The organism is Tunturibacter psychrotolerans, assembly GCF_040359615.1.
Classification (GTDB): Bacteria; Acidobacteriota; Terriglobia; order Terriglobales; family Acidobacteriaceae; genus Edaphobacter; species Edaphobacter psychrotolerans.
This window is the reverse complement of the sequence record NZ_CP132942.1, coordinates 230,529-461,214: the sequence shown is the minus strand read 5'-3', so window position 1 is coordinate 461,214 and position 230,686 is coordinate 230,529. Positions and strand designations below refer to the sequence as shown.

Here is a 230,686-nt window from a genome sequence, read left to right as displayed (position 1 = left end):
AGCAGCGAACACCTAGCGAAGGAGATCAGCATGCCGGAATACCTTTATCCAGGCGTATACGTCGAAGAGATCGATACCGGAAACAAGCCGATTGAGGGCGTCTCTACAAGCACCGCCGGTTTCCTGGGCATCGCTGAACGCGGTGCAATTACCCCGACCCTGCTGACCAGCTTTGGAGACTACCAGCGGGCCTACGGAGGTTATGTCAAGGACGCTCTTGGCGACCACTATCTCGCGTACGCGGTCGAGGGTTTTTTTCAAAATGGAGGGCTGCGGTGCTTTGTGCAAAGAGTCTTCCATCAGGATTTGGTAACCCCGGCTAACTCCGCCCTATCTGCCTCAGCAACAGTAGGCGGAATTACCATCAGCGCCAACGGTCCGGGAGCTTGGGGAAACACTGTCGCTTACCAGATCAGCAATGCGGGCCTGGCCGACCCGACACTCTTTAAGCTAACCGTGCTCTATTGGACCGGAACCCCGTCTCCGGATCTGGTATCAAACCCGACGATCGCCGAAGTCTACGACAACCTGTCTTCGGTTCCCACAAGCAGCACCTTTTACGACGGGGCCATCAATAATGTCTCGAACCTTATCAGCGTCGCCCAGACGGCTCCAGGAAGACCACCGAACAACCCCGTTTCTGCCACCGGCACAGATCCCAACGTCCAGGTGAGCAGCCAGACCACGACTCCGCTCACCCAACTACCGGCCGGCGCGACTCTGATCATCACTGCAGGACAATCTAAGGCCTCCTTTATCCAGAACACGGATCCCACAAAGGGTCCGACGATCATCACCGTAACCGACCTTATCAACAACATCAACCTCGATACAACGGTGGGCGCGAAGGCTTCGCTCAACCGCGCCGGAAATCTGACCATAGTGGACCCCCTGGGTCGCGGCAGCCTTGGGTTAACGGGCACTCTTCTTATGGTTTCTCTGGGAACTTTCTCTCCTACGAATGGTGGCTCCAATCTAAACTTGTTAGTTGGCTCCACTACCGCTTTGACGGGCAACTCTGCCCTGCCGGACGGTGGCACACTGGTGCTCACAGCCGGTGCCGCGACAGTTACCTTTAAGGTGAATGCCAGTGCTGGCCCGATCAAGAGCGTCTCGGATCTTATAAAGGCAATCAATGCCGATGCGGTAGTCGGCGCCAAGGCTTCTCTCGACGCCAGCGGTCGGCTGAACATTCAGGATCCGCAATTACGCAACAACCTTGCCGCCACCGGCACGCTTGCCGTGGCAGGGACAACGCTGGGCGGCTTTTCGGCCGCCGCTGCCACCCTGAACAATGCCGGCACTCCGATCCTGCTTCAAGGAGGCGGTGACGGGCTTAATCCAAACCTTCTCGTCGGTGCCGTTGGCGGTCTAACGGCGCCAACACCGTTGCCTGACACGGAAACTCTCGTGCTCACCGCGGGAGCAGCCACCGTGACCTTTACTGTGAGCGCCGCGGCCGGTCCTATCAAACTCCTGGGGGACCTGATCGCTGCTATAAGCACCGATGTCGTGGTCGGGGCCCAGGCATCGCTCGATGGGGCAGGACGCCTCAACCTTTCAGACCCTCTTATGCGTGGGAACCTAACTGTAACCGGTACACTTACAATAGTCGTGCCCCCACTCAAGGCCCCAGTACTTGGTGCTTTTAGCAAAGCGACGGCTCAACTGGTACCTGAAGACTTCCAGGGCACTGACGAGGATCCGACACAAAAGACGGGTCTGACTGCCTTGGCGGACGTGGACGAGATTGCTATAGTCTGCTGCCCAGATGAGTATTACTTTGGGCCGGCCAATACCACCATCGCGGGTATGTTGCAGTCGCAATGCGAATCGCTCAAGAACCGTTTCGCCATTCTCGAGTCTCCCGTATCCGCTGGACAGCCGGAGAATAACAATCCTTCGGTCAACTCAGAGTACGCGGCCTATTACTATCCCTGGCTTTACGTTGCTAATCCTAATACCGGCGTGCAGTTGCTGGTTCCACCTTGCGGCCACATGGCAGGGATCTACGCGCGTAGCGACACGAATGTCGGAGTGCAGAAGGATCCGGCGAACGAAGTGATTAACGGCATCGTCAAGTTGCAATTGCAAACCAACAATCAGCAGCAGGCGATTCTGAATGTCAAAGGTGTGAATGTTCTCCGCTATTTCACGGGCGCCGGGAACTTGGTTTGGGGTGGGCGCACCACAAGCACCGATCCCGACTGGCAGTACATAAACGTTCGCCGCATCTTCATTTTCGTGGAATCGTCCATTCAACGAGGCACACAGTGGGTGGTATTTGATATCAACTCCGACCCTACCTGGAGGCGAGTGGTACGCAGTGTCAGCGACTTTCTCACCGGTCTGTGGCGAGACGGTGTACTGCAAGGCGCAACGAAAGACCAAGCCTTTTTTGTGAGATGCGACAACACCACGATGACCCAGGCAGATATTGACGCCGGGCGCTTGATCTGTATCATCGGCATCGCTCCAGTGAAGCCTGCCGAGTTTGTCATTTTCCGTATCGGCCAATGGTACGGCGGTTCTGACATAACGGAACAATAGGAGAGAAGTCATGGCATCAGGAGCCCGTAACGATCCTTACGGTCAATTCAACTTTTTGATCGAGATTGATGGCGTCACCCGAGCCGGTTTCAGTGAAGTAAGCGGACTGACCTCAGACACTAACGTCATCGAATACCGAGAAGGTGATGAAGTTACAACTGTGCGCAAACTCAAAGGGCTCGATAAATACATCAATATTGTTCTTAAGCGCGGTTACACACAAGACACCTCTCTGTGGACCTGGCGACAGACAGTGCTCGATGGCACTCCACAGCGAACTACCGGCACCATCACCTTGCTTGACGAGGCGCGAAAACCTGTGTTGAGTTGGAATTTCACCCAAGGCTGGCCGGCGAAGCTTGAGGGCCCCGCGATGAATGGCAAGACCAGTGAAGTAGCCATTGAGACGCTTGAAATTGTCCACGAGGGGTTGGAACTCGTGGTCGTATCGTAGCCGGAGGCTTGACCATTACCACCTACCTCACTCCCGGTGTTTACCGCACTCCACAGGTCGCGCCGCAACCAGTGTTGCAGTTGGTGCGCACCGACATCGCTGGGTTTGTTGGCTTTGCCCAGCGTGGACCGCTGCCGGAAGATTTCCCCCCGGCTACGTTCGACGGCTCGCAAGCGGTGGTAAATATCAGCAGTTGGAAACAATTCCTGACCACCTTCGGGAGCTTTCAGGAATATGGCTATCTTGCCTATGCGGTGAGAGCGTTTTTCGCCAACGGCGGAAAAGACTGCTTCGTCGCCCGCGTCGCCACGACGATCTCGGCGGATCCAACGCAAAATGCTGCTCGTGCTTTTTTCAGCCTGCCCTCTGGCGCGCCGTTGCCAATCGGCACGGTGAGCAAGGTGGTTAATCCGTTTGTGTGTGTCCTGGCCGCAACTGTTGCTCCGGCTGTGGGCGATCTACTGTCCATTAGCGGCGGTGGTATCACCCAACTGGTCCATGTCGCTGCTTTGTTGGGCAGTGGACAGATCCTGCTGGCCGCTAGCCTGCAAAATAGTATCGCCGTTGGCGCGGCGGTCTCCCGTTTCCCAGGGGCGTGCAGGATCTGCGCTGCCAGCCGCGGCAAGTGGGGCAACACGCTCCGTATTCAGATCTCGCCGCCACAAGGAGCCACCTTCGCGCTCCGCGTCTATGTGGACAACGGCCCGCAGGGCTCTCCGACCGAGGATGAGTATTACCGCAACCTCACTCTCACAGATCCAGGCAGTTACAATTACGCGCCAGCAATACTGCAACAACAATCGAACCTAATCCGGCTCGAGGTGTTGGGGACGGCGGCGCCGATCCAACTCAGCGCGGCGGAGCCATTGTCCGCCGGAACGTTCTACCTCCAGGGCGGGCGCGACGGTCTCGCGGCGATTACCTTGAATGACTTCAGCGGCGGCCCCAGTGACTTACGCGGCTTGCAACTGCTCGAGCATGTCGAGCAGATCGGGATTGTCGCTATTCCCGACGCTGTATTCGAAACTCCTCAGGTGCTGCACTTGTCCCCGTCGCCGGCCGATGAATGCCTCCCGCCCGTTTCGTCTCCTGTCAGTGCGGTTGCCTCCGATCCGACTGCTGTGGCCACTCCGCTCAGTGCGCAAGACAGCCTTCAACTGCAGCGACTCATGATTGACCAATGTGCCCGGCTCCGCTACCGTGTGGCTCTCATCGATCCGCCAGACATGTTGCAGATCGGCGCAGTACAGACCTGGCCGCTGGCAAATGGATTTGTAGGCTCCCCGTCTTCGCGTTTTGCGGCCATTTATTACCCTTGGCTGGCTTCGCCCGATGCTTTGCAACTCGACGGCCCAACCAGAAACATTCCCCCATCCGGTTACATCGCCGGCGCCTATGCGCAGACTGACCTCGCCTACGGCGTGCAGCGTCCCCCGGCCAACGTGGAACTGCAGTTTGTTGTGGATGTCGAGCAGGCCATTTCTGACCTCCAGCAGCAAGGCCTCAACCTGAACAACATCAATGCCATCCGCACCTTTCCCGGTCGCGGTATCCGCGTCTGGGGTGCCCGCTCCCTAGCTCCTGCCAGCGATGACAATTGGCGCTTCATTCACGTGCGCCGACTAATGTCCGCGATTGAAGAGACGGTTGAGCGTTCCAGTCGATGGGTTGTGTTTCAGAGTAACGATGATGCCTTGCGCAGCTCCTTAACCCATTCCCTGACCGTGCTGCTCACCGGCATCTGGTCGAAGGGGGGTCTCCAGGGCGCCAAGCCGGCAGACGCTTTCTACGTGAAGTGTGATACGACCAATAATCCGCAGACCGCCATCGATCAGGGCCAGCTGATCTGCCAGATTGGCATCGCCATCGCGGCGCCCATGGAGTTTCTCGTATTTGAAATCCGCCAGGATGCTTCCGGCGCGCAGGTTGTGGAGAGCTGATCATGGGCAGTAATCCATTACGCATCGATCCTGTCGGCAGCTTCAATTTTTACGTGACGCTGATCGACAACTCCAGCGTGGATGCGACATTGATTACGGGATCGATCGACTACAGCATCCCCGGTTTTTCAGAATGCACGGGCCTCGACGCATCCGTCGAAATCATGGACTACCGCGAGGGCGGTGTAAACGACTACGTGCATCGCTTCGCCACCCGTGCCACCTACTCGAATCTGATCTTGAAGCACGGCGTTATCTCTCTCGATGACGATCTTTGGAGCTGGCATTACGACTGGGTGCAAGGGCTTGGTACGCGCAAGGATGGACTGGTCGTGTTGCTCGACAGCACCCAGGCAGCGGCGAAGATCTGGAGGTTTAAGCGAGGCATTCCCACCAAGTGGGTGGGGCCCACGCTCAATGCCACACAAAGTACCGTCGCTATCGAATCGCTCGAAATTTCTCACGAAGGACTTGACATGGAGCTCGGTGCATAAGACCGGCGGAAAGGCATCATGCAAGACATTCACATCAACGAAGTACATACAGAAATAGAGATCACCGAGAGTGTGGGAACGCTAGGTCCGGCAGAGGTGAAAAAACTAGTAGGCCTGGTGATGGCCCAGTTAAAAGCTCAGAATCACCACGATGACCTGCGCCGGCGCGACGACCGGCTTGAGAATAGCGCGTACGTATCCGACCTGATTGATGGACGCTGACCATGCCGCTTGAGAAACTGACCATCCTGCCGGAGAATAGCGGCCCCATCCAGGCGCTGTTCAACCCGGAACACTATACCGTCAGCAAAAGTCTGCAACTCGCGGAGGTAGTGATTCCAGGCCTCGACGCGCCGGTGGTCCAGTATGTGCGCGGGCAAAACGAAAAGGTCACCATGGAGCTGTTTTTTGACACCACCGATTTTGGCATGGTCGACCCAGTTGTTGACGTCCGCAGCCTGACTGGCCAGATTTATCAGTTGCTCAAGATCGACGGTAACCTGCACGCCCCCCCAAGGGTCCAGTTAGCCTGGGGAACCGGAGGGAAGCTCACGAGTTACGGAGCGAGTATCTCTCCCTGGCTGTTGCTGGAAAGCATAAGTGAAGAGTTCAGCCTGTTCAGCCCGCAAGGCGTGCCGCTTCGTGCCAAGTTGAATGTCAGCTTCCGCGAAGCTTGGACCATCGCTCAGCAGCTGCAGGTAACCCCACGGCATTCGAGTGATCGCACCACCCTCCATCAGGTAGTGCGGGGAGAGACACTGGCGCAGATTTCGTATCAGCAGTACAAAGACCCCACGCAATGGCGCCTGATTGCTGACGCCAACTCATTGGCCAACCCCCGGCTGCTCACCCCAGGACAAACCTTGACTATTCCGCCGTATCCGTCTTCGACCACTACTACGGGAGGGCAATAGCTGTGGCATCGGTTCCCGCAATCGAGCAGGACATCTACGTCGGCCAGGACTTCTACGTGCCGGCGTATCGGGTGCGTGTTCGCGGGCAAGCGCTCCTGCAGGCTGAGTATGACGTCCTCAGCGTGACTTATACAGACAGCGATACGGACATGGACTCCTTCGACCTGACCATCAACAATTGGGATCCTGACGGCAACGGGCCGGGCAAGGGATGGTTCAAGTACAGCGATACGCACATTTTCGATCCATGGCAGGAAGTGGAGCTTTCCATGGGTTATTACGTCAATGGTAACGATCAACTGGAAACCATGTTGGTGGGTGAAATCGTGCGCATGACTCCCAATTTCCCTGAGTCGGGACCATCCACAATGACGGTGCACTGCGTCAATCTGCTGCAACGATTCCGCACGACACAAATTACCAAGGACTACTTCCAAAAGCAGGATTCCTGGATCGCCCGGGACCTGGTCCAGAGCATTGCCAAGGACATTCGACAGAAAATCCCCTCACTCGATCTCGAGGTGGATGACGATGAGATCAGCCTCAATCTGGGCATAGAAAATCCCATTGAACATTTGGATGTTCATCAAAAGTACGCGATCAATTTTCTATATTTTCGCAGCCGTGAAATCGGCTACGACATCTGGCTGGACGAGGATACGCAAGGGGCTCGACGTAGCGTTACCTTTCATTACGCGCCCAGCAAGTACACCTTAAAGCCCACGTATGTTCTGGAGTGGGGAAAATCGCTGATCAGTTTCCAGCCCTCGTTCGGAACCGCCAATCAACCGGACCAGGTGATTGTGCGCTATTGGAACCCGAAAACCAAGCAGAAGTTTGAGGGGTTAGCGACGCGCGCCGACCTGGCGCAGGATGGTGTGATCGATCCCACTGCCGACTTTGGGGTACAGCAAGGGCCGCTCGCAAAGAAGACCGACTTGGTTACAAATTTGGTAGTACAGAGCGACGACGAGGCCAAGACTGCAGCCAAGCGAAGACTGCGCATTCTGGCACAGGTGCTCATCGAGGGCAAAGGAAAAACGGTTGGCCTGCCCGACCTGCGTTCAGGCAACAAGATCAGGATCAAGGGGCTCGGCCGCTACAACGGGCTCTATCACGTTACGAGCACCACACACACCATAGGGGATAGCGGCTACACCACTGAATTTTCCGCGCGCATGGAAACGGATCCAACTTAGCAGGAAAGCGATAAGGAGGACTATGAGCCAGATTAGCGGATTGGTCATCGGGTTGGTGACGCAGGTCGACGTAGGCAAGATTAAGGTCAATTACCCATGGTTGGATGCAAACCACGAGAGCGACTGGATCCGCATCGCGACTGCGATGAGTGGGAACAATCGCGGTTCCTGCTTCATGCCCGAGTTGCAGGACGAAGTCTTGATCGGGTTCGACAAGGGTGACACGCGAACCCCCTATGTCGTGGGATTTCTGTGGAACGGAGTCGATGCTCCCCCAAGCCAGGACGTTCGCGACCGGCGCATCACGTCCGTGAACGGCCATTGCATCCGCTTTCTCGACTCCACCCCCTCCGGCGGTAGTTTGGGTGCGCTGGTGGTCGAGGACGCCCATGGCAACGCCGTTACTATGTCGAACGGGAAAATAACCATCCGCAGTCAAGGTGTTCTCGAACTGATCGCACCCAGCATGACCCTGAATGGGCGAATAGTTGCGCCCAATGGAAACCCAATTTAGTCGAAGGAAAGACATCGTATGGCCAGTATCGACATCGCGGTGGACGCTGATCTGGAGCAATTATTTCAATTGCCCAACTGTGCCGACATCACGCTGCCTTCCGCCGCCGGAGGGTTGTCGGTTCAGCTCCCCACGGGCGGCTCTTTGCAAGCCTTCGCCGATATTTCCAAGGGCATTCCTACAGACTGCTCCCTGACCTTTAGTCTGATGCTGCAGATAGCTCCGTTTCTCGCGAGCATCCAGTGCCTGCTGAATGTCTTGAAGCTTCTGAAGCCGTTGATCGACATTATCAAGGGCCTGCCCGTTCCCCCGGTAGCCGCGCTGGAAGAATTCGGTGAGGCAGCCGTGGCGCTCGCGCCCTGTCTGCTGATTCCAACTCCTGCCGTGATCCTTCCTTTCGTCCTCGACTTGTTATGTCTCATCCTCAAGGTGCTGGAGTGCTTCTTGAGCCAGATGGAATCCCTGATCAAAATTCTCAATCCCATCACTTTGCAGTTGCAGGCAGCTCAGCAGAGTGGGAACAGTGATTTGGAAGCCACGCTGCAGTGCGCGCAACAGAACGCCTTGACTCAGGCTGGTCAAATCATGAACTCGCTGGGGCCGGTCGGCGTGTTGTTGGACCTTGGAGGAGCGCTCTTCAGTATCGCTGGAGTTCCGGCAATTACGCTGCCCTCGCTGGGAAGCGCCACCGATATAGCGGCGCTCAACACAGTCGTGAGCACAGTACAACCGGTCGTTACGACTATTCAGACGATCGTCAATGATTTAGGAGGGTGCCCATGAGCACTACCGACATCATAGGTTCCGGATGGAAGTTCCCCATTCGTACCAACGTTAAGGGGGGAATCAGTTGTTCCTCAGGGCCCACCCGCGTTCAAGACGCGATCTGGATCATCCTCTCCACTTCGTTGGGGGAGCGGCAGATGCGGGAAACTTTTGGGGCGGGGGTGAACAACTACGTCTTTCAATCCAACAGTGATATGGTTCGCGCTCAACTTGCGGCCGCGGTCAGCTCCGCGCTTGCCCAGTGGGAGCCACGTATCCAGCAGGTGAATGTTTCCGTGCAGCAAGGGAGCCAGCCCAGCCAGGTACTCATCGTCATTGACTATCAGATCAGCTCCACCAACGAGCTCTTCAACCTGGTCTATCCCTTGTACTTGCAGGAGGGAGTGGGTTAATGCCTTTGCCCGAAATAAATCTCGACGATCGTACCTTTGAGCAACTGTATCAGGAGCTGATACGCCGCATTCCGGCTTACACGCCGGAGTGGACTGACCTGAACGACAGCGATCCCGGCGTAACTTTGGTTCAGCTCTTCGCCTGGTTAGCGGAAATTCTTGTCTACCGTATCAATCAGGTGCCGCAGAAGAATTTCATCAAGTTCCTGGAACTGGTCGGAATTCCTTTGACTGCGCCTTCGCCGGCGGTGACAGAACTGCAATTCACGCTGGTTCCAAAGGCTTCGGCAACTTCTGTTCTGGCTGGAACCCAGGTGGCTTTGGGCAGTGGTTCCAGTGGCCAGCAGGTAGTCTTCGAGACCGACTTCGACCTTCTCGTTACCGGGCTCACGCTGGTCTCGGTCCAGAGCTACAACGGTTTACAGTTTACCGACTATACCGCGGCGAACGCCTTGTACGCTTCGCTCGGCTATCCGCCGCTGAGTGTAACCCCGCAAGCCAATGCCGCGCTCTACCTCGGGTTTGATAACACTTTTCCCGCCGGAACAAACCGTTTGACCATCCATGTTGCCCAAGGCCCTACTCCGGCGCCGGTGCAGGGCGGCGTGGGGACGCCAACCCTTGCCGCGCCGTCGGTAGAGGCGAACTGGCAGTACTGGAACGGCCAATGGACGCAACTGCAGGTGCAAAATGATACAACCTCGGCGTTAACCAAAAGCGGTTATGTCACGTTCACCGCTCCTACCGATGGACAGCTGCAGCAGTTTGGTCTGCTCACCAAACCCGGTGATCAGCCGCTGTTTTGGATTCGCTATTTCATCCAGAGCCTGGTCGGCTCCGGCTATGACAATGTTCCCATGCTGTCGGGTATTCTGCTCGATACGGTGTCAGCAACCAACTCTGTGACAGAAACGGCAGAGCTGCTGGGAGCCTCGAATGGCCGCCCCAACCAGACGTTTCAACTGGCAAACTTTCCCATTCTCTCTGGCACCATCGCGGTGGATGATGGAAATGGCTACGCACCCTGGACAGAAGTCGACGACTTCGACGGGTACACAGCCATGTCCCAGGTTTACACCCTCGATGATGCCACCGGCCTGGTCACCTTCGGGGACGGTATCCACGGAGGGATTCCGCCCCGCTTACCTGGCAACGGCAGCAATCTCGACAGCGCGGACCAAACCAATGTGATGGCAACAACGTACAAGTGGGGTGGCGGAGCGGCGGCCAATTCCGGCGCCAACACCATCACCACTCTGCTTGCATCTATCCCCAACCTTCAGGGGGTTAGCAATCCGCTCCCATCCTACGGCGGCGCCGACGAGGAGTCGGTGCAAGACGCGGAAGACAGCGCGCCGATGATCTTAAGGACGCAGAACCGCGCAGTGACAGTGAGCGACTTTGCCTTCCTGGCGACCCAGACGCCGGGGGCACAGATCAAGCGGGCGCAGGCTTTCCCTTTGCTGAATCCCAACTTCCGCGTCTTGAGCTCCGTGATCGATGGTAGTCCCCGTGTCGAAGTGCCCATTCCAGGAGCGGTTACCGTTTTCGTCATTCCCGACAGCCTGCAGTTGCCTCCTGTCCCCAGCGAAAACACCCTGCAGTTAGTTGCCAATTATCTTGACGCGCGCCGGCTATTGACCTGCGAGCTCTATGTTGCTCCCCCGCATTATCGCCAGGTACGTATTGAAGTGCAGGTAGTGGCGAACCCGGCTTTCGACCTGGGCACGGTAGGCGATGCAGTGCTGAAACAGTTGCTTGTTTATTTCAATCCGCTCCCGCCTGGCGGCGCGAATAAAACCGGGTGGGACTTCGGGGGGACGATCTACTTCGCCGAAACCTATCGCCAGATTTTCAATGTGACCGGAGTCCTCCTCATCAAGGGAACTCTCCAGACCTACGTCGATTCCGTGTTGCAGACTCCATGCACCGACGTCTCGATTATGCCCGACGAAATCGTTTACTCCGCAAACCACGGTGTCATCGTCACCTACTCATGATGAAGATTCCTCAGACCGGTACCTTCATTGAGCTCGATCCAGTCATAGGCTGGCAGGCGACCACAAGCCAGTTGTCGCCTGTCATCGCTGCCGGCCTTGCGCCAAATTGTTCCGCCGGTCAGCCTGCGGCGGCTTCGAGTGCTGTGCCGCCGGCGTGGTGCCCCAGTAGTCCTACCTCGGCGCAGCCGGACAAGCCAGTAACTCCCCAGGGTTGGGTAGTGGATTGTGTCACGGGGCAGCCGCTTCCATTCCTGCCGGCACTGACCGGGCAACTCGACTACCCTATCGCGTTCGCTCTGGGAAAAAATGATGGCAAGCTCTATCTGCTCGACGACGCCGTCAATCGCATCAAGGTGCTCGACCTTGAACAACGGAGAGAGTTTGCTGCCATCGCCGGATTCGGCGGCAAGGGAAAGCAAGCCCGGAGTTTTCGTCATCCGCAGGGGCTCGCTGTGGCGGACGACGGCTCTTACATCGTTGCCGATACCGGCAATCACCAGGTAAAGATTTTCTCCCGTTTCCCCAACGCGCTGCTGGCGGTGTGGGGTTCAGGCAGCGCAGGCATTGCAGAGGGCGAGTTCAGCGCTCCCTGGAAAGTCGCCGTAGATCGCTGTGGTTTGATCTATATCGCCGATCGAGGAAACGGGCGCGTCCAGCGAATGTACCGCGACGGCAGCTTGGCAGCTCCTATTGGTGGATTAAAAAGCCCGACCGGATTGGCCCTTGGGCCCGACGGTACCCTCGCGGTCTTGGACAGCCCCAATATCTATATCTACGCACCAGGCCAAACTATCCCCGTGAACTCTCTGCCTGCGGTTGCTGAGGCCGGCTGCCTTACGTTTGACGCCACGGGCTGCTATCTCTACGTGGGAACGTCGACCGCCCTGGTCTATAAATTTGAAGTCTCAGCCGGCGCAGGATTCCGCCCCGTAGGCATTGGCGTCACCGGGGTTCAGGGACGGCTGCTCGATTTGATATGGATCCCGGGTGAGCAACTTCTGGCAATTCTGCTGCCGCATTGTGCTCAGCAGCCCAACCTGGTAGCCATCCCCACCTGCGGCAGCTATTTGACCAGCGGCACATTGACCACCGCGACACTCGACAGCGGCATAGAGAACTGTGTTTGGGACCGCATTCAGCTCAAGGCCACCGTGCCGACCGGTACAGGAATCTTGGTGTCTACGGAAACCGCAGCTACCGATACTTGGAACCTCGAAGAAGCACAGTTCAATGCCGATTGCTCAGCCTATTCTCCCGCTAACCAGGGTTGTTCTCTGGCCCTTACCGGCAACAATCCAGATTGCCTGGTGCAAAGCGCCCCAGGCCGCTACCTCCGCTTACAGGTGCAACTCAACAGCAATGTCATTGCGTCTCCCTTGCTGGAATCTATCCAGATTAGCTATCCGCGATCTAGTTATTTGCAGTATCTTCCCGCCGTCTACCAGGAAGATGATCTGAGCCGGGTATTTCTCGACCGCTTTCTCAGGATCTTTCAAACCACCTTCGACGGTTTTGATAAGACGCTCGACACCATGTGGACCAGGTTCGATCCTCTCTCCGTGCCCAGCTCGTGGTTCTCCTGGCTGGCAGCCTGGATCGCGTTTCCCATCAATCCTTCCTGGACCGATCAGCAGCGCCGTGCTGCGTTGAAAAGCGCCGGACAGCTTTATTCATTGCGGGGAACGCCCTCGGGAGTACAACAGTTGATCCAGCAGTACTCCGGGGTAGATGTGCGTCTCATCGAGCATTTTCGTCTGCGCGAGTTGATTATCCTGGCCGACAAGCCCGGCGCCGGTACCACGCTCGGAGCAGGCACGCGCTTATGGAGCCGCGACTATTACCAGCGGTTGCAATTGGGTGTTTATAGCCGCGTCGGCTACTTCGAACTCACCGGCGAGCCCATACCCGGCATCGAGCCGCTCGCCTGGGGGGCCAATGAGTTCACGGTGTTCTTCGATTGCGATCCATACCAGGTCTCTGCCACCCAGCAAAAAGTCTCGCAGTTGGTCGAGCAGGAAAAGCCGGCACACACTAAGGCCAACTATGCGCCCGTCTTTCCCCGGATGAGGGTGGGCGTGCAATCTACTCTCGGTGTCGATACCAGGATCGCTGAGTACACACCGCTGTTGCTGGGGACCACGGGGATTCTCGATTACGATTCGATTCTTTCCTGTTCAACCACGGAGACCCACCTTCTGGCGCAACACGCAACCTTGCGGCCGCAGGTGGATCTGAACACTCGACTTCTTTAAAGGAGCAGCGTATGCCCACATCCACGGCCAGTTCCGACACCGCCTCCACCGCCCAGGTGAACACCTGTTTGCCGTGCGATATTCCCGCCTTTTGCCGCAACAGCTACTACCGCGGAAAGCTGCTCACCGAGCGTGACTTCAGAGACGAGCAGCGTTACGGCATAGACAAAATGCGCTTGCATACGTTGGCCCTGCACGGCTGGGGAGTAGTCTGCGGCCTGGTAGTCAAGCCGCATCCGTACTGTCCGGAAAAGCGCCTGATGGTGTGTGAGGGGCTCGCCATCGACGATTGTGGCCGCGAAATTCGCCTCCTCTGTGAGGACTACGTCTTGTTGCCACAACCTCCGCCTATGGCCTCGCAGCCGGCTCGCAGGCAAGAGGACAAGGACGACGATCCCGCAACGCCCGATGACGGCTGCGATCCGGCTCCCGTCCCTAGCGACCTTTACTTATGTATTCGCTACGCGGAATGCGAGACCGAGTATGCGCCCGCGCCTTTTGATGATTGCAGTTGCTCCACTTCCTCGCAGAAGCCCAACCGGGTGTGCGAGGGCTACACCCTGGAGCTCTACCAGCAAAAGCCCTCCTTCTGGGACAACGCCACCCACGAACCTTGTCCGCCAGGCAATTGCATCGACTACTATCGCAAGGCCCGTGAATGCTGCCCGCCGGCCAGCAGTTTCCCGTGCTTGCCTTTGGCCGTAATCTGCAATTTTGTTCCCGGCCAAGCGGTCAAGCCGGAACAAATCGAAAACTGGGCGCCTCGCAGGCAGTTGGTCAGTACCGACACCCTCGACCAGGTGATCCGTTGCATCCTGACTAAGTTGCCCACTGAAGAACTTACTCGCATAGAAGACACCAACTGGGAACACAATCGCCGTATGTTATGCCGCGAATTCATGGAGGAGTATGTGGGAACTCCCGAGCATCCGCGCGGCTTTCGTATCGAGTTTTCCCACAAAGTAAGATCCGCAGAGATAGACACCCGCAGCTTCCAGGCGCTGGTAGTTTTTCGTCCCGAAAACGAATCCGAGCCGCGGCAGATGCAGATTGCCCCAGCCCGGGTGGAACGGGAGCCGGATGAGACCATCTGGGCCCGGCTGCACATCGATCCCAACTACGCGCGCCGCCACCTCGATGGGCGAAGTTTCGACCTTTTTCTGATTTTAAAGTGCGACGTGATACGAGACCTCGACGGTCACGCGCTGGATGGCAATTTCATCGGACACAAGCTGCCTACCGGCGACAACATCCAGGGGGGCATTTTTGAGAGCTGGGTCCGCATCCGGCCGAGATCAAGAAATTACTGACACGAGCGATCATCGCTGAGAGGAAGCTATGAGCACAATGCAAACGACAGCCACCAATACCAGCACCTCACAGACGCGCTCTGAGCGTTCACCCTGCGGTTGCCAGTCGCAGGTCCCACCCCAGCCATGCTGCTGCAACCTTGTCTGTTTCGACCGGCCCAACTATTTCTGCGGCCATTTGTTGACCGACGGGGACCTTACCCTGCAGCAGAAGTATGTCATCGAGAAAAACAAGATGTACCACCGCACCATGGACGGCTATGGCGTCGTTTGCGGCTTGAAGCTGACCTGCGACTGCGATTGTAAAGGCAATATCCTGGTCCATGACGGCTTCGCCATCGACGACTGCGGCAACGATCTCGTTGTATGCGAGACCAAGCGGCTCGATGTTATCGACATCCTTAGAAGCAAAGGTTTGCCTGTCTTCGATCCGCCCGAAGACGACTGCGAACCCAAGAAACGCAGGTCCCGTTGTGAAATCAAGCAGTGCTTCTATGTCACAATCTGCTACGAGGAGACCGAGTCGCAGTATGAGACGCCCTTTCAGAGCAGTTGCACTTCGGGGCCCAAGCAGTGCCTGCCGACCAGAACGCACGAAGGAGTCCGCTTCGATATCACCCACGAGTTGCCTCCGGAATCTTCCTACTTGAAGGATCTCGAGGAACGCCTCAAATGCTGCTTCGAGATCTATTGCGAAGGGCCGATCGGCACCATCATCCACAGGCACATCAGTTCCCTTAAGCAGATCGTGGACGGCGACAGTCAGTACGAAGGGCAGGATGCCTGCAACCTCTTCTGCACCCTGCGGGCCTATTTCTTGAACCATCTGAAGGTTAACTGCGATCAGTTCAATTGCGGGTTGGTCGACGAAGTCTTGTGCCTTACCTGTCCCGGCGAGCATCGGCAGGAGCCCCGGGAAGAATATCGTGCCGAGATGGCCGAGGCTTTTCGCAAGCTGCTCACGTTGATGCAGCGCTATCAGTTCGACTGTGCTTTCGGCGATCTGGTTTTTTCTTGCCAGCAGCCCTGCGAGGCTAGTTGCCTGGTGCTGGGGACGGTGGAAGTACTCGATGGCAAGCTGGTGCGTGTTTGCAATACTCCCCGCAAATACCTTTGGGCGCCGGCGAATCTGCTTCCGGTGCTCTTGTACACGATCCTCACCGGCGAGTTCGGCGCCGACGAAAAGGATCATTGCTGTCGGGACTATTCGAAGTTCTTGCCGGAACAATTTCTCGACCAGTTCGAGTTGGACAGGTGCGGCCAACTGCGCGCGGCGCAATCCGCCATTCACGCAGTAGAGGCGGTGCGGGAATCACTGCATCGCTCGTTTGATTTCACCGATACTTCCTTGTTTTCGAGCAGCGTCTTACGTCACGCCACCATCAAGTCAGCAAAAGAGAATTTGGGGGTCTCCGTATCGCGGAAGCCGGCGTCAGACCTGGAAAGTCTCTCTCCGCTGCAGGCTCTTGAAGCATCGATGCTGTTTCGCCGCGGTGGCTCCGCAGTTACTTACATGCACTCTGACGAGAAGGTCGATCGTGTCCTCCCCGACTATCTTGCTCAGCTAAGCCCGGACCTGAAGGTAGGGGAGGCGCTCGATCAGCTTCTCCATAAGGACACGCAAATCAAAGTTCTGACCGCGAGGATTGACGAATTGTCCGCCCGGCTCGATAGCCTGGATGCCTCGAGGAAGGTTCAGAAGAAGTAGACAGAGACTGACCCGTCTGCATAACGACTGATTGGAGATAAACCGTGGCGAATCCAGTGCCGAACCCAGTGCAACGCCTCCGCTATTTCGACGGTGAGTATCTGCGCAGTTACGATTTCACCGACGAGCAGTCGTATCACATCGAACTGCGGCGGCTGATGAATCTGAAGCTGCATCTGCATGGCATCATCGAGGGCCTCGAGATCACGCTCGATGCGGACTCAGTCTCCGGTGGTCCCTCGTTTTATTCGATCACCGAGGGTATGGCGATCGATCGGACCGGCCGCGAGATCATCGTCCCGGCTCCCTACAGTCTGACAAATGTGTTGACTGCGCCGGGCTTGACGGCTCAGGACTATGAGGTCTGGATTTGCTACCAGGAGACCCAAACCGGGCTGCCCGCGGCGGGTTATTTGGACTGCAACGTCAAGAACCAGAACACCCGTTTGCAGGAAGGCTTCCAGGTCTACCTCAAGCCGGTGAACGGCCCCGGTCTGGTTGCAGATTGCTCCGGAGTACAGTTGGGCATCATCACGCTTACGTCCAGTAGCCTGGGCTGGGCAGTATCGAATCCGCGTCGCTGGGGGCGCCGGTATGTGGGCGTCCGCGCCCAAAGCGTGATAGCGCCCGACCAGATTGACGCGGAAAATGATCCCTTCGACATCACAGCGTTGACGACGCCTGTTACAGATCACCCGCTTGCAGGGTATCTCGACATTCACCCCGGAGCTTTCGACAGGGGCAACGTGATCGTGAGAAAGAACCTGCTGGTCGGGGATGATTTTGTCCTGAATTCCTCAGACAAATCGAAGGTAAGCTATAGCGCTAACTTGCCGACTTTTACGCCGCCGATAACCGGCGACGTGAAGATATCCAACGACCTGTTCCTGCAGGGAAACTTCTACGGCTACAACCCCGCAAGTGGCCAATGGTATGGCCTCCAGCAGTATATTCAGGGCCTGACTCCGGTCGTCCAAACGGGCAATGCATCGATTACGATCACCGTCCCAGGAGCGGTACCGTCGCCACCGGTTGCCAGCGGAACGGTGACCGTGGTTGTAAATTCAATGTTACCCGCCGTAACCAAGCCCCTGCAGATTCTTGTCGCGCTGACCGAAATTGATTGGGTCGATCCCAAAACTCTCGAGACAGATTGGTTGAAGCCCGCCACTGTAACAAGTCAGTTCACTGTCAGCGTAGCGGGCCCCAGCATTCCGCCTCCCCCCGCGCCCTCTATAAATTTAACGATATCTGCCACGGTCGGCCCGGTGGTCTTAGATTCTTCGAGTGTTGTCCAGGTCCCGATCAAGAGTGTGTCGGTCAGCTATATGGTGGTCTTCACCCCATGACACTGACCATCCACAAGCTGAGGGTGCATTGCCGGTCGCCCAAGGGGGTGGATCGCGTTGGCCCGCTTGTGAATGAGTTGGCGCATGGGCCACTAAGCTCCGAAATGGCCACTCATCTTGGCCCCAGCCTCGATCGTCTCGCCCCCGTCATCCGTCTCAATCGCCTGCGTGTGCAGATCAAGCTGCCGTCGCGGAACCTGAACTCGAAAACACTGGCCAACGCCTGGTCGCGCGAATTTGCGCTGGCACTTCACCGTGCGCTGGCTCATCCTACGAGTGACGGCACGATCAGCTCATGCCGCTACGAGACGAGCGCCGCCTATAAGTCGGCGATGCTTCATCACATCGCCACCAAAGGTTCGGCCTCTTGCTGGGAATTCCCCGAACTGGTCCAGCGGCCTGGATCTTCACCCGCGCAAATTGCCTTAGGCTTCTTGCTCGAGGAGCCAGACCTCATCGGTGAAGTCGCAGCGCAATTGGATCGCCGGGGTCAGCTTGAGTCTCTGCTTGTTTTGTGGGATGAGTTGTCGTTGGAGCGGATCATGCAGGCGACCGCAGGCGCAGAACGTAACGGCGCTCTTTCGCTCAAAGACCTGATCGATCTCGCACGCGCCGCGGCCTCGGCCGGGGGCCTGCGTTCGGAATGGGCCTTCGCCGGCCGCCGCCAGGCAATCCGTCTGTGGACGCGCATGCATTCACGCTTCCCCCTGCGCGGTCTCTGGCATGGGTTGCGCCTGCTGCAGAAATTCCTTGAAATCCCGATGTTGCTGATGCTTCGTGATCCTGCATTACTGGGGGCCCCCCGGTCTTTCCCGCCCTGGAGCGAAGCCATTGTTGCAGCGGGTGCTTTCGCAAATCCAACCAGTCTGTTCTCCAGTGAGAGACTTGCCTCCCGCGATGATGGAGAAGTTCCCACCGGAGCGGACCTTACCGGAGCTTCTTCCCCAAATCTGCTTTCCGTTTTGGAAGCTCTGCGCTCGCTTGTTCCTTCCGCTGCCGCTCCGCTTGCAGCGCGGGGTCGAGGCGTAATGCTCCAATGGATTTCCTCCGACCATGCCGGCCTCCTGCTGATGGTTTCCGTGGTGCAGAGGCTCGACCTCTGGCAGTTGATCCGCAAACCGGAGTTCATTCGTTTCGGAGGACCGCGTGCTCTCTCTTTCTTGCTCGCCGGCGCTGGCATGGCCCTCCTGGGCGCCCCGGTGACGGCGGACTATATCGATCCCCTGGTCGCACTCTTTGCCGGGATGTTTGCCGAGCCCGACCTCGCCGGCATGAGGCAATTCTTTTCTGTAACCGATGCCGGTGCAGTAGCCGGGCTTGTTCAGGCTGAGACCTGGGAGCAAGCTCTCGATCTCCTTGCTGTCGAGCTATCGCGCGTTTTTGCCGGCCGGGTGCGGGGCTTCCGCCAGGCGTCGCGCGAGGCCGTGCGCAAGCAGTTCATCCGCGTCCCTGGGCGCGTCCTGGTGGAACCGTCACGTGTGCTGGTCGTCCTCGAGCACAGCCCTTGGCACGTTGCGCTTCACCTTTCCGGCATGGACGAACCGCTAGGAAGCGTGCAGTGGCTCGGACAACGAAGGCTGGAGTTTGTGTTGGAGGGTTTGTAAATGAATGCAGCCTTAGAGCCGTTCCGCAGTAGCATCGAACACATCCTCGCCGAGATGAAGCGGCTTGACTTGTTGTTGCGTCGCGCCGTGCTGGTCGCACGCCGGTCCCGCTCAGCCGACACTCCAGACGAGTTTCGCGGCCTGGTTATTTCCGATGAAAGTGTGGACCACATGTTGGGCAGCGTCGATTTTCTGGGAGATATCTGGAACCTCGACGATTCGGTAGCCAACCAAGCCGAGAGCATCGACAGGGAACTGGAGAGCAGGCAGGAAGAAATTCGTGCACGCATGGAAGCCAGTAGGCAGGAGGGCGAGAAACTCACCCTGCCGCACCTTGCTGCCGTTTGTGGCTTGTCGCCCGCCGAGGTAGATGTCTTGCTGATAGCGCTGGCGCCGGAGCTCGAACCTCGTTACGAAACTCTCTACGCCTACCTGCAAAACGATGTCACACGCAAGCGTCCCAGCCAGGACTTGTGCCTCAACCTGATTTGCCGGACAGAGCAGGAGAAGATCCAGGCCAGGCAGTTGTTTTCTCCCGACGCTCCCTTGCTGCACTTCAATCTCGTTGGATTACACGAAGAACCCTACGATCGCAGTCCGTCCCAACTCCGCTATTTCCTCAAGATGGACGAGACCGTCACCCGCTTTCTGCTCGAGCGGCAGCCACGCCAAACGTTGACCGGCAAGCTCATCGTGCCGGAAGATCCCATTGCCGAGCTCGAAACCTCTGCAGCCAGCCGGACAGACTTGGAAAATCTGGCCGACGCGCTGCAGCAAAATGGAACCAGCCACGCGATTATCCAATTATGGGGTGGGCATGACGCCCCTCTCACCGAGGCGGCCGAGACTCTCGCCCATGCCCTCACCAAAGACGTCTTATATGCCGAGTTAGGCCGCCTCGATGCGGATGCAGGCAAGCTCGGAGCACTCATTCGCGACGCGGCCCTCTGGGGCAATCTGCTGGTCGTGGATCGAGGGCGCTCCGAGCTCAATGAGGCGGAACGGCTCAAGAGAAACAACATAGAAGAACTGCTCCTGAACAGAATCATCGAGAGCAATATTCCGGTCGTGTTGATCAGCCCTGAAGAGCAGTTCGGCACGGTCGCCGGTTCTACGCATCTTTGGCGGATGCATATTCAGGCCCCGGACTATGAGACTCGCCGCGGGGCCTGGCGTAGCGCGTTGTCTGCATCGGTTCCCGACATGGACGCGGATCGCCTGGCGGACTCATTTTCATTTGCCGGCAATCGGGTTCGGCAGACTGCGAGTCTGGCGATGTCCCGTGCCAGGCTACGCGATCCTCTCGATCCAAAACCGTCTATGACGGATGTGCTGGCCGCCGGCCGCGATTTGACCACCCCCAACATGCAGCGTTTCGCCACCGGCATTGATCCCCAATTCGGGTGGGAGGATCTGGTGTTGCCTGATGAGGAGATGAAGCAGTTGCGCATGGTCGCTGCCCGGCTCCAGTTCCGCACTGTTGTTCACCGCGATTGGGAGTTCGGAAAAAAGCTGGCCCGGGGCGGTGGCCTCTGTGCTTTATTCACTGGTTCCTCGGGCACTGGCAAAACGATGGCTGCAGAGGTCTTGGCTCGTGATCGCTCCTTACGGCTTTTTCAAATTGACCTCGCGACGGTTGTCAGCAAGTTTATCGGCGAGACTGAGTCCAACCTCAGTGTCGTTTTTCGCGAGGCTGAGCTCAGCCAAAGTCTTCTTTTCTTCGATGAAGCGGATGCATTATTCGGCAAGCGCACCGAAGTGAAGGATGCTCACGACCGCTACGCCAATATCGAAATAAATTATCTTCTGCAGCGGATCGAACAGTATCAGGGCCTGGTGGTGCTTTCCTCAAACTTCCAGGAAAACATCGACGATGCGTTCCTTCGCCGTCTGCACTGTGTGGTGCGCTTTCCTTTCCCTGACGAGTTGGCCCGCGAGAAAATCTGGAATCTACAGTTCTCGAAGAAAGCTCCGCTCGACAAGGACGTGGATTTTCATTTCCTCGCCCACCAATTCAAGCTTTCCGGGGGTGCAATTCGCAATGTCGCACTGGAGGCGGCATTCCTCGCTGCACAGCAGGGCGGACAGGAACCGCGCGATTCGGAAAAAGGACCCCGCATTTCCATGGATCATATTGTCGAAGCGCTCAAGAACGAGCACCGCAAACTCGGTAAGTTAGTGATGAAGACGGATCTGGGGCCGTACTCCCGTGCATCCTGACGGAGGATCGACGTGAACTGGTGGCGGACCGGGAAACGACCGCAGGATCACCTCCCTGAGCCGGCTGCGCATGGCCCAGAGAGCGAAGCTGTGGCGCAAAAAGAGAATCCTGTTCTGGCGCTGCAGCGCGCGGCCGGCAATCGTGCCGTGCAAAAAATACTTTCTTCTGCCGAAGGCAAGCCCATCGCTGAGGACGAGCGGCCCAAACTTGAGTCTGCGTTCGGCCAGGATCTAAGAGAGGTGCGTGTTCACCTCGATGAAGACGCGGCGGAGCTTGCCGCCAATGCCGGCGCCAACGCCTTTACCGTCGGCCGGGACATCTACTTTGCCGCCGGAGCTTACGGTCCCGCCACGTTGGCGCACGAAGTGGGCCACGTGATGCAGCAGGCGCACGCGGATTCATTTTTGCCCGCGGAAAATGCTTCCCTTGAGCACCAGGCTGATTCTGCCGCATCCGCGGTGGTTTCCGGCCACGCTGCAGTGCTTCCTGTCGCGGCCGCAGTTCCGGCGATGCAGCGTCAAGCTGCACCCGGGGCGCATCCGTCGGTTCACTTACTCCCATCTGACTCGCTCACCGTCGACGGCTTTGAGATTGATAGGTGTGCGCTCAGCGGCGAGCAAAGCAAGAAGCTCGATGCGTTTGTCATACGTTTGCAGAGCACGCTCACCTCCGCTCCGGACACGTTTGTTACCATTGTCGGATTCGCCGATGCGCCCGGAACCGAAACCCACAACCTTACGATAGGACAGAAGCGCGCTGAGACTGTCCGCGATTATCTGGTCAATAAAGGTATCCCTGCAAACCAACTGCACGCCAGCAGCTTGGGAGAAAGTTCACCGTCGGTTCCTAGCAAAGGCTACGAGGCAAAGAATCGGCGCGTGGAGATCGACGTAATGGCGCGGACGTTCTTCAAGCCATCATCCGTCCTGACCCCGCCCGCTCCCGTCCAGGCGCCACCTGCTCCCGCACCCAGGCCAATCGACCTCAAGTATCATCCCAAAGCTCAGACACCGGGTGAGGAGCTGGAGGAGAGACTTCGCCAGGCTGATCGTGCCGTGCGCGAAGCGCAGGAAGAAGAAAAAGCCCACGCCGGAATGTCTGTAGCCGATCTTGCCGGCCGCGTCTTAAGGAAAGCTGCGAAAAAGCTGGGGATGCCGAAGTGGATTCAGGATGAGGCCGAGTCTCTGGGCAAGGATTTGCCAACCAAAGGGGCGCAAGCGGTTGTTGACCAGATTGGCGACAACTCGAATCTCGATGCAAACACACGCAACGCGCTCAAAGCATTGGTCGACGCGCTGGCGCACGTGAAGTTGAAGTAGGGGAAGATGCAGCCTCATGTTTCGGTGGATGTTCTTCTGGCGAAGCAAGCCGTCGCGGGGAGTCGAAGTGCAGCAGGCGCAAGTTGAGCTGTCGTCGGTCAACCCGGTGGAGCAGAACAGCAAGCCCGAAAAGCAGCCCAAGGAGGTTGGATTACGGGGAAAGGGAACCGGTATGGTGGCAATGATCCGTTCGATTACGGGCTCTCCCCTGGAGGCCGAAAATCACGATGACATCGCTCGTGTCCCGCAGCCCGCGGAGGCGGTGGTCAGGACCGAAACAACCGACTCTTTCATGAGCAAACGGATCAAATACTTCACCCCCGGCGCTTACGCCGTTCCGCGTTTGGGCGGCCCTGTGTTAACTGCGCCCGATCTGCGGTTGCCGGGGCCTAAAGTGCAGCCGGGACTTGCTCTTTTACGTCGCCCAGAACTAAAGGAGAACCGTGTCCCTCGCGCCTGAAGCCGTGCAGTTGGACCATAATTCGGAGCGGAAGCATCCCGAGTCTGCGGCCAGGGAAGCCATGCTTCAAGATACGTCCCTGCGCCCGCTGGCCGGCGCCTTCAGCGCGCTTGGTGGAGACGGCTCGGGCGAATCGAATGCAAAACTGGGCCCCTTGCTTCAGCGTCGTGCAAGTGGCGAAATGCGCATGCTCATCATGCGCTGCGTCCAGCAGGGCGCCGGGAATCACCAGGCACAACATTTCGTTGCCCGGCTTCGTCTATCTTCGCTGATTCAGCGCGAATGCTCGTGCGGCGGTTCTTGCTCGGCTTGCCAGAAAAAAGCTGTCGTTGAGGAAGAACCCACAATTCTGCAGCGGCAGGCATCGAGCTTGGGTGCAGGTGGCGGAGTAGTGGATGCCAGCGTCATTCCTGCTGACAGCCCTGGTCAACCTCTGGACTCGGACACACGCGCATTCATGGAGCCGCGCTTTGGCAGCGACTTCTCAGACGTCCGGGTTCACACCGACACTCGAGCAGCCCAATCGGCCGACGCCCTGGCGGCCGATGCCTACACTTCCAATGCAGATATTTTCTTCGCTGCCGGTAGGTACGCGCCGCAGTCAAAGGAGGGGCAGCATCTACTCGCGCATGAGCTCACGCATACCGTGCAGCAAAAGGAAGGAAAGGTTCCCTCCTCCACGAGGGCAATGCATGCGGCGATCGCGATCGGCCATCCCCGCGATCCTTTAGAAAAGGAGGCTGAACAGATCGCGGATCACGTGACCGGAAACGGCGCCGCTTCCTCGATCTCACCTGACCGCACTCCTGGAGTTCGCCGGCAATCATCCGGATTCTGGGATACGAAGCTCGGCAGGTTCGTTTCCGGCGCAGGCCGCGAGGCGTCCAGCGTGGCCGAGGGATTGGGCCAGGGCCTGAAGGCGGGCCTGGAAAAAGGCAAGGCTGCCCTTGCCGAAGTGATCGAGACGTACGCTCCCGGGGTTTTGCCGTTCCTCCTTAACCTGAAGAACTCCATCGCGGATCGCGCTTCCGAGGGCTTGGATAGTCTGTTCGGCGGCTTGGCGGCGCGGATCAGGAAAGAAGGCTTTGGCAGTGCGCTGCTGAATATTGTCAGCGTGCTCATCGGTGGCATTGCGCCGGCGCTCGGCAAGTTGATGGTCGGCGCCTGCTCCGCCCTCCCGGCCGTAGACGATTATCTCAGCGGCCTGGTAAAGGAGTTTGGAGGCAAAGCGATCGCTGATCTGAAAGGCGATGCCGCCAGGATAGGAGAATTTTTCTCCGGTCTAATGGACGAGTACGGCGCGCCGGCGGCCACGACCGTCAGAAAAATTCTTGGCGGCGCCTGGACCAACATCTCCCGCAAGGTACAGGAATATTGGGCCAAGCTGTTGCCCTTGCGGACTAAGTTCGCAGATGCCTGGGACTGGTTTGTAAAAGCCATTTCGCCGGGAAAAATAACGGGCGACGGCTTCCTGGAGGACCTGTTTGTCAAGGCGGTCGAAAAATGGCAGGACGTAAAGAAAACCCTGCAGCCTTACATGAAATACGTGAAGCAAGCCACCGCTGTCTTGCTTTTGATCAGCCTATTTGGGCCTATGGCCCCTCTCATCGTGGCGGCCCACGGCCTGTACACCGGGATCAAGTCATTGTGGGAGAGTCACGGCCAAAAGCTGGAAACGCAACTGCGCCACAAGCTTGTGACCAGTGTGCTGCCTTCCATCGTCTCCGCTGCTGATCGGGTGAAACGAACTGCGGAAGGGCTTGGGCGCTGGCTGTCCGGTGTTGTTCAGGACTTGGCTGGTCTGGGCAAGGCCCTGTTGGAAAGTATTGGAGTATTGCCACTATTGCGGTTGCTGTCAACAGCCATGGCGGCGCTTTCCGATAGATGGAATAAGTTCAGCGCTCAGCTCAACACTACCTTGACTGCATGGACAGCGAAGATCGGCGAGGCCTGCCTGGCGACCATACGCTTTCTACATCCACTCCTGGAATTTTTCCGCCAGACCCTCCTCGTCACGCTTTTTGGCCCCTTCGCGATTTTGGACGATGGGGTGTGGAACACGACCAAAAAAATAGTCACGTTAGCCTTAACCGTCCCATGCATCCGGGAGATCGGGGGGTTGCTGCGGGTCCCGCTCATGTTCGCCCAAGTCGAGCGCATGCGCGGAATGATGAAGGCTGTGTGGGCGCTTATTAAGAACCCTGACCCTGTGATTCGCGCCATTCACGATGCGTTGGCCCCGATGGTGAATGCCGTGCCTGGACTGGCGGCGATGTTGGTGGCTGCCAATGTCTTTCCTGAAGAACCGGAACATCAGCGCGGCGTACAGCTCTATCTCGCTCCCTTGCTGCAATACTTCAGGGAAAACTGGTGGGACGAGATCAAGAAAATCGGCTGGACCATTCTCTGGCCGTGGGATGAAGTCGGCAAATCATTCCCCGTTTTTTTTGCGAGCCTTTCCGGCGCCGTCGGTGCGGTCTTTGACCTTGAATTCAATCAGGCCATCGATAAGGGCCTGAAGAGTTTGCAGGCACTCAATGGAGTGCTGGGAGCAGTCTCGGGGTGGTTCGTTCTGGCTTCCGTTCTGGTTGGCGCGGCCTTGGGCGCTCTGGGAGTGGAGTTCAGCGGCGGCGCGACGATCGCGGCCGGCGCCGCCGCCGGCTGGGGGGTGGGACAAACGGTGGGGCTGGCTCTCCTCGCCGCAGCTGCTGCCACCGAGGTAGTCATTATGGAGAAGGCGAAATTTGACCTTCGATTTACCAACAAAGCTGCCGGTGACAAAGTTCGAACCTTCCTTGCTAATCAGAAGTCCTACGAAACCATCGCGGGCAACATCTTCAGCATGGCGATGATGGGTGCGATGGTCTTGCTCGGGGCTTTGATCCACGCGGCCATCAAAGAAGTCAAGGCAGCGGTGCGCGGGCCGGAGGCGCCCAAAATCGCACCAGGAGAGACTCCAGCCGGCGAAGGCCTGTCTGATCCCGACTCGACCGCCAAGCCGGGAGACTTTTCCCCGGAAGACATCAGCCGCAGCAAAGGCGACCTGCAGCAGAAAGTCAAAAACCCGCAAAATGTTAAGCCGGTTACTGATCCCAAGCTGGCCCAGACCTACGATGCGGAAGTCAAGCTGGACGACGACAGCGTAGCTCGCCGCAACCGAAAAACGGGCACCTGGTGCTTCTTCCGCAATCCTTCGCTGTGCGTAGGAGAAGTGGAGGATGTCAATCCAGCGGTTGATGGTGCGATTGAGGGTAAGGATCCGCTCCAGGAAAGCCCGGCTTCACGCATCCGGCAGATTGAAGAGCGATACGGTCGCGTGCTCGAAAATTTTGACGCGCGTAAGTGGCGCGCATTCAAAGAGCAGCTGCAAAAGCTATCCCCTGCGGAGGCGTCAAGGCAGCTGGCGTTGCTGGAGAAGGAGCTTTTTAACCGGGCGATCCAAAGCATTGTTAACGAACGAAATCTTACTCCAGAACAGGTAGTCGAATTGCGCAAAGCACTGGAAGTAAATCCAGACAAGATAGCCGACTTCCTCGATGCGAAACAACCCCTGCTCCCGGATCCCGATGAAACCCCGACCCGCGAAGAGTCGGGCAAGGGAGGCGCTCAGCCAGTGGAGACCGGCAAGGCGGGTGTTGACTGGAGCAGGGCAGATGCCGTCAATAAATTCGGCGAGGTCGTCATTAATGACGAAATTGCCTTCAAGGTCAAAACTTCGGCGGGTGTCATTGAAGTGCGGCTTGACCTGGGAAGCATCGGTCCCGACTCTTTGCCACGGGGGATCGAGGCTAAGAATGGTTTCGGTGCAGACTTGAATGCAGGTCAAAGAGTCGCTTACCCCGTCTTGGCAACCGAAGGTGGCGTGCCGGCGAATCCACGGGCTGTTGCCTTCGCTATGAGATTCAACCCAAATTGGCAGCCTGGCGACCCCATACCCGGATTTCGTATCAGGGTGGATTACTGGATCGACGGCAAGCGAGTAGGCACGGCCTACCCGGGGGGCAGTGCCCCGGTGAAAGCTGTACCTCCGGTATCGCCTCACCCGCAATTTGGGCCGGTCCGGGTGATTGTCCTCTCCCGCGCTCTTATTCAGCGGCAATGTAACTGTGGTGGTGCTTGCGAGTCTTGCCGCGGGCTTTCCTCTGAGGTAGACGATACAACCACGGCAATTCAGCGACAGGGATCGTCCGGCGCTTCTGCGTACGTAGCGGAAGCCGACATCGTTCCCGCCGACAGCCCAGGTTACCCTGTCGACCGAAGCGCCAGAAGTTCCCTGGAACGACAATTTGCAGCCGATCTCTCCGATGTTCGTGTGCATACCGACAATCGAGCCCAAAAATCCGCTCAGGCTTTGACCGCCGACGCATATACTTCAGGGCGCCATATTTACTTTGCTGCTGGGAAGTACTCGCCGGCAACAGATTCCGGGCGCCGTTTGTTGGCTCATGAGACTGCCCATGTCATGCAGCAGAGAGCCGGAATGATGCCTACGGTGCCCACTTCGCAATCAGGCTGCGGCGTCGTGATCGGTGCAGCGAATGATCCCCTTGAGGTGGATGCGCGTATTGCCGAGCGGAACACGCCCGTAAAGTCCCCTGGTGAGCACGAGGCTACGCCTACCCGTCTGCTTGCGGATTCAGCCCAGCCGCTCATCCAAAGAGCTCCCGATGGCGGGACTGATGCGGGTCAAGGCCCGCCAAGTGGTCGTGACCCAGAAGTCGGCAAAACCGCGGATGACAGCAAAACCGGGGATGACGGCTCCAAACAAACGCCGTCTGCTGTACCTGCTCCCGAACCGACTCCGCCTGAAGAGGAGGTCGCTGTCACCATCGATGGCATTGATGTATTTGACGACGAGCCATATATGACCCGCCGCGTCGAGCGGCTTTGGATTGTCGGAGGATATAACCAATACTCAGGTTTCATGTATCACTTCCAAACAAGCGATGCGTTGGTGGGCGGCACCCTGGAAGCCAATGACCGCATTCGAAACATGATGGAGAGGATCTTCGACCAATTAGAGAAGCAACGGTCAGACTTTGTAACCGAATTTGGAGAGGCGTCAAAGGCTATTGCGAGAGAGACCTTGGATCATAGCGAGGCCGAGGCGAAGATTGAGGCGGACCGTTATGGAATCAAGTTGGAGTTTATAACATCACAGATTTCCGATTGCATGTTCGGGAGTTGTACGACGACGACCGTGACTTACTCAATGCCAGAGCGTACGGCGACATTCACCGGGTTGCAGGGGGCCGCGCAAGTGCTATTGGATCGACGCCGCGATTTGGATGCGGCGCTTGCAGAAGCCGATAAAGCCATAACAGAAGAGATGGGGGCTGGTGAGGGCGCAGGAGCTGAAGAATATTCGAATTACGCAGAGCTGAATCAGCAACTGGGGGCAAAGGTAAAAAAAGCAAGGGATGCCTATGACCTCATGCGTGGTTATGTCGTTGGGCAATACCCGATTCTTGCGTCGTTCTCCACGCCAGAAGAATCCACTGACGAATTGGAGAGTGTTGCTAACCGGGAAAATGGCCCCGACATGGCCCGGCTTCTCGGAGGCGAGATCGTGGGACGGCTGAAAAACATAGACAAGGTGAGAGCCGGATTGAAGGACGGTGACGTTAATGTCTGGCGCTTGCATGATCTCGTCCACGTAACCGCCATCAAGATGGGATTGGAGTCACCCTCCTTGAAGACGCGATGGGTGGAACAAGAGATGAAAGACGAAGAACCAAGTGTTCTTGCTTCCATCGCACTGGCCTTGCTGAACATCGGGGCAATTTTGTTAGCGGCCCCTACTGGGGGCGCGTCTTTAGTGGCGGTCGCGGCCATCGATGCGGTCGGAGTCTTAAGACATCTGAATGAATACATGATGCAAAAGGCGCTTACCGGGACTGCGTTCGATAAGGCGCAGGCGCTTTCCCAAGAAGAGCCATCGCTGTTCTGGCTGGCAGTGGAAGTCGTTGGCTTTGCCCTGGATGCGTCGGCGGCCTTTAAGGCTGTTGCTGCTACAGTCGAAGCCCTAAAGGCTGCGAAAGCAGCGGGTGACACCGCCCGGGTTACCGCGGAGTTAGAGAACCTGAATAAGGTGGCGAAAGTGTATGGCGGCGAGCAATTGGCGACTCGCGTTGCCGCCCACCTGGGAGAGGAAGCAACTACAGAGGGCCAGGTATTGAAGGCGCTCAACGCAACGAGCACGGAAAAGGAACTTCTCGCGGCAGGCACACACGCCGTGCAAGAGGAACTGGAGGCCGGCGCACTTACCGGCAAAGCGCTTTCCGGGAAGCCGATCAACATCAGCGCGGCTGGCCGCATCTACAGCTGTCATCCGGAATGCGAGTATCTGCTGGAAAAGTATAAGGACATCCTTGGCCCGGAGATCATTCAAGGGGAAAAGTCAGCTCTCGGGGGTCAGTACCTGCAACTGGAGCAACGAGCCCGAAGCACAGCGCAACGAGTCAATGCTGCGAGAGCGTCGGCAGCCGCGGGAAAGGCGACTCCGGGCGAGTTGGAAGACGCTGAGAAAGCGGCTGAAGCACTCGAAGCAGAGGTGGCGGAACTTGATGCCAAGCTGGCCGGCAAACAGGCAGCCGAACGGGAGATTGCGGTTGCGTCCGCTCCCGAGACGATGACGTTCGAAGACGAACTTACCGGTGAATTTCACGAGGGCATCATCACTGATCACGGTCTGGAGATTTGCAGTCCGAGGCCTTGCCCAATCGTCAGTGCGCAAATTAAGGACGCCGCACAGGAAATTCGCACCAACTTCAAAACCCTTGAGGGCGCGATTGCTCCTCAGGTGGAGTCCGAACTCACCCGCATGGAGCAGGAGGCCATGGAAATCGATGCCAACACCAAGGCTCTCTATCTGGATCGGGAAACACAGAAGCTCAAGATTGCCGATTGGGAGAAGACGAACCCGGGGCAGAAACTACCAGACGATCTCGCGAAAACAAAGCTTGATCTCAAATCGCGGGCCGCGGAGATCAACGGATCGCGTCGCAATCTTCGCCTGCGCATGGCACGGCTACCGGGTACGATCCCGGTGCGTGCCGCGGTGCGTGATGCGTTTGCCCCGCGATTGGCAAAGCTTGGGCTGAGCGAGGAGGCAATGGAGAGGATCTTCGCCAAAGCCCCTGTCGGCGACCACATGAAGGGACAACTGCTGGAAGAGCTGCTTAACCTGGAAGTCGCCAAAACGACAAAGGTCGCCGCCAAGGGTGTTGTTACTTCGATCGAGGAATCGAGCGAATTTATTGCCGGCGACCGAGTGTCTCTCGGCGGACGCAAATTTTCGGACGGCCTCATCTTGACCCGGCGCGGGGGAAAGCTATATGTAACTAGCATCTTTGAAGCAAAGGCTGGCAGCAGAGCTGCCAAAGGATTGTTGGAGACCAACCCGGCAGCTGCACTTGAGGAGTTGAGTGGCCCCGAGTTCCGCGAGATGCGAAGCGAAGCCCTGGAAAGTCTACGAGCTGAGCGGCCGGACTTTCAACAGCTGAGCCTGGACGAGATTTGGGAACACCATGAAGTGGAAGTGCGAACGTATATGGAGAAGGAACTGCTTCAAGGGGAGGCGGGCCAATTCCGGCGTGATATCGAGCGGCTTGTGCCCAACGCAGGGGAAGAAGTAACGACCATTAAGGTCGACGGGGTTCCGATGGATGTGATCGGCTCGCCGCGTACAAGTCACTTGACCGGAGTGACCGCCTCCGGCACCAGCATTGAGCCAGCGACAGTGAAGGAGCTCCAAAAGCAAGGCCTTAGACTGACACCGCGACAACTTGCCATTCCCCAGGCACGGTTGGACGAGCTCGCAGTGGAGATGGAGAAAGCCGCAAAAGGCGCTTTACCGGCGGCCACACAAAGCTCTCCGGCCGCGGCGGTGCAGTAGATGCCGGAGAGTTGTCGATCCAAACCTAAATTCCTGCAGCATCCTGTTTCGACAGCCCACACTTTGCCAGCTTCCTATAAAGGGTCATCCGCGAACAGTTAAGCGTCTCGGCGGCTTTGCTTTTGTTGCCGTTACAAGTGGCGAGCGCTTTCCTTAGAGAATGGATCTCCTCATCAAGAGATGACGCAGCCGGCGGTTTTCGTTCCGGCAATACGAACGATAGATCGTCCTCGCTGATTCGTCCGCTTTCTCGCATGATGAAGACTCTCTCGATCACGTTCTTCAATTCCCGAACATTCCCTGGCCAGTCGTACTGGGCGAGCCGGCGGACGATTGCACTAGTCGCCCCTTCGACCCGTCTGCCCAGCCGCTTGTTCAGGTCGACGATCATGCAATCGACTAAGCCGGCGATATCGACCTTGCGCTCCCGCAGCGGGGGCAGGTAGATGCGCCCGACGTTCAGTCGAAAATAAAGGTCTCTTCGGAATGTGTTCGCGCTGGCAAGCTCGTCCAGATTGTGGTGTGTCGCTGCCAATATCCGAATATCGGTCTCGTGTTTACGCGTTGCTCCGAGACGCTGCACCTCTTTGGTCTCGATTGCTCGCAGCACCTTAGCCTGCGCCAATGGGCTCATATCCCCAATTTCATCGAAGAAAACACTGCCCCGGTTTGCAGCCATGAGCTTGCCTTGATTCGCGGCCGCGGCTCCGGTGAACGCGCCTCGCTCATAACCGAACAGTTCACTTTCCAGCAGGGTGTCGGGAATCGCCGCGCAGTTGAAACATACCAGGGGATTCTTGTTCCGCCTGCTGTTCCGATGAATGAGTTGTGCAACCAACTCCTTTCCTGTGCCCGTTTCTCCTGTAATGAGAACATTGCAGTCACTCGCGGCAACTAGCCGGATCTGTGTCCGTAGCGCTTGCAAAACCGGGCTGTTGCCAACCAGCACCTCACCCCCGGTGAGAGCAGTTTCCTTTGGCTGCGTCGTACACTCAGGAACAAAGCGTGAAATACATTGTGCCAGGGTGGCTAATTCAATCGGCTCACGCAGATACTCGACCGCTCCAGCGCGCAGAGAAGAGATCGCGAACCCCTCCGAGCTATCGCCCGCCAGGATCACTAGAGGAGGTACCGTAGCCTTGCTCGAACGCAGGTCAGCGAGAAACCTAAAAAAGGGCTGGCAGAACTGCTCGGAACCATTCAAGACAATCAGGGCGACTGATGTATCCTCGAGCGCGCCCGTGACCTGCGCGACGTCAGAAATCATAACCGGCCAACAGCGTCTGGCGCGAAGCAGCGCCAACAGCGGCTCGCACGGGCCAGGTTTCCAACTTACTACGAGAACTCTGGAGACGCCCATTCCATACCTCCGCTGTAACGGGCGAAAGCATTTGGCTTGCGGTCAACGACAGACGAGCCGCGCAAGGAAAAGGAAGTTAGCTGGCAGGGCCGGGGAAGCCACGGGAGAAGCCTCAAACTTGGGCACGACCATGTTTGACTCAGAGCGCCAAGGTGTCAAGTCCATTCTGGTCCTCTTTGTAACTACAGGATGACCATCTCGACGCAGAGAGCTCTACAAGCGAAGACAACAGTGTTCTATATTCGATTTGTCACCGAAGAGCGGGAGAGCTCAAGGTCTTCTTTGTCATAGTGGTAGTCGGGAACAAAACGTATCAATTGGCAGTATCCTCCGTGTCGAAGAAGGTCATTCACGGGAAAAATTCACTATCTACTCCCCCCTGCTGGATTCGAGCCCGCTTTACAAAAGGAATAAAAATCGAACTCTCCGTGAAATGTTTTCTGTGAAATATTCACTATCAATTCGAGTTGATTCAATCTTAGAGGTTTCGAATGAGCCGGTCAGCCCGAACAAGTGCGGCTGTGAAGGCGCTTCGCTTTTGGGCCTCCAACACCGGATAGAGTGCACCTCTAAATAACACAAGAACTGACCCTCTACTGCAGCTCCCTGTTTTAAACGCTTGAGCCACGGTACTCAACCACGAACACCGAAAATAGATACAGAAAGGAGTATTCCCATGCCACGTGAGAACACCCTAGTCCTCCCTAAGAGCCATCGTAAACCAGCGCCCGGAGCGCGTGTGATTGGCAATGTGGATCCGCACGAAACTATTGAAATCACCATACGCGTGCGCTCTCGAACCTCCGAAGACCGGGGCAAATTGCTGGCAGAGATGCAAGCGGTGCCGCCGGCCGAGCGGCGCTACCTGAGTCACGAAGATCTCGCTAATCGCTTTGGTGCCGACCCGGCCGATCTCGACAAGGTTGCCGCCTACTCGAAAGAAAATGGGCTGACCGTTACCAGCACGAGCGTCCCTCGCAGGACTGTGATGGTCAAAGGAACTGTCGCCAACCTGGTCACGGCATTTCCGACCGAGCTAAAGCTATATGACTCCGATCTCGGCAAGTACCGCGGTAGAATTGCCGGACTGCAAATCCCTCCCAGTCTCTCCGGTGTGATTGAGGGAGTATTCGGATTCGACAACCGACGGCAGGCCCGCCCACACGCAATTTTTCGCCGGACGAAAGTAAAACCTTTTCGCGCTGATTCCCCAGACTCATCGTTTTCTCCGCCGCAGCTCGCGAACCTCTACGACTTTCCTTCCGATGCCGATGGAACAGGTCAATGTATCGGAATTATCGAGTTCGGCGGGGGATACGACAGCGGCGACCTGCAAACCTATTTCTCAAAACTGAAAGTCAATCCGCAGATCACAACTATCTCCGTCGACGGAGTCGCGAACAATCCTAACTCCCCCAACCCCGATGACAACGATGCAGATGGCGAGGTCATGCTGGATATAGAAGTGGCTGGTTCGGTAGCTCCCAACGCCAAGATCGTCGTGTACTTTGCTCCGTTTACCGAGCAGGGCTGGGTCGATGTGCTTACCACCGCGGTTCAGGACTCAACCAACAAACCTTCTGTCCTCTCGATTAGCTGGGGATGGCCGGAGAGCAATGATTTGTGGACCCAGCAGGCGATGGATGCGGTGAATCAAACACTGCAGGATGCAGCTCTGGCGGGCATTACCGTCTGTTGCGCCTCTGGGGACGACGGATCGGCGGACGAGCTCACCGATGGCCACGCGCACGTCGATTTCCCAGCTGCGAGCCCGTTCATCCTGGCTTGCGGTGGCACCACCTTGACTGCCTCTGGAGACACGACAAGCATTGCCGACGAGGTGGTGTGGAACAATGGTCCGAGAAGCCAGGGAGGCGGCGCCAGCGGAGGAGGAGTCAGCGAATTGACCCCCGTTCCCACTTGGCAAGCGGCGGCTGGTGTACCTGCATCAGTAAACACTGGGTTCCAAGGAAGAGGAGTCCCCGATGTCGCAGGGGATGCCGATCCGAATAGTGGCTACAGCATCCGCGTTCATGGTCAGGACGGGGTAGCAGGGGGAACCAGTGCGGTTGCCCCTTTGTACGCCTCTCTGGTTGTGCGCTTGAATCAGAAGCTTGGTGCTCCTGCCGGATTCATGAATCCCTTGCTGTATTCCAACGCGGCATCTTTTCATGACATCTCCCAGGGTACAAATGACACTACAGGCGTGATCGGCGGATATTCGGCTCAAGCCGGTTGGGACGCATGTACCGGCCTCGGATCTCCGGACGGAGTTGGGATTTTCAACGCATTACAACCCAAACCGGCTGCCGCAGCTCCTCCACCAGCGCAGATGGCGACCGTCGGGTAACTCACTGGCTACACTAGACGCTGCGGGTTAACTGGTTCAACGTCGCATCCTTAAAAACTTCCTAAACCGACATAAGTAAGGTGATCAATTCTTGGAAGCTCTTAGGACATGCAGAGGTGATCTCCGACGCTACCTACCCCCAGTGGGAGCTTGGCTTCGGCGCGAATGCAGAAGGTTTGCGAAAGAAGAGGAAGGCGATCGGACCACTGAAAGGCGGCATGCGATTCATTAAGGCAGACTACTGAACCTGCTAGATAGGACACGAACGTGGCTAGTGAGATTCTGGGATCACAACGATCGTGGGCTGAATACGTCTCAGTAAGGTTCCCGGAGAGCCATCTAAGGACGGGAGTTCGGCGAGCGGGAGATCGCCAATGCAGTCATCGACGATCAGACGCCTATCCGCACTTCGCGTAGAACGAGGTTCTCGTACAGTTGCCTACCTTGAAGCCAGTATTGTGTATCGCTGAAGAATTCCATCTGGTATCCAATTGCTCTGAGCACAGTACAGAATATCGTTGTAAATTCACCTTGAAATCGGCTCTTCAGTACGAAATAGCGTTTAATCTGACACTGGCGGCCTGGCTGTCAAAATCAACGCTAATTCGTACTGAACAACGCTAATTCGTACCAGTACAAAATAGCGTTGTGCGCGGCCAGACAGATAAGGGGTGACGAACGCGTCAAATCTCTTGCCATGGCGTCCGCAACGTCTTGACGATGAGATTCTGTCGTCCTGGATGCTTACCAACCCATTTGGCGCATCCGCTCAAGGATGCGCACGCTGTAGCTGTTCATGCGCTCGGGCCGTCGCTTCAGAGGAGCCGGCAAAATCGCGGCGAGCCGTGCCGCCTGTTGCCGGCCGATACTCTGGGCCGCGATTCCGTCGAAGTAACGACACGCCGACTCAGCACCATAAATACCAGGGCCCCATTCGACCACGTTGAGGTAGATCTCCAGAATGCGCCGCTTTCCGAGGACGAATTCGGCCACCGGTACGAGTGTGAACTCCGCTCCCTTGCGAAGGATAGAGCGGCCCGTTCCAAAGAATAGGTTTTTAACGAGTTGCTGCGTAATGGTGGAAGCTCCGCGAGTGCGACCGCCCTCCAAATCGTCTTGGGCAGCGATTTGGATCTCGTGCCAATCGAATCCATGGTGCTGGTAGAAGCGGGCGTCTTCCGCGGCGATTACAGCGTGCTGGAGATCGGTCGAGATCTGGCTGAGCGGAATGAATCTGTAGCGTTCGTGATAAGGCGTGTGGTGAATCCATGCCTGCAAGCGGCGCTGGATGTGCACCGCCGTTGACGGTGGGTCGATCCACCGGGCGGCCAGAAGGATTAGCGCGCCAAGAGACCAAATAAGTACCACGCCGATGACAAACCATCGAACAAAGGATCGAAGGAAACCGTTCAGACTCGGGGTCTTGGGATGTGGGTATGGCTTGGCAGTCACATCTCAGGATAATAGCCGGGGCTGGGTTATCGCTAAGCAATGCGCATACGCGATGAATGATAAGGCGCTGCCGGGAATGGGCTTTCACGATCGCTTTGGACACACCCCGGATCGTGGCGCCTGTGGGAAGGTACGCACATGCTCGCTACCTGTATGGTTCAACCACGCCATCCCTGCTCCGAAGGTGGAGCGGAATGGGATGTTGGAGGGCTCGGATCGCGGATTTCTCTACGAGTGCAGAATCGCCAATACACGCACCGAGGCAGCATACCGTAAGTCGTTCCAGGCGGATCTACTACGATTTCCGTTAGGCCCAGGTCTTGAGCTCGGGATATCGAGCATAGATGCGACGCTGGTCATCAGGAGTGAACTCTCGCAACCGCCTTGGTTTGTCTTGGGGCCGAGTGCCTTTCTGATTCAACACATTCATCAGGCTCCACTCACGCTGAAGGTTGTGAGGTTCTTCTGTTTTCAAGTCATAGCGGGTAAAGTCGATCACCATCGGCGGGCTACTGGTTTTCCAGTCATGGAGAAGCGCTAGTCGAAACTCCCTGTTCATGAACCACTGGATTTCCAGCTCCTTTTCCGAGCCTGGTGCCGCGGTCCCTTTAGCATCGAAACGGTAGTTGAGCGTCGCATTGTTCGGAGTGCGTCTCCTCCACTCCATGCCGAAGTCCCCTTCAGTGATTACACGGGTGTCGGGCCACCTGTCTCGCACAGCCTCGAGCCAATAGGTTAAATCCTCATCGTGACCAATCGACACCTCCCAGATTGCCGTCACCCAGCCGAAGTTGTTCATCGCATGGCCACTGTCAAAGTGCACCGCAGTGGTTTCGAGCATCTCCTTGCGACCAGCGGCTGTTCCGAGGTTTCCCACGGTCTCGATCGGTCCCACGCCCAACCTGCTATTGAAGCCACCTTGAAAGCCCTCCCGTCGCGCCGTCAGAAAGTCGCAGGTCCAACCGTCCAGGCAAACACAGTCAATAAAATCCTCCGGACCCTGGGCCGGTTTCAGGTAATGCTCACGACTCGGGTAGTAGGGATAGCAGATGCCGCCGTCTCCATCTCCGTGATCGATGCCGTGCTGGCTCCAGATCTGGCCCTGGCACACGTGAATGCCCTCATCAGCGGCGAGGAGTCGCTGATTCTCTGCGTCCATGAAGCCCGCTACGAGGCATTGGGGGCGGTAACCGCTGCCTACCATTTCTGATATTTGGCTTAGCGCATTGTGTATCGTCTGCCGGTTGTGCTCGCGCGTGTCGTACATCGGTGCGAAATAGCCGCCAGGAATGAAGGTGATCTCGTCGCCAAAGCGGTCGTGGTACGAGGCAAGCAGCCGCCGAGCCTCCTGGTACTCCTTGCGGCCGTCATTAAGCGCGAGCCAACTGATAGCCCAGGTCATCCTGCCATCGGGGCAGCCTGCGGCGAATGCCTCTCGACGCGAGCGAATGCGATCAGGGCGATTGTCGCTCGATTCGTCTTCGCCAATCGAGCGATTGGGAGTTACCTCAATTTGATTCACGCGTACAACCGAAACGTGGGTCAAAAATCGACCGCGCATGGCTGAAGACTCTCCTGCCTGCGCATCGACGCTTCCTGCAGTCTCCGCAAACGCGAGGGACGTCGCAGAGGCCGCCGCTCGGGTAAGGAACTCACGTCTTGTCCAGTCGCGTCTCATGACTCTCCTCCGCTCTCGTCTGATTCCTACACCTACGTGCAGTTCTTCTCCGGCAGGGATCATACACGAATCGGTCTCTTACGCTTCGAGTCGCGACGACCATTCTGCGTGGCTTGTGGCGCTTGGTCTAATTTTGCTCTTTAGCCTCATCCTTGCGATGTAGGCGCTCTTCCGGACGCTGCGTTTTAGTTTGACGAGCCTCTGTAGAATTCGGACAAGGAGGCAGGAGTGCCCATACGTCTCAAAGACATTGCGCAGGAACTTGGCGTCTCGACCGTTACCGTGTCGAAGGTGCTGCGGGGTAACCCCGATATCGGAGTCAAGACTCGCGCTCGCGTCCTTGAACGCCTAAACGCTCTTAACTATCGGCCGAATATGGCTGCGCGCGGTCTTGCGACCGGCAAAACCTTTACTGTTGGGCTGATCGTTCCTGATCTGCTGCAGCCGTTTTTCGCACACTTCGCCAAGGAGTTGGGCGGCGTTCTGCGTCAACACGATCGCGCTCTTTTGTTAGCTTCCTCAGAAGAAGATCCCAAAATCGAGGCGCAGGAGATTTTGGCACTCATACAACGAGGAGTAGACGTATTGGTGCTCGCCTCGTGTCGCGACGAGCTTCTCCCTGTTCCAGAGCTTAGCGCGTTGCCGGTGCCCCTGGTGTTGTTCGACCGAAGGTTCAAGCGTATGAAAGCTAACTTTGTGGGATCCGATGACGTGGGTGCAGGAGAGCTTGCCACGAGACATCTCATCGAACTAAACAGGAAGCGGATCGCCCACATTGGTGGCCTTCAGACGAGCCCAGCGCGTGATCGGACCGCGGGCTATCTTCGCGCCCTGGAGCGGACAGGTAGAAAGATAGACGAGCGATATCTTGTATTGCGAAAGCGGTTGGAAGAGCGTGGGGACGACATAGGATTCAGCTGCATGCAGGGACTGCTCGCGCTGCGGCGGCCACCTGACGCAGTATTTTGCTACAACGACATGACCGCTATAGGAGCGATCCAGGCAACCCTGCAGGCTGGACTGAAGATTCCGCGTGAAATGGCTATCATTGGCTGCGGCAACTTTCGTTATGCCGACTATCTGCAGGTACCGCTCAGTTCGATCGATCAAGACACTGCCGAACTTGGCCGGGCAGCGGCCCGGCTTACGCTAAGCATAGCCGATTCTCCTCAGGCTAGAGTGCAGTCCATCGTGTTGAAACCAAGGCTCGTGATAAGGCAATCGTCCGCACCTCCGTCTCTCAAAATAAGTCGCTGAAGTTCCTAGGAATTCAGCTTGCACGGCATGTGCAAAATTGCTTATAGTTACCGCTAACGTAGCTCTTGCCGAGGAGATCATATGGCCACCACAACGCTCACAGAGAACAGCCCACGGAAGAATCCTCTAGCGCCCGACATGGAAGAGTGGGACGAGTTTCTGAAGGGGCGCTACCAGGAGGGCAAGAGCGAGGAAGAGTTTCGCCAATACGATAAAGAGGCGAATCCCGACGTGGCTGAGTTCTATCGCCTGAATCATGGGAACCAGTGCTTGGACTATGTGTTGAGCAAGGAGAAAACGTATTTTGGTCTGGACAAGGGAGATAAATCGCTGTGGGAGGCCGCGGAGTTTCTGAACACGCTGGTCGACGATAGCGATCCCGATACTGATCTATCTCAGATGGAGCACCTGCTGCAGACTAGCGAAGCGATCCGCGCAGATGGTCATCCACGCTGGTTTGTACTTACTGGCTTTGTTCACGATCTCGGCAAGGTCTTGTGCCTTTACGGAGAGCCGCAATGGGGCGTCGTCGGCGACACATTCCCGGTAGGATGTGCTTTCTCCGAGCATATTGTCTTCCCGGAGTACTTTGCGAAGAATCCCGATCTGCACCATCCGGTTTATTCGACCGAGTATGGGATTTATGAGCCACACTGCGGTCTAGACAAAGTACACATGAGCTTCGGACATGATGGGTATATCTACGAGGTGATGAAGAATTACCTGCCGATCGAGGCGCTTTACATGCTGCGCTACCACTCGTTTTACCCGGCTCATAAACACGGCGCTTACCAGCACCTGATGAACGAGGAAGACGTGGATATGTTCCGTTGGGTCAATGAGTTCAATAAGTACGATTTATATTCGAAGGGTCACGCAAAGCCCAAGCTTGCGGAATTGAAGCCTTATTACGACGATTTGTTTGCCGAGTTCTTTCCTGCAAAAATCGCCTGGTAAACACTGGTAAGAAAGAGATCGATCGCGAGACATGCCTGAGCTAGTTTGCGGCAACGGCGGCGGGGCGCCAATTGCTTGCCCAGTGAGAGGGCTTGGGTCCCATCCTCAGGTGAAGCGTGGCTCCTGATTGAATCTGCTCCCATGTGATGATCGGTGCATCGAGGGGATGGCCGTCCAGGGAAGCCGATTGAATATAGACGTTCGTTGAACTGTTATTCACTGCTTCGACGCGGAAGACTTTGCCGTTCGCCAACTGGAGAGAAATGCGCCCGTACAAGGGACTGCCAATCATATAATCGCCACTGGCCGGATTCACGGGATAAAAGCCCAAAGCAGTGAAGATCAGCCACGCAGACATTTGCCCGCAATCATCATCTCCATCGAGCCCACCTGGGCCATAGCCGTACTCCTTTGCTGCGACCTCCCGAACCTTTGCCTGGGTCTTCGATGGTTCGCCGCCAAAGTCATAGAGATATCCGAAGTGATGGCTTGGCTCGTTGCTGTGTACGTTGTAGCCGTCCCGGAAGTATTGATCCAACTTTTCGTCATAAGCCTTCGCTCCACCCATCAATCCAATCAGGCCAAGTTGATCGTGAAGCGGTGACCACGTGTAGACCCATGCATTACCTTCAGTCCATCCGGAGATGGAACGGTTCGCTGTTGTGTCATCCCTGCCACCCAATGGAGCCCAGGTGCCGTCGGAGAGTTTGCCATTCATAAGGCCGAGCTCGGGATTGAAGAGATTTCTATCATTGAGCGAGCGTTTGATGAAGAATCGATAGTCCAAATCACGCCCGAGGAACTTCGCGACTTGAGCGACACACCAATCATCGTAGCTGTCTTCGAGGGTGCTCGATGCGGCTTCATCGGTCTTATCGGTAGGGATGTAGCCGAGTTGCTTGTAATAAGTCAGACCGCCTCGGGCTTCGTAGGGAGTGTGCTCCTCCCGGTCTAGCCAACGCCTTTCGGTGTCCTGATCGGGAGGGACCATCGCGTCCTTGTAGACCGCCTGCCAGGCTAGCTCACGATCGAAGCCGTGAAATCCCTTGCGCATCGCCTCTGCAACAAGGGAGTCGGCGTGAGTGCTGATCATAATGTTTGTATAACTGGGATTCGGCCACTTGGGCATCCATCCGCCCTCCTTGTAATCCTGTAGGAGCGCAGAGACCATGCCGTCGATGCGCTCCGGGGCCAGGAGGGTGAGCAGACTGTTCTCCGCGCGAAAGGTGTCCCAAGTGGAGAATGCGGTATAGCTTTCGCCACTGTGGATGCTGTCGTCAAAGGCGCTGTAATAATGGCCATACTCTGAAAACAAGCGGGGATACAACAGAGCGTGATAGAGCGCGGTATAGAGCCGAACCTTATCTTGCCTTGTTGCTCCATCAATCTGAAGCCGGCTGAGCTTTTCGTTCCATTCGACTTGGAGTCTCTCTCTGGTAGCGGAAAACTTCCAGTCAGGCAGTTCGTGCGCGAGATTCTCTCTGGCCTGCTCAACGCTGAGGAAGGAAGTTCCGACGCGCATGAGGACGGTTTCGCCCGGGTGAAACTCCGCATATGCGCCACGACTTAGCCGAGCCGATGAATCATCCATTCCATAAGTGCGCACGACGGCAGGATCGTGCTCGAACTGAACTACAAAGTAGCCCTTGAAATTCGGCAGCGACAATGGGCCAAGCCGATCGTCCATCCGGTGCGGATTGTACCCGGTAATCTCATGATGCTCCTGATCCACTGAGGCGCGGCCAAAGATGCCGGGCCGTGAAGCTTCCACAAGAATTCGTGCTGTTCCTGACCTGGGGAAAGTAAAACGGAAGAGAGCACAGCGAGGGGTAGCAGTCATCTCAGCTCGAATCAAATGGCCAGACCCTGCGTCGAGTACGACGCTGTAATAATCGGGGTGGGCCTTCTCGTGGCTGTGGCGGTAGGGAAGCCTCCGATCATCCGGCGATACATGCAGCGGACCCGACTGAGGCATGACGACGACATATCCATAATCGCCCATCCAGATCGCGGGCTGGTGGGTCCCGATAAATCCCGATATGGTCTGGTCGTCATAGTTATATGAAGTGACACTAACTCGATTCTGCCGGGTCTGCGCTGTCCAGTCTGTCATACCGAACGGAGCCATCACGAAGGGCATCGTGCCACCATATCCAATTGAGCTCTTCTGTGTGCCGATGAGCGGATCGACGTAATCCAGGGGCCGTTGCGCGTTAAGTGACCCGATGCTCAGTTGAGCCATGACGAAACCACAAGCCGAAAGTTTGAGTAGGAGATTCATCCCAATAAAAGTCAATTATGCGTCCAGCCTCGACATAGTCGTCCACTCCCGTGCAACAAGCAGGCATGGGGAGAGGTGGGGAAACGAGAAACCAATAGAATACCTTCGTGTCGAAGAGTCAACAGTCTGGTCACATGGTCGAGAGACAGGTTACCGGACACCTGGAGCCTCGGAGTATGAAACTGGTTCATCGTTTTGCAGGCGTTTCTGCAGGCTCATCGATCTTGAGGATTTGATCTGCGGGGATATCATTGAGGGTCTGTACGATGCCGCTAGGCCAATGAACTTCGATTGTCTTTACCCTTGTGTCTGAACCTAAGCCGAAATGGACTCTCCGATCACTGGAGGAGAGATAGCTCCCGGCTGTAGAAACGATGTTGTATTGGGGGCCGAGCGAGGTAGTGATCTTGATCTCTGCGCCGATCCCGTCGCGGTTGCTGCGGTGACCTACCAGGGTCAAAGTGATCCAGTGATTCGAAGTTGGAGTTTCGTTGCGCAGCAGGTAAGCGGGACCGTCATTCGTCGTGACAACAGCATCGATACGTCCGTCGTTGTCGATGTCCCCTACGGCTAGCCCTCGGCCTGCCCAAGCTTGATGAAAAACGTCTCCAGATTGACTTGAAACATCGACAAAGCGTTTGCCAGTATTGTGGGCCAGCAACATCGGTTCCTTATAGCGAAGTTGGGGATAGTTGAGTTGGATCGTATCAAGATCGTGGCCTTGCGCGACCAGCAGGTCCTTTCGCCCATCGTTGTCGTAGTCGAGGAAGTGGATGCCCCAACCTGAATGCAAGAGAGTCATGCCTCCAATCCCTGTCATGTAACTGTCGTACGTAAAGCTCCCGTCTCCGTTGTTGCTGTAGAGGGCGTATTTTTGGTTAGCAAGGTTAGTAATGATCAGATCAGGTAGGCCGTCGCCGTTGAAGTCCTGGAAATCGATACCCATGCCGGCGTAGGTTCGACCTTCGCCATCAACGGCAATCTCCGCTGACAAACCGACATCCTCAAATGTTCCATTACCCTTATTTCGATAGAGGAACTCCAGCATGGAATCATTCGCTACTGCGAGGTCGATCTTTCCATCTCTATCGAAATCACCGATGGCGATGCCTAGTCCCTTGCCAGGCTTGTCGAGGCCCATCTTTGCCGAAACTTCACTAAATTTCCCGCCCCCGTCGTTGTGGTAAACGAGCGCAGAGATCGCGGGAAAGATATCTGGATGGCAGTACGCTCGATAGCCCTCCCTGTGCTCACCGCACCAGACGTCGTCAAAGTCCCACTTAAGGTAGCGCAGAACAACGAGATCCAGAAGTCCATCATTATCGAGATCGACCCAGGCCGCCGAGGTTGACCATCCGCTGCCACCTGTACCAGATCTTTCAGTGACATCGGTAAAGGTTCCATTCCCGTTGTTGTGATAGAGGCGATTGCCGCCATAAGAGGTAACGTAGAGGTCTTCGTATCCGTCGTTATCGTAGTCGCCGACGGCTACTCCCATTCCATAGCCAATTCCTTGGAGGCCAGCCTTCTCTGTAACATCTTCAAAGGTTCCATCCTTTTTTTGATGGAAGAGTCGATTCCAGTAATTCGAATCGGTCTTCTGCGGAATGGTGCCCTTCGGCGTGGTGCTTGACAAGGGGGCACCGTTTACAAAGAAAATGTCCAGTAGACCGTCGTTATCGTAATCAAAGAGGGCCACCCCGGATCCCATGGTCTCGATCAGATACTTCGTCGGAGTATGGCTCGCTTGGCTGTTGAAGATCAGATGGCTTTTTGCCGTGATGTCTACAAACTTACCTGGGGATGCAACTGTAGGTGCGGATTCTGACGATGTCACATCTTCAGCCTTTTTTGTTTGCGCTAACGCAATAGAGACCAGGAGCGGGTTCAGCAAACAAAAGACGATCAAACGTCTGAACATCAGATCCATTCTCCTTTTTGGTAGAGGAAATGAAGATAACATGCAGGGCTATTCTTCATGGCCATGCGAAGGAGCTGCCGCTTATTGCGATGACGACGATGGAAGCAGTTGAAGTGGACTATCGTTATCTGCGGGCCATCCAGCTTGAGTAGCTGTTAGGGAGAGAGATGAATCGCAGAGTTTTTTCTCAGATGATGGCGGCTGTAGTGGCTAGTCCGCGATGGCTGAAGGCCGTGGTGTCTGCGGGGAAGGGCGTGCGGTTTTCTTTTATGCTGTGGGCCCTGGAAAGGCAGGCTCCCTTCGACCGCTGCGTGGAGATCGTCGCGGAAGCTGGTTATCAGGGAATCGAGCTGACGGGAGAGTTTCAGAAGTGGTCCCCGGAGGAGAGACGGCGCATAATGGCGCGGCTACGTTCGCTGGGGATAGTGGTGGATTCGATGAGCGGTGTTCGAGCGGGTTTCGCGGTGCCGGAGGAGACGGAGGCGTTTCGCGAGCAGTTCGTGGAACATCTACGCCATGCGAAGGAACTCGAGTGCCCGCAGGTGATTTTGTTGTCCGGCAAACGGATTGCTAATGCGGCAGTACAGCGCGTGACCGCGGTTGAGAATTTGAAGCGTGCGGTGGAGGTTGCGGCGAAGGAGAACATTGAGATCGTGATCGAGCCGATCGATTTGATTGAGAATCCGCCGATCTACCTGGCGAGCGTGAGCGATGGATTCGAGATTGTGCGCGCTGTGAATATGCCGCAGCTGAAAGTGCTTTACGACTTCTACCATGAGCAGAGGAGTTTCGGGAATTTGATAGAGAAGCTGGAGAAAAATGTGGATTTGGTGGGGCTGATTCATGTGGCGGATGTGCCGGGAAGACATGAGCCTGGGACGGGAGAGATCGACTATGCGACGATCTACGCAAAGCTGGCGGAGCTGAAGTACAACCGGTGGATCGCGATGGAGTACTATCCGACGGAAGAGCCGACGGCGTCGCTGAAGAAGGCAAAGATGGACGCGCAGAGGTTGCTTGCATGAAGTTAGGGTGTTGCCTCAGGCAGATCGCACGAATTCTCCGAAGGGTGAAATGCCGCGAAAAAAGACGATTGCATGAAACGCCAAGTAGATGCCCCCTTTGGTGCATTGGCCCTCGTTTCTCTATGATGGTGGTCGCGAGGGAGCGCCAGATTACAGACGCCGGCTATTTCGCCCAGCGGAGATTGCCTGATGAAAGCACTGCTTCTCTCTGAATATAACGATCTCCAGGTGACCGAGATGGAGCGCCCTGTACCAGAGGCGGATGAAGTATTGGTAGAGGTTGCGGCATGCGGTATCTGCGGCAGCGATGTGCACGGTTACGATGGCTCCAGTGGCAGACGAATTCCTCCCATCGTGATGGGACATGAGGCGGCTGGTATTGTGGCTGGCGTTGGCTCGCAGGTGAGCGGACTGTCCGTTGGGGATCGGGTAACGTTCGATTCGACGGTTTATTGTGGAGAGTGCAGTTTTTGCCAGAGGGGCGAGGTCAATCTCTGCGATCACCGAGAGGTGATCGGGGTGTCATGCGGGGACTATCGCCGCACGGGCGCGTTTGCAGAGTATCTTGTGGTGCCTGCCCGAATTATTTACAGATTGCCCGACAAGTTTTCGTTTGCGGAGGCGGCGATGCTGGAAGCGGTGTCTGTCGCTCTGCATGGAGTTGCGGTGTCGGCGATGAAGTACGATGAAGTGGTTCTGGTGATTGGCGCGGGGATGATTGGACTGCTGTTACTGCAGGCAGCCCGGGCTGCGGGGGCAGTCCGGGTCTTCGTTTCAGACGTTGACGAGACGCGGTTACGTCTCGCGAAGGAACTGGGGGCCGATGCAACATACTGCATGTCCGGGGCAGCGCTGATCGACGAGATGGCTCGTGTCACCAAGGGCCGTGGTGTGGATGTTGTACTGGAAGCGGTAGGGCGCGAAGAGACGATCCGAACGGCAATCGACTGTGTACGAAAGGGTGGTACGGTGACTCTGGTAGGAAATATCTCTCCGCAGGTAGCATTGCCGCTGCAGAAAATTGTGTCGAGGCAGATACGGTTGCAGGGATCGTGCGCATCGGCGGGTGAGTATCCTGAGGCTATCAGTCTGATCGCAGAGGGCGTCATCAAGGTGAAGCCGTTAATTACCGCGGTTGCTCCACTCGAGGAAGGATCGTCGTGGTTCTCACGTCTGCACGCGCGTGAGCCGAACCTGATGAAGATTGTGCTTGACCCTCGCATGCGAAAAGACGAGAAGACCGCGCAGGTGACACGGTGAGCATAAAGTTATTTGATCTGACGGGACAGGTGGCGTTGGTCACTGGAGCGAGTCGTGGGTTGGGCCAGTATCTTTCGCGGGCTCTTGCTGGAGCAGGCGCTGATTTGATTCTTACGAGCCGACGAAAAGAGGATCTGCTGCCATTTATCTGCGAGATTGAAGCGATGGGCCAGCGCGCTGTTCCGGTAGCGTTGGATGTGAGGGACCAGAGCAGCATTGAGCAGATGGCGGAGGCCGCGCTCGCAGCTTATGGGAAGGTTCATATCCTCGTGAACAATGCGGGATGCAATGTTAGGAAGCCGGCCTTCGAGGTGACCTGGGATGATTGGAACCTGGTACTGGATACAAATTTGCGCGGCAGTTTTTTTGTCGCTCAGCAGATCGCAAGGCGGATGCAGGCGGAACAGTACGGTCGCATCATCAATATCGGATCGGTCACGAGCGTCTTCGGTTATGCAGGACTTGCACCGTATGGGGCCAGCCGCGGCGGCATCCGACAGCTCACGATGAGTCTGGCGGATGATTGGGGGAGGTATGGGATTACGGTGAACTGTCTCGCACCCGGGTGGTTTGAGACCGCACAAAATCGCGTGATGTACGAAAACAAGGAATGGGTTGAGTATCTTGTTGATCGAATTCCTCTGAAGCGGCCGGGCGAGCCGCACGACCTTGACGGCGCAGTTGTTTTTCTCGCGTCCGAGGCGAGCCGTTACGTAACAGGGCAGACGCTATTAGTCGACGGAGGCATCTCCACCGGGGCCATGCGCGCCACGATTAACAAACATTCTGCGAACGATTCGGACATTAGGGAGGGCTAGATGATTCAAAGGGTCGGCCGTCGGCTACAAGAAGCAGTGGTTTCGATAGGCGTAGGGCTTCTCTCTGGAGCGGCGTGCGCGCGAGTGCAAGCTCAAGACGTTCCCCATGCCGTCGCGAGCGGTACGCTGCGAATCTTCTTTGTCGATGTAGAAGGCGGTCAAGCTACGTTGTTCGTTTCGCCATCTGGGGAGTCGCTGCTCATCGATGCGGGCTGGCCGGGTAAGGATAGCCGGGATGCGAATAGAATCGTCGCCGCAGCAAAGGAAGCAGGAATCAGCAAGATTGACTATCTGCTGATCACTCACTATCACGACGACCATGTGGGCGGTGTTCCGCAACTGGTTGCCCAGATTCCTGTCGCAACTTTTATCGACCATGGTCCGAACCGGGAGCTCGATCATGGAGTCACGGAACATGGTTATGCAGAGTATCAGAGAGTTTTGGCTTCGACGGGCGCGCACCATATTGTGGCTCGGCCAGGTGATAGATTGCCGATCCACGGCCTTGATGTGGTGGTGGTGAGCGCGGATGGCAATCTGATCTCCGAACCTGTGAATGGTGGCGGTCAGCCTAACTTGTTTTGTAAAAGCTCCGAGACTCATCCTGCCGATGAGACCGAAAATGGTCGATCGCTTGGAGTATTGCTCACCTTCGGCAGTTTGACGATTCTTGATCTAGGCGATTTGACCTGGGATAAAGAAAGGGAGCTGATGTGCCCGGCCAACAAGCTTGGACGTATCGATATCGATGTTGTTTCCCATCACGGCTGGTATCAGAGCAACAGTCCTGCGTTGATCGACGCGATTCATCCTCGCGTTGCCATTATGGATAACGGTGCGAAGAAGGGTGGGTCTATCCCCACTCTGAAGACGATCGCAAGTGCACCGGGACTTGAGCGTCTGTGGGAGCTTCATTTCTCAGAAGAAGGTGGACCCCAGTTCAATACTGCGGAAAAATATATTGCTAATCCTCCTGGCGAAGACGGTCACTTTCTCGAAGTAAGTGCAGATCGTAATGGGAGCTTCAAGGTTCGCAACTCCAGAACCAGCTTTACGGAGAGATACACCGCACGTTAATGCCAAAGATCTGATTAAAAAAGACGACACCTCCGACAGTTCCGACGCTGCCGTGCGGAGCGATCATGGAGGGTATCGACCACCCTACAAGATCTCCCGCGGCGAGGCCCCGATTGAGATGCTGATCCAGATGAGCGCTCGTGTCTTTGTGGGATTTGAATTGTGGAGAATTGCGTCGATCAATTACTCGAGTGAACTGCTGAATTGTCCTCGAACTTAAAGGCCGAGGCCTGCATGTCACCTTTGAGGTTTACCTCCAATCCATGTCTCATCCAATAACTTCCCGACGCAATGGCTGGTGTCTCTTTTGCGAGTGCTCCTGAGATCGGAGTTACGCGATATTGCGTCGTCGGGTTTAGTCCCCGAAGTCTGATCTGTGGGAAAGGGTAGCCCATCTGACTTGAGTGCAAGAATGCAAACAGCACTGCCTGTTGCTTATCGATCGACACGGATTCGGTGGCTGAGTACTCGCTACCCCCCTGTGGCGAGATGAGGCGATAGAGTGAACCGTGCTGCACTGTCTCGCGGATCTGCTTATATGCAGCGATAAGCGTCTTCGCTGTTTCGAAATCGGCAGGTCCCCAGGTGTCTAGATTTGCGCCGACACCTAGCGACCCTTGCATCGAGGATAGAAAACGATAGTTCAGCGAAGTCGTGCGGTTATTTACCCAGTTAGGAGAGTCCGTGACCCAAGCAACCATTACGCCTGGCGTATAAGCGTAGGTGAATCCATCTTGAATCCGCAACCGGTCGAAGGGGTCCGTATTATCCGAGGGCCAGACTTCATCGGTTAGCGTCAGAATGCCAAGGTCGACGCGCCCACCGCCGCCCGAACATGACTCGATTTCCACCCTGGGGTGCTTCGCCCGCAGTTCGCCAAGGATGCCATAGAGATTCTCGATATACGCGACATAAACTTTCTTTTGTTCGTCGGAGCTTGCGCCGACCGCAGGCCACCCGGGCTCCGACCAATTTCGGTTGTAGTCCCACTTTAAGAATGCAATGTCATTCTCGCTCAATAGTTGGTCAAGAAACTTGTAAACGTAATCTCTGACATCCCGACGTGCAAGGTTTAAGACCAGTTGATTGCGCGATTCACTGCGCGCCCGTCCTGGAAAATTCAGCACCCAGTCGGGATGTTTGCGATACAGATCACTATCTGGATTGACCATCTCCGGCTCGACCCACAGGCCGAAGTCCATGCCCAGCGAATGCACTTTATCGATCATTGGCTTGAACCCATTCGGAAATTTCTGCGGATTGACATACCAGTCACCGAGCCCTGCATGGTCGTCTTTTCTTTGGCCAAACCAGCCGTCGTCCATCACAAACCGCTCCACGCCAATGCGTGCTGCCTTCTCTGCCAGTGCTTCTTGGCCAGTCTCATTGACAGCAAATTTTGTAGCTTCCCACGAGTTGTAAATCACGGGACGGGGTCTAGGGTTCGGTGCCTGTGGCAAAACGCGTGATAGCTCAAAATGATGCAGCAAACGCGATGCTCCTCCGATCCCATCTTTGGAGTAGCCTCCGTAAAAAACAGGAGATTCGAGTTTCTCCCCGGGCTTGAGGCTGTAAGCAAAATCGAACGGATTGAATCCACCATTGATGCGGATATTTCGCACTTGATCCTGTTCGACAGTGATGCGCCACGACCCGCTCCACGCAAGCGCTCCGAACCAGACTTCGCCAAAATCCTCGTCGGTTTGCTCGCCGCGTTCGATTGCGAACCATGGGTTGTTCTGGTGTCCGGTCGATCCACGCCGACTTTCGAGTATCGTCTCCCCAGGAAGAATCTTCTGGTGCTGAAGGGTGTCCTCACCTGCCCATCGACCGGTCAGATAGCGAAGAAAATAGTCTGTTCCCGGGGATAGGTTCCAGCTAGCAGCAGCTATCTGCTCAATGACGAGCGGTTCGTGAGTTCGGTTAATGACTGAAGAGGAGCGCGCGATAATACCTGTCGCTTCGTCCACGTGATAATGCACATCAACGAACAAATCCCGTGAGGTGTCTCGAAGTGTAACGGTAAGTTTATTTCCCTCGATGCTGTGCGAGGCGTACTGCAACACAAGATCACGATTGCCATCGGGAAAGCTTATCTTCAATGCGGGTTCGACGAAGAGGCCAGCCCCCCAACCGGCGTACTCGAGCGGCGTTGTTGTAAACGAAGGATCGAAGGCCGCAACACCAGCGTTTGCGGCTGGGCCGCGAAGCAGGTCATCCCTCCCGATCTGTGGGCCCCAGTAGATAGACTGCAGCTGATTCTGCGCATTCACGCCAAAAGCATAGGTGATGCCTGCTGCATCAATGCGAAAGATCTTGGTCTGGGCATCAAAGCGAATCGATGAAGATATCTGAGCCACTGCTCCGGAGGTGGTTATAGCAGATCCAAGAAGGATCAGAACCTTTAATGCAATCGATTGAATCTTCATTCGCATAGACCTTCCCAATAGAACGCAGATCAGGTACGGAACTCATGACAGGTTTTCGAGAAGGGGTCCATCACATCTAAGAATGACTGGATGATGAATGACTGGATGATGTAACCGATTTCATCGAATCTCCTATCGCCGCGAATTTTAGATTACCGATGAAGTATGTGCAATTACTTCTTGCGACGAAGGGTCGAAGCGAAGGGTCAACAGAGTGTTGAACACCGGGTTTTGCGGCGTATCTAACCTTTGACTAGACCAGTTGTCTGTCTCACAACGAGTTCGGTTGAGATCCGGTACTCTTTCCCGCTGTTTACGTGTTTGTGGCTGGCTGCGTAGAGAGCAGTGAAAGCGCTAACCGCAATCTCCGCACGCGGAACACGAATGGTACTCAGCGGAGGCTGCAGAAAATTGCTAATCTCGATATCGTCGAAGCCTACCACGGAGATATCGTCCGGCACGCGCAGCCCTGCGGCGTGAATCGCACGCATCATCCCGATCGCTGTCAGGTCATTCGAAGCCATTACGGCGGTTGGAGGGCTGCTCAACTTCAGAAGTCGTGCCATCGCGACCTGCCCCCCGTCTATTCGATGGTTGCCTATTTGCATATAGTTGGCGCTATGCCTGAGGCCGTTCTTCTCGAGAGAAAGCACGAAAGCGTTGCTGCGGATTTTGGCAGACGAGAGGGTCCGCGGGCCGCTAACGAAAGCAATCTTAGTGTGTCCCAAGGAAACCAAGTGGTCCATGGCTTGTTCGATACCGCTGACGTAGTCGATGAAGATGTTACTGATGTTGGGTCCCACCCGCCCGGTGTCAAGGAAGACAATTGGAACGCCACGCCTGTTCAGTAACTGCACGAGTTTCGGATCCATCTCGGATGTCATGATGGCGACGCCATCTACTTTGCGCTCTAGCATCCTGCGGACGCATACTTGCATTCGTTTTGGTTGATAATCAGTATTCGCGATCAGAAGTTCCTGCCCGTGCTCTACCGCGATGTGCTCAAAGCGCTTCGCAATATCGGGGAAGAATGGGTTCGCAATATCCGAGATAATGAGACCGTACATATGGCTTCTACCGGAGCCTAAGGTACGTGCGTGCGTATTGGGATAATAGCCGAGGGACTTTATCGCGCTGCGCACTTGGCGCACAATTTGAGCGCTGACCGGAACGGTCCCATTGACAACTCGGGATACAGTGGCTGTGGAGACCCCGGCTTTTTTGGCTACTTCTCGAATGTTCACGTGTCGGTTGGGGATCCATCACCTTTCTGTATTCGCCTTGGTGGCAAAATGCAATTTTGGACTAAAGCAGCCATCACAATCACCCGCTCCTCAAGGGGATCACAGCCAATATAGCCCATCACTGAACATTCATCTTGCGAGAAAGCGGGTCTGGGGCGCTCCAAGTTGAACCGATCTTGGTGTGACAGACGCCAGACAATTGCAGGATATTTCAGCCACGCACCGGCTTCGAGTGCCATGCCAGCAGGCCTGTAACCGATTGCATCCAAAAGGATGCGGTCATCACATAGGTATGAAGATTGGATGCTCAGGGAATACTAATCATTTCGCTCTGATTAGGTAGCGGTTTCCTTAAATCGACACATCGAGCACCAAGCGCTACCCTGATTTGGGTTCGGCACGAAGCGCGACACTACCATGTTCCTCTTCGATGGCCGGTCACGTATGGAGACCGTATGTCTTAATAGAGCCGATGGCTCTGCTAGTGAATATGCGATAGCAGACGAAAAAGGTGCAACCCCGTAAAATAATCGACGCAGGTGAAATTAGCCCCGGGATGAATGGCTCTCACAAATCGCAGCCTTTCTCTGAAGTTGGCGGCTCTCGGTGTCTTCCGGGAACTTTCGCAGTCATCATGGTCTTGATTGGGATATTGTCTTTCACGTCAGTCGCCAGAAAAGCTCACGCCCAACATTCGGATGAAGTCACGATCCAGGGGAACGTTCTCAACCAGGCGGGCAACTCGATTAGTGATGCATCGGTACGGCTTGAGCGAAAAGGTGTTCTCGAGCCTGTGGAGACAAAAACGAATGCTGCAGGTGCCTTTACATTTACCGACCTCCCTACGGGTCAGTATCTACTCAGTGTGGAGAAATCAGGGCAAAGGAGTCCGGCTACTACCATTCTCGCGCTGACTAAGGGAGATCGGAACATTATCGACCTGATCCTCGAGGTTCCTGGAGATATTCATCTGAATTCAACCGGCTCTTCGCCGGCTCTCCCTCAGGCGATTCAATTTTCCGATAAGCCGAATTTCACCATTGCGGGAGTTGTTGACTGGACAGCTGTAGGAGGGCATGGATCGGACTCTGCCTTGCGAACCAGCGAAGACCTTGCGCGTGAAACTCTCACTCTGAAAGCCGAGAGTTCCAGATCCAACGGGTCGGGCCCACAGGACAGCGCAAAAAAAACCAATGAGTCCGAGCGCAAACTCATTGTCGCACGCGCAAACGCTCCGGGGAGCTTCGAAGCAAATCATCAACTTGGTGAGTACTATTTCCATGCTGGTAGAGCCCAAGACTCTATCCCGCTATTGCTGGCTGCATACCAGATCAATCCAGCCATGGATGGCAATGCATACGATCTGGCGCTGGCTTACAAAGAAGCAGGCGACTTCTCGCGTGCCCGTGAACAGGTCGAGAAACTACAAGCTCACAACGACTCTGCAGACTTACATCGCTTGATGGGTGAACTTGACGAGAAGCTCGGCGATCCGTTGGCTGCCGTCCGGGAACATCAGCAGGCCGTCCATCTCGATCCAAGCGAGCAAAATTACTTTGAATGGGGCTCGGAGTTATTACTGCACCGGGCTGTTTGGCAAGCTGTAGAGGTCTTCAGAGATGGAACGAAAGCATATCCAAAATCGTCTCGAATGCTAACTGCGCTCGGTACTTCTCTTTTTGCAGGCGCTCTCTATGATGAGGCAGCCCTTCGACTCTGTGATGCCTCCGATTTGGATCCGTCGGATTCGGAGCCTTACGTCTTCATGGGCCAAATTGAGATAGCGGTACCCACGCGATTACCATGCATAGAGCAGAAACTAGCGCGATTTGTGCGGGACCAACCTGAAAATCCTCTCGCGAATTACCTTTATGCGATGGCCGTTTGGAAACGGCGGGAACAACCAGCAGACAAGCGGGCCTTGGAACAAGTAGAGGTCCTGCTTACGAAGGCCGTGACGATCGACTCCAACTGCGCGGACGCCTACCTGCAACTTGGAATTCTTTATTCTTCGCAACGTAGTTACGAAAAGGCTATCGATTTCTACAGGAAGGCAATCAAAGCAGATCCAGAATTAGCTGAGGCACATTATCGGCTGGGCGTGGCCTATGACCGGACGGATGAGCCGACGAAGGCTAAGCAAGAGTTCGCGCTTCATGATGAGATCGAGAAGAAGCAAGCTGCTGCTGTTGAAAGCCAAAGGCGCGAGATCAAGCAGTTCCTTGTTGTTCTGCAGGGGCAGTCGACAAATGCCCCAGCGCAGTGAGTACGCAAAAACATTGGCCCGGCAAGTATTAATTCGTGACTGCTTCGTAACAGTTGAAGCCGAAGTTATCTCATTCGTGTTTAACAAGACTCTACTGTGAAACTGGCTTTAGGCTGCCGACAATACCATTCCCTTCGCGAATAGTGAGTATCTGATTTGCTTTGACCTGTGTGAATCGCTCAATCTTCTGCGTAGTCGGCCACTTAATCTCGACCACATCCACGGTATCCACATTCCCCAGTCCGAAGTGAAGGCGTAGGTCATTTTGTGACATGACGCTTGAACCGCTATTAACTTCGTCCATCTGGATATGTTTACCCGTGATAACCCGCACCCTCGCTCCAATAGCTGTGCGATTACACTTAGTCCCCACGAGCTTGATCTTGATCCAGTTCTGCTTGTTGCCCCCGTCATTGCGAAGGAGCGATGGCAGATCGTTCATATTCAAAACCAGCGCATCCATATCGCCATCGTTGTCATAATCTCCGAAGGCCGCGCCTCGGCTGGAAAAGTGTTCGGTAATGCCGGGTCCCATCTCTGCCGACACATCCTTGAAGCGTCCATTGCCGAGATTTTTGTAGACCAGGCGCGGATTCTTGAAAGTTTGATCGAAGTGGTAGTTATCAATCTCCGGGTACACATGTCCATTCACTTGGAGAATGTCCTGCCAACCGTCATTGTCATAGTCAATAAACCCACATCCCCATGCGACATAGCGATTGTTGACTCCGACGCCTGCAGTAAAAGTAGCGTCGCTGAAAGTTCCGTCACCATTGTTGTGGTACAAGTTGCAGGTGTCATCAGCAAAATTAGTTTTGAAGATATCGAACCAACCATCGCAGTCGTAGTCGGCGACTGCGACGCCCATCCCGGCTTGTTCATGGCCGCCATCGCTATAGGCGCAACCAGCCATCACAGCAACATCGGTGAACGTGCCGTCATGGTTGTTCTGGAAGAGAATGCTTGGTTGAGAGTCTACCGCGACATAAATATCCGGCCATCCATCGTTATCGAAATCATATGAGACGGAAGTGATGGAGTACCGAGGGCCAGGCTTTAGAATGCCAGACTTTTCCGAAACGTCGGTAAAGGTGCCGTCCCCATTGTTGTGGTAAAGAATGTTCGTATCGCCAGGAAGACCGCGCGGGCCACACATGATAGGAACGCCCTTCCACTGGCAATAGTGCGTGTCGGCTGCAGCAGCAATCTTCTCGGGATCCAGCCTAATGTAATTGCATACAAAGAGATCGAGATGACCGTTCCTGTCGTAATCGAGAAAGGTACAGCCCGCGCCCCAACGAACCTGCTCCTGACGGAGGCCGGCTTTGCGCGTAACATCCGTAAAAGTTCCATTTCCATTGTTGTGGAAGAGGATGTTGTGCCCCCAGAAAGTGCAAAACAGGTCGTCCCATCCATCGTTGTCGTAGTCGCCGACACAGACGCCGGTCTGCCAGCCTGGAACCCCCAGCCCTGATTTCTCCGTGACGTCGGTAAAAGTGCCATCTCGATTGTTCTTGTAGAGATGAGATGTCGGCGCCTTTCCAGCCGGCCAATGCGCATCGAGCAGGTTTCCATTGGTGAGATAGATATCCAGCCATCCGTCGTGATCGTAGTCAAAAAACGCGAGTCCGCTTCCCTTGGCCTCAATGATGGACCGCTTGTGGTCAACACCACCCCACACGTTGGGGACGTTCAGTCCTGCCTGCTGCGCGACATCTACAAACTGGACCTGAGGTGGAGCGGGATTCGAGACTGCGGCTTCTACGAGTGTTGGATCTCTCCACTGCCAAAGTGGGGTCGCCAAAGTCTCCATCAACGTATTGCCAAATACAAAAAGAGATGAGCCGAGAAAACGTCGGCGGGGAAGATTCATAGGCTGCGATTATAAAGGCATGTCGAGCCTTCGACCTCATTTTTTGAAATGCCCATCAAGGCGTTTTGCTTAGCATCTCCATTGCCTGAATCGCGCCAACGTTCTGTGGCTGCATCTTCAGCAGATCCTGCAAGATTTCAACAGCTTTCGCCTTGTCATTCTGCAACGCATAGAGGCGCGCAAGGTTGAGATAAGACTGATCAAAGGTCGGGACAAGACGGATGCAGGTCTCGAACTGCTCCTTCGCCTTCGCATAATCCTGCTCACGCACAAAGAGAACACCAAGATTGTTCAGAGCTTCCGGGTAATCCGGACGCAGCTCAACCGCTTTCTGCAGGTAGTCCGATGCACTCTGCATCTGGCTCTGCTGGGCGTAGAACATGCCGAGACTGTAATTGACTTCAGGATTGTCCGGTTCAATTGCGAGCGCACGGTTCAAGCAATCAAGTGCCTTCTCAAAAGCCCCCTGACGCCGGAAGACATTTCCCAGGTTCAACAGAGCGATTGCATAGGTCGGTCTCAGGAGCAACGACTGTTGAAAGCTTTGGATGGCTTCGTCCGGATGGCCTTCCTGTGCAGCCATCATTCCGAGATTGTTCCACGCCTCCGGATAGTCTGGACGCAACTTCAGTGTCTGTTGAAGATATTGTCGCGCCAGCTTGAAATCATTTTTCCGCAAGTTGAGAGTTCCCAGGTTGTAATATCCTTCGGGATCATCCGGTTTTGCAGCGATGACCTGTTGAAAAGACTCGGCGGCCTGTTCCAGGTATCCGTGTTGATAGAGCGCTACACCGTAGGTGAAGTCATTACGCTGGAACCCACCCCGATAGAGCACTCCGCCAAGCGGCATCGCCTTCTGCATCCGACCTGGCGTCGTGGTTGGGACAGCCCTTACATCATCAAGCAGGCGCTCAGGGCTAATCGGTCCCTGGTACACCTTAACGATCATCCCCTCTCTGTCCAGCAGGAAGGAGGTAGGAATTGCGAGATCCCTGCGGCGATCGAACAGGTAACGATAGATGACGTTGTAGATTCCAGCCACATCTTCTGTTGCAAAAACAACGGGAAAGGAAAATTTTTCCTGCGCCGTAAAGGAGCGAGCCTTGTCAACATTCGCGACCTCGTCAACGTTTACCCCTAGAATTTTTAGTTGGTCTGCGGCGAGTGCGGACTCGTGACGATGAAGTAGTCTCAACTGGTCGCGGCAGAGAGGCGCCGTTGTCGTCCAGAAGTTGAGCAGCACGAAGCTGCCCCTCAACGATCGGAGTTCTCGCATGTTGCCAGCAAGATCGGGAAGGGAAAACTCCGGTGCCAGCAAGGGCTCAATGAGCCATGTATCGACCTGGCTTGGCAACGGTTCTAACACCGGCGGCAGTGTCGCCTGCGTGTAAGAAGGGTTTGTCGGTGCGAAAGGTTTAGCGGTAAAGGTGTCCGCACCTTCCTCAAATTCAATCCGATGGTTTACAGGTAGGCGTTCGAATCTCTGAGACAGACCGCTAGGCCAGCGAATCGTGCATCGAATCGCCCCCTCCGGCTTTCCAACTCCGAAGAACACCTCTTTCGAATGCTGAGCCAGAAACCCAGAGCCCGCTTGCAGATACTTCGTCTGCTTGAGCGTTCCAGCTTCGACTGTAAGGGCCGTTCCGATCGCATCGCGATTGCTCTTAGTCCCACGCAAGCGAAATACAACCGAGTCGCCGAGGTCCTTCATCCCGTTGTGAAGAATCCGTAGCTGCGGTGCGTTTCGATTTTTGAGAATGAGTTCCAGGCGGCCGTCATGGTCGAGATCGGCGAGAACGAAGGAGCGGCTGTCCTCAGGAAAATCTAGTCCAAGCACGCCTGAAACTTCGGAGAACGTGCCATCACGATTATTCGCAAAGGCTACATTTCTTTCGTGGCCGCTCCAGGATGTATCCGACCGGATCAATTCATTAAGAGCGTTCCATCCCTTCTCGTAGGCAAGAGACGGAGTCGAGTCATTAGGAGATTTTGCCACCACCTGCCGCCAGAAGAAGCTGCCTAGATCGTTACGCTCTAACTTTGGCTCCGGCGCTGAGATGTACCCATTGGCAACGTACAAGTCCGGGTATCCGTCGTGGTCGAAGTCCCAAAAATCGGAACACCAGGCCCAGCGGCCCATTTCAACCCCGGCTTGCTGGCTAACGTTTTGAAACTCCCCATTCCCCAAGTTTCGATAAAGTGCATTGCCTCGTGCATGCCGCTGATAGAGCGCCCGGATATTCTCCGGAGCTCTCTCCTGAAACTGCTTTTGCGTTGAAACTCTTTGGCCTGCCGCCGACCACATATTGGCGACATAAATATCCTGCTTTCCATCGTTGTCGAAGTCCGCCCAGCTCGCACTCATTCCGGCGCCAACGTCCTCAACGTGGGCAGAACTCGAAACTGTGCTGAACGTTCCATCACCATTGTTGCGATACAAATTATTCCGACCGAAATCATTGGCCACATAAAGGTCAGGCAAGCCACTGGAGCCAGAGTTGCCCCATGCACAAGCGAAGCTGTAACGGTTGTTATCCACGTTCAATCCCGCAGCTTCGGTCTTCTCGACAAAGACCGCATTCCCTTCGTTGTGCAGCAGGCAATTGGCCGGGCCGTTGCGCGCGTCGAAGTAGGGAACCGGGTAGTGATACTGATCGAGCCCCAAATAGTAGCTGTATAAACAGAAGTAGATATCGAGACGTCCGTCGCGATCATAGTCGGCAACCGACGCATGTGTGAACGACCCTTGAGGAGCATTTGCAAACTTGAATGCGTCACTCTTGAGAGCGAACGTCCCGTCCCCTTTGTTGAGGAAGAGCAGAGGGCCGCTGCCACAAACCACCAGAAGATCCTGAAGTCCGTTGTTCTGAAAGTCGGCAAAGAGAGCGCACGCGGTATTGTCCAACACTCCGACGCCCGACTTTTCTGTTACGTCTTCAAAGGTTCCGTCACCCCTGTTGCGGTAGAGCCGGTTGGGCAGTCCCGCCGGCTGGCAGACATAAAGATCGTCGAATCCATCGTTGTCGAAGTCACCCGCGGCCACACCGTTGTTGCCGTAGACATCAATACCGCATGCGCCGTCGAGGACGGTGCGCCAATAATCGGATCCTCGAAGCATCTGGCTTTTATACGACTCCGTTCCACCGAGAGCGTGAGACGTAACGTCGACAAAAACCTGCCCACTCGTAACACTCAGGGTCTCCTCACCTGCCTCCCATCGGTGGGCCTTCCAAGCTTCGGGGACACTGCTGGATTCATCCTGCGCCCACACAGTGCGCCACGATCCAACCCGCTCCTCGCGGCGTTGATCGCTCCGAACACCAACAATGTCATATCGAATATCCAGCCGGACGGTGAGTGGAGTGTTCGTAACCGCTTCGATGCTGGTAATTTCGAACTCCGCTGTCTCCACGCGAGAGACCTCTACCAGCCAACCTTGGATCTCCTGTAGAAATCGCTCGCGCCCAGAAACGACACTACTCCCGAACCGTCTCCGTACGACATCGATCCCCTCTCCGGAGCGCAGCGTCTTCTTCTCTACCGGAATTAACGACGAGGCTTCAATAGAAGGATCCAGCGATCGAGCCAGGGCTGAAAGATCGTGCGCTGATGCCTCAAGAGCCCGCTTCCACCCGTTGAGCTGTACTCCGATCTCAAAGGCGTATTTCTCAGTGATGTACTCATCCGAACCGGGGGCAACCAGGCGGAGGATATCTTCCAAGGGAGATTTTGCCGGGTAATGGGGTGTCAGCCTGATGTCGGCGAAGGAGAAGTCCGAACTCGTACTAGGGGAGGCTTTTGATGGGCTAAGCAAAAAGAATGACGCATAGAAGGGCGTTGGATGGAAGAACATAGGCGCCAAACTTAGGCTTTTGAGAAGCCTACGGCGGGAAAAAAGATAATTCTCAGTCTGGTAATGCGTCATTTCAAAGGGGTTCCGTGTTGCGGCAATGTTAGCATCCGGCTGAATTCAGCCCGAAACCATATCCATCGAGCTAAGGACGAGAATTTCAACCTTTTGATTGACAAAAGTTATTTGTTTGTTCTAGATTCCTCCCGGCAGTGAAGTAACCGGTTACATCGGCGGTAAAGCGCATCAGAAGCGGACTGCCCATACCCCCAATCAGCAGATCAAGTTCGGGAACGCGTAATGACCATGGAATGAAAAACTGAGGTTATTCGGATGGCTACTGATCGCAACGCAATGAGTCGGTTTAGATATCTTGGCTACATAGCCGTCACATGTTTGGGTCTTTTGCTGATGCAGACTCAAACTTCATTCGGCCAAGTGGACGAAGGATCAATCAATGGCACAGTCCAGGATGCCGCCGATGCGAATGTTCCCAATGCGCATGTGACCCTGCTGAATACGGACCAAGGGATCACCTTGGAGACCACGACGAACAACAGCGGCGTATACATCTTCTCTCCCGTGAGGATCGGGCACTACACTCTAACGGTCACGGCTCCGGGCTTTTCCACCACCAGTCAGAAAAATCTGACGGTGTCGGTGGGACAGAACCTGCAGGTCAATGTCCAACTGAAGATCGGCGAAACCAGCACGACAGTAGACGTTACGACTGCGCCACCGCAGCTGGAGACGGACGAATCGTCGGTCGGACAGGTTATGACCGAACGTAGCGTGAATAGTCTCCCTTTGAATGGGCGCAACTTCACGTTTCTCGCCCAGCTTGGTGCAGGTGTGAACACATCGCAGGCGGACACACGCGGAAACGCGGCCTCCGGAGCCTTTACGGCAAACGGTCTGCGACCGGCACAGAACAACTACCTGTTGGATGGTATCGACAACAACTCCAACGCAGTCGACTTTCTGAACGGAACGAACTTCGTCATTCTCCCTCCGTTGGACGCGATCCAGGAGTTCAAAGTACAGACGGCAGACTTTAGCGCCGAGCTCGGTCGTTCGGCCGGAGCCGTTCTCAACGCCACGATCAAATCCGGCACAAACAGCTTCCATGGCGCGGTCTGGGAGTTCTTCCGCAATGACGTACTCGACGCGGCAGACTACTTCGAAACCAAAAAAGGAGAGCTTAGGTTTAATCAGTTCGGAGCCACCATCGGGGGGCCAATCATCAAGAACAAACTCTTCATCTTTGGTGACTATGAAGGTTTTCGGCGCGTCCAGGGGAATACCCAGTCCGGTCTTGCGGTGCCGACAAACTTGGAGAGAACCAGTGGCTACACAAATCTCTCTGACCTAATCACTGGTCAGTCGGGTATGCCGCGCACTGACAACGTAGGCCGGTCAGTACCATTTGGCGCGATCATGGACCCGGCAACAACTCGTCCGGTTACAGCAGGTGTGCTCGATCCTGTCTCAGGTTTCGTCGCTACGCAGACTGGCTACGTTCGTGATCCGTTCGGCTCGTGCGGAGCAGGCACGCAGACCTTCACCCTGGCGGGTTGCAACCTGAACCAAATCCCTGGCTCGCGCCTGGACCAGAACGCGATTAATCTGCTTAATCTATATCCGTTGCCAACCGCTTCGGGCATCACTTCGAACTATGTAACAAGTCCGGGTCTGTATGAGCATCGCAACGCCTTTGACGTGCGCGGTGACTTCAATCCCACGCAAAAAGAACAGATATTCGTACGCTTCAGCTATGTGGATGATCCACAATTTATCCCGGGGCCCTTCGGCGGTGTTGCAGACGGTGGCAGCTTCCAGCAGGGCCTCCAGACAGCCAAGTCCGATCAGGCTGTTGCCGCTTGGACCCACGTGTTTACTCCCGACATCGTTAACGTAGGGCGTGTTGGCTTCAACCACCTGCACACCACTCGATTCGGACCAGAGGGCAGCACCCAGGGTATTCCTGCAAAATACGGCATCCAGGGTATTCCGCAAAACTCCGAGAACGGTGGACTTCCGGCGATCGTCATCGGCGGTCTACAAGAGTTGGGCAGCAACGACTTCCTGCCTTCGGACGAGGTGAGTCAGACCCTTCAGATCACGGATGACTTCACGAAGATCTATGGAAAGCACAACTTCAAGATGGGCATCGAGTTTCAGAATGTCCACTTCAACACGCTGCAACCCGCGTACTCACGAGGTGAATTCGACTTCAACGGCAACTTTGCCGGTGTTCCAGGACAATCCGGCGACCAAACCGGACGTGCCCAATTCCTTTTGACACCAACGGCAGCAATTTATCCAGGTGGAGTTAGTTTTGTGGGAGGCGCCAACGAGATACATGCGTCCAATATCAGCAAAACCTATGACACCAGGAAGTACACCGCTCTCTACTTCCAGGATGACTGGAAGGTCAGTCCAAGGCTGACCCTTAATCTCGGCCTGCGCTGGGACTACTTCAGCCCCATCTCCGAATCGAATGGTGCCCAGGCTAACTTTGTTCAGAGTGGTCCACCAAACGGAGCACCGGTATATCTAATCCCCGCGTCAGGGAAGGCTGATAGATCCTTGTCTTCTACTGCAACTAATCCATCACTAGCCGGCAATGGCTTCCTCGACCTGTTGGCGAAAGACGGAATTGCGCTTGGAGAAACCGATAGATACGGTAAGGGGCTCACCAAGGCTCAAAAAAGCAACTTCGCGCCGCGTGCAGGCTTTGCCTATCAAATTACGCCAAAGTTCGTCTTCCGTGGAGGTGTTGGACTCTTCTACAACGCCTTTGAGAATCAGGGTTACGGTCCCAACATCGGCGAAAACTATCCCTTCGTTTACAACTTCGACTACAAAGGAACTACTGACTCCGCGCCCTTCAGCAGCGGTTCCAATCCCTACGGCGCGTGCGCGACCGCAGGTCCAGGCGGAAGCGCGCCGATTGGCGCAGGTCTCAGTTGCAGCTCCTTTACTCCTCTTGCGGTGAATGCTAAAGGCTTGGGTCTTCAAGGCCTTCAGTTCAAATACATAACACCAGTTACTCTCAGCACTAACTTCACTCTCCAATACGCGATCACTTCCTCTATGTCCGCGCAGGTTGCGTACGTATTTACGAACGTCAATAACCTGCAGGTTGGTATCGGCAACAATAATGTCTCTCAATTGCTACCAGCCAACACAAATGTGCTTCCTTTCCTGCCGTTTCCAGATTTTGGCCAGAACGCGCAATACCAGCAAACTCTTGGACTCAGCAACTACAACGGTCTTCAAACCAAACTTGAACAACAGTTCTCGAGTGGATTGAATTACCTCATCACCTACACCTATTCGAAGACGCTCTCCGATGCCGCCGACCTCCTCAACGGAGGCAGTACGGGTAATTCAAGTGGATACCGGGCAGCATACGTTCCGGGACTTGGCCCCAGATTCGACTACGGTTTGGCCGACTTCGATATCCGAAATGTGGTCCATTTGAGCGGCGGATATCAGCTACCCTTCGGCAAAGATAAGAAGTTCATGGCCGACGCTGGCAAGCTCGGGAATGCAGTTATCGGGGGGTGGAGCGTGAACTGGATCGTAACCCTCCAAGGCGGACAACCGATCACCCTCACTTGCCCAACCGCCACAACATCTGGAACGTATTGCAACGATGTGCAAGTGCCTGGACAGAGTCAGAAGCTTGGCCTGCATCACGACACGAACGGCAAACTCAGCTGGTTCGGAAATCCGGCAGCCTTCCAGCAACCGTGCCCGCTGGGAGCAGTCGCACCCGCCGGATGTTTCCCTCTAACCGGCAGCGCAATTTTGGGAGCCGGACCGTCAACCACCTCAGGTCCGGGATTCCATCGGTTCGACTTCTCATTATTCAAGGCCATGCAGCTTAGCGAGCGATTCTCGCTGCAGTTCCGGACCGAGTTCTTTAACATCCTGAATCACCCGAACTTCAACTCACCTAATTTCGGCGGGAACGGAGTCACTGCGATCGGAAACTCGGGCAACTTCACCAGCTCCACCTTTGGCGAAATTGGTTCCACTCGCGATGCACCATACGATCCGCGACAGATTCAATTTGCTCTCAAGTTGTACTATTAATCCCAAGTTGAACAACTCCGGAAGAGGCATCTGCAAAGGTGCCCCCCCCCGGATTTGTTCTTTCAAAGGGTTCCTCGTGCGTAGCATCTGGCTCATGCGCGATGACAGAGGTGAACTGTGAGCAATAGGCCCCGGTTGCGGCTGGTAGTTCTTAGCAGCTCGCTTCTGGTTTGCTCGGCATTATCGGCCCAGCACGCGTTGGCCCAGGAGAACCCCAGCCAGAACCTTGACCAACAGTTTCAGTCTGCGTTAGCCCAATATCAAGCAGGAAAGCTTGCAGAAGCTTCCGCACAACTGGAGAGCCTCTCACCCCACGTCCCGAAGAGCTTTGAAGTCCACGAACTTCTGGGGCTGACCTACGCTGCGCAATTGAGGAACGAGAAAGCTATAGAGCAGCTCGAAATAGCCGTTCGACTAAAACCGGATTCCGCAGCTGCGAGAACGAATCTGGCAACAGCCCTTGCAGGTTCTGGGAAGCTGGAATTGGCCGAGACACAGTTTCGTAAAGCTCTCGCTCTTGAGCCGCGAGACTTCGACGCGAACCACAACCTGGCTGATTTCTACCTTCAGGCCAATAGGATGTCGGATGCGCTTCCTCTTCTCGAACAGGCGCGGCGAATCAATCCGTCCTCTTATAGCAACGGATACGATCTCGCTCTCACGTACGTTCTCATGGGGCGACGCAGCGACGCGCAGCAGCTCATCCAGACCATGATGCAACAGAGGAACACAGGCGAACTGCACAACCTGCTGGGTCAGATTGACGAGAAGGATGGCAAGTTCGTAGAGGCGGCGAACGAGTTCGAAATCGCTGCTCAAATGGATCCGAGTGAAGACAACCTCTTCACTTGGGGAAGTGAACTTCTCCTCCACAGAACATACGAGCCGGCTATCGATGTATTCCAGCAAGCAGCGAAGCGCTATCCAACTTCACCGCGACTGTTGATCGGCCTTGGCATGGCCTTGTACTCACGAGGTAGATACGAGGAGTCGATCAAATCCTTGTTGGCCGCAGCGGACCTCGATCCAACCGATCCCCGCTGCTATCTTTTTCTATCCAAGTCGTACCTTAGTTCGCCGAATCAGGCCGACGATGTAATTCAAAGGTTTCGACGCTACTCAGAGTTACAACCGAACAACGCGCTGGCCCAGTATTATTACGCCGTGAGTTTATGGAAGGGGAAACGGCTCGAAGAAACCAGCGTAGATTTTCACGCCGTGGAATCTCTGCTGCAAAAGTCGATTGCATTGGATGGAACACTTGCCGACGCACACCTGCAGTTAGGCATCCTCTACGCAGACCAGCACGAGTCAGCTAAATCGCTGCCGGAGTATCAGCGCGCTTTGGAACTAAATCCCAATCTCTCAGATGCCCACTACCGCCTCGGGCAATATTATGTTCGGGCCGGGCAGAAAGATCAGGCACAGAAAGAATTTGCTATATATCAGCAGCTTCAGGCGCAACATATGGCCGCAGTGGACAAGGAGAGGGCCGACGTCCAACAGTTTGTGTATTCGGCGAAGCCCGCATCCGTCACCAAGCCTTGAGTATTGCGCTTCGACGATTGGAAAGTAAACGAACGATAGAGACCGAAAGATCATTAGGTGGATTTCAGTTGAAGGCTTCATCATTCAGCAACGCGATACCGGCCCGACACGAAGTGGCTTGTCATCTGGGCCTCACCAGACGCGAATTTCTGCGCACGACGGCTGGCCTTGCACTCGGAAGTACCCTCACAACCGCTAGTCCGTTTGTGTATGGAGAGGCCGCGGCGAAGAAGCGAAAAGTCATCGTCATCACGTTTGGAGGGGGCGCTCGCGATCAGGAGACGTTTGCCCCGGATGGACAGCAAAATATTCCACACATGCTTCAGGAGCTAGCTCCGCAGTCCAGCTTCTTCACCCAGGTGATGAACCAGGGAATACTCGGTCACTATGTGGCGACCGCAAGTCTTGCGACGGGCGTCTACGAAACGCTCAACAACTTTTCGGCAGTTCCACCCGAACATCCGACCGTGTTCGAATACTTTCGCAAGGATCTAAATCGCCCATCCTCCAGCGCGTGGGTGGTCGCGCCCAGCAACGGATTTAATCGGATCGGTGAGAGCGACTATCGCTCCTATGGTCCCGGGCTGGGCGCCAAAGTCATCTTGCCAAAACATCTACTGAGCGCGGCGACGTCCGGATCGACGGACTACAACCACTTGCTGCATGACAACTACGAAACCCCGCTCTACGCGCCGCAGATCGGAGGGGGCGAATTCGAACTGCAGCAGATGGAAAGAATATTGAAGCTCTCCGTCGATGATTTCATGGCACATGCACGAACGGTCTCGAGCCCGGACGAGCTTTCTGTCTACGTCGCAAAACGTCTGATGCAGCAGGAGTCGCCCAATCTGCTCTGGATCACGATGCACGATATCGACATCGCTCACTCCGGCGCCTACTCGCTCTACGTTGACGCTATTCGACGCACGGACCGTCTCTGCGCAGAGCTATGGAAGGTTGTTCAAGCCGAACCCGAATACGCGGGGAACACGACGATGTTCATCCTCCCGGACTTTGGACGTGACGCTGATGAGGACGCCGGCGGCAATGGATTTCAGCATCATCGCACCGGTGACGCAGCGTCACGCACCACTTGGATGTTGACATTGGGCGCAGGCGTTAGGCCGGGAATGGTATATGATCGCCCATTGCAATCGATTGATCTCGTCCCCACCCTCGGCGCGATAATGGGCTTCTCGCCGAAGCTGTCACAAGGCGTCCCGATTCACGAATTGTTGTAGTTATGTTGCCAAGCGACCTCAAACCCGAACAGTTTGCCGCGTATCCACCCAAAGCAGGGAAGCTCGCTGTAGCTCACCTGAGCATATTGCAACAGCTGCCCATTAGCTTCGTGCCTAGTTTGCTGCGAGAGGTCATCGACTACGACTTCAAGTTCCCCGCGGAGCGCGCTGCAATCGATCAGGAGCTTGGCACGCTCAGCTCTCTGACGCCGACGCAACTGAAAGATTGGTTTCAAGCATTCTCGCAACTTTCGCTCTCACCGAAGCTTGAAAAACTCAATTGGGTCAACCAGCCGGCCCAATTTGTCGAACAGCTCTCAGCCTACCTTTGGACAACCCATCAACTCGATGCGTACAGGGAGGCAGCCTTAGCTTACGGGAGTCGTATTCAAAAAACGACGCCGTCTGAACCGATCGCAATACGCAGACTGGGAATTGCGATCGTGGGGCAGGGCGTTGTCTCGTATGACGAACCTCTTTTTCTCAACCTTCGCAAGCACGGCACCTATTTCAAGCAGATCAAGCCGGAAAACGGAGTGGAGCTCTTGCTGGCTGCAGTCGAAGCCAGGGCAAAGGCTCACCCGCTGCCCTATGGACATTGGTACGTCGATGGAGGGCAGGCAGCCAATCATAGTTCGTTGGTCAGCTCTGTTTCGTATCAACAGATGGAACCCGTACGCGCCGCATTGTTGAAGAACATGCAGGCTGAGATTGAAAAGCCGGGAATGGGCCCGGAAGAACTGCGCACACATATGGCACGTCTATCTCCGACCGACCTTGGAATCGGCAAATCAGGAGACGAGGTGCTGGAACGGTTTAAAGTCAGGCTGCTCACAGAGGGGTCCGGCACCCAGATATTCAGCACGACCTTTGTCCAATGGACGGCGCGCGAAGTATTGCGACGGGCGCAGGCGCACACCTTACTCGTACGCTTTGCCCCACGGCAACGGCAGAGGCCAATGAACGAACTGCTGTCAGACAGCAGCAGCCGTTCCGAGTTCGATCCCGTCGGCTCCCTCGTCGATGCAGACATGGCAGCCTACTATCAGTGGATCAACCAGCAGCGACTCCCCCAATCCGAACAGTCTTCGTTCCTGGTGTGGTTTGAAGGCCATAATCAAGCCCTTGTGGTTTCCCCGTCCCTGCCTCGAGGCACCGAGTCAAGCTCCGCCCTTGATCTGCAAGGGTTGCTCTCACTAGCTACCGGATAAACCGGACAATCCCGACCGCAGGAGCTAGTTTTCCGACTACACCGGCTTCGGGACTTCAATCAAAGTGCATTGACCGTCGCAGCTACCAGAACATGGTGGCTCTAAAATTGCTTACTGCGTACGAAATTCCGAAACGAGAATACCCAAAATAAATCCAGAATTTGTGTCACATTTTTGTGCATTCGAAACGCGGCTGCTTAAGTACCACGTTCACCACGCATTCCACCACAAATTGACCATCAAAACACCACGATCTAACACTCGTTTTCGCGAAAACGCCAGCAAGACACACAAATTCATCGGCTAAAAAACATTTCTCGTTTTCACGTAGATTTTGCTTCTTCCTGAGCTTTTAGCGGAACTGTAAAACTCAAAAAAATGAAGGCATTCCAGCCACCAGCTAGCCCTATTTATAAGTAGAATTTGGCATGGCTGATTTTCCTAATTTGATGGATAGACGCGATTTCCTCCGCACAGCAGGAACCCTACTGGCAGCGTCGACACTACCCGGTATTTCCGTCTTCGCCGAAGAAGTTCCCACATACGGACGAGCGATTTTTTCGATTAACCGCAGTTGGCGATACCATCCTGCACAAGTCGCTGGTGCCGAAAGCCCTGAGTTTGACGACTCATCTTTCGAGCGAGTGGTTATCCCACACACAAACATAAGCCTTCCGTGGCACAGCTTCGACGACAAAGACTACGAGTTCATCTCGACCTATCGCCGCCGCTTCAAGACACCGCCTGGTTCTCAAGGTAAACGTATCTTCGTGGACTTCGAAGGTGCCATGACGGCCTCGATCGTGTGGATCAACGGCATCACACTTGGTGAATATAAAGGCGGTTTTACACCGTTTTCCTTTGAATTAACCCCGCACATGAGGAAAGACGGCGAGAACGTCCTCGTTGTGCAGTTAGACTCTACTGAAAGAAGCGACATCCCACCGTTCGGCAACGAAATTGATTACCTGACCTTCGGTGGCATTTACCGCGAAGTCTCGTTGCGCGTAGTGCCAAGCCTTTATCTGGACAATATCTTCGCGCATCCGAAGAACGTGCTAAGTGCTAAACCCACGCTCGATGTGGACTGCTTTCTCGCCGGTACGTCTCCTCGCGGTGATCTGGTGCTTGAGGCAGAGTTACTCGACGGAGAACGTACTCTCGCAAAGACAAGCAAGACTTTCAAAGTATCGACGGGCAGTGATCCGAATGCAGCGGCCGACCCGACCACAAGCGCTCCGGTCTACTCGAGCACGGAGTCGGTCGATGACCCCGCGAAGCAGACGCTATCTTTTAAAGAGATTGACGGGGTAAAGCTCTGGGATATAGCAACGCCAAACCTTTACACCGTCCGGGTACGTCTCCTGCACGCGGGAAAGATCATGGACGAGGACAGCCGTCGCATCGGTTTCCGCGACGCTACCTTCACTGATCACGGGTTCTCCTTGAACGGCAAAATCATTAAGCTGCGCGGCCTTGACCGCCACCAGACTTTTCCGTTCGTTGGTCAGGCGATGCCCGCCCGCGTACAACGTCAGGACGCAAAGATTCTTCGCCATACTCTCCACTGCAACATCGTTCGGACCTCTCACTACCCGCAGTCCCGGCATTTCTTGGATTGCTGTGACGAGATCGGTCTGCTTGTGCTCGAGGAGATTCCGGGTTGGCAACACATCGGCCCCGAGCCGTGGAAGCTCGTCGCCATTGATAATGTCGGGCGCATGGTCCGGCGGGACTGGAACCATCCGTCGATCATCCTCTGGGGTGTGCGAATCAATGAATCTCCAGACGATCACAGCTTCTACACTCGCACCAACGCGCTTTCCCACGCACTGGATACGACTCGGCAAACGGGCGGCATTCGTAACTTCAAAGAGTCGGAGCTTTTGGAGGATGTGTTCACCATTAACGACTTCGGCTTCCCGTTGAGAAAGCCGAATCATCCCCTGTACCTCAATACCGAATTCGTTGGACACACTTTTCCCACCAAGTCGACCGACGACGACGAACGCCAGCGTGAACACACGTTGCGGCACGCTCGAATCCACAACCAGCTCGCATCTGACCCGCAGTTCGCGGGCGGCATCGGATGGTGTGCATTTGACTACAACACACACGCGAACTTCGGGGCAGGGGATCGCATCTGCTACCACGGCGTGACGGACATCTTCCGAGAGCTCAAACCTGCCGGGGGCTTTTATAAGTCGCAGTGCGACCCCACCGAGCAGATTGTTCTCGAACCAGCCTTCCATTGGGCCAATAGTGATGAGTCGACCAACTTCACCAAGGCCGTCGTCTGCTCGAACTGCGATCATCTGAAGTTCTATGAGCGTACCGACAGCCTGGTAACGAGTTCATGGGACCTGATCGCGGAACTCGATCCCGACCGAGGGGAGTTTGATCACCTGAAGTACCCACCCTTTATCCTCGATCGCAGTCAGGTAAAGCGAACTAACCGGCATGGTTGGGGGGATCTCAGGATCGATGGCTACCTGCAGGGGAAGCAGGTAGCGTCTAAAACCCTGTCCGGACTGGGCGTCGACCAGAAGTTTGCTCTGCTAGCCGACGACACAATGCTCCATGCTGACGGCGCTGACACGACACGCGTGGTGATGCGAGTAACAGACGAGTTTGGAGCCATGCGAACCTATGCAAACGATCCTGTCGTCTTCAAACTGGAAGGTTCTGCAAGCTTGATCGGAGATAATCCCTTCGCGTTGATCGGAGGAACAGGCGCCGTTTGGTTACGGGCTAAGGAACAGGAAGGAACAGTTCGGCTAACAGCAACTCATCCGCGTCTTGGCTCCCAGACCATTGAACTAAATCTCACCGCAGTCGCAGCAGAACCCCTCTAGGCGCTGGTGTTTCATAGACATCTCGATCCCGGCGGGGCGCGAGGTTTCGCATCGGCGGACATGGCGGTGAAAACACATAGTAGGCCGTTTGGGGAGATTTTGTTGTTCCTCAGACGGTCTACGTGTCTGATTAGGATGAGCTTATAAGCCGATTCGCTGCCTTGCTGGCCGGCTGCGAAAGCGAACTTGGAGAAGATGGGGGAGCGGAGGACAGGCGATACGTCAGAGGCTGCGTCCACGACGAAAGGCTTTCCTGCTAAATTTTTCGCGTCGAAGGAGAGCGCGATGGGACGAGCACGGTAGGGATGGTGGTGATCCCTCCCTGAACTGAGTCGCGGCCTGCGAGAGTGTAGGAACTCTGGCCGGCGGAGTGCTCGAAGGATGGCACGGTGCCTTGTGCGTGCGCCGATTTGAGGACAGGTCAAAAAGAAAGAGCAGGCAAATCGACTTAATTCGCATATCTGGAGTCACAACCTCAGATTCGGGACGAAGATGTGTGCAACCAGCTTCTGTCATGCAAGGCCGGATTAGCAATAGGTGTGGCGTCCACAGGGACGTCGCCTGATTTCTTTCGCAGAGAGTGGTCTGGACGCAGGAGAACTTTCGCACCCAGGACCGTTTTACTCGACTGCAATCGAAAATGACATGCCTAAAAAGTCGTCTTATCGCAATTTCGAGCTGCCGGCTGCCATCCGAGAGTGAACTTGCCGCAAACCCCGTTTTCAGAGAATACCGACTTACGTTACTAGTCGCGGCGCGGCCGCGATTTCACGTGGACGGTCTACACCCCGGATCGCTATGGTCAGCGCCAACTGCGGAGTGTCTCTGCTTAGAACGAGATGCGAGCACTCAATTGAATTTGGCGAGCTGGATCCATCGCATCCGTGATCGTTCTGAAGCCTGCAGTATTCACGAACCGGTTCGGCGTATCCAAGGTCACTTTGTTCAAAGCGTCATAGACTTCGCCGCGAAGTTCGAAGTTCGTCTTCTCGGTGATCGGAAAGGTCCGCATCAGCGCGAAGTCCAAGCTCTGCATACCCGGCCCATAGACTGAGTTCCGACCCACGTTGCCGAAGGTATAGGCGGAAGGAGCGGCGAACGCTGCTGTATTGAACCACTCGTTCGCGTTGCGGGTGCCCTGGCTGAACACTGGTTTTCCGGTATCGTTTGCCCGGATCGGATTTTCGCCGAGTGCCGTTCCCGCATTGGCGGTGTCGCCGAAGACAGAGATTGTCAGCGGGTAGCCGGTCTGAATCTGATAGATCAGGGACAAACGCCAGCCCTCTGTCGCGACTTCTGCAAACCGTGATTCCTTCCATGTAGGGATGTCGTAGACGCCGGTCAGCGCAAAGCGATGACGTATATCGCAGGCGGGTCCCTTCTCAGCGTCCAGATCGTTGTTGTTCTGTGAAATTGCAGATTCATACATAGGTGACCTGAAGTCTGGTGCATTCGAAAGATTTTTCGCGTAGGTATAGTTTGCGACGAGCGATAGCCCGCGTCCATATCTGTGGCTGAATGTGACGTAGCCCGCGTCGTACCAGTTTTGCGCGCTGTTCTCGAGGAGGTTAATGGTGCTGACCGGCGTGACGAGTGGGCTTGCCGGGTTCAACACCTGAATGTTCGAAGGCAAAACGGTTCCAGGGACAAAGCTCATGGATTTAACGGGACGCCGCGGCTGAATCAGACCAGGGCCGGGCAGAGCATTGTTGATCAGGTGGGCGCGTTGAAGATGCCATCCGCCGGAACCAATGTAGCCGATCTCAATTGTTGTTTTCTGGCCGAGAGTCTTCTCGAGTGAGGTGCTCCATCGCTGGATGTATTGCGGAGAGGGGTGAGGGCTCATTGCCGTGAAACTGACGACCGTTTTGCCGAGCACTGGTTGTCCGAAGTTATAGTTCCCGATTGCGGCGGTTGGGGTGTAGTTGTCGCTCTGTGCCGTCTCCGGGAAGACGTATGGAATGTTGTGACGCTATCGACGGGAGTGAAGAAAACGCCGTAGGCCGCATGCAAGACCAATCCAAGGGAACCGAAGGTCTGGGCGAGGCCGAACCTCGGTGCAAAGTTCTTTCCGTTGGGGTACATCAGTCCCCGCGGGTATCCATTCTGTCCGCCAATGAATGGTTGCGGCACCCCCGTGCTGAGATCGAGGTTGCTGTTGGTATAGGTCACGCCCCAGAGCGCGCTCATGTACTCATAACGAACGCCATAATTGATGGTCGTCGACGGGGTGATTCTCCAAGTGTCCTGCGCGAAGCCATCGGCGTACCACTGACGCAGATTCATCTGTGGAACGCCGGCCTGCCGCTGCCTGACTACGGGCATGCCTAGCAGGAAGCTCGCCAGCGCGGAGCCGGTGCCGTCGTTGGTCAAGGTTTGTGTGGTGAAGCCGATGGTGAACTGGTAGTAGCCACGGTTCTGAAAGAAGCCCCACATCGGCCAGATGTACCACCGGTAAACGCCGCCGAATTTGAGGTGTGCTTACCTGTTTGGAAAGTGAGCGAATCACGCCCTTCGATGATCGTGTCCCACGCATGCATCGGCGTGGCCGAGTAGCTGTCGCCAAAGGGCGAGTATTCCTGCACCGTGAAGTAAGGAGCACCCCAAGCCCCGGGGCCGCCAAATCCTACACCCTGAATTCCCAATTGATCGACGATATCGTTTTTGTTCGCGCTCTCGGTTGTGTGATTCATGCTAAGCCGCGAGATGGCCAGCGTAGCGGTGTTCAACATGCGCGACGATAGGACGGTGCTGAGACCAAGCACTCCCTGCTGCGCGAGATTGTCGTGGTAATAGCCGAACCCGGGAAGGTTCTCCGGGATGAATCCATGTTCACCCTGAGCGCTGTAACGGATAAAGGCTGTGCTGCCCCTGTTGAAGTCGTGATCGACGCGAATCGCTCCCTGATCGGTGTAGTGGAGCTCCTTGCGTAGATCGAGGTAGTTGTTGGAGTCGTTTCCAGCCCCTACAACTGTGGGCTGCCCGTTCATATTCATACCCATCATGCCGCTCATCTGGTTGGGTTGAGGCACGTATTGGCGGAGCATGGTCAACGATGCCGAATTTAACTCGCCGGGCGGAATCACGTTTAGCTTGCCGTTGTATTCAAACTGCTTTCGCAAAGACTGCGGGTTTGAAGCACTGATGGGAAGCGCAGGGTTGTAGGCAGGATTGGCATGCGTCGAGTTCGGGTCATAGATGTCCACTCCACTGTCGCTGAAGTCTCCCGAAGCCTCTTCTGCAGTGGGGACTGTGTCGGTCATGGATCTGCCGCGGACCTGCGCAAACCGTCGTAGTTCACGAAGAAGAACGTGTGTTTATAGATCGGGCCGCCGACGGCTCCGCCAAAGTTGTTCTGGACCAGGTGCTTGGTCATGCCCATCGAGCCAAAGGAGAAAGCATCCATTGCTCCGTTGCGCAAAAACTCATAGGCTGTGCCGTGAAATGCGTTCGTTCCGGAGCGCGTGGCGATGTTGATCTGGCCTCCGCCTGCGCCGCCCATATCGGCTGAGTAACTTCCAAGCTGAACCTGAAACTCCTGAACCATGTCCGGATTCGGGTTCAGGTTCTGTGTGTTGAACGTAGGATCGGTATTGGTCGCTCCATCCAGCAAGAAGTAGTTTGCATTGGGCCGAGCGCCCGCAATGCTCACGGAGAAAACTGTCCAGGCCGCCAATACAAAGGATTCACGTTACCTTGCTGCGCGCCCATGCTCACGTGGGCTCCGGGCACGGTGGCGACGAGATCGATAAGCTGCCTTCCATTCAAGGGTAACTGTTGCACGGAGTCGCGATCGACAACTGCACCGACGGTGGCGTCGGCAGTACGAAGTAGCTCGCCGTTGACACCGACATTGACCGCCAGTGTCACGGGCCCGAGAGAGAGTGAGATATCGAGCGTGGCCTTTTGCCCCACTTCCAGTTGCAGTGACTGCTTGGTTGTGGCAAACCCGTTCTTGTCGATCTCTACCTGATATCCGCCTGGCTGCAGACCTCCCGCCACATAGAGGCCCGCGTTGTCGGTCGTCACATCGCGTACCGCACCAGTGAGGTCGGAAGTTACGCGCACCTTCGCTCCTGGCACGGGTAGATGCTGCGGATCGGTGACCTCTCCCCGCAAGGTCGCGTAGTTGCTTTGAGCCTGTGACGCCATTGTGATCAGCGTGAGGAAAAGGGACAACGGCGCCAACCACTTGAACATGGTGATTCCTCTCGATCCAAAGAATGTGGTGAAATAAGCTGCCAGCACGATAACAACCGCCGACCTTGTTTCGCGACCACCTCATGGACGGCTCCAAGTTCAATCTTTCGATCTAGCCGAAGCTCTAATCACGCTTCGATCAGTAATGAGAAAGCGCACGTTTTGTGTCGACTGATCACCAGCCATCTAGTTCCCGCAAAGTCCGGTTTTCGCAACTTCAGTCTCTACATTGCCAATAACACCGTTTCCTGGGAACCTGTCCGTATATAGTCACTTCTTTTGGTCGGGGGACAAAGCCAACTGCTTAGCTACGTTGCGCAATGTCTTGTGCGAGACGATACAGCCCCCCATCGTAGCCAACTCATCGTTGGCGTTTGGAAGAGCCGCATAAAGTTCGTTGAACCTAGGTGTCGAGAGCTTTCGGATGCCAGTCAGGGCATAGGCCTTTGCTTCAAGATCACCCTTGGTATACACGTTCGGCGCTCGCGAAGTCTCGGTACAGTTCCCGGCAACGGACTCGTGCCGGTCCGTCGCCTCGTGTTTACTGATGATCATCCATGATTTACCTGGTCTACAGTCATTTGGCAATAACAGGCCGCGTCAAGTTATTCAGGTCGGTCTATTTCGGCACGTTACCGAATATCCAGCTTCTTTCGTACCCAGTTGCCGTGAAGCCAGTCTCCCGTATCGCTGAAGAATTCCATCTGGTATCCAATAGCTCTGAGCTCAGTACAGAATAACGTTGTAGATTGAGCTCGAAATCGGCCTTCCAGTACGAAATAGCGTTGTACGCGGCCAGCCAGATAAGGGGTGACGATGGTGTCAAATCTCTTACCATGGCACCCGCGCCGTCTTAACGACGAGATTTTGTCATCCTGGATTCTCAGGATTGCAGCCGGGAATAACGTGTCCGTTAGAAGCCTTTGTGCATGGCTTGGGAACGACCAACCTGTTGCAGCGTTGGATCGCATGGCGTACACAAGTCCGTTCATAGACTCCATCGCGGAGGCGATTGGAGTCGAAAAAGAACAGGTAATCGAATGCCTTCCCTCTAGCCTTCATGGACTGTCCAGGACACCGGTCTATCGATCACTGGGGGGAGCCGCGCCTATGCCGTGGCGTCTATGCCAAGGCGGGTCATACGGTCTCATGGGTAAACCAGTATTGCCCAGCTTGTCTTGGGGAGAATGGTCACCATCAGCTTCCGTAGTCTATCGCCATATACACCTGCTGTTTAAGGCACAATTGCTTCCCACGAGAAAGCTGTCCACACTGCGGACAACCATTTCGAAGTGCGTCTCGATTTCTCAACTCGGCCTTCGTTCGTTCAGAAAAGGACCTGCAGCAATGCGCATACTGCAATCGATCAGTCGCAAATTACGCGCCATCCGAGCGAACGGGCAAGAAAATTTTGAGACTGTGTCACGTGCTGGGCTCATTGGTCAGGAAATCCAGTTGTGAGAGTTTTTTTGGGGTGTTGGCGAGACTTCTCTACGTTATGTGCCGTCCGTCTACCTTAGCGGAGAACCTGAGGGCGCAAATTTTACCAGACTCACACCAAATGACTTCCAGACATCAGAGTGGAGCGCCGATGAATTTCGAATACTTCGATGTGAAATCGAGAGCCTATATGCTCCAGGCAGTTGTGAGTCTCTTCGCAGACTGGCCAAATTACTTAATTGAGACCCTTAGACTGACAAATCCATTGCATTATCATCTGCATTTATCTAATCATCTGCCAAATTGGTACGAACGGGCGGAAAGGGTTGCAATGATTCCAAACTCTAAGCCCAACCCATCGGAGAGAGAAAACTTCTTCATGTCGCGACTCGACAAGGTTGGATAGCGGCTGTTCAATTGGCCGAAGAGATCCGTAATACTGCAGATTTTGTTCATGGCAAGCCCGCGTAACGGTCACACGCGCAGAGCAGCATCGCGGCGTAAATTCTCGATTAGTAGTAAAGCCATCGACCACTATCTACGTTCTCCGATCAGATGCCGTGGAAACTTACATCGCTCTCAAATCAAGACACCTCGTTGGTAGTAGGTATCCTATTTGCCTTTTAGGTCCGGTTTCGATTGAACTGCAAGGCGAAGGAAACAAATCGCTGAGGAGGGCTGTCCAAATCCTTTAGCAAAGCGTTGTATTCTACAGCTCGCGACTCCCAAGCCAGCGTCAACCGGTTCCGCAGGCTCATCGAGACTCTCGTCCGGCAGGGGCTCATTCGGCTGAATGAAAAAGAGACGAACGAAAAAAAGCTCCCACGCTACGAGCTGACGGACGACGGACGAGAGTTTCGCCGCGCTACCGCAGCCACACCGGTTCACCGCGAGAAGGCCGTGAGGCCATTAAGGGACTCATGGAGCGGGTTCGTACTGTCAATGACGATGATCGCTTTCTTTACCAAGTCACGACTATAGTCCTTTACTACCCAGAGCGCGTACGCACGCTTCTGATTACCAACTGCGATGTCGATACCGACAGCCCGCCGCCTCCGTTCGTTCCGCTGATCGACCTCGCCGACAAACATGCACTCGTTGACCGCTTTCTCCGCAGGTCGCCGATAAGGCGATCGCGCGTTCGCCTAGGGGACTCGGCGGCGCATACACCTGGCCGGACCGGCTGACGGAGGAGACCATCGACATCTACCTGCGGCCGCTGGTCGACGACCCCGACAGCAAGGCCAAGCTCGAGCAGTACACCTCCTCGTTGCGCGCCAATCCTCTGCCGTCGGCACGCGATGCGCTCTGCCGCTGGCGCGGGCCTGCGCGCATCGTCTGGGGCATGAAGGATTCGTTCTTCGATCCAAAGTCTGCCGACTGGCTCGATAAGAATCTTCCCGGGTCGCGCGGTATCCGACGCCTCGAAGAAGCAAATCTCTTCTTCCCCGAGGAAATGCCTGACGTGATCGCCGAGGAGGCGATTGTTTTGTGGAAGAAGAGCCACGCATAGTCGGATTGCTTGTTCTCTACGTAAAAGACATGCATCGTGAAAGGAGAATCATGCCTTACATTCACGCACAGGATGGCACACGCCTCTTCTATTCCACCTGGGGCACGGGCGAGCCCGTCCTTTTTATCCACGGCGGCAACGTCGGCTCCGGCGTCTGGGACTTTCAGGTTCCCGCGCTCGTCGCCAAGGGCTTTGAATGCATCACCTATGACCAGCGGGGCTTCGACCGCTCCGACGTCTCTGCGACGGATTACAGCATCGGCACGCTCGCCGGTGATCTCGACGCGCTCATCGGACATCTTGACCGGCCCAACCTCTCGGCCGTAACGCTGTCGTTCGGCGGATGCGTGCTAGCGAGATATCTAAAACAATACGGCAGTGAGCAGGTGAAGCGAGCTGCGCTCGTCTCGACGGTGGCGCCGTTTCCTTGCCGCAGCGAAGACAACCCCGACGGCCTCGATCCCGAGCAAGCCTACGAGCCCTTCCTACGCGGCATGATCGAAGACCGTGCACAGACCTTCCTCGACAGCCTCGATCTGTTCTTCAACCCTGAAGGCGCGGAGAATCCAGTCACCGAGGGCGCACGCACGTGGATCATGAATTTTGGCCTGCGTAATCCGCTTGTATCCATGCTCGAGATCTATCGTGCGAGTTTTTTCGAGGGCGTACGCGCCGACATGAGTGCTTTCACCATGCCGACGTTGCTCGTCCATGGTGAAGCCGATGTCTTCGCGCCGCTTACTGCAACAGCGGCATGCGCTCAGCGGATGATCTTCGATGGCAGGCTGATCACCTATCCCGGCGCATCGCACGGCCTGATGTTCACGCACCGCAACCGCTTGAATCGCGATCTCGGAGAATTCCTGAAAAGTGCTTTGGAGCGGCGGTCGGCAGCGTAATCGAGTAGGAGAGCAAAAAAGACGTGAGGTTTTCGGGAGAAATTTCAAAAACGAAAAGGTCTCCGCGGTACTGCACCTTATCGTTATCTTCGTGGACGGTGTCCTTCGTCTCCGTCTCTTTTGCGCGGTCCTGAGCATTGTTCCTGGACGCCCCACTCGGGTTTGCGGTGAGTTGGTGCCTTCTTTGTTTTGTCGTAGTCCTGACGTATCGCCTCTTCTTTACAGAAGCTGATTTTCATCGCGAAGGAATTCCAAACCTTCGATCTGAACTGCGGAAACAAAAGATTTCGGAACAACAAAGCCTGAGAGGATCAGACGGGAGTACTCATTCACATTGATGCTTCAGAAGCTAATCTCTTTTTCGTTATGGATGGAAGGACCCCACCTCGGACTAGCTGACGAACGACCTCGGCACGACATCTGTCACTTGGTTGAAGCTTGGGGCGTATCGAAACTCTTCACTGTTTGATCTGACTGCATCCTTTACTATGAACATCGGCAGATCAGGATCCAGTATTTCTGTGTTCGGAATGACGGCTATCTTGGCGAAGTATATGGAGGCGGTATTTGATCAAGGTCTCTTCGAGCTCCCGCTCTCGATACTCCTCCACCGTCCGGGAGTCAATGAACTCTGTGTGGCGCCGGGGCGTCGCAGCTTGGTGAACAAACCGGCCCCGGTTACTCCCTACATGAACGCGATGAAACCGTTGTTTGCCATATCGTTCTCCCCTGTAGATCAAGGCGTTCAAGGGCACCTTTCGATAGAGTTGCGGCGGCGAGCGAGATTGTATTCATCGTGATCTCCAGATTATGTGAGATTCAGAACCCTGAATCTCACTCTCTGAACTTATGCGTTCTATGCACTTGACGACCTATTGGTTTTACCGAAATGCCTGCAGGAGCGCGTCCGCCCAGATTTCGTAACCGGCATTGCTTGGGTGCACGCCGTCCGGCATTAGCGACCCGGGCAGGGTCTGATCTGGTGCGAGAAACTTCGGTCCGAGATCGACGACTTTGATGCCTGGTTTGTTTGCGAAATGTTCGACCAGAAGCTGATTGACCCGACGAATTGGTTCACGTAGCGGATTGTCTGGGGCGAAGCCGCGTGGAAAGATGGACATCAGAATAATCGAGCTGGTCTGAGAACGATCCTTCAACTCGCGGCAGATTTCCTCGATGCCGTCAACGACCTCAGCCGGTGAACTGGCGCGTGCGTTCGCAGTTCCAGTCAGATTGTTGGTACCGATGTTCACGATGATGAAGTCGGGATGAAGTCCATCGAACTCGCCCTGACGAAGCCGCCAGAGAACATTTTGTGTACGGTCCCAGCCAAAGCCGAGATTAAGTACAGGTTTATCGCCGAAGGCATGCTGCCATGCGGGCCCGCCGTTGACGTGTGATGCGGCTGGTGCACCTGCCCAGAAATGGGTGATCGAGTCGCCGATGAGGACGATGCGCGGATCCATCGTCGTTCCAGTAGCCAGTTCGGCGTGGTGCCGAGCGTACCAGTCGTAGGAGTCCTGTTCGAGACGCTCGACAGGGATCAGAGCCGTATTGATATCTGTCATCGACTCGAGAGATCTGCGTGGCTTCTCGCTCAATAAGCGCGCTAATGTAGGCTCGATTGCCTCAGCCATCATGTACTGACCCTTTGTGTCGGGATGCAGTGCACCGGGATGGCCGGGCAGTCGCGGATCATAGTAGATGGCGGAATTGAGCCTGCCATTCACAAAGAAAATGCTACTGATATCGAGATATGTGACACGTGGGTTCTCTGAATAAACGCGAGCGAGATAGCGATTGACCTCTTGATCTACAGCTGTTTTTTGCGGTGAAACGTCACTCGGAAGCAAGCCTATCAGCACGATGTGTGTCGAAGGGAGATGCTGTTCTACTTCGGCAACGACTGCGTCGATGCCAACCTGGGTCTGAACGGCGTTTTGGTTCGCTACGCCGGTATTGTTCGTGCCGATCAGGACGACGACTACCTTAGGAGATAAACCGCAGAGTTCTCCATTTTTTAGGCGCCAGAGTAGATTGGCGGTTGTATCTCCGCTGAAGCCGAGGTTAATGGCGTTGCGTGCCGCGTAAAAAGTCTGCCAGGTGGGTTGAAAGTTCTCGTCAGGGGGTCTCGACTTCTCATAGTTCTGTGTGATCGAGTCACCCAAGAGTAAAAGTGGCGTATCTGGATGTACTTTGATTGCCTGAAGAACATCAAGGTGTCGCTGGGCCCACCAGGGTTCACCTAAGCGGTCAATCGGAACCGCGCCAAGATTTGCTTGCGGAGGAGTTTGAGTCGAAGCCACACCGATCAAAACAAATAGCAGAGCGAGCAAGCGACCGACACAATGCATGGAACCTAATATATAAGAGACCAGACGTCGACTAGAGTGTCCGGAAAAGCCTTAGCATTCTTGAAGCCGCGAATGCGGCCGTTTTTTTGCCAATTGCTAAACGAAATATTAAACACTCGAAGGCACGGACAATGCTGCTTTAGCCAAGGCTACGAGGATCCGAGTTTTCGTCTGGAACATGACAAGTGTTAGCTTTTATTTTTTTATCAGCAATCAGCGACCAAAAGGTTCAGGAGCAAATTCATGGCAGTTTTACTTCAGGCTCACGCATGATCACGCGTCATCGTTTCTTCTGCGACGCATCAGCAGCGTCGATCGCATTCAGTCTCGCGCCAGGTCTGCGAGCCCTATCCGCAGAGATCCTGCGCAGCGTTTACACCAATCCCATTATGGGCGGAGACCATCCCGACGCTAGTCCGATCCGGGTTGGCAACGAGTTCTACCTCACTCACTCCAGCTTTGACTATGCCCCGGGTCTGCTCATCTGGCACTCGCTCGACCTCGTTAACTGGAAGCCCGTTGCCGCCGCATTGCGTCGATACTACGGCAGCGTTTGGGCGCCGTACCTCTGCGAGTATCAGGACCACTTCTATATTTACTTCCCCGCCAACAACCGCCTCTTCGTCGTTCACACCTCACATCCCGCCGGCCCATGGAGCGAGCCCATCGACCTCGGCGTCTCTGCCATCGACCCCGCGCACATCGCCGACAATGGCCGCCGGTTTCTTTATATGAACGGTGGCCAGATGCTCGAGCTCACGCCTGACGGTCTCGCTGTAAGGTCCCCACCTCGCGCAGCCTTCGAACCCTGGCCTATACCTTCATCCACGCGGATCGAATGCACCTGCCTTGAGGGCCCTAAGCTACTCGAGCACAATGGGTATTTCTACTTGAACGTTGCCGAAGGGGGTACCGGGGGACCTGCCACCAGCCACTCCGTCATCAGTGCTCGGAGCCGCCACGCCGAAGGTCCTTGGGAGTTCTCTCCCTATAACCCCATCGTCCATACGCAATCGCGAGATGACCGCTGGCTAAGCCTTGGCCACGGCCGCCTCGTCGATACTCCCGACGGCAAGTGGTACATGACTGTGCATTCTTATGAGAACGGCTATCGCACCCTCGGCCGCCAGCTCCTGCTCCTTCCCATCGCTGGACAGCAGACGGTTGGTTCCGCGAGCAACCGGAAGCCGGCGCTGATTCAGCCATTTCCATGCCCGTACCCGGCCGAAGCCAGCAACCATTCTTTGACCCATCGGACGAGTTCGTCACTAGAGACCTTGGCCTTCAATGGGCCTTCTGGCATCAATACGATTCGACGCGTTTTGATACTGGAAAGGGCTACCTCCGCCTTAATGCTCAGGGCAAGGGTCTAACCGACACATCCGTCCTTGCCGTACCCATGGGAGGCCACTCTTACACGATCGAAATCGATGTTGCGGTCGATCCCGGCTGCGAAGCCGGCCTCCTCCTCTTCTACAACCCCGAGCACGCAACCGGCGTCACACTGGGCCCTCAAGGCTTGAAGATTCGATTAGGCAACGGCCTAGTCTTCAACCACGCACTAGCCAATCCCACCCGCGCAACCGTTCGCATCGTCAATGACCGCCAGGAGATCGACTTTTACTTTTGCTTGCTCGATCAACCGTGGCAGCGTACGCAGGAATCTGCCGAGATCTCCGGAATGCACCACAACATTCTGGGCGGTTTTCTGGACGTTCGACCTGCCCTCTCAGCCTGGGGGACTGGCGGCGCCACTTTCCGCAACTTCCGCTTCTGGCCCGAATTGAAGATTCCCACTTAATTTTTTTTTGCGTCACGTCTGCATGCAGCGCGGCTATGCTGTGCACTCTTTTATTTATTCCTCGTCCCCTATTTAAATTATTGTACTCACGGCTGGGTTCCCTAAAGTTCATTGGCGTAAACAATGTCTGTTTTGCGCAGACCACCTGAGGCCGCATTGGCTCAGCTCATGACCCCTCTATGCCGGTTAATCCCTGTCGAAAATTACAGAAGAAAGAGAGTTTTTGGCTGTTTAAACTTCCCAGTTGACTGTTTCTGTTTGCGTGTACTATGCTCATTCCGATTTTGTACAGGACTAAATCTATTCCTTGACAGAGAACTATGCATCAGCAATTAGTTCGGGTCACAAAAAAATTGAAGTGAAAGAGGCCGCACCATGCTTTACACAACGTCTAACCTCCAACTCAAGTGGAGCCTCGCCTTACTGGTCTTGCTGGCCGTCGGCTTGCTCGGGACCTCACCCCATCTGCAGGCGCAGACGACTGCCAGTCTCTCGGGCAATGTCGTTGATACAACCGGTGCGGTGATCCCGGGAGCAACGGTCACCCTCACCAACACTGCAAGCAGGGACAAACGCGACGTCACGTCCAACTCATCCGGCTACTTCACCTTTGCCGGCGTCATCCCCGGAACCTACACGGTGGAGATTGCGGCGCCAGGTTTCCGTGGGTTCCGCCAGGATAATGTGAGCGTCGACCCAGGCGACGTACGAAATCTCAACAACCTTAGCCTCATCGTTGGCGGCACAACCGACACTGTTACTGTAGAAAGCGCTGTCAACGAGATTGCGCCGCAGGACTCCGGCGAGCGCTCGGCACTGTTGAGCGCGAAAGACATTGAGCGACTTCCTATCGAAAGTCGCAACCTCTCTGAGCTGCTAAAAATTCTTCCGGGAACCACGACCACCGCGAGCGGCACGGGCAACGGGCCCGGTTTCGATTTCAGTGATAACGGATCTTCCGGTTCTGCGGTCGGAGTAGGTCTCAACACCAACGGCGCGCCCTATCGTGGAGGCACGGCCTATCTTCTGGATGGCGCAAGCATCATCGATCCCGGTTGTGCGTGCTGGTCCATAGCGACTGTGAATCCTGATATGACACAAGAAGTAAAGGTACAGACCTCCAACTTTGGAGCTGATGCGGCCCAGGGCCCCGTTGTCATTAATGTGATCAGCCGCTCCGGCTCGTCGGAGTTCCATGGTCAAGGATATTTCTATGCGCGCAACAGTGTGCTGAATGCTAACACCTGGCAAGACAAGCACAGCACAACCCCAACGGCACGGCCGGACGCTTCTTACTATTATCCGGGTGGTAGCGTGGGGGGGCCGATCCTTATTCCGCACACTGACTTTAATCACGGCCGCAAACTGCTTTTCTGGGCTGGGTTCGAAGATTTTCGTCAGACTCTTCCATCGGCCTCCCCTCTAACCTCTTATGTGCCGACGGCAGCGATGCGCGCGGGCAACTTCAGCCTCAGCGATCCGGACAATGCAGCGCTCTGCGCTACGAGCACAGGAAACGACTTCTGCCAGTCGCTGAACGGCGGCTTTGCTCCGGATGGAACTAAGCTGAGCGGCACACAGATTCCTACGCAGTATCTCGATCCAGGTGCTCTGGCGTTACTGAAGCTCTTCCCCCAGCCCAATACGGATCCTTCGAGCAACGGCAGCGGCTACAACTACTTTTTGCAGACGACCAATGTCCACAATGGATATATCTACCGCGGCCGCGTGGACTATAACCTTAGCGACAAAAACAAGTTATTCGTGAGCTATCAATACGGAAGCGACTCCGAGACCAGCCTCGCGCATATCTATTACACCCCCGCCAATGCCGTCGCTTATCCTGGCGGCCCCCTCGTAAGCGCCGTCCATTCTCACGTGTTGAGCGGCAGCTACATTCATGTCTTTAATTCCGCAGCGACCAACGAACTACGCGTCGCAGTGGGCTGGCTCGACAATCCGTTCTCAACCTCTAACGTGAAGGCGATGGAGATCTCTACCCTCGGCTATCCGTACGGCACCGTTTACAACAACGCTTCTCAGCTTGTGCCGTCAATTAACTCGCCGGGAGCCCGTACGCTGCCTGATATCTCGCAGCCGGACCTGTTCGGAAATGGCGGAGTGTTCCCCACCAACAAGAAGGCTCCGTCGGTAGCCGACGATGTCACGTTCGTGTATAGGACTCATACGTTCAAGATGGGCGGTTATTGGAGCCGGTCGGGCAACAAGCAGGGTACATATGGATCTCCCAATGGGGCACTCTCGTTTGCAAGCGGAGCAAAGACTGATCAGGTGACTGGCTTGACCATTGGCACGGTCAACCCGCTGGCAAACTTTCTAATGGGCATCACCAGTGGTTTCACACAGAACAACAGTAGTCCCACTGACGACATGGCCTACACGACGGCCGCCGGTTACTTCCTCGATAACTGGAAGACTACCCGTCACTTGACCCTCAATCTCGGACTTCGTCTCGAACACCTTGGTCGATGGCAGGACAACACGGGCAACGGACTTGCAGTGTGGGAGCCTAGTCGCTATGCGGCCGACGTCAGCGCAGGTAAGGTTTACCCCGGAGTGTACTGGCATGCAATCGATGGATCCGTGCCTAACGGAGGATCTCCCGTACAGACGATCTTCCTCGAGCCTCGTCTTGGACTTGCCTACGATGTTAGGGGCAATGGTGAGACCGTTGTACGCGGGGGCTGGGCGGCCTATCGTTGGAACGATCAGTACAACGACTATGCTGGTCCGCTTCAGACATCGCTCGGGGTCAAGACGTACAACTCCAGCAACAACCAGGCAATCACGCTCAAAGAGGTTGCAGCGCTCGGTGCGAATTCAGCATCTCTCGGCTCTCTGCCTTCGAGTGTGTATGCAACAGATCAGTCTGACGATAAGGTTGGCGTGACCTATGCTTACAACCTGACGATCTCACAGCGTATCCCGCGCAACATGCTGCTCGAGATAGCTTATGTTGGGAACCAGACTCAGAACATCCTCATGGGTGGGCAGAGCAACGGCTCAGGGGTAGGCGGCGCAAACTTCGTCAACCAGAACAAAATTCCGCTTGGCGGTCTTTTCAGACCAGATCCTATTACTGGCGCTCCTGCACCGGTCGATCCAGAGAATGTTCCTAACATCGCGGATTACTTTCCTTACTACAAGGGTTACGGAACAAACGCAATTTCGGTCAACACCCACTCGGGTTATGCGAACTATAACGGTGCACAGGTTAGTTTGCTACGACAGGCGGGTCGTGCAACATTCAATATCAACTACACCTACTCGAAGTCGCTTGGCATTGTTGGGAGTACTCTCGATGCATTCAATGTAGCCAACAACTACGGTGTCTTGAACATCGATCGCCCGCATGTCGTCAACACTTCTTACGCCTTCGATCTTGGCTCACCAGTTCACGGTCACCTCCTCGCCGGAGGATTTGTTAACGGTTGGACGCTCTCCGGTACCACCACCTGGCAGTCAGGTGGCAACCTGCAGGCAAATACGAGCCAGAACCTCGGTTTGACGATCGAGAACACCACGCTTGGCCACACCGTGGGGTCGTCCACTTTCTACGGGACGCCATTCAACAGTGTGCTGCCGATCACCATCTGCAATCCGACTGCGGGCCTAAAAAACAATCAGCACGTCAACCTCGATTGCTTCACCGCGCCACAGATCGGGCAGGTGGGAGACCGTCAGGCCCCGTATCTTAGCGGCCCATCCTTCTTCGACTCCGATCTCGGCATTTACAAGAGTTTCCACATCACGGAGAGCCAGGCGTTAGAGATTCGTGGATCGGCTTTCAACTTCCTCAACCACCCTTTGCCCGGCTACAGTACCTCGGATCTGGTGACGCTGAAGCTTCAGACTCCAAATAACAGTTCCTTCGCATCCCAGGTCTCTAATGTCGACCGTGGCATTACCGACGCGAAGTACACTCAACGCACTCTGTTGCTTGCAATCAAGTACCACTTCTAGCGCAGATGTTCTTGCTTGCTGGACTGGACGAGCTCTGTCGCTATCTGCCCTGCCGGCCGGGCTCGTCTCATGTTTTCTCTACAACCCCCGATCGAAACCTTTCGGAGAACTCAATGAAGGTTGCAACTAGTCTCCTGCTTTTCGGCTCTCTTTCGTTCATCGTTTCTGCTGGTATTGCTCAGAGTCCAACCGTTCCCAGATCGCCCCAGGCCATCGATCCCGTTTACACGCTTCCCCCCGCCGCATTGAGCACTGAGCAGATATCTATACTCCAAAAACTCGGCGCCGACTGGCCACAGCTCGGTCGCTATCGCGATGAGAACGTAAAGCTAGCTCCGCCTGAAACAGGTGAATCTCGCATTATCTTCATGGGCGACTCGATCACTGACTCGTGGGGCCGCAACGTCCCCGCTCCATTTTTTCCCGGCAAGCCCTACATCAATCGCGGCATCTCCGGCCAGACCACAGGTCAGATGCTTGTACGCTTCCGCCAGGATGTCATCGACCTTTCGCCAACAGCGGTCGTGATCCTGGCCGGAACCAACGACCTCGCGGGAAATACTGGTCTCTCGTCGCTTCAGATGATCGAAGATAACCTGCAATCAATGAGCGAATCCGCGAAAGCTCATGGCATTCGCGTCATCCTGGCATCTGTTCTTCCGGTAAGCGACTATCCATGGCGTCGCGGTCTCCATCCCGCCGCCGAGATTCGTCAGCTCAATGAATGGATCAAACACTACGCACAGTCGAACGGATTTGTTTACCTCGACTACTACTCCGCGATGACCAATGATCAGGGAGGCCTCGACGCTGCCGTCTCCCCCGATGGTGTCCATCCAAACGCAGTCGGCTACGCCATCATGGCACCGCTTGCCGAGAAGGCCATACAACAGGCGGTCAACCAGACGACGGCGCCCACAATCGCCAAATAAGCAGCATTCCACATTCAGCGAATGTATTCGCTCTCTGTTCACACCCAACGATAGGAAATGTCGCCTTCATGCCCAGGTTCAACCGATCCGTCTCCATCGCGTCCTTACTCGCTATCGTCTCCATCCCGCAACTCCTCCAGGCGCAGCAGAGGTACCGCTTTCAGGACACACATCTCCCTGCCGAAGAACGTATCACCGACCTGATCGGCCATATGACGCTCGAGGAAAAAGTGCAGGCGCTCAGCACAAACCCAACTATACCCAGGCTCGGTGTCGTTGGAACACAGCACGTTGAAGGGCTTCATGGGCTCGCCCTCGGAGGCCCTGGAGGATGGGAGGGGAAAAACCTCCCCGTCATTCCTACGACTCAGTTCCCACAGTCGCGGGGACTCGGCCAGACCTGGGATCCCGAGCTCATTCAGAAGGCTGCTGCTGCTGAAGCCTATGAGACTCGTTATGCGTATGGTAAATACCATCGCGGCGGTATGGTCGTCCGCGCGCCAAACGCCGATCTCAGCCGCGATCCGCGCTGGGGACGAAGTGAAGAGTCTTATGGAGAAGACCCGTTCCTGGTCGGAACAATGGCCACTGCTTTTACCCGTGGACTGCAGGGCGATGATCCCCACGTCTGGCTTACTTCCTCGCTCCTCAAACACTTTCTCGCCAACAGCAACGAAGACGGTCGCGATGGGTCCTCATCGAACTTCGACGATCGCCTCTTCCGCGAGTACTACTCCGTACCGTTTCGCATGGCCATCCAGCAAGGGGGCGCCAACGCCATGATGACTGCGTACAACGGCTGGAACGGAGTTCCGATGATTGAGAGTCCTGTGCTTCGCGCTACGGTCATCAAGGAATGGGGATTCGACGGCATTATTTGCACCGACGGTGGTGCCCTCACGAATCTTGTCACCCATCACCACGCCTTCAAAACTATGTCTGAGGCTGCCGCCGCTGCGATTCACGCGGGTATCAATCAGTTTCTTGATGACTACCGCCAGCCCGTCATGGACGCTCTCAAACAAAACCTCATCACCGAAGAGGAGATAGACGCCAACATACGCGGTGTCTTCCGCGTCATGCTCCGGCTGGGTATGCTGGACCCACTCGAGCAGATTCCCTACGCCAAAATCGGCACAGTCGATCAGGCAAAGGGCGATCCATGGAACTGGCCCGAGCGAAAGGCTCTCGTGCGTCAGGTCACCGATGAGTCCATTGTGCTTTTGAAAAACCAAAACGATATGCTTCCCCTTCGTGCCGACAACGTAAAGAACATCGCAGTCATCGGCCCACTCGCTGATCGGGTAGCGCTTGACTGGTATAGCGGTACTCCCCCCTATATCGTGACGCCGCTCGCAGGAATCCGAACACGTGCTGGATCTTCCTCTGTCAGCTTCTCGAAAGGCGATGATGCAAACGAAGCCGCCGCTCTCGCAGCCAAAGCTGATGTCGCCATCGTGATTGTTGGCAACCACCCTACTTGCGACGCCGGATGGTTCAAATGCGCACTGCCGAGCGAGGGCAAAGAAGCGATTGATCGCAAGAGTCTTACGTTGGAGCAGGAAGAGCTCGTCAAGGCTGTCTACGCTGCCAATCCAAAGACCGTTGTTGTACTGCAAACGAGCTTTCCTTATACGACTAACTGGACCCAGGATCATATACCAGCCATCCTCCAGATCACTCACAACAGCGAAGAGCAAGGAAACGCCCTCGCCGACGTGCTCTTCGGGAACTACAACCCGGCGGGCCGCCTAACTCAGACATGGGTTAGCTCCATCGATCAGCTTCCTCCCATGATGGACTACGATCTTCGCCACGGTCGTACTTACCTTTATCTGAAGCAGAAACCTCTGTATGCTTTTGGCTTCGGTCTCAGCTATACGACTTTCGGCTATTCGAATCTGCACATCAGCACATCCAGCCTCGCGCCGAACGGCGATCTGACGGTCTCCGTCGACATCCGCAACACGGGTGTGCGAGATGGTGACGAAGTCGTTCAACTCTACGTTGCCTATCCTCACTCCGCCGTCTCGCGTCCCATCGAAGAGCTTAAGAGCTTCGAACGCACGCACCTTCGCGCTGGTGAATCCAAAGTCGTCACTCTTCACCTACCCGCACAGTCGCTCGGTTACTGGAACGAAACGCAACACGCCTTTGTTGTTGAACCTGGCCCCATCGAACTTCGAATCGGGGCCAGCTCGGACGATATCAAGCTAAGCAAAACCTTGAATGTCGCTCGTTAATTACCCGCCCTCCATTAGATACTTGAACGAAGAAGAGAAAATTATGTTCGGACACCTCCGCACTGCTATTCACTTGATTCCGCTTACTTGTCTCGGCGCGCTCCTGGCGACTCCGGTGGCTCGCGCTCAGCAGCTGTCGCTCTCTCGCGATAACGCCACGGTGCTCGTCGAGCCCTACGCGCCAAATATCGTGCGCGTCTCCATTAGCCTGCGGCGCGAGGATGCACTCGCCGCCCCGGGGTATGGCATCGTAGCGACGCCAGCTCCTACGGGATGGACAGCCGGGAGCGAGACGTCAGGTGACACCTTGCGTTCCAACCGTCTTGTCGTCACGGTCTCACCCCAGGGACCGAAGTGGATTCCCACCGGAACCCGCGCCGATATAGCGAAGTTCTTCAACGGCTCCACCCCAGGCGTTGGCCTCTCCATCAGGACCCGCGATAATGCAGACCTTGTTCGCATGCAGGGCTGGCAGATGTCGGTTCCCAATCATAAGGACGGCAATGCCGATATCCTTTACGACCGCCGTCCCACTGACGCACCCTTCTTCCAGGTCGGCGCCAGCTTTGCTTCTCCGCCGGATGAGCATTATTACGGCTTGGGTCAGAATCAGGAAGGCTACCTCGACCATCGCAACCATGTGCTCCGTTGTGCCCATGACTACAACGCACCCTCTGGTCAAAGTGTATGTGTGCCATTTGTAGTTACAAACAAAGGTTACGGCATTCTCTGGGACAATCCATCTGCGACCACCGTCGCCTTCGGATTCAACGATCAAGTACGTTGGACATCGGATGTCGGCCAACGAGTCTCTTTCTTCGTGATCGCTGGTACAACCTACGATGAGATTTACGCCGGCTACCGTCTGCTCACGGGCTCAACCCCCATGCTCCCGAAATCTGCATACGGCTACATTCAGAGTAAGCAGCGCTATACCAGTCAGGCCGAACTTCTCGGTGTCGCGCACGGATATCGCGAACGCCATTACCCGATCGACGACCTCGTCATCGACTGGTTTCACTACACCATCATGGGGCAGATGGACATGGATCCCGCCAAGTGGCCAGACCCTATGGCGATGAACAAGGAACTGCACTCCATGAACTTCCATACCATGATCAGCATCTGGCCTCGCTTCGTCCCCGAGAGCCGCTTCTATAGCACCCTCCTAAAGAATGGATGGTTCGAGCATCTCGCCGACGGCACACCTACCAACGGACTGCCATACGATCGCGCCGGCTCAGACATCGACACGACTAACCCGGACGCTGCAAAGTGGTACTGGGGCGTCGTCAAAGAGAACTACGTCAGCAAAGGTTTCGACGCCTTCTGGGCCGACGAGACTGAGCCTGATCTCCCGCCAAACGGAAGCTACTTTCACATCGGCCCTGGCACGCAGTTCTTCAACACGTACCCTCTCTTCCACACTGCGGCCTTCTACAACGGCTTTCGCGAAGATCTTCCAACTCGCGCACTCATCCTCGCTCGCGACGCCTATCTTGGCGCGCAGCACAACGGCGCCATCTTCTGGTCCTCCGACATCAGCGGAAATTGGGACACGCTGAGACGTCAGGTCTCAACCGGCATTAACTTCGTCGCCTCGGGTACGCCCTACTGGAGCACTGATATCGGTGGCTGGCAGTATCTTCCCTCGCACCACACGCCGCTGCACACTCCGCTCATCGACCCCTCTGACGCCCGCGAAAACATTGGCCACTACGATGACTATCCTGAGCTTTATGTCCGCTGGTTCGAGTACGGAGCCTTTCAGCCCAACTTCCGTAGTCACGGAAGCCGTCCTCAGAATGAGGTGTGGTCTTACGGTAAGCAGGCCGAACCAATCCTTGTGAAGTATCTGCGCCTTCGCTATCAGCTTATGCCGTACATCTATAGCCTTGGCCACATGACCAACCAGACCGGTGCTCCCTTCATGCGAGGCCTGTTCATGGACTTTGGAAGCGACCCTAAGGTTGCCAACATTGGTGACGAATATATGTTCGGACCAGCTCTGCTGGTCGCTCCTGTAACAGAACAGGGAAGTACTTCACGCGCGGTTTATCTGCCCGCTGGAACCGACTGGTATAACTACTGGACGAACGCTAAGGTGCATGGTGGGCAGACTATCACTGTCGATGCTCCCATCGACACGATTCCTCTCTTCGTTCGCGCGGGTTCGATTCTTCCGCTTGGAAGCGCTATTGAAAGTACCAATGAAGATCAAAAGATAGATCGTGTTCGCATATACCCTGGTGCCGATGGAGACTTCGATCTCTATCGCGACGATGGCAATACCTACAACTATGAGAAGGGTCAGTTCCAAATCACTCATCTTCACTGGTCCAACGCAACAGGGAAGCTGACCCATAGCGGTCCGGACGCATGGAGCATCCCCGATGACTCGGTGGTGGAGGTACAAAACCGATAGTAGTCGCACCTTCTAGACGAGTTACTCGAACGTGTTCTAGCCAAGCGTCCGCAGCGATTCGTCGAGTACTTTCCTCGCGCCAGCTTTCATCTTCAGCTCCCGAACCACCGATCCATAGCGAACTCTGACAACCGCGTCGCGCTCTGACTGTAATCTCAACTCAGTCATTCGCCCAGCTTTCCAAGTCACTCCAACTGTCACTCCTCCCATCGCCTTGAGACCGTCAACTCGGCCCTCGGGCAATGCGGAGGGCAACGCCGGTAGTACGCGAACTTCATTCGGACGGCTATCCAGCAGCATCTCTGCGATCGCCGCGGTAGCGCCGAAGTTGCCATCGATTTGGAACGGCGGATGCGAATCCCACAAATTCGGAAAGCTGCCCGCCGAACTCTGTTTAATCGGATCCACGGGATTCCAGAGGTTTCGAAGCAAGGCATACGCATGATCGCCGTCTCCTAGCCGTGCCCACAGCAACATCTTGTAAGCAAGTGACCAACCCGTTGCACCATCGCCTCTCATCTCCAGCGATTGTCGCGCCGCCTCAGCTAGCTTCGGAGTTGTTTCAGGGTCGATCTCTCCTCCGGGATACACGGCCCAAAGATGCGAAACATGACGGTGATGGGGATCGACCTCGCGATATGGTTCAAGCCACTCCATCACGCGGCCGTCGGCGCCCACCTGAATCGGAGCAAGCTGCGTCTGCGTCCGGATTAGCTTCGCTCGTAGATCCTCGTCCAGCCCAAGCTTAGCCTCCGCTTCTGCCGTCGCGCCGAAGAGGTAACGCAGATTCTCCTCGTCGATCGCAGGTCCCATGCAAACGCTGGCCTTCCGTCCATCGGGCATGTAAAAAGTGTTCTCCGGCGAATTGGAGGGTGCAGTGACAAGCCATCCATGCTTCGGTTCGCGGACCAGCATCGAAAGATAAAACTCCGAAGCACCCTTCATCATGGGATACATGCGTCGTAGAAACTCCACGTTGCCTGTGTAGAGATAGTGCTCCCATATGTGCTGGCATAGCCACGCCGAACCGATAATAGTCGAACCCCATGAAGCCTCTTCTCCGGGTGACGTGAAGCCCCACGCATTCGTCATCACATGCGCGACCCATCCATCGGCGTCATAGTAGCTACGTGCTGTATGTGCGCCGGGCACCTGCAATCCTTCCATAAGAGCGAACAGCGGATCGGTAAGCTCGCCTAGTCCCGTCGGCTCCGCGGGCCAGTAATTCATCTGCACATTGACGTTCAGATGCCAGTCGCCCTTCCATCCAGGATGAATCCCCTCTACCCAAAGTCCTTGAAGATTCGCCGGCAGGCCACCCGGACGAGACGACGAAATCAACAGGTATCGCCCGAATTGAAAGTAGAGTGCCGCCAAACCAGGATCGTTCGTTCCTCGATGAGCCGCGGCTAAGCGGTCTGCGGCAGTACTTTGCTCCAGCGTTGCTTCGCCGTCCCCCATCGCAAGCGACACTCGGCGGAAGTAGCCGCGATAATCCGCTTGGTGACGCGCCAGCAACAGCGGATAAGGCCGCTTAGCAGCGCCGCGCATATCCTGCAAAGCGGCGAATGCGGCGTCATGGCTATGACGGCCTGCGAAACCTCCATAGTTGGTTGCCGCGGTCACCAGTAGCGTAACCTCGTCAGCGCGGGAGATCAAAAGAGAATCGCCATCGACTGGTTTTATGGTGCCACCGCGAGTGAACGCTCGCATACGCGTGGCATACCGAAGACCAGCCACGTCGTGCGCTCCCGAATCCAGCGTGCCCGTCATTACCAAGCCATCCTTACCATCGGTCGTCGTCTGGAAACGCTCTACTCTGCTCAGACGAACGCGCAACGAAAGCGAATGGGATTGGCTCGCCCGCAGGTGCACCACAATCACCTGATCCGGGGCGCTTGTGAATACTTCGCGTTTATAGCGCACCCCATTTGCAACAAAGCTCGTCGTCGCTACGGCACCATCGAGATCAAGCCATCTGTGATATTTGCTGGCGTTCGCATCCTTCATCCCGTCAAACGAGAGCAGCAGCTTACCCAACTCCTCGTACGAACCATAGCGAGGGTCGCTGCTTCCCGCATCCGCCGATGTGAAGCTTTTATTTATCAGACCTTCGGCGGCTACATTGTCGCCCGCAATCAACAACTTTCGGATCTCTGGAAGCTCTTTCGCAGCGTCTGTGCGATCCGAATCGTGAGGTGAGCCGGACCACATCGAACTCTCATTCAGGTCCAGTCTCTCCTCAGAGACACCGCCATACATCGTCGCTCCTAGTCGTCCATTGCCCGTTGGCATAGCCTCCTCGAAGACGCGTGCCGGCGCACCGAAGCGCACCAGTAGGTCGCTGGAAGGCACGAAGCTCTGGGCTGCAAGCATCGAGCTGAAGCCCAGCAATAATGTGAGCGCGCCACATCGTTTCGCCTTCGCGAAAGCAGACAAAGCGATCCTCCTAGTTACTACCGACCGACTCCTGCAGTACCACGACATCAAATCGCTGAAGCGAGACGCTTGTTGTGTCCCCACCGTTGAGCACATCACGCATTGCATGTGGCAGTCTGATGACACGCATCTCCGATCCATAGTTCGTCAGAATGAAAACTCGTGTCTTTTCGTTCGACCGTACCGCCACATCCACGTCTGTAGGAATCTCAGGCAATACCATTGCGACGTAGCTGTTCTTGAGCATCCACTCCGCAGCACGTCTCATTGCAGCCGCATCAAGCTGAGTGCCAATGTATGTAATCGTTCCCCGCCCAACTTTGCGTGTCACAGCCGCGGGCTGTCCGTCTAACCAGCCGTTGCTCGTTCCGTAACGCATCAGAACCTGCGTAGCCTGATCCGTTACGCCAAGCTGTTCGGCCCACGTCGTATCCTGTGCATCTCCCCACGCGCCGCTTACCGGCACAGGTTGATCCAGTGCGTAAAACTGCTCAACCCTCGCTCCCAGCGTTGCGGCGAGTGGTCCCGGCTGCCGCTCTGGAAATAGACTGTTGTCTTCATCCTTCATGGCACTCCGCTGCCCCAGCACAAGATTGCCACCTGTACGAACGTAAGCCTCCAAATTCTTTGCGGCCTCCGGTGTTAATACGTTCAACGCCGGAGCTACGACCAACTTGTACTGGGTCAGCGGCGCTGTATCCGCGACCACATCAACCGAGCCAGCAAGTTTATGCAGCGGAGCGTAGTAACTCAAGAGAGCATCCACCGGATCAAATGCTTTATTGTGCTTCTGCCAATTGATAGCCCATCGACTAGAGTAGTCCTGCAGCACCGCAACCTCCGACCTCACGGTCGTTCCAGCCAGCACTGAAGCAGATTTCTCGAACTCTGCCCCAATCTGCTTCACCTCACCGTATAGCGGGACGGGTGTCCCATCGGCTCCAATCAGCGTACCGTGGTACTGCTCCTGTCCGTTCAGCGCGCTCCGCCACTGCCAATACTCCACTGCCTCCGAGCCATGGCCAATCGCATTCCACGCCATCGCCCGAACCTCGCCCTTATCGAGAGCATTGTTGTCCGTCTGCCAGTTTACAAAGCCCGGCTGCGTCTCCATCACCCAGAAGTTCTTGCGCAAAAATCCACGAGTTAAATCATGTGTCGCGCCATTGCGCACCGGGTCCAGATGTCCCGTCCCCACATAATCGTCCCATGAGGCAAAGTCTAAATCCTGCGCTACGGTGTAGTGATCGTATGCGTCGAACCACCCCATCATGTTTGTAGTGATCATTTGTCGAGGCTCAGCATGCGCGCGAATCGCATCCAACTGGTTTTTCTGATAACTCCGCCAAGTGTCGGAGACGAATTCTTTCCAGTTCAGCATCAGACCAGGGTTGCCCCCATGTTCAGCGATCGGAATCTGGTTCCACTCCTGGTAGGTCTCACTCCAATAAGCTGTGGTCCACCGCGCATTTAGATTCTCAAGCGTCCCATACTTGGCATGAAGCCAGTTTTGAAATTGTGCTTGGGTAGGTTCTCCATAGCTCTCATTGGCGTATTCGTTGTCAATCTGCCAGCCGATCACATTCGCGTCATGACCGAACGCCTCGGCCATCTTCTCCGCGATCCTCCGACTCAGTTCGCGATACTTGGGGTCGCTCCAGTCGAACTGTTGGCGATTTCCGTGCCCATCCTGCCTGCCGTTTTCCATGGTGCGCAGAGTCTCAGGATACTTCTGCGTAAGCCAAGCTGGCGGTGCGGCAGATGGCGTGCCCATCACAACCGCGATGTGATGCCTCTCCGCTGCACGCACGGCGTGCTTAAGCCATTCCAAATGAAACTCGCCCTCATGTGGCTCGATGGTGCTCCAGGAAAACTCGCCCACTCGTACAAAATTTACGTGTGCTTGTTCCATCAAGGTGAGGTCTGCGTCCCACCTGCTTTCCGGCCACTGCTCGGGATACCACGCCGCTCCAAGCCCCAATGCAGGGCGTCGAGAATCCGCGGGCAACGCAACCTGAGCAAGAGCATGGACACTCAAGGTCGATAGAACAAATGCAAATCGCGCAACCCAAGGCCGCAAAATCATCGAAACTCCTTCATTCGAGGGTCACATCGATATTCGCTGTTCGATGCTGCCCTTGCCTCAGCTACAGGTAGCGGTTGATCAGATTTTCCAATTGTTCCTGCCGCCCTGATCGCGGCTGGGGATTGATGTTGCGTTCTTCGCTTCGGGCAGCGATTGCCTCCAGCGGTTCCTTGCCCGCAAGCATCGCCTTGTTCTCTGGCAGATTCCAACCAGCATAGCGTGCGTCCACAATGTCGGCCAAGCGCCCTTCCTCATGAATATTCGCAGCAATCAGGAACGCACGAGCGCACATATCCACGCCGCCGATGTGCGCATGAAGCAGATCCTCGGGCTCCGTTGACTGTCGTCGCACTTTCGCGTCGAAGTTCATTCCGCCCTGCCCGAGCCCCCCAACCTGGATCACGTGATACATCGCTAGGGTCATCGAGTATAGATCTGTCGGAAACTGATCCGTGTCCCAACCAAGCAACGGGTCGCCGCGGTTAATATCGAGCGAACCGAGAATCCTCAGGTCAGCTGCCGTGGCGATCTCATGCTCGAAGGTATGCCCCGCCAGCAATGCATGATTAGCCTCGAGATTCACTTTCACTTCGCTCTCCAGGCCAAACCTCTTTAGAAACCCAAATACCGTCGCCGTATCGAAGTCGTATTGATGTACGGTCGGCTCCTTCGGCTTCGGTTCAAGAAGTATCTGGCCGCTGAATCCAATCTTGTGTTTGTACTCCACCACCAACGTGAGCATGCGGCCCATCTGCTCCAGCTCGCGCTTCAAGCTGGTGTTCAACAGCGTCTCGTAGCCCTCACGGCCGCCCCACAGTACATAGTTTTCGCCGCCGAGCTTCTTCGTTACATCCATGCAATGTTTAATGGTCGTTGCAGAATAAGCAAAGACTTCTGGGTCCGGGTTGGTCGCGGCGCCTGACATAAATCGCGGATGGCTGAACAGGTTCGCCGTACCCCAGAGCAGCCGTGTCTTTGACGACTCCATCTTCTTCGCCAGGTAATCCGACATGCTGTGAAGATTGGTAATTGACTCACGCAGGGTTTCGCCGTCAGGAGTGATATCGCGATCATGGAATGTGTAGAAGGGGAGATCAAGAATACGAAAAAGATCAAAGGCAGCGTCTGCCTTGTCTTGCGCGGCCTGCATCGCATCGCTGCGGTCCATCCAGGGACGACGAATCGTCGGCGCGCCAAATGGATCGCTACCGTTCATCGTCAGACTGTGCCAATAGGCGACTGCAAATCGCAGATGCTCGCGGAGCGGCTTTCCCAACACTGTTCGATCCGCATCGTACCAGCGGTACGCTAGATCGGATGTGCTCTCGGTTCCCTCAAATTCCACTACCGGAAAGCTATCGAAAATTGATTGCCCCATAGATCCCCCAAATGAAAATGTGCCTTTGTGCTGTGTACTGCCACAAGAACTCAATCCGTCGAGTGCGTTGCTGGCCGAAACCGTACCGTATAGAACACCCCGAAGATGGTCAATAGAACGCCCCACCAGAGCGTCGGCTGTAGATTCGCCAGAACGGTGGCGGCCTTTTGTCCAAAGCGCTCGAAGATGCCTTGACCTAATAGAACCAGACCGTCAGCCAGCATCAAGATGCCGCAGAAAAACCATATGGAGAGCCTTGCTCTGCGTGTCTGCCGATTTTGCTCTTGCGAACGATTGTCTTTCATCGTGTCTCCTTGCAGCTCGCTTCTAAAAAAACACTATATTCAGAATGAAAAACACAACGATCACGACAACTGCCCAGAAGGCAGGCTTCTGCCAAAGTTTTTCGGCGCCGTCGCTAGGTAGCGGAGTTACACCGTAGACCAGCCCAGCAAGTTGGGCGGTGGGCACAGCGTTCGTCATCAGACTCACGGTCACTGTAACCACAACGCAGATCAGCCAACTCCACAGAGCGCGATAAAGGTTCTCCGCCATCGGACGCGCATCAGGACTCATCGCGATGTATCGCAGGCCGTCAGCATTCAAACGAACCCAAACAAACATTCCTATCGAAGCTGTGGTTCCGGCTAACAACCCCCAGAATCCGCCAGCTCTTGTCGCCCTCTTCCACAGCATCCCCAGGATGACGGTGCCGAAGAGTGGCGCGATAAAAAAGCTAAATAACGCTTGAACGTAATCCATGATCGAAGCCGCGTTCATCACCAGGTAAGCCGTTGCAATCGACACAAGCATTCCGATAACTGTTGACCATCGTCCCATCGCTACATAGTGCCTGTCCGACGCTCTCTTGTTGATGAAGGCGCTGTAGAGGTCATAGGTCCAGACAGTCGAGAAGGCGCTGATATTGCCCGCCATGCCGCTCATAAAGCCCGCTATCAACGCCGTGATTCCGAGCCCCAACAACCCTGGCCCGCAGTAGCGGACCAACATCAGCGGCAGCACGTCGTCGTAGCTGTGTTGTCCGGTCGCCTTCGCTACACTTCCGGGCACCAGGTGAAACACCATGGAGCCATCGGCGTTGTGCAGCCCAAGCGCAATCAGACCGGGCAGAATCACGATCAAAGGAATTGCCATTTTGAACGCTGCCCCGATCACCGGTGCCATCTTTGCGGATCGCAGGCTGTTCGCACTCAACACCCGCTGTACCACAAGAAAATCTGTCGTCCAATAGCCGAAACTGATAACAAACCCCAGCCCAAAGACGATGCCTGTCCAATGCACGCCCATTGGGTTGTCTTTGAACCCTCCAAGCGTGTTCCACAGATGCGTGTAGTTGGTGTTACCTATGTTCGTCGCAATCTGCGTCTTAAGATTCGTCCAGCCATGCGCCTCGATCAACCCCAAGATCGGAATTGTCGCTGCCCCCGCCCATATCAAAATAAACTGCAGTACCTCGTTGATGATTGCTGAGCGAAGACCTCCGAGCATCACATATAGCGCTACCGTTCCCGCACCCACCCAGATCGAGAACGTCAGATTCCAACCAAGCACTGTCTGCATGACGACGGCCATGGCATACATGTTGACCCCGCTCATCAGGATCGTCATCAATGCAAACGACACTGCGCTCAGCGCTCTTGCGCCCTCGCCAAACCTAAGATGTAGATAACCCGGTACCGAGTGTGTCTTCGAGATGTAGTAGAAGGGCATCATTACGATGCCCAGAAATAGCATTGCTGGAATTGCGCCGATCCAGTACCAATGGGTTGCGAGCATCCCGTATTGATATGCTGCCCCTGCCCATCCCATCAGTTCCAGCGAGCCCAAGTTTGCTGACACGAAGCTCAGTCCCGCCACCCACGCCGACATCTCCCTCCCAGCAAGAAAGAACTCTTCACTCGTGTTCGTGGACCCCTTCACATAAAACCCAATGAAGATGACCAGAGCGAAGTAGAGCAGCAGGATGAGGACGTCGACTGGATTGAGTCGCGTCATCTGGACGCCGAGTACTGGAAAGCTGGAAGCGAGAGAAAGCATTATTTGCTACGAAAAGCCTTCCAAAAAGGTGGGTGAAGCGTCAGGCACATCAAAAACCTATTTTACTCGCGACCCGAACTATATCGACTACTGCGCAAAGTTGTCAATCGAGATCAGATTACCCAACACCCTTATCATCACGGTGGCCGCACAGAACTAGGGGTCTGGCGATTTTTTCCGATCCTTTTGAGACCTTTCCAGTTATCTCTACAAATCGCCACGGCGCACCGCTATACTGGATCTCGAAGAAATAGTTCTTGCGATTTTATTAACTCAGGGACCTCACACCCATCCCTGCAAAGTCGAGATACGCCAATCTACGGGAACAGCACTCCCGCTATGGAGCACTGATGAACTCTCAGCTCGTGCGAGCGCATTATGCCTACTAAAGAAAGAACAGAGAACGTCGACAAAGGTTTCCGGCGCGTAGACCTCGCCTATGTTGAACTTGCATCGAGCGAGATCGCTCGTGACATCAACCGCGACATCGTATTGGAGATCGTTCGTTCCAAACAGCCCATCTCGCGTGCTGACCTTTCACGCGTCTCTGGCTTGCAGCCTAGCACCGTCTCCAATATCGTCGAGCAACTTCTACAGGAAACTTGGATCGTTGAGGGTGCCGTAGCCCGCAGGCCGCGCGGCCGCCGCCCGACCATGCTCTCGCTCAACGACAATCTCGTCATGTTGGTAGCCGACCTGCGGCCACGCAGGGCAATCCTAGCCATTATCGACCTCAACGGTCGCATGCTCGCGCACGAAGAGATCAGCATCTTCTCGGATCCCGAACGATCCGTCGCCGGTATGGTCGACACCATGCAGGCCATGCGCGATCGCTTCCCACATAAAACCTTTGAAGGCATCGGAATCAGCGTGCCGGGTCGCGTCCATCCAAAGACAAACCATCTCATTCTCGCCCCTAATCTCAAATGGACGGACTACGACATCAAGGGAGCGATCCAGAAGAAGCTGCGCCTTCAGGTCGAACTCGACAACGATGCGACCGCCTGCCTGCTCTCCGAACTCTGGTTTGGCCGCATGGATAAAACGCGCAATGCCGTGCTGGTCAGCCTCTCCGAAGGCCTTGGCACCGCGATCTTCGCCAACGGACAGATCGTCTCGGGCCTCAACGGACTAGCTGGCGAGTTCGGCCACATCCCGGTAGACCCTGCCGGCCCTCTCTGCGGCTGCGGCAAACGCGGTTGCTGGGAGACACTCGCTTCATCCGACGCGGCCCTGCGCTTTTACTCAGAACTCAATCCAAACGCAAACGTCACCTTCATCCAAAACCTCATGCACCTCGCCGAAGAGGGTGATCCACTCGCTATCAAAGCGATACAGAAGCAGGCCCTGCATCTCGGACAAGGCCTACGTCTGGTCACCGCGGCCCTTTCTCCGGAACTCATCCTCATCACCGGCGCTCTCACCACAGCGTGGTCTAGCTTCGGGTCCATCGTGCAGGACGAGTTGGTATCCGGAATTCTCGCAGGCTCTGCACCTCGCCTCGAGATCACAACTGGAGGAGAGATGGCTCGCCTTCGTGGAGCTGCCGCCATCGCACTCCAGCGGCACTCCGGCTATCACAGCTCATCCCGCCGCGGCGCGAAAGATAAATCAAACGCAAGCAAGCGCTCCGAGACTGGTAACTAAACCCACTCAACGTACACAATCACGAGACTCACATCCTATGTATCTAGGCATCGATTGCGGCACGCAAGGGACAAAGGCTCTCCTGATCGATGAGCAGGGCATCGCGCACGGTCGAGGACATGCTACGCACCAAGTCATCCAGCGACCCTCCGGCGCCCGCGAGCAGGATCCTCAATGGTGGATTGAAGCCCTCCGGCTCTCAGTCAAGCAAGCGGTAGCACAAGCTTCGGGCCAACCCATCGAAGCCCTCGCAGTCTCAGGCCAGCAGCATGGCCTGGTCATCCTCGACGAGCGCATGCAGGTCATTCGTCCCGCCAAGCTCTGGAACGACACCGAAACCGCACCGCAGAACGAGGAACTGATCGCCCGCTTCGGAGGCCAGCAAGCCTTCTTCGAGCGCTTCGGCATCATCCCCCTCACCGGATACACCGTATCAAAGTTGCTCTGGCTACGGCAGCGGGAACCAGAAAACTTCGCCAGAATCCGCCACATTCTCCTTCCCCACGAGTACCTCAACTTCTGGCTTACCGGCAATCTCTTTGCGGAGTACGGAGATGCCTCTGGGACCGGATACTTCGATGTCCGTAATCGCACCTGGGCCGCTGAGGTCCTTGCCTCAATCGACCAGGGTACTGGCCATCTCCTTCGCGCTCTCCCGACCCTCGTTCCCGCGCAGCGAATCATCGGCGCTGTAAAGCCAGATGTAGCGGCCGATCTCGGGATCTCCAACGCCTGTCTTGTCGCCAGCGGCGGCGGAGACAACATGATGGGAGCGATAGGCACCGGTAATGTAATTGAGGGTGTCGTCACGATGAGCCTTGGCACTTCGGCCACCGTTTACTCTTTCCGCAATAAGCCGACAGCCAGCCCGAATCCTAGCATCGCTCCCTTCTGCTCCTCGTCCAACGGCTGGCTTCCGCTCGTCTGCACCATGAACGCAACCAATGTCGTGACGCAGATTCTGGATACGCTTGGCCGTACAGTCATTGATATTGAATCGGCTCTCGCCACCACGCGCCCCGGAGCGGATGCCCTGACCTTCATTCCCTTCCTCAACGGTGAACGTACCCCCGACCTCCCGTCCGCACAGGGATCTCTTCTCGGAATCTCCGCATCTAACTTAACTCCAGAAAATCTCATCCGTGCGACGATCGAAGGAGTCAGCTTCGGCATTCTTGAAGGCCTCGATCTCATCCTGGATGGCACAAGCGCGAAACGTATTCTGCTTATCGGAGGCGGGTCACGTTCTGCGCACTGGCGTCAGCTCCTGGCTGACGCCAGTGGCACAGATGTGCACGTTCCTCTTGAAGAAGAGGCTGGCTGTCTCGGCGCTTGCATTCAGGCCATCTTCGCCGCTCGCGGCGAAATGGGCTCGCCGGAGACCTTCATCCAAATCTGCGATCGTTGCAGCAGGCTCGATGACCAACGAACAGCCTCACCTAATCCGGTCTTGGCATCGCAATACGCTCAAGCGCGCGCAGCTTATCAGCACCATCGGGCAACTCAATACGGTGTCTAGCGGCGATTCTCTGTTCGGGAGGTCGCTGCCTACAGCACTTTCACTGCTAACGGCGTCCAAAACCAGCGGCGACTTCCTTCTTTGGAGATTAGAGGCGCAGTGCGATCCGAACCCGCCCTGCTTGGTGCCGAGAGCCAATTGGCTTTTTGTCTGCGCCTGGCGAGCGCTCTGAATGTACGTCGTCAGTGATCTATGTCGTGATTCATGCCGCTGAGATCGCTGAGAGCATAACGGTGAATTGGATTCGGGACCAATACGAGCCAGCGTCCCACATCGTCGCTGACCAGAAGGTGCTGACGGGTATAACTGGTCTTGGTGGAATGCAGTGTGTATTTGTTGGCGATCGCGCGAGTCGTTATGGCGGCAGTTAAGTCCAGGCTGCTTTCGTTCTTGTCCTTCTGATTGGCGTTTTACTAAGCTTCCGAAAATAGTGATGGTCCCGGCGCCGGCTGCTGCGCTCCTGCTCTTTACCATTTGGCGTAGTTTCAAACGCTGATCGGCTCTCTCAAGTCGGAATCTTCTCTATTCACTTCCGCAACAAGCGTTGGGCTGATCGACACGAAACAGAATCGGCGTTACACGGGTACGAGTGTGCATGACCGGCTTGTTGCACATTTGCCTACCGTGAAGCCAGTATTCAATATCATTGAAGAATCCCATCGGGTATCCAATAGCTCTGAGTCCAGTACAAAATATCTTTGTAAATTCAGCTCGAAATCGGCTCTCCAGTACGAAATAGCTTTCAATCTGACACTAGCTGGCGGCTGTCAAATAGAACGCTAATTGTTTTGAGCAACGCTATTTCCAGTATTCTGCTTCCGGCGTCGGAGAACCCTCCATGCGCATCTCGAAGTTCATCCACTCTTGTGTACTGATCGAACAGGCTGACTCACGCATCCTCTTTGACCCAGGTAAGTTTTGCTTCGTCGAAGGTCTTGTCCAGCCCGGCCAGTTCCAGAATCTTACCGCGATCCTTCTCAGTCATGGGCATCCGGATCACCTGGACGCTGGCTCCCTTAGAAAAATCCTTGACGCAAATCCACAGGCGGAGCTCCTCACCAACAAACCGACTGCCACTGAACTGGCATCCGCCGACATTCGGGCATCGCTCTTTGAAGATGGTGAGCGAACCATCGGAAATTTCCGGGTCACCGCAGTAGCTGCCCTTCACGCGTCCATTCTCAGCGGCGAACCGCCCTCCAACACCGCCTTCCTCGTCAACGACATGGTCCTCAACCCTGGCGATTCCTTTTCTGGCGCTCTCGATCGTTTCGCCGGTACCCCCGTCCTTCTGCTTCCCATCAAGGCGCCCTGGGAGAACGAGATGGAGATGTCGGGGTTCGTCCAGCGCATGCGCCCGCAGGTCGTGATCCCTGTCCACGACGGGCAAGCCAAGCCCTTCTTTGTCGACCATCGCTATGAACTCTTAGCGGAAGAATTTGATAAGGTTGGCGTCCGTTTCATCAGTCTGAAAACGCCCGGCAGCTCCTACGAGTGTGCGCATGCATAGCATCAGGCCAAAAATCCGAGTGCGAGGAGGGCGATCACAAGGAGATAGGTCAGAGGATATGCCCATCGTCCCATTCTATGCAGCTTCACTGCCCGCTCTCGCTTCCCATGCTTCTGCAGAAGAAATACGCCCAATATCTCAAAGATGCAGAGAAAGCAAAGTGTAAAGCTGGCCAGGAAGACCGCATCCAGAAACGAGACGTAGCCGATGCGCGGCAGATCGCGCGCAATCGTGAATTCGAATGCCACCATCGACAGCATCATCGTCATCGGGATCTTCAGCAGCCAGTCAAACATCTCTGCGTCGATCCAGAACACCACGCCTGGAATGAGCGCGAGCATCACGAGAGGCACGAGAATCTTCCAGATGTAGAAGCCTGATCGCCGCTTCATCGCAATCTGAAACACGGCCTCGTTTGTCGACGGCAAATTGAGTCCCCCTCTGACCCTGTCCACCGTGTACTTCACTTCCCCTGAACTCCAGCCTGAGAGTTCCGTGTCCCGGTCGCGACTTATCCCGGTCGAAGGCAAAGGCTGAAAAGCGAAGCGAACGTCTTCATCCGAAGTGAAGAAGGTGTGAAATTCGAGCCGAAGTAACTGTGTGTCGAAAGGAAACCTGCGAAAGTCGAAGTTATTCGATACGATCGAATCGAAGCGCTCCACGTATGTGACTACACCATCTTTGTCGGCAGTAAGCCAATACTGCATTGCCTTATGTGAGATCGTATTCGCCGACTCGATTGATGGGGCCCAGATCTCACCTAATCGATAACCTCTCTTCTTCTGATCCGTTGTAGCGATCGGCCAAGCAAGCCTGGGATCTTTCCATTTCGCTGTGAGGTATCCGCTCACCTCAAATGTCTCTTTTGTCTCGTCGATGGCGACGAAATCCGTGACATACAGCGCAACGGCCACCTCGACCGACTGACCACCAAACGACGGAGGCTGAAGCAGCTCGGCGTTCTCTACTGTCTGTTTCTCCGAGGGCTTCTTCTGAGTCGCGGCGTCCAGAGTCAGCGCCGCCAGACACGACAGCATCGATACGTATACGATGTTTCGCCAAACGAAGATTCGCATGCGATCGGTTCCGATACCAGAGCAAAAGCTTATACCATTCACAATTCAGGCTTGACCTAAGGCTCTTTCGCCCTCTGAATGGCTTTAGCGCGGCCGCATGAGGTGACAACAACGAGGACTGCTTCCCTCGCGTGATTCATTTGAACTATCCAAAATGGCTGTTTCGTCCGGCCTCTTTTCTTCTGCTAAGAAATCGGCTTGGGCCGCTGGACGAACAGGCTTGCGTATGCTATTGACCAACGCGATGTTCAAGACTATGCTGTCGCTATGCGCATCCTCAATGTGCTTCATTGTTGTCGCTCCTCGCAGGGCCTTCCTGTCGAGTTGAGTGGCGTTTCCGTCCGTTGTTGTTGCTAGCCCTCTCCTCATAAATCTCATCAGGCAAGTCTTTTGACCGCACGACCCTTTTGCTAATAGGGCGTGGCGTTGCCTCTGTTCAGTGTCGACTCGTCTGCATAACGGCAGCACATTCTCAGGAGAACCGTCTCATGGCTTCCTCTCAAAGCAAAGACTCACGTCTAAACGTCCGTCAGCTTTCTACCCTGTTGGTGCTTCTGCTTGCGCTGAATCTGCCGGCAATCGCGCAGACCTATAGTGGTGGAGTCCGCGGCTCCATTACAGATCCCGGAGGTGCTTCTGTTGCGGGCGCTTCCATCACACTCACGGACGATAGTACACATCAGACACGCAACACAACATCCGATAGCGCTGGTACCTACAATTTCAGTGCTCTGAAGCCCTCGATATATGGTCTTCAAGTTACAGTGGGAGGATTCAGTCCTGCGGAACGCACTCACATCGTCCTGGAGACGCAGGATTTTTTGACACTCGATATTTCGCTCACCCTAGGTACAGCAAATAGCGTCGTCCAAGTATCTGCTGACGCTCCGCTGGTAGACTCGTCGACCGCATCCGTCAGCACGGACCTGGACCAGCGGCGGCTTGAAGATTTACCCGTCCTCGGTCGCAATCCATACATTACGGCAAAGCTTTCGGGGGTTTTCGTGAATACGGGTAATCCGCAATTTATCCGCTTCGCAGACCAGAACGGTACGTCAACGACATCGGTTGCGGGTGGACCCGTTGCTGCAAATCTTTACCTCGTCGATGGCGTACCAATCACGGACACAAACAATCGCCCCATCGTCATTCCGACGATCGAATCCATACAAGATGTTAAAATTCAGGCAAACACATACGACGCACAAGTTGGACGCACTGGCGGAGGAGTCTTCAACACACTTCTGCGTTCAGGTTCGAACAGTATTCATGGCTCGGTCTTTGGCGAGACGCGACAGAGTTCGTGGCTTGCAAATGATTTCTTTGCCAACCGTGAGGGTGTTCCGCGGCCTGACAGTCCCTACTACAACTGGGGAGCTTCACTCGGAGGCCCCGTCGTTATCCCACATGTCTACGATGGCAGGAACAAGAGCTTCTTCTGGATTGGTTCGGAAGGGTATATCCAGACCTCTCCTTACACCGAGAGTTTTGCAGTCCCCACCGCGCTCGAGCGTATGGGAGACTTTTCAAAAAGCCATAACGCTGACGGCTCGTTGAACGTAATCTACGATCCGACTAAAACCTTCACCGATTCAGCCGGCACCCATCGAACACCGTTTGCCGGGAACAAGATCCCTGTCGGTCAACTTAGTACAGTAGGCAAAAAATATCGCCTCTTACTATCCACTTCCCCAGCTGAGTACTCCAACGGGACAATACAACTTCACAGGAACGGATGATGTGCGCGACCACGCACAGGAAGTAACAGTGAAGCTTGACCAGCAGATTCGTCCATGGTGGAACATCAGCGGCTCTTACATCTTTTACGAAGCCTTGCAGCCTCTGGGAAACCCACTCGGCACCCTGCCTGGGAGCTATTCCTACACATATCATCGTCAGGTCGACGCCGTTCAAATCAATAGCACCTGGATTCTGAATCCCAAGACGGTTGTGACTGCGCGTTACGGTAATAATCGCTTTCCCAACCTTATCGCGGAAGTTAGTCAGGGCTTCGACCCCGCCGTACTTGGATTCCCCGCTTCGTACTCATCACAGATCCAGTCCAAGTTCTTTCCAACTATTTTTTTGCGTAACTTCTCGCAACTAGGTCAGAACACCAGTTCGCTCGACAATTGGAAGTCGCAAATCATAAATGGAACGCTTGCCAGGACGGAGCGTCGTCATAATCTGACCTTTGGAGCGGAATACCGCCGCATCCGTATGGACTTTCAGGATTTCAGCAACGCTCCTGGTACCTATACATTCTCAGGCGCATTTACTCAGTCGGGTCCGAATGCCTCCGGCGACGGCTCCGGGTCCGATCTGGCTGATCTCCTGCTTGGCTACCCTGTCTCCGGAGAAGTCGATCTCACCACGCGGCTTAATACCTACCTGGACTACTTCGCTGTCTTCGCGCAGGACGACTGGCGAGTCACACCGCGGCTTACGCTTAACCTCGGGCTTCGATACGAGGGGGAAACAGGGTTGAAAGAAGATCACAATCAGCTTGCGGTTGGCTTCGATCGCACCGCGACCTCTCAGCTGGCAAATGGCGCTACGGTGACAGGCGGAATCCTGTTTGCGGGTGTGGACGGCAATCGCCGTGACATTGGCGATCTATCTCTTCTTAAGTTTGCTCCGCGTCTTGGCGCCTCGTATCAAATCAGGACGAAGACTGTTCTCCGTGGCGGATATGGCATTCTCTACGCCCCGTTACGTTATGACCCAATCGGTGCATTAGCGCCAGGTTACACCGCGGCTAACTCGTATGTGGCCAGCTTCGACGATAACCAGACGTCGGCGGGCTCGATCAACAATCCATTCCCTGCAGGACTCCAAAAGCCAATTGGAAACTCTGCCCGGCTATTCACAGGAATCGGCAATTCGGTTACGAGCTACGATCAGAACCTTCATGCTCCACTCGTTCAACAGTTTTCGGTCGGAGTCGAGCAGGAGTTGCCCGGCCATATCGCGCTCGATGCCTCTTATATAGGATCGCGATCAATCAATCTCAACCCTTCTCCCACCGGTAGCACGCCCATCAATTTCAATCAGCTCGATCCATCAAACTTCAGCCTCGGCAGCTCTCTCAGCGATGAGGTGCCAAATCCAAACTATGTCGCGGGTGGACCTGGAATCATAGGTCAAGCCACAGTGGCGCGGTCGCAAACGCTACGTCCATTCTCACAATTCACTTCCGTGAATCTCTTCGTCAGCTCTGCGCACGCGAACTATAACGCGCTTCTGATCAAGGCAGAAAAACGCGCAGGTCACGGTTTAAATCTTGTGACCTCCTTCACCTGGTCACGCAATATGGATTCTTCCTTCGCCACGGCGAACAGCATTCAGAGTTCAGGCATCTCCGCACCCCAGAACGTATACGACCTCGAAGCCGAATATGCTCACTCCGTCACTGATGTTCCGTATCGATTCGTCGCTGGCGTTCTTTACGATCTTCCGTTCGGCAGAGGAGAGCGCTTCTCAACTGGTACTCGTTGGGGTGACGATATCATCGGCAGATGGCAGTTGAACGTTTTGCCCACCTTCCAGAGTGGTTTTCCCGTTTCCATCCATCAGAGCAGCAATCCCAACAACACTATTGCCGGTAACGGTGTGCAACGTCCAAATCTTGTATCGGGAGTCGCACTCGGGACCAAAGGCACCCTCTATGATCGGCTAAACGGATATATCAACCAGGCAGCATTCACAACCTCTGCGGCTTACTCCTTCGGCAACGCTCCACGCACCCTGTCGTTGCGAGGTCCCGGCTATGAAAACTGGGACATCTCCCTCTTCAAGAGCGTTTTGATTCGCGACAGGCTGAATGTCCAGTTCCGCGCGCAGACCTTCAACACTTTCAATACGCCTTTATTTGCAGGCCCAAACACCGCTTTCGGAAGCGCAAACTTCGGTGCAATAACGGCACAGTCCAACTTCCCGCGCTACCTTCAGCTTGGTCTGCATATAACTTATTGAACTCAACTAGGACACTTATCTGTAAGAGGAAAAAATGCAATCAGTGCTCACTCGCAGGTCTCTTTTGAAAAACTCTAGTCTCGCCCTGGGGGCGAGTTTCTTTCCAACGTCGGCGATTGCGACTCCGCACGCGCAGGGATCCGGAGAAATAATTCACCTTAACCTGAACGAAAACGCATTTGGTCCGTCACCCAACGTCGAAGTTGCTTTGAGAGATGAGCTGCCCCGCCTCTCCCGTTACGCTGATGCAAAGGCTGCCCAGGCATTCGCAGAACAGATTGCGGCTTACGAACGCGTCTCCGTGGAACAAGTGGTGTTAGGAGAAATCCTGGGAGAACTCGGTCTCTACTTCGGAAGCGAGAAAGGTCCTGGCGGTGAATTCGTATACTCAACACCCGGGTATCTCGCGCTTATCAATGCGGCCTCACGGGTCGGAGGAGTTGGGGTAGCAGTACCTTTGAACGAAAAGTATGAAAATGATTTGCCAGCATTGGCGGCGAAGGTCAACGACAAGACGCGAGCTCTCTACCTGATTAACCCCCACAATCCTACAGGCACCATAAGCGAAGACAATGCATTCAAGAAATTTCTTCGCGACGTTTCACAACGTGCTCCAGTAATCGTTGATGAAGCTTACCTTGAATACACCCCGGACTTCGAAACCCATTCAGCCGTATCTTTGACTCGTGAAGGTGCGAATGTCCTTGTGTTTCGCACCTTCGATAAGATTCATGGACTTGCCGGACTTCCTATCGGCTACACGCTTGTTCCGCGTGACCTTGCTGTCACTCTACGCAAACAGGGGATCGGGGATGCGGAGTCTCTGGGACGCCTTAATATAGCCGCTGCCTCGGCTGCTCTTGCCGATACATCCCACGTCCGCCAGATTCGATCCATCACCATTGATGAACGAGGCAAATGGATCTCTACGCTGGAAGAGCTTAAGTTGCCGCATACAAACTCTCATACCAATTTCATCTTCTTCAATTCTGGTCATCCGCAACCTGAAGTCACAGCTGCAATGCGTGCCCGCGGAGTTGATATTGGCAGGAGTTTTCCTCCCTATTCCAATTGGGCGCGCATCACGATCGGAAAAGTCGATGAAAATTCCTTTGCGCAACAGCAGCTACGTCAGGTGTTGAATGAGCTATCGTCGCGCTCCTGAGATCTACCCTTGGAGCAGGGTCTCGCTTTCGCTGCGGATCAAGCTCACGTCACCTACTGGCAGCGCGTCTACACTGTAAGTGCGGCCAACGCCGCCGGACCTCTCCTTCGACCCGGTTCGCCCCCAGGACGCCTGAGGACCGCCCACGATGCAGCAGCCTCTCCACACCGGAGTTTCCACTGCGACCGCTCCCCGCTTCTATATCACCGGCCGCCAGCGGCTCAGCCCTGTCGCCATCGCGCTCGCTATCGTAGCCGCCGTCGGTGTGCTCTTCTCGGTCCTCTATGCTCTGGCTCACAACGGTCGTGCTCATCTCGCCTCTGGCAGCTCAGGTCGTTCCGCCAACGCTGCAACGGAGGCCGCCTCGGCTGCCGACGAGAAAGACGATCCATCGCAGATCGACACCATCGTACTCGGCGATCCCGCGGACGCTCCTGTGCCCGCTCGGCGGGGAGATCACGTCAGCCCTGTTCATGCCACAATCCTCGTTCGTCTGCCGCGTTTCGGCGACCAAGTGGGTCTTATCCCCGATACACCTGCCGGCCGCCTGCTCTACGGCTGGCTCGCCGCCTTTAATCAGGCAAGCTACCCTGCTCTCGGTAACGCTCTGCCAAACGTCGCACTCGCCGCGGCTGCGGCTGCACAGATTGAACTACGGCAGCAAACCGGAGGCTTCAATTTGCTCTCTGCCAAAGAGGTTCAGCCCGGCGTCCTCGTCTTCCGACTCCGCGACCAGACCACCTCGCGGATCGAGGTCCTCGGCACGCTCCAGGTGCGTCCGAACTCCAGCCCCGCCGCCATCGCTAGCTTCAGCCTCCGCGCTGTGAGTCAACCGGAACACTGAAGGCAACCTGGTAGGTCCCAACGCTGCCGAGATCAAGTCTTTAATCACTAGAGTTGATGGCGAAGAAAGCGATTCCAGTACATCAATAGGCCGGTGATCGCGAGGATTGCGAGAGCCAGTCCGCAGAGAGCCCAAAGGATCTTAACGGATATGCCCCACAACGTGCCGAAGTGGAGAGGATGCATGGCCCATAGAATCCAGTCGCCAGCGGTGTGATTCTGACCGTAGTGCCAAATGGTGAGGACGCGAGCGTCTGTCGTTGACAACGTGATGATGTCGCGATGAGAGAAGTCACCCGGTGCGCGAAGATCGACGAGGGCATAGACGACTGGGCCAGTGAGCAGCGGATCGCTTAGGCTGAAGAGTCGTCCGCGAGGGGACTCCTGATGGACGGCAGTCAGAATCTGCCCAAGGGACGCGTGCTCGGGACCAGGCTTCGGCGGCGTTAGGACTGAAGGCGAAAGCATCCCGTGAATGGGGGAGACAAGAGCGACGACGGAGGTGACCTGCCGATACCAAGCGAAGTAGATTCCTGACAGTGCCCACCAGAAGACGACGAAGAGAGTCCAGAAACCAACTGCGTTATGTGCGTCGTAGTTGATGCGCCGCCAATTGTGTCTGAACCCAATGCGTAACCCGCGAGCCCATATTTTGATTCCGGGCCACCAGAGAACGAGACCTGTGATGACGAGCAAGAGGAGACACAGAGCGCCTATCCCGTTTATTTGCACGCCGTGCGCTTCGCCGAGAAGAAGGTTTACGTGCAGCTCGTACGTCCAGTAGATCCACGTGTGCGGCTGCAACTTGAGATTCGCGGTGACGGGGTCTGCCAGGAGCGTAAAGGAATGCTGATGACTGTCTTTCGCAAAGAGGAGAAACACGGGCGTCTCTTGCGATGGCGTCTGGAGGTTCTCAAGTCTACTGTCTGGATAGGTGGCCCTGAAGCGATCGAGAATTTCAGCGATCGGCGCGGTGCGCTCGGCGGTATAAGGCGTGAGAGTCTTCGGCAGTAGAGCTCTCGTCAACTCGGTCCGGAAGACGAGGATGGAACCTGTGAGCGCAATCATCACAATGTAGAGCGAAAGCAGGACGCCCGCCCAGAGATGGATCTGGAAGAACGCCCTGCGTAGCCATAGCTTGCGAGGATGGTGGATTAGCGCGTGAAAAAAAGACATGCTCGTCTGATTAGAAACGGTACTGCGCCGTTCCGATCACGTTTCGCGCATAGCCGTAGTAGCAGGAAGTTAGTCCGGTGCAGGTTGCGACGTAACGTTTATCGGCGATGTTGGTGGCATTGACGCTGAAGAGCGTGTGGCGATAGCCGAAGCGGAGACCGGCATCGAGGAGAGTGTAGTTTGGGATGAAGAACGAATTGGCCGCGTCCGCTGCATTGGTGCCCACGAAACGAAGACCGAAGTTTCCGCCGAGACCGGCAAATCGCCCTTCGCTCCGGGTGTAGTCGGCGAGTGCACTGAATTGGTTGCGAGGCGTTTGAGGGAGCCACTTACCGATGTTCGTCGTTGTGACGTCGTTCAGGTTGTCTGTGGCAGTAAATGTATAACCGCCGTGGAGGTCGAGGCCCTGCGACAGGCTCGCAACTGCTTCGAGTTCGAAGCCCCGGGAGCGGACCTCACCGTCCTGGTGCTCATTGAAGTTCGAGTCCGCGACGAGAACGTTGGTCTCGTTGATCTGGAATATGGACGCGGTGATGAAGCTGTTAGAGGTGCGAGGTTGCAGTTTAACGCCGCCTTCAATCTGGCGTGCGTCAGACGGTACCGCAGGGTCGGTAGAGAGACCTGTTGAGGCGTTGAAGACGAATGTTCCTGCGTTGGGAAGAAAGCTAGTGGAGTAAGCGAAGTAAGGGGCCACGCCAAAGTCCGTGAGGTAGGTGACACCGACCCGGCCTGTGAAGCGTGTGTCCAGATGCGAGAAGTTTGCGCCTGCCGGGAGGAAGTTGGTGATGTCGTTCTGGGCGAAGTCCTGACGACCACCGACGGTAAAGATCAGGTGGTTGCCATACTTAATCTGATCCTGTGCGTAGAGGCCATTTTGCTGCAGCACGCTATCGTTGTTCAGGTATGGGGCGCCGGTAGGAATCGTGGTTTGACCGTAGACGGGATGGTAGATGTTAAGGTCACCGACGCCGAAGAGATAGAACCCCATGGCGCGTTGGGCGATGTGCTGGTAGTCGTATCCGAAGAGCACCGTCTGTTCCCACTTGCCGGTGGTGAAACGTCGAAGGGCTCGAGTGTCCACGGTATTGAAGCGGTTCGTATTCGGTGAGGCAAAGAGATAACGGGAGACGTCGGTGAGACTTGCGCCGTCAAAGCCCGCGCCGACAATGGTGCGGCCCTTGAAGTCGATGTACTGATAGCGGTAGTTGGAGTGAAGATTCCAACCATCGGCAAAGAGGTGGTCTCCCGTATAGCCAATGGAGGCCTGGTCGCGTGTGACTTTGTCATAGTCCGGTTCGCCGAGGAAGGTACTGACAGGAATGATGCCGTTGGGGTTCGTGTTGTAGAGGGTTCCGTTGGCGGGAAGAAACTGGCTCCACTTGCTTCCGTCGTGCTGGTAGTCCGCGAGCACGGTGAGGTTCGTGCGCTCGCTGGGATGCCAGGTGAGCGCAGGAGCAATCAAGCGGCGGTTGTCGGGGGTGAAGTTGGTCTGAGTGTCACTGTCGCGGATGAGTCCGAGCAGGCGGTAGCGGAAGACCTGATCGCGATCGAATGAGCCGGTGGAGTCGATTGCTCCTTGACGACGATCGTAGGCGCCGAATTGGGCTTCGATCATCGTGCTTCGTTCGGCGCTGGGACGCTTGGTGACCTGATTGATGAGGCCGCCGGGAGGAAGTTCACCGTAGAGAACAGAGCTCGGACCTTTTAGCACCTCAACAGATTCAAGCTCAAACGGGTCGAGCTTGCCGGCGAGGGAGTTGAAGCGCATGCCGTCACGAAAGATCCCGAACGTCTGGGCGTCGAAGCCACGAATCTTGAGCCAGTCGAAGCGCGGCTCGACGCCATACTCATCGGCTTGGATACCCGGCGTATAGCGCAGCGCTTCGTTTACGGTAATCACTCCGCGTGCTTCCATCTCTCGCTCGCTGACGATTGAGATCGACTGAGGCACCTCTATGAGCAGCGCATTGGTCTTCGATCCAGCGTTCGACGCATAGGGAACGAAGCCGCTGTCGCCAGAGACGTTGACGATATCGGTAGCAGAGCCCAGGTCCATCTTTATCGATAGGGGCGCGTTGAGAGGAAGGTGAACCTCGAGGGTCTTTTTCGCGAAGCCAGGAGCACTGGAAGTAAGAGTATAGTTCCCGCTGCGCAGATGGATCGTCGCGGCACCATCGCTACTGGTGATACCGGTTACCACCGTTACCCCACAACGAGCTTCGATCTCTGCCCGGTCTACGACTGCGCCAGTTGGATCGGTAACTTTAATCGTAAGGTCAGCGAAGGAAGCCGAAGGCGACACAGAACACGAGGAGTTTAGAGCGTTATTTTGGCCAGCGTAGCCGAAAGCGTCCGCTCCCTGAACAACAATGCTTAGGAGAACAGTCGTGCAGCAAAGGTAAAAGCCGCATGGAGACAAGGTCTGATTCATTCGTCATTCGCCTTTAAGACATACTTCGGCCGCTGCGCGAAGAAGGCGCATTGGCAAAAGTAGGTAGGTCATTTGGTCCGCAGAGAGCAGTCGCCGCCTGGCAACGTCTTCGTCAGAAAATTATTTCCGTCAAGTCAATATACGACCTTTTTAGTCGCAGATCAAATGACGCAGCTGATTGAAGCTTTCAGATTGATCCATTGCCTCGGCGAGTTAGCGAATAACGGGCTTATTCGACAAGGGCCTCGCAGGCTGAGCGCAACCAAATGGTGACCGCTTTCGCGCCTGGATCGGGGTAGCCGAGCACGCGATCCCCTAAATAACTGGACCGGCCCACATGTGGTTTCATCCGGGCCGTTGCCTCGGCGCCGCGCTCCGCCGCTTCGACCGCGTCCATAACTGTTTTGCGCGAAACGTTTCCGTCGGCACTCTTCTTCAATGCCTTCACGAATGGATCCAGAGCATCCAGCATGGACCGATCGCCCGGCTTCGCGCCGCCAAGTTCGCTAATGGCTCGGCAGCCCTGATCGAGCGAGTCGGCCCACTTCGCTAATCCGGTTTCCCCTGAGCTCTTCAGAACACTGCCGCAACGCAGGAAAAACACTCCGTAAAGAGGTCCTGAAGATCCACCAAGTTCAAGTCGTAGAGTATGGCCAAGCGCTTTGAGCGTGGCGGGAGCATCGTCCAAAAGATACGACCCCACCGCGCTCTGCACAGCCCTGGCTGCGCGCTCCATGCTAATACCCAGGTCGCCGTCGCCCGTTACGCGGTCCATCTCCGTAAGTTCATCTTTGGCGGCGATCAGCGCGTTGCATGCGGCGTCGATGGCCTGCTTTGTTTTTCTGCCCTTCTCGGATTGCGCGCCGATGCCGGTCGGCGAGTTCACCTTTGTATCGACCGCCGTGGCGATTCGCGTTTCCGGGTTGCCCGGCCTTTGTTTCGGGGCGTTTGGCCACCCAGGGGCCGAAGTCGCTGCATCGAGCCAACGCAGCCGCTCATCGTTTACACCGAGAACGGAGATCGAGATGCCAGCCATGTCAAGCGACGAGAGGAATGTTCCCGCATAGATTCGCTCCACCGTGATTCCTTTGTTCTCGAGGAAAGGTCTTGCATGGCGGGCCACGATCGCGAGCTCCATCTCTGTAACTGCCCCTAAATTATTTAGCATCACAGCCACGCGCTTTTCGTCGCCAAACTTACCGTGCTTCAGAATTGTGGTCAGCAATGTCTCCGTCAATTTGTCCGCTGGCTGTAGTTCCGTCCGTATTGCCCCTGGCTCTCCATGAATACCGAGACCAAGTTCCATCTCTCGCTCGCCGAGCTGAAAGCTCGGCTTTCCGACTGTGGGCGAGGTGCCCGCCGAAAACGAAACACCCATGGTCGCCAAAGACCCGACCGCAGCTCTTCCCTCTATTGCTAATTCAGCCAGGCTCTTGCCCTCGTCCGCGGCAGCCCCCATCAACTTGTGGATGAAAACAGTCCCAGCGAGACCGCGCGCACCCGTGGCCTGTTCTACATCCTTCAAGGCAACGTCATCGTCCACGATGATCATTTCGACAGAAATACCTTCAGAGCGCGCCATTTCGGCAGCCAGACCGAAGTTCAGTCTATCGCCGGTGTAGTTTTTGACCACCAGCAACACTCCGCATTTTGTCGCGACCGCCTTGATCGCTGAAAAGACGGAATCAGCGCTTGGCGAAGTGAAGACTTCTCCGACCACAGCAGCGCTGAGCATGCCTTCACCGATGTAGCCTATATGCGCGGGCTCATGTCCGCTGCCTCCTCCGGAGATCACTGCAACCTGTCGGTCAGCAGCTTGCCCTCTCTTCGCGCGGACGACGACTTTATGTCCCGACAGAGTGGAGGAGCCTGGGTGAAGCACCGTCAGCCCTTGCAGCATTTCTTGCACGACGTCTTCCGGGCGGTTAATGAACTTTTTCATCACGAAAACAATTTACCGCATTGGGTGCAGTTCCGCAGAACTCTTCGAGCGCGTGATGGGATCGGATGTTCCTATGCGAATCCCAAGAGCGCTCGGTGATTTAGCGAACGATGAGAATATTGTCGGGAATGGCATGAGCTGCCCTGGACTGAGGGCGCACGAGCCAATAGAAAGCGACGACGTGCGTAAGCATCAGCATTGGAACGTAGATGATGGGGATGAAATAGGCTGCGCCCAGTTGGCCTGCCAGGTGAGGAAGGCCGAGTCGAATGGCGTGGTAGTAGTCGACGAGGATGTCGGTCGCGCCCACAAGGTTATAGGCGACGACGAACAACCAGAACAGCGGGCGTTGCCTTACGGTAAGAAGTGCCAGAATGGCGAGCGTGCCGGTGGCCAGATCACCGTAGGCGGCGAACGTGGCGAAGGAAGCGGGAAAATTTGGGCCAACAACATCGGGAAGGATGAAGACGAGCCCTAAGAATCGGAAGCTGTGGATCGTGGCAATGACGCGCTGCGCGTTGAACGAATCCATCAACTTGAGCCTGGGCAGGATGTAGGTGCCGAAGCAGAGCAGACACGCGACATAGCCTAAGACGAGATGCGTTTGGAAGATTGCTTGCGGTGACATTTTGACCTCCTGTGATGATGAAAACCATATTCATTGCGATGGACTCAGATCGACCTGGAACTGGCCGCCTGGGCATCGAAGGACGCTGCATTCGCTCGAAAGTACTCCTCCAACGTTTGCGGATTTCGGCCAGTCACCGCACGAATCGTATCCGTGGTGCGGAAGCGGCTTCCACCTCTCCTGAAGTACTGCCAAAGATGGGTCAAATGATCGATAGCGTGTGGATTGATTCTCTCCTTCACTGCCTGTACCCACTGCTCATCCGTAATCGGCACATAGCGAATTAGCCGGCTGAGCGCTCTGCCAAGAGTTTCGACAATCTCGCGCACTGTTAGAGTTTCGGTCACCAGAGGGAATACCCTTTCAGACGGCACGTCGGAGGCGGCCAGAAGAGTTGCGGCTACGCGGGCTACGTCTTCTGCGCCGACGAGAGGGATGACGGCGTGACCGTCGCCCCATGGTAAAAACGCGCTGTTTTGCTCTGCCACGCTATGGCCGATAAGAGCGCGTACGTTCTCGTAATAGGGCGGCGCCTGAAGATGAATGGCCCCGACTTGTGCCCAATCGAAGATGCGATCGGCGAGCCGATGCTGCAGGTTTCGGAATGAGGCGGCGTATCTGAGATCGCGAAATGCCGGATCATCGGGTGTGCCCTGAGACTGTGAGTTGTTCACCACCATCTCGAGGCCAGCGTCGCGAGCTGTTGCAGCGAAGATGGTGGCCGCTTCGAGTAATCCGTCGGCGACGGGGAAGGTGAAGTACGCGCGTTGCACATCTTCCAGAGCCTGTTTAACTGAGGCGGGATTGAGGAGATCGCCCTCGAAGATCTCCGCACCTTGCTGGCGGAGTTCGTCGGACCGGGCGTCAAGTTTATGGACGAATGCGCGAACGGGAATGCTCTGCTGGAGCAGAAACAGTGCGACCAGGCGTCCGGTTGATCCCTGCGAACCACCGGCTGCGCCAGTAACCAAGATTGTGTGAGACATCGGAAAATCCTCCTTTCTCGCATAGGATTATGCATATCATCCTATAGATTCAGATTCTTTCGCTGACTGCGCCGGTTGCATCGTGGGATGATCTCGGGCATCCTATGATGAATCGTGCGTTACCGGCCCGAACACAAAGCGGAAGTCCATCAGAAGATCGTCGAAGACGCCTCGAGACGCGTGCGCGCCGAGGGCCTGAATGGGGCGGCGGTTGCAGCGGTGATGCGCGACACTGGTCTAACCCACGGAGGCTTTTACAAACACTTCGAGAGCAAAGACGATCTGCTCCTTGAGTCGCTGAGCGAGGCTTTCCGCGATATCGGCGACACCCTGGTCCGAGTGGCCGAACAGTCGCCCCGTGAAGCCGCGTGGAAGGCGATTGTGAGGGCCTATCTTAGCCTGGATTTCAGCGATCACCCTGAGCGCGGTTGTCCGCTGCCGGCACTTGCCCCCGAATTGACGCGGGTCGGCAAGAAGATGAGGGGGCAGATCTTTCCCCAGCTGGTGAACTACAAGGATCGATTGGTTCCTTTTATGCCAGGCAGGCGAGCTGCGGAAAAAGAACGTGCTTTCTTTGTGATTTTTTCAACGATGGTAGGGGCCATAGAAATCGCTCGCATGCTACCCGAGCCTGCGATGCGGGAGAAGGTGCTGGCATCTGTTAGAGATTTTCTCTTGTCCAGTTTTTGAATCCGGAAGTTGATATGGCGTCACCTCCAACGCTCATGGGTACAGCAAACGCCTCTCCTGCTGCCTACTTCGTCTCCGCCACGTAGGCGGGGTTCAGCGTCCCGCGGCGCGTCGCGATCGGCTACAGATCGGATCCGCGAGTTCGGCAAGTGACCGGGGCTCCTCGGACAGTTGGAGTCTCGGAACGTCTGACGCCCCTCACGCCAAGGAGCGAAAAAATAACCTCCAAGGTATGGTTATGGTGCTATCATGGCCATCTTCAAATAAGGAAAACTTCGAGCTGGCGGCAAATTTTGATATCCAGGAGTAAGGGCTGTGGCGCAGAAACGAACTCCCGGTTTCCCACTTTGCCGTTCTTCCTAATCACAATTGCTTACGCCGCTGTTCCTCGAAGAACGAGAAGCGGTCAGCTGGGGCTCCTCAATTTCGGGACTAATGTGTAACCGCTACAGGATGCACTCTCACGAGCGAGTTTTTGGAGCGGCGAGATATAAGGCAGAAGCACGTACCTCAACAGTGAGATGGCTCCAGATATCTGGCGGGGGAACAGAATGTACGCACGACCTAAGGTTCGGAGTCTCCTTTACTTCAGGGTGGACAAGCTGGGTGTACGTTACTTGCCGGATGAGCCGAAGCTCAGCGCTGATGTTGCTGCGATCGTTGCGGGTCTGATCCTGCTGTTTGGGAGCGTCGGTTGCGAGAAGAAGGAAGTTGCACCACCTCCAATGCCCCCGGCGGTTGAAGTCACCAATGTAGTGCAACAGAATGTTCCCACCTATCAGGTGTGGGTAGCGCAGCTGAACGGCCAGGTAAATGCGGATATCACCCCGAAGGTGCAGGGATACCTGTTGAAGCGCGCCTATACCGAGGGGTTCTTCGTTCACAAAGGTCAATTGCTGTACGAGATCGATCCTCGCCCTTTTATTGCGGCGCTTGACGAAGCTAAAGCGCAGGTGGCGGTTGCTGTGGCGCAGCGGACTGAGGCGGAAAATAATGTCACGCGGGATCGTCCACTTGCTGAGCAACACGCAATACCGCAGAAGCAGCTGGATACGGATATCTCCACACTCGCGGCCAACGTAGCCCAGGTGAACGCTGCGCAGGCGAGTATGGCTCAGGCGGAGTTAAACCTGTCTTGGACGAAGGTGTTGTCCCCCATCAACGGCTTGGCTGGTACTTCCAACGCGAACGTCGGCGACCTTGTGGGAACTACAACTAAGATGACAACCGTCTCGGATATCAATCCCATCCGGGCATACTTCAACATCAGTGAGAGCGACTATCTTGCCAGAGCGCGGTCGATCTCGCAGGCCGTAAGAGGTGACAGAGCACAAAGACCGTCCTTTCCGGTTGAGTTCATCCAGGCAAATGGAATCGCCTTTCCGGCGAAGGGCAAGATCATGCTTGTCAGTCGGGAGATTGCATCGCAGACGGGCACGATTCAGATTGCAGCGGACTTTCCGAACAAGGATGGCATACTTCGGCCCGGCGGCTTCGGCAACGTGCGCATCGAAACCGGAATGACCAAAGATGCGCTGCTGGTTCCGCAGGCGGCTGTTATCGAAGTGCAATCGATGTATCAAGTTGTCGTCGTCAGTCCGGAGAACAAGGCGATGTTTCGACCGGTCAAAGTGGGCGATCGCGTCGGGACGAACTGGATTATCACGGAGGGGTTGAAGCCTGGAGAAAAGGTCATCGTTCAGGGCTTCATGAAGGTGCGGGAAGGTACACCAGTCAGTGCCAAACCATATGTCGTTGCGTCCGTGCCCGAGGGCAACTGACTATGTCGAAGTTTTTTATCAATAGGCCGATCGTTGCGATTGTTATCTCGATACTGATGGTCCTCGCGGGCGTTGTGTCGATGTTGAGCCTACCCACCTCCCAGTTTCCGAACATTGCCGATCCGCAGATCCAGGTCATCGGCAACTATACGGGCGCGGATGCCCAGACTGTCGCGCAATCTGTGGCGACGCCGATCGAACAACAGATGTCTGGCGTCGACAACATGAACTACATGTATTCGCTGAACGCCAGCAACGGGCAGATGTCGTTGACGGTGGACTTCAACATCGATACCGTCGCAAGCACCGATCAGATCCTGACCCAAATGCGTGCTTCGCAGGCGAACTCGCAGTTGCCAAGCGCTGTGCTGAATCAAGGCATCACAGTTCAGAAGTCGACTGCGGCGCCGTTGATGCTGATCGATCTCAGCTCCCCCAACAACAGTTACGACAATATCTTTCTGGCGAACTACGCCACGATCAATTTGAACGATGCACTGACGAGGGTGCCGGGCGTCGCTTCGGTATCAGTGTTTGGCGCTGGTCAGTACGCGATGCGATGCTGGGTTGATCCGGATAAACTGGCGAGCCTGAAGATTACGGTTCCGGAGATTATCAGCGCGATTCAAGCGCAGAACAACGTGAACCCCGCAGGCCAGATCGGCGGTAATCCTGCTCCGCCGGGACAACAGTTCACCTACACGGTGCGGGCTCCCGGTCGTCTCCCTTCGGCGGAGGAGTTTGGTCAGATCATCGTGCGGGCGAGATCGGGCGAAGGCATACTGCGCTTGAGGGATGTAGCGCGAGTGGAGTTGGGAGCGCAGAACTACAATATGATTGGCCGATTGAACGGCAAGCCCGCTGCGCTGATCGCGATCTATCAGGCTCCAGGGGCAAACGCGGTTGCGACTGCTGCCGGAGTTCGGGCGTTGATGTTGGAATCGAAGACGCGCTTTCCTCAGGATCTCGATTATGTGGTGGCACTCGACACGACGCTTTCAGTCACTGCCGGGATCAAGGAGATTGAACACACGCTCTTCGAAGCACTCGCACTCGTCATCATCGTGGTCTATATCTTCCTGCAGGGATGGAGAGCTACGCTGATTCCACTGCTGGCGGTTCCGGTATCGCTTATCGGAACGTTTATGATCTTTCCGCTGCTGGGTTTTTCTATCAACACGCTTTCACTGTTCGGACTTGTGCTTGCGATCGGGCTGGTGGTCGATGATGCGATTGTCGTTGTCGAAGCTGTAGAACATCACATCGAAGCCGGTATGACTCCGCACGACGCGACCATCAAGGCGATGGAAGAGGTAGGCGGGCCTGTAGTCGCGATTGCTTTGATATTGAGCGCCGTGTTTGTGCCGACTGCGTTCATTCCGGGAATCACCGGACGACTCTATCAACAGTTTGCCGTGACCATCGCGGTGTCCGTCGCATTCTCGGCGTTTAATGCGTTGACACTGAGTCCAGCCCTTTCGGCCATGCTGCTGCGACCAAAAAAAGAATCTCGTGGTCCGCTGGGAGCTTTCTTTCGTGGCTTCAATCGCATCTTCGGCAGAGTGACGGATGGATACGTTGGCGCTTGCAGACATCTCATCCACAAAGCGGGGTTCGCTTTTCTGCTGTTGCTGGTGTTTGTAGTCGGTGCCGGATATTTCGGAAACAAGACGCCGGGGGGCTTTCTCCCTGATGAAGATCAGGGTTATATGTTTGGCGGTTTGCAGCTGCCGAACGCATCGTCACTCGAACGTACCTCAAACGCGTCGAAGGTCGTCGAAAAGATCATGATGGAGACGCCGGGCGTGAAGTATGTCAGCTCGGTGATCGGCTACAGCATGCTGAGCGGCGTGAATACCACGTACAGCTCATTCTTCTTTGTCTCTTTCAAGGATTGGGAGGAGCGCAAAACTCCGGAAGAGAGCTACGCCGGAATCAAGCGACACTTGATGGGTGCGCTCTCCAGAGTGACAGCGGGGATCGCTTTCGCTTTCCCGCCCCCGGCCATTCCGGGCGTCGGAACATCAGGTGGCTTCACGTTTGTTCTCGAAGATCGATCTGGCAGCCCAATAGAATTCCTGGAGAAAAACACGGGAGTGTTTATGGCGGAGGCGCGCAAACGCCCGGAACTAGCTGGAGTGATGACGACTGCATTGTTCGGCGTGCCGCAGGTGGGAATTACCGTCGACCAGGAGAAGGTGCTGACTCAACAGGTAAGTCTGGCGAACGTTTACCAGACTCTGCAGACGTTTATGGGCGGATCGCTGGTGAACTACTTCAACCGATTCGGCCGACAGTGGCAGGTCTACGTACAGGCAGAGAGCAACTATCGAACTTCAGTAGATAACCTTGGCAAATTTTATGTGACTAACGCCACCGGACAGATGGTGCCGTTGAGTACGTTGACGGGAAATGGTCCACGGAGCGGGCCAGAGTTCGTTATGAAGTACAACCAGTTTCAATGCGTTCAGATCAACGGTTCTGCTGCCCCCGGATATAGTTCGTCTGAGGCGATTGCAGCGCTGCAAGATGTATTCAAGAAGACGATGCCCAATGAGATGGGCTTCGATTATCTCGGCATGTCGTACCAAGAGGTTAAGGCCGCACAGGGAGTCAAACCGATTGTGGTCTTTGGGCTCTCCTTCTTTATTGTGTTTCTAATTATGGCTGCGCAGTATGAGAGCTGGACGCTTCCGCTGAGCGTTTTGCTCGGCGTTCCCATCGCAGTCTTTGGCGCTTTTGCCGCACTCTACCTGCGACGGCTCGACAATAACGTTTATGCGCAGATCGGTCTCGTGATGCTCATAGGGTTGTCTGCCAAGAACGCTATTCTCATCGTCGAGTTTGCCAAGGCGGAATACGAGGGTGGCAAATCGTTGATCGATGCTGCGCTCTCCGGCGCAAAGCTGAGGCTTCGACCGATTTTGATGACTGCGTTTGCCTTTATTCTTGGATGCGTTCCCTTGTGGCGAGCTTCGGGCGCAGGCGCTATCTCGAGGCAGGTACTTGGTACGGTGGTCATTGGCGGCATGCTGGCGGCTTCACTGCTTGCGATTTTCTTTATCCCCGTTAGCTTCGATGTGGTTGAACGCTTCGGCAATCTCTTCGGCAAGAAGAAGGAACCGGAGATCAAGGCAGAGTCTGCTTCGAAGGGGCCTATCACATGATCGGCACGAGAAAATTCGCGGCCGTCCTGGCATCGGCACTTCTGTTGAACGGTTGCAAGGTAGGGCCAAACTATAAGCGCCCGATGGTGGTGACGCCGGATCAATACCGAGGCGTCGCGCCTGACCTGCCCGGCCAACCTACTGCGCAGCCATTTGCGGAGATGCAATGGGAGACGGTCTTCCAGGACGAAACGCTGCGAGCACTCATCAGGGAAGCCCTGATCAACAACTACGACATGCTGATTGCTGCCTCCCGCATTCTTCAGGCGCAGGCAGTGGTGGGAATAACGCGTGCCAACCAGTTGCCCAATGTCTCTGGCTCAGGAGGCGTGGATTATCAGCGCAACGCTTTCGCCCTCAATGGGCCAACCGTGGATTCGCTGGGCATCTCGCTCAATTACATCGTGGACTTCTGGGGGAAATATCGCCGCGCCACGGAAGGCGCTCGCGCACAGTTGCTCGCAACCACCTATGGCCGCGATGTCGTCCAGACAACCTTGATCTCTAACATAGCAATCTCCTACTTCGCGCTACGGCAATTTGACGATCAATTGGATTTTTCGCAGAGAAACGTTGCCGCTGACAACGACATCGTACTGATTAACACCGTCAAATACACGGGTGGCGACAGCGCAATCACCGATGTGTATCAAGCTGACCTGCTGTTGCAACAGGCCCAGGCTCAGGTGATCAGTGCCCAACAATCGATCGCTCAAACTGAAAACCAGATCAGCATTCTTCTGGGGCGCAACCCAGGACCGATCGCTCGTGGCATGGCCCTGGTCGATCAACCGCATCTGGCCACTGTTCCGACCGGGCTTCCTTCGGCCCTGCTTGAACGTCGGCCCGATGTCAGGCAGAGTGAAGAACTCCTGGTCGCGGCGAATGCAAACGTGGGTGTGGCCAAGGCGGCCTACTTCCCACAGATATCTTTGACGGGTCAGTTTGGAGCGGCAAGCACTGCGCTGACCAGCTTCCTCCAAGGGCCAGCGACGGTGTGGTCGCTGGGTGGAGAGGTACTGCAGCCGTTATATGCCGGCGGCGCGATCACGAGTGCTTACAAACTCGCCTGGGCACAGCGCAATGAGTCGGAATTGACCTATAAACAGACGGCGCTGAACGCCTTTGGCGATGTAGCCAACAGTCTGGTTGGATATAACCAGGCGCGACTTTTTCGTATGAAAATCGAAGAGCAGACGAACACCTACCAGGAGACTGCGCGTCTTGCGAACGTACGTTTTTCAGGTGGAGTGACGAGCTTCCTTGAAGTGCTTGTTACTCAACAGCAGTTTTTCACTTCGGAGTTGGCGTTGGCTGCTGCCTGGAATACTGAGATGCAAAACTACGTTCAGCTGTATCAGGCATTGGGCGGAGGCTGGCAGCCATAGCCCTACTGCGCGCGGTCACGTGTCTCGCGAGCTTTGTAGAGGGCTTGAATGAGCGTCGCAGCTAGTGCGGTCCAGCCCGTCTGATGTGAGGCGCCGAGACCGCGCCCCGTATCGCCATCGAAGTACTCACTGAATATGATCAGGTCTTTCCAATACGGGTCGGTAGCGTAACGTCCTTCCCTGCCATGGCTGGGTCGGTGGCCATCCTGTCCGGGGAGAAAGAGATTCACCAGACGCCGTGCGATGTCCTCGGCAATCTCGATGAGGGGCCGTTGTTGGCCGCTGCCCGTGGGGTATTCGAGCCTGAAATCATCTCCATATACCAGCGAATAACGCTGCAACGCATTGATCAAAAGCATGTTCATAGGGAACCATACGGGGCCGCGCCAGTTACTATTGCCGCCGAACATGCCGCTGTCTCCCTCCGCAGGCGTGTAACGAACTCTGAGGCGCTGGCCGGCGAGCTCTACTTCGAACGGATTTTCATGATGATGTCGCGACAGGGCGCGTATGCCATGAGGGGAAAGAAACTCTGACTCATCGAGAACTCGTTGCAGAATACGTTGAAATCGATGGCGAGGTGCAATGGCAATCCATTGCGATCCATCGATTCGTTCGTTGGCGCACTTGGCTGTACTGACGTACTGCGAGAGTTCCTCCTTATTAGTTAAGAACCACTTCTTGCGTTTCTCGAAATCTTTCAATCCCGCTATCGTGTCGCGCTTCATAATGCAAACGGCGAAGAGTGGGGCGATACCAACCATAGAACGCACTTTCAGCGATATGCTGCGGCCATCGTCGTGATCTAACTTGTCGAAATAGAACCCCTCGTCTTCGTCCCACAGACCGGAGCCCCCGACAGAGTTGATGGCGTCGATAACAGCGATATAGTGCTCAAAAAACTTGCTGGCGATATCTTCGTAGGCCTTTGAGCGATGATGGGCAAGCTCGAGTGCGATCTGCAGCATGACCGCGCAGTACAGGCCCATCCACGCGGTGCCGTCAGCCTGATGCAGGTTTACGCCGTCCGGGAGAGCGACGGAACGATCGAAGACACCGATATTGTCGAGTCCTAAGAAACCGCCACCGAAGAGGTTCCGGCCCTTTTCATCGTTGCGGTTCACCCACCACGTAAAGTTCAGCATGAGCTTCTGGAAGGCGCGCTCCAGGAAGTCGAGATCGCCGACGCCGTTCTCATCTGCGCCTAAACGATAAACATGCAATACAGCCCATCCGTGAACGGGCGGATTGACGTCGCCAAAGGCGAATTCATACGCGGGCATCTGCCCATTGGGGTGCATGTACCACTCGCGCAGCAGGAGGAGAAGTTGATCCTTCGCAAACTCCGGATCGATACTCGCCATGGGAATCATGTGGAACGCCGTGTCCCACGCTGCGAACCAGGGGTACTCCCACTTATCGGGCATCGAAAGAATGTCTCGGCAGAAGAGGTGACGCCAGTCTTCCGACTTCTTCATCCGCTCCGGTGGTGGTGCAATCTGTGTGGGGTCACCGCTCATCCATCGCTCAGCGATGAAGTAATAAAACTGCTTGCACCAAAGCAGGCCAGCGTAGGCTTGTCGTGAGACGTTACGTTCCTCTGCTGTAACTTCCTTTGGGATCCGTTGCGCGTAGAAGGCATCTGCCTCAGACTTGCGTGTTGCGAATAGGACTTCTGCCTGCGCGATCTCGATCGCTGATGGTTCAATGTAAGCGGAGTTCTCGGTTTTGTCCTGAAGTGGCGTCTCACGATCGAGGCGTACGAGACGGAGGTAAAGCGTTTGGCTCGTGCCAGGCTCCAGAACGCATCGGTATAGCAGCGTGCTCTTTGTGCCGCTGCCCTCCTTCACCGCGCTCTGGTCCCCGTGAACAATGTAGCGATTGAAGCCGTCTTTGCTGAAATGGTCTGGGCCGTTGTAGTTTGGGTCCAGACGGCGCATGTTGCTATCGTTTTCGGTAAAGAGAAGACGCTCTGGCAACAACGTGTTTCCATTCAAAGGTTCAAAACGATATGTCCCCAAAATTTTATGCTCCGCTTTTACTTGGAAGGAGCCGGTCTGCGAGATGACAGGCTTTGTCTTCCCCGTTGCCTCCAGATTCTTCCACGACCAATTGTTGCGAAGCGTAAGCTGCGGCATGATCGTGAGCGGCGCCGCCTCCGGTCCGCGATTGTGCGCCGTGATCCGTATTAGCATATCTTCCACGTCGGACTTGGCGTACTCAATGAAGATGTCGAAGTAGCGGTTGTTGTCGAAGATGCCTGTATCCAGCAATTCATACTCGGGCATGTCGTAGCCACGCCGTTTGTTTTCTTCACGAAGTTGATCGTAGGGAAATGCACTCTGCGGATACTTGTATAGCGCCTTGCAGTAGCTATGCGTCGGAACTGCATCCAGATAATAGAACTGCTCTTTCACGTCTTCGCCGTGATTGCCTTCGTTGTTGCCGAGGCCGAAGAGCCGCTCCTTCAGGGTTCGGTCTTGCCCATTCCAGAGCACCGTGCTGAAGCATAAACGACACTGCCGATCTGTCCATCCGAGCAGGCCGTCCTCACCCCAGCGGAAGGCCCTGAACTGCGCCATCTCATACGGGAACGAATTCCATACGTCACCGTTAAAGGAGTAGTCCTCCCGAACAGTGCCCCACTGCCGCTCCGGCAGATAGGTACCCCATCGCTGCCAATTTTTCGTGCGATCTTTGTTTTCAGTAAGGCGTTGGTCTTCTGCGGTTTTCCGGGCTGTATCGGGCATGATCCATTCTCACTCAAACATAGGCTAACAATAGACTGTACAGCGCACTAGATCAGCCATACAGCGACAGAGCGGGGCTCCATCGACCGCGACCAGGTGGATGCAGCTTCGCTGCTGACGGAATAGCCCCAGTTGCCGCAACAGCCGGAGCACCGCGGAAGGTCGGTCATGAGCGCGAATTCGTCCCGGCTGATGAATTCTTGATAAGAAAGTAGGTCCGTGATTTGACGCGGCTTTGGCGGCGTTCCTATACTTCTTCACGCTCTATAGCCGATCCAAGGAGGAATTCTATGTTAAAGCGCTCGCTGCCGCTCATTCTCTTGATTGCCGCTGCCGCTTCTGGCGGGTACGCACAAGATGCATGGAAAGGTCATCAACCCACCCTCACTCCACAGCATAGTGGCACGACGCAGCTTCTGATCGCCGTCAGTCCGGTGAACTCCCGCGTAGTTTGGGCAGCTGGAACCGGTGGTACGTATGTGGTTACGACCAATGGCGGTGCGACCTGGAGATCAGGTGTCGTGCCGGGAGCCGAAAGTCTGCAATTCCGCGATGTGCAGGGCGTAAGCGATCGAGTCGCTTATCTGATGTCGATCGGGGACAACACCGGCGATTTTCGCATCTACAAGACGGAAGACGCTGGCGCGCACTGGACGATTCAGTTTACGAATAAGACCACGAACGCCTTCTATGACTGCTTCGCGTTCTGGTCGCCGGATCGTGGCATCGCGCACAGTGATTCGGTCAACGGAGTATTTCCCGACATTCGCACCGACAATGGCACAACCTGGCACTCGATCGCCCCCAGTATGCCGGCTGCCTTGGCAGGCGAAGCTTCGTTCTCGTCCAGCGGAACCTGCATTACGACACAAGGATTTCAAAACGCCTGGATTACTACCGGCGGCTCCAGCATTGCACGGATCCTGGCGACACGGGATGGCGGCTATACCTGGAATGCCTACGACACACCGCTCGTGAGCAACCCCAATGCGGGCGGCCTCTCGGTGGCCTTCCGCGATGCATGGCATGGCATAGTGGGCGGCGGCGACTTGACCAATGACAATGCAACTCAGGCCGCAACCTCGAGTGATGGCGGGCAAAAATGGACTCTAACCACCAAGCCCCCCATTCCAGGAGCGATCTTCTGTCTCGCGTACGTGCGCGGTGTTGAGCCCTACGATGATTGGTGGCATCGCGACGACGTCGGGCACAAACACGATCGGAGCGTGGTGATCACGACAGAAACTCAGCCGAACTTCAACTCCGGGGCAGCCGCCTGGACTCCCGATGAAGGCCAAACCTGGTACAAGCTTCCAGACGTAAGCGGTTACTGGGGAGTCGCATTTGCGAATCCGGAAGCTGGATGGTTTGTCGGCAACAACGGCCAGATTCTAAAGATTAGCTTTTAGCGTCCTGTCTCTCTTTCAAGTGCTGAACAACGATGATTTGTGCCAACGCAAAATCATGTTGTGATTCAGAAGTCCGCGAGCGAGCTGAAAAGAAGCGATTAGATCGCGGACTTCTTCGCCAGATGACAATCTTCTGCTCACTCGGTCCCGTCCTCTCGATGAATCTGCAGACGCAGCGGGATGCGGTGTGGAGTTGGGCGGCTACTTCGTTGGACAATCCTTTCGTCCGACATCTGCTGTGAGACTCGCAATCAGCCACTTTCCATCCTTGCGGACGAGGTTGAATAAATCCGTTCCGCAGTGATCTACCTTGCCGTCTATCAGAAATACGAACGGTGCCCACACCATTGCGACGTCATTATCGATTCGGATCAGTGGATCATGGATTCTCTCCTCAATGTGTGTCTTTCCCGACGTTTGCACCCGATCTGCGAAAGCTTCGAAGGTTATCTGAGTCAAAGTTCCATTTCGCATTACCACCATAGTTCCGTCGTGCAGGAGAGGTTCTTTAATCGCCGCGGCGTTGCGCGTGGCCATGCCTTCAAACATCGCTTGGACGGGCGCAAGAACCGCTTGCTCTTCCGTTGTTGTTGCGTAGAGTGCGGGAGTCAGAAGGCCGGTGGCCGCTGTTCGAGCGACAAGCAAAAGCGAGCGCACCAAAAGAGTAGTCTCCATGGAGCTTCATTTTAGCTTTAGCGAGACTGACCTTTCTTTCCGCGCCTGCGGTTGCTTCGTGGAGATTCTCATTGCCTAAATCAGCAAGAGCAGAAGGGTTAAGATGAGCGTGCGCGCCAATAACTTGTCGATGAGTGCACAAAGGAGATGCTTGCATGCGTGTTCTGGGGACTACGAGCCGTGAGATCGGTTCGCTGCATTGATGTGCTGCGGTCTTCGCGCATGGTGGTGACGGTTGCGCCCGCGGGTAGGCGTGGGCCTGAGTCGGTGGCCGGGGGTGAAGGGGACGCGGGCAGATATTGCCAGGTTTTTTAATGGATCTACGCCGGGAGTGGGAATTTCGATCAGGACACCGGAGGGGGAGTCATTGCGGGAGATGCAGGGATGGCAGATGTCGGTGCCGAACCATAAGGATGGAAACGCGGATATTTTGTTTGACCGGCGGCCTACGGATGCGCCCTTCTTTCAGGTAGGGGCTACGTTTGCTTCGCCGAAGGACGAGCACTACTACGGCCTGGGACAAAATCAGGAAGGGTATCTCGATCGGCGGGGACATGTGGTTCGTTGTGCGCACGACTGCAACGCTCCAGCGGGGCAGAGCGTATGTGTTCCTTTCATAGTTACAAATAGAGGATATGGAATCGTTTGGGATAATCCTTCGGCCACGACGGTGTCGTGGGTTTAATGATGTGACGCGATGGACGTCGAATGTGGGCCAGAGGGTTTCGTTCTTCGTGATTGCAGGTAAGACGTATGACGAGATTTACGCAGGATATCGGCTGCTGACGGGAGATGTGCCGATGCTGGCCGAAATCGGCGTATGGGTACATCCAGTGCAAGCAGAGGTATACGAGCCAGGAGGAGTTGATGGCGGTGGCGCGAGGGTATCGTGGACGCCATCTGCCAATTGACGACCTCGTGATCGACTGGTTTCACTACACGAAGATCGGTGAGATGGATATGGATCCGGCGCGTTGGCCTGACCCCGTCTCGATGAACAAGCAACTGCACGCGATGAACTTTCATACGATGATCAGCGTCTGGACGCGGTTTGTGCCCGAGAGCCGTTACTACAAGACGGTTTTGACGAATGGGTGGTTCGAGGCATTGGCAGATGGGACGCCGACAAATGGGCTGCCGTACGATCGCGCGGGGTCGGATATTGATTCGACGAATCCTGAGGCGGCGAGGTGGTTCTGGGGAATTGTGAAGGAGAACTATGTTGCGAAGGGGTTCGATTCGTTCTGGGCGGATGAGACGGAGCCGGACCTGCCGCCGAATGGGAGCTATTGGCATATCGGGCCGGGGACGTAGTACTTCAATGTGTTTCCGCTGTTTCATACTGTGGCGTTTTATGACGGGTTCAGAAGGGATTTGAAGACGCGGGCTTTGATCTGGCTCGTGATTCTTATCTCGGGGCGCAGCATAATGGGGCGGTCTTCTGGTCTTCGGATATCAATGCGAATTGGGATACGTTGAAGCGGCAGGTCCCGACGGGGATTAACTTCGTAGCGTAGGGAATGCCCTACTGGAGCACGGACATTGGCGGGTGGTAGTATCTGCCGGCGGTGCACAAGCCTGAGCGGACGCCGTTGATCGATCCTTCGGATGCGCGTGCAAATGTGGGCGGCTATGACGACTATCCGGAGCTGTATGTGCGGTGGTTTGAGTATGGGGCGTTTCAACCGAACTTTCGGAGCCATGGCAGCCGGCCACAGAATGAGGTGTGGTCGTATGGGAGGCAGGCTGAGCCGATTCTCGAGAAGTATCTCAAGTTGAGATATGAGCTTATGCCATACATCTACTCGCTCGCGCACGGAACGCACGAGAATGGCGCGCCGTTTATGCGTGGATTGTTTATGGACTTTGGCGATGATCCGAAGGTGGTCGATGTTGGCGATGAATATATGTTTGGGCCATCGCTATTGGTCGCTCCGGTGGTGGAGCAAGGCGTCACTTCACGCGAGGTATATCTGCCGGCTGGGACGGATTGGTATAACTTCTGGACGAATGAGCGGATGCACGGCGGGCAGACGGTGATGGTGGCTGCGCCGATTGATGTGATTCCGCTGTTTGTGAAGGCGGCGTCGATTCTTCCGCTAGGTGAAGCGGTGGAGAGTACAAATGAGCGGCAGAGGCTCGCGAAGGTGAAGGTCTATCCAGGTGCGGATGGGGAGTTTGAGCTGTATCGCGACGATGGGACAACGTATGAGTACGAGCAGGGAAAGTCGGAGCTGACTCGGTTCCATTGGTCGGATAGGACAAAGAATCTGACCCGGACGGGGACGAAGGCTGAAGTGGTATCGGAGGATGGATTGGTGGAAGTGGTTGGGGCGGGGCACTAGATACGGCAGATCTTTGTGATTAGTGGCTGTCGGTTGCACGAGTCTCGGGTAATTGTGCCCTTTCTATATTGTCTGGACGTAAGATGATTGCACGCTGGGCTGGGTTTGGTTCAAGGGGGATCGTGTTATGGGACAGGTTGAGGTTTCATCGAGATTGGCACTGAGTGAGTTGGCGCCGCGGTTGGTGCAGTCGGAGATCCGCGCGATGAGCGTGGCGTGCGATGCGATGGGTGGAGTAAACCTGGCACAAGGCGTTTGCGATACGGAGGTGCCGGAAGTCGTGTCCGAAGGGGCGATTCGGGCGATTCGAGATGGGTTCAATATCTATACGCGCCTGGATGGGATTCCGCGGCTGAGAAAGGCGATTGCGGGAAAGGTGGAGCGAACGCTGGGGATTGTGGTCGATCCGGAACGCGAGGTGCTGGTGACCAGCGGAGTGACGGGCGCGTTTCAGGCCGCGGCGATGGCCCTCCTGAATCCGGGCGATGAGGTGCTGGTGTTCGAGCCGTTCTACGGGTATCACGTGAATACGCTGAGCTCGTTGCGGGTGGCGGCGGTCGCGGTGCCATTGGCCGCACCAGACTGGGGGCTCGATCTGAAGGCGGTGCGGGCTGCGATTACACCCAGGACGCGGGGGATGGTGATCAATACGCCTTCAAATCCCTCGGGGAAAGTGTTTACGCGGGTGGAACTCGAGGGTTTGGCGAAGATTGCGGAGGAGTTCGATCTGTTCTTGTTTACCGATGAGATCTATGAGCACTTCGTTTATGGAGGAGCAACACATCTGAGCCCGGCGTCGATTCCGGGGATGCGGGAGCGGACGATCTTGATGTCGGGTTTTTCAAAGACGTTTTCGGTGACAGGATGGAGAGTGGGATACCTAATTGCAGATGCGCGATGGCTGGGGTCGATTGGGTACTTTCATGACCTGACGTACGTGTGCGCACCTGCGCCAATGCAGCACGGCGTGGCGGATGGGGTGGAGCAACTTGGAGACGATTTTTATACCGGGCTGGCGTTGGAGCACGAGGTGAAGCGCACCATGATCGTGGACGCGCTGCGGGAAGCGGGAATGAGGCCGCATGTGCCAGATGGCGCTTACTATGTGCTGGCTTCTGCGGCAGGCCTGCCGGGCGCGACGGCGGCTGACAAAGCGAGGGCGCTTTTGGCGAAGACCGGAGTAGCTGCGGTGGCGGGGTCGGCTTTTTTCAGGCCGGGCAAGGGGGAGGATCTGCTGCGGTTTTGTTTCGCGAAGAAAGATAAGGATCTGGCGGAGGCTTGCCGGCGGCTGCGGACCATGGGGTCGCCTGCAGATCTATAAGATAAAGAGGTATGCCGTCTTTCTCTGAAGTGACGCGGATTGAAGCCGCGATCAAGAATAAGAACTCGAAGGAACTGGAGTGGTCGCTCTGGTACTGCCGGATGCGGCAGGCCGTACCCAGTGCGTTGCCCGGGGATGTGAAGTACTGGCGGGGGATCGAGGTGCTCGTGAAGGATGCGCTGGCCCCTCCCGCGGCCGCGAAGGTTTATCCGGCGAAGAAGAAGAAACCGAATCGCGGGCTAGGGTTAGGGCCTGTCGAGACTGGTGAAAAAGAGAGTTAGATATCTACGCTTGTGGCGTCGGAATCGTGATTATGGAAATCCCGGATATCGAGCCGCGCGGCAGTTTTTGTTGGCCCGCCTCGCACGGTTGGTTACGTCTCTGTAAAATATCGAGTGCAGCAGAGGAGAACGTATGGCATCAGCAATGGCAGGGATTGAGGCGTTGAAGGGAACCCATCAGCAGTTGAAGTCGCGGATGGAGAGTTCCGTAGAGGATTTTCGCGGGCATCTGCTGTCGGCGCGGACCGGGCGGGCGAACGTGCATATGCTCGACCAGATCAAGGTGGACTACTACGGCACGGATACACCTGTGGCCCAGATGGGCCAGGTGTCGACGCCCGAGCCTACGCTGATCCTGGTGCAGCCCTACGATGCGGGGATGGTGTCGGCGATCGAGAAGGCGATTCGTACGTCGGGGACGGGACTGAATCCGATGACGGATGGGAAGGTGATTCGCGTGCCTGTGCCGCCGATGACCGAGGAGCGGCGCAAGGATGTGGTGAAGCAGTTGAATAAGACGCTCGAGGATCATAAGACGGCGATCCGCAATATCCGCCGCGATGGCAATGATCAGATCAAGAAGGCGGCGAAGGACAAGCTGATCTCGGCCGACGATGAGAAGCGGGCGAACGAAGAGGTTCAGCAGTTGACCGACGTGGAGATCAAGCGGATTGAGGAGCTTTTCAAGGCGAAGGAAAAAGAGATCATGACGGTCTGAAGATTTTCAGACCCGCAGAAATCCGGGAACCGGTTTACAAGACGGACGGCCTTCACTGTACATGGTGAAGGCCGTCTTTTCGTGAGGATGGGTTGGTGGTAAACATTTCGTTGCCCGTCGTGCGAACTTGTTCGCCTCGCGCCTTGAGAAGGATACGGCTCTTGCATTCAAAACAGATCCAGGGGAAGTAGCCGAAGAAGGGGAAGAGTTTGTTCTCGAAGAAACCCCCACGCCTGGTTCTTGTGAGTTTGCCGTGGTGGCATTTTGTGCATTGCATCGGTTGCCTCCGTTGTTGCTCTTGGTCCACAGCCAACAAGCTGATTAGAGTTACGGTGGAGAGCGTGGGGTTGGATTGCTGGATGGGATTGACTTGTAAAAAATTAGGGTGTCTAGCGAAACGCCGGGTTTGGCGTTGGTCTGAAAGTTGTGATGCTTTCGGGACTTGTGCCGATGACTGGATCAGTCGTCCTCACCGTGCGGGAGGGGCGAGATCTGGGAGGCGGGCGTGGACGAGTTCGAGGGCCGGGAGTCGGAGGGGCAGGAGGAGCGGCGAGGCGTGGCGGTCGAGGGGATCGTCGATAGGCGAGAGCATACGCGCTATGCCGTGGATGCCTGGGCCGAGGTGATGGTGAAGGATGGAACGATGCTGTTTCGCGGGCGGGTGCTGGATGTGAGCGCGGGTGGATGCTACATCGAGACAGAAGCTCGGCTGCGACTGGCTCCCGGAACACCAGTGGAGATTGTATTTCGGGCGCACGACCGTGTGCTGAAATGTGATGGAACCAGCAGGATGGTGAGGACGCGAGGAGCTGGATTTTTGTTTGAGGCGATGACGCCTAAGGTGCGGGCGGGGCTTGAGGGACTGATTGCAGAGTTGAGTCGGGATCCTTAGCTGGTGGTGTGGTCGACGATGATCTTCCAGCCGTCGGTGGTCTTTTCTAGAACCAGGGAGAAGATGCCTCCAGCGTTCCCACCATCTTTTTTGCCCCGGTCGAGGTGGTATTTGCCGATGCAGACGGCAAAGTTTTCATCGAGAGGGTGGACTTCGAGATCGGTGAAGGAGAGGGTTCCCATGGCGGCGCGTGTCGGGTAGTCGCGCTTGTACTGGTCAACCATGCCGGCGTAGCCGCGGGAGACCTGGTGACCAATGAAGAGAGTGTCGGGGGAGTCTTTGTAACCACTCGCGAAGGCGGTGAGGTCGCCTTTGTTCCATGCAGCCTCCTGGGCGAGGAGGACTTTGATGACGTCGAGCTCCTGGCGCGTGGCGGTGTGGAGAGGGTCTGGCGTTTGCGCGGGAAGGGTGACCGGCGCAAGGAGGACGAGCAAGACGGCAGCAAGGCGAAGAGAGGAACGCAGTGGCATAGAAAACCTCGAAGAGGAAGCTGTCTGGTTGGGCGCTGCTTCGTATGTTTGCTTAACAGGACGCCTTGTCAGGTTGGATTGATAGTAGACCATGTCAGTGAAAGATTCGGCTTCACAAGCCTCATTACGGTAACTGTTCGAGCACTCTTCCGGTGAGTCGTCGATCTGTATCGGGACCGAACGAGGATTGCCGGTTATTGTTTTGACAAGGGTGTTGATGACACGATCGAACTCAGCGCGATTGCCTGGTCTGGACACGTTGCGAGCAATCGCGATTGTGGCTGTGATGCTGTATCACTTGGAATCGTTTCTTCCTGAGAAGATGACCGCTGCCGCTCAGTTTGGCTGGATTGGGGTCGACCTGTTCTTTGTGCTGAGCGGATATCTAATCGGGACGCAGTTGTTGAGGCCGTACGCCCACGGAGAGAGACCTTCGGTGCGGCAGTTCTACCGGCGGAGAGCGTACCGGATTCTGCCGGCGTATCTCGTTGTCTTGTGGTTTTACCTTGTATTCCCCACATGGCGGGAGTCTCCGGTGCTGCCGCCGTTGTGGCAGTTTTTGACGTTTACAGTCAATCTGTTCTTCGTCGACTTTAGCCATCATGCTTTTTCGCATGTCTGGTCGCTGTGCGTGGAAGAGCACTTTTATCTGGTTCTCCCGCTGTTGGTGATCTTGTTGATGCGAAGACCATCGCTGCGGAAGACGGTGCTTGTGATCGGAGCTGTTGTTCTATTCGGGATCTGCTTTCGCGGCTACGAATTGTTTTCGTTGATTGCGCCGTCGGGATGGAGCGGCCGCGGAGTGTCCGACGACTTCGGCACGTTTTACTACAAATATCTCTACTATCCGACTTACTCACGACTTGACGGCCTGGTTGTGGGCGTGACGCTGGCGTTGGTGCGGCTGTTCAGGCCAGGTTGGTGGGGCTGGATGACCCGTAGAGGACATGCGGCTCTTATCCTGGGGTTGGCGCTGACTGGGTTCGTCTGCTGGATGTTTCGAGATCATGGAATGGCAGATGCTACGAAGGTTGCGGCTTGGGGTACGGTGGTTGGCTATCCGCTGCTGGCGGCCGGGTTGGGTTTGCTTGTGGTTTCAAGCGTGAGCAGCGATGGGTGGCTGAGCAGGTTTCGCTTGCCCGGAGCGGAGCTGCTGGCTACGCTCGCATTCAGCCTTTATCTGACGCATAAAGAGGTTGCGCATCTGGATCGGAAGTATCTTCCGTCGCTTGCCGGTGCGCGGGATGCGAAGACAGTCGTGATTTATGCGGTGACCTGTTTGCTGGCTGCAGGGGCGTTGTATGGGCTGGTGGAGCGCCCGTTTATGGTTCTGCGGGATCGCTCCGAACGGCGAAGGACCGAGGGCGTCGATGCAGACATGCTTCGTGAGCCAGCTTTGTAGCAAAACTAGGGGCGGGGAGAGAAAGTTTCTTCGTGGGGTTTGACGGCGGCGGTGGGGTAGATCCAGACGATCGTCACCATGGCGACGACTCCCAGGGCGACGTAGGAGTGGTAGAACGCCAGCGGGATTGCGACGAGGTAGAGCGCGAGGGAGAGGTAGTGTTTGCGTTGGGCGGCGATGTCCTCTTGCTCGATGGCGCCTGATTTTTTGAGGCGGCTGCCGATGGCGATGCGCAGGAGAAGAAAGCTGAAACCGGTGATCACCATAGAAGCGGCATAGATGGCGACCGAAAACGAGTCAATCTCTTTTTCTAAGAGATAGGAGGTGAAGAAGGGGAGCAGAGAGAGGAAAAAAAGAAAGACGAGGTTGGCGTAAAGGATATTAGTGTCGGCCTCCTCGGTGCGGTGGACGAGGTGGTGATGATTGATCCAGTAGATTCCCGTAAAAGCAAAAGAGAGGGCGTAGACGCCGAGTGTGGGAAGGATGGCGTGAAGGCCGGCTAAGCCGTTCTCATGTGGGACCTTTATCTCGAGCACCATGATGGTAATGATGACGGCGATGACTCCATCGGAGAAGGCTTCGAGGCGGGCTGGTGAGCTTACGTGGTGGGGCATAGTTTTCTCTTATAGAAAGACTTAGTCCTTCCGGTCGGTCGGCCCGAGCAGCGCGAGGACCTGTGCAGACTATCTTGCCACGACAAGGTATACGCGCCACGAAGTGGCCGCTCTCCGCGCAGGAGGCCCGTCCGGCAGGACAGAAAGGCTAAAATTACGGCATGACCACAGTTTCCGCCAGTCCGGGCGCAGGTTTGAGCGCGATGAAGGTGGTGCACGCAGTCTGTTCGCATGACTGCCCGGACTCGTGCGGCGTGCTGGTGACGGTCGATGAGCTGACCGGGCGAGCGGTGAAGGTTCAGGGCGATCCATCGCACCCGGTAACGCGGGGATTTTTGTGCGGCAAAGTAGCAAAGTATCTGGACCGCGTCTATTCGCCGGATCGGCTGCTGCATCCGATGCGTCGCAGGAAAGGTGTGGCCAAAGGTCCCCTGCCGCAGGGGCGCGAGGCGGACGCGTTTGAGCAGATCTCATGGGACCAGGCGTTGGACGAAGTTGCGGAGCGGTTGAAGAAGATCACGGCGGAGTTTGGGCCTGAGAGCGTGCTGCCCTACAGCTATGCCGGGACGATCGGACAACTGGGATATGGGTCGATGGACCGAAGGTTCTTTCATCGGCTCGGGGCCTCGCAGCTGGCACGAACGATCTGCGCCGAAGCTGGCGGAACTGCACTGAAGCGTGTCTACGGAGTGAAGCTGGGGACAGTACCGCAGGACTTTGTGCATGCCGGCTTGGTGATCGCCTGGGGCGCGAACATTCATGGGAATAACGTGCACCTCTGGCCGTTTATTGAAGAGGCGAGAAGAAAGGGTGCGCGGCTGGTAGTCATCGATCCGTATAGAACACGGACAGCGGCGCTCGCGGATGAGCATCTCGCCATCAATCCTGGCACCGATGCGGCGCTGGCGCTGGGGCTGATGCATGTGATCCTCAGCATGGGTCTGGAGGATCGCGAGTATGTGGATGCGTGCACAATGGGATTTGAGGAGCTACGGGCACATGCGCTGCGGCCCGAATATTCCCCCGAGAATGTGGCCACGGCGACGGGGATAGATGCTGGAACAATTGTGCGGTTGGCCCGGGCCTACGCCGCAGCGGGGCGAAGCGCGACCCAAAACACTGGCCACGGTTCGAACGTCGGCGGCCCAGCGGCCATTCGGTTGAACTATGGAATTCAGAGAAGTGAGAACGGAGGCACGGCAGCGCGAGCGGTATGCATGCTGCCGCTGCTGACGGGCGCTTGGAAGTACAAGGGCGGCGGGCTGCTGCTCTCTACCTCAGGTTCGTTTCCGTTCAACGAGAAAGCGCTCCAGATGCCGGAGTTGATGATGGCCAGTCCTCTGGGCAGAGCGGCGCGCGTAGTGAATATGAGTCAGTTGGGGCAGGCTCTGACGACCCTCGGGGACCATGAGAGCGATGGGCCGCGTGTGAAGGCGCTGTTCGTCTACAACTCGAATCCGGGGGCGGTGGCTCCAAATCAGAATGCGGTCTTGAACGGGTTACGGCGGGAGGACTTGTTCACCGTCGTGCATGAGCAGTTCTTTACCGACACAACCGACTATGCGGATATCTTGCTGCCGGCGCCAACGTTTCTTGAGGTCAAGGATGTGCAGGGTGCGTATGGACATCTCTTCGCACAGGTGAACAACCGGGCGATTGCGCCGCTCGGCGAGGCGCGCAGCAACGTCGCCATGTTTGGCGAGCTGGGGCGACGGGTGGGATTTGAAGAGGCCTGCTTTGACGATCGCGAGGACGAGATGATCGATCAGGCGCTTGAGACCGAGCATCCATGGCTTACGGGGATCACGCGGGAGCGGCTGGAGCGGGAGGGGCATATTCCACTGCAGATGCCGGTGGATGCGAAGGGCGAGGTGTTGCCTTTCAGCACGGCAGAGTGGTTTCGCACGCCGAGTGGGCGCGGACAACTGGTGCCAGTACCGGTGTTTGCTGCACCGACTGAATCTCGTGCGCACGCGTCAAAAGGGGCCTATCCGCTGGAGTTTCTGCCGAGGAAGGCGGACAACTACATGAACTCGACCTTTGCAAACATTCCTCTGCATCAGCGCATGGAGGCGCGAACCGCTGGTGTCTTGGAGATGCATGCGACCGATGCAGCCGCGCGGAAGATTGTTACGGGCGATGAGGTGGAGGTATTCAACGGGCGCGGAAGCATTACGCTGCGGGCTCTGGTGAACGCACAGGTGTCTGCAGGTGTGGTGGCAGCGCGACTGGATTGGAATAAGCTGGGTTCGGATCTCTCGGGGAACGGCGCAAATGTGAATGCGTTGACTTCGGAGACGCTGACCGATATTGGCGGTGGGGCTACGTTTTATTCGACGCTGGTGGAGGTCCGAAAGGGGCACGATGGTATCCGATGAGGCGGTGTTGTCTGGGCTCGAAGAGATCGAGGTTGCGGCGGAATTGATCTACCAGTCGATGCCGGCTACGCCGCAGTACAGCTGGCCGTTGTTGAATGAGCGGGCCTCGAAGATCGCAGGAGCAGTTGAGGTTTGGGTGAAGCACGAAAACCACACGCCGGTGGGCGCGTTCAAAGTACGCGGTGGGCTGGTCTACATGGACTGGCTGCGGCGCGAACGGCCTGAGGTGAAGACAGTAGTATCCGCGACGCGCGGAAACCACGGTCAGTCGATGGCGTTCGCAGGCAGGCAGCTCGGACTTCGCGTGGTGATCGTGGTGCCGTTAGGAAATAGTCCGGAGAAGAATCGGGCGATGCGGTGCCTCGGTGCGGAGCTGGTAGAGTTCGGACACGACTTTCAGGAGGCGAGCGAGCACGCGGCTTCCCTCAAGGAGAAGTTTGGATGGCATCGTGTGCCGAGCTTCGATCTGTTGCTGGTCAAGGGTGTATCGACCTACGCGTGGGAGATGTTTACGGCTTGTCCAGAACTGGATACGTTTTACGTACCTATCGGGATGGGATCGGGCTCATGCGGCGCGATTGCAGCGCGAAATGCGCTAGGGCTGAAGACGAAAGTCATCGGGGTGGTGTCGAGCCACGCGCCCGCTTATGCGCTCTCGTTTGCTGCGGGCCATGTGCGGGAGCACGAGTCGGCGACAAGGATTGCCGACGGCGTTGCGTGCCGGCAGCCTGATCCGACGGCGTTGGAGATATTGAAGGCTGGGCTGGATCGCATTGTGATGGTCGACGACGAGGCCGTGAAGGAAGCGATGCGGGCCTACTTCGTCGATACACATAATGTAGCGGAGGGAGCTGGCGCAGTTGGCCTGGCCGCTCTGTTACAGGATCGGCCCAGCGGCGGAGCGCGTGTGGGAACGGTGCTGTGCGGTGGGAATGTGGACAGCGACGTGTTTGCGCGCGTGTTGGGCGATCAATGTCTTCCTAAGTAGTTCGCCGACGGACAGAAATCTGGGTCATGCTAGTCTGGCGCGGTCGGTTTCTGGAGTTCACTTCCGCTTATATGGAGTTTGCGATGACACGTCTCTGCCTCTTGCCCGGATTGCTGTTGCTGATTTCGCTCAACGGATTTGCTTCGGGACCGGGCGACCGGGTGGCGACGGATCCCAGGAGCGTTATCTCAGCAGAGAATGCGGCCACGTCGGCTCCGATGCCGGTGGCGGAATTACTGCAGACGGTGCGGATTGGGGGCGCGACGTGGTCGCCCGATGGAAAGCAGATTGGGTACATCAGCAACTCTTCGGGTCGGCTGAATCTTTGGGTGATGCAGGCAGATGGGACCGGTGCGCGGCAGCTGCTGAAATCGAACGACCGGCAGGCGAGCCCGGCGTTTACCCAGGATGGCAAAGAGATCGTGTACGAGCAGGACAAGGGCGGCGATGAGTTGTATGACCTCTATGCGGTCTCAGTTGAGGGCGGCGAGCCGAGAAATCTGACCAACACCGATAAGACAAGCGAGAGTAGGCCGCTGTTCTCGAAAGATGGAAAATGGCTGACGTTTGGAAGCAAAGAGAAGGTGGAGTCTTCGACCAACATCGCAATTATGGAATGGCCGGCAGGCACGGCACGGCTGTTGACGCACGAGAAAGATCCAAAGGCCTCGTGGGATGCAGTGGATTGGAGTTCGGACGGACGGTATTTGTATGCGGTACGGGAGGTGGGGACCGACGACGCGGATGTCTACCGCGTGGACGTGAAGAGTGGGACGGCGGAGAACCTGACGGCACACACGGGGAAAGTACGGATGCTTGCATCAGAGGTATCGCCGGATGGGAAGACGCTGCTGATGACTTCGAATGAGAAGGGCGGTTATGAGAATGTTGTGCTGCTCGATGTTGCGTCGAAGAAGAAGCGTTGGGTGACCGATACGCAGTGGGAGGCGCAGGCGGGCGGATTTTCCCCGAAGGGCGACACTTTTACCTACATCTTAAATGCGGACGGAAGGGCGACGATCAATTTTGTGGATGTGAAGACGCTCAAGGCGAGTGACCGCGGCATACCGGCCGGGTTGAATATTCCCGGTGCCGACCCGAGTGCGTTTCGTGAGGACGGAAGTTATTTGTTTTCGCATCAGGACTCGACGCATGCGCCGAATCTCTATCTGTTGAGCGCAGGCGGCGCCGTGACGCTGGTGACGCATAACGAGAGCCAGGTGCTGGCCTCAGCTGCGCTGCCTTCCTCGCAGTTGGTGACCTACAAGAGCTTCGATGGGAAGTTGATCTCGGCGTTCGTGTGGGTGCCGTTCAATGTGAAACGAGACGGAACGGCGCCCGTGGTGGTGATGCCGCATGGAGGCCCGACCGGGCAGACGCTGGACAGCTTCAGTCCGCGTGCGATTCTGCTGGTATCACGTGGGTTTGTGGTGATTGCGCCGAATGTGCGCGGTTCAACGGGTTATGGGATGGAGTTCGAAAAGGCGAATTACAAGGACCTGGGCGGAGCCGATTTGAAAGATGAGATTGCCGGCGTCGACTTTTTGAAGACCACAGGATTCATAGACGTGAAGAAGGTAGGCATCTGGGGCGGATCGTATGGCGGGTTCATGACGCTGATGGCGATCGGTAAGAATCCCGATCTGTGGGCAGCGGCGGTGGATGAGTTTGGGATTCTGAACTGGTACACGATGCTGGCCCACTCGGACGCACGTCTGCAGGAGTATGAGAAGACGCTGCTGGGCGATCCGGTGAAGGATAAGTCTGTATATGAGGCTAGCTCGCCGTTGAAGTACATTCGGGATGAGAAGGCTCCGCTGTTGGTCCTACAGGGCGAGCGGGATATTCGCGTGCCGAAGGAAGAGGCCGAGCAGGTAGTGGAGATCCTGAAGACCGAGGGACGGACGGTGGACGCGGTGTACTACCCTGAAGAGGGACACGGGTTCATCAAGCGGGAGCATCAGGTCGATGAGTTGACGCGGTCGGTGGACTGGTTCGAGAAGTATCTCAAGGGAGTGACGAAGACCCAGTGAGGTTGGCGATGCAGGCAGCGGGGTTTCAGTGCGCAGGTTGCGGGGAGTGGGTGGAGACCACTGTCGATGAATCGGCCGGTTCGAAGCAGCAATACGACGAGGATTGCCAGGTTTGCTGCCAGCCGAACGTCCTGACAGTGCGCTGGGATGGGTCGGCACAGGAGTTTACGATCACGGCGGAGCTGGAAAGCTGATGCGGTGACGCTTACGCCAGGCGGTGACACAGCCTCCATCAATAAAGAGCGAAGATGCCTTTGGATCCGCACTTCGTCAAACGAGCACAGCATAATTCGTTGGTTGGATTGAGTTTGTCCGACCTGAACCGGGGCGCGAACTCGCTAACCGCTGGCCGCTCCCATATAATCAGAACTTCGCTGACTGTGCTGGCGAGCGTCATTTTAGAGCAGTGAGGGTGTGCGTATCTTTACCGTGAATCGAGAGAGCGGAAGCTCCCTGAATAGTAAGACCAAGACTGTGTGCACGCGCTCCAGACGCTCCCGCATCGCTTATGCCGCGTACTTGATTGCGTTTACGGCGATGGCCGCTTCGTCGCTCTCGGCCCCGTCGCTCTCCGCTCAGACCGGATCGCCGTCGGGCAACGTGGAGACACTATGCCAGCCTCAGGTGATCGGTAATCGACGCATCCCGAAGGAGTCCGTGCTGGCCAGGCTCTACAGCCGGCAGAACGACCTGTACGACCCGCTGGTGGTGGAGCGGGACTTCAACTCGCTCTGGAATACGGGCTACTTCGATGACGTGCGGATTGAACGGGTCGATACCCCTAAGTGCGTGCAGCTGGTGATCTACGTTAAAGAGAAGCCGACGATTCGCGAGATCAACTACAAGGGTCTCGGCGCGGTCACGCAGTCTGACATTCTGGACCGGTTCAAGAAGGCCAAGGTGCCGCTGTCGGTCGAAAGCCAGTACGACCCCACCAAGATCAAGCGCGCCGAGGTGGTGCTCAGGGACCTATTGGCGGAGCATGGACACCAGTTCGCTACGATCAGGACCGAAGTGAAGACAATTCCGCCGGCAGCTGTGGCGATTACCTTCAATATTAAAGAAGGGCCTACCGTGAAGGTGGGCAAGATCGCGTTTCAGGGGAACAATAGCCTGAGCGATCGCACGCTGCGCGGGGCCATGAAGAACCTGCGTCCCATCGGGATTCCGCACTCGATCATTCTGGAGAATCTGTTTGCGCGGACCTTCGACGCAAGCAAGCTGGACGAAGACACCGAGCGCGTACGCCAGGCCTACCGGGACCGCGGCTACTTCAAGGCTCTGACCAGCGATCCGACGACCCACATCCGGGACGCGGGCGGGATCAATCCCTTTACGCTGCATCCGTCCAAAGGAAAGCGAATCGATATTCTGATGCCGGTGGAGGAGGGCGCGCGCTATAAGCTCGGCGGAATTACCTTCACCGGGAACACGCATGTGCCGAACACGAAGGCGTTGCGGTCCCAGTTTGTGCAGAAGGACGGCGAATACTTCAACGCGACCCAGTTCGGCAAGGGGCTGGATCAGTTACGCAAAGCCTATGGCGAGCTCGGATATATCAACTTCGTCGGAACACCGGTGCCCCAGATCGATGAGGCGAAGAAGACGATTACGCTGAACATCGATATCGATGAGGGCAAGCCGTTCTATGTGTCGCGGATCGAGTTTACCGGCAACACCATTACGCGCGACAAGGTAATTCGCCGCGAGCTGCTGCTCGAAGAGGGACAGGTCTATAACAGCAGGCTCTGGGACCTTTCGATCCTGCGCTTGAATCAGTTGAACTACTTCGAAGCGTTGAAAGCGGAGCAGGATTCGGAAAGCCGCCAGAATACCGATGACGGAACAGTCGATCTGCTGCTGAAGCTGAAGGAAAAAGGTAAGAACTCGATCGGCTTGAACGGCGGTATCAGCGGATTGTCAGGAACCTTTGTTGGTTTGAACTATGAGACCAATAACTTCCTTGGTTTGGGCGAAACGCTCTCCGTGCAGGCAAATATCGGCGACTTGTCGCGCAATCTGAGCCTGGGATTCACTGAGCCGTATCTACGGGATAAGCCGATTTCGATAGGCGCACAGGTGTTCGCCAGCAAGTATGACTTCAATCCGTCGAAGAGCCAGTCCGCGACCGGCCAGGCGGCGGGAAATCTGACGACGGCGCAACAGTCGCTGCTGACCAACTATAACCAGTCGACGACGGGTTTGACGGTCTCGTCGAGTGAGCCGCTCCGGCATCTGTTTTCACGGACCGGTGTGACCCGTGTCGGTATTTCGTACTCGCTGTCGCGGTCTTCGGTGACGACGTTCAACCAGAATACGACCAACGTGTTTCAGTCGCTGGCCTTCCGGTCGGGCGTAGCGGGGCAGAATCAGCTGACGGGCATCATTACTTCGGTGGTGACACCGAGCTTTACGTTCTCGAGCCTCGATCGTGCGGTTGGACCGCATCACGGCAAGGACTTCAACGTGTCCGTGCAGTTGGCAGGCGTAGGCGGAAACGTCAAATACTACTCGCCAATCGCCAGCTACCGCCAGTTCTTCCCGATGAAGGGGCTGAGGGTCAGCAGTGATGGCCACAATGTGCTGGGATATCGTATCCAGCTGGCTCATACGTCGGGCTTTGGGGGCGAGGTTGCTCCGCCGACGCATCGTCTCTACAGCGGCGGCGAGTCGGATCTTCGCGGGTTCGATATCCGGTCAGTCGGTCCTTACACCTTCATTCCGAATAAAGTTCAGTTCATTCTGACCAATCCGGATGGAACTTCGGTTCCGCGCGATCCGACGAACCCGGCCCTTGGTCCCGTACAGATTCCGTTGCCGATCTACCGCATGGTGTCCATCGGTGGAGATACGCAGCTGGTAGCGAACCTGGAATACCGGATTCCGATCGTCAACCAGGTGACGTTTGCTTTCTTCAACGACTTCGGTATGACCTTCGACGCGCAGCACGGCCAGTTGCGCCAGAGCACGGCGGGTCAGTCGCTGATCAATGGCGCTCAGTATGGATGCCCGACGATTATCAACGGCGCCTGCTTTGGTGGCCAGTCGGTGAAGTTCCCGGACCTGCTGACGATTGTGCCAGGGACAAACTACGTTCCGCGCGACTCCCTCGGCGCCGAACTGCAGGTGATTCTGCCGGTGGTCAACGCGCCGTTCCGCATCTTCTACGCCTACAACCCGCTGCGTCTTTACAAGACCGTTCCGCAGCAGCTTGCCGTGCCGAACTCTGGTCCGGACAACGTGAATACCTTCAAGAGCTACTTCCCGAGCGATGGATCAGGCCAGTTCAGCTATCAGCAGGCGCTGCAGTTCTATGGGGCGGATTACATCCTGCGCGAGCCGAGGAAGACGTTTCGTCTGACGGTGAGCACGACCTTCTAGTCCGGTCTGTTTATGAGCCCGCCTTCGGAGCTATCTGTCCGAGGGCGGGCTTTTTCTCGTTAGGTTCGTATTGACGCTCTGTTGGGGCGTTTGTCCTGCCGGACGAGCCTCCTCCGCTGAGGGCGGCCACTTCGTGGCATGTATACCCTTGTGTCGCTGCCGTCCTCCCGTTGGTCGGGATAGACGATGAGGCATAGATCATGGCCTCGGCAAGGAGGCTCGAATCCCTAGTAGCTGCGTTGGTACATGCGAGAGATGCGGTCGTGCCAGCCGAGGCCGTCTTCGTCCATCCATGCCCAGAGAAAGCCAATGCCCAGCGGGCAGGCGGCGAGCACCGTGGCGAAGATGCGGCGGCGCATGGCCGACCGCGTAGGGTTGTCGTCCGACAGCGTGCAGAGGCCAATGCGGGCGTAGCGCATACCCGGGGTGGTCTCGCTGAAGGTGAAGAAGAGCAGTTGATAGAGCAGCGTAAGGACAGCCAGAGTGCCGGCCGTGCCGATAGCTGCAGTCTGCAGGCTCATGGGAACGATGCTGACGGCGAGGCTTGCGGGATTGCCTGAGAGCTTACCCACTGTGAACGCGACGGCCGCGACGAAGACGAAGAAGGAGGCTGTGATGATGCAGCCGTCGACGACGGAGGCCATCAGGCGCAGGTTGAGTGGAGCGGCTTCGGGCCTGTGCTCAGGCTGGAAGGGGGCTTCGCGGGTTTCGACCGGAGCCGATACCGGATGGGCCGCAAGCAAAATGGAGGACCATTCGGGCGTGACAGATTCCACAACCGGGGAGGTGGAGATCTGCGCAGCTTCAACCTCGAAGATGCGAAGCTGTGCCGCAGGGACGTTGTGAGGAGCCTGGTCGGCGTCTTCGCGGAGGGGGCCCTCGGCGAGACGTGGACGGGCTTTGCGCGCAGCTACAAGCTGGCGAGGAAACTCGATCAGATTCGCAGGAATCTCGATCGGTGGACCGGACTCTTCAAACACGGGGGCTTGGCGGAACGCAATCTCTTCGTCGAGGGCGAGCGTTTCCTCTTCGTTGGCAGCTGCGTAGGCTCCACGAGTTTCGTAGATCAACGGACGGCTCGGGGAAGAGACTGCTTCCTGAAAGGGGGCGCGGCTTACGTCTTCGTAGAGCTTCACGGTGAGGCCCGGAGACGACGATGGAGCGTCCGCCAAACGACCGAGCGCCAGATCTTCGACGATCAGGGTTTCTGCAGTGCTGAGTTTAGGTGCTGGCGATGGCGGGACCGGGGCGGGCGTAGGCGGCGTGAGCGTCCACTGATCGAGTTCGGCAAGGAGCTGATACTGCGCGTCGGCAATGGCCTGCGCACTGAGCGCTGCAACCTCGGCCGCGGCTTTGGCTTCGCGAATGGCGGCTTCAGCCTGCTCGGCGAGGAAGGTGCGGTAACTGGGGGAGTTGGCATAGCGTTCAGCGACGGTTTCGGCGATGCGGGACGAGCGTGACTTCCCTGTGTTTGGATGCGCGATGGGAGTGACGGAGGAATTTGATTGCTGAGTACGCCGGGCGCGGTGCGCGGCAAGGCGCTGCGCTACCTGTTCCCTCAGTGCAAAGGGTGCGGCCGCTTCCGTTTCGGCCGGGGCTTCGTCAAGTGGTAACAGGTCACGCTGTGCAGAGTTCATTGTGCTCAAATCCAAACTCGGTTCCGTAAAATCGTTTAGCCTCAAAGGGTGGCACGTCTGACAAGTCTCAAGCCGAACGAACCGGGGATAAAGACCCATTGGCAGCCCCGACTGCTCTTAGCGGCTTTGCTGTCCGGCAAATTGAATGCTTCCTGTACAGCCTTGAACGTTCGAGGAACGTGCTCCAGAAACGTCCGCGCGGCTGTTTACCTCTTGATAACTATCATGGTGCCCGCGGCAAGTCATCCACATCTGTGGGCACAGCAGGTGACGACTCAGGCAACCCCCCTCGCAGAAGATCAGCAGTCATCATCAAGCCTGCCGGACGCACCTGGAGCCAGGCAGTATCCGGTGGCAGAAGTGCTGCCCAATAACGATGATTCCACCGACGTCACCCTCGAGTCGGACGGAGACCAGAGTAAGACAGGAAGCGTCTTCTCGCTCGACAAAAATGTAGTCATCCACTATCGAGACCGAGTGATCCAGGCCGATCACGTCGAGTTCAACGAGGACTCCGGCGAGCTCACCGCGACCGGGCATCTGCACGTAAGCGGAGGGGCGAATCACGAGGACCTCACCGCCAGCCACGGCACGATGAACCTAAAGAACCAGACGGCAACCTTCTACGATGTGACTGGCTCGGTGGGGTTGAAGGGCGCGGGCGCCGGACGTACGTTGACCTATTCGAGCAGTAACCCGTTTCTGTTTACCGGGCGCATGGTGGTGCGAACTGGGCCGCAGTCCTATGAGATTTACGATGGAACGCTGACGACCTGTCAGCTGCCAAACCCGGACTGGATGCTCAACGCTGGGAAGTTTACAGTCGACAGCGAAAAGGCGAAGGCGCAGAACAGCATCTTCCGCCTGATGAATATTCCCGTGCTGTTTCTGCCATATGTGACCCATCCGGTGGACTCGGAGCAAAGGCAGACAGGCTTCATGATTCCGGTGCCGGGGTACTCCTCGACGAAGGGATTCACGCTGGGCGAGGAGTTTTACTGGGCCATCAATCGCAGCACCGATCTGACCGTCGGAGCGCAGTACTACTCTCTGCGCGGATGGGAGCAGTCAGCGACGTTTCGATATCGCGGCCTCGGGAATAACTTTGCGAAGGCCAGATACACCGGCCTGCTCGACCGCGGCATCGTCACCAACGGTGTGTATCTCAATCAGGGTGGGCAGGATGTCACGTTTTCGGGCCGCCACGACTTCAGTTCGCAGACACGCGTGGCCGGCGATGTCGAGTATCTGAGCTCGTATGCGTATCGCGAGGCGTTTGCCGAGAACTTCAGCGTGGCAGTTTCGAGCGATATTCTTTCGATTCTCTACGGCGTGCATGAGTGGGATGGATATGCGGCGTCGGCGCGAGCGGATCGATATCAGGGGCTGAAGCAGGCAGCTGTGGCCGCGACTCCGACCACGCCAGCGGTCCCTGAAGAACAGATAAGGATCTTTCACGCGCCGTCGCTGGACTTCAACAGCACAGAGCATGAGATCGGCAGGACTGGATTGCTGTGGAGTGTTGATGCGTCTGAGGCCGGATTGTCGCGAGTGCAGCCGGATTTCTCCACCGGCGGGTTGACGCAGCGGTTCGACTTGCATCCCGAGCTCTCCTATCCGCTGGGCTTCGACGGATGGCGAATGCGGGCCTCCATTGGCGTGCGGGAGACGGCCTACAGCAGAAGCAGGCAAGTTCCCTACAACGACACCGGAATACCGGTCGAGCTGCCCAACCCGTTGAATCGATCGGATCTGGAGATTGAGGGCGACCTGCGAGCTCCAGTGGTGGAGCGGGTATTCGATTCGCCAGGAGTAGAAAAGTTCTTCGGCGGCAACGATGTGAAGCACACAATCGAACCGGAGCTCACCTACCGCTACGTCACCGGAGTCAACAATTTCCTGAGTGTTCTGCGCTTCGACGACGTCGACATCGTAAGCGATACGAATGAGCTGGAGTACGGAGTGACGCAGCGGCTGTTTCTGCGTCCAGTGAAGAATCGGCCCTGCAAGGAGAGGCCGGAGAGCACGGCACAGTCCCAGAACTGGGAGGACGACATCGGAAAGGTCCAGACCAGACAGATCGCTGATGCGAAAGATTCGCTTCCCAGCTGTGGCAGCCATCCCCTCATCAGCTGGCGGCTTGCGCAGAAGTACTTCTTCAACGAGAACTTCGGCGGCGCGGTCATCAATGGGCGACGGAACATCTTCGACACAACGCTGAACTTCTCGGGGATCGCCTTTTTGACGGAGCCTCGGGCGATCTCCCCCCTGATCTCGCGCCTGCGGGTTAGGACCTCAGCCCATATGGATGTGGAGTGGGACTTCGACCTCGATACCGGTGCCAAGAAATTCACGTCTAACAACGTGCTGGTGGACGTACACGAGAACAACGTCTTTGCCGGGTTGAGCTATGCGCGGCTCAACGCTCCCGGTCGCTTCTACACCGAGGGAGTGATCTCGGCGGTCTCGAACTTCAACCAACTGCGGCTGTTACTCGGCTACGGTTCGCCGACCAAACCAGGTCTGGGCATCGCCGGCAATGTAGGTCTGGATCTGAACGCGAACAACACCGGTCTGGTTCAATATGGGGCCGTGCAGGGGTCCTATAACTGGGACTGCTGCGGCTTCAGCGTTGAGGTTCGGAAGTACGAACTGGGCTCGGTGCGAAATGAGACGACCGAGAGATTCAACTTCACGCTCCTGAATATCGGGACCGCGGGCAATCTGCGGCGAACGGCAAGCCTGTTTTGAGTCCTGACGGCGCGGTTGTCAGAGGGGTCCGCGACCTGTTTAACCGCCTCTGCGTGAGATAATCAAGATATTGTGCAGATTGCTGTGAAGCCGTTCCGAACCCTCATCTTTGCCCTTACGCTGGCCGCCCTCGGCTGCCATGCCCAGACTCCGACACAGACCGCCGCAGACGGCCCCGGGAAGCTCTCGCCGGAGCTCGTGCGCCGCGTCGAGGTGATGATCCGGTCCCACGCCCCGATTCCGGCAGGCTATGTCATCCAGGTCGGACCTCGCACCAAAAGCGAGGTGCCGGGCTTCGACAAGATCAGCGTCTCGTTTCTTTCGGACGGCAAGTCGAGCAAACCGACAGACTTTTTGATTTCGACTGACGGCAATACCTTAGCTCAGTTCAGCAAGTTCGACATCAGCAAGGATCCGAAGCTTCTGGTGAGTGGAGACGGCCGTCCGGCGCGCGGCGGTCCGGCAAACGCTCCCGTGCTGATCGTTGGATTCGACGACCTGGAATGCCCCTACTGCGCCAAGATGCACGAGCAGTTGTTTCCGGCACTGACGGAGCGCTACAAAGATCAGATTCACATCGTCTATCGCGACTTTCCGCTCGATCAGCATCCATGGGCCATGCGCGCGGCAATTGACACAAACTGCGTCGGCGCGAAGAGCGCGACGGGTTATTGGAATCTGGTGGACTATATCCACGCCCATGCCGCCGATCTGGGCGGTGCGGAGAAGAGTCTCGCGAAGGCCAACGAGGCGCTCGACACGCTGACGCGCGATGAAGGAAAGAAGCAGAATTTGGACGCCGACGCACTCAATGCATGCATCGCGAAGCAGGATGCAACCGCGATCAAGGAGTCGATCAAACTCGGCGAAAGCCTGGGCGTAGACTCGACTCCCGCACTGTTTATCAATGGCGAAAAGGTGGAAGGAGCACAGCCGGTAGAAGACGTGTATCGTATGATCGATAGCGCGCTGGTTGCCTCCGGGCAGACGCCGCCGCCACCGCCAACGAAGACACCAATTCAGGCACAGCCTCAAACCCCGCCGGCGACCAAACCCGGCAACTAGCAGAAGAATGCAGGAGATCTGGATGCGGAACACCGAGGACGTGCCGAGCTTGTCGACCGATACCGAACGTACTTTTATTACGCGCTCTTTTCGTAACGTCTCTGCTCCGGTAGTTCTGATTTTGGCGTCCGGGCTGCTGCCGATTGCAGGTTGCAATCGTGGACACAACGCGGACGTGGTCGCAACGGTGAATGGGCACGCGATTATGCAGGCTGATATGGATAAAGCTTACAAGCTCCAACTCGGAGATCCGGCTCAGCAACAACAACCCTCACAGGAACAAGCGGACTCGCTGCGACTGAATGTTTTGCGCGAGTTGATCGACGAAGAGATTGTCGAACAGCGCGCCTCGAAGATGAATTTGACTGCGACCAACGAAGAGGTTGATGCGAAGCTGGCCGAGATGAAAGCGCCCTACACGGAGGAGCAGTTTCAGCAGCGTCTCAAAGCGAGCAATCAAACCATCGATGATGTAAAACATTCGCTGCGCCGAAGTCTCACCATCAACAAGCTGTTGAATAAAGAGATCAACTCGAAGATTACCGTCACCGATGCGGATGTAACCAGCTACTACAACCAGCACAAAGCTGAGTTCAACCTGCTCGAGACTAAGTATCATCTGGCGACCATTCAGGTAACGAGTCAGCCGTCGCCGCAACCGGGAAACCTGCAGGGAAGCAAGGCCACCAACGACGTCGAAGCGAAGAAGAAAGTTCAGGCGCTGAAGAATAGGTTGGACAGCGGCGAAGACTTCGGCACGATCGCGAGCAACTGGTCGGAGCAGCCCGAAACCGCACCCAATGGCGGCGATATGGGTTTCGTCGGCGAGTCGCAACTCCATACCGATCCGACGGTCTTCACGGCAGTAACAAAGCTTAAGGCCGGCCAGATCACCGAGATTTTGCCTTTGCTCGATGCTCAGACAAAGAGGCCAGCAGGCTATGCGATCTACAAACTGATCTCGCGGGACCCCGCCGGACAGCGCGACGTGAACGATCCGCGAGTCCAGCAGGCGATCCGGCAGCAGCTTCGTGACGTACGCTCGCAGCTACTGAAGAGCGCCTACCTCGAGATGGTCCATGATCAGGCCAAGGTAGAAAACTTCTTCGCCGAACAGATTTTCAAGAACGACGCCCACTAACTCTCCAACTCAATCTCGCCACTCAATTCCTTTGGGAGGTCTCATGACGCAGTCGCCGGTGCGGTTCGCGATTCTTGGCTTCGGCCACCATGCAGTCAAGCGACTCTTGCCGGCGTTTCCCAAATGCGACCTCGCGACGCTCGGTGGGATGTGGCGAAGGGATCACGCGGCTGCACTCCAGAACTGCGCCGAGTATAAGATTCCTCATTGCTTCCAGACGCGGGAGGAGCTTTGCTCTTCGCCCGATGTGGATGCTGTCTTCATCACGTCGCCAGACGCAATGCACCTCGACGATACGTTACTGGCATTGAAGCATGGCAAGGCTGTGCTCTGCGAAAAGCCGCTGGCGATGAGCGCGGCAGAGGCTGAAGAGATGAACGCCGCTGCCAGGGCGGCTGGACTGCTCTTCGGCGTTGCGCAAAACTTTCGCTATAACCGCAGTCTGGAGTGGATGCGAGATCAGATTGCGGCAGGACGCATCGGTAAGCCGCAGCTCGCGCGTGCAGAGTACTGCTACGCGGCCAACAACTCTTCCAGAAAGTGGATTGTCGACGCGACCCTGGCCTACGGCGGTCCGATTGGAGACGTCGGCGTGCACTGCATCGACGCGCTGCGCTTTGTTCTCGGCAACGATGTGGTGAGTGTCAGTACATTGGCCCGGAAGGACGCGTCTTCGGGCGAAGTGGAAGCGGTTGCCTCCCTGCAGATGGAGATGACCGGCGATGTCTTCGCGACTGTGACGACGAGCGCACGTACACCCTACCGCTCGTTTGTGGAGGTGAACGGGAGCGACGGGGTGATGTACTCCGAGGGAGGCCTGACCGTCGACCGTCCCGTGCAAATCGTTGTGCGTCGAGGTGGCGACGTAGAAGAGACCGTCACCCTGGACAATGGTGACGGCTACACCCGGATGCTCGATGGTTTCGCGGCGGCCCTGCGCGGTGGCAATGACTTCGCGGCCACCGGCGAAGACGCCATTCACAATATGCAAGCGCTCGATGCAGCAATGAGGAGTTGGCGGAGTGGGGCTCGCGAGCTCCTGTAATTCGTTACGCAGACTGATTTGAAAGGGCTGTCCCGCCGGACGGGCCTCCTGCGCGGAGTGCGGCCATTCCATGGCTTTCTTCCCTGACTACTGAAATTCTCCCGTTCGCCCCATTGCTAGCGGAGGTGGCCGTTAGCGCAGAGCAGCAGCAAGCGCCGACGTTCCGCCGTGACGCAGAATGGCGAGATCGCGCTCAGGAGCGGGCGGCAGGTATTTTTTGTAGACGCTCACGTGGAAACAAGACTGCTGAAACTCCTCCTCGACGTCCACTTTTCCCTCTTGCACCAGCGGAAGAAGGTAGCCGCGAAGCCAGGCAATTTCAGCAAGCGAGAGGCCGTGTTTCGCGATGTCGATCGCCTGCCCGGTGAGATGAGGCGACGCCGTATCTCCCTCGGCAGGTGCAGCATTGCCGTTGATGTGCATCAGATGCTGTTGAAACTCCACCGTACGCACTGCGGAGTTCACCTGGAGTGGCGTGTGGAAGCGTGCGTAGTGAGCGCGTGCCAACGTGGCCAGAAACTGCGCAGTCCACGGGCGGCAATAACGGCGATTTGTCGGGAGGCGATCGTCCACCTGCAGCGACTCATTCTCAGGCAGCGCAACGAGCAGCCTCTTGGTACGCATATCGAGAAGATCGTCGTCGTTCTGAATTCGAGACAGGCCGTCACGATCCGCAACTTCGTTCTGATGAACCAGAATCTCGTGAGAGCCTTTGAGCGGCGGAGGGACGATAAGGTGTCCACGCTTGTTGTAAAGATTCGGCAGAATGACCGGAGTCGAAGCGACCTCTTCGACGCTGGCCAGTTGTGGCCTCTCTGCAGCTGGCCGAACGACACTAATCACAGGAACAGGCTTGGCCACCGAAACAGGCTTCGACACGGTGGTGGGCTTGCGCGCAGATACCGTCGGCGCCTGTCGGGTCTCGTTGAGTTCTTCGGGACGCGAGGTCCCGTGGATCGCGACCGCCGCCTGGGTCTCAACCTGAGTGGACGTGGCCGCCTTAAGAAAATCCTCCGATGTAGCCTTCTGCGGCGCGGTCGCCGTCTGTACAGGCGCAGGAGTATTGACAGCATGGCGCAGTCGACGTCGTGAGGGCGCTTGCGCACGCACACGCGCAGTTACAGGAGGATCAGCCTTGGGCGCATCGTGATGTTTTGGGCTATGAACCGCATGGGTCGGCTTCGCACCCGACTTGTGTTTCGTCTGATGCTTCTCCGTCGTAGCCGCGACGGTCTTCTTGTGACCCGAGGGGTGGTGCGTCTTTTTGGCGAGGCCGCTCGCAGAAGATAAAGACAGGACTGCAAGCGCCAGAAGGGCCGGTATGGGGGCGTTCAAACGCATCATGTTTTCGGAGGCGCGGAACGCCAGAGCACTTTCTACGTTAAAGGTTGGTGAGAGAACGTGTAAGTGACGAAGTGGGTTCCGTATACTTATCGATTAACGGGGAGGAATGAATGAAGAGGTTGCCGGTGGGTTTTGGCTTGATCGCCATTGGGTTAATGGGGTGGGGATTGCAGATGGGAACCGCGAATGCGGCAGCGCAGGACGAGGCAGCGAACCCGGAGTTCTACACAACAAAGGTGCAGCCAATCTTCCAGGCGAACTGCTACAGGTGCCATGGCGGAATGAACCATCGCGGAGGTCTGAACATTCAGACGCGCGCGGGCATGTTGCAGGGAGGACACGACGGCCCGGTGCTGATTCCCGGAGACGCGTCGAATAGTTTGCTAGTGAGGCTGATTCGCCATGAGGGGCCGCCGAAGGATCCCATGCCGATGCCGCCCAAGCAGCCAAAGCTCTCCGATACCGACATCGCCACGGTCGAGAGATGGGTAAAGGCTGGGGCCATCATGCCCGACGAAGTGCAGAAGTAAGGGCTGCCGCATAGCCAGTCCTCAATTTACTGCCGCACATCTCCGGCGCAGACGATAAGCTCCTTGAAGCTGGCAGGCACGGCCCTCGAACTTCGATCTGCAGCTTATAACGAAGGGGACGGTGTGGTTCCGGGGTCTGATTTTGGTTGCGTTTTGACGAAGAGGTTCTTGATGCGGCGCCGGAAGTAGAAGAGCACGCCAGAGATCGTCGCACTGATGCCTTGAAACAGGAGGAGACCGGAACCTGGGTCGACGTAGGCGTGCGCCTGCCGCTCGAAGGTAAAGCTGAGCGCAACAACAAGCATCACGGTGACGGCGACAAGTTTGAGCGTGTGAGTCATTCTTTGGTATCCCCTGGGGAGGTGCGCCTCGGCGAGCGCAATCTCACTTGAAGTGAAGACGTGAAGTACAACCAAAAGTTTCGGTGCGATGAATATTTTCATATTCCAGGGCGCTGAGCTTTTTTTTGCTTGCGTTTCGTCGTCGAAAGATCTAGAGCGATCCTACTTAATCGCCGGCAAGAAAGATAGGGTTTCATCGCTGAGTCGCATGACAAACCTGGGGTGTGTACCATATCGGGATACATCCGATCTTGCTTCGCGCGGAGCATCTCCTGCGTGTCTACCTGTCAGAAACGCAACGACTCGAGGAGCTTCCTACAAAATCCTGCGAAGCCGCCCGATGCGAACTATCACAAGAAGTAGAGCTATTCCGTCGTCACCGCGCTACACCGACACACCCGCCGCCATCACCACCCCCTTCGCAGCAGTTGCGATCTGCCCCATATCCTTTGTCGAAATGGCCATTGCCAGAACGATCACCGAAGACGCGATGCCCACCGCTTTATCGATGTCCTGAAGATTATCGAGCGCCTTATCCGCCGCTTGCGTAGCCAGTGAGATCTCGCTCACTGCCTGATCGGCATTTGCGAGCGTAAGATTCGCCGCTTGAACAGCGAAGTTCCCGGCAGTAGTCATTAGCGAGTAGACGTAGCCCTGAAGTTGAACAATCGCAGGATCTGTCAGCTTGCTCCCCGCGCTAATCGCATCGAGTCGAACCTGCCCGACCTCCACAGCGATGTCATGAAAAGCCTGCGCCAACGCCGTCATCTGATCGTCGGTAAGCGTCGTATCAACAGGCGCCGCTACCGCCTTGGCAGCAACCTTCGCCGCAACTGGCTTGGAAGTTTTCTTCATGGCTAATTCGACCTCGACTGAATATCTGAGAGCGCCGACTTCAGCGACTCGACGATCGGCCCAACTTGTCTTGCCACTTCGACCATGCTGACCTTCTTACCAGCCTCGTCCTTCAGCTTCGCATGCAACGCACCCAGATCGTCCATCGCTTTGGCATAGTTCGCAACCGCGTCCTTGCGAGTCTGCAACGCAGTTTTGTCATGGGCATATTGCCGCTGCACCAGGATCAGAGCGAGCCGTTCATTCGAGGTAGCGCTGGCCATCGGCCCTTGATAGAAGGTGTCAAGACCAAGCTCCTCGTTGCCCAGCAGCACACCATAGTCGCCCGTAATCACCTTCTTGAGCGATCGCGTAAGCGATTGAACGGCAGCATCATTGGCAATCACCAGCTGACCGAGCTGCTTTTCGCGATAACCATTGGTCGCTGCGTCTGCTAAAGCCTTCATCAGATTTTGCGCATCATTGCCTGCCGTAATCGCAGTGGCCGAAAAAGCCGTATTTGTGCTCGACGCAGTTACATTCTGGTCGATCGTTGCGTCGTAGCCCAGCGGCTTATTGGAGGAGAGCTTTCCAAGAGCATCGAAGTAGGCAATAAGCGCCTCCTGATCCTTCGCAAGATGATCGGCAAGCTCCTGATAAGGTTTGCAGTCCTGTGCCTGCTCTGTCTTCGCCCGCTCTGCTGCTGGCGTGTTCTCAAAAAGCGTATTCCGTCGTGCGCAGGTTGCGGCGACATCGTTGGAGACCTTCGGTAGCGCGATCCTCGCTTCATCGGAGAGTTTGGAGAGACCGGCAGCATCATCCAGATCGACACAGCCGTTCAAGGACGCGCAGAGCGTCACAATCGCGAAGCTTTGAAACCAAAGAGTCCGGCCAAACCTCGGTACTGACACAAACACCTCTTTCCAGGGCAGATCGAATGTATGCCAAATCCCTGAACGTTGCATCCCTGACTGAGCTTCCTACAAACCGAACTCAAGGCTTCGCAGGCGTCTCCGTATGAACCTGTGCCAGCCACTTCCCGCTCTTGGGCTGTCGAACCCAGACAGTCACCGAGTTGTTGTCATTGATCTTCAAAGTGGGATTATGTTCCGTGCCGCAGTTAAAGGTGTTCAACACGTGATAAGCGGTGAGCGCCGAGTCTGGAGTCAAGATGCGAACCTGTAGATCCTGAAGTTCGTAGGACTCAAGCTTGCAGTGCTTCAGTGTGATCAGAAGCGTATCCAGAGCCTGAATGTGCTCGTCGACCTGAATGAAGTCCTTTGTGAAGAGACTGCGAACCGTCGCGAAGTCGCCTTCAGCCATGGTGGTCCAAAGATTTTGTTCCAGCTTGACGATGTCGACGGGAGCAGGGGGCTGTGCCGCAGGGGTTTGAGCAAACGCACTCGAAGCAAGGAGTGAGGCGAGGACAATAGGGAGGAGACGCATGGCAACCATGTTAGCGTCTGCCTCCCTCTTTTGTAGCGGAGTTAGTTGGTGGCCGCTGGTCTCGTGCCGACATGCCGCACAGCAGCGTCGACGATGGCATAGAGCAGTTGTCCGTGATCGGTCTTCGCTTTGGCTTTGATATATTCGCCGGTGCGTTTGCCAGCCTCAGCGTTATCGGGCAGAGTCAGTCCGCGCACCTGCGCCGAGATTCCAGCCAGCTGCTGAATGATGTCAAAGAAAGTAGCTTCATTCTTCCCGGCAAGCTGCCAGCAGTCCGACACCGTGCAGGTAAGAATCTGCTCCGTATTCCAGGTGTGACTGGCGGCGGAGTCCGCCGCAGCAGAAGGAGTGATCGTGGGCGCCGCAGGCTGTTGAGCCGACGCAGTCAGCGTAGCCGCAGAGGCCAGAGCGAAACAAAGAGCGAGGCGATGGATCATGCGCATTGGAGTCGTCCTTTACGTTCGTAGTTGAAGATCTAGCAGTGGTGATCGATGTCTAGTAGTGGTGATAACGATCGTCGCGGTTATTCTGTGCCGCCTGGCCGACCACGGCGCCCACACCGGCGCCAGCTGCTCCGCCGATGATGGTCCCCTTGAGTCCACCACCAAACAGCGCTCCCAGCACCGCCCCGCCACCCGCGCCGATCAACGCGCCTTTGCCCGGTCCGATGCCGCCCTGATTATTGCGGTAGTGGTCGTCATGGTAGCGCCGGTCGCGGTCGTTATAGTAGTTGCCGCCGTGGCCGCCTTGGCGCACTCCGTTGTAGTAAGAGCTGTTGTTGTTGTGATGCTGCGCATAACCGGCAGTCCCAAATCCCGGAACCATGCCAGTCGCGATTAGCAGAGGAGCAAGCAGGACCGCATCTCTTATCTTGGTCATTCCCGGTTTGATGCCGGATCGCGCGACCAAGTCATCGCCGACCCTCTAAATCACCCAACCATTAGCCTTAGAACTCGAATCCTCGCCGATTTCCAACTCCTAACCCCCAATTTCGTCTATTTCATGTCTCGAATCGTCTCTTCTTGGGATAACTTCAAAGAGCGGGATTGGAGGGTTAGTGAACGATTTGATTCGTACCATTTCGATCCTGGTCACAGCAACGGCGCTGGCCGGCACAATCGCCTCGGCGCAAACCGCCCCCGCACCCACCCCGCACAAGCCCCGACCCTCCGCCAAAACAACCATGGCAGTCTGGTCGCCCGACGTCCAGAAGGCCCTCGGCATCTCCTCCGACGACTTCAAAGCCGACGGCCTCAACAAACTCACCCAGACCCAGCTCACAAACCTCATGACCTCCGCCCGCCCCGACCCCAACAAGCATTGGCTCGTGTGCCCAGCCAGCGGAACCGCCCCCTCCGGCCTGATCCGCGTCCTGGTCACCGTCGCCGGCGATGACTCCACCGGCGCCATCGCCGGCCAGATCCTCCACGCCATCAGCTCCCTCACCGGCGTCCTCATCGTCGACACCGCCGCCGCCGCCGACCGCGCCCTCCACGTCGTCATCCAAGAGCAGACCACTGCCAAGCGCACCATCGGCTTCACCGCCTCCTACCTCACCGCCACTCCCTGCACCGAAGAAGTCGCCGGCAAAAAGAAGGATGTCGAGCTCAAGGGCACCCTCGGCACCTACACCGACGCAAAGGGAGCCGGCCTCGCCACCGACCTCGCCGGCATGCTCGATCAGGATCTCCAGCCCCTCCGCGCCGGCAGCACCGCCCCTTCCACCCGCTGAGGGTTTTTCCTCACACCAACCCGCAACAAATTGCATCCTACGGCCAGGAGGGTTTCGCCATGAAGGGTTTTCCTTGGATTCTCGCCGGTATCGGAATCGGTATTGCCGTCGCCTACGCAGTCTTAAACAGTGAACCGCAGCCAGCCTATGAAACCATCGACGACAACCTCGCCGACGCAGCTCACAAGACATTCGCCTGGGGCACCAGACAGCAAGTCAAAGGCAAAGCCACCGCCGCTGCCGGAGCCATCAAGCAGGGCGTCGGCAATCTCACCGGCAACCAGGACCTCGCCGACGAGGGCACTGCCGACCGCATCGTCGGAAACGTAAAGGACGCCGCCGGACAAGTCGGCCAGGCCGTAGGACAAACCATCCACGACCTCAATCGCTAACACGCGCCGCTAAGTAATCGTATACAGCGGCGCAAACTCCGGAATCCCCGCCGTCTGCCCCGCGATCCACCGCAGCACATACACCTGTGCCGGCTCGGTCAGCGAGTGCGTCAGCGCATTCGGCACCACCTCCAGGATCACGTGCGCCGCCGGATCCCGGTAGTAGTCGATATCCGGCTCGATCATCACGCAGCTCACCCCGTCGATCATCTTCGTATCGTTCTCATGAAACGTCAGCTGCACGTTCGCCTCGCCAAACTGTATCTGCTTCCAGCTCGACGTCGCCCCCGGATGAAACAGCCCCGGAGCATTCTCCACCGCAAACTTCCCCGCCGCCGCCGCCACCTTCACCTGGTCGATCAGCCTCACATCGCACCACCCAAAGAACCGGTCCTGTGCCGGAGCATACGGCGCATCCCATCGCACCTCTTTGATGTAGTCCAGCGGCGTACCCTGCGACAGCGCGATCTGGCTCATCGCTTCGCCCAGGTTCAGCAGGCACGCCAGCGACTTCTCCGTCTTGTCCAGCAGATCGTCATACCGCGCCGCCCCTGTCGCATCGCTCACATCCCCGCCGAGAAACGGATAAGCCGCCAACGCCTCAGGCCACCGCGCGTTCACGAAGCTGAACCCCGGATCATTCGCGATCAGCATAATGTCCAGCGTCTTCTCGTACTGGTTCGAAAGCTTCACCGGCACATACCCAGCCTGTTGATACCCATCCGCCGAAACCAGCACCGTGTAGTTATCGAACAGGTTGTCATAGAACGGCAGCCCCTCAAACGTCATATCATTCGTCGTGTAAAACTCCCGAATCTGCTGCTCCTGTTGCCCATCGACGATGCTGACCAGAAAACTAGTCTGCTTCGAAAACAACTGCCGCGTCCCATCAAAGATCCGAAGCCGCAACGAGCTCGTATTATCCGCCATAGCTCTCCCCTCTAAAGAAAACCAAGGTAGCACCTCCCGCCACGCTCCGTCGTCACAGTCTCATAAACGAGTCCTTCGCATCAGCGCATAGGGCAACCCCGCCGATCCATACAGAGTCGTACCTATCAGGTGAGTGCAGCTGTAAAGCTGCCCGTCTGGAGGTTCTTATGATTTTTCGCAAAAATGCTTGGGCCCATCTAATGCTTGCTGGTGTGCTTTCTCTCAGCGTTGTGCCCGCTGGCTTGGCGCAAGCTACGCAAGACAGCGATGTGAACAGTTGGTCTGCGCCACGCGGCTACGATATGGCTTATCCCGAGAATGGCACCCCCAACATGGTGGCTCGTCAAGGCTATGCTGCAGGCTTCAACCAGGGAGCGGCGGACATAGCGCGTGGCACGTCGTTCAAACCTACTGACAACAAGGCCTACGCCCACGCGAAGATCCCCAAGGGGATGGACAAAGACGCGTTCAAGACGGAGTTTCGTGAGGCATTCGTGAAAGGCTACACCAACGCCTACAAGGGCCAGTAGCACACGCGAAATACCACAACGCTAAGTAACAAAACAATGCCCGCTTTCATTGACCACGCATCAGTCACGAAAGCGGGCATCTCCCTGTCATCTGTAATTTGCCAGCTGTTATTTGTGATGTGCCAGCGCAGCGCGAACCTTCTCCACATGCGTACCATGCACGCGGATCGCCTCATGCAGCTGATCGCCCGTCACACCAAACTCCTTCGCCCAGTAATGAATATCGGACGACATCTTCGGATTAATCTCCTTCGGATCATGCGGGCCTTTCTCTGGCTCGACGTGCTCCGCATGAGCGGTGCGAACTTTTGACTTCTCAACCTCTTCGTGTTCATGCGGCCGTGCGGGATCTGGATGAGACATTAATTCACTCCTCTTTCGCGTTCATCAGGTTAGATGCGAAAAGTGGTGAAGTATGCGCGCCCTGAGAATCGTCTACGACTTTCGTAGCAAAGTTACGAAGGTGTTACTTGTCTTCTGAATGGAGACAGCGTAGCTTTCGGATTGACTTTCAACTTACTGAGATTAGGTCGTACGAAAAACATGCGTTACCCCCTTGCTTCACTTTTTTTGGTTCTTTCTGGATTTGGCAATTTCGCCTTAGCGCAACAAAGTGCAGCGCCCGCTGTACCTGTAAGTGATCAAGACAAACCCCGCGTCTACATAACCGATAGCAACTCTTGGTCAACCCAAAGCTCGGCGGGTGGATCTCACGGCGCGTTCGGTGCCAGCTCTTCAGGCGGAGCGAGACCGCAGACTGCTGAAATCATCAAAACCTTCGGACAGCGTTGCCCGCAGATCACCGTCAACAACCGTGCCGACGCAAGCAACTACATCGTTGAGTTGGATCACGAAGGCGGCAAAAGTGTCTTCGCCCACAAGGACAAGATCGCGGTCTTCGTTCAGAAGACAGGCGACTCGATCTTCAGCGAATCAACTCTGTCGGTCGGCGGCTCCGTTAAGGACGCATGCGCAGCGCTCCTCGCTCATTGGTCCGAGCACTCCAGCGAACTTAAGACTCCTACAACTGCAGTCGGTCAGGGCGGTCTCGGTGAAGGCGTGTCCGGCGGAACATCGTCCGCATCCACAATAGCTTCCGCTCAACAGTCTTCGATAACCGTGGACGCAAGCGCTCCAAACTGTGATATCGAGGTAGACGGAAACTTCGTTGGAAACACACCGTCAACTCTCAATCTCACACCTGGAAAGCACCAGGTTACGGTGAAGAAAGCTGGCTATCAGGAGTGGTCAAGGAGCATGCTAGTGGCGAGCGGCTCTGTGAGGCTTAGCGCAGAAATGGTTAAAAAATAGAGCAGATTACAACCAAAGCCCATCTCAGCGAAAATTCCACCGCTGAGATGGGCCAAGAAGCAACTCGAATGCAAAGCGCCAAATACAGCAATATTTAGAATGCCAGCAGCCGATCGAAAAACGAGCGATATCGTCGCAGTGCCTGTCTCAGTTCTTCGGTGGATACGTTATCCCCCCGATCCCATTGATGCTCAAGCTCCGTGCGAGTCGCGCTGAATTGTTCCGAGATCCGCGTCACCAAAGTCGCGACAAGCTCGTCCGCCTGTTTCACAGCGGTCCTCGGCTCGTCCACAAAACCAATCTGAGCCTTATCCCACTTTGCGCGAAGATCGTTCAACTCAATGGTCGGGAACAGTTGACCCGGCTGGTCAGATCCAAGCGTCGAATCTACCCCTACCGCCGTCTGGTCTACGCTCGCTCTGCCGTCCGCATATCCGTCGTCTGTCCTTCCAAAAACTCGCGGCTCCCGAACAAACGCAACATCGTTCCCATCGATAGCTCGCCCATCGCGTACAAGATCATCGCGGCGATCGTCGATGACCTCCGTTGCGGTCTCCGCCGGATAGATCCTTCTTTCAGAACCCGGAACCCGGTTTGCAACTTCATCTGCCGTCAATCTTGCATCATCACGAATTTCGCCAATCATGCTACCTCCTTATGGGTCGCGGCCGTCACGCCCAGTAACTCGTCAAACAGGGAACGAAAGTGCACCATGGCTCGTCGCAGGTCCTCAGTCGTAGACTGGCCCTTCGCATGGCGCAAAACAATGTCGTGCGCAGTCCGGTAGTTGCCGACAGTTGTGGGATAGTGAACCGAGATATCTTCGGCGCGCCGATCGAACTCACTCATGGGATAACCCCTCGAGTTCATCACGTCTGTCACCAGCCGATCTGCCTCGTTCACCGCGCCTCTGGGATCGTCCACAAACTGCTTCTGGACAAAAGTCCACTGATGCAGATACCGATCGCGATCGGCAGTCGGCAGCTCACGGAGCTTCAGCGCCGACACACGCCTCTCCCGCTCCACAAGAACGCTTTCAGCAAGCCTTGGATCACCCTGCTGACGTACAACCCGGTCATACTCCGGTCCAAACTTCTCTTTGAGCCGCGCTGAACTATTGCGCCGGTTATACAAAACCACCGCCGCAATCACCAGCAATACAACTACAGCAACAATCGCAACCAATACCTTCGGGTCCAGTGCTCTCGGGTCCATACTTCACCCCCTTTGCACTCCTTGATGCCGTTCACACCAGGCCGCGTTGTGCTGGCGACACCGTTGTCTGTGGATTGTTGGTGGCGCAAAGGCCCCCGTCATTGCTATGCAAAACACACTAATAAGACATGAACAGTGGGCCACGTTCAGCAACTTTTAAGCATCTGTGCTGATGCGGCTTCGACAATTGTGGAAGGACGATGCGCTTGGGGCCACAACAATCAATCGCCGGCAGAAGCTGTCGAATCTTCCTGCGCCGTCCGGCTACGCACGATGGCGTAGAGCTTCTCCTCGCCTATCACCCTGCGAAGCTCCCTGAACGCAAACAGAGGAATGAACGCGCAAAACACAATGAGCGCTCGTGCCACCATATCCTCCCACTGCAGATGGTGCCAGACCGTCCCACGCGGCTGCCCATGAATGATCCGCTTCACCACCTCTTCCACGATGTGAAACACCAGCACCAGCACCGAGAAGACAACCGACTTCAACAGTACAGACTGCCACAGCGGCCTCTTCTCATAGCCCCTGCCCAGGTGCATCATCTCCCCAATAAGAATCACCTTGCCGATCACCAGCGCATTGACGATCGCGAAGCCGAAGCTCAGAGCGTCGTTGGTGACGTCATACTTCTTCAGCAGCAGCATCGTGTACGCCACCAGCGCACAGAAGAAGAACGCCAGATACGAGGCGATCACCCAGAACTCAATCAACTCATGCTTAACTCTCTGCGTGAGACTGACCTTTGCCTTCTCGTTGTCGCTCATCGGAGTTCTCCTAACGCGGCAAACCCCATCACCACAGGGCGCGCGACAGCGAAGCGAGAAAAGAATAGCAGCCCCACCCCGACCTCATTCCCAAAAAGGGAACAACCAAAAATAAATCCCCAAAACCTGGCGCATTTTTCGAGCCCCAAAAACTGACTGCTAAAAGACCACGTTCACCACGCAATCCACCACGTTTACACCACCGAATCACCACAAGAAAATGCCCGTTTTTGCCAAAACCCCAGCAAAAACGGGCACGTCCACCCACAAAATAAAAATCACAAAACTACTGCAGCAAAGTTCCCTCTTCCGGCTGAGTCTTAGCCTCCTCCGGAGGAATCACCACAGCAGCCGCCACCTTATCCTGATCCTCAAGATCCAGCAGCTTGACCCCCTGCGTACTACGCCCAGCCGACCTAACACTCTTAGTATCAATGCGAATGATCTTCCCAAACTGGCTGATCACCATCATCTCGGTCGTGTCATCCACCAACTGAATGCTCGTAACCTTGCCAATCTTAGGAGTAGTCTTCATGTTGATAACCCCTTTACCACCACGAGATTGCAGCCGGTACTGGTCAACATCCGTCCTCTTGCCAAACCCATTCTCACTAACCGTCAAAACCAGGCAAGGCGTCAAACCCAGCTGTTTATCAAGCTTTTCAAGCTTCGCCGCAACTTCCGCTGAAGCAACCGGCGCCGCAAGTTCCCCAGGCTCAGCAAGTTCCAGCGGCTGCGCATCAGTCGACACCGTTGCCTCATCGATCGCCGCCTCCACCTGATCCGTAAGCCCCTTCTGAGCAGCACGTTCCAGCCGAGCCTTATTCCGCGCCTCGTTCGAAGGCGTAACCGCCGCCCCAATCACATAGTCGCCCTTCTTCAACGTAATGCCACGATTCCCGGTAGCCGGCCGACCCATCGGACGTAAGTCCTGCTCATTGAACCGGATAGCCATACCATCATGCGTAGCCAGGAAGATCACCTGTTCGCCATCCGTAACCCGCGCAATGATCAACTCATCGTCCTTGTCAATGTTGATAGCGATAATCCCACGCGCCATCACATTCGAAAAGTCCTTCAAAGCCGTCTTCTTCACCGTTCCATTGCGCGTCGCAAACAAGATGTACTTGTTGTCTTCCTCCAGATCCTTGACTGGAAGAATCGTAACGACCTTCTCCCCGGGCTGCAGAGCAACAAGCGAAGCCATCGCCTTACCCTTACCCGCAGCGCCCACGTCCGGAACCTCATACACCTTGAGCCAGTAAACGCGCCCAGTATTGGTGAAGCACAGCAGATACGCATGCGTAGAGTCGATGATGAGCTGCGCGACGAAGTCCTCTTCGCGCGTCTTCATCCCGAGACGCCCAGTGCCACCGCGACGCTGCTGCCTATAAATGGAGATCGGCGTGCGCTTCAGGTAGCCAGTGTTCGACACCGTCACCGCCACCTGCTCGTCTGTGATGAGGTCCTCAAGCTGTAGCTCAGCGGTCTCATCGATGATCTGCGTGCGGCGAGCATCGCCATACTTGTCGCGAATCTCGGTGAGCTCTTTGACAATTACCTTACGCAACTTCGCAGGCGATGCAAGGATCGACTCAAACTCAGTAATGTTGTCGCGGACTTCAGCGAGTTCCTTGAGAAGCTCGTCGATGGAAAGCTGAGTCAGGCGGTAGAGCTGAAGTTCGAGGATAGCGTCGATCTGCTTGTAGCTGAGAATCAGTGTTCCGGTGGCGCTAAACGCCATGTCGACGCCGTATTTAGCCGGATCGAGCGTAACACCGCGAAGCTCAGTTCCGCGAAGGTTGATACGTTTGTTCGAGAAGTAAGAGAACAGATTCTCTCGGGCATCGGCGCGGCTCGAAGACTGACGAATAATCTTGATGACGTTATCGAGATGGTCGAGCGCAATCTGGTAACCGAGCAAAATGTGTTCGCGGTCGCGGGCCTTTGCAAGAAGAAATGCAGTCCGTCGACGAACAACCTCGGTACGGTGATCAAGAAAGGCGCGAATCGCCTGATCGAGCGGCAGTTCTTTTGGCTGACCGTTATGGACAGCCAGGAAGATCATCGAGAACGACTCCTGCATCTGCGTATGCTTGTGCAGCTGATTCAGAACAATCTGGCTCTCTGCACCGCGCTTCAAGCCGATGACGATACGCATGCCATCGCGGTCGGATTCATCACGGAACTCGTCGCGAGCGATATCGGTGATGACGCCCTCATTGACCAACTCGGCGATACGCTCGATGAGCTTCGACTTATTAACCTGATAAGGAATCTCAGTAACGATGATCGCCTGACGACCGCCGGAGATATTCTCAATGCTGCACTTGGCGCGCATCATGAAACGGCCACGGCCGGTGCGGTAAGCGTTAGGAATGTTCGTCTTGCCGAAGAGATAGCCGCCGGTAGGAAAGTCTGGACCGAGAACATGCTCGAGCACCAGATCAAGATCAGACCGGTGATCCTGCGGAGACTTCTGCAGCAGCGAGATACACGCATTCACGATCTCGGTGAGATTGTGCGGCGGAATATTGGTCGCCATGCCGACAGCGATGCCCGAGCTGCCATTGACGATAAGGTTCGGAATCCGCGCTGGCAAAACCGTAGGTTCAAGCGAGGACTCGTCATAGTTGGGCGAGAAGTCGACCGTGTCGTAGTCGATATCGGCAAGCATCTCACCGGCGAGCCGGGTCAGGCGAGATTCGGTATAACGCATCGCCGCAGCGGAGTCGCCATCGACTGAGCCGAAGTTTCCCTGGCCATCTACTAACAGATAGCGAAGAGAAAATGGCTGCGCAAGCCGCACCATGGTGTCGTAGATCGCCGAGTCGCCATGGGGGTGATAGTTACCCATAACATGGCCCACAACCTTGGCGGACTTGGTGTACTTCTTATTGAATTGGAGGCCCATCTCCTGCATGCCGTAAAGGATGCGGCGATGAACGGGCTTGAGACCATCGCGGACATCGGGCAGCGCACGGCCGATGATGACCGACATCGAGTAGTCGAGATACGACCGGCGCATCTCCTCCTCAATATTGATAGAAAGCATGAACGCGGCGCCGCGGCCCTGAACGGTCGAGCCATCTGGAGGAGATCCTGCCGGGGGCGGGTTGTTTGAATTAGCGTCCTGCGGGGAGGGTGCGTTGGGGTTCTTCGGGTCCTGCGGAAACAGATCGTCAGCCATGGTGTACTTCCATGATAAATGCTTGATTCGGCGGGGTAAAGCCGCGCACGAAGGGCATTTCTGGACGGAAAGAGTATGTGCAGAAAACGCGGCACTTACAGGGAATCTAGCGAGGAACAGGTCGCGCAGAATTAAAAAAGAAAGGGACAGGCTTTTGGCCCGTCCCTCAATAAAGGTACTGCAGTTTGGTTAGAAGTTGATCTTCCCAGCGAACTGCAGGAAGCGACGCTCATCGTTCGCGCCACCCGTCACACCGCCCTTGGAGGCTTTGACCGGATACGCGGTTCCTGCGGCATAGGGGCTGCCGGCTGTTTGAGGGTCTGATGCAAAGGGGTTGTTCCCGTACGGTGCGTCCGCGTCTGTGCCGGATTGAGCGACGTCGAGGGTCGCTCCCTGAATGTACAGGTTGTGGTGGTTCGTCACATCGTAGCCCTCAGCCCTGAGCTCAAGATTGACGCCCTCGTGGATGGGGAACTGCTTCGCGATCGAAACGTTGAAGTTATAGGCGCCGGGACCACGGAAAGCGTTACGGGCCGTCATCGCTGCGGGGTAGGGGCCAAAGTCTGAGATACCGAGAAGGGCTGCGTTAGAGATTGGAACGGCCGTTGGAAGTGAGCCGATCTCATAGTTGTCTGCTCCACCACCGGTTACGCCCTTCGGAATCGACTTGAAGGTGTGTTGGGTGACAGGCGTGGACGGGGTATAGCGAGGAATGCTGTAGCCCGAGCTGTCGTTGGTGGAGTCGTAAAGGGTAAACGGAGTTCCAGTGCGTGCGGTAAAGATACCGGTCAGCTCGTATCCTCCGAGGACTTCGCCGAGAAGAGTGGTCTTCTTCGCGAAGTAAGGCGTGTGCCAGATCGGTGCGATGACAAGGCGATGACGAATGTCGAAGTCGCTGTTGCCGTGATCGAGCGCCGGATTGTAGGGGTTGGTGTAACCAAGTGAGAAGTTGCCTGCGGAGGTTTCAGAGAACGTTGTGCTCAAATCGTCCGTGGCGTGTGCAATCGTGTAATTCGCAACCAGAGACAATCCGGTGCGATGGATGTTCTGGGTCGTGAATTGAAGGTTGACTGCTTGATAGTAGGAGTCGCCATTCGATCCGCGGTTGTTATCGTTCGAGAAATGCGAATTGGCGTAGGTGAGCGCGGAGTTGCCGCTGACAGGATCCGTAATCGGATCGCCGAGATAGAAGTTCCCGCTGCCTGCGATGTTGTAGTTCTTGATGTCGTAGAGGTGAAGTCCACGGGCACCGTTGTAGGTCAGTTCGACCAGGCTTCCGTGACCAACCTGCTGATCGACAGAGAGCGAGTAAAACTGAGTCTGCGCAGTGCGGATGTTCTGGTCCACATGCCGCAGACTGGTTGGGGGCAGAGCAACGGAGGCTCCAGAACCTGCGAGAGGACCAGCGTTGGAGTTGGTGACCACAGGGTTCAGCCCGTTCCCCTGCTTGATCACAACGACGGCGTAGTTGGGTGGGTTCTGAATCACGTTGAAGGTGACGTTGCCGAAGTTGCGCTCATAAGAGATACCGTAACCGCCGCGAACCGCAGTTTTGCCGTCGCCGAAGACGTCATAGGCAAAGCCGATGCGTGGAGATGCAGTACCGTACTGAGGCTTCCAGAGTTCCCCGATGGGGCTGTTGGGGGTGGTAAGAACGGAGCCATTGCGGACCTGCTCCGGAATGCTGCTGCCGGGGCCGTAGTAGAAGTTCGCGTCCAGGTTTCTGTTGTTGTTGTGCTGAACCCCGTAGTACTCATACCGCAGACCGTAGTTGAAGGTGAACTTGGAGGTCATCTTCCACTGATCCTGAACGTAAGCTGCCCAGTCGTGGAAACGATCAGAACGTGCAAACTGGGGCTGAGTCGTCGGGAGGTTGATCGTGCAGCTCGGGGTTTGCGAAAGCGCCCCGGTGTAAGCGTCGCGAGAGCAGGGAGTGGCTCCCTGAGGATTGACTGCCGCTTGAAACTGGAACAGGCTTCCGGTCAAAAAGTTGGCGAGTCCAGTCGTTGTGTTGTTTCCAAGTTGCTCGTTGGCCTGAGCATAGGCACCGTAAGCGCTGTTCTCCTGAATGTAGAGAATTTGAGCGCCGCCTTGAATCTGGTGACGTCCCTTGGTCAGGTTCATATCCTGATTGATTTGAACCGTGTTCTGCGGTCCGCCAAAAGGCAAGCCTCCGTTAGCGGGATTGGTGTCGTAAAAGCCAGGGAACTGAAATGGCTTGCCCGTGAACGGATCCTGCGCGTTCGGCGCAACGATCAGGGTGGGTGTCTGTTGCAGTGATGTGTCGTAGGCGTTGCTTACGTTGAGGCGCGCAAAGCTGGCCTTGGTAACACTGGAGAGCGAAGGGTTGAACTCATGCGCAACGCTAAGCAGATAAGCCTGCCCGATGTTTGACTGACCTACGTTGTACGCCGCATAAGGAGTGGAAGATCCAACCGCAGAGCCGGGCGCATCCACTTCGTGGTAGTTCACGTAACGGAAGAACGCCTGTGTCTTCTCGCCCAGGTTGTAGTCCAGACGACCGGTGACATTGTAGGTGTTCTGGGGAAGTCCACCGCCAGCATCGTTTGCCGTCGAGTATCCAATATTGTTGAAGATCGGCAAGCTCGGATCGAGAGTGGGATAAAGAGGAGTTGCAGGAGAAGTAGCTGTTGCAGGCGTGCCTGCCTGAAGGTTTGTCGTGGTGCTCAACACGTTGAACTTCTGATTGCCGCCGTAGGTGGAGAAGAAGCTCTGAACGTTCGCTGGAGCAGCAGCGAGAAGCTGCGCGCTCGGAACAACCGCAATCTGATTCGCCGAACTACGAACCCGGGTAAGCTCGGTCGATGCAAAGAAGAAGAGCTTGTCCTTGAGGATGGGTCCACCCACCGCGCCCCCGAATTGGTTACGCGTATAGTTGCCCTTCGCCAAACCAGCCTGGGCGTTCGCTACTGTGTTTGCGGTCGTTGCGCCAAGACGATTGAACTCCCAGACTTTCCCATGATAGGCATTGGTACCGCTCTTGGTCGCCACGGCAACGACACCACCGGACGCACGTCCATACTCCGCGCCGAAGTTGTTCGTAATGACGCGATACTCCTGAACAGAGTCGATCGGCACGATGATTCCCACCGAATCTCCGAAGACGGTGATGTTCTCAACGCCGTCCAGAAGGATCTCCGTGCCCGAGTTGCGCTGACCGTTGAGCGAGAAGTTAACGCCGCGGTTTGCTCCATTCTGAACCCCGCCCGCCGCGGTATTGTCACCGGAGGAGATGTTGCCCGAGAGAGCGACGAAGTCATACGGATTGCGGGTAAGCGATGGCAGCTGCGAGATCTGCTCCTGGTCGATCACCTGCGAGACTTCAGGGGTTTGCGTATTCACCTGGACGTTTTGCGTCGCCGCAACGTCGATCGTGACCGCATTATTGCTGACCTGCAGTTTTTCATCCGCGGTGACATGGCCTCCGATCGCCACTACGACGTCGGTCTTTGTCGTTCCAAAGCCCGAACTGGTCGCTGTAACCGTGTATTCGGCCGGCTGCACGTTGGTAAAAGCATAGATACCGGCAGAGTCAGTCTTGACCTGACGCTCGGCGTTCGTGGCTAAGTTTTTAAGCGTGACGGTGGCGCCGGAGATGATTGCGCTTGTCGAGTCTGTGACAGTGCCTGAAACCTCGCCGGAAGATTGGGCGATTGCAGCGGGTGCCGTAAGGAGGGCGAAGAGAGCAATTGCGAAAATGGATATCCATTTCGCAAAAGGATGCGACTGAGGAAACTCATTAAATTTCAACTGTATAGGCTCCGTTCAAGGGGTCTTTGTTTGGGTAGAGGCGACGCGATCACATCGCGCAGGGAGAGGAATATAGCCTGTTAATGCAAGTTGAGTGCCAAACCGAAGCAGAGTCGGTGCCAAGTCGAATCAAACAGTTGCGGCGAGCAAAAAGTTAACATTCTATGAAAATATGTATTTCGACGTCCCTTGCCCCGCCCGCACAGCGACTCTCGCTCGGTCGCGGCAATGTACCTTTTTTACGGGGTCGGCATGGCCCCCATCTGCGAGACCCCTATTCCCCTGACTCGCCCGGTCACTCCCTTGGAACCATCCCCGGTCGCCGAGAGCCGCATTTGATTTTTTTACCGGACCCACACCTCGAGCAAACCGCAACCTACAGGACCGAAGACCTTTGTTGATCCAGTTTTCGGGAGAAGAAATTCTCTATTCCATAAAACAGGATCGCCACAAGGGTTAACTCACTAGTTATGTCGCAAAAAAATCCTTGGTTTAGCTGGCTTTTCGAGTCGGAGAAATTTCTATTCGCAATGGCCCTAAAGATGCATATGCATCAGGAACAGCGTCGCAACGACCGATTGACCCCCGCGGTGGGATTGTTCCGACCTAAAGACCCAGGAGAGCAGAAAAGATGAGAAGGCTTCTTTCAATACTGATGATCCTATTCGCCGCCGTGACGTTGAGCTACGGCCAGGCTACCTCGGTGAACGGCGGATCGATCCAGGGATCAATCACTGACCCCTCCGGCGCCACCGTGCCCGACGCAACGGTTACGATCCTCGCGGTCGACACGGGTGTCACAAAGACCGTCACCACCGATAAAGCTGGCTTCTACAGCGTCGGTCCGCTCAACCCTGGTTCCTATACCGTAACCATCGCAGGCGCCGGCTTTGAAAAGCTGTCAGTGACCACGGTCGTGCGTACCGGTACCGCCACCCCAGGTAACTTCAAACTGACTCTTGGTTCCTCCGCTGAAACCGTTGAAGTCAACGCCGGTGCCCTCCAGGTCAACACGGAACAGATCGGCGTCTCCGGTGTTGTCACCCGCGAGCAGATCGACGCCCTTCCGGTTAACGGTCGCAACATTCTTGACGTCGCTCAGCTTCAGCCAGGCGTCGTTCTCCAGTCCGGTCAGACCTTCGATCCCACCAAAGCTGGCTATTCGGCCATCTCGGTCAGCGGCGTCGGCGGACGTACAACACGCATTCTGCTTGACGGTCAGGACATCACCGACGAGACCGTCGGAACGACCATCTACAATGTACCGTCGGGCGCTATCCAGGAGTTCCAACTCAACCGCTCCACCCAGGACGTCTCCGGCGAAGTAACCTCAACCGGTCAAGTCCTCGTTGCGACCCAGTCAGGAACCAACAAGTTTCACGGCAACGCCTTCTACAACTTCCAGGATGCCCGTGCAGGCGCTGCTGATATCAGCGGAACTACGGCTCCCTTCCAGCGCAACCAGTTCGGCGGATACATCGGCGGTCCTATCATTAAGGACAAGCTCTTCTTCTTTGGCGGAGCCGAGCGCATCCTGCAGCACGAACTGGACGCCGCGTTGGGTGCATCCCCAGTCTTTTCTTCAATCCTCCAGCAGTTTCCCTTCGTCCCTGCACCATTCACGGATAACTTCAGCACAGCGCGTCTCGACTACAACGGCCCCAAGGGTATTCACATCTTCGCCCGCGGCGTCTATAGCGTGAACTCCGACTTCGCCACCTTCGGCTTGGCCCCCTATCAGGTCTACGAGAACAGGGACAACGTCCCGGGAATCGTCGGCGGCGCAGACTTTACCACCGGCCGCTTCACCCACTCGTTCCGCGGAGGCTGGGAGAAGTTCCATAACCTCCTCGAGGACGGAACCGCAGCGCTCGGTAACTCCATCTATAACCCCTCCTCTGCGACCTTGGGCCAGGTCACCCTCATCGGCAGCCTCAATGCGGGGCCGAACTATCTTGCTCCGCAGGGAACCTTCCAGACCGACAAGCAGTTCCGCTATGACGGTAGCTATACCAGGGGAGCGCACACGTTCAAATTCGGCTTCGACATGAACCGCCTTGCTAGTGGCGGATTCGCAGCCTTCTTCGGAGCATCTCTCTACACTGATATCTCAGCTACCCCCGGCAACCTCGTCGCTGGAGGCAATCCGGCCAACCCTCTGGACTATATCGCTCAGTTGTACGCCATCGGCAACGGCAACGGCCTCTTCTCCGAGCGGCCCGGCTTCGGTCTACCCGGCGGTCTCGATCCCAGCTGGCGTTTTGGCGCCTACGTGGCCGACACCTGGAAGGCGACCCCGTCTCTCACCCTTACCGGAGGTCTCCGCTGGAGCGTCGATACAGACCGCGCCAATCAGGATCTTCCCACACCCCTCTGCTCGAGTGTCGCGACAGCTCAGCAATTTTCCGGTTGCACCGGAAATACCCCCCTGTTTGATCAGTACCAGCAGGGCCTTGGCGTCCAAACCCGTCAGCCCTACGCCAACTTCGGACCGCAGGCTGGATTCAACTTCAGCCCCGGAGATCACAAGACGTCCTTCCGTGGAGGAATCGGTATCTTCTACGAGAGCAGCGTCTTCAACAACACTGGCAACTCCCGCACGGCGTCCGTCCAATCCAACTTCCCAGCCTTCAACAACGGCCTGGCCTTTGCCGGAGCATCGAGCATCACTCTTCCTGGCTTTGGCGTAGTCACTAAGGCTCCTGACGGCACTCCTGTCTCCACCATCCTGAACGAGCCAATTGGGCTAGCCGCACCTGAGGTCAACGCCATCAAGGCCGAGTACCAGGCAGCGGTAAAGGGCGTCGCCGGCGTCAATCCTTCTTACATCGGTACCACCGGTCTCTATGCGAACAGCATCTACGCCGGACCGTATAAGAGCCCGTACTCGATTCAATTCAACGGCGGAATTCAGCGCGAGATTCTCAAGGGCGTGGTGCTTAGCGCCGATTACGTCCACAACGCGACGCTCAAGATTCCGATCTCGCAGGACGTAAACCATGTCGGCGCGGCGCGTACCCTCAACGTCCAAGCAGGGCAAAACGCGATCGCCAACACGACCGCAGCCTTCGGTTGCTCCGGAGGTGCTTCGGCGGCGGCTATCAACTGCGCACTCGCACAAACAAACAATACTGTTCACCCAGGACAGGGAGCACAGATAACCGACTTCGCAAGCAACGGTCTGGACTCTGGAACGAACTTCCTCGGTTCAGCGGCCGCCTCTTATGCCGGTCTTACCCCCGCCACTGGAGCAGCTTTCGCTGGCACCAACCCCAACGTCGGACAGGGTAAGTTCATCCTTCCCATCGGACGCTCCGGCTACGATGCACTTCAGGTTGTTCTTCAGCAGCAGAAGTCGCATCCTGCTCCTGGCATCATGAGCAGCAATCTTCAGGTCTCCTACTCGCTCTCGCGCGTCGTGAGCGGCAACGCAGGAACGAACCCGGCAGACCAGTTCTTCGCTGGTGCGCAGGCCTTCGACAACGATGACCCGAACCGCTACCTCGGCCGCACCCCGCTCGATCACACCAACGAGCTGAGCTTCGGCGGTAGTCTCGGTATCAAATACGGGCTGAACCTCGCGATGATTGGTCACTTCTATTCCGCTTCTGCAGCCTCCCTCGTTCTCGACACTACCGCCGGGAACACCGGACAGATCTTCCAAACCGATGTGGACGGCGACGGAACCATCGGAGATCTCGTCCCGGGCACCATTCCTGGCTCCTACGAGCACGGGGTCAAAGGGGCAGGTCTTAACAGGCTGATCAACAACTACAACGCCACGAGCGCAGGTAGCTTCACTCCCGCAGGACAGGCTGTCGTGGCTGCTGGTCTCTTCACCCCAGGGCAGTTGAGAGCGGCAAATGGCGTTCAGCAGGCGATCGCTTCCGCTCCCAACAATCCGCTGAACAACGCAGCGCTTCGCACCTTCGACCTCAGCGCGAACTACCCGATCCGCCTTGGCCGCTTCCATGAGGGTATGAGCCTCGTCCCAGGAGTTGCCATTTACAACGTATTCAACATGAGCAACTACGGGTTTATTCCCGGAATCGTAAGCGACGCAACAGGACAACTGATCAATGTTGGCAATGCAGCAGGCGGCGTCCCGGGAGGCTACTTCAACGGCCCGAGCGATCAGGCAACGTTGAACCAGGCTCGTACCACTCGCAACTCCGGTACCTTCGACCAGGGCGGACCTCGTACCACAGAGTTCCAGCTCAAGTTCAACTTCTAACTCAAACAGTCTTAACTCAAAGGTGGGGACTTCGGTCTCCACCTTTTTCTTGCACTCTGTCTCTCTGCCTCGGGTTCTCTCTTCTAAACGGCCCGGCACGCGTTGGAGGAAACCTCCGAAGCTGTGCCGGGCTCGCCGGAATGCCGATTCTAGAAGGAGCGGCGAAGCGAATCCGATCGACGGCGAGTGCTCGGTCGGGAAGCGGCGAAAAAAATATTTGAAATTGGTGGCGTATTTTAGGCTGCGTAGGGAGAGACTGTTTTTCTTCCACGTTCACCACGCATTTCACCACGTTTACACCAGCGAAAAACCACCGCTGCGAGGGCAGATTTTTCAAAACACCCTTCAAAAACGCCCGCAAAACTGCGAAACCCCGGCTTGACCGGGGCTTCTAATTTTTTACCGCAAGAGCAATTTCCTTAGTCGGCTTTACCGAGTGTTTTGTCTTTGTAGGCCTTCTGCAGGACAAAAAATGCCTGTTTCTTGACGCCCTGCTCCGAGATAAGACCTTTGCGGTTGAAGTTGTCCTGCAGCCCGGGATTGACGCGGCGGGCAGATCGGAAGTCCATCAGGATCCAGGGGCTGGTGCCGCGAAGCTGAGGGATCTTATTAAGCATCGCAATCTGGTGATGGTAGATCTCGGCCTGATACTCCTCGGTCCAAAGCGCGGGATGAGTATCGCCAGAAGGCGCGTGATTACCGGCTTTTGCATCGCCTCCCCACTCGCTCATGATCAAAGGCTTGTCGTAACGAATCTCCCACGTGGTGGTATCGGCCCCCTCCGCATGTTGCTCATACCACCCGATGTACTCGTTGACACCGATGACATCAAGCGCTTTCCCAAGCGGATCGTCGACGATCTTGTTTGAGCCAGTTGCGGTCTTTTCCGTGCGGACGAGAAGCGCGGCGGTGACGAGACGAGTGGGATCAAGCTGATGTGCGAGATCGACCATCGCCGTGAGGTATTTCGTACGAGCCTCGGTGTTTGGCGTCTCGTTAGCAACCGACCACAAAATAATAGAAGCCTTGTCGCGGTCGCGGCGAATCATCTCCGCGAGTTGCTGTTTCGACTTCGCGAGAACCGCGGGGTTGTCGAACTGCAGGGCCCAGTAGTCTGGAATCTCTGCCCAGACCATGAGGCCGAGGCGATCGGCGGCGCGCGTCATACGCTCGTCGTGAGGATAATGCGCGAGGCGGACGTAGTTGCAGCCTAGTTCCTTCGCCCAGCCGAGAAGAGTCTCGACGTCTTTTTCGGAGTAAGCGCGGCCGGTGCGGTAGGGGGCTTCGGCGTGAATGGAGACTCCGCGAAGAAAAACAGGCTGGCCGTTCAGTAGAATCTCGGTGCCGCGGGTTTCGATGGTGCGGAAGCCGATACTATCTTCGATTCTGTCAGGACCCGAAGAGATTTCAACCGCATAGAGCTTCGGATTTTCCGGCGACCAGAGGCTGAGAGACTTCGCAGGGATGTTGATAGCCGCACGCGAGTTCGCATCGACCGTGGATTCGACTTTGGCCTGAAGTTCAGGAATCGTCACAGTGACCGGCGTGCCCGCAGACGCGCCTTCGACGTGGACATACCCTTCGATGATGGAGTGGTCGGTCCTGCTCAGATGGAGATCGTAGGCATCGATAAACTGAGAGGGGACCGTGACGAGTGAAACATCGCGAGTAAGTCCGCCATAGTTCCACCAGTCGGTCTGGAGCGTGGGGACTCCATCCGCAATGCGAGTGCTATCGACCGAGAGGACGACAAAGTTGTTGCCGTCGTGGAGAGCCGCCGTGACATCACAGTCAAATGGGGTAAAGCCGCCCTCATGCTCACAGACTTTTTTTGTGTTCACCCAGACGACGGTGCGATAGTTGGCGGCGCCGACGTGTAGGAAGGTGCGAGTGTTCGGAGCGGCAATGTACTGAAAGTCCTTCTCGTACCAGATAGGGCCTTCGTAATAGAGAAGTTCAGGGCGTTGCGTGTTCCAATCGCCAGGAACGTGAAGTGTGGGGGCGTTAGCGAAGTTGTAGTCCTGCGGATTGCCATTCGGGTCAAAGGGGGCATTCATGAAAAAGCCATCTTTGCGCAGTTCTTGATGCAGGGTGTAGATGCCGGTCGAATACTGGTCGACGATGGTGTGCCATTCGCCGTCAAGCGAGATGGCGGGGCGGTGGTCGACGTCGACCAGCAGCGTAGTGCCTGTTCGGCTGGTGCTCTGAGGAGGGTTCTGTGCAAACGCCGGCGCTGTGAGAAGCAAAGAGAAGACAAGTGTGCGGATTGCGGTCTGCTTCATGAGGTGTTCTCCGGTCGTGGTGCGCGGTTTCTGCGAGTGTGCCGAAAGAGCTACGAAGGTCATGATACTTCGGCCTCTGAACAATTGCTTTTTTCAGGTTTGAACAAGCTACGGCCAACTGCCAAATGCGAGTACGCTTTCCATTGGCGTGTGAACGACAGGTCGCTAGGCAGGAACAGGGGCATCGACCTCGGCCCACGGAAGAAAGAGGGAGAAGATGGTGCCGTGGTGGATGGGGTGTTCGCTGCTGCGGTAGCTGAGCTTGCCTTGGTGGCGAGTGACGATGCCTGCCGAGATCCACAGGCCAAGTCCAGTGCCGTTGAGGTCTTTGGTGGTGTAAAAGGGCTCGAAGAGACGTGCTTTTACAGTGGGAGACATGCCGTGGCCGGTGTCGGCGATGGTTATGCGAATACCCTGACGGGGCTGCGGGTAGTCGGGGGAGTAATCAGTCGCGTCATGGGCGCGAACAATGAGGCGACCGCCGCCAGGACGCATGGCATCGATCGCGTTGGCGATGAGATTGTTGAGCACCTGGCGAATGTCGTTTTCGAAGCAAAGGATGGTCGTGCTTGTGGCATACCTCGCGTCGACCTGGATATGCGAGTTGGCGAGCCGACCCTGATAGAGATTTAGGACGGCATCGACGAGATCGGCTGCGCTGACACGGGTGGCGCGGACGGCCTGGCGATGGAAGCGCAGGGTCTGAGTGGCGATCTGGCAGACGCGGGAGAGCTCACTTTGTGCAGTCTGGAGGTACTGCCGGGTCGACTCGGGAAGATCCTCCGACAGGGCAATAAGGTAGAGAAGGTTGGTGATAGCCTCCAGCGGGTTATTGATCTCGTGGGAGATGGAGCTGGCGAGCCTGCCGACAGCTGCAAGCTTTTCGCTCTGGATGAGGGCAGCCTCGGCTTTCTTCTGATGGGTGACCTCGAGGACGACTGCCGCGATAGCCTCGACCGAGCCGTTCGCAGCAAAGACCGGTGAGTAGCTGACGTTGAAGGTGCGTTGTTCGCCGGGACGACCAGGCAGGTCGCCGTGCAAGAGGTTGCTGCGAACCGGCCGGCCTGAAGCGGCCGTCTGGAGGAGCTCCTTGAGACCCGGAAGTTTGACGATGTCCGTAATCACCTGGCCGAGAATCTTCTCCCTGGGAAGTCCGATGATTTCGACCTGACGATCGTTGACGCGGAGATAGCGGAGTGTAGCGGCATCGAAGAGAGCGAGGCCGACGGGAGCAGTCTGATAGATCGACTCGAGTTCGGCGCGCTGGCGTTCCGTCTCTTCCTGTCGCTTCTGGAGGGTTTCAGCGAAGGTCTTGCGATCGTCGATGTCGATCGCGACGCCCAGCCAGTGGAGGATCTTTCCTGAGTCATCGCGGACGGCCTGCGCACGGAGCCACCACCAGCGAGAGACGCCGTCTTTGGCACGAATAAGGCGAACCTCAAGGTCATATTCGGTTCCCGTAGCGACGGAATGCGTCCAGGCTTCGAGGATTCGCTGCCGGTCTTCAGGGTGGAAGGCACTGAGCCAATTGCTTTCGTTTAGAGTCTCGATGGTGAGCCCGATGTAGTCGAGAAATCCTTGGTTGGCGTAGGTGATGCTACCGTCAGGGGCGCCCATCCAGATGGCCTGCGGGTTGAGATCGGCGAGGACGCGATAACGCGCTTCGCTGGTCACAAGGGCTTCTTCATTCTTCTTCCGATTGGTAATGTCGATCGTGAGACCTCGAAGGCTGGCAGGCTTTCCGTCGACGGAGATGATCTGGCCACGGTTCTCAATCCAGAGAATTCGACCATCTGCGGCCTGCACCTGACACTCCACAACGATCATTTGCCCAGTTTCGACGGCGGCTTGAACGGCAGCCGCGATTGTTGGGAGATATTCGGGAAGGAGAATTTTTTTAAATGCACGAGCGTCGGGGATGTCGACCAAAGGATGGCCGAAGACGGGATAAGAGCCGGCCCCGTAGATGGCTTTGCCGGTTGCGTAGTCTACGTCCCACGTAGCAGCGCGAGCGGTCTGCTGCACCGAAGCGAGAAGATCCTGCTGTCGTTTGAGAACCTGATCGGATTGACGGCGGGCGGTGATGTCGCGGAAGAAGAGGACAATGCCATCGTCGTACGGACGGCATTGAATCGCGAGCCAGAGATTGAACGGCTCTGGGTAGAAGGCCTCGAATTCTCCCGGGATGCCTTCGTCCATCGCTCGATGGTAGTGATAATGGAACTCGCTGTTGCGTTGAGCGGCGGCAGGAAACTTCTCCCAGAGATTCTTTCCGAGTAGCTCGCCCATCGGGCTGAGCAGCTCCCTGGCCCGGCGATTGAGATACGTGAGCTTCCAGTCATGGTTGAGGCTTACGACCGCGTCGGTAGTGGTCTCGAGAACCTGGCGGAGCTGTCGGGCGGCGGAGTCGCGAAGCAACTCAGCGCCTTTGCGGTCGGTGATATCGCTCGAGAAGATGATGATCCCATCTTCGAAGGTGCGAGCGGAAACTCGAAACCAGATGTCCAGCGGTTCGGGATAGTAGGCCTCGAACTCGGTGGCGATGCGCCGCTCCATGGTGGTGCGATAGTGAGATCGAAAGGGCTCCTTCTGATTGGAGGGGAACCGCTCCCAAAGATTCTCGCCAATGAGAGTATCGGTTTTGAGAATGTCGAGCGCGGCGCGATTGGCGAAAGTGCAGATCCAGTTGCGATTGATGCAGACAATGGAGTCCGGGGAGGCATCGAAGATCTGCTGTAGCTGGTGCACGGCAGAGTCGCGAAGGGACTCGGCGCGCTTGCGGTCGGTGACGTCGCGATAATAGAGCGCCACGCCCTCTTCGGTCGGCAGTATGTGCACATCGATCCAAAGGTCGAAGGGCGCGTAAAAGTGCTCGATGTGCCGCGGTTCGCGCATCTGCATGACAGAGCGGTAGACGCGTTCGAGAGCTGTGCCGACCGTCTCGGGAAAGAGCTGCCAGTGGGTTTTGGTGTGGATATCGGACGGCTCGATGCGGCTGATCCGGACCGCTTCCGCATTGGCATACGTGATGACCCAGTTACGGTCGAAGCAGAGGACGGCCTCTGGCAGCAGTGCGACAAGGCGTGCGAGGTTGTCGTTCTCGGCATCGCTCTCACGCCGGAACTGAGCGCGGCGGTTGAGAGTGACAGGCGCTTTGGCGACGATCGAGTCAGACATAGCGGCAAAGGTACGGATGAAGCTTCATCTTACAGAGGAATCGTTGATTGACACAGATGCTTCTGCTCGCGATTGAAGGCGCGCTTCGATCTCATCTATCCGCGACTTCAGGGTTTCAAGGGCGGCCGACAGAGTCGTAACTTCAGTCTCCAATTGAGCCAGGCGCTGGCTCGAGCTCGTGGGTGCCTCCGGTCGCTCTACGGGGTAAGCGGCGAGGTCGGGTGGGGCTCCAAGCAGATGGGCGTAGCGGGCCTCCCGTGAGCCGGGTTGGCGAGGGAGGATCGTTACGAGCGGTCCGGTGGCCTCGGGTGTCCCCTCACTCGTTGACGGGCGAGCGGAGAGGCGTTCCAGAGTGGACTGGACGGCGGCAAGGTCGTCAAAAGTATAGAGGCGGTCGGCCCGGCTGCGGAGTTCTCCCGGAGTCTGGGGACCGCGCAGCATCAGGAGGCACAGGACTGCGGTTTCATCGCGCCGGAGGTTGAGGACCGTGCGGATGCGATGCTCGTATTTGGGAACGCGGGCGTCGCGGACCGGGTTGGTGAGGGCGAGGTCTTCGAGCGTGTGAAGCGCCTGCCGCACCTCCTCTTCGCTGAGTTCAAGGACAGGGTCGCGACTGGACCGCTGATTGCACGCGCTGACCAGCGCGTTGAGCGAGAGGGGATAGTTCTCGGGCGTTGTAATCTCTTTTTCGATGAGCGAGCCGAGGACGCGGAGCTGAATGGGGTCGAGCTGCATGTCTACTAGGGTGCCATACCCAGGGTTGGCTTGGCTCGGCAGATAATAAAGAACTATGACAGGCGACCGGTTGCAATTTTTCGACGAAGCCCAGGTGAGATCAGTGCTCTCTTATGACGATCTGATTCCCGCGATCCGACAGGCACTGATGGATTTTTCTGCCGGGCGAGCGGCTCAGCCGCTGCGAACCGTAATGTCCGTGGCCGCGCACACAGGGTGGTTTGCAGTAATGCCGGCCGTGTATGGGGACATCATGGGTGCGAAGATGGTCACGTTTTATCCCGCGAACGCCGATAGAGGTATGCATACGCATCAGGCAGTGATTCAGCTGTTTCGTGCGGATACTGGCGAACCGCTGGCCATCATGGACGGGCGACTCATTACCGAGATGAGGACAGCGGCGGTATCGGCCGTGGCTGTTGACCTGCTGGCGCCGGTCAATGCGAAGGTGCTGGGGATTCTAGGCAGCGGAGTTCAAGCCCGCTCCCATGTGCAGGCGCTGTCGCGGGTTCGGAAGTTCGAGGAGATTCGGGTTTGGAGCCGTACGGAGCGCAGCGCAAGTAGGTTCGCTGAGGAGGTTGGAGCGCAAGTGACGACGGCGGAAGAGGCAGTGTCAGCAGCTGACGTAGTGCTGACACTGACAAGTTCGCCGGAGCCGGTTCTGTTTGGACGATGGCTGAAGAAGGACGCGATGGTTTGTGCCGTAGGAGCCGTGACACCGAATCGCCGGGAACTCGATGACGAGGCCATGCGCGGAGCGGTAGTGGTTGAATCCCGAGAGGCAGCACTGCGTGAGCCCGGGGATATCCTGCTGGCAAAGGCCGAGGTGAGTGCTGAGATCGGAGAACTATTACAGGGAAAGCAGTTGGATAGAAGAGATCGACCTGTGGTGTTCAAATCAGTCGGAATTGCGATCGAAGACGTGGCGTCGGCCAAAGTGGTTTACGACCGCATATCGAAAAGGTAAGAGGTAAGTGTTGATAGGAATTCATTTACTCGAACGTAACCGAACGGAAATTCCTGGTTTGGCAACTGTTCCGAATATGACACTAAAGTTACAGAAACGATATCGGTGATCTCAGATGGATTCTATAAACTAGAAGAAGGAATGACGAATCGCGAACCGCATTTGGATGCTCGCATTCGAAACACTTGGACCCGGGGGAATTACTGATGCAGAGATTGCGCGCGAAGGGCGTCGCAGCGGTCGCGGCCGCCACACTGATGGTAGTAATCAGCGGGACCTCCTGGGCTAAGGCCGCTAAGACGAGAGTGCACGCCGGACTTCGTAACTCCTTACGAACCTCGACGCGGACGAATTCGCATCCGTTGGCGATCACGGGCGAGGAGGTCGTGCCCGGAGTGATGCCGGACGAGCTTTCCTCAGGAACTACCTCAGGTGAGCTGCCCGATGATGGAAAGCCCTATCAGCTGCGGATGACGAATCTACACACCGGCGAGAGCCTGGATGTGGTCTACCGGATCGGCGATACCTATGTACCCGAGGCGCTAGAGAAACTTGATTATTTTTTGCGTGATCACTACACGCAGGACGTGGTCCACTACGAACCGAAAGAGTTTGATGTACTGCACGCTCTGATGTCGCGGCTGGGTCGGGCAAGCGGTGTCATCCAAGTGGTCTGTGGGTACAGGACTCCCGAGACCAACGAGGCGCTGCGGCATGCGTCGGTGAAGACCGGAGTCGCCGAACATAGTCAGCATATGGAAGGTCATGCGATCGACCTTCGAGTCCCCGGAGTTTCGACGGCGCAGCTGCGGAATACGGCCCTTTCGCTCCGTGCCGGGGGGGTGGGGTACTATCCTGTCTCGCAGTTCGTCCACGTAGACGTAGGGCCCGTGCGTGAATGGGCATTCGGCGCCACACCTCGCAAGCCAGTCCGGCGGGTTCATAGTGCTCATTCTGGAACCGTTTCCGGCGAGTAAAATTCAAAAATCGAATATGCAAGGGCTCCGGTTTCCGGGGCCTTTTTGTTTATGCGCGGCGGGGTTGGCTATACTTCGCCGCATGGAGTCTCTGCGGCGGCGACTGAGAGGGGCGAAGTGGAGTTTGCCGTTGGCGCGCGCGATCGCGGAGGAGAGTGGTGGGGTTAAGGTTGCGGCTCGAGCACTGGTGCGGGAGTTGTTTGGGGAGGATGTTGAGGTAAGGAAGCGGGCGGCGGATGTGGCGCGGCGAATTACTGAAGCGGATGGCAGCTTGCTGGAGCACTACGCTGATGAGCTTGCCGGATTGCTGGAGACTCTGCCGGTGGAGGAGTCGCGGACGCGATGGCATCTGGGATTGGTGGTGCCGCGGGTGGCGAATACCTGTGCGCAGCGGTTGCGGGCGGCGCGGACGATGTCGTTGCTGGCCGAGGATGAGAGCAACGTGGTGCGGTGCTCGGCCGTGGAGGGGATGGGGCTGCTGGCGTTGCAAGAGCCTTCGTTGCGGGATGAGGCGGAGGAGATGGTGGAGAGGTATCTGCGCGAGGGGACGGTGGCGATGAAGAGCAGAGCGCGGGGGGTGCAGCGGAGTTGGATGAGAGCGGAGCAGAAGAAGAGATGATGTCGCAAAGATGATCGTAGGCGTTACTCAATTTTCGTAAAATAGAGGGATGAGTAAGAGCCGTTCGCCGCTGTATGTCACCACTCTGATCGCGGGCGCCTTCTTCATGGAGAATCTCGACGGCACGATTATCGCCACCGCGCTGCCGCAGATGGCACGCAGCTTCCATGTGGGTGCGGTGAATCTGAACATTGGGATGACGGCGTATTTGCTGACGCTGGCGGTGTTCATTCCTATCAGCGGGTGGCTAGCGGACCGGTATGGTTCGCGGTCGGTGTTTGCGTCGGCGATTGCAATCTTCACGTTGGCGTCACTGCTTTGCGGGGAGGCTCGGACGCTGACCCAGTTCACGCTGATGCGAATTGTTCAAGGCATGGGCGGCGCAATGATGGTGCCGGTGGGACGGCTGATTGTGCTGCGCAATACGCCCAAGGAGGAGCTGACGCAGGCGATTGCCTATATCACTTGGCCTGGGCTGACGGCGCTAGTGATTGGGCCTGCGCTGGGCGGTTTTATCACGACGTATGCAAGCTGGCATTGGATCTTCTTTCTGAATCTGCCGCTGGGCGTGCTGGCCCTGACGCTGGCGTTGCTATGGATTGAGAATGTACGGACGGATGAGCGGCATCCGTTCGACTGGCTGACGTTCGTACTGGGAGGATTTGCTTCGGTGGGCGTGGTGTACGCGATGGAGAAGCTGGGCGGCGAAGGAGGGCGATGGCAGTTACCAGCGACGATCCTGGTGCTGAGTCTGCTGAGCGGTTCGCTGGCGGTGGCGGTTGGCAGGCGCAGGCCGGCGGTCTCGCTGATCGACTTCGAGTCGCTACGGCTGAAGACTTATTCGCTTTCGGTGTATGGGGCGAGCGCGTTTCGCGTTGCGGTGTCAGTGCTTCCGTTCCTTCTCCCGCTGATGTTCCAGATTGCATTCGGGTTGAATGCATTTCGGTCGGGGCTTTATCTGCTGGCGTTGTTTGCCGGCGACCTGAGCATGAAGGCGTTTGTGATTCAGGCGCTTCGCCGGTTCGGATTTCGACGGATCCTGCTGGTGAATGGCGTGATCACGGCGGGCTCGATGATGTTATGTGCGACGCTGACGCCGGCAACGCCGCCCATGCTGATTGTGGCGATTCTGTTCTTCCATGGGGCGTGCCGGTCCATGGAGTTCACCTGCATGACGACGCTGGCGTACACGGAGATTCCGGCGAACAGGATGAGCCGCGCGAATGGATTTTTGAGTGCCATCATGCAACTCAGCATGGGGCTGGGGGTAGCGGTGGGCGCGATAACGTTGCGTCTGGTGGCGCATGCGCATGGACACTCTGCTGCGACGCCGCAGCTGCGCGATTTTCATGTTGCCATCATGGTGATGGCAGTTCTGGCGCTGGGACCGGTGGTGGATAGCCTGGGGCTCTCACCGAACGCAGGCGTGGCGACGAGCGGCCATAACGAGGCAAAGCTTGAGGTCAACCCAGTCTAAGGTTAGTACGAAAGGGCCGCTGTGTTCGATGCGACGGCTGGCCGTGCCGAGGGGCTGGGTATATTCGCACGCATCAGGCGAATTGCTAACGTCGCTGTGTATCGTTCGTCTACGACGACTAGTCAATTAGTTAATCGGTTTGGCCGGGTCCCCTAAATTTGTTTGAGGAGATTTCCATGTCCAAAGTACGATCCCGCGTGCATGTCGCAGGTCTTTTCTGTTTCTTTGCCAGCTACCTGCAACCGTGCGCCAACGCTATCGTTGAACCGACTCCAGCGAAAGACAGTGCGCTCCCCGTACCCGAAGTATTCGCTCCGGGCATCATCTCCGGACCTGCCAACGACGGATCGCCAACGTTCTCTCCCGATGGAGGCACGCTCTTCTTCACTCGAAGTAGTGCGCACTGGTCCATCATCCTCGAATCGCATCGGCTCAGAGATGGGTGGTCCGAGCCTAAGGTTGCTTCGTTCTCCGGCGAATGGTCGGATTCGTCACCAGCACTCTCTCCGGATGGTTCGTTTCTAGTCTTTGTTTCGGTGCGCCCGCTCGCGACGGTTTCCGTTCAGGCTAAACAAGGTAGCCCGAACATGGCGTCTCATATCTGGAGGGTCAACCGCGTTGGATCGGGTTGGAATGCGCCGGTAGAACTTCCCGAGTCAGTGAACTCTTTCCAGTGGATCTTTCGACCTAGTGTCGCAGGGGACGGAAGTATCTATTTCACTGCTGCTGTGAAAGGAAAAGAGCTGAGCCTGTTTCGCTCGAAGTATCAGAACGGAGCTTATCAAAATGCGGAGCCTCTTTCCTTCAGCGACGGCAGCGTGAAGGATGTCGATCCTGAAATAGCTCCCGACCAGTCGTTCCTGGTATTTACCAGCAAGCGCCCCAGGCCGGGTGATACATCGCATGAGCATCTGTTTATCGTTTACAACCGAGTCGGCGTATGGGGTTCAGTCGTGCCGATCCGATATGCAGGCGATGACGCGAATGGCTCGAGTGAGGACAACGATCCCCGCTTCGGTGCGGATCATCGAACGGTTTATTTCACCAGCGATCGCACGCTGGCGGTCCATTTCCCTCGTACACATGAGGAAGCCGCCGAAGACTACCAGCGTCTTCAGACCTGGGACAATAGCAACTCGAACATATGGGTGATCTCCCTAAGCCCGGTGCTGAAGGAGGCTACCTCCTCGCAGCCCAAGCTCTGAACCACAGCGATTGAGTGCAAAACTAAAAAGCCGTAATCGGCTTCTGAGGAAATGGGGAAGCGTGAATTGCGACAAGCATCCAATGTCATTTGATCTTGACCCAGACAGCGGTACGCGGGCCGCGGAATTCCACGGACTTTCCATGTAGCAGAAACTTTTCATGGACCGTGGAGATGACAACTGCCGAAGTGCCGTAGACGCGAACGTCCATGTCTCCGTATTCGAGAGCTTCAATCGGATCTGCACGATCGCCGATGAGCGGAAGAAACCATTTCTTGTCGTGGGGCTTTCCGTCGCTCGCTGAGATCAAAACAAAATCATCGGCAAGGATTTGCGCCGCCGCTGCAGTGTCATATTGAAGTTCTGACTGCCTGAACTCTTCCTCTCGTGCCTTAACCTCTGAAACAGTAACCGATTGAGCGATCGCAGGAAGCGAGCTGACGAGGAGAAGTGATATCAAGGAAAGGCGATGCATAGGTGAGTCCTTTCGCAGATGAGTCTATAACTGGACGCACCAGAATATCGACTAACCGGCAAGGAACCGGACGCATATTCGGAAGTCTGAGCCTCATGGAATTCGGAACTAGTCCCCACTAGCGGTTGCAGGGCCGATGCGCTGGTCGAGTTGGGTCAGCAATTCGGATTGCTCTCGACGCATTCGTTGCGACACAACTGACGACGACCGATCTATCCGCAGATCTAATGAGAAGAATTTTTCCCAGGAATGAAACCCAAGCAGAAAGGCCGCCATTGCTGGCGGCCTTCTGATTGCAACTTGGTTTGTGCGGAGCGCGTCTGTTGTCTGCACTGATTAGTCGCCTGAGACGGTCTCCTCGACCTTGGGTGCCGGGGCTGCCTTGATCTCGCCGAGGGAGATGAAACCAGCGGGAGCGTCGGGCTCCTGGAGGATCTCCTTGCGGTAGAGCTTGGCCATGCGGGCGTTTTCGGCATCCTGCTTGATCTTCGCATCGCGTGCGCGGATCTTCTCTTCGCGAGAGTTCTTCGCGATGCCGGACTTGTCGAAGGTGTCGTTGGCGGCGGCGTTGACGTGCTCGTCGTTGAGGACGAGGTCGTACTTCATCTCGGCTTCGAGACCGACCTTCTTACCACCGGCGAAGATCTCGTGGCGGCCATGCTCCTCGTACCACTTGGTCAGGGTGGAGGTCATGTGCATCTTCTCAATGATGTTGCGCCAGCCCACGCCGGTGTTGTACGCGCAGAAGCTGATCTCACCCTCTTGTGTGGCGTAGGGGATGATGCACTGCTCGGTGCGGCGGAAGTCGTAGTTGAAGAGGTCCTGGAACCACATGCCGGCGATGAAGAGGAAGTTCCAGCGGTCGGCGCGGCGCTTCTCGATGTCGGCCATGGTGCGGTCCGCTGTGACCTTGCCGTAGTTCTTTCCGGTGGCACCGAAGCACTTATCGAACTTCTGCAGCAGGTCGACGATCTTGAAGTGCGTAGGAGCCTTTGACGGGTCGTAGTTGCGCAGCAGCGCAAGCGACACACCCAGGATCGAAAGAAACTTGCCGCGAGCCGCGTCGTTGATCTTCGCGACATCCTTAGCAAGCTGCACTGCGTCGAGGAACGCGGTGACGGGAACGGCTTCTTTGGTTTCCTTATCGATCATCAGCGCCATGCCGATGCCGCAGTTTGGATGGCAACCGCAGGAGAGCTGGCCCCAGTCGCGGTCTGGTCCGTGCACGAGGTCGGCCCAGTCGGAGAAGGTGGACATGAACGAGATTGGGAACCAATCGCGGGTGCTCTCGCCGAGGCCGGTCTGGTTACGGACGTCGTGCGCGAGGTGCGACAGAGTGTAACGCTGCGCATGGCGGCGCTCGTCGGAGATGTCTTCGTCGCGGCCGGTGAAGCTGACGGGCTGGAAGGAGAGGAAGTTGATCTTCTTCGGGTTGTCGAGCGCGAACTCGATAATGCGGCCAACCTGCTCGTTGTTGATACCGTTGATGATGCAGGTGACGGGGACGATGTCCACGCCGGCCTCATGCAGGTTATGGATGGCCTGAAGCTTTACGTCGAATGCGTTGCCGACCTTACGGTGCGAGTTCGGCGCGTTGCCGATACCGTCGAACTGCAGATAGGCGTAGCGGAGACCGGCTTCAGCGGCAGCCTTGGCAAACTCCTTGGACTTGGCGAACTCGATGCCGTTGGTCGCGGCCTGCACGGAGTTGTAACCAACCTTGCGGGCATAGGCGACGGCGTCGAGGAAGTAAGGCGACAGTGTCGGTTCGCCACCGGAAAACTGCACGCTCATCTGACGACGCGGCTTGATCGTGATTGCGTTGTCGAGCATGGTCTTGATCTCATCCCACGTCAGCTCGTGGACGAAGCCGACCTGGTTGGCGTCCATGAAGCAGGGATCGCACATCATGTTGCAGCGGTTGGTCAGGTCGATCGTAAGAACCGATCCGCGGCCGTGCGTCACGGTCGAGGTGCCGTGGTTGTGCAGCTTCTCGTCATTGTGGGCGCGGATGTCGCGGCCCGGGAAGACGTCTTCGAGGTGCTTCATCATCGGCGGATCGATGGACATGACGTCCTCGAAGTGACCGTGGATGGGGCAGTCCTTGACCATCAGGATCTGGCCGTCACGCTCGATGATCTGCGCCTTGATCTCGCCGACCTTCTCGTTGAGCAGAATCTCGTGCGGCAGTTTGCCGTCGACGATCTGCTGACGAATCTCAGGAATGCACTTCGGACAGAGGGAGTCGGTGGTGCGGGGCCAGCCGAGGGGCGGCTTCTCTTTCTGATAGCTCTTGAGAAGCGGCTTGTCGCTCCACCTGGGGGTGAAGCTGGCATTGGGGCTGAACGAATTCAGCTTATTGAATACTGCCCAACCTGCTTTTGCTCCATAGGTAAGAGCTTTTTCGGCAATTTTGGCCTTCGGCATTTACTTTATCTCCTGAGTGTCCGTCTGATAATCGAGATATCTTCTGGATTGTTACTTAATTTCGTCTATTTAAATCGTTTTTACACTGCTGACCCGGATACGGTTGCCGCGAGAAGCAACCCCTCGCTTGATCGACCTATCTATTGCTTTTCCTGTCAGATGCAGCGGGGATCCTGTTCGACTCACCCCTTAACAGTACCCAGCTTGGGGGGCATATCGAAGCATGTGGTATCGAACGGCAAGAATCTGCATTGAATGGCGACATGGAGCGGTAGATGGGGCGAAGTTTTTACCGTAAATACAGTAAATATGTCACTGAAGAGTAATGCCGTTGTTACCGCTGGCAATGTTGTTCAGGATCCGCTGAACGAAGATGATGCGGACGTGGACATGGCTGGCCACATCCGGGAGAAATTCGTCGAGCAGATTGTTCACCGGATCGAGCGCATATCCGGTTGCAATGCGGGTCACGGTCGAGGAGAGGTCCGTATGGACACCGGGCACATATTGATTAGCGAGGACCGCCTCGAGGGGATAGTCGAGTAAGACGGAGTAGTTGGGCATGGAACTGCCATCGTCGTGACGCGAGATAACGGTGCGCGAGACGGAGTAGATGATCCGCTTGGTCAACGGAGCGTTCGGCATGCGGAAGTAACGTGGATCCTGATGGAAGAGAATCGGAAATGTGAAGCCTCGGAAGAACTGGCTGGAGACATCCTGCACATAACTGATGCCAACAGATTTGCCGAACCCCTTCAGACCGGGACCGTACGCAGAGTGGGGGTCGACTGCAACTGAGATCGCAGATATACCGACGATGGTGCCGAAGTTAGCAGGATCGGCGAGGTTGTTCAGAGCAAGGTAACCCTTCTCCTGCCAAGTCAGCGGGATGACGACATTTGTGCCGAGAAACTTTTGGTAGGGATAGACAAGGTTGCTACAGGGTTTGGGGACCGTATCCAGACGGTTGGGGTCGTAGTAGACAACCTTCATGGCACGAAAGGCGTTGCACGGCCTGACTCCATCTCCGGTCTGCCGGAATGAAGCCTCGGCTACCGCGACGACGTTTTCCTGATTCGAAGCTATGGCGCTGGGGGCATCTGGAAGGTCGGACGCAGTCTCGGTGTGTTGTGCTGCTGCAGTGATAGCAGATAGCAGCAAAACCAAGATCAACCACCAACGCATACGAATGACCCTCGTTGCCTACCCTCATAAGACGTAGCGGAACTCTACTCAAGCTTATTTGAGGTGAGTGATTTCGAGCGCCTCGTCGAGAAACTCAGTAACGACGAAGCCGATTGCACCGCCGGCCATGGAGGTGCCAAAGGTCTGTGCTGTTTGGCTGAAGCTGCGATTCGAATCAGGGTAATATGCGTTGGTGAGGGCGGCTCCGAAGACGCGGCCCAAGATGAGGGAGCAGTTAGGTGTAGCGTGGCCATCGTCCGCGCGGGTGATGATGGCCCGGGTGGCGGCGTATGCAACGCGTTTGGCCACGTTATGGCCTTTGCCCATCTTGTAGTAGCGCGGATCCTCATGAAAAAGCGGAGCGAAGACGACGTTGCCGAAGATGTTCTGACTGGTGTTGCGTAAAGCGGCGGCTCCCAGGCGCTCCCCGAACGCACCGCTGTCGGTCCCATAGTTGGGAGTGCCGTTGATGAGATGAGTGTATGCCGCTGAGGTAGTCCATCCGATGAGGGAGAAGAGGGTGAATGTCTGCTTGAATCCCATCACCTCTTTGTCGTGCGCGGAGAGAGACGGAGCTGTTTGTCCTGGGTAGATGGTGATATCGCTGCGAGTGGCTAGAATCCTGCGTTTCACTGAGGCTGGGTCCAGGGCTCCACCGGCTCCCAGGTTCGCAGAGCTGTCTGCCTCGTTGCTTGAACTGCTGGATTCGTCGACGGAAGAGGTGCTGTTTGAGACCGAAGGAGCGTCGGGAAGCGAGAGCATGGCGTCCGTTGCGACGAGCGCGCTCGGTTCGGTTCGTACCTGCGCAATGAGGTCCGTTGAGGCGAATAACGCCACGGTGAAGATAAGGCTTTTATTGAGGAACTTTCTTGAAGTCAGCCGTACCCTTGCGATTGTCAAAAATAACTCCTACAAGCTAAATATTCCACCACCCGTTAGAGTTCAGCGGCTGGGAATTGGTCACAAACATACATAATGTGAGCGTTTGCCTATATATAACGGACGCTCAAACATCACGGCAAGTTGTATTTGCCCACTCCGACTGATCCAGACCCTTGTTACCATCCCGGCACGTAGATGCAATGACCGTTGACCTTGCCTTTTCTGCGTCATCTAATCGATAGGTGGAGGTTTGCCTATGCCAACAGAAGAGCCGAAGCGACCGTGGGAGCAGCAGTTGCGGGATGCGGCAACCCACCTCGAAGCAGACCTTAAGAACGTCGTGAAGTACATCAACGAGGAAGTGGTGCCGGATGTGCGACGCAACGGCTCAGAGGCGCTTAGAGCTGCTGCGGCAGAGTTGCACAAGCTAGCGTCGCGAATGGACGATCATGCGCGAAGGTCGTCTGCCCCACCACCGAAAGACACATCGAAACCGTGATCACCGTCCGGCATAGGTATGCCGCAATGCTATCGGCGTGTGCGCTGATAGTCAGCGGTTGCCATAAGGAAACAACCAGAGCCTACCGGCCCCCACCGCCGCCGTCGACGACAAGCGCCTCCAATCAAGGCAAAGTTTCGCGGGGATCGCGAACGAACCCAACAACCGCTCAAGTACCTCCTCCATCCGCTCCAGCCCCGATTCCAGGCAACCTTGGAAAGCCCATCTCAAGTGAGGTCGGAATGGCGAGCTGGTATGGCCCTCCCTACGCCGGTCGAAAAGCCGCTGACGGCACGGTCTACGACCAGAACGCAATGACCGCCGCGCACCTCACACTCCCAATGGGGACGATGGTGCGTGTGACAAATCTGACCAACAACCAATCGGTCGTCGTCAAGATCACTGACCGCGGCCCGTTCGTCCATGGACGCATCATCGATCTGTCACTTGCTGCAGCAAAAGCGACCGGAGTCTATCGCGCGGGCGTAGCCAAAGTGAAAGTGGAAGCATTCGCAGCTCCGGTTCGTGCGAACGCTGATCCCGGCGGACGCTGGTGCGTACAGGTCGGGGCCTTTGCACGAGAGTCCGATGCAATGAAACTCAAAGAAGAGATGATTCACCGCTATGCCACCGCCAAGGTCATCGAGTTTCCCGGACCCACCGGGCATTGGGTCAGGATCAGTCCGAAGCTGCCGAACAAAAGCAATGCAAGCGAGGTAGCCGACAGCATTCACCCCAAAGATCCTGCTGCCGCACCCTATCTAATCCGAACCGACTAGCGAACACTCGCTCGAAGGACGACGCGCTTTCCAGGCGGTCGCTCATGCTCACTATTTCCCGGGTAGCGAGGGAGGATCATAGTACGGGAGCTTCTGCTGCTCCACCGTTGCACGCTTCACGCCGATGTCGTCAAAGAGCAGGCTAGGAGCAATGGTGGTCTGAGGCACAGTACCGAGCGAGTTCGAAACATACGAGTCGTTGCCGGCGGCGACAATATCCGAGCGGAGGCTGCGGTTGTCGAGCTCATCGAATATCGCACCGCGAACGAGTTGGCGTGAGCCATCAGGATGCACGAGATAGAGCAGCCGCGGAAGAAGCTCGCCGCCGAGAGTCTCGACTGAGTAGACGTCGCGGCCTTGTTCCTTCGCCATACCGAGAAGACGTTGATTGAGTTCGGCTCGCGACAGAGGATGGCTCGACTTGACCAGAATGACTCCCGCGCGCGAATGAGCTGACTGTGCAGGAGCGGCGCGTCCGTGGCCATTCGACGTGTCAAAGTCTTTAATGGGCTCCCGGCCGATAAGAAAGTTCTCGAGCTTGCCATTGACGACGATATCGACCGATTGTGCAGGGACGCCCTCGTCATCGATCTTGTAAGCGCCAAGAAGAGCCTTCCCATCAAACTTTGTCTGCAACGGATCATCCGTGACGCTGATCATCTCGGGAAGAACGCGCGCCTTGAAGCTCGAAGAGTAGGCGCCAGTAGTGCGCGCAGTAGTGCCCATCTCCGGTCTGTCGGCCTCGATGTTAGGCACGAGCAGTCGGTCGATCACGTCCGAAGCGGCATCTCCGCTAAAGAGCACAGGCCCGTGATAATCATCCGCCGATACTACTGGAGCATTGCGAAGCTCTTCGAAGCTCTTGAGATCCTCGATGACGCGTTTGCGAAAGGCGCCTGCGTCTTCGAGCTCCCTCGCGTTGGCAGCGACAGTTCCGTTATCGCGGCTCAGGCGCATACCGTCCCCTGCCTGTCCGCCTAGGCTGATCGCACCGTCGTAGCCGGTGTAGCCCTGGCGCACTACGGTTCCTTCGGTGTTGACGAGGTAGCGGTTCAGTGCGATGCCGCGAATGTTAGCGGTCGAGTACTGGACGTGCTCGGCGAAGGGTCGCACCTGGGGGTCCGAGGTAAAGAGGCCGCTGGCTTCAACAATACGTCGTTTCCACTCTGCGCGATCAAGATCAAGCGTGACGAGGGGAGAGATCTGCACAACCGGCTTGGCTTGCGCAAAATCGGGCTGTGCTTGAACAGACTGAAACTGCTTCAAAGCAGCCTGCTTGGCCGAATAAGCTCGCAGAGCGTTTTTATAGGCGGTGTCGGTTGCGGTCCAGAGCGCATACCGCAGTGCTTCGGGGTCATTATCAGTCGGGGCCAGTTCAACTGAGCCATCACCACGGCTCGTGCTGCTATCTACGGCATAGTCGCCGATGCGCACAGTGACGCGGACGATCCGCTGATGATTTTCTTCTTCGCGTGTAAGCGCACCGTAGTTAGCGACAGCCTCGTAGGAGGCCAGGTCATCCAGGCGGTACTCCACAAAGTAGGGATGTTGCATACCCGGAAGCAGCAGCGCCTTTTCGCGGTCAAGCTCTACCTGCATCGCATGAATCATAGGATCGTTCGCTGCAGGTGCACTTTCAGCAATAGCCGTATTTGTAACTGCAGTCGTACCCAAAAAAGCTATCGACCAGAGCGCCCCATAAACAATACCGCCAACCTGTATTTTCCGAAGTAAGCCCATTACTGGCCACCCTTTCCGCCGGAGATGGAGGCCGCTCCAGGCGGCGGCAGAATAGGTGGCCGCGCTGTGCCCTGAGCTTGGCGCTGGGTTTCAATCTCACTGACCAGCATCGCCGGAGCAACAGCGCTCACCGGAATACTCCCAGACTCAGCTCCGCAAATCCCGTTGAATATATCCTGCTTATCGTTCGTCGCGAGAATGCGGTTCAGTGCGGCCTGCGGTGTCCCTACAATGCTCACTCCACGTACAAGTTCATCAGGGCGACCATCGACGTAGACGCGATAGACCACCAGAGGAATCACCTGGAAGGCTTGCGGTGAACGGCGTGTCGTAACGGCAAAGCCCGACGAGATGTCTTCGAAGTAAAGACCGTACGCCTTGCCTTGCTTCTTCGCCTCGGTTTTCAACATCTCGCGCAGTTCGGCATCGCTGACAGTCTTAGAGGAAGTGACAATAAGATTTCCTTGTCGGCCCGTAGGCATATGTCCGGTCTCGGCGCGGCCGTGGCCGTTGGTGTTCGAAAAACTGGCGATAGGGAGACGCGACATCAGGAAGGTATCGAGAACGCCATCTTTGATGAGGTCCACGCGCCGCGCCTGCTGTCCTTCATCGTCGTAGCTATAGTGCCCACTGAGTGATGTTCCGTGGAACTCCGAAAGCGTAGGGTCGTCAGAGACGCTGAGAAATGTCGGCAAAATCTGTTTCCCGAGCAGCTTCGTGAAGGTCTGTCCTTCGTCGTCGCCGCGTTGGCGCTGGCCTTCGAGCCGGTGGCCGAGAACCTCATGAAAGAACACGGCGGACGCCCGGCCACTAAGAATCGCAGGGCCGTTGAAGGGCTCAGTAACGGGTGCCCCCCGCAAGGCCTCGAGATTCTTAGCCATCGCGGCAGTCTTGTCGATGAGTGCTTTCTGATCGGGAAGATGCGCCACCTCGTCAGCTTCGAAGGTCTCGGCGCGGAAGAGGTCCATCCCATCGGCGGCGCGTGTCCTGGCGACGATAACAAGCCGCGCGACATGGTTCGGGGTCGCGACCTTAGCACCCTCCGAGGAGACAAAATAGTCCGTCTCCGTTGTCGCCTCAAGTGCGACATTGTTGTAGAAGACATCGGGATACTGTTTGAAGAGGCCGGACAGTTCGCGCAGGCGGTCCTGCCATGCTGTGGTGTCGACGACCAGTGCTGGCGAGGGCGCAAGGATCGCCGAAGCCGGCTTCTCGCTCGAGAAATCGGCCGAGGCGTCCTCCTCCTTGGCGCGAACCTGTTGCTCAGTCTTGACCTTCAGATAACCGTCCAGCGCCTTGCCATAACCGCGGTTGGTAGCAAACCACAGGGTACGCGCGATGGCGTCGCTGTCGTTCGCAAGCGGCAAAGGGATTGTCGTCAGGGCACTGTTCCTATGGTCGCCATGAGTATTATCTTCGGCCGCTGTGCCAAGCCGAACCTGAACATCGGCGACACGCCGGCGGTTCTCGCGTGAGCCCGTGATCGCCCCAAACTGCGCAGTCATGCTCATGCTGTCGCTATCGGAGACTGCATAGCTGAGAAAGTAGGGCTTCGGCTGAGTCGCGTCCGTAGCGTTGTTGCCAAGCGAAGTCATTGCACGATGCAACTCAGACTCCATGGTGTCGATCAGGACAGCCGCTGGGGCAGGTTCAGGACTTTTGATTGCTGCTGCACTGTAATCGACGGAGGAGATCGCCGCCCCTACCAGGCCAGCAAAACTGACGCAGGCCACTGCCACTCTTTGTCTCTTCATGGAAAAGGAAACTCGTTTCGCCTGCAAAATACGCCTGTTGCCGAGTGTATCGGAAGTGACGCTATAGCGCTTAGTCTCCGTGCGGTCCGTAGTAAACCGTGCAGTCTTTCCGCAGACGACCGAGAGTTGGACGAAGCTACGCGGGTTTTGTCGACAGGCAGCCTAGACGCTGTAACGCCGAACACTAAGCCACACAGTCAGCACAATGAACTGGGTAAGGAGGAGGGACTCAGCCAGTCCAAACGTTGCTTGCCTGCCGTTATACAGAGTCAAAGCAATGAGCACCACCAGCGTCAGGATCATGCCGAGGAACACCGCGTTCCGGCCATAGTGGGTGGGGGTCAACGACACCGGGCGACGGGCAGGAAGCTTGCGAGCGACGCGGGTGGCGAAGTCCGCCGGAATCTCAATGCTGGGGGCAGTCTCGAGAGCACAGAGAATGCGCAGGTCCAGCTCGTCATCTGCGGCCTTGTTTACGAGCTTCGAATTCATCGATTCGTCTGACATTCCGTTCTCCTCTCTTTCGTTTGACGTTGCTGGATGGCTTCACGAAGCTTTTTGCGCCCACGGTGAAGGTGAGTCCGCACCGTACCGATCGGCATCCCCAACGCATACGAAATCTGCTCGTAGCTACGTTCTTCCTGATGATAGAGGATCAGGATCGTCCGCTCAATCTGGCTGAGGAGCCGAAGCTGATCCTCCACAGTCTGCTGGAACTCGCGTTCTTCCAGTTGCTGCTCGGCGTTGCGGTCGGGGTGCGCAAGCCGTTCCTCCCACGCTGAAGTCTCGTCCGAAAGCGAAACATGGGAGCGATCATCACGCCGCCGACGTTTCCACTCATCCTGCGCGACATTCACCGCGATCCGATAAAGATAGGTAGTGATTAGGGCTTCACCGCGAAAACTCGGCAGCGCACGGTAGAGCCGCAGAAAGACATCCTGCGCCAGATCATCGACATGCTCACGATTCCCGGTCAGGCGCAGCAGGGTGCGAAAGACCATTGCCTGATGGTCGCGTACCAGCTGCTCGAAGGTGAGATCGACGTCCAAGCGAGGTTAGACAATAGAGTGCTCCGAAAGTTTCATTGAAGCGAGTGAAACTTTCCAGAGGCGTCCCTGTCTAACGCGGGCAGAAAGAGGAGGTAGCATATGGATTTTCTAACAAGCCCGTTCATAGTGCCGGTAGCCGGGTGCGCTGTCGGTGCCATCGCCATCGTTTCAGGTATCTGGTTCGAGGCTCAACAGCGCCGTAACAAAGCAGAACAACGTATGGCCATGATTGCGCGCGGTGTGCCCATCGCCGAGATTGAGAAGTTGCTCGGCAGCGGCGATGAAGAGAAACGGGTAAGAGACCCACTGCGGAGCCTGGGCAATGCGCGGCGCGCTGGGATCGTTCTCGTTTCGCTCGGTGTGGGGCTGGTCCTGTTCTTCGCAGCGCTCAGCGTCGTTGTGCACGTGCGTGAAGTATTGGCAGGAGCCGCCGCTGGTCTCATTCCTCTAGCTATCGGAATTGGCTTTTTTGTCGACTACAACCTGCAGAAGCGCGAGTTATCGCGCTTCGGGTTGGAGGTCGGTGCCGAATCTTCAGGAGTTGGATCGGAACGGTAGCTTTCGGCGCTCGGCCATCTTATTTTGCGCGACGTATGCGAATCGTGCACACTGGCTTCATTCGGAATGGAGCCTTGAATTGATGAATGTACGTGCGGCATCGCTTCTGCTGATTGGCCTTTTTCTGGTTATGATCCCGTCAGCTCGAGCCCTGGGACCCACCCCGACCGAGGCGCAGGCCCTGCGAGAGGCTGCGCAGAATCACACGGCCTACACCCTGCCTCCGGAGAAGCTCAAGCTCGCGAAGGAGCTGTTTCGCGACCGCACCGCGCTGCATTTTTTGGCCGAGGGGTGGGGCATCCTCCAGCTTATTCTGCTGCTCGCCTTTCGTGTACCGGCTCGAATGCGTGACGTTGCCGAGAAAATGACGAAGAGCCGCTGGGGCCAATGTTTCGTCTTCGTCTTTCTCTTCCTTCTTCTCATCGCTTTGCTGAACGCACCACTACGTCTCTTTGGACACCACATCGCTCTCGCGTATGGGTTGTCAGTCCAACGTTGGGGCAGTTGGTTCGTGGACCTTGCTAAAAGCTTCCTGCTCGAATGGATCGTGGCGGGGCTGCTCGTGATGGTGTTGTTCTGGGTAATCCGCTGGTCGCCAAAACACTGGTGGTTCTGGTTCTGGATTCCGACGATGGTCGCCGTACTATTCGGCGTCTTTCTCTCACCGATTCTTGTCGATCCGCTCTTCAACAAGTTCGAGCCGTTGCAGCAACACAATCCGGCGCTGGTGGCGCAGTTGGAGCGAGTGGTAGCTCGTAGCGGCGTAACTCTGCCGCCGGACAGAATGTTCTTCATGCGAGCCAGCAGCAAGGTCACGAGCATGAATGCCTATGTCACCGGCTTCGGACCATCCAAGCGGCTCGTACTGTGGGACACTACGATCTCCGCAGCGACTCCCGACGAACTCGCTGGTGTCTTTGGCCACGAACTCGGCCACTACGCGCTGCATCACATCGTCCAGGGATTGTTGTTCAGCGCGGTGTGCCTGCTCGTCGGATTTTTCGTGGGACAACGACTAACGTGGCGGCTACTCGCGAAATATGGAGCACGTTGGCAGATCCGCTCTCAGAACGACTGGGCCTGTCTAGCCGTGTTGGTACTGGTGCTGAATGTCCTGAACTTCGTCGCGGAGCCGATCGAAAACGCCTTCAGCCGATCGATCGAGCATGCCGCCGACGTATACGGACAGGAGGCAATTCACGGCATCGTCTCCAACCCGCAAACTACCACCCAGCAAGGGTTCCAGAAACTCGGCGAGAACTCGCTCGACGACCCCACACCGCATCCGCTGGTCGACTTCTGGTTAGATGGCCACCCCTCCACAGCAGACCGCGCCGCTTTCGCATTAGCCTATAACCCCTGGACAGCAGGGCAACATCCGAAGTACTTTCAACCATAATGAAGATCACGCCGAGCAATATCGCATCTTCCGAATGCCTCTTCTGCAAGATCGTAGCCGGAGACATTCCGGCAAACCGTGTCTACGAGGACCAGTTCTGCATCGGTTTTCCCGACATTAATCCGCAGGCCCCCACGCATCTGCTCATCATTCCCAAGCAACACATCGCATCGACCGCTAAGGCAGAAGCGGAACACTCCGCACTCTTAGGCTCACTGATGTCTGCAGCTGCCGAGATTGCGCGCAAAGAGAAGCTGAACAAAGGCTACCGAATCGTCGTCAACACAGGCGACGATGGTGGCCAGACCGTGAATCACCTGCATCTTCATCTACTCGGCGGAAGACACATGAACTGGCCTCCCGGCTAGCAAGTCGCCAAAAGGAAACACATTAAAAAGAAAGAGCCCGCAAGATCTCTCTCGCGGGCCTTTCACTCAATTCACTAGCGCTGAACCGTAAGGCTCCGGCGCCCGCTTAGTTTACTGGTTGAAGTTCGGCTCGTCTTCTTCTTCCATTCCATAGCGGCGGAGAAGGTTCGGAAGATTCTGCGAGAACGCTGCGCGCGGCATCACTGTATCGCAACCCGCTTCGACGGCCTTCGCCTTCAGGTCTCCCTGCAGATGCGACAGAAAACCAATGATGGAGGTGCTGCGCTTGAGCTTGGTCTTCAATTTGGGAATCAACGTCAAGGGCTTAGCATTCGCATTGTTGAGGTCGAAGACGATTAGGCCAGGCCGATCTTCCTCTTCGCCACTGACCAACGCGGCAACCGACTCCTTGTCATTCTTGACAAACGCTACCTTGACCCCGAGCTTACGTGCTGTCTCGGAGATCTTGGCGATGAAGAAGAGATCTTCGATAAAGAAGAAGATCTTCGTCGGTGCATCCTCAGCGATCGGAATCGCGCGTCCCTGCGAGTAGTCGATGGGCTGGGAGTCGCTCTGGTAGCTGCGTCCACCGCCATGGCCGTTGCTGCGGCTCTGGTAATTCCCGTTGTGCGAGTCCATTGTGGAAGGCGGAGTGTCGGCGAAGTTGCCGTTCACGGCGCGATAGCTATGGTCCATCGGGCCGACAAAGCTGCGTGGACCACGAGACTGTTGCTTGCCGCCGCCGCCCTTGCGTTTGAACCCGCCACTGTTGTTACCTGGCTGGTGCGTATCGCGGTCGCGATAGCCGCCACCATTGTTGCTGAATCCGCCGCCGTTGCTGCCACTGGCGGCATTTCCCGGATTCTCCGGTGAGCGCTGACGGTCTCGATCGCGAAACTTCTTCTTCCAGCGTTTCCCGCTGGAGGAGCCGTTCTGTTGCTGACCGGCATTGGCCTGAAAGCCCTGTCCACCTTGCAGCTGGAACGTCTGAGGAGCGGCTGAGCCCTGAATAGAGCCCACGGGTTGACCTGCGCCCTGCTCGCCGGGTTGGCCCGCCTGAGGGGCGTCTGGACCCTTGCTCTTCCGCTTGCGGCGGCGACGACGGCTGCTTTTGGACTGACCCATGCCGTGCGGGACGTTCTGCCCGGCAAATTGAGCCTCTCCGTCCTGCTGGACGGGAGACATTGTCGAACCCTGGTGAGAATCTACCTCGGGTACATTCTGCTCTGAAGTCATGCTTCCACTTCCTATTGCTTTAGATCGCAATTAGCTGTTCTCTCCCACGCGACGGTCTCGTATTCCCCGTGGGACTCACGGAGAAGGAACCAAACCGGTATTGAAGCGTCGGATGAAACGGTCTCAAGTTTTACTCGAACGGACGTCTTCTATTGGTATCTGGCTGCGATCAAATCGGCGAATCTGCCGGTTACGCACAGCCTGGAACGCCAGACAACAGCGAATCCTGGTTTTTCACCCTCTACCTGTTTGCGACAGAGTCCGATAAATCCGGTCTACTGTAATCCTGTATAGTTGCCGCCAAACCTACGTAATCGGTAGCTTTCTGGTGGCCACACAGCGATCGGCACCCACAGCCGGTTCACAAGGCAACTCCTAGGGTACGCTCAAAGAAGGAACTTGGCAAGGGCCTCTTCTACGACTTCCGGGTAACCCACCCAACCGATTCGAAAAACTTCGCTGAAATCAGAAGGTCCGCTCGCCGAGCGGCCTCTATCCTCAATGGCCAGTCACTGGCCTCCTGAAAAACTTCCAATCAAGGAAGCTAACCTCCGGACTTGGTCTACACCATCCATTGGGTGTAGCTTCTGCAAAGCCGGGGGCATGCTGGCACACATCGGATCAAGCCAACATGTTGCCTTTTCATAAAGAAGCAATTCGTTCGCCAAAAAGAGGAGCAGGGCATTCCTTGGCAAACTCCGAAAGCAGCCGCTAACCAGTAGCCGAGAAATCTGAAAAACGGGAAAATGACAGTCCCGGGTTCCATATTTTGGTAGACCAGCGAGATCTAACTCGATTGACCCGTCCCCGGCTGGGCCCTATAATTTATCTGTTCCGGCAGCCCTCTCGTTTTGCTACCGATTTGCCCCCATGGCAGTCTGTCAATCGAGGTAAAAGATGGGCGTGCTCTGTCTCAAGGGTGCGTTGATCGAGTGGATGGAGGGAACGGCCTAGACGGCACTCCATGTGCGCCCGAAGCCGCACGCACAAGTTTGATCAATCCCTGAAGGAGTACCACACACCGCATGAATCGTACCTTAGCTTTTGTTACCGCTCTCGCTGCGGGAATGTCGTCCGCTGCTGGAGTGGCCCAGACAGCTGCTCCAGCCGCTCCTGCAGCCGCTTCCACCCAGTCCGCCACAGCCCCCGCGCCAGTGGCGCCTCACGCCGTACCGGCGAAAATTGCGACCATTGAGTTCGAGCAGGTCGCCGCTGCAACCAACGAAGGGCAGCGCGCGCTCCAGGCCCTGGAAAAGAAATATGAGCCCAAAGGTGCCGAATTGCAGGCAAGGGCCCAGGAGATCGACACGCTGAAGAAGCAACTGCAGAGCGCACCGGCGACGATGACTGATGCGGAACGCGCCACCAAGCTGCGTGCCATCGATACAAAGGAAAAGCAACTACAGCGCGATGGCCAGGATGCACAGCAGGCCGTCAGCGGTGAGCAGCAGCAAGCCGTCGGCGTGGTCGCAAAGAAACTTGCGCCGATCGTCAAGAAATACGTCGAGGACAACGGCTACACCATGCTGCTCGACATCACTGGCCAGCAAGGTGGTTCCGTAAGCCTGCTTTGGACCAGCGACGGCACCGACATCTCGCGCGCAGTTCTCGAAGCCTACAACGCATCTTCTGGAATCGCACCTCCAGTTCCGTCGGCACCCGCTCCCACGGCTCATCCGCACGCCTCGGCCGCCCCGAAGCCCGTATTGCCGAAGCAGTAACATTGGCGTGACAGAATCAGGCTGGGTGGGGTGAGACCGGTTAGAAGTCACCCCGCCCGAGATTTTTGTAGCAAGCTATTGAACGATCGAACCGATCGAAATTTCGAAGGAGCACCACAAACCGCATGAATCGCACTCTTGTTCTTGTCTCCGCGCTAGGCGCCGGATTGATGACCACCGCAGGAATCTCTCAGACTGCCGCCGCTTCGGCAGCAGCTGCGCCTGCTCCCGCCGCTGCACCTGCAGCTGTTGAACCACAGGCCATTCCCGCAAAGATTGCGCTGGTCGCCTTCGAACAGGCGGTCTTTGCCACGAACGAAGGTCAGCGCTCCGTCCAGCAGATCCAGGACAAGTACAAGCCGAAGAAGGATCAGATCGACACTCTCTCGAAGGAAGTCGATTCGCTCAAGGCTCAGCTGCAAAGCGCGCCGGCAACTCTTTCTGACGAAGAGCGCGCCACTCGCCTCCGCAACATCGACACCAAAGAGAAAGAGTTGAACCGCAACGCCGAAGATGCCCAGACGGCTTACAACGCGGACCTGCAAGAGGCCTACGGCAAAGTAGCGGCCAAGGTCTCGGTCACTCTCAAGGACTACGTCAGCAAGAATGGCTACACCTTGCTGCTCGATGTCAGCGGACAACAGAGCAACGTGATGTGGGCTAACCAGAGCACCGATGTGACACAGGCGATCGTGACCGCCTACAACACGTCCTCCGGTGTCGCTGCTCCAGCACCGTCAGGCCCCTCCGCCGGCGCTCCAACGACAGCCCGTCCGCGTCCAACTACCACCCCTAAGCCTGCCGCACCGAAGCAGTAAGCTCCGAAACCAAGCTGCACACCGCAACGAAGAGAGCGCTTACAAGCCTCTCCTTCTGCGTTGTGCAGTTTTTCATGCTCTAAGCACAGGACTCCTGTGGAAAAACCTGTGGATCGTGGAAGCCGAAAAGTGAGATCCATTGGTTTGGGGGCAACTTGTATAGGTCTGGCCGCGGACATACGTTTCGACTAAGTACATAAAAATCAGCGCGTTGACCACCCCCCCGGGGTTTTCCAAGCGGGAATCCTTCGAAGGTTTCGGCAACTAACGCTATTTCAAGGGTTTCCACAGATCCACGTTACGACCAAGTTACAAATTCCCGCATCTAAAATTATCGGACGCGGAGATCTCTGAAGAAACCGCCCGCCAGTTAGTCTTTTTCAAACAAGAAGTTGCATCGATAATCGAAGCCAGCGCGAGAACTCGCAAGGCAAGGTTACTCTTCCCCTACCTTGAGCACCGCGAGAAAAGCTTCCTGTGGGATATCGACTTTACCGATCCGCTTCATGCGTTTCTTTCCTTCTTTTTGCTTCTCCAGCAGCTTGCGTTTGCGGCTAATGTCACCGCCGTAACACTTGGCGATTACATTCTTGCGAATCGCAGTGACCGTCTCACGGGCAATAACCTTCGAACCAATTGCCGCCTGGATCGCGACCTCGAACATCTGACGTGGAATCAGTTCGCGCATCTTCGAAACCAGCGCGCGGCCGCGCTGCTGCGCAAAGTCTTTATGGATGATGATCGAAAGCGCATCCACAGGATCGCCGCCAATCAGAATATCCATCTTGACCATGGGCGAAACCCACATGCCTGCTAACTGATAGTCGAGCGAGGCATAGCCACGCGACACGGTCTTCAGGCGATCGTAAAAGTCCAGCACGATCTCGTTCAACGGAAGCTCGTAGGTGATTAGCACGCGCGTGTCAGAGACATACTCCATGTTCTGCTGCCGGCCGCGCTTCTCTTCGACGAGCTTCAAGATCCCACCGACGTACTCTTCGTTCGTCAGAATCTTTGCCATGATCACCGGCTCTTCGATCTGCTCGATCTCCGTAGTCTCCGGCCAGCGCGAAGGATTATCCACCTCGCGCACGCTTCCGTCCGTCATAGTGATCTTGTAGCGCACACCCGGCGCAGTCGTAATCAAATCAAGATCGTACTCTCGCTCTAGACGCTCCTGAATAATCTCGAGATGGAGCAGCCCAAGAAAGCCGCACCGAAAGCCAAAGCCAAGCGCAACCGAAGACTCCGGTTCGAAGGAGAAGCTCGCATCATTCAAGCGAAGTTTCTCGAGAGCGTCGCGCAGCATTGCATGCTCGTGCGAATCAACCGTATACAGCCCCGCAAACACCATGCTCTTGATGTCTTCAAATCCCGGCAGTGCTTCAGTACACGGGTTCTCGACCGAGGTGATGGTATCGCCGACCTTGGTATCGGCAACGTTCTTGATCGTCGCGACAAAAAACCCAACCTCGCCCGCGCTCAATTCAGCAAGCTCGACTGGCTTCGGGGTCATCACACCCATGCTCTCAACATCGAACATCTTGCCGTTGGACATGACCTTGATCTTCATGCCCTTGCGCAGCTTGCCATTGATGATGCGAGCGAGAACGATGACCCCTCTATAAGGATCAAACCAGCTATCGAAGATTAACGCCTGCAACGGTGCTTCCGGGTCGCCCTGCGGAGGTGGCAGCAGCGTGACGACTGCTTCCAGAATGCTTGCGACGTTCAGCCCGGTCTTCGCGCTGACTGCAATCGCATCGTCCGCAGGCAGCCCGACAGATTTTTCAATCATCTCTTTGGTGCGTTCGATGTCGGCGCTCGGCAGGTCGATTTTATTGATGATCGGAATGATCTCGAGCCCGTTCGAGATCGCAAGATACGCGTTCGCGAGCGTCTGCGCTTCGACACCCTGCGACGCATCGACCACCAGCAGAGCGCCTTCGCACGACGCCAGGGAACGAGAGACCTCGTAAGAAAAATCGACGTGGCCGGGCGTATCGATCAGGTTCAACTGATACGTCTCGCCATCGTGCGCCTTGTACATCATGCGAACGGTATGGGCCTTAATCGTGATGCCGCGCTCACGCTCCAGGTCCATCGCGTCCAGTACCTGCGCCTGCATCTCGCGAGACGTCAGGGAACCAGTCAGCTCGAGGAGTCGGTCGGAGAGGGTGGACTTGCCATGGTCGATATGCGCGATGATCGCGAAGTTGCGGATGTGACTTGGATCCATTTTGTAGCTGGGTAGCCTCAATATCCATGTTAACACCCCGCTGCGTCTACAAAGAGGGACCAGTCATCGAAGTAAGCCATCTCAGAAAAACCTGCATTCAACATCGAACCAGCACGTTACTAGATGGTTCGAGTCGCTATACTCAAGGACCCAACCCCCTCCATCCGCGGACAATCCCAATCCGCCGCTGCGCCGAAACTTCAACTTCTCTGCAGTCGCCGCTCTATCCACCGACATTCGGTTCACGCAGCACTTGGCGTTCCGAGTAAAGACCGAACAGATGCTGATCCGTTATAAGAGTCCGATTCGCGACCCGGACGGCATTGGAACGTCGCCCTATCTCTCATTTCTCTCACACACGACAACTACATCAACTCCACAAACTGGGGCGTCAGCCTCGGGCCCGTCCTTCGTTTTTGAAGGGAACGATCTAAGCCCGCTCTGCGTATCCTCTCCACTGGAACGATGGCCTATCGACCGGCAAGGAACCGACCGGCGCGATCTTCATATCAAGAGGCGGATGAGGCTTTTCGCAATCGCTGCTACATTCTGGCGAATACGATTTATCCGCAACAACTTGCCGCAGGTCCGACCACGCATGATTTTCCTGCCGAAATAAGTCTTTCTTCAGCGGACCAAACTTTGCATCGCGGCATACGCCCCAACATCCAATGGACCAAAGATTCCTGTGTTCCTTGCAAGGAGGACACCATGGCGACCAACTCGCCTCCCATCGAGGCTATCCGCAAAATCCCTCCCCACGTTCACTCGTCCAGCCCCTTCGTGCAGGCCCTGATGAGCGCGAAGGCCATGATGAAGTTCCAGCGTGCCTCGCAACTCATTACCTCCAGTCTCGATCTGGAGATGTTGCTTGAGCGGGTGGTAAACGACATCGCGGATTCCATCGGCTGTGTCGAAGTCTCAGTCTGGCTGCGCGATCCGAACGGTGAGGAGATGGTGCTTAACGGCGTTCGAGGTTGCACCACTTACAGAAAAGGCTCTCGCCTGAAGATTGGCGAACGAGGCATGGTCGGCCATGTCGCCGCAACCGGTGTCACGCGCTATGCGCCGGACGTCACGATCGACTCCTATTACCTCGCGTGCGAACTGGACACCCGGTCAGAGTTGACGGTTCCACTCATGACCTGCGGTGAGGTCATCGGAGTACTCTGCGTAGACCACCAGCAGGCCAACGCCTTCTCCGACGACGAGGTGCTGGTATTGGAAGCCTTGGCCGGTCACATCGCCGTGGCGATCGAAAACGCAAGACTGTTCCGCAACGAACGCCTCGAGCGGGAACAAATGAAGCGCGAAGCAGCAGAGGCCCGCGCCGTTCAACAGGCGCTCTTCGTCAAGGCCGTCCCGCTGGTCTGCGGCTTTGCCTTTGAAACTGCGTGGAATCCGGCAGGATCAGTCGCAGGCGATTGGTTTGATCTCATCGATCTCGGCAACGAACTCACCGGAATCGTGCTGGCCGATGTGTCCGGCAAGGGCATGCCCGCCGCGCTGTTGATGTCTTCAACCCGCGCCATCCTGCGTTCGCTCGCAAAGCTCGATCCATCTCCAGGAAGAACTCTGATGCAGCTCAATCAAATGCTCATGGAAGATTTCCCGACAGGCAAATTCGTCACCATGATCTACGCCGTACTTGATGCCCAATCGCGTGAGATCACCATTGCCAGCGCCGGACATCTGCGTCCTCTGCTCATCAACGGCGAATGCTCCTTCCTCGATATCGACACCGGCATGCCGCTCGGGCTGGGGTCAACATCGTATCCCGAATACAAGCTCACACTTCATCCCGGCACTCAGCTCCTCTTCTATACCGATGGAATTACCGAGGCAATGAATCACGTCGACGAAGAGTACGGCGCTGCCCGGCTGGTCCAACACTTCCTGCAGCCCAGCGCTTGCGTAGAGGGATTGATTGAAGAGGTGCAGAGGTTCTCCCACAAGTCGAACCACACCGATGACGCAACCGCAGTCCTCATCCGAAGCCGGTAAAACATAAGGAGCACTGTCCCATACGTCCGTTGCACCGCACCATATTCCGCACAGCGGGTCCCTTTCGCAGAGCTATCCGCGAGAGTTCGCAAATTTGCTTCTTGCACCCCTTACAATGAAAAGCGAAGATGGTGCGAATGACATTAAGGGACTTGGTGCGAACTTCGGCACTCGCGGTGATGTGTGCTCCGCTGGTACTGCTGACCGGTTGTCCGCAGGAAGATGCCGCCGCGCCGGGTAATGTCCCGGTACAAGCAACAGCACCAACGATTACGCCTCCGACGAGCGGAGACGCAGCAACGACCAGCCAACCAGCCCAGTCCACCGAGCAGTCCGTCGATAGCTCAGCTCACGCCTTCAAAGTCCAGCAACTGATCAACTCCGCTGACGCCGCCTATCGCAGCGGTGTCGACAATTATCGCGCCGGTCGTCTCGATGCAGCACGGCTGGATTTCGACTCCGCAGTCGATCTCATGCTGACCAGCGGCATGAATCTGAAGACCGACCCCCAACTTGCCGACGAGTTCGATCATCTCCTCAACGCCGTGAACTCGCTCGAGATGGCTGCGCTCAAACAAGGCAACGGATTCTCTCCCAAGATTGAAGAGGCGCCCCTCGATACTGCCGAAGACCTCACCTTCCCGGCCGATCCCGAACTGACCGCGAAGTTGAAGGCCGAACTGCAGATCTCCTCCGATCTCCCTCTCGTCATCAACGACCAGGTCGCAGGCTACATCGGCTACTTCGCCAATTCGCCCTCCTTTCACGCCCACATGCTTCGCAGCATGGAGCGCGCCGGAAAATACAAGACGATGATACTGAAGGCGCTGGCAGACAACGGTGTGCCTCAGGATCTGATCTACCTCGCCGTGGCCGAGTCAGGCTTTCAACCGCAGGTGCTCAATGCAAAATCTGGAGCAGGCGGCATGTGGCAGTTCATGCCCACCGGCGCCTACGGTCTGGCGCGCAACGGCTACTTCGATGAGCGCTTCGATCCCGAAAAATCTTCGATCGCCTACGCGAAGTATATGAAGACCCTTTACAACCAGTTCGGCGACTGGTATCTCGCCATGGCCGCCTACGACTGGGGCCCCGGCAACGTCCAGCGCGCTGTGCAGCGAACCGGCTACGCCGACTTCTGGGAGCTCTACCGCCGCAACTCGCTGCCGAAGGAGACCAGGGACTACGTCCCCAAGATTCTCGCCGCCGTCATCATGGCGAAGAACCCCGAGAAGTATGGACTCGACAAGATGGTCCCCGACGCGCCCGTCGTCTCCGACACCGTGTCCGTCGACTATGCAATCGATCTACGTCTGGTAGCCGACGTCACCGACTCCTCTCTCACTGAGATCGTGGCCTTGAATCCCAGCCTCCTGCGAATGACGACGCCCCACGACACGTCGTTCGATCTGCACATCCCCGTTGGCACCCACGACGTCTTCACCGAGCGCCTCAAGGAGATTCCTGAAGACAAACGCAGCAGCTGGCGCTTTCACGTGGTACGCCCGGGCGAAACGCTCGACGGCATCGCAACCACCTTGCATGCCCATGCAAGCGACATCGTAGCTGCAAACGGCGTGGCTCTGAATGATGGCGTCGATACCGGAGACGAACTCGTCATACCGGTCACGACAGCCGCTGCGGGAGCACGGCCGCAGCGATACGCCATGCGTCGCGGCGACACGTTGGTCACCGTCGCCGATCGATTCGGCGTCTCGGTAGAAGATCTGCGGCGGTGGAATCATCTATCGTCCAAAGCCGTGCATCCCGGCACCTCCCTCGCAGTTGTCGAGCCGGTTAAGCTCGCGCCCGGCACACACGTGCATGGCAGAGGCACTCGAAAAAGGAGCGGCGTGCATTCTGCTTCGACCAGTGTTCATCAGGGTTCCACGCATTCAACCAGCACACACAAGAACTCGAAGTCCGGCACGTCCTCCGCTTCCACTAAGGCGACCAGTAAGAAGAGTTCAAGCGAAGCGGAGCTCAGCTCCGCCACCAAAATGAAAAAGAAAGCTACACGATAAGTTTCCTCGTGAAAAAGATTGCTTGCCTTCGGTAGCGGTTGGATGCATCCTTGTTGCTAGAATCTGGTGCCGGTATGTAAAGATGTTTGTTGTTGCATCGAAGCTGGTAAGACAACGCAGAGAGCGATAGAAGTAGAAAGCAGTGAGGGGATAACAACAATGATGTTTGACGACACCATCAAGCTTCACGCAGCTGCAGCCGATGACGATCATACCTTCGGCGATGAACCCGATGACGAACAGGATGATGTGCATCACCGCTTCAACGATGATGATGAAGAAGAAGAGGTCACGATGACCTCAGAGGATGACGATGCGGAGTCTCAGCTCGATGACGAAGACACCGACGATGATCTTCATGGAACCCATGCCGAAGATGCAAAGCTGTTCGCGCTGCCGCCTTCGCCAGTGAGCAGCTACCAGCCGGCGACCAAAGAGTCCAAGCTGCCGGTGAGTCAATCGGCTGTGAGCCAGGTAAAGCCGGCGGCAAAGAAGGTTGCTGCGACGCCAGCTAAGAAGCTCACCCCAGCCAAGAAAGCCGCACCAGCCAAGAAGGCCACGCCTGTGAAGTCGGCAGCGAAGAAAGTCAGCAAGCCCGCGGCGGCCAAGAAGGTCGTTGCGAAGAAGGTTGCGGCAAAGAAGCCCGCACCCCAAAAAGTTCTGGCAAAGAAGGCCGCTCCAAAGAAGGCCTCTGCCAAATCGAAATCTGCCGCGAAGAAGGTTAGTGCTCTGCGCGGCGGGAAGGTCGCCCCTAAAAAGGCTGCCGGCAACAAGAGCACTGCAAGCAGTAAAAAACTAAAGAAGAGAGGTACTACCTTGGCAACTAAGAAAGCAGCAAAGAAGGCACCAGCGAAGAAGGCAGCAGCAAAGAAGGCTCCTGCTAAGAAGGCAGCCAAGAAGGCTCCTGCTAAGAAAGCCGTAAAGAAGGCTGTAAAGAAGGCCCCAGCAAAGAAAGCCGTAAAGAAGTAAGCACTCTCCAGGCAAGCAAATAGGCCCGGACTCCTCAATTGAGAGCCCGGGCCTTTTTGCGTCTGCTGATAAATATCTACTTCTTGTTAGCGCTGATCTCAGCAAGAACTTCCGTGCTGTGAACGTTCGGATCGACCTTCTCCCAGACCTTAACGACCTTGCCATCCGGCGAAATCAGGAACGTCTCGCGGTTGGCGAACTTCATCACGCCATAGTTCTTCACCGGAACGCCGTACATGTCGACGACCTTGTGATCCGGATCGGCGAGCAGCTTGAAGCTGAACGTATCCTTCGAGCACCAGGTCTTGTGCCCTTCGACCGTATCCAGGCTCACACCAAGAACCACCGCGTTCGCCGCGTCATACTTGGCGATGTCGCGTTGGAAGTTGTGCGCTTCAATGGTGCAGCCGGTGGTCTGGTCCTTAGGGTAGAAGTACAGCACAACCCATTTCCCCTTGTAGTCGGTCAGACTAACCGGCTTGTCCTCCTGCGAGGGCAGGGTAAAGTTAGGCGCCACGGCTCCAGCCTGTATTGTGTCTGCCGCAGGCGCCGCATGGGCCCTGATGCCTATGCCGCACGCTGTTGCTACGCCGATGATTGCTGCGATCCAAACTGCTTTGCGCATGGTGATTCCCCTTATGTGGTTCTGTTATCTGTGGACGAGTGAAAGCCGCGAAAGTCTCGAAGACCGTATGCTGCGTTGCAATTTTATCGCTCCGGCCCCTCTCTTTACAGCTTCGTGACAATATCTTTACTTCGCGATAATGGAAATACCGGCCTCATCCGCCGTCTTCAGAATCGCTTCCGGATCGAACATCAGGGTTCTCTCCGCTTCAACTGCGAGACAGGTGGCGCCCGCGGCCTTCATCGCCTCGATGGTCGCAACGCCCACCACGGGTACGTCAAAGCGCATGTCCTGATTGGGCTTGGCCACTTTGACGACAGTGAGAGCACGACGAAGAGTCGTCTCACCCCCCGAATCGAGTGTGCGAAATAACTCGCCCGCGCGAGAGATCGTAGCGTCGGTCCCTTCCATCGCCTCCACCGCAACGCAAGCCTGCGCCGCGACCACCACCGTCTGCCCGAGATCGTATGTAGCGATAGCCTGCGCAACAGTTCGCCCGTACGCAATATCCTTCAGCTCTTCCCCATCGGGCTGCCGGCGAGTCAGCACCCCAGCCTTCGCCAACAGCGGCTCAAGATACTGCGTCGAGGAGATCAATTCAATCCCCTCATCTCCAAGCACCTTCGCGATCGCACCCAGCAGCATGTCAGTGTTGCGAGTACGCAGGCTCAGCAGCAGCTTCGCAAGTCTCCAGTCCGGTCGAATACTGGAAAAGATCTGCTTGTGTTTTACCTGTCCAGCCATCACGGCACGTGTAATGCCCTCACCACGTAAAGTGTCGATCAGCTTCGACAACTCGCCCAGCGACAGCCAGTGAACGCGAATACCAGAATCCGCCGCCGCGCGATCGTTCATCTCGGGATCGGTCTCTTCATTGATCGCCGCAACGACAACCTGCAAGCCATTCGCACGCGCAGCATCCAGCAAAAGAAACGGAAAGCGCCCGTTCCCAGCAATGAGTCCAAGCTTTTCGACTTGATCTTGTCCGCTCATGGTCACGTGAAATATCCCTACTTCGCTGCCGCGACTTCGCGAGCAAGGTAGATCGTCTTTCCCGTCTGAGCAGAGCGCCGCGCCGCATCGAGTATGCGAACCACCACGATGTTGGTATCGAGCGACGTCAGATCATGCTGCGGCTTCAGGCTCCCGCCAAGAACAGCAGCAAGATAGTTCAGCGAATCATTCTGCGGCGCCGTCAGCGCAGGCGCTGTCTCAACATGCTCAGCTTTTTCTCCAGTCAGACGCATGCGAAGCTTTACACCCGGCCCGGCATCCTCATAAAGCGTATCGACATAGCCTGTGGCACCATAGACCTCCATATCCTTCCGCGCAAACGGCCAGTTCCACGAACCCTGAAGAATCGCCTGCGCGTGCGGATAAGTGAGGACGATCGTGCTGTCGTCATCCACATTCGGATAAATCTGCGGCTTCAACTGCAACGCGACCGCAGTTACAGTCGTCGGAAGCTCCCCATGCATGATCCATGTCGCAAGATCGGCCCCATAGCAGCCAAAATCAAACATCGCACCAGCGCCGTTCAGTTTTGGGTCAGTCAGCCAGTCGAAAAACTCAGGATCGACATGAATCTCCTTGGGTCCCTCGTGCCCGTCGTGAACGACTAGCTTGCGCAAATCGCCGATCTTCCCCTCTTCCAGCATCTTTACCGCTGCGGTATTCGAGTTGTACCAGGTCGTCTCGTAGTTCGTCAGAACGGGAACGTTGTACCTCTCCGAAAGCGCCTGGATGGCAAGTGCATCTTCAACCGTAGTCGCCAGCGGCTTCTCCACCATGGCGGCTATGTGCAGAGGCGCAGCCTCTTCAATAGCGGCTCGATGGCCCGCAATCGACGTGTAGACAAGGATCGCCTGCGGCTGCGTCTTCTTCAGCATCTCTGCTTCAGTCGCAAAGAACAGGTCCCCCGACAGGTGTGTCTTCGCGATATATTTTTGGCGCAGCGCGGCATCAGGGTCAGAGATGCCCACCAGAGCAATCTCAGGATGCGCGGCAAGATTATGTAGAAAGCCTTGGACATGGCCATGAACCAGCCCAACAATGGCGACACGCACAGGAGCAGCCGTCTGAGCTTGTGCGTCCACAGAAGAAAAGCCTGCCACAAAAAGGGAAGCAGCGAAGAGAAGACGAGCCGGAACCGACGAGATCATAAGTGGACAAACTCCAATCTAATTCTGTAAGCCAAACCCAACCAACATACCTATTTGATGATGCCTCGCTCGCTGCTTGCAATAAAGTCGGCGAGGTAAACGACGTGTTCGCCCGCGCCGCCGGAAGCGATCGTCTTGCGAATCGCCGCCAGCGCATCGGAAATGTTAAGTTTCGACGCGATCAGCGTGCGATACGCTGCGCGCAGCTCCTTCAACTGTTCCGGCGTGAAGCCCTTCCGCTCCAGACCCACTTTATTCAGCCCGTAAGCGTGATTGTTCCGCTCAATCGAGGTCAACGAATAGGGAAGTACATCCTGCGTAATCGTCGTTCCGCCGCCAATATAAGCGTACTTGCCGATACGACAGAACTGGTGCACCGGACAAAGTGCGCCCACGCTCGCGTAATCCTCAACCGTCACATGGCCCGCCAGCGTGGCAGCATTCGCAAGAATGCACCCTGTCCCAATCGTCGAGTCGTGTCCAATGTGGGTATAGGCCATGATCAGGCAGTCATTCCCCACCCTCGTCACTCCTCCGCCGCCCTTGGTCCCACGCGAAATCGTCACATACTCGCGAATGGTATTGTCATCGCCGATCTCAACAGCGGTTGGCTCCCCTGCATACTTCAGATCCTGTGGCGAAATCCCGACGCACGCAAACGAAAAGATTCGGTTCCGCCGGCCCATCGTCAGATGCCCGTCAAGCACCACATGCGAAACCAGCTCGCACTCTTCCCCGAGCGCGACATCAGGCCCCACCGTGCAGTAAGGTCCCACCATACAGCTCGCAGGAATCTTCGCCCCCGCCGCAACGATCGCTGTGGGATGAATGCTCACTCTGACGGTGCCTCGGTCGTCGCTTTCTTCACAACCCGCGGAACCACTTGGCACATCACCGTGGCATCGCAAACCAGCTTCCCATCCACAGTGATATTCCCCAGCATCTTCACCGCGCGGCTTCTCCACTGCAGCACCGTCACCTCAATGCGAAGCTGATCCCCCGGCACCACCGGCCGGCGAAACCGTGCATTCTCAATCCCCGTAAACACCATCAGCTTCGAGTCGCGATCAGGAATCTCATTCAGTAGCAACGCTCCGCCCGTCTGCGCAATCGCCTCCACCATCAACACACCAGGCATAATCGGGTAGTCAGGAAAGTGCCCCTGAAAATGCGGCTCGTTGATCGTCACATTCTTGATCGCGACAATGCGCTGCTTCCGCTCCATCTCGACCACGCGGTCGATCAACAAAAAGGGGTAGCGGTGCGGCAGCAGGGACATAATCTCGAGGATGTCCATCGTAGTGCGCTGCGCAGGTTGTTCGTCGGCAATCTGATCGGTCGTAGTCTCGCTCATAGCAAAGATGAGTATAAACGCCGAAGCACGCCAACCGGACGAAAGCGCCCTACAAACAACCTCGCCTCACCCCGCCGGTTGAAGCTGCGCCCCAGGAGTGGACCGAGCAATCTCCAGCTCCTCCGGCGTCATATCCACCGCGATATCCGCAAACAGCGGCGTGCTCAAATACCGCTCCCCCGTATCCGGCAGCATGCACAGCACGGCCGACCCCTTCGGCGCCTCTGCACACACCCGCAGCGCCCCTGCAAAGGTCGCCCCAGAAGTAATCCCCACGAAGATCCCCTCTTTCAGAGCCAGCTCCTTGCTCCACCGCATCGCCTCAGCGTTCTCCACTCGCAGCACCTGGCTGATGCGATGCGAATCGATCGCATCCTGTGTAAGGCTCGAAATAAAATCCGGGCTCCACCCCTGCTGCGGGTGCGGAGTCCAAGCCGGGTGCCCCGCCGACGGAGTTCCATCCGCATTCCGCGGCTGCGCAGCCCCACTCGAGATCATCGCTGCCACCTCCGGCTCGCACACCACAATCTTCGTCTCCGGCCTCTTCTCCGCCAACACGCGCGCCACGCCCTTCAGCGTTCCCCCCGTGCCAAACCCAGTCACCCAATAATCCAGCCGGTCGCCCTCGAAATCCCTCAGAATCTCCTGTGCCGTCGTACGCGAGTGCATATCCGCATTCGCCTCATTCTCAAATTGCCGCGTCCGAAACCAGCCATGCTTCTCCGCCAGCTCATTCGTCTTCTTCACCATCCCCAACCCCCGTTCCGCAGCCGGAGTCAGCACCACCTTCGCACCCAGAAACCTCATCAGCTTTCGCCGTTCAACGCTGAACGTCTCCGACATCACCACCACCAGCGGATACCCCTTCTGCGCGCACACCATCGCCAGCCCGATGCCCGTATTCCCGCTCGTCGCCTCGATCACCGTCTGCCCCGGCTTCAACGCCCCCGTCCGCTCAGCGTCCTCGATCACACCCAGCGCCAGCCGGTCCTTCACCGACCCCAACGGGTTGAACGCTTCAACCTTAACAAACAGATCCACTCCCGCCGGCGCCAGCTTATTAATCCGCACCACAGGCGTATTTCCAACGGTCTCGAGAATATTCGCAAACTTCCGTTTCATCGCATAGCTCCTTTTATCTGCAGAGAGTCCACTCAGGCCCGGCCGTCCTTACTGCTTTTTCTTCAACAACACCTCGGGATTGAACATATCCGGCGCAGCATCGACGTCATACTCCACCTTCAGCAAAAACGTCTGGCTCGCCATGTCGCCATTGTGGTATCGAGTGATCGAGAGCGCCGTCGGCAACCCCTGAATCGTGTGGTAATCCGCATACTCCTCAGCGTCTTCATCAAAGTCCTTGAAGGTCTCATTCCTCCACTGAAACGTACGGCGCAGCGGAAGATGCGACGTCGAATCCAGCTCAATCGTCACCGCGTCATTGTTGTCACTCAACACCGTCACCTTCTCGGCAAGTCTGCGCTCCACCATCGTCGTCCCCTCATAAACCACCACCACGCCCGGAGCCTTCAGCCACGTATTCACCACCGCTTCAACCGAGTGCTCCCGGCGCCGATAAAAATCATCGACCTGATCTTTCGGCAGCTCAGCTTTACCCTTGTACGTAACCTCATACCCCTTACCCGCCGTCCATATCTGCACGACGTCGATCTTCTTCCCCGGAAAAAGAATGCTTTTGTCGGTAATAAATCCAACCCGCATCGCGTCAAAGCGATTGTCACTCGGAAACTGACGCGTCGAAGTAAAGTCGATCACCAACCCCGTAGGCGTGCCATGGAAGAACCGGCCAATATGCCCAAGCTCGCGCATATTGCGACGGTTCATCCACGCGTTCCCACCCAGCGCCTCAACCATCTCCTTCAACAGCTTGCGCCCGTGTTGCTCTGGAGTCTCTCCGTTCGGCACCACCTGCCCCGCACTGGGAATCTCGCTCGCCTGCGACCACAGCGGCCTCACCGACCCCATACCAAGAGCAAGCGCGACGCCCAATCCAAGTACAACCTGATTCATAGAAGCTCCGCTCATCCGGCCAGCACTGCGCCGCCGTTCACATTAAAGATCTCGCCAGAGATAAACCCAGCGAAGGGTGTGCAGAGAAACAGTACAGGAGCCGCAATCTCATCCACATCCGCCGGACGCCCCAGCGGAATCAGAGACAGCAGCTTCTTCGAAACCTCAGGATCGCTCAGCACCCCCGCAGTTGCCTCCGTAGCGACCCACCCGGGCGCAACGCAGTTGCAATAGATCCCCTCACCAATCAACTCAGTCGACAGGCTCTTCGTCAGGCTGATCAGCGCACCCTTCGTCGCCGCATAGTCCGCATGAAAAGCCTCCCCGCGCTGCCCCGCAGTCGAACTAATCAAAACAATGTGCCCCCGCGCCGAGCCCACCTGCGGCTGGGTCTTCATCTGCGCCACCGCAGCCCGCACCACACCAAACACGCTATCCAGATTCGTACCCAGCGTAGTCCGCCACTGCTCGCTCGTCATCTCCGAGATAGGCGCGTCATGCGCCGGCCACACTCCATGATTCAAAATCGCGCAGTCAACTCGCCCGAACGCCGCTACAGCAGCGCGCACCAGCGCCTCACCATCCTCAGGGGTGGCAAGCGTCTGCTGAACCGCAAGACACACCTCACTCCCATCGCACTCCGCCACCAGCGCCTCAGCCTGCTCCGCCGCAGAGCGGTAGTTGAACACCACCTTGGCCCCCGCCCGACGAAACATCCGAACCGTCGCCGCTCCAATCCCGCGCGAACCGCCCGTAATCAGGGCAACCTTACCAGCCAGCGACATCGCAACACCAGAGTTACCGTTATTCAGCATAAATTCGACGTATCCAATCAATCTTCTTGACGCAATTGAAGCACACACAGAGAATTCTCTACTAATCCACTCCCAAGGAGTTCGTCGCTGATGAAAATAGCTGTTCTGATCGCCCGCATCCTGCTTGGACTCGTCTTCTTCGTTTTTGGGCTCAATAACTTCTTCCACTTCATGCCCAATCCGCCGATACCCGGCGACGCGGGCGTCCTCGCCGGCATCATGTTCGCGCATGGATGGTTGACCTTCCACGGAATCCTCTACACCATCGCCGGAATCCTGTTGCTCATCGGCCGCTACGTCCCTATCGGACTCGTCATCCTGGGTCCCATCCTGGTCAACGTCCTGCTCTTCCACCTGACCCTGACCGGAGGCGCAGGAATCGGACCCGGCGTCGTCTGCGCTCTTCTCGAGATCTTCCTCATCTGGGCCTACTGGCCAGCCTTCGAAGGAATCTTCACTCCGGACGGTCGCCGAGCATAAGCCGCTTCCGCAACTGTACATTGACGGTCAAATAACAGCTGAGAATCAGCTTAGGAGGGTAGACTTGCGCTGATCAAAGGTTGTCTACTTATTGAAACGTCTTCTCATTGTAAATTTCGGAGTATTCCTTGAGTGCCACACTGCCTTGCCCTTCACGTCGGACTTTCCTCCCTGTATTAATTCGGACCTGTTCTCTAACCCTGCTCGCAATCCTTATAGCCGGATGTAGTAGCAGCGGACCAAACACAACTTTGAGTGGGAATACTCGAGTCGTAATTTTGGCGTCGAGCACGGCGAACGACCAACTATCGGCGTTTACTACGACGCTCTTGAGTCTGACCTTAACGAACCAGGCGGGCAAGACAGTTAATGTGCTCACCTCGCCGGTTAGCGAAGAGTTCATCCACCTGAATGGCCATGTCGAGCCGATCGCCACGGTAAGCATTCCACAGGACACTTACGTCTCTGCCAGCGCAACCTACGGCGGCGCCACCAACGTTTGCAGTGCACAGTACCCCGGAACCAGTAACACCGACTATTTTATAAGCGAAGCCAACGAAACCATCAACCTGCCTAATTCCATCACGGTGGACGGCACGGCCATGGGGCTGCTTCTTGACCTAAAGGTGGACCCCTACCCCGGGCAATGTCCAACTGCGGCAGAATTTCCATCTGCTCCGCCGGTCACGTCAGCTTTCGACCTCACTCCTTTGACTATCGCTGCACAACCAACTAACAGCACAAACGGGTTGGCCCTCGGACTTGAAGGGACGATTAGCTCGGTCGGCTCAGGCGCGACCGAGCTTTCGGTCAACGGCCTCGTGACCAGCCAGACACCGCCAACGTGGCAAGTCAGCCTCAATAGCAGCACCGTCCTTCAGGGAATCTCGGGGGCATCCCAGCTTGCCGCGGGAGTGCCCGTAGATATGGACGTGGCTCTTCAACAGGATGGCTCGCTCGTGGCTACGCGGGTTTCGGCAATCAGTACGGAAACGACAAATCTCACGGTAGCCGGCGGACCGTTGACACTAGTCTCCAACACCACACCGGTCGCGGATCTCATTGGGCAGGCGCAACAAGGCTACCTGCCCACAGGCCTCGGCGGATTTGGCTATGTCAATTTCGACAACTCACAGTTCCAGACGTCAGGCCAATACAAAAATCTTACGTCCCTTCCCTTTACGCCCACTTTCAACTCCGCGACTGTTGTACCGGGTCAGGCCGTGACGGTAACCACACAGGCGACAGCCAACTTACCCGACCCTCTATATTTCCCACTGACCGCCATGGTGCTGCGGCCGCAAACAATCAACGGCACGGTCACTTCGATCTCCAATCAGGGCAGCTTTACCGAATACACGGTGACGCTCCAACCATACGACCTGTTCCCCGAATTCGCGGTGCAGCCGGGACAAACGACGCTGCTGACGAATCCAAACACGGTTGTGGTCTACGCCGACAACAACACGCAGATGCTCAATAAGGCTTCGCTCGCCGCGGGCAGTATCTTTCGCTTTTACGGGTTGGTGTTCAACGACAACGGCACCCTCCGCATGGACTGCGCGCAGATCAATGACGGAGTTACGGAATAGGTTCCATATCAAGCTGAAAGTGTATCCAGATAAGTCATTGCGGCCTGTCGGTGAGTGCATCAAGTTGAGTACATCAAGATGAGTGCATCAAACTGACGCACTCATCGAACTCAGTCTGAGCCGATCCGTTCCGATCTGCAAAACGAGCCGCTCATCGCGCTTTCGCCGCAGCCTTCGCAGCCAACACCTTTCTCCGCTCTGCGATCAGCCGCTTCTGCTGAGCCGCAGGCAAAGCAAGCGCCGCGCGAACCTTCTCCGGCAGCTTCGCATACGTAATCGCATGAGCAGCGCTCAACTCCTGCTCCCACTCCGCCTTACGAAAGACGCCCCAGCCCCGCACCGCAACATAGAAGATCCGAGCCGCATAGGGAGCAGGAAAGATTCCCTCTCTCTCCAACAGCTCGTGGTAGCGCTCCGGTCCCGCAGAGTACGAGATCACCCGTCTCTTCTCATCCCGTTCCAAACTCTCGTCCTGTTCCAGCCGCACCATCGCAAACATCTTCCCGCCAATCGCCTTATCCCCCACCCAGAAGACAAGCGTGCCACTCCACTGCACCGTATCCACCACATGCGGCAGGGTAAGCAAATAGGCGCGGATCCGTTCGGCATCCATATCGGGCAGTATAGCCCGAGTGTCACGCAGCCTTGCGACGCGGATTCGGCTTGCCTTGCTTCTCCAACTTGCTCGCCGCCGCAGCCTTCTGGTCCGCACGCTTCACCGCAGCCGACTTCTTTCCGGGCTTAGGCTTACAACTCCCTTTCTCTCGCGGAGCCTTCCCCGCAACCGGCTCAAAACCAGGCCAGCACCGAGAGCTTTGCTTCGCGTCAGAAGACTTATTGGAAGAAGAGGAGGAGGATCTCTTGACCGACTTTTTTGCGATTGTCATGCAGACTTAGAAGCGTCCCCCGCATCGCACGTGGCCGCAAAATAACTACGTTTTCCAGTAATCAGGCGATGATTTCAACGCAGTCGTAAACGAATCGCTCCTTTTGCAGTGGCGGCGTCAACCACATGTCCATGCTGCGTCACGACAACCTTTCCCGTCGCCACTAAACGCCGCGCAGCAGCCCGAGCCGGTTCCATCAACCCCTCCCAATCCCGTCGGCTCTCCAGCCCACCCACCAGCTTCGCCGCCTCCGATGGACAGATCGTCTTGTCCCGTCCACGCTCGGCAAGCAGTTCCAGAATCGCCTTCTCCAACGCAACGTCCGCCTCTCCAGCCTTGTGCCCCCTGCACTCATCGCTGCAGTACTTGATTACATCCCAATCCCGCTCCCACTTCTTACGCCACTCGAACGTCCGTCCACAGGTCTTGCAGATCTTGTCCTTGTGCGGCGTAGTGCGTTCGGGTTTGCGCTTACGGTCAGGCATAAAGGAGAAAGATGCAGGTAAGCCCGAACCACTCACGCAGCCCGCGCTACCCATCAAAATATTTCACAAAACAGTGGCGCATTTTTTGACCCTAAAAAAATAAGTGCAAAAACACCACATCAGCCACACAAATCACCACATCTTCACCACAAAAAACCACCACCAAAAACACAAAAACCCTCAAAACCCCCTGCAAAAGACCACTTCGATACCCAGCATTTTTTTTCCCGCAGAACCGCCCAAATTTAGGAGAGACTTGTACCTATCCATGACGAAACAAAAGAAACAGACCAAAAAGCAAACCACCAAGCCCACCCCTAAAAAACTCCGCATTGGCATCCTCTTCGGCGGCCGCTCCGGTGAGCACGAGGTGTCCCTCCTCTCCGCCGCCTCCATCCTCAAATCCATCGACCAGACAAAATACGAAGTAATTCCCATAGGAATCACCAAACAAGGCCAGTGGCTCACCTCCTCCGACGCCCAGCACCTGCTCGCAGGCAACACAAAACCCGCGCCAATCAAGAACAAACGCACCACCACCAACTCCGTCGCACTCCGTGCCAGCGCTACTGGCCACGAAGCCCTCGCGCAGCAAAACGGCTCTCTAGCTCAGTCCCTCGACGTCATCTTCCCCGTACTCCACGGGACCTTTGGTGAAGACGGCACCATCCAAGGCCTCTTCGAACTGGCCGACATAGCCTACGTAGGCTCAGGCGTCTTAGGCTCCGCTACAGGCATGGACAAGTCGGTTATGAAGCAGCTCTTCGCCGCAGCTGGCCTGCCTCAAACCCCACACGTCAACCTCCTGCGCAGCGAGTGGAAGGCCGACGCCAAGCGCTGCACAAAGCGCATCGAAAAAAAGCTCACCTACCCGGTCTTCGTTAAACCCGCGAATCTAGGCTCTTCCGTAGGCATCAGCAAAGTTCACGACCGCAGCGAACTCGCCCCTGCCATGGACGTCGCTGCCAGCTATGACCGCAAGATCATCATCGAGCAGGGTGTAGGTGGTCCCGGAGCCAAACCCCGCGAACTCGAAGTAGCTGTCCTCGGCAACGATTCCCCCGAGGCCTCCGTCGTCGGCGAAATAGTCCCCGGCGCCGAGTTCTACGACTACGACGCCAAGTACCACTCCGACGCCTCCGTTCCCATCATCCCCGCGCAACTTTCAAAATCCGAATCAAAACAGATACGCGAAATGGCAATAGCCGCCTTCCGCGCCTGCGACTGCGCCGGCCTCGCCCGCGTCGATTTCCTCATGGAACCGGCCATCAAAGGCAAAAAAGGCAGGGAATCCAAAGCCCGCATCTACCTCAACGAAATCAACACTATGCCCGGCTTCACCAGCATCAGCATGTATCCCAAGCTCTGGGAAGCCTCCGGCCTACCCTACAGACAACTGATCGATCGCCTCATCTCGCTCGCCGCCGATCGTCATCAGGAAAAGCAACAGACCACCTTCACTCGCGTCTAACAAGAAACACATTTGCAGTTACATCGCAGAGAAAGGAGGAGATAAGCATTGGACACCATCGGCAAACCCATCACAGTCCAACGTCTAACGCCGGACCACACCATAGCTTCCTCCCTCCTGCATCTGCTTCTCATCGCCGCGCTCCTGCACCAACGCGCCTCCTGGATCGCACCCATCCGCCTCCCCGGCAGCCCGCACGGTTCTAATCTCCTGTTGACATATTCACCCGGCAAAGCCCCTCTCCAAACCTCTACTCCAAATCCCAAAACGCAACCCAGGCTGCTTGAGTCCACCACTCCGCTCCCGGCTCCAATCACGCCAAAGCCGAAGGAGACCACCGCCTCCCCCAACGCAACCTCGCCTGCCTCAACACAGCCGGACTCTACCGCTGGCGCCGACTCCCTGGGCTCCGGCAACATCAACATCGCTCTGTTAAGTTACTTTCCCACGCCAAAGCCTGACCTATCCACCCTCCCGCACGGCACCAAAGGCGACGTCATCCTCGACATCGTCATCGATACCACGGGCAAGATCGCCGACATCAAAATGACCAGTGGCCTCGGCCATGGAATCGACGAAAGCGTCATCGCAACCATTCAGCAGTGGACTTTTCACCCGGCCACGAAAGACGGTCAGCCCGTAGCCAGCGAGCAGGAACTCCACTTTCACTACGAAAAAGCCTGACCGCGCACAATCTCAGCAAAGCCCCTAGATCTCAGCAAAGCCGCTAGATCACCTGGCTGTATCTGTAACCGCCAGCCGTCATCGCCGCCAGCAACTCCTCGACCTGTTCGCGCCCACGCGTCTCCATGGTGATGTCGATCGTCGTATCGCCAAGATTCACACCGTAATACGCCCGGTTGTAGAGCGTGTCCACGATGTTTGCGCGGTACTTGGCAATTAACAGCGTTAGCTCGGCAAGCGCCCCGGGCTTGTCCAGCAGATGAATCCGGAGCCGGATCAACCTTCCATCCTGCACCAGACCGCGCTCGATGATCCTGCTCAATAAAGTCACGTCAATATTTCCGCCGCACACCATCACTGCCGTATGCGCGCCATTCAGCGAGGTTTTCTTCTGCAGTAACGCCGCCAACGCCGCCGCTCCCGCACCTTCGGCCAGCGTCTTCTCCCGCTCCAGCAGAACAAGGATCGCTGAAGCAATCTCATCCTCATCGACGGTCACAATCTCATCGACATAGCGTTCGACCATCGGAAAAGTGATATCTCCCGCACGCCGCACCGCAATGCCATCTGCAATTGTCGTCGAAGGCTCCAACGTCACGGGGTGTCCAACCGTTCGCGCTGCCACCATCGAAGGCAGCCTCGAGGTCTGCACTCCAACTACACGAACATCTGGACGTGACTCTTTGATCGCGCAGGCAACTCCGCCAATCAACCCGCCACCGCCGATTGGAACCACCACGGCCTCCAGTCGAGGCACCTGCTCCAACAGTTCAAGCCCAATCGTGCCTTGTCCGGCCATCACCATCGCGTCGTCGAACGGATGAATAAACGTCATCCCCTCTGCCTCGCAAAGCCGTGTAGCTTCCTCGCAAGCTTCGTCGTAGTTCGCGCCGTGCAGCACCACCTCCGCACCAAACCCTCGAGTCGCCGTCACCTTCACCAGCGGTGTCGCCAGCGGCATCACGATCAGCGCCCGGATCCCTCGCTTCGTCGCGTGGTATGCCACACCCTGAGCATGATTTCCCGCGCTCGCTGCAACCACGCCACGCGAAGCCTGCTCCGGCGTCAGCATCGCAATCCGATTCAGTGCACCGCGCTCCTTAAACGAGCCGGTCATCTGCAGGTTTTCCAGTTTCAAATACACCTGTTGCCCCGTCAGCGCCGACAGCATCTGTGAATGCGGGCAAGGCGAATAATAGATCGATCCACGAACCCGCTCTCGCGCAGCAGCGACGTCGGCAAGGTTGACACTTAGTTGGCTTATCGAATCCTTCACAGGCATCATGATCTTTCTTCAGACTTGTAAAATATCAATTTCATTGTCCAACGCACGAATCATCGCCGCTGACGAAATCGATTCGCCAGGACAAACTCATTCCGCAACTCCGGCGTCCGCAGATTCTCCCGCACATGCTGCAGCCGTTGCTCTAACGCCAGCAGAGTATCCGCGACCGGCCCGGTGTTAGTCATCGCTACGTCTCTCCACATGCTGTAAGGACTGGCTCCCAGCCGCGTAGTCTCCCGCAGCGCCCGTCCTCCAATCGCAGCAATCTCTGGAGCATCACCAAACTTTTCTTCAAGCAGAGCCGCCAGCGCAGTCGAGAGCATCTGTGGCAGGTGGCTCACCCACGCGCACAATTCGTCGTGCCGCGCCGCATCCATGTCCAGCGTCCGCGACCCAAAACAACCAACCCACCCGCGCCAGTCTTTCTCGATCGCTGTCATCTCTGCTGAGACAGGTGTAAACAACCACATCGCGCCATCGAATAGCCCCGCTTCCGCGAGAAGCGCGCCGCCTGATTCCTTGCCAGCCATCGGATGCCCGGGGAGAAAAACAGCAGTAGCATCGTCGGCAAACAACTGCCGCGCGAGCTCCACAATCTCAAGCTTCGTACTCCCGACGTCGGTCACAAGTTGCCCTGCTCGCAGCACCGGCGCCAGCTGCTGCATCCAGTCTTTGATCGCAAGCACCGGCACCGCCAGCACAGTTACATCTGCCAACCGCGCCAGTTCGAGAGCATTCTCGCGACTCGCTGCTCTGCCATCGATTGCACCCATCTGCACGGCAGAAGCCATTTCAAGTTGACTCGTGTCCCACCCATCGATGCGTCCACCAAACCCAGCCGCACGAAGCGCCAGGCCAATTGAAGCCCCGATCAATCCCGTCCCGATGATGAAAGCCCGCTCCATTATGCCGGAATCCTCGTCCTAAGCCATCGTCCTGTTCACCACCGGCGCCAGCAACTTAAGTTGCGCCATCAGATTTTGTAGCTGTTCCGGATACAAACTCTGTGCACCATCACTCATCGCTTTATCCGGATTCGGATGCATCTCCATCAACAATCCATCCGCGCCCGCCGCCACACTCGCCAACGCCATTGGCGGCACCAGATCCCGAATCCCAACACCGTGAGACGGATCGCCGAGCACCGGCAGATGCGTCAGCTTTTTGAGCACTGGAATCGCTGAGATATCCATCGTATTCCGCGTATACGTCTCGTACGTCCGAATCCCCCGCTCACACAGCATCAGGTTGTAGTTACCGCCCGACAGAATATACTCCGCGCTCAACAGCACCTCTTCGATCGTCGCTGAGATTCCCCGCTTCATCAGCACCGGCTTTCTCACATGCCCAAGCTCGCGCAGCAGGTTGAAATTCTGCATATTCCGCGCACCCACCTGGAAGCAATCGATATACGGCAGCATCAACTCGATCTGCGAGATCTCCATCACCTCGGTGATAACCAAAAGCCCCGTCTCCTCTGAGACTTCACGCAGCAACTTCAGCCCATCGAGCCCCATGCCTTGAAAGCTATACGGTGAGCTGCGAGGTTTGAACGCTCCACCCCTCAAAAACTTTGCCCCCGCTGCGGCAACTTGTTTCGCGCTGGTCAGAATCTGCTCCCGAGACTCCACCGAACAGGGCCCCGCCATCACCACAACTTCCTCTCCGCCAACCACCACTCCGTTCGGAAACGTGACTGTCGTTCCCCCTGGCCGGAAGCTTCGCCCTGCCAGTTTGTACGGCGACGAGATTCGGTAGGCATCGTAGACGCCCGCCAACACTTTGAACTCGGCAACCTCGAAGTGCTCTGGTGTCCCCACGCCAGCCAGAATCGTCTGTGCTGCTCCTGTCGTCCGGTGAACGTTGAAGCCAAGCTCCACCATGCGTTCGATCACCTGTTGTATGTTTTCTTCCGTCGCCTGGCCATGCATCGCAACTATCATTGTCTTCGCATCACTCTCTTTACGTAACCAAATTAGATACAAAATCTAAAATCAAACGTTTCTGATCACAGGGGCATACTAAAGATCCCTTCGCTGCAGCGTCCGCATCACATCAATAATCCGTTCATACACATGAAGCAATTCGGCGTCGGCCAGCGGTCCTGGATTCGCCTTGCGAACGCGGTCGAAGACTTCCTGCTCGCGGCGCGGTTCATAGACTGGCAAATCTGCGGTTTTCTTAAGTTCTCCAATCGCACGCGCGGCCTCCGCACGTTTGTTGATGAGTCGAACAATTTCGACATCCAGCTCATCAATCTTCTGTCTCCAGTCGGAGATATCCATCTATTC

172 protein-coding genes and 2 pseudogenes are annotated in these 230,686 nt (G+C 56.3%); 100 read left to right on the top strand and 74 right to left on the bottom strand.

Annotated elements, in window-relative coordinates; all coding sequences use genetic code 11:
- Positions 1-30 precede the first annotated feature (30 nt).
- The 20 genes from RBB77_RS01685 to RBB77_RS01590 all read left to right on the top strand — a co-directional run bounded on the left by RBB77_RS01685 (position 31) and on the right by RBB77_RS01590 (position 31,363).
- On the top strand, positions 31-2,550 hold the full coding sequence (locus RBB77_RS01685; RefSeq protein ID WP_353064453.1) for a phage tail sheath C-terminal domain-containing protein: 2,520 nt from the start codon (positions 31-33) through the stop codon (positions 2,548-2,550).
- Between the two features lie 10 nt (positions 2,551-2,560).
- On the top strand, positions 2,561-3,004 hold the full coding sequence (locus RBB77_RS01680) for a phage tail protein (RefSeq protein ID WP_353064452.1): 444 nt from the start codon (positions 2,561-2,563) through the stop codon (positions 3,002-3,004).
- A gap of 8 nt (positions 3,005-3,012) precedes the next feature.
- The gene (locus RBB77_RS01675; protein WP_353064451.1) at positions 3,013-4,944 is read left to right on the top strand and encodes a phage tail sheath C-terminal domain-containing protein; all 1,932 of its coding nucleotides are present in this window, start codon (positions 3,013-3,015) and stop codon (positions 4,942-4,944) included.
- 2 nt (positions 4,945-4,946) lie between these two features.
- Complete coding sequence (locus RBB77_RS01670; RefSeq protein WP_353064450.1) at positions 4,947-5,438, top strand: phage tail protein; 492 nt, start codon at positions 4,947-4,949, stop codon at positions 5,436-5,438.
- Between the two features lie 18 nt (positions 5,439-5,456).
- Complete coding sequence (locus RBB77_RS01665; RefSeq protein WP_353064449.1) at positions 5,457-5,660, top strand: hypothetical protein; 204 nt, start codon at positions 5,457-5,459, stop codon at positions 5,658-5,660.
- A 2-nt stretch (positions 5,661-5,662) separates the two neighbouring features.
- On the top strand, positions 5,663-6,352 hold the full coding sequence (locus RBB77_RS01660; RefSeq protein ID WP_353064448.1) for a LysM peptidoglycan-binding domain-containing protein: 690 nt from the start codon (positions 5,663-5,665) through the stop codon (positions 6,350-6,352).
- A gap of 2 nt (positions 6,353-6,354) precedes the next feature.
- Entirely contained in the window at positions 6,355-7,551 is a 1,197-nt protein-coding gene (locus tag RBB77_RS01655) for a phage late control D family protein (protein ID WP_353064447.1), read from the top strand.
- 22 nt (positions 7,552-7,573) lie between these two features.
- Positions 7,574-8,065, top strand: a complete 492-nt coding sequence (locus tag RBB77_RS01650) for a phage baseplate assembly protein V (protein WP_353064446.1) — start codon at positions 7,574-7,576, stop codon at positions 8,063-8,065.
- Positions 8,066-8,083: 18 nt separating this feature from the next.
- A complete protein-coding gene (locus RBB77_RS01645; protein ID WP_353064445.1) occupies positions 8,084-8,848 on the top strand; it encodes a hypothetical protein in 765 nt (254 codons plus the stop codon).
- Entirely contained in the window at positions 8,845-9,243 is a 399-nt protein-coding gene (locus RBB77_RS01640) for a GPW/gp25 family protein (RefSeq protein WP_353064444.1), read from the top strand. The genes RBB77_RS01645 and RBB77_RS01640 overlap by 4 nt, the downstream gene beginning before the upstream one ends.
- On the top strand, positions 9,243-11,243 hold the full coding sequence (locus RBB77_RS01635; protein ID WP_353064443.1) for a putative baseplate assembly protein: 2,001 nt from the start codon (positions 9,243-9,245) through the stop codon (positions 11,241-11,243). Before RBB77_RS01640 ends, RBB77_RS01635 begins: the two co-directional genes overlap by 1 nt.
- Positions 11,240-13,495, top strand: coding sequence for a phage tail protein (locus RBB77_RS01630; protein WP_353064442.1), 2,256 nt, complete (start codon positions 11,240-11,242; stop codon positions 13,493-13,495). Before RBB77_RS01635 ends, RBB77_RS01630 begins: the two co-directional genes overlap by 4 nt.
- Before the next feature lie 11 nt (positions 13,496-13,506).
- Complete coding sequence (locus RBB77_RS01625) at positions 13,507-14,805, top strand: hypothetical protein (RefSeq protein WP_353064441.1); 1,299 nt, start codon at positions 13,507-13,509, stop codon at positions 14,803-14,805.
- Between the two features lie 235 nt (positions 14,806-15,040).
- On the top strand, positions 15,041-16,513 hold the full coding sequence (locus RBB77_RS01620) for a hypothetical protein (protein WP_353064440.1): 1,473 nt from the start codon (positions 15,041-15,043) through the stop codon (positions 16,511-16,513).
- A gap of 44 nt (positions 16,514-16,557) precedes the next feature.
- Positions 16,558-17,862, top strand: a complete 1,305-nt coding sequence (locus tag RBB77_RS01615) for a hypothetical protein (RefSeq protein ID WP_353064439.1) — start codon at positions 16,558-16,560, stop codon at positions 17,860-17,862.
- A complete protein-coding gene (locus tag RBB77_RS01610; RefSeq protein WP_353064438.1) occupies positions 17,859-19,466 on the top strand; it encodes a hypothetical protein in 1,608 nt (535 codons plus the stop codon). The genes RBB77_RS01615 and RBB77_RS01610 overlap by 4 nt, the downstream gene beginning before the upstream one ends.
- Entirely contained in the window at positions 19,467-21,686 is a 2,220-nt protein-coding gene (locus RBB77_RS01605) for an ATP-binding protein (RefSeq protein WP_353064437.1), read from the top strand. It begins immediately after the preceding gene.
- 12 nt (positions 21,687-21,698) lie between these two features.
- Entirely contained in the window at positions 21,699-23,006 is a 1,308-nt protein-coding gene (locus tag RBB77_RS01600; RefSeq protein WP_353064436.1) for an eCIS core domain-containing protein, read from the top strand.
- 16 nt (positions 23,007-23,022) lie between these two features.
- The gene (locus RBB77_RS01595; RefSeq protein WP_353064435.1) at positions 23,023-23,466 is read left to right on the top strand and encodes a hypothetical protein; all 444 of its coding nucleotides are present in this window, start codon (positions 23,023-23,025) and stop codon (positions 23,464-23,466) included.
- Positions 23,450-31,363 (top strand): eCIS core domain-containing protein, encoded by a 7,914-nt coding sequence (locus tag RBB77_RS01590; RefSeq protein ID WP_353064434.1) that lies wholly within the window; start codon positions 23,450-23,452, stop codon positions 31,361-31,363. Before RBB77_RS01595 ends, RBB77_RS01590 begins: the two co-directional genes overlap by 17 nt.
- A 25-nt stretch (positions 31,364-31,388) precedes the next feature.
- Here the strand turns inward: RBB77_RS01590 and RBB77_RS01585 are convergent, their stop codons facing one another.
- Positions 31,389-32,630 carry a sigma-54 dependent transcriptional regulator gene (locus RBB77_RS01585; protein WP_353064433.1) on the bottom strand — a complete coding sequence of 414 codons (1,242 nt, stop codon included), beginning with the start codon at positions 32,628-32,630 and terminating at the stop codon, positions 31,389-31,391.
- Positions 32,631-33,399: 769 nt separating this feature from the next.
- Here RBB77_RS01585 and RBB77_RS01580 point away from each other — a divergent pair.
- Both RBB77_RS01580 and RBB77_RS01575 read left to right on the top strand, forming a co-directional pair.
- Positions 33,400-35,073 (top strand): S53 family peptidase, encoded by a 1,674-nt coding sequence (locus tag RBB77_RS01580; protein ID WP_353064432.1) that lies wholly within the window; start codon positions 33,400-33,402, stop codon positions 35,071-35,073.
- An 80-nt stretch (positions 35,074-35,153) separates the two neighbouring features.
- Complete coding sequence (locus tag RBB77_RS01575) at positions 35,154-35,318, top strand: hypothetical protein (RefSeq protein WP_353064431.1); 165 nt, start codon at positions 35,154-35,156, stop codon at positions 35,316-35,318.
- A 499-nt stretch (positions 35,319-35,817) separates the two neighbouring features.
- On the opposite strand, the gene mtgA is transcribed toward RBB77_RS01575, so the two are convergent.
- Positions 35,818-36,441 (bottom strand): monofunctional biosynthetic peptidoglycan transglycosylase, encoded by a 624-nt coding sequence (mtgA, locus tag RBB77_RS01570; RefSeq protein WP_353064430.1) that lies wholly within the window; start codon positions 36,439-36,441, stop codon positions 35,818-35,820.
- 391 nt (positions 36,442-36,832) lie between these two features.
- Positions 36,833-38,203 (bottom strand): DUF3863 domain-containing protein, encoded by a 1,371-nt coding sequence (locus RBB77_RS01565; protein ID WP_353064429.1) that lies wholly within the window; start codon positions 38,201-38,203, stop codon positions 36,833-36,835.
- A 228-nt stretch (positions 38,204-38,431) separates the two neighbouring features.
- On the opposite strand from RBB77_RS01565, the gene RBB77_RS01560 reads away from it, so the two are divergent.
- Positions 38,432-39,460: a LacI family DNA-binding transcriptional regulator gene (locus tag RBB77_RS01560; RefSeq protein WP_353064428.1), complete on the top strand. Its 1,029-nt coding sequence runs from the start codon at positions 38,432-38,434 to the stop codon at positions 39,458-39,460.
- A gap of 81 nt (positions 39,461-39,541) precedes the next feature.
- Entirely contained in the window at positions 39,542-40,417 is an 876-nt protein-coding gene (locus RBB77_RS01555) for an inositol oxygenase family protein (RefSeq protein ID WP_353064427.1), read from the top strand.
- A 40-nt stretch (positions 40,418-40,457) separates the two neighbouring features.
- On the opposite strand, the gene RBB77_RS01550 is transcribed toward RBB77_RS01555, so the two are convergent.
- Both RBB77_RS01550 and RBB77_RS01545 read right to left on the bottom strand, forming a co-directional pair.
- Positions 40,458-42,698, bottom strand: coding sequence for a GH92 family glycosyl hydrolase (locus tag RBB77_RS01550; RefSeq protein WP_353064426.1), 2,241 nt, complete (start codon positions 42,696-42,698; stop codon positions 40,458-40,460).
- Positions 42,699-42,885: 187 nt separating this feature from the next.
- Positions 42,886-44,628, bottom strand: a complete 1,743-nt coding sequence (locus RBB77_RS01545) for a CRTAC1 family protein (protein ID WP_434557094.1) — start codon at positions 44,626-44,628, stop codon at positions 42,886-42,888.
- A 20-nt stretch (positions 44,629-44,648) separates the two neighbouring features.
- Between RBB77_RS01545 and RBB77_RS01540 the strand changes: the two genes are divergently transcribed.
- The 5 genes from RBB77_RS01540 to RBB77_RS01520 all read left to right on the top strand — a co-directional run bounded on the left by RBB77_RS01540 (position 44,649) and on the right by RBB77_RS01520 (position 48,799).
- Positions 44,649-44,771, top strand: coding sequence for a hypothetical protein (locus tag RBB77_RS01540; RefSeq protein WP_353064424.1), 123 nt, complete (start codon positions 44,649-44,651; stop codon positions 44,769-44,771).
- A 15-nt stretch (positions 44,772-44,786) separates the two neighbouring features.
- Positions 44,787-45,644, top strand: coding sequence for a TIM barrel protein (locus RBB77_RS01535; RefSeq protein ID WP_353064423.1), 858 nt, complete (start codon positions 44,787-44,789; stop codon positions 45,642-45,644).
- Between the two features lie 189 nt (positions 45,645-45,833).
- A complete protein-coding gene (locus RBB77_RS01530; protein ID WP_353064422.1) occupies positions 45,834-46,904 on the top strand; it encodes a galactitol-1-phosphate 5-dehydrogenase in 1,071 nt (356 codons plus the stop codon).
- Entirely contained in the window at positions 46,901-47,722 is an 822-nt protein-coding gene (locus RBB77_RS01525) for an SDR family NAD(P)-dependent oxidoreductase (protein WP_353064421.1), read from the top strand. Before RBB77_RS01530 ends, RBB77_RS01525 begins: the two co-directional genes overlap by 4 nt.
- Complete coding sequence (locus RBB77_RS01520) at positions 47,723-48,799, top strand: ComEC/Rec2 family competence protein (RefSeq protein WP_353064420.1); 1,077 nt, start codon at positions 47,723-47,725, stop codon at positions 48,797-48,799.
- A 179-nt stretch (positions 48,800-48,978) separates the two neighbouring features.
- Here the strand turns inward: RBB77_RS01520 and RBB77_RS01515 are convergent, their stop codons facing one another.
- Both RBB77_RS01515 and RBB77_RS01510 read right to left on the bottom strand, forming a co-directional pair.
- Positions 48,979-51,228, bottom strand: coding sequence for an alpha-galactosidase (locus RBB77_RS01515; protein ID WP_353064419.1), 2,250 nt, complete (start codon positions 51,226-51,228; stop codon positions 48,979-48,981).
- Between the two features lie 242 nt (positions 51,229-51,470).
- On the bottom strand, positions 51,471-52,472 hold the full coding sequence (locus tag RBB77_RS01510; protein ID WP_353064418.1) for a LacI family DNA-binding transcriptional regulator: 1,002 nt from the start codon (positions 52,470-52,472) through the stop codon (positions 51,471-51,473).
- A gap of 511 nt (positions 52,473-52,983) precedes the next feature.
- On the opposite strand from RBB77_RS01510, the gene RBB77_RS01505 reads away from it, so the two are divergent.
- Positions 52,984-54,738, top strand: a complete 1,755-nt coding sequence (locus tag RBB77_RS01505) for a tetratricopeptide repeat protein (RefSeq protein ID WP_353064417.1) — start codon at positions 52,984-52,986, stop codon at positions 54,736-54,738.
- Between the two features lie 91 nt (positions 54,739-54,829).
- On the opposite strand, the gene RBB77_RS01500 is transcribed toward RBB77_RS01505, so the two are convergent.
- Positions 54,830-56,611: a CRTAC1 family protein gene (locus RBB77_RS01500; RefSeq protein ID WP_434557093.1), complete on the bottom strand. Its 1,782-nt coding sequence runs from the start codon at positions 56,609-56,611 to the stop codon at positions 54,830-54,832.
- 55 nt (positions 56,612-56,666) lie between these two features.
- The gene (locus RBB77_RS01495; protein ID WP_353064416.1) at positions 56,667-60,464 is read right to left on the bottom strand and encodes an FG-GAP-like repeat-containing protein; all 3,798 of its coding nucleotides are present in this window, start codon (positions 60,462-60,464) and stop codon (positions 56,667-56,669) included.
- Between the two features lie 351 nt (positions 60,465-60,815).
- Here RBB77_RS01495 and RBB77_RS01490 point away from each other — a divergent pair, with 351 nt between their 5' ends.
- The 5 genes from RBB77_RS01490 (at position 60,816) to RBB77_RS01470 (ending at position 71,420) form a co-directional block, all read left to right on the top strand.
- On the top strand, positions 60,816-64,565 hold the full coding sequence (locus RBB77_RS01490) for a TonB-dependent receptor (protein ID WP_353064415.1): 3,750 nt from the start codon (positions 60,816-60,818) through the stop codon (positions 64,563-64,565).
- Positions 64,566-64,682: 117 nt separating this feature from the next.
- On the top strand, positions 64,683-66,113 hold the full coding sequence (locus RBB77_RS01485; RefSeq protein ID WP_353064414.1) for a tetratricopeptide repeat protein: 1,431 nt from the start codon (positions 64,683-64,685) through the stop codon (positions 66,111-66,113).
- A gap of 68 nt (positions 66,114-66,181) precedes the next feature.
- Positions 66,182-67,354: a hypothetical protein gene (locus RBB77_RS01480; RefSeq protein WP_353064412.1), complete on the top strand. Its 1,173-nt coding sequence runs from the start codon at positions 66,182-66,184 to the stop codon at positions 67,352-67,354.
- Between the two features lie 2 nt (positions 67,355-67,356).
- Positions 67,357-68,565, top strand: coding sequence for a hypothetical protein (locus RBB77_RS01475; protein WP_353064411.1), 1,209 nt, complete (start codon positions 67,357-67,359; stop codon positions 68,563-68,565).
- A gap of 449 nt (positions 68,566-69,014) precedes the next feature.
- Positions 69,015-71,420 carry a glycoside hydrolase family 2 protein gene (locus tag RBB77_RS01470; protein WP_353067711.1) on the top strand — a complete coding sequence of 802 codons (2,406 nt, stop codon included), beginning with the start codon at positions 69,015-69,017 and terminating at the stop codon, positions 71,418-71,420.
- Between the two features lie 829 nt (positions 71,421-72,249).
- On the opposite strand, the gene RBB77_RS01465 is transcribed toward RBB77_RS01470, so the two are convergent.
- The 6 genes from RBB77_RS01465 to RBB77_RS01440 form a co-directional block, all read right to left on the bottom strand.
- Positions 72,250-73,299: a hypothetical protein gene (locus tag RBB77_RS01465; RefSeq protein ID WP_353064410.1), complete on the bottom strand. Its 1,050-nt coding sequence runs from the start codon at positions 73,297-73,299 to the stop codon at positions 72,250-72,252.
- A complete protein-coding gene (locus RBB77_RS01460; RefSeq protein ID WP_353064409.1) occupies positions 73,263-73,856 on the bottom strand; it encodes a hypothetical protein in 594 nt (197 codons plus the stop codon). The genes RBB77_RS01465 and RBB77_RS01460 overlap by 37 nt, the downstream gene beginning before the upstream one ends.
- On the bottom strand, positions 73,790-74,683 hold the full coding sequence (locus tag RBB77_RS01455) for a hypothetical protein (protein WP_353064408.1): 894 nt from the start codon (positions 74,681-74,683) through the stop codon (positions 73,790-73,792). Before RBB77_RS01455 ends, RBB77_RS01460 begins: the two co-directional genes overlap by 67 nt.
- Entirely contained in the window at positions 74,680-75,072 is a 393-nt protein-coding gene (locus RBB77_RS01450; RefSeq protein ID WP_353064407.1) for a hypothetical protein, read from the bottom strand. The genes RBB77_RS01455 and RBB77_RS01450 overlap by 4 nt, the downstream gene beginning before the upstream one ends.
- Complete coding sequence (locus RBB77_RS01445) at positions 75,069-75,620, bottom strand: carboxypeptidase-like regulatory domain-containing protein (RefSeq protein ID WP_353064406.1); 552 nt, start codon at positions 75,618-75,620, stop codon at positions 75,069-75,071. Before RBB77_RS01445 ends, RBB77_RS01450 begins: the two co-directional genes overlap by 4 nt.
- A 270-nt stretch (positions 75,621-75,890) precedes the next feature.
- On the bottom strand, positions 75,891-76,175 hold the full coding sequence (locus RBB77_RS01440) for a hypothetical protein (protein WP_353064405.1): 285 nt from the start codon (positions 76,173-76,175) through the stop codon (positions 75,891-75,893).
- A gap of 261 nt (positions 76,176-76,436) precedes the next feature.
- Here RBB77_RS01440 and RBB77_RS01435 point away from each other — a divergent pair, with 261 nt between their 5' ends.
- The 4 genes from RBB77_RS01435 to RBB77_RS01420 all read left to right on the top strand — a co-directional run bounded on the left by RBB77_RS01435 (position 76,437) and on the right by RBB77_RS01420 (position 79,472).
- A complete protein-coding gene (locus RBB77_RS01435) occupies positions 76,437-77,081 on the top strand; it encodes a TniQ family protein (protein ID WP_353064404.1) in 645 nt (214 codons plus the stop codon).
- A gap of 681 nt (positions 77,082-77,762) precedes the next feature.
- Entirely contained in the window at positions 77,763-78,041 is a 279-nt protein-coding gene (locus tag RBB77_RS01430) for a hypothetical protein (RefSeq protein ID WP_353064403.1), read from the top strand.
- A 289-nt stretch (positions 78,042-78,330) separates the two neighbouring features.
- Entirely contained in the window at positions 78,331-78,573 is a 243-nt protein-coding gene (locus RBB77_RS01425) for an alpha/beta fold hydrolase (protein ID WP_353064402.1), read from the top strand.
- Positions 78,552-79,472: an alpha/beta fold hydrolase gene (locus tag RBB77_RS01420; protein WP_353064401.1), complete on the top strand. Its 921-nt coding sequence runs from the start codon at positions 78,552-78,554 to the stop codon at positions 79,470-79,472. The genes RBB77_RS01425 and RBB77_RS01420 overlap by 22 nt, the downstream gene beginning before the upstream one ends.
- An 881-nt stretch (positions 79,473-80,353) precedes the next feature.
- On the opposite strand, the gene RBB77_RS01415 is transcribed toward RBB77_RS01420, so the two are convergent.
- On the bottom strand, positions 80,354-81,640 hold the full coding sequence (locus RBB77_RS01415; protein WP_353064400.1) for a GDSL-type esterase/lipase family protein: 1,287 nt from the start codon (positions 81,638-81,640) through the stop codon (positions 80,354-80,356).
- Between the two features lie 455 nt (positions 81,641-82,095).
- Between RBB77_RS01415 and RBB77_RS01410 the strand changes: the two are divergent.
- The 6 genes and pseudogenes from RBB77_RS01410 to RBB77_RS01385 form a co-directional block, all read left to right on the top strand.
- Positions 82,096-82,962, top strand: a pseudogene (locus RBB77_RS01410) (family 43 glycosylhydrolase); the annotation flags it as partial.
- Positions 82,963-83,036: 74 nt separating this feature from the next.
- On the top strand, positions 83,037-83,627 hold the full coding sequence (locus RBB77_RS01405; RefSeq protein WP_353064399.1) for a hypothetical protein: 591 nt from the start codon (positions 83,037-83,039) through the stop codon (positions 83,625-83,627).
- A 375-nt stretch (positions 83,628-84,002) separates the two neighbouring features.
- Positions 84,003-87,611: a carboxypeptidase-like regulatory domain-containing protein gene (locus RBB77_RS01400; protein WP_353064398.1), complete on the top strand. Its 3,609-nt coding sequence runs from the start codon at positions 84,003-84,005 to the stop codon at positions 87,609-87,611.
- 113 nt (positions 87,612-87,724) lie between these two features.
- Positions 87,725-88,543 carry an SGNH/GDSL hydrolase family protein gene (locus RBB77_RS01395; protein ID WP_353064397.1) on the top strand — a complete coding sequence of 273 codons (819 nt, stop codon included), beginning with the start codon at positions 87,725-87,727 and terminating at the stop codon, positions 88,541-88,543.
- A 68-nt stretch (positions 88,544-88,611) separates the two neighbouring features.
- A complete protein-coding gene (locus tag RBB77_RS01390) occupies positions 88,612-90,786 on the top strand; it encodes a glycoside hydrolase family 3 C-terminal domain-containing protein (RefSeq protein ID WP_353064396.1) in 2,175 nt (724 codons plus the stop codon).
- A gap of 43 nt (positions 90,787-90,829) precedes the next feature.
- Positions 90,830-93,211 (top strand): glycoside hydrolase family 31 protein, encoded by a 2,382-nt coding sequence (locus tag RBB77_RS01385; protein WP_353064395.1) that lies wholly within the window; start codon positions 90,830-90,832, stop codon positions 93,209-93,211.
- Between the two features lie 36 nt (positions 93,212-93,247).
- Here RBB77_RS01385 and RBB77_RS01380 read toward each other — a convergent pair whose 3' ends face one another.
- The 5 genes from RBB77_RS01380 to RBB77_RS01360 all read right to left on the bottom strand — a co-directional run bounded on the left by RBB77_RS01380 (position 93,248) and on the right by RBB77_RS01360 (position 101,172).
- A complete protein-coding gene (locus RBB77_RS01380) occupies positions 93,248-95,650 on the bottom strand; it encodes a glycoside hydrolase family 95 protein (RefSeq protein ID WP_353064394.1) in 2,403 nt (800 codons plus the stop codon).
- A 10-nt stretch (positions 95,651-95,660) separates the two neighbouring features.
- Entirely contained in the window at positions 95,661-97,736 is a 2,076-nt protein-coding gene (locus RBB77_RS01375) for a beta-galactosidase (protein ID WP_353064393.1), read from the bottom strand.
- 61 nt (positions 97,737-97,797) lie between these two features.
- Positions 97,798-99,114, bottom strand: a complete 1,317-nt coding sequence (gene xylA, locus RBB77_RS01370) for a xylose isomerase (RefSeq protein WP_353064392.1) — start codon at positions 99,112-99,114, stop codon at positions 97,798-97,800.
- A gap of 50 nt (positions 99,115-99,164) precedes the next feature.
- The gene (locus tag RBB77_RS01365; protein ID WP_353064391.1) at positions 99,165-99,419 is read right to left on the bottom strand and encodes a hypothetical protein; all 255 of its coding nucleotides are present in this window, start codon (positions 99,417-99,419) and stop codon (positions 99,165-99,167) included.
- A 22-nt stretch (positions 99,420-99,441) separates the two neighbouring features.
- Complete coding sequence (locus tag RBB77_RS01360; RefSeq protein WP_353064390.1) at positions 99,442-101,172, bottom strand: sodium:solute symporter family protein; 1,731 nt, start codon at positions 101,170-101,172, stop codon at positions 99,442-99,444.
- A gap of 378 nt (positions 101,173-101,550) precedes the next feature.
- On the opposite strand from RBB77_RS01360, the gene RBB77_RS01355 reads away from it, so the two are divergent.
- From RBB77_RS01355 to RBB77_RS01345, 3 genes are all read left to right on the top strand, one after another.
- On the top strand, positions 101,551-102,819 hold the full coding sequence (locus RBB77_RS01355) for an ROK family transcriptional regulator (protein WP_353064389.1): 1,269 nt from the start codon (positions 101,551-101,553) through the stop codon (positions 102,817-102,819).
- Between the two features lie 37 nt (positions 102,820-102,856).
- Entirely contained in the window at positions 102,857-104,338 is a 1,482-nt protein-coding gene (xylB, locus tag RBB77_RS01350; protein ID WP_353064388.1) for a xylulokinase, read from the top strand.
- Between the two features lie 838 nt (positions 104,339-105,176).
- Positions 105,177-105,848: an MBL fold metallo-hydrolase gene (locus RBB77_RS01345; RefSeq protein WP_353064387.1), complete on the top strand. Its 672-nt coding sequence runs from the start codon at positions 105,177-105,179 to the stop codon at positions 105,846-105,848.
- 2 nt (positions 105,849-105,850) lie between these two features.
- Here RBB77_RS01345 and RBB77_RS01340 read toward each other — a convergent pair whose 3' ends face one another.
- On the bottom strand, positions 105,851-106,924 hold the full coding sequence (locus RBB77_RS01340) for a hypothetical protein (RefSeq protein WP_353064386.1): 1,074 nt from the start codon (positions 106,922-106,924) through the stop codon (positions 105,851-105,853).
- Positions 106,925-107,412: 488 nt separating this feature from the next.
- Here RBB77_RS01340 and RBB77_RS01335 point away from each other — a divergent pair, with 488 nt between their 5' ends.
- From RBB77_RS01335 to RBB77_RS01320, 4 genes are all read left to right on the top strand, one after another.
- Positions 107,413-108,663, top strand: a complete 1,251-nt coding sequence (locus tag RBB77_RS01335) for a TonB-dependent receptor (protein ID WP_353064385.1) — start codon at positions 107,413-107,415, stop codon at positions 108,661-108,663.
- A gap of 28 nt (positions 108,664-108,691) precedes the next feature.
- Positions 108,692-110,899, top strand: a complete 2,208-nt coding sequence (locus RBB77_RS01330; RefSeq protein ID WP_353064384.1) for a hypothetical protein — start codon at positions 108,692-108,694, stop codon at positions 110,897-110,899.
- Between the two features lie 34 nt (positions 110,900-110,933).
- A complete protein-coding gene (locus tag RBB77_RS01325) occupies positions 110,934-112,064 on the top strand; it encodes a pyridoxal phosphate-dependent aminotransferase (protein WP_353064383.1) in 1,131 nt (376 codons plus the stop codon).
- Between the two features lie 148 nt (positions 112,065-112,212).
- Positions 112,213-112,908 (top strand): hypothetical protein, encoded by a 696-nt coding sequence (locus RBB77_RS01320; protein ID WP_353064382.1) that lies wholly within the window; start codon positions 112,213-112,215, stop codon positions 112,906-112,908.
- A gap of 47 nt (positions 112,909-112,955) precedes the next feature.
- Here RBB77_RS01320 and RBB77_RS01315 read toward each other — a convergent pair whose 3' ends face one another.
- From RBB77_RS01315 to RBB77_RS01295, 5 genes are all read right to left on the bottom strand, one after another.
- Entirely contained in the window at positions 112,956-114,083 is a 1,128-nt protein-coding gene (locus RBB77_RS01315; protein WP_353064381.1) for a PepSY-associated TM helix domain-containing protein, read from the bottom strand.
- 10 nt (positions 114,084-114,093) lie between these two features.
- Positions 114,094-116,514, bottom strand: coding sequence for a TonB-dependent siderophore receptor (locus RBB77_RS01310; RefSeq protein WP_353064380.1), 2,421 nt, complete (start codon positions 116,512-116,514; stop codon positions 114,094-114,096).
- Between the two features lie 229 nt (positions 116,515-116,743).
- Complete coding sequence (gene dhaL / locus RBB77_RS01305) at positions 116,744-118,456, bottom strand: dihydroxyacetone kinase subunit DhaL (RefSeq protein ID WP_353064379.1); 1,713 nt, start codon at positions 118,454-118,456, stop codon at positions 116,744-116,746.
- Between the two features lie 100 nt (positions 118,457-118,556).
- Positions 118,557-119,084: a hypothetical protein gene (locus tag RBB77_RS01300; RefSeq protein WP_353064378.1), complete on the bottom strand. Its 528-nt coding sequence runs from the start codon at positions 119,082-119,084 to the stop codon at positions 118,557-118,559.
- Positions 119,085-119,128: 44 nt separating this feature from the next.
- The gene (locus RBB77_RS01295) at positions 119,129-120,070 is read right to left on the bottom strand and encodes an NmrA family NAD(P)-binding protein (protein ID WP_353064377.1); all 942 of its coding nucleotides are present in this window, start codon (positions 120,068-120,070) and stop codon (positions 119,129-119,131) included.
- A 114-nt stretch (positions 120,071-120,184) separates the two neighbouring features.
- On the opposite strand from RBB77_RS01295, the gene RBB77_RS01290 reads away from it, so the two are divergent.
- From RBB77_RS01290 to RBB77_RS01275, 4 genes are all read left to right on the top strand, one after another.
- Complete coding sequence (locus RBB77_RS01290; RefSeq protein WP_353064376.1) at positions 120,185-120,760, top strand: TetR/AcrR family transcriptional regulator; 576 nt, start codon at positions 120,185-120,187, stop codon at positions 120,758-120,760.
- Positions 120,761-121,311: 551 nt separating this feature from the next.
- Positions 121,312-122,541, top strand: coding sequence for an efflux RND transporter periplasmic adaptor subunit (locus tag RBB77_RS01285; RefSeq protein ID WP_353064375.1), 1,230 nt, complete (start codon positions 121,312-121,314; stop codon positions 122,539-122,541).
- Between the two features lie 2 nt (positions 122,542-122,543).
- Positions 122,544-125,708 carry an efflux RND transporter permease subunit gene (locus RBB77_RS01280; protein ID WP_353064374.1) on the top strand — a complete coding sequence of 1,055 codons (3,165 nt, stop codon included), beginning with the start codon at positions 122,544-122,546 and terminating at the stop codon, positions 125,706-125,708.
- A complete protein-coding gene (locus RBB77_RS01275; protein WP_353064373.1) occupies positions 125,705-127,096 on the top strand; it encodes an efflux transporter outer membrane subunit in 1,392 nt (463 codons plus the stop codon). Before RBB77_RS01280 ends, RBB77_RS01275 begins: the two co-directional genes overlap by 4 nt.
- Before the next feature lie 2 nt (positions 127,097-127,098).
- Here the strand turns inward: RBB77_RS01275 and RBB77_RS01270 are convergent, their stop codons facing one another.
- The gene (locus tag RBB77_RS01270) at positions 127,099-129,846 is read right to left on the bottom strand and encodes an MGH1-like glycoside hydrolase domain-containing protein (RefSeq protein WP_353064372.1); all 2,748 of its coding nucleotides are present in this window, start codon (positions 129,844-129,846) and stop codon (positions 127,099-127,101) included.
- 290 nt (positions 129,847-130,136) lie between these two features.
- On the opposite strand from RBB77_RS01270, the gene RBB77_RS01265 reads away from it, so the two are divergent.
- Complete coding sequence (locus tag RBB77_RS01265) at positions 130,137-131,255, top strand: hypothetical protein (protein WP_353064371.1); 1,119 nt, start codon at positions 130,137-130,139, stop codon at positions 131,253-131,255.
- A gap of 201 nt (positions 131,256-131,456) precedes the next feature.
- On the opposite strand, the gene RBB77_RS01260 is transcribed toward RBB77_RS01265, so the two are convergent.
- Positions 131,457-131,930: a nuclear transport factor 2 family protein gene (locus tag RBB77_RS01260; RefSeq protein WP_353064370.1), complete on the bottom strand. Its 474-nt coding sequence runs from the start codon at positions 131,928-131,930 to the stop codon at positions 131,457-131,459.
- A gap of 331 nt (positions 131,931-132,261) precedes the next feature.
- Here RBB77_RS01260 and RBB77_RS01255 point away from each other — a divergent pair, with 331 nt between their 5' ends.
- The 8 genes and pseudogenes from RBB77_RS01255 to RBB77_RS01220 all read left to right on the top strand — a co-directional run bounded on the left by RBB77_RS01255 (position 132,262) and on the right by RBB77_RS01220 (position 137,487).
- On the top strand, positions 132,262-132,615 hold the full coding sequence (locus RBB77_RS01255; RefSeq protein WP_353064369.1) for a hypothetical protein: 354 nt from the start codon (positions 132,262-132,264) through the stop codon (positions 132,613-132,615).
- 182 nt (positions 132,616-132,797) lie between these two features.
- Entirely contained in the window at positions 132,798-133,244 is a 447-nt protein-coding gene (locus RBB77_RS01250) for a TIM-barrel domain-containing protein (RefSeq protein ID WP_353064368.1), read from the top strand.
- An 80-nt stretch (positions 133,245-133,324) separates the two neighbouring features.
- A pseudogene (locus RBB77_RS01245) lies at positions 133,325-133,681 on the top strand (TIM-barrel domain-containing protein); the annotation flags it as partial.
- Positions 133,682-133,720: 39 nt separating this feature from the next.
- Positions 133,721-134,275, top strand: coding sequence for a DUF5110 domain-containing protein (locus RBB77_RS01240; RefSeq protein WP_353067710.1), 555 nt, complete (start codon positions 133,721-133,723; stop codon positions 134,273-134,275).
- A gap of 127 nt (positions 134,276-134,402) precedes the next feature.
- Positions 134,403-135,596, top strand: coding sequence for a pyridoxal phosphate-dependent aminotransferase (locus RBB77_RS01235; RefSeq protein WP_353064367.1), 1,194 nt, complete (start codon positions 134,403-134,405; stop codon positions 135,594-135,596).
- 11 nt (positions 135,597-135,607) lie between these two features.
- The gene (locus RBB77_RS01230) at positions 135,608-135,877 is read left to right on the top strand and encodes a hypothetical protein (RefSeq protein WP_353064366.1); all 270 of its coding nucleotides are present in this window, start codon (positions 135,608-135,610) and stop codon (positions 135,875-135,877) included.
- A gap of 133 nt (positions 135,878-136,010) precedes the next feature.
- Positions 136,011-136,595, top strand: a complete 585-nt coding sequence (gene frr, locus RBB77_RS01225; RefSeq protein ID WP_353064365.1) for a ribosome recycling factor — start codon at positions 136,011-136,013, stop codon at positions 136,593-136,595.
- A 505-nt stretch (positions 136,596-137,100) separates the two neighbouring features.
- Positions 137,101-137,487, top strand: a complete 387-nt coding sequence (locus tag RBB77_RS01220; RefSeq protein ID WP_353064364.1) for a PilZ domain-containing protein — start codon at positions 137,101-137,103, stop codon at positions 137,485-137,487.
- Here the strand turns inward: RBB77_RS01220 and RBB77_RS01215 are convergent.
- Positions 137,484-137,957 carry a YybH family protein gene (locus RBB77_RS01215; RefSeq protein WP_353064363.1) on the bottom strand — a complete coding sequence of 158 codons (474 nt, stop codon included), beginning with the start codon at positions 137,955-137,957 and terminating at the stop codon, positions 137,484-137,486. The genes RBB77_RS01220 and RBB77_RS01215 overlap by 4 nt on opposite strands.
- A gap of 217 nt (positions 137,958-138,174) precedes the next feature.
- On the opposite strand from RBB77_RS01215, the gene RBB77_RS01210 reads away from it, so the two are divergent.
- Positions 138,175-139,359 carry an acyltransferase family protein gene (locus tag RBB77_RS01210; protein ID WP_353064362.1) on the top strand — a complete coding sequence of 395 codons (1,185 nt, stop codon included), beginning with the start codon at positions 138,175-138,177 and terminating at the stop codon, positions 139,357-139,359.
- A gap of 5 nt (positions 139,360-139,364) precedes the next feature.
- On the opposite strand, the gene RBB77_RS01205 is transcribed toward RBB77_RS01210, so the two are convergent.
- The gene (locus tag RBB77_RS01205; RefSeq protein ID WP_353064361.1) at positions 139,365-139,973 is read right to left on the bottom strand and encodes a TMEM175 family protein; all 609 of its coding nucleotides are present in this window, start codon (positions 139,971-139,973) and stop codon (positions 139,365-139,367) included.
- A gap of 161 nt (positions 139,974-140,134) precedes the next feature.
- On the opposite strand from RBB77_RS01205, the gene RBB77_RS01200 reads away from it, so the two are divergent.
- The 5 genes from RBB77_RS01200 (at position 140,135) to bamA (ending at position 148,753) form a co-directional block, all read left to right on the top strand.
- Positions 140,135-142,351, top strand: a complete 2,217-nt coding sequence (locus tag RBB77_RS01200) for a molybdopterin-containing oxidoreductase family protein (RefSeq protein ID WP_353064360.1) — start codon at positions 140,135-140,137, stop codon at positions 142,349-142,351.
- Positions 142,338-143,339 carry a threonine dehydratase gene (locus RBB77_RS01195; RefSeq protein ID WP_353064359.1) on the top strand — a complete coding sequence of 334 codons (1,002 nt, stop codon included), beginning with the start codon at positions 142,338-142,340 and terminating at the stop codon, positions 143,337-143,339. The genes RBB77_RS01200 and RBB77_RS01195 overlap by 14 nt, the downstream gene beginning before the upstream one ends.
- Positions 143,340-143,422: 83 nt before the next feature.
- Entirely contained in the window at positions 143,423-145,372 is a 1,950-nt protein-coding gene (locus tag RBB77_RS01190) for a S9 family peptidase (RefSeq protein WP_353064358.1), read from the top strand.
- Positions 145,369-145,566: a CPXCG motif-containing cysteine-rich protein gene (locus RBB77_RS01185; RefSeq protein ID WP_434557092.1), complete on the top strand. Its 198-nt coding sequence runs from the start codon at positions 145,369-145,371 to the stop codon at positions 145,564-145,566. The genes RBB77_RS01190 and RBB77_RS01185 overlap by 4 nt, the downstream gene beginning before the upstream one ends.
- A 220-nt stretch (positions 145,567-145,786) precedes the next feature.
- A complete protein-coding gene (gene bamA, locus RBB77_RS01180) occupies positions 145,787-148,753 on the top strand; it encodes an outer membrane protein assembly factor BamA (RefSeq protein ID WP_353064357.1) in 2,967 nt (988 codons plus the stop codon).
- A 227-nt stretch (positions 148,754-148,980) separates the two neighbouring features.
- Here the strand turns inward: bamA and RBB77_RS01175 are convergent, their stop codons facing one another.
- The gene (locus tag RBB77_RS01175) at positions 148,981-150,390 is read right to left on the bottom strand and encodes an RDD family protein (RefSeq protein ID WP_353064356.1); all 1,410 of its coding nucleotides are present in this window, start codon (positions 150,388-150,390) and stop codon (positions 148,981-148,983) included.
- A 225-nt stretch (positions 150,391-150,615) separates the two neighbouring features.
- Between RBB77_RS01175 and RBB77_RS01170 the strand changes: the two genes are divergently transcribed.
- The 4 genes from RBB77_RS01170 to RBB77_RS01155 all read left to right on the top strand — a co-directional run bounded on the left by RBB77_RS01170 (position 150,616) and on the right by RBB77_RS01155 (position 156,392).
- Positions 150,616-153,141, top strand: coding sequence for an LPS-assembly protein LptD (locus tag RBB77_RS01170; RefSeq protein ID WP_353064355.1), 2,526 nt, complete (start codon positions 150,616-150,618; stop codon positions 153,139-153,141).
- A 72-nt stretch (positions 153,142-153,213) separates the two neighbouring features.
- Positions 153,214-154,206 carry a DsbA family protein gene (locus tag RBB77_RS01165; protein ID WP_353064354.1) on the top strand — a complete coding sequence of 331 codons (993 nt, stop codon included), beginning with the start codon at positions 153,214-153,216 and terminating at the stop codon, positions 154,204-154,206.
- Between the two features lie 22 nt (positions 154,207-154,228).
- The gene (locus RBB77_RS01160) at positions 154,229-155,347 is read left to right on the top strand and encodes a SurA N-terminal domain-containing protein (protein WP_353064353.1); all 1,119 of its coding nucleotides are present in this window, start codon (positions 154,229-154,231) and stop codon (positions 155,345-155,347) included.
- Positions 155,348-155,390: 43 nt separating this feature from the next.
- The gene (locus tag RBB77_RS01155) at positions 155,391-156,392 is read left to right on the top strand and encodes a Gfo/Idh/MocA family protein (protein ID WP_353064352.1); all 1,002 of its coding nucleotides are present in this window, start codon (positions 155,391-155,393) and stop codon (positions 156,390-156,392) included.
- Between the two features lie 132 nt (positions 156,393-156,524).
- On the opposite strand, the gene RBB77_RS01150 is transcribed toward RBB77_RS01155, so the two are convergent.
- On the bottom strand, positions 156,525-157,736 hold the full coding sequence (locus RBB77_RS01150; RefSeq protein WP_353064351.1) for a DUF5715 family protein: 1,212 nt from the start codon (positions 157,734-157,736) through the stop codon (positions 156,525-156,527).
- A gap of 110 nt (positions 157,737-157,846) precedes the next feature.
- On the opposite strand from RBB77_RS01150, the gene RBB77_RS01145 reads away from it, so the two are divergent.
- Positions 157,847-158,266: a c-type cytochrome domain-containing protein gene (locus RBB77_RS01145; RefSeq protein WP_353064350.1), complete on the top strand. Its 420-nt coding sequence runs from the start codon at positions 157,847-157,849 to the stop codon at positions 158,264-158,266.
- A gap of 104 nt (positions 158,267-158,370) precedes the next feature.
- Here the strand turns inward: RBB77_RS01145 and RBB77_RS01140 are convergent, their stop codons facing one another.
- From RBB77_RS01140 to RBB77_RS01115, 6 genes are all read right to left on the bottom strand, one after another.
- Positions 158,371-158,607: a hypothetical protein gene (locus RBB77_RS01140; protein WP_353064349.1), complete on the bottom strand. Its 237-nt coding sequence runs from the start codon at positions 158,605-158,607 to the stop codon at positions 158,371-158,373.
- 384 nt (positions 158,608-158,991) lie between these two features.
- A complete protein-coding gene (locus RBB77_RS01135; RefSeq protein WP_353064348.1) occupies positions 158,992-159,462 on the bottom strand; it encodes a hypothetical protein in 471 nt (156 codons plus the stop codon).
- Positions 159,463-159,464: 2 nt separating this feature from the next.
- Positions 159,465-160,406 carry a hypothetical protein gene (locus tag RBB77_RS01130; protein WP_353064347.1) on the bottom strand — a complete coding sequence of 314 codons (942 nt, stop codon included), beginning with the start codon at positions 160,404-160,406 and terminating at the stop codon, positions 159,465-159,467.
- Positions 160,407-160,434: 28 nt separating this feature from the next.
- Positions 160,435-160,896: a nuclear transport factor 2 family protein gene (locus tag RBB77_RS01125; RefSeq protein WP_353064346.1), complete on the bottom strand. Its 462-nt coding sequence runs from the start codon at positions 160,894-160,896 to the stop codon at positions 160,435-160,437.
- A 32-nt stretch (positions 160,897-160,928) separates the two neighbouring features.
- Complete coding sequence (locus tag RBB77_RS01120; protein WP_353064345.1) at positions 160,929-161,330, bottom strand: hypothetical protein; 402 nt, start codon at positions 161,328-161,330, stop codon at positions 160,929-160,931.
- 52 nt (positions 161,331-161,382) lie between these two features.
- On the bottom strand, positions 161,383-161,766 hold the full coding sequence (locus RBB77_RS01115; protein WP_353064344.1) for a glycine zipper 2TM domain-containing protein: 384 nt from the start codon (positions 161,764-161,766) through the stop codon (positions 161,383-161,385).
- Positions 161,767-161,944: 178 nt separating this feature from the next.
- Between RBB77_RS01115 and RBB77_RS01110 the strand changes: the two genes are divergently transcribed.
- Entirely contained in the window at positions 161,945-162,619 is a 675-nt protein-coding gene (locus RBB77_RS01110) for a hypothetical protein (RefSeq protein WP_353064343.1), read from the top strand.
- A 59-nt stretch (positions 162,620-162,678) separates the two neighbouring features.
- Complete coding sequence (locus RBB77_RS01105) at positions 162,679-163,011, top strand: CsbD family protein (protein ID WP_353064342.1); 333 nt, start codon at positions 162,679-162,681, stop codon at positions 163,009-163,011.
- Positions 163,012-163,020: 9 nt separating this feature from the next.
- On the opposite strand, the gene RBB77_RS01100 is transcribed toward RBB77_RS01105, so the two are convergent.
- Positions 163,021-163,941 carry a hypothetical protein gene (locus RBB77_RS01100; RefSeq protein ID WP_353064341.1) on the bottom strand — a complete coding sequence of 307 codons (921 nt, stop codon included), beginning with the start codon at positions 163,939-163,941 and terminating at the stop codon, positions 163,021-163,023.
- Positions 163,942-164,108: 167 nt separating this feature from the next.
- Here RBB77_RS01100 and RBB77_RS01095 point away from each other — a divergent pair, with 167 nt between their 5' ends.
- Entirely contained in the window at positions 164,109-164,471 is a 363-nt protein-coding gene (locus tag RBB77_RS01095; RefSeq protein WP_353064340.1) for a hypothetical protein, read from the top strand.
- A gap of 108 nt (positions 164,472-164,579) precedes the next feature.
- On the opposite strand, the gene RBB77_RS01090 is transcribed toward RBB77_RS01095, so the two are convergent.
- Complete coding sequence (locus tag RBB77_RS01090) at positions 164,580-164,834, bottom strand: DUF3606 domain-containing protein (protein ID WP_353064339.1); 255 nt, start codon at positions 164,832-164,834, stop codon at positions 164,580-164,582.
- Positions 164,835-165,014: 180 nt separating this feature from the next.
- Between RBB77_RS01090 and RBB77_RS01085 the strand changes: the two genes are divergently transcribed.
- Positions 165,015-165,782: a PEGA domain-containing protein gene (locus tag RBB77_RS01085; RefSeq protein WP_353064338.1), complete on the top strand. Its 768-nt coding sequence runs from the start codon at positions 165,015-165,017 to the stop codon at positions 165,780-165,782.
- Positions 165,783-165,876: 94 nt separating this feature from the next.
- Here the strand turns inward: RBB77_RS01085 and RBB77_RS01080 are convergent, their stop codons facing one another.
- From RBB77_RS01080 to RBB77_RS01060, 5 genes are all read right to left on the bottom strand, one after another.
- A complete protein-coding gene (locus RBB77_RS01080) occupies positions 165,877-166,428 on the bottom strand; it encodes a hypothetical protein (RefSeq protein ID WP_353064337.1) in 552 nt (183 codons plus the stop codon).
- Complete coding sequence (locus RBB77_RS01075) at positions 166,425-166,997, bottom strand: hypothetical protein (RefSeq protein ID WP_353064336.1); 573 nt, start codon at positions 166,995-166,997, stop codon at positions 166,425-166,427. Before RBB77_RS01075 ends, RBB77_RS01080 begins: the two co-directional genes overlap by 4 nt.
- Positions 166,998-167,218: 221 nt before the next feature.
- Positions 167,219-167,764: a hypothetical protein gene (locus RBB77_RS01070; RefSeq protein ID WP_353064334.1), complete on the bottom strand. Its 546-nt coding sequence runs from the start codon at positions 167,762-167,764 to the stop codon at positions 167,219-167,221.
- A 286-nt stretch (positions 167,765-168,050) separates the two neighbouring features.
- A complete protein-coding gene (gyrA, locus tag RBB77_RS01065) occupies positions 168,051-170,954 on the bottom strand; it encodes a DNA gyrase subunit A (protein WP_353064333.1) in 2,904 nt (967 codons plus the stop codon).
- A 189-nt stretch (positions 170,955-171,143) separates the two neighbouring features.
- Entirely contained in the window at positions 171,144-174,725 is a 3,582-nt protein-coding gene (locus tag RBB77_RS01060; RefSeq protein ID WP_353064332.1) for a TonB-dependent receptor, read from the bottom strand.
- A gap of 631 nt (positions 174,726-175,356) precedes the next feature.
- Here RBB77_RS01060 and RBB77_RS01055 point away from each other — a divergent pair.
- Positions 175,357-178,959 carry a TonB-dependent receptor gene (locus RBB77_RS01055; protein WP_353064331.1) on the top strand — a complete coding sequence of 1,201 codons (3,603 nt, stop codon included), beginning with the start codon at positions 175,357-175,359 and terminating at the stop codon, positions 178,957-178,959.
- A gap of 419 nt (positions 178,960-179,378) precedes the next feature.
- Here RBB77_RS01055 and RBB77_RS01050 read toward each other — a convergent pair whose 3' ends face one another.
- From RBB77_RS01050 to RBB77_RS01040, 3 genes are all read right to left on the bottom strand, one after another.
- Positions 179,379-181,241, bottom strand: a complete 1,863-nt coding sequence (locus RBB77_RS01050; protein ID WP_353064330.1) for a glycoside hydrolase family 2 protein — start codon at positions 181,239-181,241, stop codon at positions 179,379-179,381.
- 165 nt (positions 181,242-181,406) lie between these two features.
- The gene (locus RBB77_RS01045; RefSeq protein ID WP_353064329.1) at positions 181,407-184,418 is read right to left on the bottom strand and encodes a PAS domain-containing protein; all 3,012 of its coding nucleotides are present in this window, start codon (positions 184,416-184,418) and stop codon (positions 181,407-181,409) included.
- Positions 184,419-184,442: 24 nt separating this feature from the next.
- Positions 184,443-185,153 (bottom strand): YceH family protein, encoded by a 711-nt coding sequence (locus RBB77_RS01040; RefSeq protein ID WP_353064328.1) that lies wholly within the window; start codon positions 185,151-185,153, stop codon positions 184,443-184,445.
- A gap of 70 nt (positions 185,154-185,223) precedes the next feature.
- Between RBB77_RS01040 and RBB77_RS01035 the strand changes: the two genes are divergently transcribed.
- The 5 genes from RBB77_RS01035 to RBB77_RS01015 all read left to right on the top strand — a co-directional run bounded on the left by RBB77_RS01035 (position 185,224) and on the right by RBB77_RS01015 (position 190,398).
- Positions 185,224-186,120 (top strand): ornithine cyclodeaminase family protein, encoded by an 897-nt coding sequence (locus RBB77_RS01035; protein WP_353064327.1) that lies wholly within the window; start codon positions 185,224-185,226, stop codon positions 186,118-186,120.
- Between the two features lie 206 nt (positions 186,121-186,326).
- Positions 186,327-187,097, top strand: coding sequence for a YcbK family protein (locus RBB77_RS01030; protein ID WP_353064326.1), 771 nt, complete (start codon positions 186,327-186,329; stop codon positions 187,095-187,097).
- Between the two features lie 130 nt (positions 187,098-187,227).
- A complete protein-coding gene (locus RBB77_RS01025) occupies positions 187,228-187,716 on the top strand; it encodes a hypothetical protein (RefSeq protein WP_353064325.1) in 489 nt (162 codons plus the stop codon).
- A 49-nt stretch (positions 187,717-187,765) separates the two neighbouring features.
- Complete coding sequence (locus RBB77_RS01020) at positions 187,766-189,193, top strand: MFS transporter (protein WP_353064324.1); 1,428 nt, start codon at positions 187,766-187,768, stop codon at positions 189,191-189,193.
- A 176-nt stretch (positions 189,194-189,369) separates the two neighbouring features.
- The gene (locus tag RBB77_RS01015; protein ID WP_353064323.1) at positions 189,370-190,398 is read left to right on the top strand and encodes a TolB family protein; all 1,029 of its coding nucleotides are present in this window, start codon (positions 189,370-189,372) and stop codon (positions 190,396-190,398) included.
- An 85-nt stretch (positions 190,399-190,483) separates the two neighbouring features.
- Here the strand turns inward: RBB77_RS01015 and RBB77_RS01010 are convergent, their stop codons facing one another.
- The 4 genes from RBB77_RS01010 to RBB77_RS00995 all read right to left on the bottom strand — a co-directional run bounded on the left by RBB77_RS01010 (position 190,484) and on the right by RBB77_RS00995 (position 195,385).
- Positions 190,484-190,873 (bottom strand): nuclear transport factor 2 family protein, encoded by a 390-nt coding sequence (locus RBB77_RS01010; protein WP_353064322.1) that lies wholly within the window; start codon positions 190,871-190,873, stop codon positions 190,484-190,486.
- A 336-nt stretch (positions 190,874-191,209) separates the two neighbouring features.
- Positions 191,210-193,300, bottom strand: a complete 2,091-nt coding sequence (locus RBB77_RS01005; RefSeq protein WP_353064321.1) for a radical SAM protein — start codon at positions 193,298-193,300, stop codon at positions 191,210-191,212.
- Between the two features lie 312 nt (positions 193,301-193,612).
- Entirely contained in the window at positions 193,613-194,485 is an 873-nt protein-coding gene (locus tag RBB77_RS01000; RefSeq protein WP_353064320.1) for a hypothetical protein, read from the bottom strand.
- Between the two features lie 54 nt (positions 194,486-194,539).
- A complete protein-coding gene (locus RBB77_RS00995; protein WP_353064319.1) occupies positions 194,540-195,385 on the bottom strand; it encodes a hypothetical protein in 846 nt (281 codons plus the stop codon).
- A gap of 238 nt (positions 195,386-195,623) precedes the next feature.
- Here RBB77_RS00995 and RBB77_RS00990 point away from each other — a divergent pair, with 238 nt between their 5' ends.
- A complete protein-coding gene (locus RBB77_RS00990; RefSeq protein WP_353064318.1) occupies positions 195,624-195,866 on the top strand; it encodes a hypothetical protein in 243 nt (80 codons plus the stop codon).
- 242 nt (positions 195,867-196,108) lie between these two features.
- On the top strand, positions 196,109-196,645 hold the full coding sequence (locus RBB77_RS00985; protein ID WP_353064317.1) for a septal ring lytic transglycosylase RlpA family protein: 537 nt from the start codon (positions 196,109-196,111) through the stop codon (positions 196,643-196,645).
- Positions 196,646-196,696: 51 nt separating this feature from the next.
- Here the strand turns inward: RBB77_RS00985 and RBB77_RS00980 are convergent, their stop codons facing one another.
- The 4 genes from RBB77_RS00980 to RBB77_RS00965 form a co-directional block, all read right to left on the bottom strand.
- Positions 196,697-198,385 (bottom strand): metallopeptidase TldD-related protein, encoded by a 1,689-nt coding sequence (locus RBB77_RS00980; protein ID WP_353064316.1) that lies wholly within the window; start codon positions 198,383-198,385, stop codon positions 196,697-196,699.
- A complete protein-coding gene (locus tag RBB77_RS00975; protein ID WP_353064315.1) occupies positions 198,385-200,139 on the bottom strand; it encodes a metallopeptidase TldD-related protein in 1,755 nt (584 codons plus the stop codon). The genes RBB77_RS00980 and RBB77_RS00975 overlap by 1 nt, the downstream gene beginning before the upstream one ends.
- Before the next feature lie 162 nt (positions 200,140-200,301).
- Positions 200,302-200,646, bottom strand: coding sequence for a hypothetical protein (locus tag RBB77_RS00970; protein WP_353064314.1), 345 nt, complete (start codon positions 200,644-200,646; stop codon positions 200,302-200,304).
- Positions 200,628-201,188, bottom strand: coding sequence for an RNA polymerase sigma factor (locus RBB77_RS00965; protein WP_353064313.1), 561 nt, complete (start codon positions 201,186-201,188; stop codon positions 200,628-200,630). Before RBB77_RS00965 ends, RBB77_RS00970 begins: the two co-directional genes overlap by 19 nt.
- A 99-nt stretch (positions 201,189-201,287) precedes the next feature.
- Here RBB77_RS00965 and RBB77_RS00960 point away from each other — a divergent pair, with 99 nt between their 5' ends.
- From RBB77_RS00960 to RBB77_RS00950, 3 genes are all read left to right on the top strand, one after another.
- Positions 201,288-201,746, top strand: coding sequence for a DUF6249 domain-containing protein (locus tag RBB77_RS00960; protein WP_353064312.1), 459 nt, complete (start codon positions 201,288-201,290; stop codon positions 201,744-201,746).
- Between the two features lie 82 nt (positions 201,747-201,828).
- The gene (locus tag RBB77_RS00955) at positions 201,829-203,145 is read left to right on the top strand and encodes a M48 family metallopeptidase (RefSeq protein WP_353064311.1); all 1,317 of its coding nucleotides are present in this window, start codon (positions 201,829-201,831) and stop codon (positions 203,143-203,145) included.
- Complete coding sequence (locus RBB77_RS00950; protein ID WP_353064310.1) at positions 203,145-203,513, top strand: histidine triad nucleotide-binding protein; 369 nt, start codon at positions 203,145-203,147, stop codon at positions 203,511-203,513. The genes RBB77_RS00955 and RBB77_RS00950 overlap by 1 nt, the downstream gene beginning before the upstream one ends.
- A 111-nt stretch (positions 203,514-203,624) precedes the next feature.
- On the opposite strand, the gene RBB77_RS00945 is transcribed toward RBB77_RS00950, so the two are convergent.
- Positions 203,625-204,749, bottom strand: a complete 1,125-nt coding sequence (locus tag RBB77_RS00945; protein WP_353064309.1) for a response regulator — start codon at positions 204,747-204,749, stop codon at positions 203,625-203,627.
- Positions 204,750-205,774: 1,025 nt separating this feature from the next.
- Here RBB77_RS00945 and RBB77_RS00940 point away from each other — a divergent pair.
- Positions 205,775-206,470, top strand: a complete 696-nt coding sequence (locus RBB77_RS00940; RefSeq protein ID WP_353064308.1) for an OmpH family outer membrane protein — start codon at positions 205,775-205,777, stop codon at positions 206,468-206,470.
- A gap of 125 nt (positions 206,471-206,595) precedes the next feature.
- Positions 206,596-207,288 carry an OmpH family outer membrane protein gene (locus RBB77_RS00935; RefSeq protein WP_353064307.1) on the top strand — a complete coding sequence of 231 codons (693 nt, stop codon included), beginning with the start codon at positions 206,596-206,598 and terminating at the stop codon, positions 207,286-207,288.
- Positions 207,289-207,724: 436 nt separating this feature from the next.
- Here RBB77_RS00935 and lepA read toward each other — a convergent pair whose 3' ends face one another.
- Positions 207,725-209,527 (bottom strand): translation elongation factor 4, encoded by a 1,803-nt coding sequence (gene lepA, locus RBB77_RS00930; protein WP_353064306.1) that lies wholly within the window; start codon positions 209,525-209,527, stop codon positions 207,725-207,727.
- A gap of 711 nt (positions 209,528-210,238) precedes the next feature.
- Between lepA and RBB77_RS00925 the strand changes: the two genes are divergently transcribed.
- The 3 genes from RBB77_RS00925 to RBB77_RS00915 all read left to right on the top strand — a co-directional run bounded on the left by RBB77_RS00925 (position 210,239) and on the right by RBB77_RS00915 (position 214,524).
- The gene (locus RBB77_RS00925; protein WP_353064305.1) at positions 210,239-211,531 is read left to right on the top strand and encodes a GAF domain-containing SpoIIE family protein phosphatase; all 1,293 of its coding nucleotides are present in this window, start codon (positions 210,239-210,241) and stop codon (positions 211,529-211,531) included.
- Positions 211,532-211,668: 137 nt separating this feature from the next.
- Complete coding sequence (locus tag RBB77_RS00920) at positions 211,669-213,555, top strand: transglycosylase SLT domain-containing protein (RefSeq protein ID WP_353064304.1); 1,887 nt, start codon at positions 211,669-211,671, stop codon at positions 213,553-213,555.
- A 159-nt stretch (positions 213,556-213,714) separates the two neighbouring features.
- The gene (locus tag RBB77_RS00915) at positions 213,715-214,524 is read left to right on the top strand and encodes a hypothetical protein (RefSeq protein WP_353064303.1); all 810 of its coding nucleotides are present in this window, start codon (positions 213,715-213,717) and stop codon (positions 214,522-214,524) included.
- A 76-nt stretch (positions 214,525-214,600) separates the two neighbouring features.
- Here RBB77_RS00915 and RBB77_RS00910 read toward each other — a convergent pair whose 3' ends face one another.
- From RBB77_RS00910 to RBB77_RS00875, 8 genes are all read right to left on the bottom strand, one after another.
- Positions 214,601-215,149 carry a peroxiredoxin gene (locus RBB77_RS00910; protein ID WP_353064302.1) on the bottom strand — a complete coding sequence of 183 codons (549 nt, stop codon included), beginning with the start codon at positions 215,147-215,149 and terminating at the stop codon, positions 214,601-214,603.
- 126 nt (positions 215,150-215,275) lie between these two features.
- The gene (locus tag RBB77_RS00905; protein ID WP_353064301.1) at positions 215,276-216,142 is read right to left on the bottom strand and encodes an LpxI family protein; all 867 of its coding nucleotides are present in this window, start codon (positions 216,140-216,142) and stop codon (positions 215,276-215,278) included.
- 17 nt (positions 216,143-216,159) lie between these two features.
- On the bottom strand, positions 216,160-217,311 hold the full coding sequence (locus tag RBB77_RS00900; RefSeq protein WP_353064300.1) for a Gfo/Idh/MocA family protein: 1,152 nt from the start codon (positions 217,309-217,311) through the stop codon (positions 216,160-216,162).
- A gap of 50 nt (positions 217,312-217,361) precedes the next feature.
- The gene (gene lpxA, locus RBB77_RS00895; RefSeq protein ID WP_353064299.1) at positions 217,362-218,147 is read right to left on the bottom strand and encodes an acyl-ACP--UDP-N-acetylglucosamine O-acyltransferase; all 786 of its coding nucleotides are present in this window, start codon (positions 218,145-218,147) and stop codon (positions 217,362-217,364) included.
- On the bottom strand, positions 218,144-218,665 hold the full coding sequence (gene fabZ / locus RBB77_RS00890) for a 3-hydroxyacyl-ACP dehydratase FabZ (protein WP_353064298.1): 522 nt from the start codon (positions 218,663-218,665) through the stop codon (positions 218,144-218,146). The genes lpxA and fabZ overlap by 4 nt, the downstream gene beginning before the upstream one ends.
- A 66-nt stretch (positions 218,666-218,731) precedes the next feature.
- Entirely contained in the window at positions 218,732-219,787 is a 1,056-nt protein-coding gene (locus tag RBB77_RS00885; protein ID WP_353064297.1) for a PLP-dependent cysteine synthase family protein, read from the bottom strand.
- Between the two features lie 48 nt (positions 219,788-219,835).
- Positions 219,836-220,696, bottom strand: a complete 861-nt coding sequence (locus RBB77_RS00880) for a hypothetical protein (protein ID WP_353064296.1) — start codon at positions 220,694-220,696, stop codon at positions 219,836-219,838.
- An 11-nt stretch (positions 220,697-220,707) separates the two neighbouring features.
- Positions 220,708-221,511, bottom strand: a complete 804-nt coding sequence (locus RBB77_RS00875; RefSeq protein ID WP_353064295.1) for an SDR family NAD(P)-dependent oxidoreductase — start codon at positions 221,509-221,511, stop codon at positions 220,708-220,710.
- A gap of 90 nt (positions 221,512-221,601) precedes the next feature.
- On the opposite strand from RBB77_RS00875, the gene RBB77_RS00870 reads away from it, so the two are divergent.
- Positions 221,602-221,991: a DoxX family membrane protein gene (locus RBB77_RS00870; protein ID WP_353064294.1), complete on the top strand. Its 390-nt coding sequence runs from the start codon at positions 221,602-221,604 to the stop codon at positions 221,989-221,991.
- A gap of 278 nt (positions 221,992-222,269) precedes the next feature.
- Positions 222,270-223,583: a DUF5666 domain-containing protein gene (locus RBB77_RS00865; RefSeq protein WP_353064293.1), complete on the top strand. Its 1,314-nt coding sequence runs from the start codon at positions 222,270-222,272 to the stop codon at positions 223,581-223,583.
- Positions 223,584-223,734: 151 nt separating this feature from the next.
- Here the strand turns inward: RBB77_RS00865 and RBB77_RS00860 are convergent, their stop codons facing one another.
- The 3 genes from RBB77_RS00860 to RBB77_RS00850 all read right to left on the bottom strand — a co-directional run bounded on the left by RBB77_RS00860 (position 223,735) and on the right by RBB77_RS00850 (position 224,955).
- On the bottom strand, positions 223,735-224,196 hold the full coding sequence (locus RBB77_RS00860) for an MmcQ/YjbR family DNA-binding protein (RefSeq protein WP_353064292.1): 462 nt from the start codon (positions 224,194-224,196) through the stop codon (positions 223,735-223,737).
- Between the two features lie 22 nt (positions 224,197-224,218).
- The gene (locus RBB77_RS00855; protein ID WP_353064291.1) at positions 224,219-224,470 is read right to left on the bottom strand and encodes a hypothetical protein; all 252 of its coding nucleotides are present in this window, start codon (positions 224,468-224,470) and stop codon (positions 224,219-224,221) included.
- Between the two features lie 74 nt (positions 224,471-224,544).
- The gene (locus RBB77_RS00850; protein ID WP_353064290.1) at positions 224,545-224,955 is read right to left on the bottom strand and encodes a DUF3253 domain-containing protein; all 411 of its coding nucleotides are present in this window, start codon (positions 224,953-224,955) and stop codon (positions 224,545-224,547) included.
- Positions 224,956-225,223: 268 nt separating this feature from the next.
- Between RBB77_RS00850 and RBB77_RS00845 the strand changes: the two genes are divergently transcribed.
- Both RBB77_RS00845 and RBB77_RS00840 read left to right on the top strand, forming a co-directional pair.
- The gene (locus tag RBB77_RS00845; RefSeq protein ID WP_353064289.1) at positions 225,224-226,426 is read left to right on the top strand and encodes a D-alanine--D-alanine ligase; all 1,203 of its coding nucleotides are present in this window, start codon (positions 225,224-225,226) and stop codon (positions 226,424-226,426) included.
- Between the two features lie 48 nt (positions 226,427-226,474).
- Positions 226,475-227,110 (top strand): energy transducer TonB, encoded by a 636-nt coding sequence (locus RBB77_RS00840; protein ID WP_353064288.1) that lies wholly within the window; start codon positions 226,475-226,477, stop codon positions 227,108-227,110.
- A gap of 43 nt (positions 227,111-227,153) precedes the next feature.
- On the opposite strand, the gene RBB77_RS00835 is transcribed toward RBB77_RS00840, so the two are convergent.
- The 4 genes from RBB77_RS00835 to RBB77_RS00820 all read right to left on the bottom strand — a co-directional run bounded on the left by RBB77_RS00835 (position 227,154) and on the right by RBB77_RS00820 (position 230,680).
- Positions 227,154-228,395, bottom strand: a complete 1,242-nt coding sequence (locus tag RBB77_RS00835; protein WP_434557091.1) for a threonine ammonia-lyase — start codon at positions 228,393-228,395, stop codon at positions 227,154-227,156.
- Between the two features lie 50 nt (positions 228,396-228,445).
- On the bottom strand, positions 228,446-229,300 hold the full coding sequence (locus RBB77_RS00830) for a prephenate dehydrogenase (protein ID WP_353064287.1): 855 nt from the start codon (positions 229,298-229,300) through the stop codon (positions 228,446-228,448).
- Between the two features lie 18 nt (positions 229,301-229,318).
- Positions 229,319-230,338 carry a 3-deoxy-7-phosphoheptulonate synthase gene (gene aroF / locus RBB77_RS00825; protein ID WP_353064286.1) on the bottom strand — a complete coding sequence of 340 codons (1,020 nt, stop codon included), beginning with the start codon at positions 230,336-230,338 and terminating at the stop codon, positions 229,319-229,321.
- A 78-nt stretch (positions 230,339-230,416) separates the two neighbouring features.
- Positions 230,417-230,680, bottom strand: a complete 264-nt coding sequence (locus RBB77_RS00820; protein WP_183974437.1) for a chorismate mutase — start codon at positions 230,678-230,680, stop codon at positions 230,417-230,419.
- Positions 230,681-230,686: the final 6 nt, after the last annotated feature.

What these genes read in the sequence shown, in the direction of transcription:
- RBB77_RS01685 (WP_353064453.1), top strand. Translation starts at nt 31, where the DNA reads ATGCCGGAATACCTTTATCCAGGCGTATACGTCGAAGAGATCGATACC.
- RBB77_RS01680 (WP_353064452.1), top strand. Translation starts at nt 2,561, where the DNA reads ATGGCATCAGGAGCCCGTAACGATCCTTACGGTCAATTCAACTTTTTG.
- RBB77_RS01670 (WP_353064450.1), top strand. Translation starts at nt 4,947, where the DNA reads ATGGGCAGTAATCCATTACGCATCGATCCTGTCGGCAGCTTCAATTTT.
- RBB77_RS01665 (WP_353064449.1), top strand. Translation starts at nt 5,457, where the DNA reads ATGCAAGACATTCACATCAACGAAGTACATACAGAAATAGAGATCACC.
- RBB77_RS01660 (WP_353064448.1), top strand. Translation starts at nt 5,663, where the DNA reads ATGCCGCTTGAGAAACTGACCATCCTGCCGGAGAATAGCGGCCCCATC.
- RBB77_RS01650 (WP_353064446.1), top strand. Translation starts at nt 7,574, where the DNA reads ATGAGCCAGATTAGCGGATTGGTCATCGGGTTGGTGACGCAGGTCGAC.
- RBB77_RS01645 (WP_353064445.1), top strand. Translation starts at nt 8,084, where the DNA reads ATGGCCAGTATCGACATCGCGGTGGACGCTGATCTGGAGCAATTATTT.
- RBB77_RS01640 (WP_353064444.1), top strand. Translation starts at nt 8,845, where the DNA reads ATGAGCACTACCGACATCATAGGTTCCGGATGGAAGTTCCCCATTCGT.
- RBB77_RS01635 (WP_353064443.1), top strand. Translation starts at nt 9,243, where the DNA reads ATGCCTTTGCCCGAAATAAATCTCGACGATCGTACCTTTGAGCAACTG.
- RBB77_RS01630 (WP_353064442.1), top strand. Translation starts at nt 11,240, where the DNA reads ATGATGAAGATTCCTCAGACCGGTACCTTCATTGAGCTCGATCCAGTC.
- RBB77_RS01625 (WP_353064441.1), top strand. Translation starts at nt 13,507, where the DNA reads ATGCCCACATCCACGGCCAGTTCCGACACCGCCTCCACCGCCCAGGTG.
- RBB77_RS01620 (WP_353064440.1), top strand. Translation starts at nt 15,041, where the DNA reads ATGTACCACCGCACCATGGACGGCTATGGCGTCGTTTGCGGCTTGAAG.
- RBB77_RS01610 (WP_353064438.1), top strand. Translation starts at nt 17,859, where the DNA reads ATGACACTGACCATCCACAAGCTGAGGGTGCATTGCCGGTCGCCCAAG.
- RBB77_RS01605 (WP_353064437.1), top strand. Translation starts at nt 19,467, where the DNA reads ATGAATGCAGCCTTAGAGCCGTTCCGCAGTAGCATCGAACACATCCTC.
- RBB77_RS01595 (WP_353064435.1), top strand. Translation starts at nt 23,023, where the DNA reads ATGTTTCGGTGGATGTTCTTCTGGCGAAGCAAGCCGTCGCGGGGAGTC.
- RBB77_RS01585 (WP_353064433.1), bottom strand. Translation starts at nt 32,630, where the DNA reads ATGATTTCTGACGTCGCGCAGGTCACGGGCGCGCTCGAGGATACATCA.
- RBB77_RS01580 (WP_353064432.1), top strand. Translation starts at nt 33,400, where the DNA reads ATGCCACGTGAGAACACCCTAGTCCTCCCTAAGAGCCATCGTAAACCA.
- RBB77_RS01565 (WP_353064429.1), bottom strand. Translation starts at nt 38,203, where the DNA reads ATGAGACGCGACTGGACAAGACGTGAGTTCCTTACCCGAGCGGCGGCC.
- RBB77_RS01555 (WP_353064427.1), top strand. Translation starts at nt 39,542, where the DNA reads ATGGCCACCACAACGCTCACAGAGAACAGCCCACGGAAGAATCCTCTA.
- RBB77_RS01550 (WP_353064426.1), bottom strand. Translation starts at nt 42,698, where the DNA reads ATGAATCTCCTACTCAAACTTTCGGCTTGTGGTTTCGTCATGGCTCAA.
- RBB77_RS01545 (WP_434557094.1), bottom strand. Translation starts at nt 44,628, where the DNA reads ATGGATCTGATGTTCAGACGTTTGATCGTCTTTTGTTTGCTGAACCCG.
- RBB77_RS01540 (WP_353064424.1), top strand. Translation starts at nt 44,649, where the DNA reads ATGAAGATAACATGCAGGGCTATTCTTCATGGCCATGCGAAGGAGCTG.
- RBB77_RS01535 (WP_353064423.1), top strand. Translation starts at nt 44,787, where the DNA reads ATGAATCGCAGAGTTTTTTCTCAGATGATGGCGGCTGTAGTGGCTAGT.
- RBB77_RS01530 (WP_353064422.1), top strand. Translation starts at nt 45,834, where the DNA reads ATGAAAGCACTGCTTCTCTCTGAATATAACGATCTCCAGGTGACCGAG.
- RBB77_RS01520 (WP_353064420.1), top strand. Translation starts at nt 47,723, where the DNA reads ATGATTCAAAGGGTCGGCCGTCGGCTACAAGAAGCAGTGGTTTCGATA.
- RBB77_RS01515 (WP_353064419.1), bottom strand. Translation starts at nt 51,228, where the DNA reads ATGAAGATTCAATCGATTGCATTAAAGGTTCTGATCCTTCTTGGATCT.
- RBB77_RS01500 (WP_434557093.1), bottom strand. Translation starts at nt 56,611, where the DNA reads ATGAATCTTCCCCGCCGACGTTTTCTCGGCTCATCTCTTTTTGTATTT.
- RBB77_RS01495 (WP_353064416.1), bottom strand. Translation starts at nt 60,464, where the DNA reads ATGTTCTTCCATCCAACGCCCTTCTATGCGTCATTCTTTTTGCTTAGC.
- RBB77_RS01490 (WP_353064415.1), top strand. Translation starts at nt 60,816, where the DNA reads ATGAGTCGGTTTAGATATCTTGGCTACATAGCCGTCACATGTTTGGGT.
- RBB77_RS01475 (WP_353064411.1), top strand. Translation starts at nt 67,357, where the DNA reads ATGTTGCCAAGCGACCTCAAACCCGAACAGTTTGCCGCGTATCCACCC.
- RBB77_RS01470 (WP_353067711.1), top strand. Translation starts at nt 69,015, where the DNA reads ATGGATAGACGCGATTTCCTCCGCACAGCAGGAACCCTACTGGCAGCG.
- RBB77_RS01460 (WP_353064409.1), bottom strand. Translation starts at nt 73,856, where the DNA reads ATGTGGGGCTTCTTTCAGAACCGTGGCTACTACCAGTTCACCATCGGC.
- RBB77_RS01455 (WP_353064408.1), bottom strand. Translation starts at nt 74,683, where the DNA reads ATGACCGACACAGTCCCCACTGCAGAAGAGGCTTCGGGAGACTTCAGC.
- RBB77_RS01445 (WP_353064406.1), bottom strand. Translation starts at nt 75,620, where the DNA reads ATGTTCAAGTGGTTGGCGCCGTTGTCCCTTTTCCTCACGCTGATCACA.
- RBB77_RS01440 (WP_353064405.1), bottom strand. Translation starts at nt 76,175, where the DNA reads ATGATCATCAGTAAACACGAGGCGACGGACCGGCACGAGTCCGTTGCC.
- RBB77_RS01435 (WP_353064404.1), top strand. Translation starts at nt 76,437, where the DNA reads ATGGTGTCAAATCTCTTACCATGGCACCCGCGCCGTCTTAACGACGAG.
- RBB77_RS01405 (WP_353064399.1), top strand. Translation starts at nt 83,037, where the DNA reads ATGCCCGTACCCGGCCGAAGCCAGCAACCATTCTTTGACCCATCGGAC.
- RBB77_RS01400 (WP_353064398.1), top strand. Translation starts at nt 84,003, where the DNA reads ATGCTTTACACAACGTCTAACCTCCAACTCAAGTGGAGCCTCGCCTTA.
- RBB77_RS01395 (WP_353064397.1), top strand. Translation starts at nt 87,725, where the DNA reads ATGAAGGTTGCAACTAGTCTCCTGCTTTTCGGCTCTCTTTCGTTCATC.
- RBB77_RS01390 (WP_353064396.1), top strand. Translation starts at nt 88,612, where the DNA reads ATGCCCAGGTTCAACCGATCCGTCTCCATCGCGTCCTTACTCGCTATC.
- RBB77_RS01385 (WP_353064395.1), top strand. Translation starts at nt 90,830, where the DNA reads ATGTTCGGACACCTCCGCACTGCTATTCACTTGATTCCGCTTACTTGT.
- RBB77_RS01375 (WP_353064393.1), bottom strand. Translation starts at nt 97,736, where the DNA reads ATGATTTTGCGGCCTTGGGTTGCGCGATTTGCATTTGTTCTATCGACC.
- xylA (WP_353064392.1), bottom strand. Translation starts at nt 99,114, where the DNA reads ATGGGGCAATCAATTTTCGATAGCTTTCCGGTAGTGGAATTTGAGGGA.
- RBB77_RS01365 (WP_353064391.1), bottom strand. Translation starts at nt 99,419, where the DNA reads ATGAAAGACAATCGTTCGCAAGAGCAAAATCGGCAGACACGCAGAGCA.
- RBB77_RS01360 (WP_353064390.1), bottom strand. Translation starts at nt 101,172, where the DNA reads ATGCTTTCTCTCGCTTCCAGCTTTCCAGTACTCGGCGTCCAGATGACG.
- RBB77_RS01355 (WP_353064389.1), top strand. Translation starts at nt 101,551, where the DNA reads ATGCCTACTAAAGAAAGAACAGAGAACGTCGACAAAGGTTTCCGGCGC.
- xylB (WP_353064388.1), top strand. Translation starts at nt 102,857, where the DNA reads ATGTATCTAGGCATCGATTGCGGCACGCAAGGGACAAAGGCTCTCCTG.
- RBB77_RS01345 (WP_353064387.1), top strand. Translation starts at nt 105,177, where the DNA reads ATGCGCATCTCGAAGTTCATCCACTCTTGTGTACTGATCGAACAGGCT.
- RBB77_RS01340 (WP_353064386.1), bottom strand. Translation starts at nt 106,924, where the DNA reads ATGCGAATCTTCGTTTGGCGAAACATCGTATACGTATCGATGCTGTCG.
- RBB77_RS01335 (WP_353064385.1), top strand. Translation starts at nt 107,413, where the DNA reads ATGGCTTCCTCTCAAAGCAAAGACTCACGTCTAAACGTCCGTCAGCTT.
- RBB77_RS01325 (WP_353064383.1), top strand. Translation starts at nt 110,934, where the DNA reads ATGCAATCAGTGCTCACTCGCAGGTCTCTTTTGAAAAACTCTAGTCTC.
- RBB77_RS01320 (WP_353064382.1), top strand. Translation starts at nt 112,213, where the DNA reads ATGCAGCAGCCTCTCCACACCGGAGTTTCCACTGCGACCGCTCCCCGC.
- RBB77_RS01315 (WP_353064381.1), bottom strand. Translation starts at nt 114,083, where the DNA reads ATGTCTTTTTTTCACGCGCTAATCCACCATCCTCGCAAGCTATGGCTA.
- RBB77_RS01310 (WP_353064380.1), bottom strand. Translation starts at nt 116,514, where the DNA reads ATGAATCAGACCTTGTCTCCATGCGGCTTTTACCTTTGCTGCACGACT.
- dhaL (WP_353064379.1), bottom strand. Translation starts at nt 118,456, where the DNA reads ATGAAAAAGTTCATTAACCGCCCGGAAGACGTCGTGCAAGAAATGCTG.
- RBB77_RS01300 (WP_353064378.1), bottom strand. Translation starts at nt 119,084, where the DNA reads ATGTCACCGCAAGCAATCTTCCAAACGCATCTCGTCTTAGGCTATGTC.
- RBB77_RS01295 (WP_353064377.1), bottom strand. Translation starts at nt 120,070, where the DNA reads ATGTCTCACACAATCTTGGTTACTGGCGCAGCCGGTGGTTCGCAGGGA.
- RBB77_RS01285 (WP_353064375.1), top strand. Translation starts at nt 121,312, where the DNA reads ATGTACGCACGACCTAAGGTTCGGAGTCTCCTTTACTTCAGGGTGGAC.
- RBB77_RS01280 (WP_353064374.1), top strand. Translation starts at nt 122,544, where the DNA reads ATGTCGAAGTTTTTTATCAATAGGCCGATCGTTGCGATTGTTATCTCG.
- RBB77_RS01275 (WP_353064373.1), top strand. Translation starts at nt 125,705, where the DNA reads ATGATCGGCACGAGAAAATTCGCGGCCGTCCTGGCATCGGCACTTCTG.
- RBB77_RS01270 (WP_353064372.1), bottom strand. Translation starts at nt 129,846, where the DNA reads ATGCCCGATACAGCCCGGAAAACCGCAGAAGACCAACGCCTTACTGAA.
- RBB77_RS01265 (WP_353064371.1), top strand. Translation starts at nt 130,137, where the DNA reads ATGTTAAAGCGCTCGCTGCCGCTCATTCTCTTGATTGCCGCTGCCGCT.
- RBB77_RS01260 (WP_353064370.1), bottom strand. Translation starts at nt 131,930, where the DNA reads ATGGAGACTACTCTTTTGGTGCGCTCGCTTTTGCTTGTCGCTCGAACA.
- RBB77_RS01250 (WP_353064368.1), top strand. Translation starts at nt 132,798, where the DNA reads ATGGCGGTGGCGCGAGGGTATCGTGGACGCCATCTGCCAATTGACGAC.
- RBB77_RS01240 (WP_353067710.1), top strand. Translation starts at nt 133,721, where the DNA reads ATGCCATACATCTACTCGCTCGCGCACGGAACGCACGAGAATGGCGCG.
- RBB77_RS01235 (WP_353064367.1), top strand. Translation starts at nt 134,403, where the DNA reads ATGGGACAGGTTGAGGTTTCATCGAGATTGGCACTGAGTGAGTTGGCG.
- RBB77_RS01230 (WP_353064366.1), top strand. Translation starts at nt 135,608, where the DNA reads ATGCCGTCTTTCTCTGAAGTGACGCGGATTGAAGCCGCGATCAAGAAT.
- frr (WP_353064365.1), top strand. Translation starts at nt 136,011, where the DNA reads ATGGCATCAGCAATGGCAGGGATTGAGGCGTTGAAGGGAACCCATCAG.
- RBB77_RS01215 (WP_353064363.1), bottom strand. Translation starts at nt 137,957, where the DNA reads ATGCCACTGCGTTCCTCTCTTCGCCTTGCTGCCGTCTTGCTCGTCCTC.
- RBB77_RS01210 (WP_353064362.1), top strand. Translation starts at nt 138,175, where the DNA reads ATGACACGATCGAACTCAGCGCGATTGCCTGGTCTGGACACGTTGCGA.
- RBB77_RS01205 (WP_353064361.1), bottom strand. Translation starts at nt 139,973, where the DNA reads ATGCCCCACCACGTAAGCTCACCAGCCCGCCTCGAAGCCTTCTCCGAT.
- RBB77_RS01200 (WP_353064360.1), top strand. Translation starts at nt 140,135, where the DNA reads ATGACCACAGTTTCCGCCAGTCCGGGCGCAGGTTTGAGCGCGATGAAG.
- RBB77_RS01195 (WP_353064359.1), top strand. Translation starts at nt 142,338, where the DNA reads ATGGTATCCGATGAGGCGGTGTTGTCTGGGCTCGAAGAGATCGAGGTT.
- RBB77_RS01190 (WP_353064358.1), top strand. Translation starts at nt 143,423, where the DNA reads ATGACACGTCTCTGCCTCTTGCCCGGATTGCTGTTGCTGATTTCGCTC.
- RBB77_RS01175 (WP_353064356.1), bottom strand. Translation starts at nt 150,390, where the DNA reads ATGAACTCTGCACAGCGTGACCTGTTACCACTTGACGAAGCCCCGGCC.
- RBB77_RS01170 (WP_353064355.1), top strand. Translation starts at nt 150,616, where the DNA reads ATGGTGCCCGCGGCAAGTCATCCACATCTGTGGGCACAGCAGGTGACG.
- RBB77_RS01160 (WP_353064353.1), top strand. Translation starts at nt 154,229, where the DNA reads ATGCGGAACACCGAGGACGTGCCGAGCTTGTCGACCGATACCGAACGT.
- RBB77_RS01155 (WP_353064352.1), top strand. Translation starts at nt 155,391, where the DNA reads ATGACGCAGTCGCCGGTGCGGTTCGCGATTCTTGGCTTCGGCCACCAT.
- RBB77_RS01150 (WP_353064351.1), bottom strand. Translation starts at nt 157,736, where the DNA reads ATGATGCGTTTGAACGCCCCCATACCGGCCCTTCTGGCGCTTGCAGTC.
- RBB77_RS01145 (WP_353064350.1), top strand. Translation starts at nt 157,847, where the DNA reads ATGAAGAGGTTGCCGGTGGGTTTTGGCTTGATCGCCATTGGGTTAATG.
- RBB77_RS01140 (WP_353064349.1), bottom strand. Translation starts at nt 158,607, where the DNA reads ATGACTCACACGCTCAAACTTGTCGCCGTCACCGTGATGCTTGTTGTT.
- RBB77_RS01135 (WP_353064348.1), bottom strand. Translation starts at nt 159,462, where the DNA reads ATGAAGAAAACTTCCAAGCCAGTTGCGGCGAAGGTTGCTGCCAAGGCG.
- RBB77_RS01130 (WP_353064347.1), bottom strand. Translation starts at nt 160,406, where the DNA reads ATGCAACGTTCAGGGATTTGGCATACATTCGATCTGCCCTGGAAAGAG.
- RBB77_RS01125 (WP_353064346.1), bottom strand. Translation starts at nt 160,896, where the DNA reads ATGGTTGCCATGCGTCTCCTCCCTATTGTCCTCGCCTCACTCCTTGCT.
- RBB77_RS01120 (WP_353064345.1), bottom strand. Translation starts at nt 161,330, where the DNA reads ATGCGCATGATCCATCGCCTCGCTCTTTGTTTCGCTCTGGCCTCTGCG.
- RBB77_RS01115 (WP_353064344.1), bottom strand. Translation starts at nt 161,766, where the DNA reads ATGACCAAGATAAGAGATGCGGTCCTGCTTGCTCCTCTGCTAATCGCG.
- RBB77_RS01105 (WP_353064342.1), top strand. Translation starts at nt 162,679, where the DNA reads ATGAAGGGTTTTCCTTGGATTCTCGCCGGTATCGGAATCGGTATTGCC.
- RBB77_RS01100 (WP_353064341.1), bottom strand. Translation starts at nt 163,941, where the DNA reads ATGGCGGATAATACGAGCTCGTTGCGGCTTCGGATCTTTGATGGGACG.
- RBB77_RS01095 (WP_353064340.1), top strand. Translation starts at nt 164,109, where the DNA reads ATGATTTTTCGCAAAAATGCTTGGGCCCATCTAATGCTTGCTGGTGTG.
- RBB77_RS01090 (WP_353064339.1), bottom strand. Translation starts at nt 164,834, where the DNA reads ATGTCTCATCCAGATCCCGCACGGCCGCATGAACACGAAGAGGTTGAG.
- RBB77_RS01085 (WP_353064338.1), top strand. Translation starts at nt 165,015, where the DNA reads ATGCGTTACCCCCTTGCTTCACTTTTTTTGGTTCTTTCTGGATTTGGC.
- RBB77_RS01080 (WP_353064337.1), bottom strand. Translation starts at nt 166,428, where the DNA reads ATGATTGGCGAAATTCGTGATGATGCAAGATTGACGGCAGATGAAGTT.
- RBB77_RS01075 (WP_353064336.1), bottom strand. Translation starts at nt 166,997, where the DNA reads ATGGACCCGAGAGCACTGGACCCGAAGGTATTGGTTGCGATTGTTGCT.
- RBB77_RS01070 (WP_353064334.1), bottom strand. Translation starts at nt 167,764, where the DNA reads ATGAGCGACAACGAGAAGGCAAAGGTCAGTCTCACGCAGAGAGTTAAG.
- gyrA (WP_353064333.1), bottom strand. Translation starts at nt 170,954, where the DNA reads ATGGCTGACGATCTGTTTCCGCAGGACCCGAAGAACCCCAACGCACCC.
- RBB77_RS01055 (WP_353064331.1), top strand. Translation starts at nt 175,357, where the DNA reads ATGAGAAGGCTTCTTTCAATACTGATGATCCTATTCGCCGCCGTGACG.
- RBB77_RS01050 (WP_353064330.1), bottom strand. Translation starts at nt 181,241, where the DNA reads ATGAAGCAGACCGCAATCCGCACACTTGTCTTCTCTTTGCTTCTCACA.
- RBB77_RS01045 (WP_353064329.1), bottom strand. Translation starts at nt 184,418, where the DNA reads ATGTCTGACTCGATCGTCGCCAAAGCGCCTGTCACTCTCAACCGCCGC.
- RBB77_RS01040 (WP_353064328.1), bottom strand. Translation starts at nt 185,153, where the DNA reads ATGCAGCTCGACCCCATTCAGCTCCGCGTCCTCGGCTCGCTCATCGAA.
- RBB77_RS01030 (WP_353064326.1), top strand. Translation starts at nt 186,327, where the DNA reads ATGCAGAGATTGCGCGCGAAGGGCGTCGCAGCGGTCGCGGCCGCCACA.
- RBB77_RS01020 (WP_353064324.1), top strand. Translation starts at nt 187,766, where the DNA reads ATGAGTAAGAGCCGTTCGCCGCTGTATGTCACCACTCTGATCGCGGGC.
- RBB77_RS01015 (WP_353064323.1), top strand. Translation starts at nt 189,370, where the DNA reads ATGTCCAAAGTACGATCCCGCGTGCATGTCGCAGGTCTTTTCTGTTTC.
- RBB77_RS01010 (WP_353064322.1), bottom strand. Translation starts at nt 190,873, where the DNA reads ATGCATCGCCTTTCCTTGATATCACTTCTCCTCGTCAGCTCGCTTCCT.
- RBB77_RS01005 (WP_353064321.1), bottom strand. Translation starts at nt 193,300, where the DNA reads ATGCCGAAGGCCAAAATTGCCGAAAAAGCTCTTACCTATGGAGCAAAA.
- RBB77_RS01000 (WP_353064320.1), bottom strand. Translation starts at nt 194,485, where the DNA reads ATGCGTTGGTGGTTGATCTTGGTTTTGCTGCTATCTGCTATCACTGCA.
- RBB77_RS00990 (WP_353064318.1), top strand. Translation starts at nt 195,624, where the DNA reads ATGCCAACAGAAGAGCCGAAGCGACCGTGGGAGCAGCAGTTGCGGGAT.
- RBB77_RS00985 (WP_353064317.1), top strand. Translation starts at nt 196,109, where the DNA reads ATGGCGAGCTGGTATGGCCCTCCCTACGCCGGTCGAAAAGCCGCTGAC.
- RBB77_RS00980 (WP_353064316.1), bottom strand. Translation starts at nt 198,385, where the DNA reads ATGGGCTTACTTCGGAAAATACAGGTTGGCGGTATTGTTTATGGGGCG.
- RBB77_RS00975 (WP_353064315.1), bottom strand. Translation starts at nt 200,139, where the DNA reads ATGAAGAGACAAAGAGTGGCAGTGGCCTGCGTCAGTTTTGCTGGCCTG.
- RBB77_RS00970 (WP_353064314.1), bottom strand. Translation starts at nt 200,646, where the DNA reads ATGTCAGACGAATCGATGAATTCGAAGCTCGTAAACAAGGCCGCAGAT.
- RBB77_RS00960 (WP_353064312.1), top strand. Translation starts at nt 201,288, where the DNA reads ATGGATTTTCTAACAAGCCCGTTCATAGTGCCGGTAGCCGGGTGCGCT.
- RBB77_RS00955 (WP_353064311.1), top strand. Translation starts at nt 201,829, where the DNA reads ATGAATGTACGTGCGGCATCGCTTCTGCTGATTGGCCTTTTTCTGGTT.
- RBB77_RS00950 (WP_353064310.1), top strand. Translation starts at nt 203,145, where the DNA reads ATGAAGATCACGCCGAGCAATATCGCATCTTCCGAATGCCTCTTCTGC.
- RBB77_RS00945 (WP_353064309.1), bottom strand. Translation starts at nt 204,749, where the DNA reads ATGACTTCAGAGCAGAATGTACCCGAGGTAGATTCTCACCAGGGTTCG.
- RBB77_RS00940 (WP_353064308.1), top strand. Translation starts at nt 205,775, where the DNA reads ATGAATCGTACCTTAGCTTTTGTTACCGCTCTCGCTGCGGGAATGTCG.
- RBB77_RS00935 (WP_353064307.1), top strand. Translation starts at nt 206,596, where the DNA reads ATGAATCGCACTCTTGTTCTTGTCTCCGCGCTAGGCGCCGGATTGATG.
- lepA (WP_353064306.1), bottom strand. Translation starts at nt 209,527, where the DNA reads ATGGATCCAAGTCACATCCGCAACTTCGCGATCATCGCGCATATCGAC.
- RBB77_RS00925 (WP_353064305.1), top strand. Translation starts at nt 210,239, where the DNA reads ATGGCGACCAACTCGCCTCCCATCGAGGCTATCCGCAAAATCCCTCCC.
- RBB77_RS00920 (WP_353064304.1), top strand. Translation starts at nt 211,669, where the DNA reads ATGACATTAAGGGACTTGGTGCGAACTTCGGCACTCGCGGTGATGTGT.
- RBB77_RS00915 (WP_353064303.1), top strand. Translation starts at nt 213,715, where the DNA reads ATGATGTTTGACGACACCATCAAGCTTCACGCAGCTGCAGCCGATGAC.
- RBB77_RS00910 (WP_353064302.1), bottom strand. Translation starts at nt 215,149, where the DNA reads ATGCGCAAAGCAGTTTGGATCGCAGCAATCATCGGCGTAGCAACAGCG.
- RBB77_RS00905 (WP_353064301.1), bottom strand. Translation starts at nt 216,142, where the DNA reads ATGAGCGGACAAGATCAAGTCGAAAAGCTTGGACTCATTGCTGGGAAC.
- RBB77_RS00900 (WP_353064300.1), bottom strand. Translation starts at nt 217,311, where the DNA reads ATGATCTCGTCGGTTCCGGCTCGTCTTCTCTTCGCTGCTTCCCTTTTT.
- fabZ (WP_353064298.1), bottom strand. Translation starts at nt 218,665, where the DNA reads ATGAGCGAGACTACGACCGATCAGATTGCCGACGAACAACCTGCGCAG.
- RBB77_RS00885 (WP_353064297.1), bottom strand. Translation starts at nt 219,787, where the DNA reads ATGAAACGGAAGTTTGCGAATATTCTCGAGACCGTTGGAAATACGCCT.
- RBB77_RS00880 (WP_353064296.1), bottom strand. Translation starts at nt 220,696, where the DNA reads ATGAATCAGGTTGTACTTGGATTGGGCGTCGCGCTTGCTCTTGGTATG.
- RBB77_RS00875 (WP_353064295.1), bottom strand. Translation starts at nt 221,511, where the DNA reads ATGCTGAATAACGGTAACTCTGGTGTTGCGATGTCGCTGGCTGGTAAG.
- RBB77_RS00870 (WP_353064294.1), top strand. Translation starts at nt 221,602, where the DNA reads ATGAAAATAGCTGTTCTGATCGCCCGCATCCTGCTTGGACTCGTCTTC.
- RBB77_RS00860 (WP_353064292.1), bottom strand. Translation starts at nt 224,196, where the DNA reads ATGGATGCCGAACGGATCCGCGCCTATTTGCTTACCCTGCCGCATGTG.
- RBB77_RS00855 (WP_353064291.1), bottom strand. Translation starts at nt 224,470, where the DNA reads ATGACAATCGCAAAAAAGTCGGTCAAGAGATCCTCCTCCTCTTCTTCC.
- RBB77_RS00850 (WP_353064290.1), bottom strand. Translation starts at nt 224,955, where the DNA reads ATGCCTGACCGTAAGCGCAAACCCGAACGCACTACGCCGCACAAGGAC.
- RBB77_RS00845 (WP_353064289.1), top strand. Translation starts at nt 225,224, where the DNA reads ATGACGAAACAAAAGAAACAGACCAAAAAGCAAACCACCAAGCCCACC.
- RBB77_RS00835 (WP_434557091.1), bottom strand. Translation starts at nt 228,395, where the DNA reads ATGATGCCTGTGAAGGATTCGATAAGCCAACTAAGTGTCAACCTTGCC.
- RBB77_RS00830 (WP_353064287.1), bottom strand. Translation starts at nt 229,300, where the DNA reads ATGGAGCGGGCTTTCATCATCGGGACGGGATTGATCGGGGCTTCAATT.
- aroF (WP_353064286.1), bottom strand. Translation starts at nt 230,338, where the DNA reads ATGATAGTTGCGATGCATGGCCAGGCGACGGAAGAAAACATACAACAG.
- RBB77_RS00820 (WP_183974437.1), bottom strand. Translation starts at nt 230,680, where the DNA reads ATGGATATCTCCGACTGGAGACAGAAGATTGATGAGCTGGATGTCGAA.